General features: G+C 39.9%; 221 protein-coding genes, 3 tRNA genes, 14 pseudogenes, 1 riboswitch and 1 other annotated feature (1 of these 240 only partly in view). Of the genes and pseudogenes, 126 read left to right on the top strand and 112 right to left on the bottom strand.

The window, feature by feature from the left end:
- On the top strand, positions 1-241 hold the 3' end of the coding sequence (locus M1E93_RS12225) for a DUF4431 domain-containing protein (RefSeq protein ID WP_014658149.1). Its footprint begins 410 nt before the window's first position; only the last 241 of its 651 coding nucleotides appear in the window; the start codon falls outside the window, past its left edge; the stop codon is at positions 239-241.
- A gap of 553 nt (positions 242-794) precedes the next feature.
- Here the strand turns inward: M1E93_RS12225 and M1E93_RS12220 are convergent.
- Positions 795-1,289, bottom strand: coding sequence for a hypothetical protein (locus M1E93_RS12220; protein WP_004918885.1), 495 nt, complete (start codon positions 1,287-1,289; stop codon positions 795-797).
- 394 nt (positions 1,290-1,683) lie between these two features.
- On the opposite strand from M1E93_RS12220, the gene M1E93_RS12215 reads away from it, so the two are divergent.
- Positions 1,684-2,463, top strand: coding sequence for an elongation factor Tu (locus M1E93_RS12215; protein WP_053110723.1), 780 nt, complete (start codon positions 1,684-1,686; stop codon positions 2,461-2,463).
- Positions 2,464-3,038: 575 nt separating this feature from the next.
- On the opposite strand, the gene M1E93_RS12210 is transcribed toward M1E93_RS12215, so the two are convergent.
- Together M1E93_RS12210 and M1E93_RS12205 are read right to left on the bottom strand one after the other, a co-directional pair.
- On the bottom strand, positions 3,039-3,266 hold the full coding sequence (locus M1E93_RS12210; protein ID WP_004918896.1) for a HEAT repeat domain-containing protein: 228 nt from the start codon (positions 3,264-3,266) through the stop codon (positions 3,039-3,041).
- Positions 3,267-3,654: 388 nt separating this feature from the next.
- A pseudogene (locus M1E93_RS12205) lies at positions 3,655-3,963 on the bottom strand (lytic polysaccharide monooxygenase); the annotation flags it as partial.
- Between the two features lie 66 nt (positions 3,964-4,029).
- Here M1E93_RS12205 and M1E93_RS12200 point away from each other — a divergent pair.
- Positions 4,030-4,146 (top strand): annotated as a pseudogene (locus tag M1E93_RS12200) (transposase); the annotation flags it as partial.
- 219 nt (positions 4,147-4,365) lie between these two features.
- On the opposite strand, the gene M1E93_RS12195 reads toward M1E93_RS12200, so the two are convergent.
- A complete protein-coding gene (locus M1E93_RS12195) occupies positions 4,366-5,385 on the bottom strand; it encodes an IS110 family transposase (protein ID WP_040132571.1) in 1,020 nt (339 codons plus the stop codon).
- 66 nt (positions 5,386-5,451) lie between these two features.
- Here M1E93_RS12195 and M1E93_RS12190 point away from each other — a divergent pair.
- A pseudogene (locus M1E93_RS12190) lies at positions 5,452-6,444 on the top strand (IS3 family transposase); the annotation flags it as partial.
- Here M1E93_RS12190 and M1E93_RS12185 read toward each other — a convergent pair.
- From M1E93_RS12185 to M1E93_RS12170, 4 genes and pseudogenes are all read right to left on the bottom strand, one after another.
- Positions 6,412-6,654 carry a lytic polysaccharide monooxygenase gene (locus M1E93_RS12185; protein ID WP_426207288.1) on the bottom strand — a complete coding sequence of 81 codons (243 nt, stop codon included), beginning with the start codon at positions 6,652-6,654 and terminating at the stop codon, positions 6,412-6,414. The pseudogene M1E93_RS12190 and the gene M1E93_RS12185 overlap by 33 nt on opposite strands.
- Positions 6,651-7,411, bottom strand: a pseudogene (locus M1E93_RS12180) (IS5 family transposase). Before M1E93_RS12180 ends, M1E93_RS12185 begins: the two are co-directional and overlap by 4 nt.
- A 550-nt stretch (positions 7,412-7,961) precedes the next feature.
- The gene (locus tag M1E93_RS12175; protein ID WP_004918906.1) at positions 7,962-8,126 is read right to left on the bottom strand and encodes a hypothetical protein; all 165 of its coding nucleotides are present in this window, start codon (positions 8,124-8,126) and stop codon (positions 7,962-7,964) included.
- Positions 8,127-8,462: 336 nt separating this feature from the next.
- A pseudogene (locus M1E93_RS12170) lies at positions 8,463-9,041 on the bottom strand (sulfatase-like hydrolase/transferase); the annotation flags it as partial.
- A 151-nt stretch (positions 9,042-9,192) separates the two neighbouring features.
- Between M1E93_RS12170 and M1E93_RS12165 the strand changes: the two are divergent.
- Positions 9,193-9,489: a putative quinol monooxygenase gene (locus tag M1E93_RS12165; protein ID WP_004918910.1), complete on the top strand. Its 297-nt coding sequence runs from the start codon at positions 9,193-9,195 to the stop codon at positions 9,487-9,489.
- 898 nt (positions 9,490-10,387) lie between these two features.
- Complete coding sequence (locus M1E93_RS12160; RefSeq protein WP_169342156.1) at positions 10,388-10,861, top strand: anti-virulence regulator CigR family protein; 474 nt, start codon at positions 10,388-10,390, stop codon at positions 10,859-10,861.
- Between the two features lie 125 nt (positions 10,862-10,986).
- Here the strand turns inward: M1E93_RS12160 and copM are convergent, their stop codons facing one another.
- Positions 10,987-11,352 (bottom strand): CopM family metallochaperone, encoded by a 366-nt coding sequence (gene copM / locus M1E93_RS12155; RefSeq protein ID WP_036943814.1) that lies wholly within the window; start codon positions 11,350-11,352, stop codon positions 10,987-10,989.
- Positions 11,353-12,278: 926 nt separating this feature from the next.
- Between copM and M1E93_RS12150 the strand changes: the two genes are divergently transcribed.
- Positions 12,279-13,226 (top strand): IS30 family transposase, encoded by a 948-nt coding sequence (locus M1E93_RS12150; protein WP_140035165.1) that lies wholly within the window; start codon positions 12,279-12,281, stop codon positions 13,224-13,226.
- A 217-nt stretch (positions 13,227-13,443) separates the two neighbouring features.
- Here M1E93_RS12150 and M1E93_RS12145 read toward each other — a convergent pair whose 3' ends face one another.
- From M1E93_RS12145 to M1E93_RS12075, 15 genes are all read right to left on the bottom strand, one after another.
- Entirely contained in the window at positions 13,444-15,087 is a 1,644-nt protein-coding gene (locus M1E93_RS12145) for a thiamine pyrophosphate-binding protein (RefSeq protein WP_104873406.1), read from the bottom strand.
- A gap of 68 nt (positions 15,088-15,155) precedes the next feature.
- Complete coding sequence (locus tag M1E93_RS12140; protein WP_104873407.1) at positions 15,156-16,625, bottom strand: aldehyde dehydrogenase; 1,470 nt, start codon at positions 16,623-16,625, stop codon at positions 15,156-15,158.
- Positions 16,626-16,638: 13 nt separating this feature from the next.
- A complete protein-coding gene (locus tag M1E93_RS12135; protein ID WP_104873408.1) occupies positions 16,639-17,433 on the bottom strand; it encodes an aspartate dehydrogenase in 795 nt (264 codons plus the stop codon).
- A gap of 10 nt (positions 17,434-17,443) precedes the next feature.
- Positions 17,444-18,238: an SDR family oxidoreductase gene (locus tag M1E93_RS12130; protein WP_014658164.1), complete on the bottom strand. Its 795-nt coding sequence runs from the start codon at positions 18,236-18,238 to the stop codon at positions 17,444-17,446.
- A gap of 14 nt (positions 18,239-18,252) precedes the next feature.
- Positions 18,253-19,092, bottom strand: coding sequence for an alpha/beta fold hydrolase (locus M1E93_RS12125; RefSeq protein ID WP_104873409.1), 840 nt, complete (start codon positions 19,090-19,092; stop codon positions 18,253-18,255).
- Between the two features lie 15 nt (positions 19,093-19,107).
- Positions 19,108-19,626: a cupin domain-containing protein gene (locus M1E93_RS12120; protein ID WP_004918950.1), complete on the bottom strand. Its 519-nt coding sequence runs from the start codon at positions 19,624-19,626 to the stop codon at positions 19,108-19,110.
- 30 nt (positions 19,627-19,656) lie between these two features.
- Positions 19,657-20,880, bottom strand: coding sequence for an MFS transporter (locus M1E93_RS12115; RefSeq protein WP_376739126.1), 1,224 nt, complete (start codon positions 20,878-20,880; stop codon positions 19,657-19,659).
- 70 nt (positions 20,881-20,950) lie between these two features.
- Entirely contained in the window at positions 20,951-22,165 is a 1,215-nt protein-coding gene (locus tag M1E93_RS12110; RefSeq protein ID WP_426206959.1) for an NAD(P)/FAD-dependent oxidoreductase, read from the bottom strand.
- A gap of 4 nt (positions 22,166-22,169) precedes the next feature.
- Positions 22,170-23,096, bottom strand: coding sequence for a VOC family protein (locus M1E93_RS12105; RefSeq protein ID WP_104873410.1), 927 nt, complete (start codon positions 23,094-23,096; stop codon positions 22,170-22,172).
- Positions 23,097-23,206: 110 nt separating this feature from the next.
- Entirely contained in the window at positions 23,207-23,983 is a 777-nt protein-coding gene (locus tag M1E93_RS12100; RefSeq protein ID WP_036943834.1) for an IclR family transcriptional regulator, read from the bottom strand.
- Positions 23,984-24,014: 31 nt separating this feature from the next.
- Positions 24,015-24,770 carry an SDR family oxidoreductase gene (locus M1E93_RS12095; RefSeq protein WP_004918960.1) on the bottom strand — a complete coding sequence of 252 codons (756 nt, stop codon included), beginning with the start codon at positions 24,768-24,770 and terminating at the stop codon, positions 24,015-24,017.
- Positions 24,763-25,800, bottom strand: a complete 1,038-nt coding sequence (locus M1E93_RS12090) for an aromatic ring-hydroxylating oxygenase subunit alpha (RefSeq protein WP_004918962.1) — start codon at positions 25,798-25,800, stop codon at positions 24,763-24,765. Before M1E93_RS12090 ends, M1E93_RS12095 begins: the two co-directional genes overlap by 8 nt.
- A gap of 64 nt (positions 25,801-25,864) precedes the next feature.
- The gene (locus tag M1E93_RS12085) at positions 25,865-26,173 is read right to left on the bottom strand and encodes a recombinase-like helix-turn-helix domain-containing protein (protein WP_004918964.1); all 309 of its coding nucleotides are present in this window, start codon (positions 26,171-26,173) and stop codon (positions 25,865-25,867) included.
- 2 nt (positions 26,174-26,175) lie between these two features.
- Positions 26,176-26,490 (bottom strand): nitrite reductase small subunit NirD, encoded by a 315-nt coding sequence (gene nirD, locus M1E93_RS12080; RefSeq protein ID WP_004918973.1) that lies wholly within the window; start codon positions 26,488-26,490, stop codon positions 26,176-26,178.
- A 462-nt stretch (positions 26,491-26,952) separates the two neighbouring features.
- Positions 26,953-27,378, bottom strand: coding sequence for a universal stress protein (locus M1E93_RS12075; RefSeq protein ID WP_104873411.1), 426 nt, complete (start codon positions 27,376-27,378; stop codon positions 26,953-26,955).
- A gap of 321 nt (positions 27,379-27,699) precedes the next feature.
- Between M1E93_RS12075 and M1E93_RS12070 the strand changes: the two genes are divergently transcribed.
- Positions 27,700-27,906 (top strand): ParD-like family protein, encoded by a 207-nt coding sequence (locus M1E93_RS12070; RefSeq protein WP_036943836.1) that lies wholly within the window; start codon positions 27,700-27,702, stop codon positions 27,904-27,906.
- Positions 27,899-28,693, top strand: coding sequence for a type I methionyl aminopeptidase (map, locus tag M1E93_RS12065; protein ID WP_004918978.1), 795 nt, complete (start codon positions 27,899-27,901; stop codon positions 28,691-28,693). The genes M1E93_RS12070 and map overlap by 8 nt, the downstream gene beginning before the upstream one ends.
- Before the next feature lie 46 nt (positions 28,694-28,739).
- On the opposite strand, the gene M1E93_RS12060 is transcribed toward map, so the two are convergent.
- The gene (locus M1E93_RS12060) at positions 28,740-29,006 is read right to left on the bottom strand and encodes a LysR substrate-binding domain-containing protein (RefSeq protein ID WP_004918980.1); all 267 of its coding nucleotides are present in this window, start codon (positions 29,004-29,006) and stop codon (positions 28,740-28,742) included.
- Positions 29,007-29,548: 542 nt separating this feature from the next.
- Between M1E93_RS12060 and M1E93_RS12055 the strand changes: the two genes are divergently transcribed.
- From M1E93_RS12055 to M1E93_RS12045, 3 genes are all read left to right on the top strand, one after another.
- A complete protein-coding gene (locus tag M1E93_RS12055) occupies positions 29,549-29,899 on the top strand; it encodes a phage holin family protein (protein ID WP_004918982.1) in 351 nt (116 codons plus the stop codon).
- 454 nt (positions 29,900-30,353) lie between these two features.
- Positions 30,354-30,935, top strand: a complete 582-nt coding sequence (locus M1E93_RS12050) for a TetR/AcrR family transcriptional regulator (protein WP_036943838.1) — start codon at positions 30,354-30,356, stop codon at positions 30,933-30,935.
- 280 nt (positions 30,936-31,215) lie between these two features.
- The gene (locus M1E93_RS12045) at positions 31,216-32,028 is read left to right on the top strand and encodes a hypothetical protein (protein ID WP_104873412.1); all 813 of its coding nucleotides are present in this window, start codon (positions 31,216-31,218) and stop codon (positions 32,026-32,028) included.
- 41 nt (positions 32,029-32,069) lie between these two features.
- Here the strand turns inward: M1E93_RS12045 and M1E93_RS12040 are convergent, their stop codons facing one another.
- Genes M1E93_RS12040 through M1E93_RS12030 form a run of 3 tightly spaced genes read right to left on the bottom strand, consistent with a single transcriptional unit; the run spans position 32,070 to position 34,087 of the window.
- Complete coding sequence (locus tag M1E93_RS12040; protein ID WP_014658176.1) at positions 32,070-33,326, bottom strand: PTS ascorbate transporter subunit IIC; 1,257 nt, start codon at positions 33,324-33,326, stop codon at positions 32,070-32,072.
- Positions 33,327-33,337: 11 nt separating this feature from the next.
- Positions 33,338-33,625, bottom strand: a complete 288-nt coding sequence (locus tag M1E93_RS12035) for a PTS sugar transporter subunit IIB (RefSeq protein ID WP_004918996.1) — start codon at positions 33,623-33,625, stop codon at positions 33,338-33,340.
- An 18-nt stretch (positions 33,626-33,643) separates the two neighbouring features.
- Positions 33,644-34,087: a PTS sugar transporter subunit IIA gene (locus M1E93_RS12030; protein ID WP_014658177.1), complete on the bottom strand. Its 444-nt coding sequence runs from the start codon at positions 34,085-34,087 to the stop codon at positions 33,644-33,646.
- Between the two features lie 232 nt (positions 34,088-34,319).
- On the opposite strand from M1E93_RS12030, the gene M1E93_RS12025 reads away from it, so the two are divergent.
- The gene (locus M1E93_RS12025) at positions 34,320-35,354 is read left to right on the top strand and encodes a LacI family DNA-binding transcriptional regulator (RefSeq protein WP_004919002.1); all 1,035 of its coding nucleotides are present in this window, start codon (positions 34,320-34,322) and stop codon (positions 35,352-35,354) included.
- Positions 35,354-36,094, top strand: coding sequence for a YnfC family lipoprotein (locus M1E93_RS12020; RefSeq protein ID WP_004919004.1), 741 nt, complete (start codon positions 35,354-35,356; stop codon positions 36,092-36,094). The genes M1E93_RS12025 and M1E93_RS12020 overlap by 1 nt, the downstream gene beginning before the upstream one ends.
- A gap of 173 nt (positions 36,095-36,267) precedes the next feature.
- Here M1E93_RS12020 and M1E93_RS12015 read toward each other — a convergent pair whose 3' ends face one another.
- Complete coding sequence (locus M1E93_RS12015; protein WP_004919006.1) at positions 36,268-36,558, bottom strand: hypothetical protein; 291 nt, start codon at positions 36,556-36,558, stop codon at positions 36,268-36,270.
- Positions 36,559-37,680: 1,122 nt separating this feature from the next.
- On the opposite strand from M1E93_RS12015, the gene M1E93_RS12010 reads away from it, so the two are divergent.
- Positions 37,681-38,070: a hypothetical protein gene (locus M1E93_RS12010; protein ID WP_004919010.1), complete on the top strand. Its 390-nt coding sequence runs from the start codon at positions 37,681-37,683 to the stop codon at positions 38,068-38,070.
- Positions 38,071-38,238: 168 nt separating this feature from the next.
- Here M1E93_RS12010 and fetB read toward each other — a convergent pair whose 3' ends face one another.
- Both fetB and fetA read right to left on the bottom strand, forming a co-directional pair.
- Positions 38,239-39,015 carry an iron efflux ABC transporter permease subunit FetB gene (gene fetB, locus M1E93_RS12005; RefSeq protein ID WP_004919013.1) on the bottom strand — a complete coding sequence of 259 codons (777 nt, stop codon included), beginning with the start codon at positions 39,013-39,015 and terminating at the stop codon, positions 38,239-38,241.
- Positions 39,016-39,024: 9 nt separating this feature from the next.
- Positions 39,025-39,678 (bottom strand): iron efflux ABC transporter ATP-binding subunit FetA, encoded by a 654-nt coding sequence (fetA, locus tag M1E93_RS12000; RefSeq protein WP_053110710.1) that lies wholly within the window; start codon positions 39,676-39,678, stop codon positions 39,025-39,027.
- A gap of 365 nt (positions 39,679-40,043) precedes the next feature.
- Positions 40,044-40,116: riboswitch (Fluoride riboswitch) on the top strand.
- A gap of 104 nt (positions 40,117-40,220) precedes the next feature.
- On the opposite strand from fetA, the gene crcB reads away from it, so the two are divergent.
- The 4 genes from crcB to M1E93_RS11980 all read left to right on the top strand — a co-directional run bounded on the left by crcB (position 40,221) and on the right by M1E93_RS11980 (position 45,191).
- Entirely contained in the window at positions 40,221-40,601 is a 381-nt protein-coding gene (gene crcB, locus M1E93_RS11995; RefSeq protein WP_014658179.1) for a fluoride efflux transporter CrcB, read from the top strand.
- Positions 40,602-41,472: 871 nt separating this feature from the next.
- Positions 41,473-42,696 carry a hypothetical protein gene (locus tag M1E93_RS11990; RefSeq protein WP_004919020.1) on the top strand — a complete coding sequence of 408 codons (1,224 nt, stop codon included), beginning with the start codon at positions 41,473-41,475 and terminating at the stop codon, positions 42,694-42,696.
- A gap of 3 nt (positions 42,697-42,699) precedes the next feature.
- A complete protein-coding gene (locus M1E93_RS11985; RefSeq protein WP_223854756.1) occupies positions 42,700-43,938 on the top strand; it encodes a Zn-dependent hydrolase in 1,239 nt (412 codons plus the stop codon).
- Between the two features lie 68 nt (positions 43,939-44,006).
- Positions 44,007-45,191 (top strand): M20 family metallopeptidase, encoded by a 1,185-nt coding sequence (locus M1E93_RS11980; RefSeq protein ID WP_004919023.1) that lies wholly within the window; start codon positions 44,007-44,009, stop codon positions 45,189-45,191.
- Positions 45,192-45,655: 464 nt separating this feature from the next.
- Here the strand turns inward: M1E93_RS11980 and M1E93_RS11975 are convergent, their stop codons facing one another.
- Positions 45,656-45,832, bottom strand: coding sequence for a DUF2526 family protein (locus M1E93_RS11975; protein ID WP_004919027.1), 177 nt, complete (start codon positions 45,830-45,832; stop codon positions 45,656-45,658).
- Between the two features lie 113 nt (positions 45,833-45,945).
- On the opposite strand from M1E93_RS11975, the gene M1E93_RS11970 reads away from it, so the two are divergent.
- A complete protein-coding gene (locus M1E93_RS11970; RefSeq protein ID WP_014658181.1) occupies positions 45,946-46,296 on the top strand; it encodes a hypothetical protein in 351 nt (116 codons plus the stop codon).
- 94 nt (positions 46,297-46,390) lie between these two features.
- On the opposite strand, the gene M1E93_RS11965 is transcribed toward M1E93_RS11970, so the two are convergent.
- Entirely contained in the window at positions 46,391-46,951 is a 561-nt protein-coding gene (locus M1E93_RS11965) for a helix-turn-helix domain-containing protein (protein WP_004919030.1), read from the bottom strand.
- A gap of 81 nt (positions 46,952-47,032) precedes the next feature.
- Here M1E93_RS11965 and M1E93_RS11960 point away from each other — a divergent pair, with 81 nt between their 5' ends.
- Entirely contained in the window at positions 47,033-47,689 is a 657-nt protein-coding gene (locus M1E93_RS11960) for an AzlC family ABC transporter permease (protein WP_014658184.1), read from the top strand.
- Between the two features lie 2 nt (positions 47,690-47,691).
- On the top strand, positions 47,692-48,012 hold the full coding sequence (locus M1E93_RS11955) for an AzlD domain-containing protein (protein WP_004919032.1): 321 nt from the start codon (positions 47,692-47,694) through the stop codon (positions 48,010-48,012).
- Positions 48,013-48,089: 77 nt separating this feature from the next.
- On the opposite strand, the gene M1E93_RS11950 is transcribed toward M1E93_RS11955, so the two are convergent.
- Positions 48,090-48,278, bottom strand: a complete 189-nt coding sequence (locus M1E93_RS11950; RefSeq protein WP_004919033.1) for a YegP family protein — start codon at positions 48,276-48,278, stop codon at positions 48,090-48,092.
- A gap of 264 nt (positions 48,279-48,542) precedes the next feature.
- A complete protein-coding gene (locus M1E93_RS11945) occupies positions 48,543-48,863 on the bottom strand; it encodes a hypothetical protein (protein ID WP_004919034.1) in 321 nt (106 codons plus the stop codon).
- A 256-nt stretch (positions 48,864-49,119) separates the two neighbouring features.
- Here M1E93_RS11945 and M1E93_RS11940 point away from each other — a divergent pair, with 256 nt between their 5' ends.
- Entirely contained in the window at positions 49,120-50,130 is a 1,011-nt protein-coding gene (locus tag M1E93_RS11940) for a luciferase-like monooxygenase (protein ID WP_104873414.1), read from the top strand.
- 319 nt (positions 50,131-50,449) lie between these two features.
- Here the strand turns inward: M1E93_RS11940 and M1E93_RS11935 are convergent, their stop codons facing one another.
- The 4 genes from M1E93_RS11935 to hxpB form a co-directional block, all read right to left on the bottom strand.
- Entirely contained in the window at positions 50,450-50,839 is a 390-nt protein-coding gene (locus M1E93_RS11935; protein ID WP_004919036.1) for a YkgJ family cysteine cluster protein, read from the bottom strand.
- Between the two features lie 281 nt (positions 50,840-51,120).
- Positions 51,121-52,512: an L-cystine transporter gene (locus M1E93_RS11930; RefSeq protein WP_004919037.1), complete on the bottom strand. Its 1,392-nt coding sequence runs from the start codon at positions 52,510-52,512 to the stop codon at positions 51,121-51,123.
- A gap of 180 nt (positions 52,513-52,692) precedes the next feature.
- A complete protein-coding gene (locus M1E93_RS11925) occupies positions 52,693-53,268 on the bottom strand; it encodes a metal-dependent hydrolase (RefSeq protein WP_004919040.1) in 576 nt (191 codons plus the stop codon).
- 189 nt (positions 53,269-53,457) lie between these two features.
- Entirely contained in the window at positions 53,458-54,123 is a 666-nt protein-coding gene (hxpB, locus tag M1E93_RS11920; RefSeq protein WP_104873415.1) for a hexitol phosphatase HxpB, read from the bottom strand.
- A 525-nt stretch (positions 54,124-54,648) separates the two neighbouring features.
- Between hxpB and M1E93_RS11915 the strand changes: the two genes are divergently transcribed.
- The gene (locus M1E93_RS11915) at positions 54,649-55,188 is read left to right on the top strand and encodes a YniB family protein (RefSeq protein WP_014658188.1); all 540 of its coding nucleotides are present in this window, start codon (positions 54,649-54,651) and stop codon (positions 55,186-55,188) included.
- Between the two features lie 40 nt (positions 55,189-55,228).
- On the opposite strand, the gene M1E93_RS11910 is transcribed toward M1E93_RS11915, so the two are convergent.
- A complete protein-coding gene (locus M1E93_RS11910; RefSeq protein WP_004919048.1) occupies positions 55,229-56,098 on the bottom strand; it encodes a fructosamine kinase family protein in 870 nt (289 codons plus the stop codon).
- Positions 56,099-56,479: 381 nt separating this feature from the next.
- Between M1E93_RS11910 and M1E93_RS11905 the strand changes: the two genes are divergently transcribed.
- Positions 56,480-58,768: an FdhF/YdeP family oxidoreductase gene (locus M1E93_RS11905; RefSeq protein ID WP_014658189.1), complete on the top strand. Its 2,289-nt coding sequence runs from the start codon at positions 56,480-56,482 to the stop codon at positions 58,766-58,768.
- Positions 58,769-58,854: 86 nt separating this feature from the next.
- Here M1E93_RS11905 and M1E93_RS11900 read toward each other — a convergent pair whose 3' ends face one another.
- Genes M1E93_RS11900 through M1E93_RS11885 form a run of 4 tightly spaced genes read right to left on the bottom strand, consistent with a single transcriptional unit; the run spans position 58,855 to position 62,404 of the window.
- Positions 58,855-59,721 carry a metal ABC transporter permease gene (locus M1E93_RS11900; protein ID WP_004919051.1) on the bottom strand — a complete coding sequence of 289 codons (867 nt, stop codon included), beginning with the start codon at positions 59,719-59,721 and terminating at the stop codon, positions 58,855-58,857.
- The gene (locus M1E93_RS11895) at positions 59,714-60,604 is read right to left on the bottom strand and encodes a metal ABC transporter permease (protein ID WP_004919054.1); all 891 of its coding nucleotides are present in this window, start codon (positions 60,602-60,604) and stop codon (positions 59,714-59,716) included. The genes M1E93_RS11900 and M1E93_RS11895 overlap by 8 nt, the downstream gene beginning before the upstream one ends.
- Entirely contained in the window at positions 60,601-61,491 is an 891-nt protein-coding gene (locus tag M1E93_RS11890; RefSeq protein ID WP_014658190.1) for a manganese/iron ABC transporter ATP-binding protein, read from the bottom strand. The genes M1E93_RS11895 and M1E93_RS11890 overlap by 4 nt, the downstream gene beginning before the upstream one ends.
- 1 nt (position 61,492) lies before the next feature.
- Complete coding sequence (locus M1E93_RS11885) at positions 61,493-62,404, bottom strand: metal ABC transporter substrate-binding protein (protein WP_004919060.1); 912 nt, start codon at positions 62,402-62,404, stop codon at positions 61,493-61,495.
- A 266-nt stretch (positions 62,405-62,670) separates the two neighbouring features.
- On the opposite strand from M1E93_RS11885, the gene M1E93_RS11880 reads away from it, so the two are divergent.
- The gene (locus tag M1E93_RS11880; protein WP_004919061.1) at positions 62,671-63,327 is read left to right on the top strand and encodes a transglycosylase SLT domain-containing protein; all 657 of its coding nucleotides are present in this window, start codon (positions 62,671-62,673) and stop codon (positions 63,325-63,327) included.
- Here M1E93_RS11880 and M1E93_RS11875 read toward each other — a convergent pair.
- Positions 63,324-64,028 carry a MarC family NAAT transporter gene (locus M1E93_RS11875; RefSeq protein ID WP_004919062.1) on the bottom strand — a complete coding sequence of 235 codons (705 nt, stop codon included), beginning with the start codon at positions 64,026-64,028 and terminating at the stop codon, positions 63,324-63,326. The two genes, M1E93_RS11880 and M1E93_RS11875, sit on opposite strands and share 4 nt — an antisense overlap.
- A 462-nt stretch (positions 64,029-64,490) precedes the next feature.
- Between M1E93_RS11875 and fos the strand changes: the two genes are divergently transcribed.
- From fos to ihfA, 14 genes are all read left to right on the top strand, one after another.
- A complete protein-coding gene (gene fos / locus M1E93_RS11870; RefSeq protein WP_036943857.1) occupies positions 64,491-64,910 on the top strand; it encodes a fosfomycin resistance glutathione transferase in 420 nt (139 codons plus the stop codon).
- Positions 64,911-64,965: 55 nt separating this feature from the next.
- Entirely contained in the window at positions 64,966-65,490 is a 525-nt protein-coding gene (locus M1E93_RS11865; protein WP_053110851.1) for a GNAT family N-acetyltransferase, read from the top strand.
- A gap of 142 nt (positions 65,491-65,632) precedes the next feature.
- Positions 65,633-66,016 (top strand): hypothetical protein, encoded by a 384-nt coding sequence (locus M1E93_RS11860; protein WP_426206951.1) that lies wholly within the window; start codon positions 65,633-65,635, stop codon positions 66,014-66,016.
- 122 nt (positions 66,017-66,138) lie between these two features.
- The gene (locus tag M1E93_RS11855; protein ID WP_036943860.1) at positions 66,139-66,588 is read left to right on the top strand and encodes a methyltransferase family protein; all 450 of its coding nucleotides are present in this window, start codon (positions 66,139-66,141) and stop codon (positions 66,586-66,588) included.
- A gap of 307 nt (positions 66,589-66,895) precedes the next feature.
- Positions 66,896-67,495 (top strand): LysE family translocator, encoded by a 600-nt coding sequence (locus M1E93_RS11850; protein WP_014658194.1) that lies wholly within the window; start codon positions 66,896-66,898, stop codon positions 67,493-67,495.
- A gap of 808 nt (positions 67,496-68,303) precedes the next feature.
- A complete protein-coding gene (gene thrS / locus M1E93_RS11845) occupies positions 68,304-70,232 on the top strand; it encodes a threonine--tRNA ligase (protein ID WP_014658195.1) in 1,929 nt (642 codons plus the stop codon).
- A 3-nt stretch (positions 70,233-70,235) separates the two neighbouring features.
- The gene (infC, locus tag M1E93_RS11840; protein WP_071599650.1) at positions 70,236-70,775 is read left to right on the top strand and encodes a translation initiation factor IF-3; all 540 of its coding nucleotides are present in this window, start codon (positions 70,236-70,238) and stop codon (positions 70,773-70,775) included.
- Positions 70,776-71,122: 347 nt separating this feature from the next.
- Complete coding sequence (infC, locus tag M1E93_RS11835) at positions 71,123-71,662, top strand: translation initiation factor IF-3 (RefSeq protein WP_036943861.1); 540 nt, start codon at positions 71,123-71,125, stop codon at positions 71,660-71,662.
- 94 nt (positions 71,663-71,756) lie between these two features.
- Complete coding sequence (gene rpmI / locus M1E93_RS11830; protein WP_004263702.1) at positions 71,757-71,954, top strand: 50S ribosomal protein L35; 198 nt, start codon at positions 71,757-71,759, stop codon at positions 71,952-71,954.
- A gap of 42 nt (positions 71,955-71,996) precedes the next feature.
- Positions 71,997-72,353, top strand: a complete 357-nt coding sequence (gene rplT, locus M1E93_RS11825) for a 50S ribosomal protein L20 (protein WP_004263714.1) — start codon at positions 71,997-71,999, stop codon at positions 72,351-72,353.
- Between the two features lie 89 nt (positions 72,354-72,442).
- Positions 72,443-72,567 (top strand) — a sequence feature (Phe leader region).
- Complete coding sequence (pheM, locus tag M1E93_RS11820) at positions 72,449-72,493, top strand: pheST operon leader peptide PheM (RefSeq protein ID WP_120752679.1); 45 nt, start codon at positions 72,449-72,451, stop codon at positions 72,491-72,493. It overlaps the preceding feature by 45 nt.
- Before the next feature lie 123 nt (positions 72,568-72,690).
- On the top strand, positions 72,691-73,674 hold the full coding sequence (pheS, locus tag M1E93_RS11815; RefSeq protein WP_004919085.1) for a phenylalanine--tRNA ligase subunit alpha: 984 nt from the start codon (positions 72,691-72,693) through the stop codon (positions 73,672-73,674).
- A gap of 14 nt (positions 73,675-73,688) precedes the next feature.
- The gene (gene pheT, locus M1E93_RS11810; protein WP_004919087.1) at positions 73,689-76,076 is read left to right on the top strand and encodes a phenylalanine--tRNA ligase subunit beta; all 2,388 of its coding nucleotides are present in this window, start codon (positions 73,689-73,691) and stop codon (positions 76,074-76,076) included.
- A gap of 4 nt (positions 76,077-76,080) precedes the next feature.
- Positions 76,081-76,377, top strand: a complete 297-nt coding sequence (gene ihfA, locus M1E93_RS11805; RefSeq protein WP_004919089.1) for an integration host factor subunit alpha — start codon at positions 76,081-76,083, stop codon at positions 76,375-76,377.
- Between the two features lie 248 nt (positions 76,378-76,625).
- Here ihfA and M1E93_RS11800 read toward each other — a convergent pair whose 3' ends face one another.
- Positions 76,626-77,642 (bottom strand): RhoGAP domain-containing protein, encoded by a 1,017-nt coding sequence (locus M1E93_RS11800; protein WP_004919091.1) that lies wholly within the window; start codon positions 77,640-77,642, stop codon positions 76,626-76,628.
- Positions 77,643-77,763: 121 nt separating this feature from the next.
- Here M1E93_RS11800 and btuC point away from each other — a divergent pair, with 121 nt between their 5' ends.
- The 13 genes and pseudogenes from btuC to M1E93_RS11735 all read left to right on the top strand — a co-directional run bounded on the left by btuC (position 77,764) and on the right by M1E93_RS11735 (position 90,824).
- Positions 77,764-78,765 (top strand): vitamin B12 ABC transporter permease BtuC, encoded by a 1,002-nt coding sequence (gene btuC / locus M1E93_RS11795; RefSeq protein ID WP_036943866.1) that lies wholly within the window; start codon positions 77,764-77,766, stop codon positions 78,763-78,765.
- A 6-nt stretch (positions 78,766-78,771) separates the two neighbouring features.
- Positions 78,772-79,542: an ATP-binding cassette domain-containing protein gene (locus tag M1E93_RS11790; protein ID WP_040133060.1), complete on the top strand. Its 771-nt coding sequence runs from the start codon at positions 78,772-78,774 to the stop codon at positions 79,540-79,542.
- A gap of 132 nt (positions 79,543-79,674) precedes the next feature.
- A complete protein-coding gene (gene arnB, locus M1E93_RS11785) occupies positions 79,675-80,820 on the top strand; it encodes a UDP-4-amino-4-deoxy-L-arabinose aminotransferase (RefSeq protein WP_104873418.1) in 1,146 nt (381 codons plus the stop codon).
- Positions 80,820-81,812 (top strand): undecaprenyl-phosphate 4-deoxy-4-formamido-L-arabinose transferase, encoded by a 993-nt coding sequence (gene arnC / locus M1E93_RS11780; protein WP_004919099.1) that lies wholly within the window; start codon positions 80,820-80,822, stop codon positions 81,810-81,812. The genes arnB and arnC overlap by 1 nt, the downstream gene beginning before the upstream one ends.
- Positions 81,812-83,794, top strand: coding sequence for a bifunctional UDP-4-amino-4-deoxy-L-arabinose formyltransferase/UDP-glucuronic acid oxidase ArnA (gene arnA / locus M1E93_RS11775; RefSeq protein ID WP_004919101.1), 1,983 nt, complete (start codon positions 81,812-81,814; stop codon positions 83,792-83,794). The genes arnC and arnA overlap by 1 nt, the downstream gene beginning before the upstream one ends.
- A complete protein-coding gene (gene arnD, locus M1E93_RS11770) occupies positions 83,794-84,687 on the top strand; it encodes a 4-deoxy-4-formamido-L-arabinose-phosphoundecaprenol deformylase (protein WP_004919102.1) in 894 nt (297 codons plus the stop codon). The genes arnA and arnD overlap by 1 nt, the downstream gene beginning before the upstream one ends.
- A gap of 7 nt (positions 84,688-84,694) precedes the next feature.
- Positions 84,695-86,353 (top strand): lipid IV(A) 4-amino-4-deoxy-L-arabinosyltransferase, encoded by a 1,659-nt coding sequence (arnT, locus tag M1E93_RS11765; protein WP_072502212.1) that lies wholly within the window; start codon positions 84,695-84,697, stop codon positions 86,351-86,353.
- Positions 86,350-86,697 (top strand): 4-amino-4-deoxy-L-arabinose-phosphoundecaprenol flippase subunit ArnE, encoded by a 348-nt coding sequence (gene arnE / locus M1E93_RS11760; RefSeq protein WP_004919105.1) that lies wholly within the window; start codon positions 86,350-86,352, stop codon positions 86,695-86,697. The genes arnT and arnE overlap by 4 nt, the downstream gene beginning before the upstream one ends.
- Positions 86,694-87,095 (top strand): 4-amino-4-deoxy-L-arabinose-phosphoundecaprenol flippase subunit ArnF, encoded by a 402-nt coding sequence (gene arnF, locus M1E93_RS11755; protein ID WP_004919107.1) that lies wholly within the window; start codon positions 86,694-86,696, stop codon positions 87,093-87,095. Before arnE ends, arnF begins: the two co-directional genes overlap by 4 nt.
- Before the next feature lie 90 nt (positions 87,096-87,185).
- Complete coding sequence (locus M1E93_RS11750) at positions 87,186-87,674, top strand: C40 family peptidase (RefSeq protein WP_014658203.1); 489 nt, start codon at positions 87,186-87,188, stop codon at positions 87,672-87,674.
- A gap of 75 nt (positions 87,675-87,749) precedes the next feature.
- A pseudogene (locus M1E93_RS11745) lies at positions 87,750-87,902 on the top strand (lipoate--protein ligase); the annotation flags it as partial.
- A gap of 385 nt (positions 87,903-88,287) precedes the next feature.
- A complete protein-coding gene (locus tag M1E93_RS11740; protein WP_369473524.1) occupies positions 88,288-88,788 on the top strand; it encodes a rolling circle replication-associated protein in 501 nt (166 codons plus the stop codon).
- A 305-nt stretch (positions 88,789-89,093) separates the two neighbouring features.
- Positions 89,094-90,824, top strand: coding sequence for a recombinase family protein (locus tag M1E93_RS11735; protein ID WP_369473525.1), 1,731 nt, complete (start codon positions 89,094-89,096; stop codon positions 90,822-90,824).
- 398 nt (positions 90,825-91,222) lie between these two features.
- Here the strand turns inward: M1E93_RS11735 and M1E93_RS11730 are convergent, their stop codons facing one another.
- The gene (locus M1E93_RS11730; RefSeq protein ID WP_369510207.1) at positions 91,223-91,528 is read right to left on the bottom strand and encodes a helix-turn-helix domain-containing protein; all 306 of its coding nucleotides are present in this window, start codon (positions 91,526-91,528) and stop codon (positions 91,223-91,225) included.
- Positions 91,529-91,632: 104 nt separating this feature from the next.
- Here M1E93_RS11730 and M1E93_RS11725 point away from each other — a divergent pair, with 104 nt between their 5' ends.
- On the top strand, positions 91,633-91,893 hold the full coding sequence (locus M1E93_RS11725) for a helix-turn-helix domain-containing protein (protein ID WP_369473526.1): 261 nt from the start codon (positions 91,633-91,635) through the stop codon (positions 91,891-91,893).
- A gap of 13 nt (positions 91,894-91,906) precedes the next feature.
- Positions 91,907-92,467 carry a hypothetical protein gene (locus M1E93_RS11720; RefSeq protein WP_369473527.1) on the top strand — a complete coding sequence of 187 codons (561 nt, stop codon included), beginning with the start codon at positions 91,907-91,909 and terminating at the stop codon, positions 92,465-92,467.
- Between the two features lie 120 nt (positions 92,468-92,587).
- Here M1E93_RS11720 and M1E93_RS11715 read toward each other — a convergent pair whose 3' ends face one another.
- Positions 92,588-93,154 (bottom strand): recombinase family protein, encoded by a 567-nt coding sequence (locus M1E93_RS11715; protein WP_369473528.1) that lies wholly within the window; start codon positions 93,152-93,154, stop codon positions 92,588-92,590.
- Between the two features lie 405 nt (positions 93,155-93,559).
- Here M1E93_RS11715 and M1E93_RS11710 point away from each other — a divergent pair.
- A protein-coding gene (locus M1E93_RS11710) for an IS1 family transposase (protein ID WP_369473529.1) occupies positions 93,560-94,257 on the top strand; the annotation gives its coding sequence in 2 pieces (ribosomal slippage) (positions 93,560-93,809 and positions 93,809-94,257; 699 coding nt in all).
- A gap of 7 nt (positions 94,258-94,264) precedes the next feature.
- On the opposite strand, the gene M1E93_RS11705 is transcribed toward M1E93_RS11710, so the two are convergent.
- Positions 94,265-94,900, bottom strand: coding sequence for a hypothetical protein (locus tag M1E93_RS11705; RefSeq protein WP_369473530.1), 636 nt, complete (start codon positions 94,898-94,900; stop codon positions 94,265-94,267).
- Positions 94,901-95,460: 560 nt separating this feature from the next.
- On the opposite strand from M1E93_RS11705, the pseudogene M1E93_RS11700 reads away from it, so the two are divergent.
- Positions 95,461-96,351: pseudogene (locus M1E93_RS11700) on the top strand (lipoate--protein ligase); the annotation flags it as partial.
- 77 nt (positions 96,352-96,428) lie between these two features.
- Here the strand turns inward: M1E93_RS11700 and M1E93_RS11695 are convergent.
- Complete coding sequence (locus M1E93_RS11695) at positions 96,429-97,214, bottom strand: sulfatase-like hydrolase/transferase (protein WP_426206945.1); 786 nt, start codon at positions 97,212-97,214, stop codon at positions 96,429-96,431.
- Between the two features lie 80 nt (positions 97,215-97,294).
- Between M1E93_RS11695 and M1E93_RS11690 the strand changes: the two genes are divergently transcribed.
- Positions 97,295-98,242, top strand: a complete 948-nt coding sequence (locus M1E93_RS11690) for an IS30 family transposase (RefSeq protein WP_140035165.1) — start codon at positions 97,295-97,297, stop codon at positions 98,240-98,242.
- On the opposite strand, the gene M1E93_RS11685 is transcribed toward M1E93_RS11690, so the two are convergent.
- From M1E93_RS11685 to ppsR, 11 genes are all read right to left on the bottom strand, one after another.
- Positions 98,239-99,048, bottom strand: coding sequence for a sulfatase-like hydrolase/transferase (locus M1E93_RS11685; RefSeq protein ID WP_426206943.1), 810 nt, complete (start codon positions 99,046-99,048; stop codon positions 98,239-98,241). The genes M1E93_RS11690 and M1E93_RS11685 overlap by 4 nt on opposite strands.
- A 397-nt stretch (positions 99,049-99,445) precedes the next feature.
- Complete coding sequence (locus M1E93_RS11680; protein ID WP_014658208.1) at positions 99,446-99,817, bottom strand: helix-turn-helix domain-containing protein; 372 nt, start codon at positions 99,815-99,817, stop codon at positions 99,446-99,448.
- A 651-nt stretch (positions 99,818-100,468) separates the two neighbouring features.
- The gene (locus M1E93_RS11675) at positions 100,469-101,254 is read right to left on the bottom strand and encodes a heme ABC transporter ATP-binding protein (protein WP_004919124.1); all 786 of its coding nucleotides are present in this window, start codon (positions 101,252-101,254) and stop codon (positions 100,469-100,471) included.
- Positions 101,255-101,259: 5 nt separating this feature from the next.
- A complete protein-coding gene (locus M1E93_RS11670; protein ID WP_040133063.1) occupies positions 101,260-102,261 on the bottom strand; it encodes a FecCD family ABC transporter permease in 1,002 nt (333 codons plus the stop codon).
- Entirely contained in the window at positions 102,258-103,079 is an 822-nt protein-coding gene (locus M1E93_RS11665) for a heme/hemin ABC transporter substrate-binding protein (RefSeq protein ID WP_004919127.1), read from the bottom strand. The genes M1E93_RS11670 and M1E93_RS11665 overlap by 4 nt, the downstream gene beginning before the upstream one ends.
- Before the next feature lie 17 nt (positions 103,080-103,096).
- Positions 103,097-104,146, bottom strand: coding sequence for a hemin-degrading factor (locus M1E93_RS11660; protein ID WP_004919129.1), 1,050 nt, complete (start codon positions 104,144-104,146; stop codon positions 103,097-103,099).
- A 26-nt stretch (positions 104,147-104,172) separates the two neighbouring features.
- Positions 104,173-106,173 carry a TonB-dependent hemoglobin/transferrin/lactoferrin family receptor gene (locus M1E93_RS11655; RefSeq protein WP_104873420.1) on the bottom strand — a complete coding sequence of 667 codons (2,001 nt, stop codon included), beginning with the start codon at positions 106,171-106,173 and terminating at the stop codon, positions 104,173-104,175.
- Between the two features lie 114 nt (positions 106,174-106,287).
- Positions 106,288-108,426: a TonB-dependent receptor domain-containing protein gene (locus tag M1E93_RS11650; protein ID WP_426206940.1), complete on the bottom strand. Its 2,139-nt coding sequence runs from the start codon at positions 108,424-108,426 to the stop codon at positions 106,288-106,290.
- A 103-nt stretch (positions 108,427-108,529) separates the two neighbouring features.
- On the bottom strand, positions 108,530-108,715 hold the full coding sequence (gene hemP / locus M1E93_RS11645) for a hemin uptake protein HemP (RefSeq protein WP_004919137.1): 186 nt from the start codon (positions 108,713-108,715) through the stop codon (positions 108,530-108,532).
- Positions 108,716-108,932: 217 nt separating this feature from the next.
- Complete coding sequence (locus tag M1E93_RS11640; RefSeq protein ID WP_014658212.1) at positions 108,933-109,982, bottom strand: 3-deoxy-7-phosphoheptulonate synthase; 1,050 nt, start codon at positions 109,980-109,982, stop codon at positions 108,933-108,935.
- 127 nt (positions 109,983-110,109) lie between these two features.
- Positions 110,110-110,970, bottom strand: coding sequence for a posphoenolpyruvate synthetase regulatory kinase/phosphorylase PpsR (gene ppsR / locus M1E93_RS11635; RefSeq protein WP_004919142.1), 861 nt, complete (start codon positions 110,968-110,970; stop codon positions 110,110-110,112).
- Between the two features lie 271 nt (positions 110,971-111,241).
- On the opposite strand from ppsR, the gene ppsA reads away from it, so the two are divergent.
- Positions 111,242-113,617, top strand: coding sequence for a phosphoenolpyruvate synthase (gene ppsA / locus M1E93_RS11630; protein ID WP_014658213.1), 2,376 nt, complete (start codon positions 111,242-111,244; stop codon positions 113,615-113,617).
- Positions 113,618-114,363: 746 nt separating this feature from the next.
- Here ppsA and ydiK read toward each other — a convergent pair.
- On the bottom strand, positions 114,364-115,479 hold the full coding sequence (gene ydiK, locus M1E93_RS11625) for an AI-2E family transporter YdiK (protein ID WP_014658214.1): 1,116 nt from the start codon (positions 115,477-115,479) through the stop codon (positions 114,364-114,366).
- Positions 115,480-115,748: 269 nt separating this feature from the next.
- Between ydiK and ydiJ the strand changes: the two genes are divergently transcribed.
- The 9 genes from ydiJ (at position 115,749) to M1E93_RS11580 (ending at position 126,788) form a co-directional block, all read left to right on the top strand.
- Positions 115,749-118,805: a D-2-hydroxyglutarate dehydrogenase YdiJ gene (ydiJ, locus tag M1E93_RS11620; protein WP_169342159.1), complete on the top strand. Its 3,057-nt coding sequence runs from the start codon at positions 115,749-115,751 to the stop codon at positions 118,803-118,805.
- Positions 118,802-119,218, top strand: a complete 417-nt coding sequence (gene menI / locus M1E93_RS11615) for a 1,4-dihydroxy-2-naphthoyl-CoA hydrolase (protein WP_004919152.1) — start codon at positions 118,802-118,804, stop codon at positions 119,216-119,218. Before ydiJ ends, menI begins: the two co-directional genes overlap by 4 nt.
- A 369-nt stretch (positions 119,219-119,587) precedes the next feature.
- Positions 119,588-119,968: a Fe-S cluster assembly scaffold SufA gene (sufA, locus tag M1E93_RS11610; protein ID WP_004919156.1), complete on the top strand. Its 381-nt coding sequence runs from the start codon at positions 119,588-119,590 to the stop codon at positions 119,966-119,968.
- Positions 119,969-119,984: 16 nt separating this feature from the next.
- Positions 119,985-121,484, top strand: coding sequence for a Fe-S cluster assembly protein SufB (gene sufB, locus M1E93_RS11605; protein ID WP_004919158.1), 1,500 nt, complete (start codon positions 119,985-119,987; stop codon positions 121,482-121,484).
- Between the two features lie 45 nt (positions 121,485-121,529).
- Positions 121,530-122,276, top strand: a complete 747-nt coding sequence (sufC, locus tag M1E93_RS11600; protein ID WP_004919160.1) for a Fe-S cluster assembly ATPase SufC — start codon at positions 121,530-121,532, stop codon at positions 122,274-122,276.
- Positions 122,251-123,555 carry a Fe-S cluster assembly protein SufD gene (gene sufD / locus M1E93_RS11595; protein ID WP_004919163.1) on the top strand — a complete coding sequence of 435 codons (1,305 nt, stop codon included), beginning with the start codon at positions 122,251-122,253 and terminating at the stop codon, positions 123,553-123,555. The genes sufC and sufD overlap by 26 nt, the downstream gene beginning before the upstream one ends.
- Positions 123,556-123,562: 7 nt before the next feature.
- On the top strand, positions 123,563-124,801 hold the full coding sequence (sufS, locus tag M1E93_RS11590; RefSeq protein WP_004919165.1) for a cysteine desulfurase SufS: 1,239 nt from the start codon (positions 123,563-123,565) through the stop codon (positions 124,799-124,801).
- Between the two features lie 170 nt (positions 124,802-124,971).
- Positions 124,972-125,388, top strand: coding sequence for a cysteine desulfuration protein SufE (sufE, locus tag M1E93_RS11585; protein WP_004919167.1), 417 nt, complete (start codon positions 124,972-124,974; stop codon positions 125,386-125,388).
- 326 nt (positions 125,389-125,714) lie between these two features.
- A complete protein-coding gene (locus tag M1E93_RS11580) occupies positions 125,715-126,788 on the top strand; it encodes a L,D-transpeptidase family protein (RefSeq protein WP_014658217.1) in 1,074 nt (357 codons plus the stop codon).
- Positions 126,789-126,881: 93 nt separating this feature from the next.
- Here the strand turns inward: M1E93_RS11580 and M1E93_RS11575 are convergent, their stop codons facing one another.
- The 6 genes from M1E93_RS11575 to M1E93_RS11550 all read right to left on the bottom strand — a co-directional run bounded on the left by M1E93_RS11575 (position 126,882) and on the right by M1E93_RS11550 (position 131,299).
- Entirely contained in the window at positions 126,882-127,118 is a 237-nt protein-coding gene (locus tag M1E93_RS11575) for a major outer membrane lipoprotein (RefSeq protein ID WP_004919171.1), read from the bottom strand.
- A 549-nt stretch (positions 127,119-127,667) separates the two neighbouring features.
- Entirely contained in the window at positions 127,668-129,080 is a 1,413-nt protein-coding gene (pykF, locus tag M1E93_RS11570) for a pyruvate kinase PykF (protein WP_104873422.1), read from the bottom strand.
- A 403-nt stretch (positions 129,081-129,483) separates the two neighbouring features.
- Positions 129,484-129,560 (bottom strand) — tRNA-Val (locus tag M1E93_RS11565).
- 26 nt (positions 129,561-129,586) lie between these two features.
- A tRNA-Val gene (locus tag M1E93_RS11560) sits at positions 129,587-129,663 on the bottom strand.
- A gap of 27 nt (positions 129,664-129,690) precedes the next feature.
- Positions 129,691-129,767 (bottom strand) — tRNA-Val (locus M1E93_RS11555).
- A 158-nt stretch (positions 129,768-129,925) separates the two neighbouring features.
- A complete protein-coding gene (locus M1E93_RS11550; RefSeq protein ID WP_426206938.1) occupies positions 129,926-131,299 on the bottom strand; it encodes an MATE family efflux transporter in 1,374 nt (457 codons plus the stop codon).
- 284 nt (positions 131,300-131,583) lie between these two features.
- Between M1E93_RS11550 and M1E93_RS11545 the strand changes: the two genes are divergently transcribed.
- Positions 131,584-132,240: a riboflavin synthase gene (locus M1E93_RS11545; RefSeq protein WP_004919182.1), complete on the top strand. Its 657-nt coding sequence runs from the start codon at positions 131,584-131,586 to the stop codon at positions 132,238-132,240.
- A 160-nt stretch (positions 132,241-132,400) separates the two neighbouring features.
- Here M1E93_RS11545 and M1E93_RS11540 read toward each other — a convergent pair whose 3' ends face one another.
- The 4 genes from M1E93_RS11540 to punC form a co-directional block, all read right to left on the bottom strand.
- Entirely contained in the window at positions 132,401-132,676 is a 276-nt protein-coding gene (locus M1E93_RS11540; protein ID WP_004919184.1) for a putative quinol monooxygenase, read from the bottom strand.
- Positions 132,677-132,702: 26 nt separating this feature from the next.
- Positions 132,703-133,458, bottom strand: coding sequence for a helix-turn-helix transcriptional regulator (locus M1E93_RS11535; protein ID WP_004919186.1), 756 nt, complete (start codon positions 133,456-133,458; stop codon positions 132,703-132,705).
- A gap of 152 nt (positions 133,459-133,610) precedes the next feature.
- A complete protein-coding gene (gene cfa, locus M1E93_RS11530; protein WP_014658221.1) occupies positions 133,611-134,759 on the bottom strand; it encodes a cyclopropane fatty acyl phospholipid synthase in 1,149 nt (382 codons plus the stop codon).
- A gap of 359 nt (positions 134,760-135,118) precedes the next feature.
- Entirely contained in the window at positions 135,119-136,342 is a 1,224-nt protein-coding gene (punC, locus tag M1E93_RS11525; RefSeq protein WP_169342161.1) for a purine nucleoside transporter PunC, read from the bottom strand.
- 123 nt (positions 136,343-136,465) lie between these two features.
- Here punC and punR point away from each other — a divergent pair, with 123 nt between their 5' ends.
- A complete protein-coding gene (punR, locus tag M1E93_RS11520; protein WP_040133068.1) occupies positions 136,466-137,371 on the top strand; it encodes a DNA-binding transcriptional activator PunR in 906 nt (301 codons plus the stop codon).
- Here punR and purR read toward each other — a convergent pair whose 3' ends face one another.
- On the bottom strand, positions 137,372-138,397 hold the full coding sequence (purR, locus tag M1E93_RS11515) for an HTH-type transcriptional repressor PurR (protein ID WP_014658224.1): 1,026 nt from the start codon (positions 138,395-138,397) through the stop codon (positions 137,372-137,374).
- A gap of 269 nt (positions 138,398-138,666) precedes the next feature.
- Here purR and M1E93_RS11510 point away from each other — a divergent pair, with 269 nt between their 5' ends.
- On the top strand, positions 138,667-138,750 hold the full coding sequence (locus M1E93_RS11510) for a YnhF family membrane protein (protein ID WP_101495216.1): 84 nt from the start codon (positions 138,667-138,669) through the stop codon (positions 138,748-138,750).
- Positions 138,751-138,825: 75 nt separating this feature from the next.
- Here M1E93_RS11510 and sodB read toward each other — a convergent pair whose 3' ends face one another.
- Positions 138,826-139,404, bottom strand: coding sequence for a superoxide dismutase [Fe] (gene sodB, locus M1E93_RS11505; protein WP_426206935.1), 579 nt, complete (start codon positions 139,402-139,404; stop codon positions 138,826-138,828).
- Between the two features lie 701 nt (positions 139,405-140,105).
- On the opposite strand from sodB, the gene M1E93_RS11500 reads away from it, so the two are divergent.
- A complete protein-coding gene (locus M1E93_RS11500) occupies positions 140,106-140,453 on the top strand; it encodes a Grx4 family monothiol glutaredoxin (protein ID WP_014658226.1) in 348 nt (115 codons plus the stop codon).
- Between the two features lie 80 nt (positions 140,454-140,533).
- On the opposite strand, the gene rnt is transcribed toward M1E93_RS11500, so the two are convergent.
- Positions 140,534-141,175 (bottom strand): ribonuclease T, encoded by a 642-nt coding sequence (gene rnt, locus M1E93_RS11495; protein ID WP_004919199.1) that lies wholly within the window; start codon positions 141,173-141,175, stop codon positions 140,534-140,536.
- Between the two features lie 118 nt (positions 141,176-141,293).
- Complete coding sequence (gloA, locus tag M1E93_RS11490) at positions 141,294-141,701, bottom strand: lactoylglutathione lyase (protein WP_014658227.1); 408 nt, start codon at positions 141,699-141,701, stop codon at positions 141,294-141,296.
- Positions 141,702-141,872: 171 nt separating this feature from the next.
- Between gloA and M1E93_RS11485 the strand changes: the two genes are divergently transcribed.
- Together M1E93_RS11485 and slyA are read left to right on the top strand one after the other, a co-directional pair.
- The gene (locus M1E93_RS11485; RefSeq protein WP_004919204.1) at positions 141,873-142,112 is read left to right on the top strand and encodes a DUF1289 domain-containing protein; all 240 of its coding nucleotides are present in this window, start codon (positions 141,873-141,875) and stop codon (positions 142,110-142,112) included.
- Between the two features lie 555 nt (positions 142,113-142,667).
- Positions 142,668-143,102 carry a transcriptional regulator SlyA gene (gene slyA / locus M1E93_RS11480; protein ID WP_036940025.1) on the top strand — a complete coding sequence of 145 codons (435 nt, stop codon included), beginning with the start codon at positions 142,668-142,670 and terminating at the stop codon, positions 143,100-143,102.
- Between the two features lie 495 nt (positions 143,103-143,597).
- Here the strand turns inward: slyA and M1E93_RS11475 are convergent, their stop codons facing one another.
- Complete coding sequence (locus tag M1E93_RS11475) at positions 143,598-144,065, bottom strand: glycine zipper 2TM domain-containing protein (protein ID WP_014658229.1); 468 nt, start codon at positions 144,063-144,065, stop codon at positions 143,598-143,600.
- 542 nt (positions 144,066-144,607) lie between these two features.
- Here M1E93_RS11475 and anmK point away from each other — a divergent pair.
- The 4 genes from anmK (at position 144,608) to pdxY (ending at position 148,940) form a co-directional block, all read left to right on the top strand.
- On the top strand, positions 144,608-145,726 hold the full coding sequence (gene anmK / locus M1E93_RS11470) for an anhydro-N-acetylmuramic acid kinase (RefSeq protein ID WP_041705626.1): 1,119 nt from the start codon (positions 144,608-144,610) through the stop codon (positions 145,724-145,726).
- A gap of 24 nt (positions 145,727-145,750) precedes the next feature.
- Entirely contained in the window at positions 145,751-146,404 is a 654-nt protein-coding gene (gene pdxH / locus M1E93_RS11465) for a pyridoxamine 5'-phosphate oxidase (RefSeq protein WP_004919212.1), read from the top strand.
- Between the two features lie 159 nt (positions 146,405-146,563).
- Entirely contained in the window at positions 146,564-147,838 is a 1,275-nt protein-coding gene (tyrS, locus tag M1E93_RS11460; RefSeq protein WP_004919214.1) for a tyrosine--tRNA ligase, read from the top strand.
- Between the two features lie 238 nt (positions 147,839-148,076).
- Complete coding sequence (pdxY, locus tag M1E93_RS11455) at positions 148,077-148,940, top strand: pyridoxal kinase PdxY (RefSeq protein WP_036940029.1); 864 nt, start codon at positions 148,077-148,079, stop codon at positions 148,938-148,940.
- A gap of 54 nt (positions 148,941-148,994) precedes the next feature.
- On the opposite strand, the pseudogene gstA reads toward pdxY, so the two are convergent.
- Positions 148,995-149,600, bottom strand: a pseudogene (gene gstA / locus M1E93_RS11450) (glutathione transferase GstA).
- Between the two features lie 249 nt (positions 149,601-149,849).
- On the opposite strand from gstA, the gene M1E93_RS11445 reads away from it, so the two are divergent.
- Entirely contained in the window at positions 149,850-150,716 is an 867-nt protein-coding gene (locus M1E93_RS11445) for a DUF817 domain-containing protein (protein WP_040133071.1), read from the top strand.
- A gap of 64 nt (positions 150,717-150,780) precedes the next feature.
- Here M1E93_RS11445 and fabI read toward each other — a convergent pair whose 3' ends face one another.
- The 8 genes from fabI to pspF form a co-directional block, all read right to left on the bottom strand.
- Positions 150,781-151,569 (bottom strand): enoyl-ACP reductase FabI, encoded by a 789-nt coding sequence (fabI, locus tag M1E93_RS11440; protein WP_004919224.1) that lies wholly within the window; start codon positions 151,567-151,569, stop codon positions 150,781-150,783.
- A 150-nt stretch (positions 151,570-151,719) separates the two neighbouring features.
- Positions 151,720-152,523, bottom strand: a complete 804-nt coding sequence (gene sapF, locus M1E93_RS11435) for a putrescine export ABC transporter ATP-binding protein SapF (protein WP_014658233.1) — start codon at positions 152,521-152,523, stop codon at positions 151,720-151,722.
- Entirely contained in the window at positions 152,523-153,518 is a 996-nt protein-coding gene (sapD, locus tag M1E93_RS11430; RefSeq protein ID WP_004919228.1) for a putrescine export ABC transporter ATP-binding protein SapD, read from the bottom strand. The genes sapF and sapD overlap by 1 nt, the downstream gene beginning before the upstream one ends.
- Positions 153,518-154,408 carry a putrescine export ABC transporter permease SapC gene (gene sapC / locus M1E93_RS11425; protein WP_004919231.1) on the bottom strand — a complete coding sequence of 297 codons (891 nt, stop codon included), beginning with the start codon at positions 154,406-154,408 and terminating at the stop codon, positions 153,518-153,520. Before sapC ends, sapD begins: the two co-directional genes overlap by 1 nt.
- The gene (gene sapB, locus M1E93_RS11420; protein WP_004919233.1) at positions 154,395-155,360 is read right to left on the bottom strand and encodes a putrescine export ABC transporter permease SapB; all 966 of its coding nucleotides are present in this window, start codon (positions 155,358-155,360) and stop codon (positions 154,395-154,397) included. The genes sapC and sapB overlap by 14 nt, the downstream gene beginning before the upstream one ends.
- Before the next feature lie 2 nt (positions 155,361-155,362).
- Positions 155,363-157,036 (bottom strand): ABC transporter substrate-binding protein SapA, encoded by a 1,674-nt coding sequence (gene sapA, locus M1E93_RS11415; protein ID WP_053110861.1) that lies wholly within the window; start codon positions 157,034-157,036, stop codon positions 155,363-155,365.
- 366 nt (positions 157,037-157,402) lie between these two features.
- The gene (locus M1E93_RS11410) at positions 157,403-158,011 is read right to left on the bottom strand and encodes a hypothetical protein (RefSeq protein WP_004919238.1); all 609 of its coding nucleotides are present in this window, start codon (positions 158,009-158,011) and stop codon (positions 157,403-157,405) included.
- Positions 158,012-158,561: 550 nt separating this feature from the next.
- Positions 158,562-159,575, bottom strand: coding sequence for a phage shock protein operon transcriptional activator (gene pspF / locus M1E93_RS11405; protein WP_004919240.1), 1,014 nt, complete (start codon positions 159,573-159,575; stop codon positions 158,562-158,564).
- Between the two features lie 284 nt (positions 159,576-159,859).
- On the opposite strand from pspF, the gene pspA reads away from it, so the two are divergent.
- The 8 genes from pspA (at position 159,860) to M1E93_RS11365 (ending at position 166,385) form a co-directional block, all read left to right on the top strand.
- Complete coding sequence (gene pspA, locus M1E93_RS11400; protein WP_004919242.1) at positions 159,860-160,531, top strand: phage shock protein PspA; 672 nt, start codon at positions 159,860-159,862, stop codon at positions 160,529-160,531.
- A gap of 80 nt (positions 160,532-160,611) precedes the next feature.
- Positions 160,612-160,842, top strand: coding sequence for an envelope stress response membrane protein PspB (gene pspB, locus M1E93_RS11395; protein WP_004919244.1), 231 nt, complete (start codon positions 160,612-160,614; stop codon positions 160,840-160,842).
- A complete protein-coding gene (pspC, locus tag M1E93_RS11390) occupies positions 160,842-161,195 on the top strand; it encodes an envelope stress response membrane protein PspC (protein ID WP_014658236.1) in 354 nt (117 codons plus the stop codon). The genes pspB and pspC overlap by 1 nt, the downstream gene beginning before the upstream one ends.
- A gap of 89 nt (positions 161,196-161,284) precedes the next feature.
- The gene (locus M1E93_RS11385; protein WP_004919249.1) at positions 161,285-161,467 is read left to right on the top strand and encodes a hypothetical protein; all 183 of its coding nucleotides are present in this window, start codon (positions 161,285-161,287) and stop codon (positions 161,465-161,467) included.
- A gap of 120 nt (positions 161,468-161,587) precedes the next feature.
- A complete protein-coding gene (locus M1E93_RS11380) occupies positions 161,588-162,985 on the top strand; it encodes a YcjX family protein (RefSeq protein ID WP_426206931.1) in 1,398 nt (465 codons plus the stop codon).
- Complete coding sequence (locus tag M1E93_RS11375) at positions 162,982-164,037, top strand: YcjF family protein (RefSeq protein ID WP_004919253.1); 1,056 nt, start codon at positions 162,982-162,984, stop codon at positions 164,035-164,037. Before M1E93_RS11380 ends, M1E93_RS11375 begins: the two co-directional genes overlap by 4 nt.
- A gap of 236 nt (positions 164,038-164,273) precedes the next feature.
- The gene (gene tyrR, locus M1E93_RS11370; RefSeq protein WP_426206929.1) at positions 164,274-165,833 is read left to right on the top strand and encodes a transcriptional regulator TyrR; all 1,560 of its coding nucleotides are present in this window, start codon (positions 164,274-164,276) and stop codon (positions 165,831-165,833) included.
- Between the two features lie 177 nt (positions 165,834-166,010).
- Positions 166,011-166,385: a hypothetical protein gene (locus M1E93_RS11365; RefSeq protein WP_014658238.1), complete on the top strand. Its 375-nt coding sequence runs from the start codon at positions 166,011-166,013 to the stop codon at positions 166,383-166,385.
- A gap of 46 nt (positions 166,386-166,431) precedes the next feature.
- Here M1E93_RS11365 and tpx read toward each other — a convergent pair whose 3' ends face one another.
- The gene (gene tpx, locus M1E93_RS11360; RefSeq protein ID WP_014658239.1) at positions 166,432-166,935 is read right to left on the bottom strand and encodes a thiol peroxidase; all 504 of its coding nucleotides are present in this window, start codon (positions 166,933-166,935) and stop codon (positions 166,432-166,434) included.
- Positions 166,936-167,380: 445 nt separating this feature from the next.
- On the opposite strand from tpx, the gene M1E93_RS11355 reads away from it, so the two are divergent.
- Both M1E93_RS11355 and zntB read left to right on the top strand, forming a co-directional pair.
- Positions 167,381-169,003: a peptide ABC transporter substrate-binding protein gene (locus M1E93_RS11355; RefSeq protein WP_004919261.1), complete on the top strand. Its 1,623-nt coding sequence runs from the start codon at positions 167,381-167,383 to the stop codon at positions 169,001-169,003.
- Between the two features lie 710 nt (positions 169,004-169,713).
- Positions 169,714-170,697: a zinc transporter ZntB gene (gene zntB / locus M1E93_RS11350; protein ID WP_004919264.1), complete on the top strand. Its 984-nt coding sequence runs from the start codon at positions 169,714-169,716 to the stop codon at positions 170,695-170,697.
- A gap of 344 nt (positions 170,698-171,041) precedes the next feature.
- On the opposite strand, the gene ttcA is transcribed toward zntB, so the two are convergent.
- The 3 genes and pseudogenes from ttcA to M1E93_RS11335 form a co-directional block, all read right to left on the bottom strand.
- A complete protein-coding gene (ttcA, locus tag M1E93_RS11345) occupies positions 171,042-171,956 on the bottom strand; it encodes a tRNA 2-thiocytidine(32) synthetase TtcA (protein WP_060561302.1) in 915 nt (304 codons plus the stop codon).
- Positions 171,957-173,394: 1,438 nt separating this feature from the next.
- The gene (locus tag M1E93_RS11340; RefSeq protein WP_004919272.1) at positions 173,395-173,643 is read right to left on the bottom strand and encodes a helix-turn-helix domain-containing protein; all 249 of its coding nucleotides are present in this window, start codon (positions 173,641-173,643) and stop codon (positions 173,395-173,397) included.
- A 443-nt stretch (positions 173,644-174,086) separates the two neighbouring features.
- Positions 174,087-174,542, bottom strand: a pseudogene (locus M1E93_RS11335) (aspartate/glutamate racemase family protein); the annotation flags it as partial.
- A gap of 104 nt (positions 174,543-174,646) precedes the next feature.
- Between M1E93_RS11335 and M1E93_RS11330 the strand changes: the two are divergent.
- The 3 genes from M1E93_RS11330 to M1E93_RS11320 all read left to right on the top strand — a co-directional run bounded on the left by M1E93_RS11330 (position 174,647) and on the right by M1E93_RS11320 (position 178,120).
- A complete protein-coding gene (locus tag M1E93_RS11330; protein WP_140035165.1) occupies positions 174,647-175,594 on the top strand; it encodes an IS30 family transposase in 948 nt (315 codons plus the stop codon).
- A gap of 19 nt (positions 175,595-175,613) precedes the next feature.
- Positions 175,614-177,338 carry a M66 family metalloprotease gene (locus M1E93_RS11325; protein ID WP_426207287.1) on the top strand — a complete coding sequence of 575 codons (1,725 nt, stop codon included), beginning with the start codon at positions 175,614-175,616 and terminating at the stop codon, positions 177,336-177,338.
- Positions 177,339-177,493: 155 nt separating this feature from the next.
- Positions 177,494-178,120 (top strand): glutathione S-transferase family protein, encoded by a 627-nt coding sequence (locus M1E93_RS11320; protein WP_104873424.1) that lies wholly within the window; start codon positions 177,494-177,496, stop codon positions 178,118-178,120.
- Positions 178,121-178,180: 60 nt separating this feature from the next.
- Here the strand turns inward: M1E93_RS11320 and M1E93_RS11315 are convergent, their stop codons facing one another.
- Positions 178,181-178,513: an MliC family protein gene (locus M1E93_RS11315; RefSeq protein ID WP_004919278.1), complete on the bottom strand. Its 333-nt coding sequence runs from the start codon at positions 178,511-178,513 to the stop codon at positions 178,181-178,183.
- A gap of 238 nt (positions 178,514-178,751) precedes the next feature.
- Between M1E93_RS11315 and M1E93_RS11310 the strand changes: the two are divergent.
- Positions 178,752-178,994, top strand: a pseudogene (locus M1E93_RS11310) (aspartate/glutamate racemase family protein); the annotation flags it as partial.
- 26 nt (positions 178,995-179,020) lie between these two features.
- On the opposite strand, the gene M1E93_RS11305 reads toward M1E93_RS11310, so the two are convergent.
- Positions 179,021-179,968: an IS30 family transposase gene (locus M1E93_RS11305; RefSeq protein ID WP_140035165.1), complete on the bottom strand. Its 948-nt coding sequence runs from the start codon at positions 179,966-179,968 to the stop codon at positions 179,021-179,023.
- Positions 179,969-180,016: 48 nt separating this feature from the next.
- A complete protein-coding gene (locus M1E93_RS11300) occupies positions 180,017-181,660 on the bottom strand; it encodes a hypothetical protein (protein ID WP_426206926.1) in 1,644 nt (547 codons plus the stop codon).
- Positions 181,661-182,174: 514 nt separating this feature from the next.
- Between M1E93_RS11300 and M1E93_RS11295 the strand changes: the two genes are divergently transcribed.
- From M1E93_RS11295 to M1E93_RS11250, 10 genes are all read left to right on the top strand, one after another.
- Positions 182,175-183,098, top strand: a complete 924-nt coding sequence (locus tag M1E93_RS11295) for a substrate-binding domain-containing protein (RefSeq protein ID WP_426207286.1) — start codon at positions 182,175-182,177, stop codon at positions 183,096-183,098.
- Between the two features lie 57 nt (positions 183,099-183,155).
- Positions 183,156-184,712, top strand: a complete 1,557-nt coding sequence (locus M1E93_RS11290) for a sugar ABC transporter ATP-binding protein (RefSeq protein ID WP_004919284.1) — start codon at positions 183,156-183,158, stop codon at positions 184,710-184,712.
- A 9-nt stretch (positions 184,713-184,721) separates the two neighbouring features.
- Positions 184,722-185,741: an ABC transporter permease gene (locus M1E93_RS11285; RefSeq protein WP_004919287.1), complete on the top strand. Its 1,020-nt coding sequence runs from the start codon at positions 184,722-184,724 to the stop codon at positions 185,739-185,741.
- Positions 185,742-186,080: 339 nt separating this feature from the next.
- A complete protein-coding gene (sra, locus tag M1E93_RS11280) occupies positions 186,081-186,305 on the top strand; it encodes a stationary-phase-induced ribosome-associated protein (RefSeq protein ID WP_004919289.1) in 225 nt (74 codons plus the stop codon).
- A gap of 258 nt (positions 186,306-186,563) precedes the next feature.
- Positions 186,564-187,346 carry a YaeF family permuted papain-like enzyme gene (locus tag M1E93_RS11275; RefSeq protein WP_014658248.1) on the top strand — a complete coding sequence of 261 codons (783 nt, stop codon included), beginning with the start codon at positions 186,564-186,566 and terminating at the stop codon, positions 187,344-187,346.
- 375 nt (positions 187,347-187,721) lie between these two features.
- A complete protein-coding gene (locus M1E93_RS11270; RefSeq protein WP_169342163.1) occupies positions 187,722-188,636 on the top strand; it encodes a Gfo/Idh/MocA family protein in 915 nt (304 codons plus the stop codon).
- 60 nt (positions 188,637-188,696) lie between these two features.
- Positions 188,697-189,134: a glyoxalase/bleomycin resistance/dioxygenase family protein gene (locus M1E93_RS11265; protein ID WP_060561299.1), complete on the top strand. Its 438-nt coding sequence runs from the start codon at positions 188,697-188,699 to the stop codon at positions 189,132-189,134.
- A gap of 115 nt (positions 189,135-189,249) precedes the next feature.
- Positions 189,250-189,678, top strand: a complete 429-nt coding sequence (locus M1E93_RS11260) for a universal stress protein (protein WP_004919294.1) — start codon at positions 189,250-189,252, stop codon at positions 189,676-189,678.
- Between the two features lie 187 nt (positions 189,679-189,865).
- A complete protein-coding gene (locus M1E93_RS11255; protein WP_004919295.1) occupies positions 189,866-190,204 on the top strand; it encodes a hypothetical protein in 339 nt (112 codons plus the stop codon).
- 187 nt (positions 190,205-190,391) lie between these two features.
- Positions 190,392-190,829, top strand: coding sequence for a universal stress protein (locus M1E93_RS11250; protein ID WP_004919296.1), 438 nt, complete (start codon positions 190,392-190,394; stop codon positions 190,827-190,829).
- Positions 190,830-190,990: 161 nt separating this feature from the next.
- Here the strand turns inward: M1E93_RS11250 and M1E93_RS11245 are convergent, their stop codons facing one another.
- The gene (locus M1E93_RS11245; protein ID WP_426206924.1) at positions 190,991-191,284 is read right to left on the bottom strand and encodes a DUF5339 family protein; all 294 of its coding nucleotides are present in this window, start codon (positions 191,282-191,284) and stop codon (positions 190,991-190,993) included.
- 240 nt (positions 191,285-191,524) lie between these two features.
- Here M1E93_RS11245 and M1E93_RS11240 point away from each other — a divergent pair, with 240 nt between their 5' ends.
- The gene (locus tag M1E93_RS11240) at positions 191,525-191,929 is read left to right on the top strand and encodes a hypothetical protein (protein ID WP_014658252.1); all 405 of its coding nucleotides are present in this window, start codon (positions 191,525-191,527) and stop codon (positions 191,927-191,929) included.
- 12 nt (positions 191,930-191,941) lie between these two features.
- On the opposite strand, the gene M1E93_RS11235 is transcribed toward M1E93_RS11240, so the two are convergent.
- Positions 191,942-192,574 carry a TetR/AcrR family transcriptional regulator gene (locus M1E93_RS11235; RefSeq protein WP_036940046.1) on the bottom strand — a complete coding sequence of 211 codons (633 nt, stop codon included), beginning with the start codon at positions 192,572-192,574 and terminating at the stop codon, positions 191,942-191,944.
- A gap of 187 nt (positions 192,575-192,761) precedes the next feature.
- On the opposite strand from M1E93_RS11235, the gene M1E93_RS11230 reads away from it, so the two are divergent.
- The 3 genes from M1E93_RS11230 to M1E93_RS11220 all read left to right on the top strand — a co-directional run bounded on the left by M1E93_RS11230 (position 192,762) and on the right by M1E93_RS11220 (position 195,389).
- Positions 192,762-193,571 (top strand): threonine/serine ThrE exporter family protein, encoded by an 810-nt coding sequence (locus M1E93_RS11230; RefSeq protein WP_052038362.1) that lies wholly within the window; start codon positions 192,762-192,764, stop codon positions 193,569-193,571.
- Positions 193,568-194,032, top strand: a complete 465-nt coding sequence (locus tag M1E93_RS11225; RefSeq protein WP_004919301.1) for a threonine/serine exporter — start codon at positions 193,568-193,570, stop codon at positions 194,030-194,032. The genes M1E93_RS11230 and M1E93_RS11225 overlap by 4 nt, the downstream gene beginning before the upstream one ends.
- A 298-nt stretch (positions 194,033-194,330) precedes the next feature.
- A complete protein-coding gene (locus M1E93_RS11220) occupies positions 194,331-195,389 on the top strand; it encodes an endonuclease (RefSeq protein WP_104873427.1) in 1,059 nt (352 codons plus the stop codon).
- Between the two features lie 88 nt (positions 195,390-195,477).
- Here M1E93_RS11220 and M1E93_RS11215 read toward each other — a convergent pair whose 3' ends face one another.
- Positions 195,478-196,023, bottom strand: a complete 546-nt coding sequence (locus tag M1E93_RS11215) for a toxin-antitoxin system YwqK family antitoxin (RefSeq protein WP_004919304.1) — start codon at positions 196,021-196,023, stop codon at positions 195,478-195,480.
- A 508-nt stretch (positions 196,024-196,531) separates the two neighbouring features.
- Between M1E93_RS11215 and phoH the strand changes: the two genes are divergently transcribed.
- Entirely contained in the window at positions 196,532-197,317 is a 786-nt protein-coding gene (phoH, locus tag M1E93_RS11210) for a phosphate starvation-inducible protein PhoH (protein WP_036940049.1), read from the top strand.
- Positions 197,318-197,379: 62 nt separating this feature from the next.
- On the opposite strand, the gene zinT is transcribed toward phoH, so the two are convergent.
- The 6 genes from zinT to M1E93_RS11180 form a co-directional block, all read right to left on the bottom strand.
- A complete protein-coding gene (gene zinT, locus M1E93_RS11205) occupies positions 197,380-198,024 on the bottom strand; it encodes a metal-binding protein ZinT (protein ID WP_004919308.1) in 645 nt (214 codons plus the stop codon).
- A gap of 173 nt (positions 198,025-198,197) precedes the next feature.
- Positions 198,198-198,377, bottom strand: coding sequence for a hypothetical protein (locus M1E93_RS11200; protein WP_004919309.1), 180 nt, complete (start codon positions 198,375-198,377; stop codon positions 198,198-198,200).
- Positions 198,378-198,583: 206 nt separating this feature from the next.
- Positions 198,584-199,423, bottom strand: coding sequence for a siderophore-interacting protein (locus M1E93_RS11195; protein ID WP_004919311.1), 840 nt, complete (start codon positions 199,421-199,423; stop codon positions 198,584-198,586).
- Between the two features lie 166 nt (positions 199,424-199,589).
- Positions 199,590-199,769 carry a DUF2474 domain-containing protein gene (locus tag M1E93_RS11190; RefSeq protein ID WP_072197222.1) on the bottom strand — a complete coding sequence of 60 codons (180 nt, stop codon included), beginning with the start codon at positions 199,767-199,769 and terminating at the stop codon, positions 199,590-199,592.
- Positions 199,726-200,736, bottom strand: coding sequence for a cytochrome d ubiquinol oxidase subunit II (cydB, locus tag M1E93_RS11185; RefSeq protein WP_004919319.1), 1,011 nt, complete (start codon positions 200,734-200,736; stop codon positions 199,726-199,728). Before cydB ends, M1E93_RS11190 begins: the two co-directional genes overlap by 44 nt.
- Entirely contained in the window at positions 200,726-202,063 is a 1,338-nt protein-coding gene (locus M1E93_RS11180) for a cytochrome ubiquinol oxidase subunit I (protein ID WP_004919322.1), read from the bottom strand. Before M1E93_RS11180 ends, cydB begins: the two co-directional genes overlap by 11 nt.
- 252 nt (positions 202,064-202,315) lie before the next feature.
- Here M1E93_RS11180 and M1E93_RS11175 point away from each other — a divergent pair, with 252 nt between their 5' ends.
- Both M1E93_RS11175 and M1E93_RS11170 read left to right on the top strand, forming a co-directional pair.
- On the top strand, positions 202,316-203,740 hold the full coding sequence (locus M1E93_RS11175; protein ID WP_004919324.1) for a PLP-dependent aminotransferase family protein: 1,425 nt from the start codon (positions 202,316-202,318) through the stop codon (positions 203,738-203,740).
- A gap of 90 nt (positions 203,741-203,830) precedes the next feature.
- Positions 203,831-204,397 (top strand): HutD/Ves family protein, encoded by a 567-nt coding sequence (locus M1E93_RS11170; protein WP_004919326.1) that lies wholly within the window; start codon positions 203,831-203,833, stop codon positions 204,395-204,397.
- On the opposite strand, the gene M1E93_RS11165 is transcribed toward M1E93_RS11170, so the two are convergent.
- Together M1E93_RS11165 and M1E93_RS11160 are read right to left on the bottom strand one after the other, a co-directional pair.
- Complete coding sequence (locus tag M1E93_RS11165; protein WP_053110870.1) at positions 204,394-205,005, bottom strand: LysE family translocator; 612 nt, start codon at positions 205,003-205,005, stop codon at positions 204,394-204,396. The genes M1E93_RS11170 and M1E93_RS11165 overlap by 4 nt on opposite strands.
- A gap of 384 nt (positions 205,006-205,389) precedes the next feature.
- Positions 205,390-205,953, bottom strand: coding sequence for a lytic polysaccharide monooxygenase (locus M1E93_RS11160; RefSeq protein WP_050979655.1), 564 nt, complete (start codon positions 205,951-205,953; stop codon positions 205,390-205,392).
- A gap of 637 nt (positions 205,954-206,590) precedes the next feature.
- Here M1E93_RS11160 and M1E93_RS11155 point away from each other — a divergent pair.
- Positions 206,591-207,396: pseudogene (locus M1E93_RS11155) on the top strand (IS5 family transposase).
- Here M1E93_RS11155 and M1E93_RS11150 read toward each other — a convergent pair.
- On the bottom strand, positions 207,385-207,753 hold the full coding sequence (locus tag M1E93_RS11150; RefSeq protein WP_426206919.1) for a structural protein: 369 nt from the start codon (positions 207,751-207,753) through the stop codon (positions 207,385-207,387). The pseudogene M1E93_RS11155 and the gene M1E93_RS11150 sit on opposite strands and share 12 nt — an antisense overlap.
- 269 nt (positions 207,754-208,022) lie before the next feature.
- A complete protein-coding gene (locus tag M1E93_RS11145; RefSeq protein WP_004919334.1) occupies positions 208,023-208,580 on the bottom strand; it encodes a hypothetical protein in 558 nt (185 codons plus the stop codon).
- 1,247 nt (positions 208,581-209,827) lie between these two features.
- Here M1E93_RS11145 and dbpA point away from each other — a divergent pair.
- Positions 209,828-211,201 carry an ATP-dependent RNA helicase DbpA gene (gene dbpA / locus M1E93_RS11140; RefSeq protein WP_014658258.1) on the top strand — a complete coding sequence of 458 codons (1,374 nt, stop codon included), beginning with the start codon at positions 209,828-209,830 and terminating at the stop codon, positions 211,199-211,201.
- A gap of 68 nt (positions 211,202-211,269) precedes the next feature.
- Here dbpA and M1E93_RS11135 read toward each other — a convergent pair whose 3' ends face one another.
- Entirely contained in the window at positions 211,270-212,919 is a 1,650-nt protein-coding gene (locus M1E93_RS11135; protein WP_061064098.1) for an alpha-keto acid decarboxylase family protein, read from the bottom strand.
- Between the two features lie 125 nt (positions 212,920-213,044).
- Between M1E93_RS11135 and M1E93_RS11130 the strand changes: the two genes are divergently transcribed.
- The gene (locus tag M1E93_RS11130) at positions 213,045-213,932 is read left to right on the top strand and encodes a LysR family transcriptional regulator (protein WP_004919341.1); all 888 of its coding nucleotides are present in this window, start codon (positions 213,045-213,047) and stop codon (positions 213,930-213,932) included.
- Positions 213,933-214,460: 528 nt separating this feature from the next.
- Here M1E93_RS11130 and M1E93_RS11125 read toward each other — a convergent pair.
- Together M1E93_RS11125 and M1E93_RS11120 are read right to left on the bottom strand one after the other, a co-directional pair.
- The gene (locus tag M1E93_RS11125; protein ID WP_404935919.1) at positions 214,461-214,646 is read right to left on the bottom strand and encodes a hypothetical protein; all 186 of its coding nucleotides are present in this window, start codon (positions 214,644-214,646) and stop codon (positions 214,461-214,463) included.
- A 999-nt stretch (positions 214,647-215,645) separates the two neighbouring features.
- Complete coding sequence (locus M1E93_RS11120; protein WP_140035165.1) at positions 215,646-216,593, bottom strand: IS30 family transposase; 948 nt, start codon at positions 216,591-216,593, stop codon at positions 215,646-215,648.
- A gap of 186 nt (positions 216,594-216,779) precedes the next feature.
- Here M1E93_RS11120 and M1E93_RS11115 point away from each other — a divergent pair, with 186 nt between their 5' ends.
- From M1E93_RS11115 to M1E93_RS11085, 7 genes and pseudogenes are all read left to right on the top strand, one after another.
- Positions 216,780-217,436: a hypothetical protein gene (locus M1E93_RS11115; protein WP_426206916.1), complete on the top strand. Its 657-nt coding sequence runs from the start codon at positions 216,780-216,782 to the stop codon at positions 217,434-217,436.
- A gap of 42 nt (positions 217,437-217,478) precedes the next feature.
- Complete coding sequence (locus M1E93_RS11110) at positions 217,479-218,207, top strand: iron-containing redox enzyme family protein (protein WP_196992985.1); 729 nt, start codon at positions 217,479-217,481, stop codon at positions 218,205-218,207.
- 99 nt (positions 218,208-218,306) lie between these two features.
- Positions 218,307-219,425, top strand: a complete 1,119-nt coding sequence (locus M1E93_RS11105) for a pyridoxal phosphate-dependent aminotransferase (RefSeq protein ID WP_104873429.1) — start codon at positions 218,307-218,309, stop codon at positions 219,423-219,425.
- A 10-nt stretch (positions 219,426-219,435) separates the two neighbouring features.
- Positions 219,436-220,518, top strand: coding sequence for a hypothetical protein (locus tag M1E93_RS11100; protein WP_163762048.1), 1,083 nt, complete (start codon positions 219,436-219,438; stop codon positions 220,516-220,518).
- Positions 220,487-221,446 carry a TauD/TfdA dioxygenase family protein gene (locus tag M1E93_RS11095; protein WP_040133085.1) on the top strand — a complete coding sequence of 320 codons (960 nt, stop codon included), beginning with the start codon at positions 220,487-220,489 and terminating at the stop codon, positions 221,444-221,446. Before M1E93_RS11100 ends, M1E93_RS11095 begins: the two co-directional genes overlap by 32 nt.
- The gene (locus M1E93_RS11090; protein ID WP_196992984.1) at positions 221,379-222,641 is read left to right on the top strand and encodes an ATP-grasp domain-containing protein; all 1,263 of its coding nucleotides are present in this window, start codon (positions 221,379-221,381) and stop codon (positions 222,639-222,641) included. The genes M1E93_RS11095 and M1E93_RS11090 overlap by 68 nt, the downstream gene beginning before the upstream one ends.
- Before the next feature lie 271 nt (positions 222,642-222,912).
- Positions 222,913-223,074: pseudogene (locus M1E93_RS11085) on the top strand (integrase core domain-containing protein); the annotation flags it as partial.
- Positions 223,075-223,840: 766 nt separating this feature from the next.
- On the opposite strand, the gene M1E93_RS11080 reads toward M1E93_RS11085, so the two are convergent.
- Positions 223,841-224,134 carry a hypothetical protein gene (locus M1E93_RS11080; protein WP_061064094.1) on the bottom strand — a complete coding sequence of 98 codons (294 nt, stop codon included), beginning with the start codon at positions 224,132-224,134 and terminating at the stop codon, positions 223,841-223,843.
- A complete protein-coding gene (locus M1E93_RS11075; protein WP_061064093.1) occupies positions 224,125-224,322 on the bottom strand; it encodes a hypothetical protein in 198 nt (65 codons plus the stop codon). The genes M1E93_RS11080 and M1E93_RS11075 overlap by 10 nt, the downstream gene beginning before the upstream one ends.
- Positions 224,323-224,680: 358 nt before the next feature.
- Between M1E93_RS11075 and M1E93_RS11070 the strand changes: the two genes are divergently transcribed.
- On the top strand, positions 224,681-225,196 hold the full coding sequence (locus M1E93_RS11070; protein WP_231405849.1) for a hypothetical protein: 516 nt from the start codon (positions 224,681-224,683) through the stop codon (positions 225,194-225,196).
- 105 nt (positions 225,197-225,301) lie between these two features.
- A complete protein-coding gene (locus M1E93_RS11065) occupies positions 225,302-225,916 on the top strand; it encodes a hypothetical protein (RefSeq protein WP_426206912.1) in 615 nt (204 codons plus the stop codon).
- Here the strand turns inward: M1E93_RS11065 and M1E93_RS11060 are convergent.
- Positions 225,853-226,613 (bottom strand): annotated as a pseudogene (locus tag M1E93_RS11060) (IS5 family transposase). The gene M1E93_RS11065 and the pseudogene M1E93_RS11060 sit on opposite strands and share 64 nt — an antisense overlap.
- Before the next feature lie 226 nt (positions 226,614-226,839).
- On the opposite strand from M1E93_RS11060, the gene M1E93_RS11055 reads away from it, so the two are divergent.
- The 4 genes and pseudogenes from M1E93_RS11055 (at position 226,840) to M1E93_RS11040 (ending at position 229,429) form a co-directional block, all read left to right on the top strand.
- Complete coding sequence (locus M1E93_RS11055; RefSeq protein ID WP_426206911.1) at positions 226,840-227,175, top strand: hypothetical protein; 336 nt, start codon at positions 226,840-226,842, stop codon at positions 227,173-227,175.
- A gap of 86 nt (positions 227,176-227,261) precedes the next feature.
- Positions 227,262-228,181 (top strand): annotated as a pseudogene (locus tag M1E93_RS11050) (IS256 family transposase); the annotation flags it as partial.
- A 257-nt stretch (positions 228,182-228,438) separates the two neighbouring features.
- Complete coding sequence (locus M1E93_RS11045; RefSeq protein WP_061064090.1) at positions 228,439-228,672, top strand: hypothetical protein; 234 nt, start codon at positions 228,439-228,441, stop codon at positions 228,670-228,672.
- Complete coding sequence (locus M1E93_RS11040) at positions 228,653-229,429, top strand: hypothetical protein (RefSeq protein WP_104873433.1); 777 nt, start codon at positions 228,653-228,655, stop codon at positions 229,427-229,429. Before M1E93_RS11045 ends, M1E93_RS11040 begins: the two co-directional genes overlap by 20 nt.
- Positions 229,430-230,686: the final 1,257 nt, after the last annotated feature.

Below are 230,686 nucleotides of genomic sequence, written 5' to 3'. Positions count from 1 at the left end.
ATTAAGAACAGATAATATAATTTCTGTCTCATCAAAAGAACCGGAAGATAGTGAGGGAGAGCCCACTGAATGGGGGATAGGTGCTTTGCATTTAGCACCAAGAAATTCAGATCAATTTAATCAGCTAAAAGAGATCCAAGGTAAAAAGGTAGATATCACTTGTGACCTATACCATGCAACCAATATTCATCACAAAACTCCGGTTCTTTGCAGTGTTGAACATTATGTTTTGGTTAAGTAATTGGCAGTATGGCATAAAACTGAAAACATAAAGTATCGTAGAAAAATGAAATAGGGCAACCTGCTATTCGTTTGTGATGAGTGACTGAAGGTACGATATTTTTATCTTTTTTTACCCTTTATTTTTTGCTCAAAAAATTTTCCTTTAAAAATAATAAGTTATATTATGTCGTAGAAATGAAGGTATTTTGCATAAAATCGTTGTAATTTATTGTTGCGCTAAGATTTTTTCCTGATAATTTATAGTGTACTGCCGCATAGGCAGCTTAGAAAGGCGCATTTTTTGCAGGGGCAATCGTTGTTTTGTGTACTGCCGCATAGGCAGCTTAGAAACTGAAACTATCAGCTATTTAAAGCGACAGGGATGTGTACTGCCGCATAGGCAGCTTAGAAATTGGCGATATCGCACTCATGGATGATTTTTTGGTGTACTCCGGATGCAACTCCCGCTATCGCTGGCAACACCAGAGGAAATTGTAAAACCAAAACAAATAGTGAAAGTAAAACAAATTATGCGGGAACCATATATTTGACATAACCTAAAACAGCAAAGTTTATCGATTATATTCGTGAAGCATTACACCATCAACATGCAAAAAGGCATCTCTTAGTATTCCCAATGATTGAAACTCATTTAACTTATGATAATACGTCGACTCTACCTGTTCACGGGTAAGGCCTGTGAGGTAATCACTTTGTTGATTTGTTTCCCAATAAATCTCACCTTTTCCTTTTATGAAGTATCCTCTTAAAAATCCAGGCCATTTATCACGCATGTTAGATATCAACAGAGAGTGGCTATCAGGCTGTGTTGCTTGAAATTCATGAAAAAAATCACCTCTAAAGATAAAAATATTATTGCATTTAGTACATTGATAGATATCTCTTACATACTTGTATGCTACAGAAGCAAAATTATCTCTAGACTCCCCTTCTAGTTCATCAAGAAAATCATAGAAGTCTTGATCAGAGATGTAATAAGCCTTATAACTAAGATAATCTGTATTATCCCTAATTATATGACCGCAGCTACATTGAAACTTAGACATTTAATATTGACCTCATAATTCTGGATTTAGAATAAGATTATCGCCAATATTAATAATACATAATGTTAGATAAAAACATCATAAATATCTTAAAATTACCTAGAGTGATAAATATAACAGTATGCTAAATAAAAACACACTGAATTGACGTAAACACGGGCTTATAGGCTTACAAATCAAACTTGCTCATGGATATCTTATCAATTAATCTCTTTAGTAAATGGTCATTATTTTTTCCACACTGGGGATGGCTAATTTTTGAGGCGCTTAACCCATGATATTGGGTACGACTCATTGTATTTATTGCTTAGTCAAGTGAGATAATCTTTGATTAAAATACACTAGTATGAAAAGATTACCATTAATGTATTAGAGTAAGAGGAAATGCGTGTCAATGAAGGCAATATATTTATTACTGGGGTTGCTGTTTTCATCTTTTGCATTCTCAGCTGAAAACTCAGTGATGATCCTTGGCGATGATTATAGGCATACCTTAGTTAAGGAGCTAGAAGGGGCAACATTTGTAACTCATGGAAAGAATGACTCACTCATTCAGCAGGTTAAACAAGCATTTAATCAAGACAGTATTATTTTGGTTATTAACATGGCGGATGGACCAACTCAAAATCTTAGAGAATCCATCTTAATAGCAAGGCAATCAGGTCATAATTCTGTCCAAGTTTATTATCATGGTAAGCATTTACCAAAAGAGATGCTTAATGATGATGACTTTAAAAAGCTAATGACACTTGTTGTTAAGGAAGTTAACGAATTATTGGATCTGTATGAAATCCAAATAACAGGGGCTTATTATGATTGGGAAAGAGATTTTCCAGAAAAATTTCAGTTACAAAAAAATATTATGGCTAAATTTAGTCCAGAGCCTAACACGTTAATGACTGAAATACATAGTTATGCCTATGTGTTTACAAAGGAAGAAGCAAGTGATAATACTATCATCACTGATGGAACGGTATTGGCATTTGCTTGTCAGGATGTCATTGGTAATGCGACTGTTCGAAGCCAAGATCCCATAAAGAGAGGTGGGAATTATTCTCACATAGTATTGGAGTTAGAAAAGCCAACATTGATCCCTTTACATGCACGATGCTTAGGTACATTAAATAACACGTTAGCTATGGCTTTTATTACTGTATTAGAGAATGAGAAATAATGAAATATCATGATAGTTTTAAGGTATCCACTATCTCATTTTGTTTTAAATACCTGTTTATAGACAGATGTTTGAATGATGAATGGAGCTATTAACGAATACGCACTAAACTCCTGAATATATAATTGTATTCAATTTGTCAGGCTGTATGTTATGAAATATTTAGAGCGTTATCTGTATCATATCATCTATTGAATTTTATGATAAATATAACGGTATCATTATCAATTTAACTATTTAAATTTATCAATATATTAATGCTAAATAGAGTATATTGATTGAAATAAACGCCACTTATACAATTTAACGGAAAAATTCTTTTAGCGAAGAAGCTTTAAACCCTATTTAAATCCTTTACAGAACAGTATGTTTATTCTGTTTTATATAGAGTGCATATCAATCTCAGGTGCCTCAGCTAGAAACTATCCGAAGGTATTAGCAATGGGGCATCATTTCATTTGGTTTGCGGCAATTGAAAAAGTTATTGATGCTTTAGATAAATGATCGCTGATAAAAATTAGCAAACATGATATTTTCAGAATCACATTAAAATCAGATAGTTACAAAAAATATAACTATTGAAAATGAATTGACAATTTTCCGAGTGATTTAAGCGCGGTAATTGCGACCTCTTTATTAGGATCAAAGCAAAGCTCTATTAATCGGTTTAAGGTTTCTTCATTTTGAATTGCGTATTTGTAATCACCAAGGATGGATATCGCAGTGAGTTTAACTTCATTATTAGTTCCTTGTGTGAGCTGGATTAGTGTATTTAATATGATTTTTTGTCGTGAATGATTCATTTATTCATACCTAGCTAGGATATGTTAAGAAAAATCTGATTATAATCAGCCAAAATAGACATCATATTGTTATTTCTCCTTATTGCATTGTTCCTAGATGACAACTTTAATAAAAAGTATATGAGAAATTTGCATTTTATAAACAATAGCAACTAAATTTACTACGGATAGGCATCGGTATAATCACCATCTAATGTTAAAATCAGGGCGAAGTAGGTTTTTTATACATCCTATTAGTAAAATACATGATAGGAAAACTTAATAGATAGTTAAATTAACTGAGCTAAGAGGTATTTTCACTATTTGAGTATAGAGTGCTAATAAGAGCCCAAAATATGGGCTCTCATCTATAAACGTCATTCATGTGTTATTCTCAACAAATTGAATGTTAATTACTTAAATTCACATCGATAACTTGATAAAAAGCATTTTGGGTATTATCAACATCCCATGTTGCAAGAATAACATGGTAACCTTCATGATCAGCGGGCACATCACATATAAAGTTGATATCCACTTCGATCAATGGCATTGCTCCATGATCATCTCTTTGACAAAATGGCGTTAACTCAAAAGCTGAACGAGTTAATGGTGCTGATTGGTCCCAGCCATTTTTTGTAATAAAAAACCGCCAATTATCGGTTGCATGAGCCATAGTTAGATACCAAGTGAAGGTATTGAGACCCGTTTTCATATTGTCCACTCCCCCTAAAATAAGACAGCTATAATTAGAGTTTCTGCCCTAAAAATTGCAGAGGTCATGATGAAAAAAGCCCGTTTTACTGAAACTCAAATCGTTAATATTTTAAAGCTCGCTGATTCAGGGATGAAAGTGGAAGACATTTGTCGCCAAAATGGGATCAGTAACGCCACTTATTATATCTATGGACTACCTCCGTTTTGCAAGTACTGAATCAGGTTTTAGGTTGTTGCTTACATCTATCCGGCATCAGAAATATCTGTGCCCAAATGGGTAATCCGCACACAATCGCCTCAACAACTGGACGGCCACGAAGGCCAATATAATAATCAGGTTCCGATCGTGCAGGTTTAACCTGTGACCATTTTTCAATACTTTGCAACTTTTAAAGGTATGCTATTACACTGCCAGTCTGTACTCGGTTTCATTGTGAAGAATTGACCAAATAATTCTGGCATTTTTATTGGCGACTGCAACGGTCGTTTTGTTAAATCCTCGTCGCTCTTTTAGCTGATTAACCCATTGATTTAAATAACCCTCATTATTATTTGCAGCCACTCTAACGACTGCCCTGGCTCCATGAATAAATAAGGTTCGCAAATGCTTGTCGCCTTTTTTCGTCATATTCATCAGTACCTGCCTGTCACCACTCGAGTGCTGTCGTGGAACCAGACCAAGCCATGCGGCAAAGTGACGACCATTTTTAAATTCAGTTCCTTTGCCTATCGCGGCAACAACAGCTGTTGCTGTTTTAGGGCCAATGCCTTTAACTTTGGCAATGCGCTGGCAGGCTTCTGATTGCCTGAACACAGCATCAATTTCTTTATCAAAAAAGCCTATGCGACGACCAAGATCGTTAAAGAGATCATAAAGTTCTGCAATCGTCCTGCGCATTCTAACGCTAAGACCATTTTCAGCATCTTCAAGAATAAGCGGAACAGCACGACGAACTCTTGAGACTGCCGAGCCGATTGTTATTCCCCGATCAAGCAGCAGTCCCCGGATTTGACAAACTGTCGCAGTGCGGTGATTAACAATACGCTGTCTTGCACGGTGCAGAGCCTGAATATCCTGCTGTTCAGGGCTTTTGGGTGGTACGAACTGCATTGTTGGCTGCATCAGAGCAATTGCGATAGCCTGTGCATCATTACCGTCATTTTTTTGCCCGCGGACAAAGGGTTTTACATACTGGGGACTGATCACTTTTACCTTATGTCCCAGTTTTTCGAACTCACGCTGCCAGTAAAATGCTCCCGTGGAGGCTTCCACACCAATCAGGCAGGCCGGAATATTCGCGATAGTCTGTAGTAACGTTTTACGATCAGTGCGTTTTTTATAAACCGGTTTACCCGCCTGATTTAATCCACAAAGCTGAAAAACATTTTTAGCCAGATCAATACCGAGATAGATAACATTCATGATAATGCTCCTGCTGAGTATATTTTATTCAGTTAACCTCAGAGGGAGGAGGTAGTCCATCCCATTAATTGGAAATCAAAATATGGTGGCATGGAAGCTAATGATGTTAAACGATTAAAAGAGCTTGAGGAGGAAAATGCGAAACTGAAAAAGCTCTTTGCGGAAGTCAGCCTTGAAAATCATGCGATGAAGGAGCTTTTTGCAAAAAAGGGTTGGTAGTGACTGAAAAGAAGTCCTGTGCACAATCATTAAAAGAGGGCAGGTTTATCAGTCATTAAGGCTTGCAAACTAACTTCATTGCCCCGAGCTACTTTTTACCGTCAACCGTTAGATTGGCGTAAAAAAGACCAAGTGGTGATCGATGCCATACAATCTGTGTTAGCGAAATCACCACAATCAGGATTTTGGAAATGCTATTTTCGGCTGCGATTTCAAGGCTATTCTTTTAATCATAAACGAGTTTATCGCGTTTATTGTCGATTAGGATTGAACTTGAAACGACGGGTTAAAAAGGTGCTTCCGAAGCGTGAAAAAAGACCATTAGTGATAGAAAAAGTCCCGAATATTCAATGGGCTTTGGATTTTGTACACGACAGTTTGTACTGTGGTAAACGCTTCAGAACCTTGAATATTATTGATGAGGGGACACGTGAGTGCCTGGCAATTGAAGTTGATACGTCATTGCCTGCTGAACGAGTCATTAGAGTACTAGAACGTTTGAAAATCGATAGAGGATTGCCGAAACAAATTCGAGTGGATAATGGGCCTGAACTTATTTCAGCTAATCTATTGAATTATTGTAAAAATAATCGAATTGATTTATGCCATATTCAACCCGGTAAACCTCAACAAAACGGTTTTATCGAACGATTTAATGGTTCATTTCGCCGTGAATTTTTAAATGCCTATTTATTTGAATCATTAAGCCAAGTACGAGAGATGGTGTGGTTTTGGCAGCAAGATTACAATCTAAATCGAACCCACGAAAGTTTAAATAACCTCCCACCGGAGACATACCGTAAACAGTTAGAAATCTCTAATTTGAAGTGTCTTAATTAATGGGGAGTGGACAATATCAATTTTATGCCAACGGGTAGGTGTTTGCACATCAAGAGGACTGAAACGTTCTATACCACCTCCGCTAGCTATTAATCCATCAGGAGGCCCAGATTCTGGAAAGCCTTTTTGAGTTTCAATGCTCTGAGGTTCATATTCAGGCCCTAATCCACAATCATTGTTTAATGGTGTTTTTGGCTCCTTAGAACCTATCCCAATAGGATTTTATTCCAGACAATGATGGCACAGGCAAGATGCAGCATTGCCTCATAATTCTCGACCTTCTTCTCCCAACGAGTCAGGACACGACGGTAGCGATTCATCCAACTGTGTGTTCTCTCTACAACCCAGCGGTGGGCCTTAAAATCCGTGTTTTTGATGGCTTCTGATTCATCCTTCCGTGACTGGATATGAGGTTCATAGCGACGACTTTTCAGATACGCTCCCAACCATTCCGCTTCATACCCTTTGTCCATGCACAACCGGAGCCTCTTGCCCGGTCTGCCCGTCTGGAGGGCATCGAGCGTATCCGCAACCAGCTTTATGTCGTGCGTATTTGCTCCAGCGACAACCAGTGCAAGCGGAAGCCCGTTCCCGTCAGTCATCAGACTGCGCTTTACGCCCCGTTTCCCTCGGTCTGTTGGGTTCTTGCCTGTTTTTTTGAGCCTGCCAGCGGTGATTTGGTCATACAACCATCCATCGACAGCCACGACCAGTCAATAGCGTCCAACTGTTCGCAAGCAAGCAACCCGTTTTGCCAGAAGCGTTCAAATACGCCAGCATCCCGCCACTCCTGAAATCGGCGATGAGCAGAGCTTGACGAGCATATACCGGTGGCATTTAGCGCATTCCACTGGCAACCCGTCCTGAGTACGAAGAAAATGGCGTTCATTGCAGCGCGATTATCAACCCGCTTGCGGTGCGTACCCAGCGGGTGTTGAGTTCTATGCTCCGGGATGAGAGGAGCCATTTTCTCCCAGAGTTCATCACTGATTTGCCACTTATTACCTACCATACGTTGCCCTCATAAATTATCATTATGTATTATCTGACAATTCCTTTTGGGATAGGTTCTTAAGATAGTCGTTAAAGCTACATAGATAAGCGCGACTTTCTGGCATCCTTATATAGCCATGGGCGCTCGCGTAGAATGAAAATAACGTTAATACAGTGCCTAATATACTTGGATATATTAATGGTATGATTAGATTTTTCATAATCACCTCGGACATAAAGATAAAGAATATTTACTGAACGATTATTGAATGATGTGTCAGAGAACTCATTCATCGTTTCAGTAATAATATTTTTATCATACTGACTTGCAGCAAAATTGAATAATTTAGTTCTTTATTTATTAAATTTTGCGTCATCTTTGCTGATTAATCATCTAATTAGTTAAATCTAAGTATTATTTAATGAGATTTAAGGGTATGAGAAGTTGAAATAGGGTAGAGTGGTATTATCCTAACCCTCCAAAGGAAAAGAGGGTTAGAACCAATAGCATTATTCAATCAGCATTAGGGGCCTTCGCCGCCTGAATCAATCCCTCCCATTCCTGGTGTATAAGTTATGCAATCTGGTTTGCCTGTAACAGGATTTGGTTCAGGTGAGCACCAAGTAACAGTGTTAGTCGCGTAAGCCGATGAACAAAGAATTGAAATAATAAACAATAGTTTTTTCATGATTATTTCCTTCTATTTGATAATCATGACTACTTTATTTTAATTATGTAGGAGAAGTTCATATTCCATTACTTAATGTGATAGGTGTCTCTTAAATCATCTTTTATTTAAGTGATTGATTTAATGTTCCTAAAAATAAGAGGTGATATTTTACTATATGGGTAATTTATAGGTTAAGGTTGTTATGGCGTAATCATTAAAATATTTTATTGATTATGGTGTAACTGATATTGTGTATAACGTGATGTGTTAGTATGGAGAGATAAAGGTATTTAAATGATTCAAATAATTAACAATAAATTAGGCGAACCTACTAAAAGGTTCGCCATTCAATCATTATTTAATACTGTCATCTAATAATTCATTGAAATAAATGATTTTTTGGTCAAAATCAATAGCTATATTTTGATCTTTACACTCATTATTAGATATCATTTTACAGGAAGATTGTATGTTTTTTTCATGGATGCCTAACCATTCAGCTAATAAATGAAATAAATTCAGTTCACTCCTTTGCGCTGATATTATCTCTCTCGTATTTGAATCTGAAGAAGTAATAAAAAGAGGCGTTTCAAAATTTTGACGATGTTTATCACCATGGATTAGATCTTGTTGATTATCAATAAAAGAAAGCCCATGATCTGAAAAATATAACATAGACCATGAGTTTTTAGACTTTGATAATATGCCATGTAATAGAGATAACTGTAAATCAGTATTTTTTATACTTTGAACATAGCAAGATAAGTCTTTGCTTTTATAAAATTTATCATACTTATTTGAGATCCTTTTACAAAATGGAGAGTGGCTACCAATTAAATGAACAACAATCAGTTTTTTCTTTGCAGGATTGTCGATGGACTCAATAAGCTTGGGAATAATAGGGCCATCTTCTGTTAGTGGGTATACAAAGCTGTTTCTATATTTACTTTTAGTGTGAGCAGTCGCACATTTGCAAAATTAACCATGATGTTGCTAATAAGGGAAGTAGATACACCAGTATAGATTTATTATGTACTGAGTTATGATTATGGTGTCATTTTTGACGTAACTTAGGGGTAATAATATGTTAAAAGTAATTGCAGAAGATTTTATCCAGCTTGAGGCTATAAATATCGTACTCCCACTTTACCGTGAATTAGTTGAAGCGACTAAGCGTGAGCCTCTCTGTATTGCTTATGATTTATATGTTGACCAAAAAGATAGGGGGCATTTTATTTTTATCGAAGAGTGGCCTGATCAAGCAGCCTTAGATGCACATTGTAAGAGCGAACATTTTCAACGCCTTGTTCCCATGATTAATCAATATCAGCGAAAAGAGCCTTCTTTTATATTTATGGATGACGCTCTAGCTAAAATATAAACACTATAGAATTTCTTTTCGATAAAAATCATTAGGGTAACTCTATTTTAATGCCATTAGTGTATAGCTGATGGTTATTTTATTTTTAATGGTGATGCAGAAAGGACTAGGGGATAATTGGTCAATAGGTATGTTTAACTTTACTTATTTGGTTAACCGGGATTTTATTTTCTCTAAAAGGTAAAAAGCGACTTTCAGCTTAACTAATGATTTTATAGGGCCATCAAACTATCTGTTAGGTGTGTGTGAAATATTTATTTTAATAGTATTTAATGTATAAAAGGTTGGGTTAATTTTTTCGTCTAATCAGCAAGTGATTTTCCTTGTTTTTACCCTTTAAATTTTTAAAGTTTTTATATCCTTTTAAAACAATAGGTTATGTTACCTGATAAAAAAGAAGGTATTTAAGGGGAAATTGTTATAATTTACTGTTGCATAAAGTTTTTTTACTGATAATTTATAGTTCACTGCCGTATAGGCAGCTTAGAAACAATCATTTGAGCTGATTGCGCACCGCAATTAGTTCACTGCCGTATAGGCAGCTTAGAAAGCCATTACCCTCTCTGACTTCGATAGCAAGTTGTTCACTGCCGTATAGGCAGCTTAGAAATGTGTGAGGTTGATTTACTGGTGCTTGATGACGTTCACTGCCGTATAGGCAGCTTAAAAATACGTTTTAATATAACTTAAAATTTCTACCTTATCCTTTCTAGCACACCCTCAATAAGATTTAGTGATTTTCACTTATCATGCAGAATAAAAGACTGTTAGCCTTGATGCGAAGTCAGAATAAGGCTTATGATATTTTGTACATGGAGGTTATTATAGGAATATTACCTATGGTGAGGAGGGGTGTTGATGTGTATTTTGAAAATACCAGCTCGGTGGAGGTATTTATATGAATAATCTTTTTCGAATGTGCAACCTATTGCTATTAACTGCAAGCTTCTCAATGGTCTCTTTATCTTCCTATGCAGATCCCAATGGCGGTCATGGTCATGGGCAAGGAAAAGAGCATCAAAAAAATAAGCCTAACAAAGGTCATAATGGTAACGGAAAAGAAAAAGCAGATCATTTATCCTTAAATAAGAGTAATTCAATATCAGTATCATTAACTTACAATGAAGCAAGAGCACTCGCTTTAGACAGTGGTATTACAGGCTATCACGCGTTACCACCCGGTATTGCCAAAAACTTAGCTAGGGGGAAACCATTGCCGCCAGGGATAGCTAAAAAGGTTGTTCCACCTTCTATGCTTGTACAATTACCTCATTATCCAGGCTATGAATGGAGTATTGTTGGTAATGACTTAGTACTTATTGCATTAAGTACAGCGGTAGTCACTTCGATTATTAATAATGTATTTGACTGATCTTAGTAATGTGTATTGAAGCCATTAAGTAATATATACCTGTTAAATTGAAAAAGACCGTTCATTTGATAAACGTTATCCCATTAGCCCTCAATTTTTTGAGGGCTATGCAATCAAAGGGATTATTATTTCGTTTTATTCTTTTCTAACCATTTTTGCATTTGCTCTATTTCTGGACCTTGGGCGTTAATAATCTCTTCTGCAAGCTTTCTCATTTCAGGGTCGGTGCCATATTTTAATTCAATTTTTGCCATATCAATTGCCCCTAGGTGATGAGCGATCATACCTTGCGCAAATGCAATATCTGCATTCTCTTCATTCATACTTTTGGCCATATCTGCATGCATTTTATCCATAGATTGGTTTAACTCTTTTTGCATTTCGTTGCTGGCAGGAGCTTGAGCATGCATAGAATGATTTGAATTAGCAAAAGAACTAAAGGAGGCGATGCTAATGGTTAAAATTGCAGCGATAGGAAGCATTTTTTTCATGATAAATACCTTATTAAAAGGGGATTAAGTTAGGTTGACGATAAAGCTTCCCCTAAGGTTAAGGTCAATGGGGTAATAACAGATTTAACTTATTTTACATATAAATTGATTTTTATACTTAACTCATTTAATTGAGAGAGACGCAGTGAGTCTAAAAATAGTGGTATGATAAAATGAAATAACGATTCTTTATAATAGTGATCTATATCAAAAATTTCGAATAAGCGCTTATCTGTTTTTTACTGGTTTATATAAATCGAATGGATAATTAGATGCGTGGTGTTATTGGTTTTATGTATTTTTCGCCATGTAAATATACTCTTTAATTATTTTTAAATATGGGGCTTATGTGATAATTAATTGATTTTAAGGTTGAAGTTTTTTTAGGCTTTATTGTTAAAGTATATCTTTTTATTTAAATTTCATAAAATAAATTATCAATGTTAATGATAATGATTTCTATTTGAGAGTCTATTCTAGGTTGTTATATACTCTGATTTAAACAGGTGTGGTGATGATTCAGGGGTTATTAATGGCTATGCAGAAATAGTCTCTTAATACGGGGGAGATTAAGAATAATTAGGTTGGGTTAATTCTATAAATATTAAAAATCCTTTTTATAGCTAATGGAGTGAAGCTGTTATATTTATTACGTTTTTAAAATTATTTATATTATTAAATAATGGTCTTCACAATAAATAGCAGGCAGGAAAATTTTTATAAAAATGAAAATTAACATAGATATTTTATTCTGTAAATTTGAATCCTTATTTGAGTGATAATCAACTCATTATTTTTACTGTTATTTACTGATGTTCAAAGCGCGAATTCAGATAATAAGTGCAACGCTCGGTCATGTTAGATGGAAGGACGGTTAGCTACTGATAAGCTATCCTGCTCTTCCGACCAAAGATGAGCGAGTAAGTATGAAGTATCAGCAACTAACCGAAGGACAACGATACCAGATATCGATACTGCGTGAGGATAATTTATCCTGCCATGAGATAGGTATCCGTATCGGTGTAAGCAAGTCCACGGTCTCCCGTGAACTGAGGCGTAACACTTCAGATACTGGTTATAACCCACAACAGGCACACCAGAAGTGCTGTGATAGGCGGCTGTCATCTGCCAAAAGGACAATTCCTCAGCAGACCATAGATTTCGTGATATTTGCTCTGGAGTGGAAGTGGAGTCCTGAGCAAATAAGTGCAATTGGCAGCATTATTGGTCTTAGCGTCAGCCATGAATGGATTTACCAGTATATCTATGCGGATAAGCGTAGCGGTGGCGAGTTGTACAGGCATCTTAGGCAGGGCAAACGGCGATATCGTAAGGGCTACGGGCAGAAACGAGGGCGCATCCCTGATGCGGTATCCATTGAGCTACGGCCGTCAGTCGTCGATGACCGTAGCCGTCTGGGGGACTGGGAGGCCGATTTGGTGCAGGGTAAACAGGGCACTGGTGCTATCGTGACACTGGCAGAACGCAAAAGCCGTATTTACCTGACAAAAAAGGTGTTTTCAAAGGATGCGGTGGAAGTCAGTAAGGCCATTATCTCACTGCTGAGTGAGTATCAGGATGTATGTCACACAATAACGTTCGATAACGGTCTAGAGTTTAGTGAGCACAAGGCGATAGCAGAAGCACTGAACGCAGATACGTACTTTGCCCATCCGTATGCCTCGCATGAGCGTGGGCTGAACGAGAATACGAATGGGTTGTTAAGACAGTTTATCCCGAAAGGAACAGACCTGCGGACAGTGACAGAAGAAGACTTACAACGCTATCAGGGAGCGTTGAACAGCAGGCCACGCAAGTGTCTGGGGTTCAGACAACCTTCGGTGGTGTTTGCGGAGCTAAGAAAGGCGGCTTAGCGTTGCACTTCGGACTTGAATCCGCCGTCTATCGAAAACGTTTTTAAATATGGATGCCCATGAAAAAGCCGCGACGGCATTAAGTTTCACAGAAAATAGCCGATCGTATGCTGTACAACGTGTGATTAATCAACATATGGCAAGAAACCAAACTAAATAAGCTTAATGAAATAGCGCATAGACACTCTATGCGCTATTAAGCATTTAGCAATGTGAATTAAAATAGTTTTTTCTGGGGAGGCCCTGAGAAATTCATTTTACCAATATTTTCCATAAGGACTTCTACAACGACAGGCTGTTTTAATTCGACGGCACGTTGTAACGTAGATTTGAAATCTTCTGCCTTATCAACGGTTAGTGCTTTAATTCCCATTGATTCTGCTAATCGCGTAAATGAAGGAGTGAGTAACTCATTATAATATTGCCGATCAGCGAAATATTTCTCTTGGATCCCGCGCATAACACCATATCCATGGTCATTCATAATAAGAAGCACAATCGGTAGTTGCTCTTGTGCCATGGTAGCAAGCTCCCCAATACCTAGCATTAAACCACCATCGCCAACTAAGCCAATAACGGGAGTCTGAGGATTCGCTTTAGCGCTACCGATAGCCATTGCTAAGCCTAATCCAATCGCACCAGCCAAAGAGTGAATATTGTGTAATGGCTGAGTCGCTTTTAGTAAGCGGCTTCCCCATAAGCTACCTGAAACGGTGATATCTCGCACAAATATACCGTGATCTGGCAGTGCCTGCTCAACCGCATCGCTTAATTGGCTGTATGGTCCACATTGCGCTCTGAGTTGTGCCTCGGCTTGCTGAGTGGCTTCTTGGACTTGTTGTTGCCATTGTGGTGAAATTGTTCGCTTAGATTGCTCGAGTTTGCTGGCCAATGCGTTCAGAATACTATGGCAATCGGCAGTAACCACCAAATCTGCACGATAGTTTCGATTAGCCGCTAGCGGATCGATATCAATTTGAATTAAAGGTTGTGGCAAGGGTAATGACCACGTTTTGGTTTCATTACTGCGTAAACGAGAGCCAGCGACGAGTGTGATATCGCAAGAACGCATCAATTTATCAATAGCATCTGCGTTATGGAAAGCGCGTAAACTAAATGGATGTTCGTCAGATAAAATACCTCGCCCATGCGTACTACTGATCACCGCTACCCCCTGATCTGCCAATTTTTTAATCGCATCAGAGGCGTGTAGCGCACCACCACCAATCCATAATAAAGGGCGTTGTGCATGCTGTAATTTTTGCCAAATCGCATCGACTTGATCCGCCGTTGCTTCTGGTAAAGGTTGAACTGTCAGTGGTGCGCTGAGTAGCGATAAGGGAACTTGTGCGCTTTGTATATCAATCGGTATTTCGATAGAGACGGGGCCACAAGGAACGGTTTGTGCAACTTGAATGGCTTTATGTAAGACGGCAACCGCTTGTTCGGCGCTATGGACGCGAAATGCTTGCTTAGAGCTGGCTTTTAAAAAGCCAAGTTGATCGCGCGTTTCGTGAATAAAACCGGCATCCATATCCAGATACGCTTTTTCTACTTGCCCTGTAATATGGATAATTGGCGAGCAAGCATTCATGGCTTCAATCATTGAGCCCACGGCATTACCCGCGCCGGCTCCTGTGCTGGTTAAGGCGACGCCAAGTCCGGTGAAGCGACCATGTGCATCAGCCATGGTAACGGCACCCGCTTCCCCACGACTAGGGGTGAAGTCAATCACGCCACGGCGACCAATTGCATCTGCAATCGGCAGGTTGTGGATTGAGATAACGCCATAGACGGTACTGACTTGGTATTGTTCTAATGTTCTGGCGATCGCCTCGCCAACCGTGATTGTCTCATACATAGTGTTCTCCTTTAGAATTCGATAACCAATAATTTGCAACGTGAAGATATTTACGGATGCATGGTCATTTATTCACACCAACGGTTTGGTTGTGGGTTTAGTGCCAGAAAAATACTTTTTTGCTGCATATAAGCTTTGAGGCTTTCAAGGCCTTTTTCTCTACCGAGTCCACTCTCTTTAAACCCACCAAAAGGTGTTGAAATGGAGAAAACTTTGTAGGTATTGATCCAAACAGTACCAACGTCTAAAGCATCTGCTAATTTAAAGGCGCGAGTGTAATCTTGCGTCCAGATCCCCGCAGCAAGGCCATAAATAGAATCATTGGCTTCTTCTATGAGTTGCGTTTCATTATCAAAAGGGATAACGACCAGTACAGGCCCGAAGATCTCTTCTTGGCAGACAGAAGCTTGGTTATTCAGCCCTTCAATAATGGTTGGTAAATAATAATTCCCTGCTTGTAAGTTAGGGTCTTGGGGGATAGCTCCGCCAAGGCGAATTGTGCCACCTTCAGCGATTGCTTGGTTGACGTAGCGAATAACACTTTCTCGGTGTTCGGGGGATATCAAAGGGCCGACATGAACCCGTTCTTGGCGAGGGTCTCCGATAATGAGTTGTTGAGTCAGTGCAGTGAGCTTTTCCATAAAAGGTTCATAAACAGCACGTGAGACGAACAGCCTAGAGCCTGCAATACAAGCTTGCCCCATTGAACTGAAAATACCATAACAAACGCCATGTGCAGCAAGGTTGAGATCCGCATCTTCTAAGACAATAGTAGGAGACTTACCACCAAGCTCTAGTGACGTTGTGATCAGTTTTTCTGCCGCAATATGTGCGAGTTGTCGGCCTGTATTGGTGCCGCCAGTAAAGGATATTTTTTTCACTAAAGGATGGCGGACAAGTGCATCACCAACGATAGAGCCTTTACCGGGGAGTACGCTGAGTAAGCCACTCGGTAGACCCGCTTGCTCAAATAATTCCGCGAGTTTCAATGAGATAAGCGGGGTCGCCTCGGCGGGTTTTAATATCACAGCATTGCCCGCGGCTAGTGCAGGTGCAATTTTTTGCATATCGCTAGCAATCGGTGAATTCCATGGTGTAATAGCGGCAATAACACCTAGGGGTTGATATGTACTTAATGTCATCATATCGGGCTGGCGGCGAGGAGGCAGCTCTCCGCCACTGACTTCGCATACGGCGGCAAAATAACGGGCTGTTGCCGCGGCACTCATGACTAGCCCACGAGCTTCTGCCCAAGGTTTACCATTGTCGAGAGTTTGTAAGCGGGTTAGCTCGTCTGCTTGCTCTTCGATTAGCATACTGACGTTGTGTAAAATAGTCGCGCGTTGATGTGGGGGCATATTGCGCCAACTTGGCGCTCGCCATGCACGCTCTGCCGCCTGAACCGCTTCTTCAACATCACTTACACTGGCGCTGTTGAGCGTGGCGATAATGTGTTGGTCACCCGGAAAGCGAGAGCACATTTCATTACCGCGCCCTTGTTGCCATCGTCCACCGACAAATATATCGAGTTTTTTCATGGGAATTCTCCAGTCAGATAATGGCATCTTGATCTGCAATGCGACGGCAAATTTCGACGGCACTTAATGCAGATAGCAGGGATGTTTTAGGATTTGAAGGTAATGGGTTACCATTTAATTCGATACAAAAATGGCCAAAATCACCAGTAACCTCAATGCGATGACTATTTTGCTTGGTCGTCGGGTCGACCATAAGTTCGACTTTTGTTTTATCCATACCGATACCGTAGAGGGCAACCGTCGCCGCCACATTGGCATTTGCGGGGAATTTCAGTGCCGCCTCGCGTGCTGTTCCGTGGAAAAAAACCGTTGGCTCTGTAACCGTATCTAGGTCGATGTAATTTTCAGCCGGACCATTGCGCCAGCTGGCAGGACTTTTACGTGATTGGTAGGTTACTTGGCGGATTGCGGCTTCTTTTGCACAACGTAGTCCATCGAGACCAGCAACAGCACCTGATAATGGGATAAAGATAGCGTGGTGTTGTTGAGCTTTTTGGCTTAGCGTTTGTGCTAATTGCGCATCCGCCAATGCGCCAGTTGAAATCACGGCTAGCGTCCAGCCTTTTTCTAAAACCATGGGGGCATACTGTTTGACAGCATGTTGACTAGCACACTCCAAGATTAAGTCTGGTTTTTGTGAGGCGTGCGTCGGGCAGCTTAGTGGTATCACACGGTTTTGAAAGCGTTGTTTGATATCATTGTGGTGATGTTCGCGGGCCACTATCCAGCCTAGCTCAATCCCAGCAGGAAGCCGTTGGATCACTTCATTCGCCATAGCACCATATCCGATAAGCATCAGTGTTTTCATCATCGTTCCCTTAAATGTGGTGGCAAAAACCGCCGGAGACATCTAACGCCGCACCAGAGGTAAATGAAGCCATTGGTGAAGCTAAAAACACCAATGCTCTAGCAGGCTCTTCTGGTTTCCCTAAGCGTTGCATTGGAATGCCGCGTTTTTTGGCGATCTCACCAATCCAACTGTGCCAATCAAGACTTTTGTCGCTACGCGCCTCAAAGCGGCGACGCCATTGCTCTGACTCCACCATGCCGAGCAAGATAGAATTGACACGAATGCCTTTCGGCAGAAGGGTTTTCGATAGATTAAGCGTGAGATTGAGTAAAGCCGCGCGAGCGGCAGAGGTCGCTACCATATGAGGCTCTGGTTGTCTTGCTAATAGCGAGTTGACACAGGTAATTGACGCGATATCTGACTGTTCTAACAAGGGCATAAATGCATTAACGGGATTGATAACGCCAAACAATTTAAGTTGCGCTTCTTGTAACCAAGCTTCTTCAGGCGTATCAGCGTAGTGAGCCACATATCCTTGACCTGCATTATTAATCAGTAAATCGACTTGCCCAAAATGTGTTTGTACTTGCTGTGCAAATGCCTCAGTTTGCGTTTTATCCAGCACATCGCAACAGACAGCGAGCAACTTAGCGTGTGGATAGGCCGCCTGTAATGCGTGATGTGCCTCGGTCAGTTTATCTTGGTTTCGACCACAAAAGGCGACATGACATCCTTCGGCTAACAGGAGTCGGACTGTGGCTAGGCCAATTCCTGAACTTCCTCCAGTGACGACGGCGACACGATTTTCTAATTGTAAATTCATAGCGCTTTCCTTAATCAAACTTCTACTACGGCATAGGTCGCCAAAAATTGCTTCAGGTAATGGTTAAATGGCTGAGATGCATCGAGATAACTTGCATGTCCTGCTCGTTCAATATAGGTAAGGGGGCAACTGTGTTGCTGAGCGAGCATGTGCACTTTTTCAGGCGGCGTAATGGTGTCATCAAGGCCAACAATCATTTGGACGGGGCCTGAATAAAGATTGAGGTAACGGCTAATATCATCGTGAGCCAACATCCATGCTGCGGCTAAGAAACCGCGAGGGTTAAGTTTACGCATGGTTTGCCTTACCCAATCAATCTGTGGTTCACTGGCAGATGGGCTTAGTAGGGCGGCGGCACGATGCTGTGCATAATATTCAATACCTGAATTGAAGACGATTTCTCGTCGTTGTTCATAAACCTGTCTCTGTTCAGTTTTATGTTTAGTTGCGTAGCCTTGCGCCGGATTGGCTAAAAATAAACCTTTTATTTTTTGTGGATATTTTGCAGCGAACGCACAGGCCATGATGGCACCAAGTGAATGACCAACCAATACAACTTGAGGAAGATCTAAGCCATCGATAAAGGCCGCTAATGCTTCCGCATAGTCATTGGCGGTTGGGGTGTCGGTAGTCAGTGCTCGGCTATTGAGGTAGCCTGGTGCATCCCATGCCAGCAAGCGGTATTGCTGGGTCAGTGATGAATCTGTCAGTTGATAAATCCACGATGCAGAGCCTGAGCTAATACCATGAAGTAAGATCACCGTTTCACCGTTCCCGGCTTCACGCCAATTCAAATGATATGAGCCGAATTCAGCGGTTTGGATAGTGGGTAAATGTTCAATAGGCAGTTTCATCACTGAATTCTCCTGTTAACTACGTTTGACTTTTGATAATGGATGATCGTCTGGGTAAGTCGGAATGGCAGGCTTAGGCGTACCGATCATCACGCACATCAACGCTTCTTCTTCACCATGATTAAATAAACCACGGTAAATCCCAGCTGGAACCGAAATTAGGTCACGCTCCTTGAGCACGGTTTCATACTCTTCATCCCCATCTTTAATAAATAAGGTGATGGTTCCTTTGAGCATGAAAAAGACTTCTTCAACATCAGGGTGCAGGTGCAGCGGTCCTTCACACTTTGAGGGCAGTACCATGGTTGAGAAGGTAAAGTTTTCCGCGGGAACGGTATTGGCATCGTTGGCAACCCCTGTCGCCCCCGTACCGATGTAACGCATCTGCGCCCGACGGTATTTAGGGTCAAAATCCGCCTGAAATTTCAATGCATTCCAGTCATATTTGCGGCCTTCAAAACGGGCGATGCGTGATTCAACCCAATCCGCCATCGAGATGCCTTGTGGTTTTATTTGATTCAGTTGTTGTGACATAGTGATATCTCCTGATATTGAGTAGTTAAATCAGTATCTTTTTATAAGGGGGATAAGTAATACGCTGCCGATCAAACCGATAATGACAATAAATAACAGGCCACTATCCATATTGTGGGTGAGGGTGATTAATACCCCCATTAACAACGGTGCGGCGGCACCCGCAAGGTTGCCTAATCCATTGAAAATACCGCCAGCGAGTGCACTGACTTGCTTTTGTGTCGCTTTGGCCAGAAGAGCAAATATATTTGGAGCACCAGCCCCCCACATAAACATGCTAAAGGCCATCATTAAAATAATGCTGTAGGTACTGGTGAGAAATAGCACACCTGAAAGGCCGATTACGGCGCCAAGTAATGAGATAAAACAGATTAAGGCACGACGATCATAACGGTCAGAAATCCATGCTCCTATCGCTTCACCAAATAACATGGCGATAAAGGGGAGTGAGGATAAGATCCCCGCGTGCTCTAAATTGATTGATTTGCCTTTGATTAAATAGCTTGGTAACCAGCCGTTCATGCCCCAGAGGTAAACTAAGAAGGCAATATTAAATAAGCAGATAATCCAAAAATGGCTATTGCGTAACAGGGTATTACGTTGAATTTTAGCTTCTGCCATGTCTTTGGTAGAGACTTTGCCATCCACGTTTTGTGTTTGCTTATTGACTAAATTGGGGTGGCGAATGCCGATAACGACTAGCCACCATACGGGTACAGTGAAAGCCGCCATAACGAAAAAGGTGCTTTGCCAGCCAAAATTATTCAGTAAGTACAAGGAAATTGGAAAACCAAGAGCCGCACCAATAGGCGTGCCTAATAACCAAAGCATTGTCGCTCTTGCTTGCATTTTTTGTGGAAAAGTACGGCGCACGATGGCATAGGAAATGGCAAGTAATGGCCCTTCAGCAATACCTAGTAATACTCGAAGAAAAACCATTGTGGCGTAATGGTGAGTAAAACCCATAAAAATCATTAAAATACACCAGCTACTGATCATAAATAGCAGCATTTTGGTGGGGTGAAATTTATCGCCAATCCCACTGAGCAGCATGGATGACACGCCATAGGCAAACAGGAATGCACTCATCAATAGCCCAAGACGTGTGGGATCAAAATCAATTCCTAGAGCTTTTTGGAACTGTTCATCAGAAAATAGGGCGGCAATACTAATTTTGTCGAAAAAGGCTAACAGTACGCAGGAAAATAGTGCGATTGGGATCAACCAGTTCACGCTTTCTTGCGGTGATGCCATTTCATTTTCTTGTGTCACTGAGGGCACGGGTATCGGTTGGTTTGCCATATTATTTCTCCTACCTGCACATTTACTTCAGTGACATCAGTGAAAAATTAGGATCTGCAAGTTCCGATGGGGATAACTTGCGGCTGTTTTGCATCCACCTTTTGCCTAGCTTGATGGAACGAGGGTCATTAAATGCGACCATCTGAACTAATTCGTTGTCATCATTCAGTGAAAAATGCACTTCAGCATTTGGTGTGATGCGTTGAATATGTTGGGTTGCTAGTGGGGTTGGGATCCCTAAAATCTGGATATTGTCTTGATATTGATCTGACCATAGCCATGCAGGGTCATTAAAATCCTCACTGTGGGCATTAAGCATGGCTTTGGCGGTGGTAATGGCTTGGTTTTGTGCATAAGCCCAAGATTGTAAACACAGGGATAATGTGGGATGACAAGCAACATCGCCAGCAGCATAAATATCAGGGTGAGATGTTTGCCCTTGTCCATTGATCACAATACCGTGTGTGACTTCAAGGCCTGCTGTTGCCGCTAGCTCAAGATTTAATTCAACACCGATCCCCATAACAGCAAGATCAAAGGATTGGCTAGGTTGCTTAGCACAACTGATCCGTAAATCATCGTGACTTTCATCGAGCAAAATTTCGCCACAATCGGTTATGATTTCTACCCCCGCTTGCTGGTGGCGTTGCGCGAGTGCGTTTGAAACAGATGCAGGTACACTACGCTGACATAAGCGCTCTTGGCGTTCAAAAACGGTAACGTCAATGCCCATTTGGCGTGCAGAGGCCGCAACTTCTAAGCTAATCCATCCACCGCCAATAATGGCCATTTTTTTAGCGGACAACAGCGCTTCACGTAAACGTTGCCCATCATCCCAAGTACGCAGGGCAAATACGCGAGGATGCGATTGCCAAGCAGAAGAGAGAAAACGAGGCCGGCCTCCCGTTGCAATTAATAATTTATCAAAAGCTAAATGGCGACCATCACTGAGCTGCACCTGCTTTTTGTTGGCATCAATATGGGTCGCACGAACAGGGCGATACCAAGTCAAATTCAGAGAGTCCGTTTCATCTTCACTAAATAGGCGTGATAGAGGGGTGCCCTCCTGTTTCAAAGCTGCCTTTGATAAAGGCGGTCGTTCATAGAAATCATGTGGTTCATCACTAATAACAGATAAAATGCCTTGGTAGCCTTCATCTCGTAATGTTTTTGCGGCCCAGCCACCGGCTTGCCCGCCGCCGATAATGACAATACCGCCATCAATAAGTTGTGTCATGGCATCACTCCTTGTCTTTTTTCACTTGTCGGCGTGTTTCGTGGTCGATACCACCTTCAACCGCCCATTCGGTAAAGGAAACGAGAGAGTGCTCTAGTTCACGGGGTTGCCATTTTTCGGTTAGATAGTCGTCGTTGGTGTAGTACTCAAACGCACCGCCCGTTGGGCTATTGACATACCAGAAGTAGGCAGACGAAATAGGGTGACGACCCGGGCCAATAAAAGTACTCCATTTTTGGCGGTTCATGGCGAGGCCACCGCCAATCACCTCATGAATATCGCGAACCGTAAATGCCACATGATTCAGACCCCGCCCGCGATGAGGCAGCTTGAGTAGGAATAAATTATGGTGGCAACCATTAATTTGTGTACGTAAAAAAACCGCACGGTCGATATAACGGTCAGACACTTGGAAGCCCAGTTTTTGGCAATAGAATGCTTCTGTGGCCTGTAGGTCATCAACAAAAAAGACCACATGACCAATATTAATGGGGGTTGCTTTGTCATAAACAGGGCTTGGCGCATCAATACGACGAATATCTCCCCACTGGTTGATAGGGGAAATATCGACGGTAACATCTTGTTGTTGGCTAATCGTAAAAGCCACCGTCATACCGTTCGGGTCAAGGCACTGTGCCCCATCAGAGGTGAGTTGAAAGCCTGCGCAATCTTCAATCTGTTTGATGACCTGTTCGAGTGTAACGTGGTCTTTTACGCCCCAAGTGATCCGTCGTAAGGTGGAGCCTGGTTCAAAAGGTGTAGGCAAGCGGGGATCATCAATCGATGAAAGGGTAACGCTTGCACCGGACAGTGTTGTAAAATAAGAAGGGTTATTGGGTGATGTTTGCAGTCCAAAATCCTGCAAGAATTGCTGACAAGCGGCAAGGTTATCAACACCAAACTCTAATTTTTCAATACCAATGACTGACATAATTTGACCCTCTATATAATCGTTTTTTATTGCCGACCTTGTTTTTGGGCAAGCAGAGGCCTGAGGCTTATGGCAATAAACCTAATATTTAGTTTTATTTATGGGTAACGCTATACCGCTTTAGCGGAGGTTATTCCGCCAATAAACTCAGTAAGTTTTTGGGCTGCATCGCTCACTTCATTTTGTAATCGTTGGCGTTCTTGCGCGGGAATGCTATCCATTGGCACCATAATACTGATCGCCGCCTCGACACCGTGGTCTCGGTTGTAAACAGGGTAAACAATGGAAGAGATACCCCGACGGTAAAAAGACTCTCCGATAACATAACCCCGTAGCCGGTCTGCTTGGATCATTGTCCAAAATGCCTGTTTACTTCCCGCATCATCAGGTAACTCATCATCAGGATAGAGGGTATCGAACTCCTCTCGACTTAAGCCACTAAGTAACATCCGACCAATTGAGGTGCGGTGAGCTAATAACCGAGTACCAACACTCACGTGGTTAATTTTTGATTCGGCAGCACTAACCCGAGCAATATAAATAATGTCTCGCCCATCGCGTATGACGAGGTGACTATTGCACTGACTACGGTCGCGTAATTGTTCAATGATCGGTTGGCCTAACTGTGTTAGATCGAGTGAGGCAATGTACCCTAAACCTAAGCTAAGCACTTTGCGACCGAGTGAAAAAGCTCCTGTCCTTGGGTGTTGTTCGATAAAGTCTAAATGCACCAAAGTTTGTATTGCACGATAGGCCGTCGCTTTCGGCATATCGATTAGACGTAAAATTTCAGCAAAGGTTAGCTCTCGGTGCTGCTGTGCTAGGAGTAACAAAAGCTGCAATCCTTTTTCCAAACCGGGGATCAAATATTTGCATGTTGAACTCAAAGCGTTAACCTCCCCGCATTAAGCGGCGTCTTTAGTTAAATACAAACCCACCATTGACGGGGATCAGTTGGCCCGTCACAAAATCGGCCATTGGCGAAAGCAAATATAAGACAGTACCGGTCACATCTTCGGGCTTTTGCTCCCCTTGAATAGCACGCCCATTTTCATAAAGCTGGTGGCGCTCAACTGGTACATATTCGGTGGCTTCAACTTTAGTTAGGCCAGGCGCGATAGCATTGACACAGATCCGGTGTGTGCCAAGCTCCCTTGCCATTGAGCGTGTCATGCTAATAATTGCCCCTTTGCTCGCGACGTAAGCCATCAGCTTAGGGGCGCCCCATAGAGCTGTATCAGAAGCAATATTCACTATCTTGGCATTTCTACTTTGGCGCAAAAATGGGAGTGCCGCCTTTGTCACTAACCATGTGCCTCTTACATTAACGGTCATGACGCGATCCCATAGATTTAAGTCATACTCATCCAATGTTTTGCCGCCAACGCCAGTGGCAAGGGCGGCATTATTAACGAGGCCATCAATATTGCCTTGTTGACCAATCTGCTGAAAAACATGCGCTATGGCCTCGGGGTCGGCAATATCTAAGTTAAAACCATCGGCAGTCAAACCGGCTTGGCGTAGCTGGGTAATGCTTTGCTGTAGGCGATCACTTAATATGTCGCACAGGATGACGTGAGCACCTTGTTGTGCGATCGCTTTCGCAAATTCAAAGCCTAAGCCTCTTGCTGCACCCGTAATGACGATGCGTTTGCCTGCCAGTAAATTATGCATTTGACGTTTCCTTATTATAAATTTGGTCAAATTGCTTTTTGGCTTCACGTTGCATAATACGGCGTAGGCGAGATAGCCCAACATCATGCTGATAAAGGAACTCATGTTGGCGAGCATTAGGCGCCATATTTTCAAGGATAATACGGTCTTGCTCTAAAACATCCCAATGTAATCCCTCTAAGCGATTACGGTACATAAAGCGCCAGAGATCACGTTGCCAATCTTTTACTTTACGGATACGCCAAAAGAAGACGCGGGTATTGAAGCGATCTTCTGGCACAACCATTCCGATGATCCAGAAGTGGCCACCCGGTCCGAAACGTTTTTGATAAGGGATGGATAGGCGTAGCCAGTTCGCGCCTGTACTGGCAAATTCAACCCAATCAAAATTCACCCCCATTTGGTCATTTTTGCGGAAGATAAACCCATTTTGAGTCGGTTCTAAAATCATCTCTGATTGCTTATCACCGTCCGCCATTGAATGCGAAGAAGAGTGGAGATAAGTGCCATGCATGGGATCCATGACATTTTCGAGTGCATATTGATAATTACAATGCCAAGTGGCTGTACATAAAAAGTGGCTATGATTTTCACTATCCGCCAGCTCTTCAGGGAACGCTAGCGTCGGTGGCTCTTCATCAGTAATGGCAAAATAAAGAAAGATTGCGCCATGATATTCTTGAACTGGGTAGGTTTTTAGGCACTTTTGACCTTCTAATGGACATTGGCTAACAGCAGGAACATCTTTGACAATACCATCGCCTCCAACTTCAACGCCGTGATACCAGCAGGCAATACGTTCACCTAGGTTCCACCCCATTGATAAGCGTGCACCACGGTGAGGGCAGCGGTCTTCAAGTGCATGAATTTGACCTTGCTGATCACGCCATAACACAATTTGTTCTTCTAAGCGGGTGATACCGATTGGGTTGCTAGTGACTTCCCAACTGGATAAAACGGGATACCACTGGCCTCTAAGTCCAACGTCTAAATAATCTTGATAGTTCTGAAGTTGTGCATGAGTTGTCATAATCTGCTTCCTGTTGTCGTGGGGTATCGTTGGTTATTATTATTTCTGCGTCACTGGCAGGAGATTAATACCCGTTTACTTGGAGAAATTCGCGAAAACTGGCTTCATTCCATGGTTGTCCTTGTCTATCAAAGAGTTGTCTTTGATTGAGTGCACTAATAATTTGCTCGAGAGTTTCAATACCTGAATCAAATAAGATTTCCAATGTGGCAATGAGAGCGGTTTCGTAGTCATCAGGGAGACGTGAGCGAGTTTGCCAAACGATATTTGGCGCCGTTCCCGGTGCTTGGATTTGCCCTTTACCGCCTTCACGAGCCGGTATAATTTGGTGATTAGCAGGTAAGTAAGGGTTGAAATTCTGTATCGGTTCCATTTCTACTCCTCAATAAAGCTAATTTCGATTTGGTTGTTATTAATGCGAGTCTGGTAGGTTTTGAGATCGCGACCACCTGGCTCACGTAGGCATTTTCCTGTTTTGATATCAAATACAGCCTCATGAAGTGGGCACTCCACTTTGCCATCCTCAACAAACCCTTGACTGAGTAGGGCATAGGCATGAGGGCAAACATCTTCCATGGCGTAATATTGATCATCCACTAAGAAAACACCGATCTCGGTATCATTGACTCGGGCTGAATAAGGAAATTCTTCTTGTACTTGCGAGACATCACAAATCGCGACCCAACTCATATTGTTTCCTCCACAGCAAAATAGTGTTGTTTCATATATAAAACATTGTTTATTATTTAAAACTAGCCTAATAGGCTGAGCGATAAACAGTCAATCGAATGTTACTCATATGTAAAATATTTGTTTTGAAATGCGCAGTGTGTCGAGATTATGGTCATTTTTAGTTTCATATGAGAAACAAAATGGGCTGAAAATAGTGTGACTATCGTTTGATGGATAAAATCATAAAATAAGGGATTATCATTATTTCACGGTAAATTACCCATTATAGTGGTAAAAAATAAATAACAGCAAAGAGTGAGAATTATTTCTGATATGAGAAAGCCTTTATCCATTAAGGCGTTTTTTTATTTTCTTCAGAGAGAAGGAATAGGAAAATTGAAAGGAATGAGATTTAAAAGTTTATATTTTTTAGTTTGTTACTAAGAATTAAATTAAAACCCACCGAAGTGGGTTAGTGAATTATCGTACTGTTAAGACAGAAATCTTAGAGTTTTGGATGATCATCGAAGCTGTTGATCCTAAGAAATATGTTGACATTCCAGGGCGTCTAGAACCAATAACAATCAAATCTGCTTGAATATCATCGGCAATACGCAAAATTTCATCCCTAGGCGTTCCCATGACGACCTGAGCGGTAAACTTTTCTTTAGGAAGATTAAAATCTTTAATAATATCAACTAATTGATTTGTTACTTTATCTTGTTCGCTATCTGCATTTTCGGCAAAACCAAAGCCCATAGAGGTATAAAAAGGGATAGTAGGAATAACTGCTAAAAAATGAATATGAGCGCCTTCTTCCTCCGAAAGGTATTGAATATGAGGAAGTACAAGGTTTGCTAAATTTTTCTCTGTAATATCAATAGGAACTAAAATTTTTTTATACATATTGTTCTCCGAACAATTATCCAAGCCTATTTAAAATCTATCCGCTAAAAACAATCAGTAAAAATAAAGATAAGTTTAATATTTAATCAATTTAACATCTTATAGCCAATACAAAAATGGAGTTAGCTAACAATAACAATAACAATACAACGTTGTAACGAACAATACTTTGACGGCGGCTTGAAGTTAGAAAATTAAAACGGTTTGATGAAAAAACAGTTCATTTGTGCGGTTCCCCATTGAATGACTATCTTTCTCATCTTAGTTATTATATGGTTTATATATAAATCGTAATATTTTATATGTTAATGAGGTGCTGTCTTGGGAATCGTGAAAATTTCAGATGATCTGCATGACTATTTGCGCCGTGCTAGCCAAGTGATGTCACGCTCGATCAATTCTCAGGCTGAATTTTGGATAAAAATAGGTATCCAAGCCGAATTAAATCCCGATAAAACCTTCACAACGCTTATCAGCGAAATGCTAGAAAAAGAAACTGTTAACCATAAAGGGAAGTACCATGAGTAATATCACAATCAAAACAGCTGAAGAAATTGAATTGATGCGTGAATCCGGCCGTTTATTAGCCAAAGTATTTGCGATGTTAGATACTTTTATTGTGCCGGGTATTACGACCATGGAAATTAATGACAAGGTTGAAGATTATATTGTTAATGAATTGCAGGCGAGACCAGCCAGCAAAGGCCAGTATGGTTATCAATATGTATTAAATACCTCCCTTAATGAAGTGGTGTGCCATGGCGTACCGAAAGCTGATGAACATTTGAAAGCCAGAGATATTATCAATGTTGATATCACATTAGAGAAAAATGGCTTTATTGCAGACTCAAGTAAGATGTATGTGATGCCCGAAGCCTCACCATTAGCACGTAAACTTGTTAAGGATACTTATGAGGCTATGTGGGAAGGGATCAAACAAGTCAAACCAGGGGCAACACTAGGGGATATTGGTTCTGCAATCCAACACCATGCAGAAAAAAATGGTTATAGCGTGGTTCGTGAATATTGTGGTCATGGTATAGGCCGTGAAATGCACGAAGCTCCACAAGTGCTACATTATGGTGTACGTGGGCAAGGGGTTACCTTAAAAGAAGGGATGACATTCACAATAGAGCCGATGATCAACCAAGGTGGTATGAAAATTAAGACCAAAAAAGATGGTTGGACAGTTGTGACGCGAGATAAAAAATTATCGGCCCAATCAGAACATACTGTTTTAGTGACCGCAACCGGTTATGAAGTCTTAACTTTACGCGATGAAGAAAAAGCATTTGTCGCAAAACATCATCTTTAAAATTTGACGATGGCTCTGCAAAGCCGCGAGTGCGGCTTTCAGACTGTTATCGCGAAGCATAATAATTAATTTCATAACGCTGGCCATATTCGCTCTTGGGATTCAGTCTTTCAAACAGAAAATCGATAGCCATTCTTGTTTTATGGGGTAAATAGTGTCTATTAGGATAAACCGCATAAATAGAGTGTTCTGGCAATGAGTAATCCGTCAGTAAAGGGGTTAGCATACCTTTTTCAATATAAGGGGCGGCGATAAAGCAGGGTAGCAGCGAAATTCCCACTCCTTGAACAGTCGCTTCGCTATTATTGGTCAAGTCGTATCAAGCTTTATCTTAGATATCATCAACGGGCAGGCTGGAAATCATTTACTCTTACAATCGATAGGGTTGCTATTGATTATTTTAGGCGTGTTTTATCAATACATAAAAAAAGATAATTAAAGTGATAATCATAAAGGTAATATTTTGTTGTCAGTAGGGTTATATTTTTTGTGTTGTCATTTGAAGAGTAATAATTATTAATGACTAAAGAAATAGCATATTTAGGTCGAGAAGAGTTTGTGTAAGGATCCATTCTGCTAGTTTATATTAGATAATATAAATTAAGATATGTAAACAATTAATGATTGTGATTTTATTTTAATCTTATTTGGCTTGGTTTTCACAATGTTTGTAATACTATTCTTTTGTTATTACGATACATAAGTAGAATGTGAAATTAATTTTAATGACTATTGAAATAATTAATATTTAATATCATATGATTGTGATGCCCATTATTTCGATAGTTTTATATAAACAATAAGGGGGCTTCATTTATTGACAATAAACTAGCACTCCATTTAGGAGGTACCATTATGCATGAAAAAAATATCGATTTTTGGGCGCAAGTTTTCCGCTGGGTTCAACTCAATTTACCTTTATTAAGTGGTGTTATGTTAGCAACGTTGATTGCATTTGTTAGAGAGTGGCGAGAGAGTAAAAGTACATGGCAATCATTAGCAGAAGCTGTAATATGTGGTGCTATTACAGTCAGTGCTATTCGAGCGCTTCAATGGTTACTTGTCTATTTAAATTATTCTGATGCTTGGTCATCACTTGCCGAGTTTTGTGGTGCGATGATAGGTTTCCTGGGTACAAAGAAGCTCAGTTGGGTTATTGATTCGATGTTGATTGCAATTCAAAAACGCTATAGAAATAAAGAATAATATTTTGAAGTATAGAAAAATCATTCTTATCAAAAATAAGTTGTACGATAAGCCCAAAATGAGGCTTATCGAGATACCTACCTTAAGAAGGTACTGTTATTTAAAACGATTATAATTCTACTGCTATCTTAATTACCATTTAATGATTACCTAACTATCATCTCTGATCCCTTCAATAAGAGAATTATTTATTTTTTACTGCATCGGTATCAATATAAGAAGAAGTATATTGATATCATTAATCAAATGCTAATGAACTCCATAATGGATAATTTTATGCTCTAAAAGAGAACAATCTTGTGGTGTTCCGCAATGATGGGTAAGATCTCGTGTTTTGTTTGTTTATTAAACATGTTATTTCTCTGGCTAGCTTAAAGCGGTAGGAAGTTTGTGTGAAACCATAAAATCTATTACTCTTTGCATTATCTCTAATTAACTTAAAAGGTTTAAGCTGATGACGGAGCCAATGAAAAAGCCGAGAACAAAACCCGCAAAAGAGAGATTGGATGATTTAATGAATGCTGCTGAGCATTTATTTCTCACGAAAGGTTTTTTAGAGACAACAGTGAGTGAAATAGTTAGCCAAGCCGATGTGGCGAAAGGTACTTTTTACCACTACTTTAAATCGAAGGATGAGATTTTAGAGGCTTTGCGTGAGCGTTATATGACATGGTATTTGGGAAAAATTGATGATGCACTGAAAGAGAAGGTGGGCAGTCAAGCGATGCTAAGCCAGTGGTGTGAAAGCAGCGTACAATACTATGTTGAAAAAAGACGTATTCATGACATGCTATTTCATGAAAGTTTTCATACGTGTAGCAACGTACATGAACAGCGGGCAATTTCACAAGTGAAAAAAATCTTGTTACATGGAAAGGCGCAAGGTGTTTGGTCAGCAGAGCCAATTGGGCTGGTTAGCTCTATGCTGTATCACAGTATGCACGCTGCCGTCGATGAGCTTGCATCGAGCCTTGAATATGATGAGAACACATTAGGCGCAATACTTTATCAAAAGTTACTCGGTTTAGTCCAATAACACCGTATCTAATCACTCTTCTATCCTTCTAGAAATAGAAGGATGCTGTCATTTAAATCTGTCTTGTACTGAAGTTAAATTACATATCTAAAAGTGACTAAAAAACAGTAGGTTAAGCGACTGTTTTTTATGATTGCATCGTTAATACTATCATGTTTTTATCGTTTGATGATGACATTTTAGCGTTAAAATCTAAACTGATTTTTGCCAGTGAAAAAGCTAGAAAAATTTATTCTGGATGTGTTATATCATCGGAAAATTACTTGTCTGGACATGTTTTATGTTTAATTTTTCCGAGTTTATTAATGATACACCAATTGACTCTATCTTATTGTTTATAATTACATTTTCCTTGCTCATTATTTCAGCTTATATCGGTAAATTTATCTTTAAGCGTAAGAAGCTGAATGATGATATTGCTGATGACGAAGCGAAAATTATATTAGGGGCTATCTTATCGTTATTAGGCTTATTGATTGGTTTTGTTCTCTCAATCTCGATCAGTGGCTACAACAATCGTCAGCAAACAGAAGAGAATGAAGCGATTGCGATAGGGAATGCTTACCAACGAGCGCAATTATTAAACAGCAGTGACAGACGTGAAGCAATCCATTTATTGCAGCAGTACCTAGACGCGAGAATTGAATTTTTTAAATCAGGTGTCAGCGATGAAAATAATCAATGGCGGAGAGTCTCATTAGAAAAACAAGCTACCTTGTGGGAAATTGCGGTTAAAGAGGCAAATCAATCACCAAATCCAGTGATCGCCTCGGTATTAACTGCATTTAGTGATCTTTATCTTTCACAACAAAAAACGATGGCGAGTTGGCGGCATCAAATACCGAATGCAGCATGGTTCTTATTAATTTTCTTTGCGATTTGTTCTAACGTTTTAATTGGTTATAACATTCGAGGAACTAAAGGTAAAAACTGGCTGATCCTCATATTGCCATCATTAACAACACTGGCACTATTTATGATCGCAGAAATTGATATTCCCGGTGAGGGGGTCATTCATGTGACGCCGGATGATTTAATATCATTACAGGAATTCTTATTTAAAGAAGGGGCGTTAGTCGGGAAACTTGATTAAATAAATATGCCCCGTAACGGAAGTATTACGGGGCACTATGGTTAGCGGACAATAATGCCTAAAAGAATACCAATAGCACCAAAGTCTGCATCACTAAATGTGGTATTAGCGATACCAATGTCACCAAGGACAGGTAATAAAAAGACAGGTAAGAAGGTAATGAGTAAACCTTGTGCAAAGGCACCTAAAATAGCGCCTCGGCGACCTCCTGTTGCGTTACCAAAGACTCCCGCCGCTGCACCAACAAAGAAGTGTGGCACGACACCTGGGATAATGACGGTCATATTCAACGCATACAGTATGAACATACCGATAATACCCGCAGCAAAACTGCTTAAAAAGCCGACTAACACGGCATTTGGTGCATAAGGGAAAACAACAGGGCAGTCTAGCGCTGGTTTAGCATTTGGAACCAATTTATCCGAAATCCCTTTAAATGCGGGTACGATCTCCGCAATTACCATACGTACACCTTGCAGAATAATGTAAACACCCGCAGCAAATGTAATGGATTGCATTAATGAGAACATAAACCAGTTTTTGCCACCGCTGACTTCACGAACATAATCTCCTCCCGCAAATAAGCAGGTAATAATGAAAATAATGAACATAGTGAATGAGATGGCAACTGGTGTGTCTCGTAGGAAAAGCAAACTTTTTGGCACATTCATATCTTCAGTAGAATGTTCTTTGTTGCCAAATTTGCTACCAATAAAACCTGCAAGGACATACGATATCGTTGAAAAGTGACCAATTGCAACGTCATCAGAGCCAGTGATTTTTTTCATGTATGGATGCGCAATGGCTGGGAAGAACACCATACAAAAGCCAACGATTAATGAACCAACAACCACTAATAGAGTGCCTTCCATACCCGCTGTTGCTAAAATTACGGCAACCATCATCGACATGAAGAGTGTGTGATGCCCTGTGAGAAAGATAAATTTCCAAGGGGTGAGGCGTGCAATTAAGATATTAATTAACATGGCAAAGAACATGATCATTGCCATTTCACGGCCAAAACTCTTCTGGGCGATAGAAACAATCGCTTCGTTATTTGGAACGACGCCATTAATACCAAATGCGTGTTGGAAAATAGCGGAGAAATCGCCTAATGAACTAACAACTAAGCCAGCACCCGCTCCTAAGATCACAAAACCCATAATGGTTTTGATGGTGCCTTTAATACATTCGGTGGCGGGTTTCTTTTGAGCGATAAGGCCGATAAGCGCTATCAAACCCACTAAAATAGCGGGTTCAGATAACACATCTTGCATCAGAAAACGAAAAAATGACATACAGCCTCCGCTTATAGTGCGCCGAGATTACGTAAAGCCACACTTAAGTGCTCTTTCATTGCCACTTTGTCTATCATATTTTCCAAAGCAACAATTTCTCCAGCAACTTGTTGAGCAACCAATTGTTCGGCAATATCTTTGGTGCCAACAAAAATATCACTGGCGGTACCTTTAGCTGAGCCAAGATCAACGTGGTCAACCTCGGCACTGACTTGAAGATCTTTTAAAATATTTTTGATGCTCATTTCCATCATTAGGCTAGTGCCTAAACCATTTCCGCATACGACTGTAATTTTCATATTGTTTCCTTTTAATAATTAATAACGCGCGATGATGTTGAGGATGTCATCGACGTTTTCTGATTGCATGATGTTGTCAATATCTTCTTGGTTATCAAAAAGTTCAGCGAGTTTAGCGATAGCGCCGATATGGCTGTTGCTATCGGTTGCGGCAAGAACAATTAATAACTTAACGGGATCGTTGCCATCGGCACCAAACTCAACACCGCGCTTAATAACGGTAAGACCAAGAGATAGCTGATTGACGCCGTCTTCAGGGCGAGCATGTGGCATTGCAATGCCTGGGCCTAGTACATAGTAAGGACCAATCTTTTCATGTGAATGAATGATGGCATCAACATAAGATTGTTGAATACGGTGGTTTTTGAGGAGTGGTTCGCAAGCGATTTGAATCGCATCGCGCCAATCGGTGGCACTTTCAACAACCTGAATGACGTTGGGGGTCAATAATGTGGTTAACATTAAGTTTGCTCCTGGTGGTGTAAAACTATTTTTAGCTTTTTTTCTAACTAAGGGCATAGTAGTGATCAATGGTAGCGCTATCTAGTCGAATTATTCATTTTCGTGATAGCGCTATCATTTCGCATAAATAAAGCCAATAAAAACTCAAGAACACGAAAGTCCACTCATGAACAAAACTAACCTGTGGTAAGTTATAGTGAGATAAGAGTGAATAGAGCAAAAAATATTTTTTATGGAAAAAATACGCAAGAGAAAGAATACAGGACGAGTTACGCTACAGGATGTGGCTAAATATGCAGGCGTTGGTTCAATGACTGTATCTAGAGCGTTGCGTACACCTGATTTGGTCTCAGATAAACTGCGAGAAAAAATCAATGAAGCAATCACTGAGCTAGGATATATACCAAATTCAGCCGCAGGTATATTGGCATCAGGTCAAAGTCGTACAGTTGCTGTATTGGTGCCTTCATTAAGGGATTACGCAAGCTCTGCATTTCTGCAACCATTACAAGAGGTCCTCAATAAAAATAGCTATCAGGTTGTTATTGGTAGTCATAACTATCAGCAGAAAAAAGAGTCTGAAGTCCTCTTTACGTTACTGCAAAGTAACCCTGCTGCTGTGGTTATTTTTGGTGGGATTAATTCAGAGAGCGTATTTAGTTATCTCAAAAACCTTGATATTCCTGTTATTGGTGTGGCGGGGGAGTCGAGTCATCTATTCTCATTAAATATAAGAAGTAATATTGGTGAAGCCGTATTTTTTCTAACCAACTACATGTTGCAAAAGGGATATCGGAAAATAGGCTATATTGGTGCTCAGATGGATAGCAAAATACAGAGCCAACAATTGAGTGGTTGGACTAAAGCGATGCTAAATCATTATCATAGCGCAGAGCAAAGTATTACGACACCGTATGTGGCGACAATGGATTTTGGTCGTCAAGCGATTAGTGAAATGTTAACTCGGCAGCCGGAATTAGATGCAGTAATATGCAGTCATGAAATGATTGCGCTAGGTGTTTTGTTTGAATGCCAAAGAAGGTTAATTAAAGTGCCTTCTATGTTGGCAGTGGCTTGTGTTGAAGGGTCGTCTAATTGTGATTATATTCACCCGTCGTTAACATCGGTGCGTATTGATTACAATAAAATGGCGAAAGAAACGGCGAAAAAATTACAAAAATGGTTAGCTGATCCTGATAGTGGTTCTCCGCATCAACAAGAAGAAATTATTTTTCCCTATAAATTCGAAGCAAGGCAAAGCGCATAATGATGAAGTTTGTTGTTTTTTTGTTAACATTATTGGGTTTATCAACATCAACGGTATCAGCGGCATCGATAGCGAAAGGATATTTACCAGCAGTACAGAATATATATGTATTGTTTAGTGGGGTATTAGTAAAAGGCCCAGTGAAAGAGATAAAAGCGACTTTTTATACCGAAGATAAGACGGTGACACAGGATATCCAATTAAAATTGGATCAAAAGAGTTGCATTGAAAGCTTTGAATCAATTTCTCATGGCATACAACAGCATATTCAACTCAAAAGAGATAATAACCAACTGAAGGGCAGCAGCAATGAAGGGGAAATTATCATCGATTTAGACGAACAGTGCCGTTTTATATCCCAAAAAGACTCTTATGGTACGACGTATTTTGAATATGATGAACGTAACTACATTAAGAGTATCCATTCTAAAGAGGATAACGGCACCGTTGATAAGGTAGTATATAGTAATTTAGGTGAGTTACAGGAAATGAATTACTATGATAAAAATCAGTTATATATGCAAACTCTCTTCAAGCCATTAGCTGATATAAACCGTTATGCGGATATTCAAATAGAGCAGAAAATGTTAGGTGATTTGGGCTATATTTCTGAGAGAAAATGCCAATATAATCATTTTGGTGCACCAACAAATTGTCAAATTTTGACCAAATATGATGTTGATGGAGAGATGCAAACTCAACGGCAATCTGTCGTGATTGACACACAGTTTGAGGAGTGACAATAAGCACAAGATTAACTTATTGATTAAATAACAGTTAGCTTGTGTGCCATGCAAAAGCGGAGGGGATCGTTAAAAGAAGTCACGGCACTTGAATTTGTGTCTATTTAATGAAACTCACATTTTTTCGATGAGCGCCTCTTAAGTGAAAACTAAGGAGGCGCTTTTTAATATTATTCTTTATTAATTTGCATTTTTCTTTGAATAAAACGCGTTTCTGCTTGCTGCAAGTAGCTTTGAATTAATTGGTAGATTTCGTCGCGTCGATCGTATAAATCGCTATTATTTTTCAATATAGGTTCAACTTGTTCGATAAATCCCTTCATAAAATCATTAAGCTTTAACTGCTTGTGAGCAATCTGCGCGTAATAAAATTGATATACATACGATGCATGTGTATGGGAGAGAGGAGCACTTGCGTTAAAATTGTTGGTTGCAAGTAATAGCAATTGAATGTTTGTCATGGTACACCCTATCAGAGAGACACGTAGATGCTACCGGACTAAAATAAAATCTATTGTCAAAATTAGCCGTAAAATTTTAGTTTTTCAATCAAAGGGCTATTTATAGGAATATTCTGTATTTGCTGTTGTTTTCTGGTATGGCCTTTATTTAATCGCCCCTTTCTTACTAGTCGCTAACCTCCCTCAAAATCATTAATTTTCATAATGAATATGGCATTAAGAAATACGAATACTCGCAATAAGAGTAGTGGTTTTTGAGTTTATATGTAAATTATTTTTATGTTTAGTGTCTGTTGTAACATTTAGCTTATGGATATGGGCATGTAGTACTACAGCATGTTTCCACGCGAGAGAGGAAAGTTGCATCATCGTACCCGTTCAAAATTGATAGAGAACGTTAATGACAGAATGCAGGTGAGTACTTTGTATAAAAAGACATAAAGAAACACACTACAACTAAAGAGGGTAACTGATCATTTAGATGAGGATTTTCTTCATGTCGGTTATCTTGAAAACAAGATACATACAAGCAAATATCAGCAAAAGCATCATGTGATAAACACTAAAAAACAGAATAGGTTGCAGAATATATTGCAATTGAGAGGACAGTTTTTATTTTTTTATGATCAATTTACTCCTATTTAGGGTTGGTTAATACTCTGTAATACATATTATCTAATTGAATAATTTATTTATGTTTATTCATGCTTGAAAATGAAATATGATTAATACTTAAATTAAATAACTATTTTGAGTGTTATACCCAAGAGTTCTTTTTGGAAGGAAGACACAAATTGTAACAGTTTGCTGTATTGCTGACTCTTATTTTTAAACATTATTACTGTTAGGATTACTCTCGGTTTGTGTGAAGGAATGCGTAAAGACTGAAATGGCGAGCATTTAATTGTTACTATCTATTATATTGTAAGGATTTTTTAATCGATGAGAGTTCATTTTAATTTATATAGTAAGGTAACTTTAAGTAATTAATAGGATGTATATCTCTATTAGAAATAGCACCTCAATCCATATTATTTAGAAATACTTGATTAAGATACCTACTGTTCAAGTGATCTGTCTTTATTATCAAATTACTCGTTGTGTTATACAAGAGCGAAAAGTATGAATATGGTTAAATTGCTCATTACTGTATTACTTATTGGTTGTTCATTTTTATTAGGGGTAATGGTTAATTATAAGCCAAACCCAGATCTGATTAAATTGGCCAAATACAATGTGGCAGATTACTTGTCTTATCCTGAATCCGCATCATTTAGGAATATTAAGTATAATTTTATTCGCTCAACGGCTGATAAAGGGGAGGTCGGCTATGTTTGTGGTGAAGTACTGCGTGTTAAAAATGCAAAAATCGAGGGTTATAAGCGATTTGCCGTAAAAACGTATAAAAATCAAGATGGCAGGATTGCACTATCGATTCCGCTCGTAGAAGGTGATTATGATTTGTTACCTTTATCGGTCATGGAATCTTTATGGACAAGATATTGTCAGTAAATAGATATTTTATTTTACTTTTTATTAACATTTAAAACGTAAAGTAATAACTGTTTAATATTATTAGGTATCTACAGGAAAGGCTTGAATATTAGCAAAGCTGTAAATTAACTGTCTATAAAGATTAACGCTTGATAACGTCGCTACTATCAAGCGTTTTCTTTATTGTTATTTATTTAATGTATTGATTAATAACTGATGGCGGCTATTGTAAAACTTAAGATAGGTCATATAACCTGCCAAAATGGTCGATAAGCTGGCTGTTGCTAGTAACATAAAAGTGACCATGATTTGATATTTCACTGCTTCTAATGGATCAACCCCAGCAAAAATTAATCCAGACATCATACCGGGTAAACTGACAATACCGACGGTTTTTGCGGAATCTACAGTCGGGATCAAGGATGCGCGAATACTGTCTCGAATAATGGCGATAGAGGCCACCTTAGGTGTTGCACCTAAACTTAGCATCTCTTGTATTTGTTGTTGTTGGCTACTAAATCGTTGGCCTAGATTATTGAAACACAGACCGACAGCAATCATGGCGTTCCCTGCGATCATGCCTGTGATTGGAATAACTTGCATCGGGGTAAAAGCTATTGCTTTTGTGATGATCAGTATTAATAGGGTTAAGAGTGTTCCAGAGGTAATGGCGATAAAAGCGGTCAAAAAGATTTTATCAATATATTTACTGCGCTTTTTGGCATTCCAAGCCGCATTAAAACAGATAAACATCACCATCGCGATAGTCAGAACTTCATGATCAACATTAAAAATGTATTTTAGAATATAGCCAACAATCAATAGCTGGATGATAGCGCGTAGAGTGCTCCAAATAATATCTTTTTCTAATGCCAGTTTTTCTTTATGGCTGATAAAGATAGCGACCAAAACAAGCATAATAGAAAAGCCCAGAGATTCATTGGTAATAGTGGGTTGGTGCATGACTCATTCCTATTTATCTGCATTATGGACGGGAAGGGTAATAATGTCATCAGCATGTGCAATTTCATCCTGATCATGAGTCACCCAAAGAATAGCGATATTTTGTTGTGTCGCTAACTGGTGGATTAGCTCATTAACTTTTACTTTATTTGCTTCGTCTAATGCGCTGGTTATTTCATCTAACAGTAATATTTTTGGTAGAAACTGAAGGTTGCGAATCAACGAGATACGTTGTTTTTCTCCACCAGATAATTCATTAATGCCTTTTTCTAATATTGAATCGGGTAAAGAAAAGTAACCAAGGTCTTTATAAATTTTATCTTTATTAAACGGTAGCTTACGTATCTGATAAGGGAAAAATAAATTATCGTAAACGGTGGCTCCAAATAAAGAGGGGGTTTGAGTGCAATAAGAAACCTGTTGGCGATATTCTTCAGGGGGGATGGTTGAATAGTTATTGCCATTGAAGATAATTTGCCCTGAGGTAGGGGAAAGTAATGAAGAGATGATCTTAAGTAGCGTGCTTTTACCGCATCCCGAAGGCCCCGTAATGAGTTTAAATTCACCAGCCGATAAATCAAACTGAACTTTATCTAGTATTGTTTTGTTATCAATAACATATCCAATATTTTCTAATTGCAATAAACCGCGGTTTTTATCCATTTTTACGCTTAGCCCATAGAGTTAATGTGACGTCATGCAGGCAATTTTATAATTGATCATTGATTTGCTCGCGACATGAAACGGAACAAGGAATTTACCTTGTATAGTAATCCAAAATATTATGCGCCATTCACGCTAAGATTGACATATTAAGCGGAGCAGGGATCAAATAAAGAAGATGATTAGGATTAAGAAAATACATCTATTGATGGTTTTTAAACCATATTACATGGCTTAATCAAATAACGATATGTAGCAATAGGAATGTCATTAATGGTAGTGCAAAGAAATTAACGTTACATTGTGTTTAACAAGAGAAATTCTTAAAGCTGGGGCTATTTACCTTGTTGTTAATTGCAGATATTCTAACAAAAGGAGATGGCATTCCTCCTGTTTAAAAAACCGTCCAAATAAAGGGCTGATGATGCCTACGTTCACCTTTTTAAATGATAGGGTACAGGTATTATGTGCCCTGAATATTTGGGGTATAAATGAGAGAGATCCCGTTCATTTATCCCCTTAAGCGCGATAAGGGGCTTCGTATGTATGCATCACTTTTTTCTATCGCATTAGGCTCAATTTTAGGTGGCTGGCTAAGATGGTTTGTGGGGCTGAAGCTGAATAACTTATACCCAAATATTCCGATGGGAACTGTTTTTGTCAATCTTGTCGGGGGATTTGTTATCGGTTTTGCCATTTCTTATTTTGCCAATGCCAATATTAGCCCCAATTATAAACTATTTATTGTCACCGGCTTTTGTGGCGCGTTTACTACATTTTCCACTTTCTCTTTGGAAGTATTAACGTTGATCCAAGAAGGGAAGTTAATGGTTGCATTGAGCACAATCGCCATTCATGTCATAGGCGCACTCATTTTTACTTTTTTAGGCATGATGAGTCACCACTGGCTCACTCAGTCGTAATCAACGAGTAGGGTAGATAGATGTAGGTGAAAAATGTGGTTGTTAGGCATTCGATAATCATCTTCTGATATTGCTGTGTTGAGAGCGGCAATCGTAAAATATTTCCCCAATTGATCTGTAAAATCGAGATCAACAGCAATAAATAGTCTGTTATTCCACGATGGTGTATTTTGAGGTGGTTATTTTTCCATTATGGCTAAAAGGATGACTTAAGAAATCTAACGCACTTTAGCTATGATATTATTAAAGACTATCTCGACAATAAATCCCCCATTATTTTTGGCTAAAATATCACCAGATAGTATGTGATCTTAGTGATGGTTAGTCGTCATTTTATGGTTATTGTGAGTAAAAAAACACGTTTCGAGGGTTAAATTTAACAAATTAGTAATAAAGTAGATTGTTTGGAATAACTGCTTTTACTTGCCTACAAAATTATTCTTTTCTAAAAATAATAAGTATATTTTTTGCAAACTCTCCATCTGACAACAGAATATAATCCCGTTGATTAATAAATAAACTAAAGTGTTATTCATTGTTAATGAGCTTTAATTAGAACGATAACGCTACTCTTTAGCTAAAAAACAGACTAATTCTAATGTTATATGACGCTATGGTGTCATTTATCACTACTAAGGGGATGAGTTTTCTATTTTGCTATTCGCCCATTCTTCTAGAACGTTATCTATACATATTGATTTTCGATGATATTATGATTTTTACTGCTGTTTTTTATTAATAGCAGCGAAATAATCTTAATTTTGGCTATATATCACACCATCACTAAAAATATATTTTGTATAAAAATAAATAATAAAATTTATCATCTAAAGAAAATTGAATTAGAAACAGATATTGACGGGGAAAAGTTATGTCACAGATGTTAGCACTGTTTATTATCGTTTTGATTTTATACATTGGGGATGCTATTGCAGTAAGAACCAAAGCGTGGATCCCTTCCGTATTTGTATGTGCTGTTTTATTCCTATTCGGTTATTGGACATTCTTCCCTAAAGATATCGTCAGCATTGCCGGAATACCGCAAGTCGTGGCGGTGATGTTGATGTATCTGTTAATTACTAATATGGGAACGCTGCTATCACTCAAAGAGCTGTTGCGGCAGTGGAAAACCATTTTAATTTCGTTATCAGGGATCTTGGGCATCATTGTTTTTATTTATGCTGTCGGAATGGTGTTATTTGACCTGAATACAGTATTAGTGGCGATCCCTCCATTAGTCGGTGGTATCGTGTCATCCTTGATCATGTCTAAAGGTGCTGCTGATGCGGGTCTTATTGACCTATCGGTTTTTGCCATCCTTATTTACGTTATGCAGGGGTTTGCGGGTTATCCATTGACAGCGGTAATGTTAAAACGTGAAGGGCGTCGAGTGCTTGAGCAATATCGTCATGGTCAGTGGAAGGCGTCATTATCGGTTGAAGGGGCCGATAATGTTGAAGTGAAAACAGTCGTTTCAGAAGATGAGATGCCGAGATTATTTAAAAAAATTCCTTCTCACTACAATACCAGTTACTTCAAGTTTTTGCGCTTAGCAGCGGTGGGGTACCTTGCTTATTTAGTTTCTACATGGGCAGCACCTATCGTGAGTATTAGCCCGTTTGTATTATGTTTACTATTTGGCGTTATTGCATCGTCACTGGGCTTTTTGGAAAGACAACCGCTACAAAAAGCGAATGGTTTTGGTTTTGCCATTATGGCGTTAATGCTATTTATTTTTGACACCCTGAATCATGCAACCCCAGACATGTTATTAAGGCTTGTCTACCCTATGTTGGTGCTGATCATTGCAGCCGTCATTGGGATGTATTTAGCTTCGTGGATTGTGGGAAAAATACTGGGTGTCTCTAAAGAGATGGCCTTTGCCGTGTCGTTAACCGCACTGTATGGCTTCCCTGCCGACTATATCATTACGAATGAAGCCATCAATGCGCTGACCAAAGATGAGAAAGAGCGTCAAATTTTGACCGGACATATGTTAGGGCCGATGTTAGTTGGTGGATTTATCTCAGTAACCATGGTTTCTGTGGTATTGGCTGGGATTATGGTTGGTTTTATTACACCGCTTGCAGGGTAAATGATGATGGAAACAAGTACATTAAGAATACAACGCCATTTAGAACAATTGGCTGAATTTACAGCAACGCCGGGTCAAGGAACGACACGAATGAGCTATAGCGAGCAAGATAAGCAAGCACGTGATTATATAAAACAGCAAATGCGAGCACTTGGCTTGCAAGTTCGAGAAGATGCCATCGGTAATATTTATGGTCGTTTAGAAGGCTCAGAGGAGGGATTGCCTGCTGTGATTATTGGTTCACACTTTGACTCTGTTCCCCATGGCGGCGCTTTTGATGGCCCGGCAGGAATTGTGACAGGGTTAGATGTGGTTGCGCGCATTCGTGAACAACAATTGCAACCCCGTTACCCTCTTGAAGTGATCGCATTAGTCGAAGAGGAAGGAACGAGTTTTGGTCGTGGCTTGATGGCATCAAGTGTCATTACTGGGCTTATCGGAACTCAAACGCTATATCAACTGAAAGATAGGCAGGGTGTTTCGGCAGCGCAACGCATGGCAGATGCGGGCTTTAATGCAGATAAGGCGGCAGAGGCGGTGCTGGCACCTTCATCAGTCAAAGCTTTTTTAGAATTGCATATTGAACAAGGTCCAGTGCTAGAGCAGGCCAATGAAGATATTGGAATTGTAGATATTATTGTTGGTATTGCACAACTGGAAGTGAAGCTAAGCGGTAAGGCGGGACATGCAGGAACGACACCAATGGATATGCGCGCTGACGCATTAGTCAACGCTAGCCGTATCATTAGCCAAATTCCTGATATTGCTACTGCCGCTGGGGATAATACGGTTGCAACAGTAGGGCGATTAAACGTCTTACCAAATGGCGCAAATGTGATCCCAAGTGAAGTGACTTTTAGCGTCGACATTCGCTCAAGAAATGAATCCGCTTTGCGTAACACCATCGAGCAGATCATTGCATTGGTGAAACAAGAGAGTGCTAAAGGCAATATTCAAAGTGATATCGTTCAGCCTCTTTATGTGTCTCCTACCGAATTAGCCCCTGAAATCCATCAATTGATGGTACAACATGCACAAAAGCAAGGTTTGCGTTATCGCACTATGGTCAGTGGTGCGGGACATGACACGATGATTTTTGCCGGTATTACGCGCACGGGGCTAATTTTTGTGCCTAGCCGTAATGGGTTAAGTCATCACCCTGATGAATGGACGGATTATGCACAAATTGCGCTAGGAGCCGATGTAATGTTCGCGACGGTTCGTTCGCTAACAGAGTGTTAAAGTGAAGAGAAGTATTATGTGATTAAGCAGATGAAGGCGTCTGTGCATAAGAAGGTAAAGGTAGAAAAATGGTAAACACAACAATTACAGCAGCGATCAAAAAACATACCGCAGATATGATTGCATTTCGTCGAGACCTGCATTCACACCCTGAATTGCCATGGGAAGAAGTACGAACCACTAAACGGATTGCGGAAGAGTTAAGTAAAATCGGTATCGAATATCGTTTAACAGAGCCAACAGGCATTATCGCGGAAATTAAGGGCGGTAAACCGGGAAAAACCGTTGCATTACGAGCTGATATCGATGCGCTACCCGTACTTGAGCTGAATGATGCATTAGACTATAAGTCTCAAAATCAAGGAAAAATGCACGCTTGTGGTCATGATGCGCATACCTCTATGTTACTGACGGCGGCAAAAGCGTTGTATGAAATTCGTGAAGATTTGAAAGGCAATGTAAGGTTGATTTTCCAACCGGCGGAAGAGATTGCTCAAGGTGCACGTGAAATGGTCAAGCAAGGTGCAATTGACAATGTTGATAACGTTTTTGGGATGCATATTTGGTCTACAACCCCCTCTGGGAAAGTCTCTTGTAATGTGGGGGGAACCTTTGCGTCGGCGGATTTACTTGTCGTGAAGTTTAAAGGACGTGGCGGCCATGGTTCGATGCCTGAAGCAACGGTCGATGCGGCTGTTGTGGCTTCTTCTTTTGTGATGAACTTACAAGCTGTCATTTCACGGGAAACATCGGCACTTGAGTCTGCAGTGGTCAGTATCGGTAAAATGGACGTGGGAACGCGTTTTAATGTTATTGCGGAGAATGCAGTATTAGACGGAACGGTACGTTGTTTTAATATCGAAACTCGGGATCGTATTGAAGCGGCTATCAGACGTTATGCAGAACATACCGCAGCGATGTATGGGGCTACAGCAGAAGTTATTTATACGTATGGAACACTGCCTGTGATCAATGAAGAGCGTAGTGCGCTATTGGCGCAATCTGTCATTACACAAGCATTTGGTGAAGATGCGTTGATGTTTGAAAAACCAACGACAGGTGGCGAAGACTTTAGTTTTTATATCGAAAATATTCCAGGTTGTTTTGCTTTATTAGGTTCAGGAAACCCTGATAAAGATACACAGTGGGCGCACCATCATGGGCGTTTTAATATTGATGAAGACGCAATGGCAACGGGAGCTGAACTGTATGCACAATATGCATGGTCCTATTTACAACAGGATAATTTCTAGTTGATGGTTCACCTTGTCGCGATAATCGCGGCAAGGTTTTATTTGTATTATTACCTGCCGATAGAATCGTTTTATCTCATCGTTAAATCACAAGATACCTTGATGGATATTGTGAACATCAAAAATAAATCTAGCCATAAATATCATCTCCCCTAAAAGAGACGCAATTTAAAATTTTTAGAATACGTGAAGTATTAAGATTAAAATTTAGCTATAAATATAAAGAGAGAGAACGTTTTTATTTTTATTCTATTAAAAATGGTGATTTTGCGACGAATAAATAAATTATTAATATAGTGTTTAAAATATTTTACCAAAATACGCATAGTCAAATATAAACAAATGATTGTATATTTCACTTAAGTGGCCTATTTTATTGACATGCTTGTTTTCATTAATATAATTCGGTGAAGTTTTACTTATATTGTGATGAGTAACAATAATTGAAACTCATCACAATTAAGCTAAGACTCATGATGTTTAAATATCGCTTTTCTTAAACGTTGTTGCTGCTCGAAACGTTGCTCTTGTGTTAATTGAGCGTCGTGAGAAAGCTGTGCCAGCAATATATTCATATTTGAGATTGAGTTTTCTGCTAATAGTGCGTCAACGTGTTTAACAATATTGTCGTAGTGTTGCATAACTATCTCCAATAGACATGATTAAAAATTATAACACATGGAATGTGGGTAGTATTATTTATTGTGGCTGTCGATGATTTATTTTTTATTACATCTAGCATAGGAATAAGATATTGAAATTAACCGTTATACTGCTGTGTTTTCTACTGTGTGCTTGTACATCAAAATGGGAACCAATAGGCCCTGTGGAATGGACTTACCAAGAGGCAGATTCACAATGTGAATTTGATTCTTTTAAGCGATTTCCAGTTCGTAACGAAGTCGCCCAAAGAACGGTGTATGAAACAATTACGAAAAAATGCAAGAAAAACGATGAATGCGGTAAAGAGAAAACTTATGAGGAAAAAGTTCCCAAGACGGAAAGTTATGTTTTGGATGTGAATAAAGATAGCCGCCATCGCGAATATATGAGTTGTATGAAAAGAAAAGGGTGGCAAGAGAAAAATATCTACTTTTGGGAATAGGCGCTTGCTAGCGTTTAATTAGATAAAAACTCAGATAGAGCCTTATGTGATAACTGAGGCTCTATCTATTGAGCATGCGTCAAATGGTAGACATCTAATTTTGTTTATCAATGATCATGACAGCCATGGTATTTGGCTCAAGTGCTCGCATAATATGCGGCTCATCACCGGGGTAGTGGATATAGTCACCGGGAAACAACTCTGTTGGGTTATCTAAAGGGCCAACCATGGCACGACCGCTCATCAAAATAATATGTTCACTCACACCACGCATATGAGGTTCTGAAATACGATCTCGCCCAGGCTCAGCAACCACAGTATAGATATCACGTTGTGAGTTTGCGGGTGCTGCTGAAAGTAAAAAAGCGAGATAATTAGCATGTTCAGCACTGACTTGAATACCATCACCATGGCGAATGACGGTGACTGGCTCATGTCTATCTTCAATTAATCGAGAAAACGGCACATCTAAAGCGACACAGATAGCCCATAGAGTTTCAATACTTGGATTGCCATTTCCGGCCTCTAGTTGCGAGAGTGTCGATTTAGCAATGCCCGCCTGACGAGAGAGTTCGGAGAGTGACAGACCACTTTTTTGCCGTTCTCTGACTAATGCTTTGGCGATTAACTCAATAGGTGGAGTGAAGGAGCTCAAGTTTTAGTTTCCTATTTTGATTGCACTTTTAGATAACTACCGACATAATGAACGAACGTATTATATATCGAACGACTCATTATGCTAACCTCAACGCTTAATCATAGCACGGTAAAAAACATTGCACTGGTTTGTCTTGCGGATTTAATTGTCGGCATCTCATATGGGGCACTAGCGCATTCTCAAGGATTTGATTTTTGGGTTCCTTTGACTCTTTCTATTTTAGTGTTAGCAGGGGCGTCAGAATTTCTTTTTATTGGGGTCATTTTTTCAGGCGGAAGCCCTATTTCTGCTGCCTTGGCGGGGTTACTCGTGAATTCACGGCATATTCCATTTAGCTTTGCCGTCAGTGAATTAGCGGGGAAAGGCCCAAAAGCGCTATTGGGTTATCATATTATGAATGATGAAAGTGTGGTATTTGGGTTATCTCAGGAAACTGAAAAAGAAAAAAGAGCGGCATTTTGGTTATGCGGATTAGGGATATTAATTTGTTGGCCAATAGGCGTATTGATTGGTGAAGGTGTAGGAAGCTTTATTCAAGATACTCATACACTTGGTATGGATGCGATGTTCCCCGCAATTATATTGGCGCTTTCATTACCCGCATTGAAAGATAAGCGATTGCGGTTAGCGGCAATCGTTGGTGCTGTGATTGCCGTGATCGCTACTCCCTTTTTACCAGCAGGGATCCCCGTATTACTGGCCTTATTAAGCTTAGTTATATATGTGAGAGGTTAATAATGATGGATAACCCATGGCTGATTTTGAGTGGAATTTTATTGCTGGCAGTGGGCACTTATCTAATGCGCTCATCGGGTGCCTTGCTCAAAGGAAAAATTATTTTATCAGATAATAGCAAGGCTCTGTTTTCAGCAGCAGCTATTGTGATCTTGTTTTCAGTTGCGATGACTTCGACAGTATTTGAAGGTGACCATTTTTCGGATATACCTAAAATAATTGGTGTATGTGTAGCCGGATTGCTTACTTGGTATCAAAAACCTTTTATTGTCATTGTGTTATCTGCTTCTGTGGTGACCGCATTACTGCGCTTAATTTTTTGATATTAGCTTAAAACGCCCCGTTCAAACGGACAAGGGCGTTTAATTCACAATAATTTGATAAAACGAGTGGATGGAAATTAAACGGTAAGATCTTTGATTTCGTCCGTTGCTGCATTTTTTTGGACAGAAGCAATCCCTTTTAATGCCGCTTGTTTAGTTGAATACATCTCGCTACTGGCGATAATCTCATGATTGGCCGCTTTAAGAACAAAATAATAAGGCTGAGCGGTGTCTTTTGTTGATTTTTTCAGTTCAAAATAACCCATGATTGACTCCAAAAATGGTATAAAGTGGACACTCAGAATGTCGCAATACTCGCTATTGCCTCTTAAGATTAGAAATAAATAGGCAAATTTACTAGTTTCAGAGCCTATTTAATTTGAAAAAAAAGCCTCTATAACATAGAGGCAATCGTAGGATTAATAGAACTAATTATTGTTAGTTTAAGATAACGAATATGAAGAATAGATGCTATTTGATTCTGCATATTAATCTAAAAGGTCGCATCTATAGATATTTTATTTTAGCGTTTATTGTGCAGCAGGCTCTGGTGCTGGTGCACTCTTTGTTGGTTGTGATGTGGGTTTCTGTTTTGCTGGCACATATTCAGGCACTTCAACAATACTCATTTTAACAAGGTAACGTTTACCATCAGCCGCTTTTGGTGCGTCATTCGCTAATTTTTTCAATGTCTCATTCGGTGTCGTTGTTTGTTGAGCAACACTAAACAACACATTGTGGTGGTTCCCCATATGTGGGCGTGAAGAGCGGTTATCAGGGCCGTTGGCTGCTGCGGCAAATCCAACAGACATTAACATGAGAGCAAGTAAACCAGAATTTAGTTTGTTCATTGATATATCCTCTTATTTGTATTGATTCAGATAATCAATTAATTCATTTTTTGCCGCAATCGCTTTTACCTCCTTTGACCGAAGCTTCACAATTACTGCACTTTTTCCATATTTTCTACTTAATTAGCCCCGCTCGTATCGACAAGGACTATAAAAAAGCATCACTTGTGCGGTGTCTACTTGAGTGGCTGGAAGGCGGCATGATAATCGATTAGCATGGTAGTTAAATAACAAAATAGCAACAAAGTGAGCCGTTATGTCTGAGATACAAATTCCATTTTCAATATTAGATCTCGCACCTATTCCACAAGGCGCTTCTGCGAAGGAGGCTTTCTCTCACTCTTTAGATTTAGCCCAATTGGCCGAGAAACTTGGCTTCCACCGTTATTGGCTTGCAGAGCATCATAATATGACGGGAATTGCCAGTGCCGCCACCTCGGTGTTGATTGGTTACCTTGCCGCCAATACCACAACACTGCATCTTGGCTCTGGGGGCGTGATGTTACCCAATCATTCACCGCTAGTAATCGCTGAGCAGTTTGGCACATTGAATACGTTATATCCTAATCGAATTGATTTAGGGATCGGTCGAGCGCCTGGGAGTGACCAACAAACCATGAGAGCGTTACGTCGCCATATGAGTCATGATATTGATAATTTCCCTCGCGATGTGGCTGAGTTGGTGAATTGGTTTGATGCAACAGATCCTAATCCTCCTGTCAGGCCAGTTCCCGGTTATGGTGAAAAGATACCTGTGTGGCTGCTAGGATCAAGTTTATACAGTGCGCAACTTGCAGCTCAAATGGGGTTACCTTTCGCCTTTGCCTCTCATTTTGCCCCTGATTTGTTATTACAGGCATTACAGACGTATCGGGAAAACTTTACGCCCTCATCTAGGCTCGCTAAGCCATATGCAATAGTTTGTATTAATATTATTGCTGCTGATACTGTTCGTGATGCGGAGTTTTTATTTACATCTATGCAGCAAGCTTTTGTGATGTTACGTAGAGGTCAGCCTGCACAATTACCACCTCCAGTGGAAGATATGGGGAAAATTTGGTCGCCTGCTGAACAATTTGGCGTGCAACAAGCACTCGGGATGTCATTAGTGGGGGATAAAGCCAAAATTCGCCATGGGCTAGAATCCGTATTACGTCAAACTCAAGCGGATGAAATCATGGTTAATGGGCAAATTTTTGATCATCAATCCCGCTTATATTCATTTGAATTAGCGATGCAAGCAATGCAGGCGCTGAGAGAGCAGTAACGCTTATGAATAGCGGTAGCGACACTATTTATCCCATTAATATAAAATCCGTTTAGCATCACGAGTTAACCGCATTTTTATGGGCTACAGGCGATAACGAGAGGTATTGACCTGTGGCCCAAGCTTCTTCTGTTCGGCTAGATTGCATTCAAGACGCTGGCTTTTAAACGATGCTCTGTCAATTGAGCACAATGAATCGACTTATTTTCCCAATGCTAGAGGGCGACTCAAAATGGCAGAGTACGTTCAACGTGGTAGCATTTAGCTATTATTTTAGAGGATAAGTGAGATAACCCAGAATAATCTGGGTCATAGACGGCTAACAAGCGATTTGTGGCAGATGGGGTTCAAGAGGGGGCAGACCATGAGCCGCTCTAGCTCGGTCACAAGCTTCATTATGAACGCCATCAACCCAAGATTGCTCGAATTCGCGGCAAGGGGTAGGCCTTTGACTATAGATAGCACAAGAGACACATTCACCAACCGTACCGGTTAATGCTGTGCAGCGTGTATTGTGTTTTTGATTGGTGCCCTTCATTGCACTCATAAATGGTGTTATTTGCTCAGTGAGATCTTGAGGAACCGTGCCACCACCACTTTCGCTTTCTGCCCAATAAAATGAGACGCGAAAATAAGCGCAACAAGCACCACAACTTACACAGGGATTATTTTCAGGATCAGTTTTTATTATATGAGTAATATTGGTCATATATAAAATCACTAAAAAATTTTGGAAATAATGACCCGCAGAAAACGGGCTGACGCAACATAGGCAGGAGGCCTAGAATCGTTGCTCAAACGCTATTATCTTACGTATTATTTCCGATTGGCAAGATTTTTCAGTGTTTCATTCTGATATTTCTCATTATCTATACGATAAATAAATTCGATTAGAATTTTAAAAAACAAAAACTGCACCTTAATCAGTCGTGTTGCAACTTTTGGGGTGCAGTCAGTGGATAATTTTATCTTAAATTATGCTAATGTAAATTAGACGTGTTTTAGCTCACCATCATCCTCTTGGTTGTAGATGGTTTTGTCAGTTTCACCCATTAATTGGCTAGTGACCGTGCCCGCTGTCATAGAGCCGCTGACGTTGAGGGCGGTACGACCCATATCAATCAGAGGTTCGACGGAGATCAGTAAGGCAACCAGTGTGACAGGTAACCCCATAGCAGGGAGTACAATCAGCGCGGCAAATGTTGCACCACCACCAACACCAGCAACCCCTGCTGAGCTAACAGTAACAATCCCAACTAATGTCGCAATCCACAGTGGATCAAATGGGTTAATGCCCATGGTGGGGGCAACCATAACAGCTAACATAGCGGGATAGATACCAGCACAACCGTTTTGACCGATTGTCGCGCCAAATGAAGCCGAGAAGCTGGCGATAGATTCAGGAACACCAAAGCGACGAGTTTGAGTTTCAATATTCAGAGGAATACTGGCGGCACTCGAACGGCTTGTGAACGCGAATGTTAATACAGGGCCTGCTTTTTTGAAAAACTTAATAGGACTGAGGCCTGTTACCGCAATGAAAATACCGTGAACGATAAACATCAGTGCTAGTGCGACGTACGACGCTATCACGAATGTGCCTAGATTAATGATGTCTGATAGGTTAGAGCTTGCAACAACCTTGATCATCAACGCCATGACACCATAAGGTGTTAAGCGCATAACTAGACGGACGAGTTTCATTGCCCAAGCTTGCAGCACATCGATAGCCGCGAGCGCTTTTTCACCACGTTGTTGGTCATCTTTGAGTAATTGCAGAGCAGCAACCCCCAAGAAGGCAGCAAAGATAACCACGCTGATAATAGATGTTGGGCTAGCGCCCGTCAGATCAGCAAATGGGTTTTTAGGAATAAATGATAAAATAAGTTGTGGAACAGTTAGATCAGACACTTTGCCCGCATAATTATTTTGAATTGCATCAAGGCGAGCAGTTTCTTGTTGACCTTGAACCAAACCTTCGGCAGTTAAGCCAAAAAGATTTGCAATCAAAATACCAATAAGTGCGGCTATTGCAGTGGTTAATAACAGTGTTCCGATAGTTAAGAAACTGATTTTACCTAACGATGATGCCTTGTGCAGACGTGCGACCGCGCTCAGTATCGATGCGAAAACTAATGGCATAATCACCATTTGCAATAGCTGTACATAGCCATTACCCACGATATTAAACCAGAGAATAGAGTCTTTCAGTGTTTGGTGATTAGTACCGTACACCAAATGGAGAGCGACGCCATATGCCACACCAAAAACCAGACCTAATAGAACTTTTTTCGACAGGCTCCAGCCTTTTGCCCCTAGTTTTGCCAGTAGTATGAGCAGTGCTACAAAGACAAGCACATTAATAATTAAAGGAATATTCATTCCGAACTCCAATCGCAGTTTTTTGAATTATGTTATTAGCGCTGTAAACCTTAAAGGTTATAAGGAATTAGCTCATCCTAACAACTGGTTATATGTTATCAGCAGATAAAAGACAATTCTTATACTGAAAAGTAATAACTTATGATGAATGATGCTTACAGTATATTACAAAATAGATGACTATGTAGACATGCGTATATCTATTTGATTATGAATATATTTTATTATGCTTTCAAATTGGCTATGAAAATCAAAGCTATAACTAACGGGTATAAAGCAAGCACAAACAGCCAAAACGATCGCGATAAAACGTTCTGCACGTTTATTTGACTTGCTACGCAGTAACGGAAAACAAAAACGAAAAGGCAGAGGCCATAAGAAGGGAACTCCGGAAGGGGTGAGTATATCAGCCACTAAATGGCTCATATAACCCAGTAAAAATGCTTGGATCAAATCATTAGGAATAGGCCAGTTGGCCGGTAGCCATTGGTAACAGGCGAGCACTAATAGTAGCCATGCGATTAAACTGTGTGTAAAACCTCGATGGCCACATAATTTGGAAATCGGCAGGGAAAGGATCCTTAACATCCGGCCGGGTATCGATGAAGGGTGGTCGATATCGGGGAGTAATGCCCCCAATAGCGCACCTGGCACCATATGCAGCCAATCACCTTGAGCAAGCTCAGGTGTGATCTCTAGCTTATGTGCCATTATTAATGAGGCGACAGAAAATAGCAGGTGCCCTTCAGCGGTCATGGTGGATAAATTACCATCTGTTTATCTATACAGTTAGGAGGGCAGTATAAAGCGTTTAAAAAGAATATGATAGGGCTAGAAATGCAAAAAACTCTTAGTTATTAGCAAATAACATCAGAGTTTTATACTTTTATGTAATATCCCTATCAAAACGTGATAGGGACGGGCGAAAAAAGCGGCAATAAATAATTAACGCAAATATTTTTCGGTGAGTTCATTAAGTGATGCGAGTTTAACATCCGCTAATCCCCAACGCGGATCATGAAAATGCTGTTGGTCAGGAACAACGATTGAGTGCATTCTTGCCGCTTTTGCAGCAATCATACCGTTAAAGGAGTCTTCTAGTGATACGCAGTGGATGGGTTTTGTCTCCAGTAAAGCAGCTGCATTGAGATAAACTTCAGGGTGCGGTTTACTGTGAGGTAAATCAGCCGCCGAAACAACCGCCGAAAAATAATCACGGATCTCAAATAAGTTCAGTACTTTCTCTAACATGTATTGCGGCGAGGCAGAGGCGAGGGCGATATTCAATCCCATTGAACGGCATAGTTCTAATGCGTGATGCACACCGGGAAGGAGGGGACGCTGCTCTTCAACTAAGCCAATAACACGATCAATAATCATCTGTTCGACTTCTTTTAGGCTATGTCCTTGCCACGGAGAAGCGTGATACCAAAGCTCTACGACATGGTCGATTCGTAAGCCTAGTGTATCGGGTAGTTTATCAGCGATGGATAGGTCGATGCCTAATTGAGTAAAAATTTCACGCTCCCCTTGCGCCCAAAAAGGCTCAGAGTCAATCAGCAAGCCATCCATATCAAAGATAACAGACTGGATGGATAAGTTGTGGTACATGTCAAAACTCCATTCATGTATGTGTGACCTTGCCATGTTTCAAGGTGTTGTATGCAGTAACAGGATTGACCCAATTAATTTGTCACCGTATCAATTCAAGGTATTGCATATCATCTGAAACTGATAGCCCTTTATTGCGATGAGTATTGTAGCAAGTCACTGACTGATTATATATATCGAAACGGTCATCTTTATCTTGAGTGTGAACGTTCCCCAAAAGTTGGATCTTTATGAAACTATTCAGTTATGGATTGAAAATGCTCGATAACATGGCTGAGATATCAACACAGCAATCCATATCCGACACAAGGGAATATGGGAATGACAAGCTCCCCTAAATCCGTCATATCGCGGTTGCGGTCTAAGAAGTGGGCAGCTTTGCCACTGACGACAATGGGCAGTCACGAAAGCGCAAGTTAAATAATCTGAAATTGCGAGTATCCGTATTATTCCTTGTGGTAAATTTGGTGGCTTTATAAAAATTCAGTTATGATTAGTTATAAAAAAATTTTTAGAGGGTCAATAATGAATTACCAGACTGCAAGTTATGTCGCAATCGGCAAGCGTATTATCGGTTGGATTGTTTTTCTTGTAGCATTGATTTCCACTTTAGCGTCATTAGTCAAATTGGCGGGTATGAAAGGGTTAGAAGGAGAGGGTATTAATGCAGTAGCCAATGATTTTATTAAATTAATGGCTGAAATGACGCGCCAAAGTACACCGTTTCTTAATGTCTTCTGGAACAACTCCCCAGTACCTCAAGTTGCCAATGGTTTTTCAGGCGCGAATATCGGCTTTATCATTATCTTTCTTTTTATCTTTGTTGGCTTAGCACTAAGCGCTTCTGGCTTACGCATGTATCGACAAATTAAATTTATTCGTGAAAGCCTCGAAGATCACGTGATATTGGAAAAAGCCAAAGGAAATGAAGTCTCGAAAGAAGAGCTTGAGGCTAAAGTGACGATCCCTCGACACACCATATTTACCCAATTCTTTATTCTTTATTTTTCGCCAATCGCATTCGGTATAGTTATCTATTTGGCATTAAAGTTGCTGAATTGGTAATTATCTGGCCCAGTCAGGCATCGCTGGGCCAACACCGTCATTATTTCTCGCCAATTAACTCATCGATAATGGTACGTGCGTGCAAATAGCTTTTTTCAAGGCCAAAAATATTGGATTGGCAAAGTAGATAATAAAGTTGATAAATAGGTTGCCTTTCGAGGAAGCCCGAAGGTAAAGGCCACACACTTTGGTATCCGTCAATAATTTGGATGGGTAACTCTGGGTATAAAGGCAACATTGCCATATCACATTCTCTATCCCCCCAATAGCAGGCGGGATCATATAAAATACCATTCTGCTCTTGTGTCATAGCGCAGTTGGCAGGCCACAAATCCCCATGAAGTAAGGAAGGTTGCGGTTGATGTCCTGTCAGGCGCTCTTTGACAATATCAACGATCTGCTGAATATCGCCAAAGACCATTCCTTTCTCAGCGGCAATTTGTAATTGCAAACCAATACGTTTTTCGGCGAAGAAAGAGTTCCACCGTTTTTCCCAACCATTTGGCTGAGTGATGGTGCCTAACATTGTATCAAAGTCAAAACCATAGCTCGGTTGCTCTTCCCATTGATGTAGGTGGGCTAATTGCTGGCCGAAACGCCATGCGTTAGTTGCATCAAAACTTTTTAAAGGAAAATATTCTAATAGCAGAAAGCTGTGGTGTTTATTACTCCCTACACCATACACTTTAGGCACGGTGATGGTTTTGCTTTTGGCAAGCATTTCAAGCTGTTCGGCTTCTTGTTTAAATAAAGGCAGAAATTCACGCAGATTCTGTTTGACGAAAATGGTATGGTCACCGTAATCGATTTTCATCGTGTGATGAATATCACCCCCAGAAAGTATTTCTTTGTTATGAAGTTCTGCTTCACCTAAGTGTTCGCTTAATAAACGGTACATTGCTTGCCACATGATACACCTCGCTTTGCTTTGGTCTTCACTAACACGATTCTATAGCGACAGTTTAGGAATTAACAGCAATAATTATTTAAAAAGAAGAGCCTATCACGAAATGGCTCAACTATAACATTATGTTGAATGGATTATTTTAGATATTCATTATTATCGATATATTGTTTTTAAATTAATAACTAGTCATAAATAAATATTGAAATAAGACTATGAATATATTTCAAATGTTATTTTTCTTTTTTAAAAAATAAAGCCTTATTGTAATGACTATTATTTGCTATATTTTCTAATGAATATAATAAAATTAATTTTATACATAATTAGATTGTAATTATTCGATGTTTATTTTTTGCAATATTTAAATTAAAAAGAGTAATGAAAATGAAAGAGAAAATTGAAAATTACACTGGTCCTGCCGCTGGCTGGGGCGCGGTAAAAGCCGTGGCTGAAGCTATTCGAGGCCAAATGGAAATTGGTCATGATGTGATTGCTATGTTTGAAATGAATAAGCCTCAGGGGTTTGATTGCCCTGGTTGTGCATGGCCTGATCCTAAACATTATGCCTCCTTCGATATATGTGAAAATGGCGCAAAAGCCATGTCATGGGAAGCAACATCGAAAAGAACCACACCTGAATTTTTTGCAAAACATTCAGTAACTGAATTATTAAAGTGGGATGATTACGATTTAGAAAATGAAGGTCGTTTAACGCATCCAATGAAATATAATCCGCAAACTGACCATTATGAAGTGATTGAATGGGAAGAAGCCTTTGCACAAATAGGTAAACATTTATCTGGCTATGCCGACCCTAATGTGGTCGAGTTTTATACCTCTGGGCGCACCTCAAACGAAGCTGCGTTTTTATATCAACTGTTTGCAAGAGAGTACGGAACGAATAATTTCCCTGATTGTTCCAATATGTGCCATGAACCAACGAGTGTTGGACTTGCTGCATCTATTGGGGTGGGTAAGGGCACTGTGTTATTGGAAGACTTTGATAAAGCCGATTTAGTGATCTGTATTGGTCATAACCCCGGCACTAACCACCCAAGAATGCTGAGCTCATTGCGTGAAGTGTCAAAACGTGGTGCAAAAATTATCGCGATCAATCCGTTAAAAGAACGTGGGTTGGAACGGTTTGAGTACCCACAAGATCCTGTTGAGATGCTGACTTTAGAGTCAACTCAATTAGCCCAACACTATTATAAAGTACGCATCGGTGGCGATACCGCATTAATAAAAGGCGTGATGCGTGTTGTTATTGAGCAGCATGAGGCTGCGGTCGCACAAGGTAAATCGCCTATATTAGATAATGAGTTTATTCAGTCTCACACTGCCGGTTTTGAGGCACTCAAACATGATGTGATGTCGACGCGTTGGGAAGATATATTACGTGTTAGCGGTCTAACTCGTGATGAAATCGAACAAATAGCCCAATTATATATTGAGGCGGATAGCACGATTATTTGTTATGGAATGGGGATCACTCAGCACCAGCACGGTACACAAAATATTCAGCAATTAGTGAATCTGCTGCTGCTCAAAGGGAACATTGGACGTGAAGGGGCCGGCATCTGTCCTTTACGTGGGCACTCCAATGTACAAGGAGACCGTACTGTTGGGATCACCGAAAAACCAAGCCAAGCTTTTCTCGATAAAATCGAACAACGGTTTGGTTTTAAACCCCCAGCTAAATTTGGCCATGCCGCTGTCGCGAGTATGCAAGCTATTTCTCAAGGAAGTGCGCGTGCATTGATCTGTATGGGAGGTAATTTAGCGGTTGCGATGCCGGATCAGGATGCCTGCTATAGCGGTATGAAAAAATTAGACTTAGCAGTGCATGCAGCGACTAAACTTAATCGCTCCCATTTGTTGACAGCCAAAAACACATTCCTATTCCCCGTATTAGGGCGTACTGAACGGGATGAACAAAAAACCGGACCACAAAGTATTACCGTTGAGGATTCTATGTCGATGGTACATGCCTCGCACGGTAAGCTAAAACCGGCTAGCCCTCACTTGAAATCAGAGTGTGCCATCGTAGCCGGTATGGCTAAGGCTACATTGCCAAATACTAAAGTAGAATGGGATGAGTTTATCGATGACTACGATAAAATTCGTGACGCGATGGAGGCGGTGTTACCGGGTTTTGAAGATTATAACGCGCGGATCCGTGTGCCCGGTGGTTTTCACTTAACCAATGCGGCTGCAGAGCGACGCTGGTTGACGTCATCAGGAAAAGCAAACTTCATTACGACGCAAGGCGTTATTGAAGACCCTAAATCAGCGGTGAATAGCGAATTAGTCTTGGCGACAGTACGTAGCCATGACCAATATAACACCACTATCTATGGACTCAATGACCGCTATCGCGGTGTTTTTGGCCAACGTGATGTGATGTTTATTAGCGAAGCACAGGCTAAGAAACAGAACTTAGCCGCAGGCGATAGAGTCAATATTATTGCACTGGATAGTGAACAAAAGCGCACTCATCGCCGCTTAGATAACTTAAAAGTGGTTATCCATGATATGGCTGATCGCTGCGTGGCGACCTATTTCCCAGAAGCGAATAACTTAATTGCGTTGGATAATTTTGACCCGCAAAGTGGTATTCCGGCTTACAAAAACATTCCAGTGGTACTAGAAAAAGTGGATGTAGCGTCTTAACACCATCTCTTGATGACATAGAGACAAAAGCCACCCTTAAGATGATTGGGTGGCTTTTTATTTTGCTTATTATCGCTAACAGCGCATTAGGCCGACTGTAACTTTTCTTGCGGTAATTTCGCTTTTTTGCGCGCTAAGACCATTTTGCTATAGAGCAGGGCAATGATGAAATAGATGGCTTGAGTAATAACAATACAAGGGCCTGTAGCACCGTCAATGTGGAAACTGACAATGGTTCCAATCACACTAGAGGTGACGGAGGCAATCACGGCCACAAAGAGCATCCACCCAAAGCTTCGACATAGGACAAAAGCGATGATGCCCGGGGAGATAAGCATCGCAATGACTAAGATGATCCCAACCGCTTGAAGCGAGGCGACAATGGTAAGGGCGAGCAATGAGAGCAGACCATAATGGATCAACTTCACAGGCAGGCCAATCACACGCGCTTGATTAGGATCAAAGCAATACAGCATAAAATCTTTACGTTTTAGTAAGATAATAGCGATGGTAATGCCTGCAAACCATAGGTTTTGCTTAAATTCGGCATCGGTAATACCAAGAATATCCCCAAATAGGATATGAGTAAGATGCTGCTCGGTATCGATTTTGGCAAACATCACTAAGCCGACGGCGAACATGCCTGAAAAGACAATTCCCATCACAGTATCTTCTTTGATACGACTATTCTCTTTGAGGTATCCGGTGGCAAATGCACAAAACAGGCCCGAAACAAATGCCCCAATAGCGAGTGGTATACCCGCAACAGAAGCAATAACAATCCCCGGTAATACAGCATGGGAGATGGCATCCCCCATTAATGACCAGCCTTTAAGCACTAAAAAGCAAGATAAAATCGCACAGACTGCACCTGTCACGATAGCCGTAATAATCGCTTTCTGCATAAACGGGAAAATAAACGGTGCCGTTAGTAAGTCAATAAAATCACTCATTAGAGGCTCCTTGTTGTTTTATTTTATGCAGGTTCTCGACTTCCTGTTTTGCCTTACGACGAGAAGCAAAAATGCCGTGTTTTGGCGCAAAGAAGAATGCCAACAAGAAAATAACCGTTTGAAGCGTCACAATTAAGCCGCCAGTTGCCCCATTGAGGAAATAGCTGGCATAAGCACCAATCGCGCTGGTGGCAGTACCAATAGCGACTGCAATGATTAATAAACGCTTAAATTGGTCAGTGAGTAGATAAGCTGTTGCCCCGGGAGTTACCACCATAGCAATAACTAAGATTGCGCCAACCGTTTGTAATGCAGCTACCGTACAAGCACTTAGTAGAGTAAAAAAGATAATTTTTAAGCGCAATGGATTCAAGCCAATTGAACGAGCGTGGCTTTCATCAAAGAACACGGCAAGTAAATCCTTCCATAAAGCCAGTAGCACGATAAAGGAGATGGCGATAATAATTTCAACCTGCAATACATCGGCGTCGGCGATACCTAAAATATTACCGAAAATGATGGTTTGCACATTCACTGAGGTTGGGTTTAAAGAGACGATTAATAGCCCCGCGGCAAAGAAAGTTGAAAAGATAAAGCCGATAACGGCATCTTCACGTAACCGAGTAATATGCTTAATAAAGGTCATGGCTAGGGCCGCGAGGATCCCCGTAAAAAAGGCGCCGGCGGCATAGGGTAAGCCTAACGCATAAGCTCCGGCAACACCCGGTACAACGGAATGAGAGAGGGCATCGCCCATTAATGACCAACCTTTGAGCATTAGGTAAGCTGAAAGAAATGCACAAACGGCACCCACAATAGCGCTTACCCAAATGGCTTTAACCATATAGTTGTACTCGAAAGGTTGCAGTAACAACTCGATCATACTGGATCCTTAGGCTGGTTTGTTCTAACGGGGGCATTGTGGTCATGACCATAGAAAACGGCGGCGCGTTCATCATCGGTAATCACCGTGACAGAGCGTGGATCGTCGTCGTCATGCAGCTCTTGACCTGAAAGATTGATATGGCGTAGCACACCACCAAAAGCCACTTGCAAATTCTTTTGGGTAAATGTGGTTTCAGTCGGACCACTTGCGAGTACGGTGCGATTAATCAAAATGACTTGGTCACAAAACTCAGGCACACTCCCTAAGTTGTGAGTAGACACCAAAATCAGGTGGCCTTCATCACGTAGGCTACGTAACAGGTCAATAATGGCGTTTTCTGTTTTAACATCGACCCCTGTAAAGGGTTCATCAAGTAGGAGCACTTTACCTTGTTGGGCTAGCGCACGAGCTAAAAAGACGCGTTTTTTCTGCCCGCCAGAAAGCTCGCCAATCTGGCGATGCTCTAACCCTGCCAAATCTACACGTTCAAGTGCTTTTTTTACCGCTTCTTTGTCTTCACTTTTAGGAATACGAAAAAAGCCCATTTTGCCGTAACGCCCCATCATCACCACATCGGAGACAAGCACAGGAAAGTTCCAATCCACTTCCTCTGTTTGAGGAACGTAGGCAATAATGTTTTCTTTGAGAGCCTCTTTGATTGGCTCACCATTGAGCGTGACACTGCCAGATGATGGGGTGACTAGCCCCATGATCGTTTTAAATAAGGTGGATTTACCACTGCCGTTGACGCCAACCAATGCACATATTGATCCGCCTGTAATATCAAAACTTGCATCATAAATTGCAGTGTGACCGTTGTTGTAAGTGACAGTGGCATCATCCACAACCAAATTAGGGTGTTCAAAGCGTTTCGAGTTACTCATATTACTGATCAAATCCTTTCGCTATAGTGTCAACGGTTGTATTTAACAGTTCGATATAGGTTGGTACTGGGCCATCTGCGGTTGATAGTGAATCTACATAAAGGACTCCACCGTATTTTGCCCCAGTTTCTTTACTAACTTGGCGTGCTGGTTTGTCTGAAATTGTACTTTCGCTAAATACCACAGGGATATTATATTTACGTACAGTATCAATCACATTTTTAACTTGTTGTGGCGTTCCTTGTTCTTCCGCATTAATTGGCCAGAGATAAGCTTCTTTAAAGCCATAATCTTTTGTTAAGTAGCTGAAAGCGCCTTCACTTGAGACTAACCAACGTTTCTCTTCAGGGATACGGTTGAGTCGCTCACGCAGTGGAGCATCAAGTTGTGCGATCTGTTCAGCATATTTTTTCGCATTTTGGTTGTAGATTTCTGCGTTTTCTGGATCATACTTAACCAATGCTTTGCGAATATTTTCGATATAAATTTGGGCGTTTGCAGGTGACATCCATGCGTGTGGGTTCGGATTCCCCTTATATTCGCCTTCACGAATTGGCATAGGGTCAATCCCCTCAGTGACGACAACAGCAGGAACATTTTGGAAATTTTCAAAGAAGCGTTGGAACCAGACTTCAAGGTTTAAGCCATTCCATAAGATCAGGTCGGCATCATAGGCCTTCATGATATCTTTTGGTGTTGGTTGGTAACCGTGGATTTCAGCGCCAGGCTTGGTAATCGATTCCACAACGGCGGCATCCCCTGCGACGTTTTGTGCGATATCTTGAATAATGGTAAAAGTTGTGACGACCTTAAACTTTTTAGCTAATGCAGGTTGACTGATTAGTAAAATAGTAGATAAAGCAAAGACAGCAGAAAGTAGTGGTTTAGACAGTAGAGATAGTGTTTTCTTCATTATTCAGACCCTGACATCATTGGCTTAGTGGATTTTTTAATTACCCTGTTACGCATAAAAAGAATAGCAGGAGTAAAAGTCAATTGATAATGATTATCAATATCAACTGGATAAAGTCAAGACAAAAAGTGTGTGATTTTTCTATTATTGTGATTACTTTTTTCAATGACTAAAACATGTCTTGAAGTAAAAGTTAAGTAAAAATTATTTTATTTTTCTTACTATTAGTTATTCTTCCGTCAGTTTTATTAGCAGAGGATATCTCGGTGAAAAAAAATATCAGTGGCGCATTGGTATTTCTGTTGCTAGCGGGTTGCTCTAGTGAACCAGAAAAACAAGTATCAACACAACGGATGTTAAATAAAAGTAGCAATTTATCAACAGTGCAGCAAAATATTTCCTTTCCTCGTACGCCATTTGATGAGTTCATTCGAGAGTCTGCGAGTCGTTATAATGTTGATGAAACCTTAATTCGGGCCATCATTGAGGTTGAATCAAATTTCCGGCCGGATGTCGTCAGTAAGTCGAATGCGATTGGTTTAATGCAAATCAAAGCTTCAACTGCGGGGCGTGATGCATATCGTTACCAAGGGAAATCAGGGGAGCCTTCAACGCGAGATTTAAAAGATCCGAGAAAAAATATTGATATTGGCACAGCTTATATTCGGATATTAAAAGAGCAACACCTTGCTGGGATTAACAATCCCCAAACGATGTACTATGCGACTGTCGTGGCTTACGTCAATGGTGCTGGCGCCTTGTTAAGGACATTTGATAATGATAAAGGCAGAGCTATCGCGATGATTAATCGATTGACACCTGAAGAGTTTTATCAACACGTTCAAACGAAACACCCAGCGCCTCAAGCTCCGCGTTATTTATGGAAAGTCAAAAATGCCTATAATTCATTAGCCATGAATTAATGATGTGCCGCCACTAAATGTGGGAGTTGCGCGACAATCTCAACGATACCGTTGATAACAAACTGCACTCCCATACAAATTAATAAGAACCCCATTACCCTTGATATCGCATCAATTCCACCATTACCTAACCATTTCATGATAGAAGTGGCACCTCGTAATGCTAACCAAACAATTAAGCTAACAATGAAAAAGGTGATTACCGGAGCGACTTTTAATACCCAAGGGGCAAAGCCAACATCACCTTGTAAAGAGGCCGCTGAGCTAATGATAATAGCGATGGTACCTGGCCCGGCAGTACTCGGCATGGCAAGGGGAACAAACGCAATATTAGGTGATTTCTGACGTTTTTTAGAGACGGTTGTGTCATCAGGTGTTAAGGCACTGGTATCATCGTTATTCTCACCGCTAGGGAATAGCATACCAAAACCAATAAATGCCACAATTAACCCACCAGCAATGCGTAATCCGGGAATCGAAATACCAAATGTATTCATCACTAATTGCCCTGCGTAGAAGGCAATAGTCATGATCGCGAAAATATAAATAGAAGCCAAAAGTGATTGATGGTTTCGCTGCTCTTTGGTCATGTTGCCAGACAAACTCAGCATCACTGCAATTGTTGTCAATGGGTTGGCAAGAGGAAGTATTAAAACCAATCCAATACCGATGGCCTGAAATAGCTGAAGAAAATCATTCATAATAGGCAAATTAAGCTCTTAATGGAGGTTAAAATTCAGTGCGAATTGGCACTATAGCAAAAATTATGCACAGATGCCCTGTAAAACCGCTTATCTCGCTACACAATCTCTGATATATCACGCGATAAAGTTACCAATCTTATTGTGATGATTTTTTTAAGATTTAAAAAGAAGTAGTTGTACACATTAACTGTGGATAACATTCGCATTCTATTGTGAATAAGTTGATTTACTCTTTTTATAACAGTGAGATATAACAGTGAGCTAAAAAATGTTCAATTTTTAAGATAAAAAAAACCCTTTTTATGGGGGACATAAAAAGGGAAAGGGCATCTATTAGTAGGTTGTCAAAATTTCGATATGGTTAAGTTATACCGTTAATTTTGTTATTTACTTACTGGTTATGTAAATTCATTAAAAGAATACGTGTACAATTATTTATTAGTGAGCGAGGGAGAAAAAATGCTAATTGGAATCAATCATTTAACTCTAGCCGTTAGTGACATACAAAAAAGTATTTCTTTTTATCAGACGGTATTAGGAATGCAGTTACATGCAAGTTGGGAGCGAGGGGCTTATTTAACCTGTGGTGCACTATGGGTATGCCTTTCTTATGACCCGATGAGACAAGAGGTTGCTGCTGCAAAGCGTCGTGATTACACCCATTATGCTTTTACGGTGTCAGCTGAGGATTTTTCGGATATCGTTGAAAAATTGCATCAAGCCGGCGTGACTGTCTGGAAAGATAACCGCAGTGAAGGTGACTCCTTCTATTTTTTAGATCCAGATGGTCATCAATTAGAAATTCATGTTGGTTCATTAATAGATAGATTAAAGAGTTGCCGCAAAAAGCCGTACGACGGAATGGTATTTTATTCATAGTCAATACACCGCGGCGAATAGGTGATAACACAGGTGAAAGTTATAGGGAAACATTATGTCTATTCAAAGTGTAGCGACTGTTGGTGGGTTGGAACAACAATTAGATTGGTTATTAATCGACTGTGTAAACAGCGGGGCTTCGATTGGATTTATTGCTCCAATAACACAGGTTGAAGCGCGCAATTATTGGCAAACAGTTGATCAAGGCTTGCAAACCGGTGAACGTTTATTACTCGTAAAATTAGTCGACAAACAGTTAGCTGGGGCAATTCAACTTTCATTTTGCGCAAAGGCAAATGGTCGCCATCGGGCAGAAGTTGAAAAACTCATGGTACACACAGCTTTTCGTCAGCAAGGCATAGCTAAACAGTTGCTTCTCGCTGTGGAGCAGGTAGCGCTAAGCCATCAACGAACATTACTTGTATTAGATACTCGTACAGGTGATGTTGCTGCACATCTGTATCGCCAACTAGATTATATTGAGGTGGGCGAAATTCCTCATTTTGTATCGAATGCTCAACAGGAGTTTGAAAGTACAACTATCTTCTATAAGCACTTAAGTGTAAACGTATCATCTTAATTTGCTTACTTTTATTAGCCTATTAATATTGCTAGAGTTTTCTTTACAAACTATTTTTTATTATAAATATTGCTTTACGCCCTATGCACTATGCTAACTAAAGTCAAACAGGTAAGTTTTGGGGTTGTAAATGAAAAATGTAATGACGGCTCTGACGGCATTCGTCATGCTAATGGGAGTCGCAATAGCTGCACTGCTTATTGTTTTTCCGCAGCAATGGAAGCAGGACATCTATCCTAGTGTAGCAAGTATTTTGCCTGAATCTATTAATGCGCTAATGCCAAGCTGGGGTGCGGATTATAATGCATGTGACAGTTTAGAAAGTAATTTGCAAACCTTTGCCGAATATTTAAAGACAAATGAAGATGTTGTCAACGTTAAAGGTATGAATGGACTGGACGACCAATTGAATGCCATACGCTCACGGGTTGAGAGTATGCCAGTACAAGTACGGAAATTAGTTTGCCAACAAGAATATGCACGCTTAGAAGGGTTAAAAAGTGTGTTCTTTTTGGGAAATAATTAGCGTTAACTTAATCAAAATAGTGCAGAAAATATCGCAGGGATAGAAAGCAAAATTTGTTATTTAAAACATCTTACATGATCTGTGTTAGTCTAAGTATGCCGTGTTGATTTAGGGAGCGTATCATGCGCATATTTAGACTTCCTTTCTTAAATTGGCTAATTTTCAACGCCATCGCCTTCTATTATCTTGATACGAAAAATAGCCTGTCTTGGAGTTTCTCTGGTTGGATGGGAATATTGGCGATACTGGTTGCGTTGGAAAGCTTTGGGTGGATAGCCGCCAGTTTATATTATTTTTATCGTTACAAGACATCCCCTAATCCCATCGTTCAGGCAACAGCGTTGATCACGGAGGGGCCATTTAAATTCTCTCGTAATCCACTCTATTTGGCGTTTACATCCTTGTGTGTCAGTTTGGCACTGTTTACCCAATCACCGTATTTTCTTGTATCAGGCCTTGTATTTTGGCTGGTGACCGATCTGTATACTATCCCTCAAGAAGAAAAGTTCCTATCAGCACGTTTTCAAGAGGAGTGGCAACGTTATAGCCAACAAACACGACGCTGGCTGTAACTTAAGAATACGGTGTGTATTTTAAAATAACCGTTAAATATGCATTTTGTTCTTAACAACTAGCGCAAAATATCGTTGTTTATCATATTGTCTTGTTTATTTATCAGCGGAGCGTATCACGACTAGAGGTATCTATTTACTGGTTGATGACGTAAAACGAGGCATGCGCACGCAGAGATAAAAAAAGTGAATTCAGATCACTTTACACTGCTCTTCACTCAGTATTCAGCGGCTTGAAGGCCAATGCATTGAGTAAACAATCCATTGCTATTTTTTATTAACCATTTGCTCAATAGATGCACACACTATGAATATTGAAACTTTCATTTCGTTATCGATGTTTTCTTTTGTCACGTCCATTACCCCAGGCCCCAATAACATCATGTTACTTGCATCGGGGATGAATTTTGGACTAAAGCGAACTATGCCACACGCATTAGGGGTCTCAATAGGCTTTTTGGTGATGCTAATTGCAGTGGGAATGGGAGTGGGGGCTTTAATTAAGTCGTCAGAGATCGTTTATAATATTTTGAAGTATCTAGGGATAGCCTATTTATTATGGCTAGCTTGGAAGACGACAATCAGCCGTTCAGTTGGATCAGCAAAAAACAGTAATGAAAAACCGCTAACGTTGTTAGAAGCAGCGCTGTTTCAATGGGTAAACCCAAAAGCATGGATGATGGCGATATCGGGTATGGCCCTCTACACAGACTCAACGAACCCTTATAGCTCAATGTTGCTTGTGGCGGTTATTTTTAGCCTAATTAATTTTCCATCTGTCACGATTTGGGCTATGTTTGGTAGTGAGTTGCGCGAACGATTGAAGAACCCTAATGTTTTGAAAAAGTTTAATTTAATTATGGGGCTATTGCTTGCGGCAAGTGCGATATCAGTGATATTCCAATAATATCTTATCGCCTCAACAGTAAGGCAAAAAGGGAAATATTGGGTTATCGGATAAGTGATAGTGGATATACAGCATTATGGTGTATATGGGGAGTGTAGGCAGGCTGGTGGAAAGAAGCATACCAGCTATACATTCCGCTATATACCTCCACGCGCACAATTGAGTTAATTAAACCAATCGAAACGGGAATGAATATTGAGCAAACCTACGATTAAATAAATCGGATAGAAAGTCAGCATTAGTGAAAAAGGGGCTGACTGAATTGTGATTATCATTGCGCTGATATATAGGCTCAGTTTTTCACTCGTCATTTTGAAAAATAGGCGGCCTTTAATGGGAAGCAGCTATTAGCACCTGTGGTGACAATCCAAATATTTTTCCAGTTGAGCAAAGCCAAGGGTTGATTATTTTAGTATTTATACCTATTTATATTGTTGTGGCAATGCGGCATATCTTGTTTTAATTGTAGAAAATAGACTCAGTATTTTTATTGCGCTCATTTTCGTATTGATTGGTACTTCATATAAACTCACCATTTTCTATGTTGCACTATTCAAGTTGTGTCCATCGCTCTATTTGAGCAGGTTTGAACTATTCGGCGATAATAACCACTCATCTATCGCGAATAAATCAGTCTGTGTTATCATTGTCAATGAGTTACTTTTAATGTGCATAGTCAGTTAGTCATTTGTGTACATATCTCGCATAGTGAAGTGAGGAATTAATCGTAACGTATTGTTTTATAAACTTGGAATAATCAAGCAAGTGATCTTTCGTGTGGGTCACCACTGCTGATAAGGATTTATTAATGCCTGTTATTACTCTTCCTGATGGAAGTCAGCGTCAGTTCGACCATGCCGTTTCTGTGATGGATGTTGCGCGTGATATTGGAGCAGGTCTCGCAAAAGCGTGTATTGCGGGCCGTGTAAATGGTGAATTGGTTGATGCCTGTGAACTGATCGAGCATGATGCCAATTTGGCTATCATTACCAGCAAAGATGATGAAGGGTTAGAAATCATTCGTCACTCTTGTGCTCACTTGCTAGGTCATGCAATCAAACAATTGTGGCCAAACACCAAAATGGCAATTGGTCCAGTTATCGATAATGGTTTTTATTATGATATTGACCTAGATTATGCGCTGACGCAGGAAGACTTGGAAAAGCTTGAAAAGCGTATGCTTGAGCTTGCCAAAACAGATTATGATGTAATTAAAAAACGTGTTTCTTGGGCCGAAGCTCGCGAAACCTTTGTTGCCCGTGGCGAAGATTATAAAGTTGAAATTCTTGATCAAAATATTAGTCAAGACGACCGCCCAGGCTTATATCATCATCAAGAATATATTGATATGTGTCGCGGTCCACACGTACCTAATATGCGTTTCTGTCACCACTTTAAATTACAGAAAGTGGCGGGTGCATACTGGCGTGGTAACAGCGATAATAAAATGCTGCAACGTATTTACGGTACCGCTTGGGCAGATAAAAAGCAGCTGAATGCCTATCTATTACGCCTTGAAGAGGCGGCTAAGCGTGACCACCGTAAAATTGGTAAGCAATTAGATTTATACCATATGCAGGAAGAAGCGCCGGGTATGGCGTTCTGGCACAATGATGGCTGGACAATCTTCCGTGAATTAGAAACCTTTGTACGTACTAAACTAAAAGCCTATAACTATCAAGAAGTAAAAGGTCCATTTATGATGGATCGGGTACTTTGGGAAAGAACTGGGCACTGGGAAAACTACAAAGACGCGATGTTCACAACGTCTTCTGAGAACCGTGAGTATTGCGTGAAACCAATGAACTGCCCAGGTCACGTACAAATTTTCAACCAAGGTTTGAAATCATACCGTGATCTGCCATTAAGAATGGCTGAGTTTGGTAGCTGCCATCGTAATGAACCATCCGGCGCGTTACATGGTTTAATGCGTGTACGTGGCTTTACACAAGATGATGCTCATATCTTCTGTACTGAAGATCAAATCTTAAGTGAAGTCACCGACTGTATTAAAATGATTTATGACGTTTATGCAACATTTGGCTTTGAAAAAATTGTTGTTAAATTGTCTACACGTCCTGAAAAACGTATCGGTACTGACGATATGTGGGATACCGCAGAAGCGGATCTGGCTCAGGCGTTAAAAGATCAAGGTATTGAGTTTGAATACCAGCCAGGCGAAGGGGCATTCTATGGTCCTAAAATTGAATTTACACTGTATGACTGCCTAGACCGCGCATGGCAGTGTGGTACTGTACAGTTAGACTTCTTCTTGCCAGGCCGCCTCAATGCATCTTATGTTGGTGAAAACAACGAACGTATTGTGCCTGTGATGATCCACCGTGCGGTATTAGGTTCACTTGAGCGCTTTATCGGTATTTTGACAGAAGAATATGCAGGCTTCTTCCCAACATGGTTGGCGCCACAACAAGTGGTTGTGATGAACATCACTGATACTCAGGCGGATTATGTTCAAGAATTAGTCAGCAAGCTACAAAGTGTTGGCATTCGTGCGAAAGCGGACTTACGTAACGAGAAAATCGGCTTTAAGATCCGCGAACACACCTTGCGTCGTGTTCCTTACATGTTAGTTTGCGGCGATAAAGAAGTTGAATCAGGTAAAGTCTCTGTACGTACCCGTCGCGGTAAAGATTTAGGCAGCCTAGATGTCAATGAATTTACAAACAAACTGCTAGAAGAAATTCGCAGTCGTCAGCTTAATCAGATGGAGGAATAAGGTATTAAAGGCGGAAAAAAACTCCCAACAGCACGTCCAAATCGTATTAACGAAGAAATCCGTGCAACTGAAATTCGAGTTACCGGTTTTGACGGTGAGCAACTCGGTGTCATGAGTGTGCGTGAAGCACTTGCGAAAGCGGAAGAGGCTGGTGTTGACCTAGTTGAAATTAGCCCTAATGCTGAGCCACCTGTTTGCCGGATCATGGATTACGGCAAATATCTTTATGAGAAGAGTAAGTCTCAGAAAGAGCAAAAGAAAAAACAAAAAGTTGTTCAAGTGAAGGAAATTAAATTCCGTCCAGGAACAGATGAAGGCGACTATCAAGTTAAACTACGTAGTCTGATTCGCTTTTTGGAAGATGGTGATAAAGCCAAAGTTACCTTGCGTTTTCGCGGTCGTGAAATGGCTCACCAACAGATCGGTATGGAAGTGCTTAACCGCATTAAAGCCGATCTGGATGAACTGGCGTCTGTGGAGTCATTCCCTTCAAGAATTGAAGGTCGCCAGATGATCATGGTCTTAGCACCAAAGAAAAAGTAAGTTTATCATCATGAACAGCACCCGCATAAAAGCGGGTGCTATATCTTGTTGAACCAATCATGGAAAATATCTAACAACCTATATTGGATGCTCTGAATATAGGCTTGATAATATGAAAAGACATGGGTTTGTGCGAAAAAATTGATTATCTACTTGAGTAATCGGGCAATAAGCATTAAAATCCGCGGTCGAATCGCCTTATCATTCGGTAATTACCCGAGGTGACGTAGGCAAAGAATATGGCACTTTAGTTATCAACATATTGAATCTATTAGATTAAACGGTAACTAGGGTGTATGCTTTAGAGAATATAAGCAAATCTCTTTATCCAGTTGGAGGAATAAAGTATTAAAGGCGGAAAAAGAATCCCAACAGCACGTCCAAATCGTATTAACGATGAAATTCGTGTGAATGAAGTCCGTTTAACCGGTTTAGACGGCGAACAGCTCGGCATTATGAGCCTGCGTGATGCACTAGAAAAAGCCGAAGAAGCAGGGGTAGACCTTGTTGAAATCAGCCCAAATGCCGAACCGCCAGTTTGTCGTATCATGGATTACGGCAAATTCCTTTATGAGAAGAGCAAGTCTCAAAAAGAACAGAAGAAGAAGCAAAAAGTTGTTCAGGTGAAGGAAATTAAATTCCGCCCTGGTACAGATGAAGGTGATTATCAGGTCAAACTACGCAACCTGATTCGCTTTCTCGAAGATGGTGACAAAGCCAAAGTTACACTGCGTTTTCGTGGTCGTGAAATGGCTCACCAACAAATCGGTATGGATGTACTTAACCGTATTAAGTCCGATTTGGATGAGCTGGCGTCTGTGGAGTCATTCCCTTCAAAAATTGAAGGGCGTCAGATGATCATGGTGCTGGCACCTAAGAAGAAATAATTAGGCCATCAAGTAATTGTGTTTACAGCAATGTAGATGCTATTCGCCTAATTAATTCGTAGTTTATCACAATGCGAAGTTGGAAATTAAAGAAATGCCAAAGATTAAAACTGTACGTGGCGCAGCAAAGCGCTTTAAAAAAACTGCAGGCGGTGGCTTTAAGCGCAAGCATGCAAACCTTCGTCACATTCTGACTAAAAAGTCTACTAAGCGTAAACGCCATTTACGTCCGAAAGGAATGGTATCTAAGGGCGATCTGGGTCTGGTAGTTGCCTGCCTGCCTTACGCATAAGTAAACATTGGTTAATAAGATTAAAGACGATAGGAGATAGCTATGGCTCGCGCAAAACGTGGTGTAATCGCCCGTGCACGTCACAAAAAAATTCTGAAGCAGGCGAAAGGTTACTATGGTGCACGTTCTCGTGTTTACCGCGTAGCGTTTCAGGCGGTAATCAAAGCTGGTCAATACGCTTACCGTGACCGCCGTCAACGTAAACGTCAGTTCCGTCAACTGTGGATCGCGCGTATCAACGCAGCGGCTCGCCAAAACGGTCTGTCTTACAGCCGTTTCATCAATGGCTTGAAAAAAGCTTCAATTGAAATCGACCGTAAGATCCTGGCAGACATCGCCGTATTCGACAAAGCAGCATTCACTGCTTTAGTTGAAAAAGCGAAAGGCGCTTTAGCTTAATGTTTGCTTGAAAAGAGGAAGGAGACTTCCTCTTTTCATTTATGTGGTTTTATGTTAATACTTAAGTAATACAGTCCGTTTAGTGAATTAATTATATGCAAATCGTCGCTTTTCGTTTCTTCTTTTACTTTAGCACCTGAGTTTCGGGGGCTTGCGCGCGTAAGAAAAGAAACGAAAAGTTACGCTAAAGCCTCCGTCAGGAGGCTTTTTTGTTTTTGATTGAAGAAAAATACAGTAAAATCAGTTAAGTGCTTATCCATTCAATAAATGGCAAGTGAGAACTTAATAAATCGGTGAATAACTAGCAAAACGACCGTAAGGTCATAAAGGGGAAATAATGCCACATCTCGCTGAGTTGGTTGCACAGGCAAAAGCAGCCATTGAACAGGCCCAAGATGTTGCTACGTTAGAGTCAGTTCGTGTTGAATATTTAGGCAAAAGTGGCCACTTCACACTACAGATGAAAACGTTGCGTGATCTGCCTGCTGATGAACGTCCAGCAGCAGGGGCTGTGATTAATGAAGCCAAAGTACAGGTTCAAGATGCACTGAATATGCGTAAAGCAGCCATGCAGGCTGAAATACTGAATGCACGTTTAGCATCGGAGAGAATTGATGTCTCATTACCTGGGCGTCGTATGGAAAATGGGGGATTACACCCAGTTACCCGTACCATTCAGCGAATTGAAGAGTTTTTTGGTGAGTTAGGCTTTAGTGTTGAGACGGGGCCTGAAATCGAAGATGACTACCATAACTTTGATGCATTAAATATTCCTGCCCACCACCCAGCTCGTGCCGATCATGATACTTTCTGGTTTGATGCGAAGCGTTTGCTGCGTACCCAAACTTCCGGTGTGCAAATTCGTACCATGAATGGGCAACAACCGCCAATCCGTATTATCGCACCTGGTCGTGTTTACCGTAACGATTACGACCAAACACACACGCCAATGTTCCATCAAACAGAAGGGTTGATTGTTGATAAAGATATCAGCTTTACTAACCTAAAAGGCACATTGCATGATTTCCTAAATAATTTCTTTGAAGAAGAAGTCCAAGTCCGCTTCCGTCCATCTTATTTCCCATTCACAGAGCCTTCTGCTGAAGTGGATGTTATGGGGAAAAATGGTAAGTGGTTAGAAGTGTTAGGCTGCGGCATGGTTCATCCAAATGTACTACGCAATGTGGGTATTGATCCAGAAATCTACTCAGGCTTTGCATTTGGCATGGGAATGGAGCGCCTTACAATGTTGCGCTACGGTGTTTCTGATTTGCGCGCATTCTTCGAAAATGATCTTCGTTTCCTCAAACAGTTTAAATAAGGCGGGACTTTCTCATGAAATTCAGTGAACTTTGGTTACGTGAATGGGTGAACCCAGCCATTAGCAGTGAAGCATTATCCGAACAAATCACGATGGCCGGTTTGGAAGTTGATGGTGTTGAACCGGTGGCGGGGCAATTTACAGGTGTTGTTGTTGGTGAAGTGGTCGAATGTGGTCAGCATCCAAATGCAGATAAACTACGAGTCACAAAAGTCAATGTTGGCGGCGATCGCCTGCTTGATATCGTGTGTGGGGCACCTAACTGCCGTCAAGGTTTGAAAGTAGCTGTCGCAACGGTTGGTGCAGTTCTACCCGGCGATTTTAAAATCAAAGCAGCAAAACTCCGTGGCGAGCCGTCAGAAGGGATGCTTTGTTCATTCTCTGAGTTAGGTATTTCTGATGATCATAGCGGTATTATTGAGCTGCCATTAGACGCGCCAATTGGTACTGATTTACGTGATTATTTGAAATTTGATGACAGCATCATCGAAATTAGCATTACGCCAAACCGTGCGGACTGTTTAAGCATTCTTGGTGTAGCACGTGATGTGGCTGTAATCAATAAACAAGCACTGACAGCGCCTAAGATTGAGGCGGTGAAAGCCACTACAACCGATACCTTCCCAATCCGCGTTGAAGCACCTGAAGCATGTCCGCGTTTTCTTGGTCGAGTTATCAAAAATATTGATGTCTCTGCACCAACCCCAATGTGGATGAAAGAGAAATTGCGCCGTGGTGGCGTGCGTTCAATCGATGCTGTTGTTGATATCACAAACTATGTATTGCTTGAACTGGGTCAACCTCAGCATGCCTATGACCTCGATCGCCTAAATGGCGCTATCGTGGTGCGTATGGCAAAACAAGATGAAAAGCTGGTTCTGTTAGATGGTAGCGAAGCGACGCTGAACGCTGATACGCTAGTGATTGCTGATGAGAAAAATCCACTCGGTATTGCGGGTATTTTTGGTGGTGAGCATTCAGGTGTTAACAGCGAAACCAAAAACATCCTTCTAGAATGTGCGTTTTTTAATCCACTAGCGATTACAGGTCGTGCACGTAATTATGGTTTGCACACTGATGCTTCTCACCGTTTTGAGCGTGGTGTTGATCCTGAATTACAGTTCAAAGCCATTGAACGTGCGACACAATTGATTCTGGATATTTGTGGTGGTGAAGTTGGTGACATTATTGATGTCACAAGCTCAGCTCATTTACCGAAAGTCGCTCATATTACTCTGACTCGCAATAAACTCGATCGATTGATTGGTTATGCGATTGCGGATGATGTTGTGACAGATATTTTGACCCGTTTAGGTTGCCAAGTGAAAGCTTCTGAAGGGCGTTGGGATGTGGTTGCACCAAGCTGGCGTTTCGATATGCAGATCGAAGAAGATCTGGTTGAAGAAGTTGCACGGGTTTATGGTTATAACAACATTCCAGATGTACCGCTGCGTGCAGATTTAGTCATGACTAAGCACAAAGAAGCTAATCTGCCGCTTAAGCGTATTAAGGCGATGTTAGTTGATAAAGGCTACCAAGAAGCAATTACTTACAGCTTTGTCGACCCGAAAGTGCAAGCTTTGCTTCACCCAGAGCAGGAAGCATTAGTGTTACCAAACCCAATTTCTGCTGATATGTCGGCGATGCGTTTGTCACTTTTAACAGGTCTTTTGACTACGGTAGTCTATAATCAAAATCGTCAACAAAATAGAATTCGATTATTTGAGACAGGTTTGCGCTTTATCCCTGATAATCAAGCAGAATATCAAATCCGTCAGGAAACCATGCTGGCTGGCGTGATTGCGGGTAACCGATTCGATGAACATTGGTCATTAGATAAACAAGTTGTGGACTTCTTTGATTTAAAAGGTGATCTTGAAGCTGTTTTGGAATTGACTGGCAAACTGAATCAAATTACATTTAAACCTGAAGTACATCCGGCATTGCACCCTGGTCAAAGTGCTGGGATTTATCTGGAAAATGAACATATTGGTATTATTGGTGTTGTTCATCCAGAACTAGAACGTAAACTCGATTTAAATGGTCGAACTGTGGTATTTGAGGTTCGTTGTGATGCGATAGCACACCGTGCAATCCCTGATGCGAAGGCGATTTCACGCTATCCATCGAACCGTCGCGACATTGCGATTGTTGTGCCAGAAAACGTTGCCGCCGCAGATGTTTTGGCAGAATGTAAAAAAGTTGGCATAAATCATATAGTTGGCATAAACTTGTTTGATGTGTATTGTGGTGAAGGGATAGCAGACGGTTATAAGAGTCTCGCTATCAGTCTCGTCTTCCAAGATACAACGCGTACCATGGAAGAAGAAGAGATAACCGCGACCGTTGATCTGTGTATTGCTGCATTAAAACAGCGATTCCAAGCCTCCTTGAGGGACTAAAACTATGGCGCTTACTAAAGCTGAAATGTCAGAAAATTTGTTTGAAAAACTGGGTGTTAGCAAACGTGATGCTAAAGACCTTGTGGAATCTTTCTTTGAGGAGGTTCGCCTCTCCTTAGAAAATGGTGAGCAAGTGAAATTATCTGGATTCGGTAACTTTGATTTACGTGATAAAAATCAACGTCCCGGTCGTAACCCAAAAACTGGGGAAGATATTCCAATTACTGCACGCCGTGTTGTCACTTTCCGTCCTGGCCAAAAATTGAAGAGCCGCGTCGAAAAAGCGACACCAAAAGAGTGATAGTAGACTTGCATTGCGAGTAAAAGACCGCCGTTTAGGCGGTCTTTTGTTTTTCATGGCACAGCATTATTTCAATATATTTTATGCTATCTATCTGGATGCAGAATAGGGTTTCCACACTATCAGCTAGAAAATATTTAGAGGATATTGAGGATTGATCACACTGATGTATTTATCGATATTTTAAATAGCTACCTATGGTATCGGTAGCTATAACTTTTAAGGTGGAAAAATTTATATTCGGTCGCCTATCTTTGCAACAATGCGGTAAAATAATTAATAGGTAATTGTGCAAGTCCTATTTGTTTAAGTTGATCAAGAGGATTTCCCGCCGTTTTAGAATAATCGGTTCTATCGAGAGTCGGGGCAAAGGCGATCGATAAATTTTCTGGGGTCATCTGGTGTTTTTCTGCATGACGGCTGATTTCGGTAAGTAGGGGCACCGCTATTTGCAATATCAATGGCAGTTTTTTTAGCGGTGGCAGTGAGTCTAAAATTTTTGTATCAGAAACGGCTAAAATATTATTTTCGCTCGTTGCCAATGTTGGGTTTGTTTCAATAGCACGTTTCACTGTAGCTTTGTTTCCGATTGCATCATGATATTTAGTGAAGAGAGTCGATAATGTTTTTTGTTCACTCGATGAACTATCTAAAACGTTGCCAACTAATTTTTTATATGCTGATGTTAGATCAGATACGTCAATGTTATTTTTTTGAATAAAAAAGATATCAATAGATTTATTGCTAGCGAGATGCTCTAATATTATTTCAACTCTCTGTTTGTTGCCTGATATTCGAAATGGTCCTGTTTCATGTAAGTAATTTGGATGAGATAAGATAGCAGTACCAATCTCATTAATTTGCTGGTATTTAAGGCGATCTTCATAAGCGATACCAATATACTCATTGATAGCATCTATATTCTGTTTTTCAATGAGTTTTGCTGTTTGTTGTTGCGCTATCCGCATTTGCATTGCGTTTAATTCAGCCGGGGTTTTGTATTGAGAAGGGGGGAGCGCATTTTCTTGATCGCTATCGCTTAATTTTTTGTAATTTAATACATCAATATTTTTGTTTTTTATTTCAATAGATTCATGTTGGTGTTGCGAAGGTAACCCTAAAAATTTTTTTAAAACATTAGTCACTCGTTGGATTGATGCAGCAAAGAGGCTTGTTTTGGGTTGATTGATAGGCTTAAGGGGTGTATCGGCTATTTTAGTTGTGGAAGTGAAGTCGGGCGTTGATGTTGATAAAGTCGATTTCATATTGTCCCTTCAAATGCTCAAATAAAAATGGATGTGCAGTATAAATTTGCTGCATTGGTATCGCTTGCACAAAAAGCTATAATTGGGCAATACTGTTAATATTTAAGACATTTTCTACTTAATGAATAATCAATTGCTTACCCTTCAAAAACGTCAGAGGCACGCCGATATACGGTTACTGCGTGTATTGGTCTGTTTTTTAATCGTTGTCAGTGTCTTGGCTTTGAGTGTCGGCGAAGTAGGGTTATGGCCTAACCAATGGGCGAGCGAATCGGCACAATTATTTATTTGGCAAATTCGTTTTCCTCGATTATTGGCAGTCATTACCATTGGTGCAGCCCTTGCGGTAACAGGGGCTATCATGCAAGCCTTATTCGAAAATCCACTGGCTGAACCTGGGTTATTGGGGATCAGCAATGGTGCTGGTGTCGCCGTCGTTCTGATTGTTTTGCTCTCTCATGGGGTAACTCAGTATTGGCTAATAAGTTCAGGTGCAATTGTTGGTGCATTATTGTTAACCGCGATACTGCTGTTTTTTGCCAAACGAAAGCATTTTAATAACACGAGCTTACTGCTAGTTGGCGTGGCGCTTGGTGTGATTTGTGGTGCGATAATGACTTGGATGGTCTATATGAGTAGCAGCCTAGACCTACGTCAACTCCTCTATTGGATGATGGGAAGCTTTAGCGGTATTGATTGGCGTCAATTTGCTCTAGTCATTGCTTGTATTCCTTTTTTATTGTGGGCAATTTGCCAAGGTAATACACTCAATTACTTATCACTTGGATCATTGCAAGCTTATCAACTCGGTTTTTCTCACCATCGCTGGCGTCTTGCTCTGATTATCGTGACGGGGGTGCTAATTGGTTTGAGCGTTGCTATTGCGGGTGCTATTAGTTTCGTTGGGTTAGTCATTCCCCATATTTTACGGTTGGCAGGATTGACCGACCACCGAACATTATTGCCGGGGTGTGCTATCACAGGAGCGGGAGGGTTATTATTAGCCGATATGCTTTCACGCACACTGATTGCCAATGCTGAGGTACCTATTGGTGTGATAACCGCGACGTTAGGGGCACCTATCTTTATTTGGCTATTAGCGCGTAACAATCAATGGCGATAAAATAGAATGATGAATAGACAACCTATCATTGAGCTAATTCAGTTTTCCATTGATAGCCGGCTTATCAATATTAATGAAACTGTGTTTGCGGGAGAGCAAATTCATTTACTTGGTGCAAATGGGGCGGGGAAAAGTACTTTGTTCAGTGGAATGAGTGGTTTTTTAGCTTTTCAAGGACAATTAAATATTAATGGTCGGGCGCTCAACGAGTATCGGGTGCAAGCTTTGCGTCAGCAAAGAGCCTATTTTCCTCAGCAAGTATCAACGCAACCTATTTTAAAAGTCTTTCAATATCTGGCGCTGTTTTATTCATCAAATGAGTATCAAATAGCGTTATTTAACCAATTAACTGAAGATTTCCAATTAGCGTGCTTGTTAATGAAACCTATTACACAACTTTCGGGTGGTGAATGGCAGCGAGTCCGTATTATTGCAACTTTTTTGCAAGTTTGGGATCGTCAAGATTTAAGTGGAAAATTTATTCTATTTGATGAACCAACAAACAATTTAGATATTATTCAACAATCCAAGCTTGATAAATGGGTGAAATATTTTTGTGATTGCCAAGGAACGGTTATAATGAGTGGGCATAACTTGAGTCATTCATATCGACATGCAAGTCGTATATGGATGTTAAAAAAAGGTGAAATTATTTTTTCAGGTAAACCTGAGCAAGTGATGACTGACTTTAATTTATCTGAGATATTTGCAAGTAAAATTATTTCAAGTACAGATAGCGAAACGAAAACTTGGCAAGTAATTAGTTTTGACGAGTAGCAGAAAAATTGTTTTAATCGTCGGTTTCATTATGCTTTACGATATAAGAAATGTTTTCAGGTGTTGATGTTCGGTTAAAGTAACTTTAACTAGAATACTCTCTTCTTAATAAAAAATTAGGCTACAGATTATATGAGCAATTTCCTTCCGTTTTCAAAACCGGCAATCGGTGACGAAGAGGTTAAGGCAGTAGAGAAAGTTCTACGTTCAGGCTGGATTACGACAGGGCCTCAGAACCATCAGTTGGAACAAGATTTTTGTGAACGTTATGGTTGTAAGCATGCAATAGCGCTAAGTTCAGCCACTGCGGGTATGCATGTTGTTTTAATGGCATTGGGTATCGGCCCAGGCGATGAGGTGATCACCCCGTCGCAGACATGGGTATCCACCATTAATATGATTGAGTTATTAGGCGCGACACCCGTTATGATTGATGTCGACCGTGATACATTAATGGTACAACCCGATGCGGTAGAAAAAGCGCTTACTGCGAAAACGAAAGCGATAATTCCTGTACATTACGCAGGTGCTCCTTGTGATCTTGACGCTTTGCGTGCTATCGCGCAAAAAGCGGGAGTGGCGTTGATTGAAGATGCGGCTCATGCGGTGGGAACGCGCTATAAAGAAGAATGGATTGGTCAGCAGGGAACCGCTATTTTCTCTTTTCATGCAATTAAAAATGTGACGTGTGCGGAAGGTGGATTAGTCGTCACTGATAATGATGAATTAGCACAGCGCGTTCGTACCTTAAAATTCCATGGTCTCGGGGTTGACGCCTTTGATAGACAAATGCAAGGTCGAAAACCACAAGCAGAAGTGGTTGAACCTGGTTTAAAATATAATTTATCTGATATTCATGCAGCGATTGCTGTTGTTCAGTTGTCTCGTGTTGAAGAAATGAATCAACGTCGTGCACAATTGGTAGCGCGTTATCGTGCCGCACTGAAAGACTCCCCATTACAAATGCTTTCAGTTCCTGAATATTCACATTTGCATGCTAACCACTTATTTATGGTGCGTGTCGATAAAAGTGTATGCGGTATTGATCGTGATAGCTTTATGGAAAAACTAAAAGCGTATGATATCGGTACAGGTTTACATTTCCGTGCCGCACATACACAGAAATATTACCGTGAGAAATACCCAGAGCTCTCACTCGTAGAGTCAGAATGGAACACCGCGACCCTTTGTTCCCTGCCTCTCTTCCCTGATATGTCTGATGCAGATGTTGATCGGGTTGTTAAAGCGATAAATGAAATCCTTTTGGAGTCAAAATAGTGTCATTTGTAGATGAATTTGAAGAGATAAAAAAAGTCTCTGTTGTAATCCCTGTTTATAATGAAGAGCAAAGCCTACCTCAGTTACTTGAGCGTACAATTAAAGCGTGTAAACAACTTACGCAAGAGTATGAGTTGATTTTAGTGGATGATGGGAGTAGTGACCGTTCCGCTAAAATGTTGACTGAGGCAGCAGAAAATCCTGATAACCATGTTATCGCGATTATTTTGAATCGTAATTATGGGCAGCATTCTGCAATTATGGCTGGTTTCAATCAAGCGGATGGTGATTTGGTGATTACACTGGATGCTGATTTACAAAACCCTCCAGAAGAGATCCCTCGCTTAGTGCAAACGGCGGCACAAGGCTATGATGTTGTTGGCACGCGTCGTGCTAACCGTCAAGATTCTTGGTTCCGTAAAACGGCATCTAAAATGATTAATGCGATGATCACAAAAGCGACCGGTCGCTCTATGGGCGATTATGGTTGTATGTTGCGTGCTTATCGCCGTCATATTATTGATGCGATGTTACAATGCCATGAAAGAAGTACATTTATTCCAATTTTAGCCAACACGTTTGCACGTAGAACCATTGAAATTGATGTAGCGCATGCTGAACGTGAGTTTGGCGATTCTAAATACAGCTTTATGAAGCTGATTAATTTAATGTATGACCTGTTGACGTGTTTAACAACAGCACCTTTGCGTTTGTTAAGTGTTGTTGGGAGTATTATTGCAGCAGGCGGTTTCTTGCTCGCAGTGTTGTTAATCGTATTACGTTTGCTCTTTGGTGCAACATGGGCCGCTGACGGCGTATTCACACTGTTTGCAATACTCTTTATGTTTATCGGTGCACAATTTGTTGCTATGGGCTTGCTTGGTGAATATATCGGCAGGATTTATAATGATGTGCGCGCGAGACCCCGTTATTTTATTCAAAAAGTCGTCGGTGCTAAGGCTAAGACTGACAAAAACCAGGAAGAAAACTAATGAAAGCTATTGTTTTTGCCTATCATGATATTGGCTGTGTAGGGCTGAAAGCGCTAAAAAAAGCAGGTTTCGATATTCAAGCAGTATTTACTCATACTGATGATCCTAACGAAAACCACTTTTTCTCTTCAGTAGCGCGTGTCAGCGCGGACATGGAACTTCCTGTTTACGCGCCAGAAAACGTAAACCATCCGCTATGGATTGAACGTATTCGCGAATTAAAACCTGATGTAATTTTCTCATTCTATTACCGCGATATGCTCAGTGAAGAATTGCTGGCATTGGCCCCTAAAGGTGCATTTAACCTGCATGGCTCTTTACTGCCTAAATACCGCGGTCGTGCGCCAATTAACTGGGCATTGCTGAACGGCGAGAAAGAAACAGGCGTGACGTTGCACAAAATGGTCACTAAAGCCGACGCTGGTGACATTGTTGCACAAGAAAAAGTCACAATCACCGATACTGATACTGCATTAACGTTACACGCAAAAGTTCGTGAAGCGGCTGAAGTACTGTTAGATAAAACACTGCCATTGATTGAAGCGGGTAGCTATAAAACAGTGGCGCAAGATGAGAGCCAAGCAAGCTATTTCGGTCGTCGTACCGCTCAAGATGGCTTGATCGACTGGAACCGTTCTGCAAAAGAAATTGATTGCTTAATTCGTGCTGTTACTGAGCCATACCCAGGCGCATTTACCTATTTAGGTGAGCGTAAAATGGTAATTTGGCGTGCACGTGTGCTCGATGATAATCAAGGTAAACGCGCGGGTACAGTATTATCAAGTGACCCTCTGCGTATTGCTTGTGGCGAAGGGGCTATTGAAGTTGTTAGTGGTCAGGGTGACTCCGGTTTATATATGCAAGGCAACCGTCTAGCAAATGAAATGGGTATCGTGACTGATGTTCGTGTAGGGCCAAAACCGACTGCACAAATTAAACGTCGTAAGCGTGTTCTGATCTTAGGTGTTAACGGTTTTATCGGTAACCATTTAACAGAGCGTTTATTGCAAGATGATAATTATGATATCTATGGTATGGATATCAGCTCATCGGCGATTGACCGCTTTATTGGTAACCCACGTTTCCACTTTATCGAAGGTGACGTCAGTATTCATACCGAATGGATCGAATACCACATTAAGAAATGTGACGTTATTCTGCCATTGGTGGCGATTGCAACACCAATCGAATATACCCGTAACCCACTGCGTGTCTTTGAATTAGACTTTGAAGAAAACCTGAAAATCGTGCGTTACTGCGTGAAATATAACAAACGTATTATCTTCCCATCGACTTCTGAAGTTTATGGTATGTGTGATGATAAAGAGTTTGATGAAGATGAGTCACGTTTGATTGTTGGTCCTATCAATAAACAGCGCTGGATCTACTCTGTGTCTAAACAGCTGTTAGACCGAGTAATTTGGGCATATGGCGCGAAAGAAGGCTTGAAATTTACGTTATTCCGTCCGTTTAACTGGATGGGGCCACGTTTGGATAGCTTGAACTCAGCACGTATTGGTAGCTCTCGTGCGATCACTCAGTTAATCTTGAATTTAGTTGAAGGTTCGCCAATTAAATTGGTTGATGGTGGTGAGCAAAAACGCTGTTTCACTGATATTAAAGATGGTATCGAAGCACTGTTCCGTATTATTGAAAACAAAGACGGCAAATGCGACGGTCAGATCATCAATATCGGTAACCCAACAAACGAAGCAAGCATTCGCCAATTAGCTGAAATGTTACTTGAAAGTTTCGAAAAACACCCTCTACGCGGCCATTTCCCTCCGTTTGCAGGTTTCCGTGAAATCGAAAGTAGCAGCTACTATGGTAAAGGTTATCAAGATGTTGAACACCGTAAACCAAGCGTGGAAAATGCACGTCGTCTGCTTGATTGGGTTCCAACAATCGATATGAAAGATACTATTGAAGAGACACTGGATTTCTTCTTGCAAGGTGCGGTAGAAGAATTAGGTAAGAACTAATGAAAAAAGTTGGCTTGAGAATTGATGTGGATACCTATCGAGGCACATTAGAAGGTGTACCACAACTACTCAACGTGCTGAAACAGCATGACATTCAGGCCAGCTTTTTCTTCAGTGTAGGACCCGATAACATGGGGCGCCATTTATGGCGCCTTTTGCGTCCTAAATTCCTGTGGAAAATGCTGAGGTCAAATGCCGCCTCCCTATATGGGCTAGATATTTTATTGGCGGGTACAGCGTGGCCAGGTAAAAAAATAGCCAAAGATTTAGGCTATTTGATGAAACAAACGCTAGATGCAGGTCATGAAGTAGGGTTGCATGCTTGGGATCACCAAGGTTGGCAAGCCAAAGTGGCTAAATGGAGCGAAGCCCAATTAACGGAGCAGGTTAAATTGGGGGTTGATGCTTTGCAGCAAGCCATCGGTCAGCCTGTTACGTGTTCGGCGGTTGCTGGCTGGCGAGGCGATGAACGTGTGCTTGAGGTTAAACAAAAGTTTGGTTTTAATTACAACAGCGATTGTCGCGGTAAGTATCCATTTAGACCCATTTTACGTGATGGTTCAATAGGCACGGTACAAATTCCTGTCACATTACCGACTTATGATGAAGTCGTTGGCACCGTTGTCAGTGATGAAAATTTTAATGATTTTATCCTTCAAGCGATAAAAGAGGATCAAGGTGTCCCCGTTTACACCATTCATACTGAAGTTGAAGGTATGTCTAAATCAGAACAATTTTCACAATTATTGGAACGAATTGCCCAAGAAGAAATCCAATTCTGTACATTGAGTGATTTGCTGCCAGAAGACATTAGCACTTTACCTAAAGGGAAAGTCGTGAGAGCGCCATTCCCAGGGCGTGAGGGTTGGCTTGGCTGCCAAGAAGAGGGATAGTATAAGCATGTTGAATAATCGAGCGAGCAAAGTAGGAGCCTCTCTGCTGGCTCTTTTTTTTATCTTAACTTATCTGCTACCGTTAAATAGCCGTTTACTCTGGCAACCTGACGAAACACGATATGCAGAAATCAGCCGTGAAATGTTACAACGCGGTGATTGGATCGTGCCATATATGCTGGATATACGCTATTTTGAAAAGCCAGTAGCAGGCTATTGGATCAACAATATTAGCCAAATGATTTTTGGCGATACTAACTTTGCAGTTCGTTTTGGTTCGGTATTTTGTATTTTGCTCAGTGCATTACTTGTTTACCGAATGGCAAAAATGATGTGGCGTAACAACCATGTCGCTTATGTCGCAAGTTTTATTTATGTGTCGATGTTCTTGGTATTTGCTGTCGGCACCTATAGTGTACTTGACCCTATGCTATCACTCTGGATAGCAGCCAGTATGTATTGTTGCCTATGGGCGATGAAGGCGCGTGGCATAAAAGAAAAACTTGCTGCATGGATATGTCTTGGTTTAGCGTGTGGGATGGCCTTTATGACTAAAGGGTTCCTTGCGCTTGCCATTCCTGTGATTGTAATGTTGCCTATCACAATCTACCAAAAGCGCTTTCTTGAGATGGTGAAGTATGGGCCATTGGCGATTATATCAGCGGTTATCATTAGTTTACCTTGGGCGCTAGCCATCGCTAAACAGGAGCCTGACTATTGGAATTATTTCTTCTGGATAGAGCACATTAAACGTTTTACCGCCGATGATGCGCAACACATTGCTCCTTTTTGGTATTACATTCCGATTATTTTATTAGGCAGTATACCTTGGGTTGGGTTATTACCTGGCTCTTTGCTGAAAGGTTGGAGAGAGCGCAAATCAAGTCCAGATATGTTTTTCTTGCTCTGTTGGTTTATTGTGCCTGTGATCTTCTTCAGCATTTCACGCGGCAAATTGCCAACATATATGCTGCCATTTATGGCTCCACTAGCACTGCTCATGGCTAAATATGGGGTGGATTGTGTACGCAGTGGGAAGATGAAAGCATTAAAGGCCAATGGCATGATCAACGTTGCGATTGGGGTGCTCGCCGTAATCGCTGTCATTGTTGTCAGTACGGTGATTAAGCGCCCGTTATACGAAGCCGACGAATGGTCAAAAATGGTGCTTGGTATCGTTGCTTTTTCGATTTGGGGTATCATCGGTTACCTATGTACCGTGTTAAATGCCAAATATTGGCTATGGGCCGCCTCTTGCTCGTTGGCGGTGAGCCTGTGTATCGGTAGTGCATTGCCAAATAACACGATAAATTCCAAATTGCCACAGAGCTTTATCCACCAAAACCATGACTTGTTGATGGATAGCAAATATCTTATGGCGAGTAATGTGGGCATTGCAGCCGGGTTAGCGTGGGAAACGAAAAACGCTAATATCTACCTGTATAATAGCAGCGGTGAGCTGACTTATGGTTTGGAATACCCGGATAGCCAACACCGTTTAGTGAAGCCTGATCAATTTGCGGCTTGGTTGGCAAAAGCTCGCCAAGAAGGCCAAGTGACAGTGGTTTTCTTACTTGGACGTAAAGAAGGATTACCGGATATTCCTAAGCCAGATGAGGTGATCAGTAATTCGCGAATTGCGATAGTGGTGTATCACAAACAATGATTGCTCAATTATTATTACTGCTTTTAGTTAGTGTACTCACTTGCCTTGGGCAAATAGCGCAAAAGCAAGCGGTGGTATGCTGGCAGGGTGATAAACATAATAAAACGGCATCAGCCATTCGTTGGCTGGTGCTGGCATTGCTAATGCTTGGGTTAGGCATGCTGTTTTGGCTTAAATTGCTCGAAAGCATGCCGCTTAGCATTGCGTATCCAATGCTTAGTATTAATTTTGTGTTGGTTACTTTGATTGGTCAGTTTGTCTACCATGAGCAGACAGGGCTTAATCATTGGCTAGGTGTGGCGGCAATTATGTTTGGTATTTTCTTGATGAGTATAAGCGGATGAACAAAGGCTATTTTTGGGTAATAGGAAGTGCGCTATTAGTCACCATTGCACAATTAAGCTTAAAAGCAGGTGTAGTGGGGTTGCCTTCGTTTACATTAGGATGGCATTGGTTACAATCTGAATGGCTACTCGCAAATCTGGCAAATCTTAGCATAGTGTTTGTGGGGTTAGTCTGCTATGCCTTATCAATGTTATGTTGGTTGTTTGCACTAAAATCCATCCCGCTTAATAAAGCCTATCCGCTGATTAGTTTAAGCTATGTATTTGTTTATCTATTAGCGGTTATTTTACCTTGGTATCATGAACCCGCGACTTGGCTAAAAGCAGGGGGCGTTGCATTTATTATCCTTGGTGTTTGGTTAATTAGCCGTCCAACAAAAGGACAATCTCAAAAGTAGAATAATTTGGTTGCGTGATAATTTATTTTTCATATTTGAGCAACTATGATAATAAATTAAGCGTGTCGATTGTTTATTTAAGGGTGCAACATGATAATAAAATGGCAACACCTACCATTATTGCTTTCATTAGTGTTGATTGGCTGCTCTTCCACGTCGGTAAAAAGAACGCCACCACCGCCACTAAAAACGCAATTATCTGACCCTATAATGACCATTGCACAACTTAAAGAACAGTTAGAGCAATGGTATGGTACGCCATATAATTATGGTGGGATGAGTCAAAGCGGTATTGATTGCTCTGGGTTTGTTTACCGTACATTTAGCGACCGTTTTGCTATCCAATTGCCGCGTACAACGATAGATCAAACACGATTGGGAACGCGTATTGATAAATCCGATCTGATGCCGGGTGATCTCGTCTTCTTTAAAACGGGGTCCGGTGAAAATGGTTTACATGTCGGAATTTATGATACAGATAATACCTTTATTCATGCATCGACCAGTAAGGGTGTGATCCGTTCGTCAATGGATAATGTGTATTGGCGAAAAGTGTTTTGGCAAGCGCGGCGTATCTGATTTCCCGTGTGATCCCCTCATTTTTGTCTTCAATTATGCTATCTTAGTTGCAACTTTTGTTTCTAGGATAGCTTAATGTCTCGCTTACGTTTACTGATTTCAGAATCTTTCGACCCTTGGTTTAACCTTGCGGTTGAAGAGACGATTTTTCGTCAAATGCCCGCCGATCAACGTGTTATGTTTTTATGGCGTAACGCTGACACGGTGGTAATATTGCACCAATCAAACAAAATGATTTGTAGGTGATCTTTTTAACTTATTGATTTAAATAATTAATTTTTTATGGGGTAGATAAATTACGCATTACATTTGAGATAAATATTCATATAAAATCATTGACAAAGGGAATTTGATCATTTTTGTGTTATACTTCCTATGAAAGGAAGATGCACTCAATTTGCATAAATACTATGACAAATGAAACTAATGTGTCGTCTCCCACACTCCCTAGTGTGCAGTACTCAAAATATTTCTCCGAAAAACCACCTTTCAGTATACAGGGTTGTTATTTTTATAAACTGAATAGGCTTATTCAGAAACATATTGGGTATTTAACTTGCATGAAGCGAGTCATTTAATAAGGGAATATATGAAATAATTAAAAGGATTTTTGATGATGGATAATTTTAACACTAGTCATTTTAATAAAAATGAACTAGATAAGGGGTATGCCGAATTATTAAAAGGCAAAGATTTCAAATGGTTTATTACACTTACATATAAAAATGCAGCAAATCAAAAGCTTACAACTGATAAAGTACAAAAAGATATAGATAATCTTCATAGATTTATGCATCGAAAATGTTTTGGAAAACATTATAAAAATAAAGATAATGCGGACAAGATGATAATTAATATGTTCTCTTCTATAGAGAAAGGAATGGATGAGAATATTCATATTCATATTTTACTTTCAGATATCCTATCAGGAATAGAAACTAAGACAAGTACACCTCTAAACGAATTGTTGCTAAATATTTGGAGGGAAAAAATACTTGGTGAGTATGCAAATACTGATTGTCAGGTTATAACATATATAAATGGTGTGGTTCATTATATTTTAAAAGAATCAGGCACTGGATATGAAAATATTGATCTTAGTAAATTATCCTAATTATATTGTAGCACCTTGGGGGGCTGATATAGGTTTATGACCATATCTTTTAACTCCAAGAAAAGTGCAAGGGATTGGGTTCCTTGGTTTAAGTGTGCCTGAAGGAAAACTATAGTACTTTAATACTTTAATACTTTAATACTTTAATACTTTAATACTTTAATACTTTAATACTTTAATACTTTAATAGTACATTAGTACAATTTTGTAGAATAAGGCTGTATCTATTGTCTAGTACTTTAGTTTGTTTTTTTAGATGGAAGATTATATGATATGAATATAATCTTCTTTTTTATGAGTGATTTATGAGTAAATTAAAAGCTCACGTTTATACTAGGATTTCGAAAGCTAGCCAGCAAGAAGGTAGTGGTTTGCATGAGCAGCGTGAGAGAATAGATGAATATATTAAAAAACATACTAACATTTTTGACGGTAAAGTGACTTACTGGGAAGATATAGGAAAAAGTGCTTATAAAGGAAAAAATATTCAAGATGGGGAGATTGCTGAATTTATCAAACAGGTTAAGTCAGGTTTAATAGGAGAAGGTCACGCTTTAATTCTGTATTCTTTAGACCGCTTCTCTCGTCGTTCATCATGGGATGAGGATATTTTACAGTGGTTAGTAAAAAATGATATAGAGATTCATGATGTAACAACACCTGTTGTTCTTAAGAAAGATGATCCTTGGTCAAAAACAATCATGGATTTGATTCTTCTTCGAGGACATAATGAAAGTGAAATCAAAGCTGAAAGGTCTAAAGCTGGTTGGAAGAAGCGGTTAGATGATACTCGCAAAGAAGGAAAGGTATTTACAAATAAATTACCCAGTTGGTTAAGTTCTGATGAGAATGGTTACATCATCATTGAAGAGAAAGTAGAAATTATAAAGCGATTGTTTAGAGACTATTTAAGTGGATTGAGTAGCACTATGATAGCCAGACGGCTTAATGAAGAAGGTATTGAGTCTATGGCTGGCTCACTATGGCGTCCTAATGGTGTGACTAAACTTATAAAGGATGAAAGACTTAGGGGAACTCTTCGCCGTAGTAATAATCAAGAGTCAGTACCTAACATTTTCCCTGTAATTATAGATGAGGATCTATTTAATAGTGCTAATAGAATGCTTAATATTAATGCAGCTGGAATTAAAGGGCGTCCTAGAGAAAATAATAAAACTAGAGAAGTGAATAATATTCTTACTGGTATTGTTCGTTGTGGTAAATGTGGAGCAAAAGTTACAACGGCTAAAAATGGTCGAGGTGTTAAATATGTTGTATGTTTAAATCGGCGTAATCATGAAATTTGCAGACAAAGAAGTATTAGACTTAGAGAGCTAGAAACTATAATTATAAGACATACAAAGCAAATGGATATGTCTAAAGTTTTTTCGTTTCATAAAGAAGATAAAACACATGAAAATAAATTAAAAATGGAATTGATGTATTTAAATGAGGAAGAGAAAAAATTTAAAGAAAAAATTAGTGAGAGGAAAAAATTAGGAAAAACTGTTAATTATATTTTAGCTGATTCATTAACAGAGATACTAGATAGAATTGATGAAATTAGACAAGAACTATCTCAGATTAATATCATAGAGCCTATACCCATATTAGAAAAAATAGAAATTAAGGAACTAATAGACGTATCTAACATAGGTTTAAGGATGAGCTTAAGAAAGTATCTGACACAGACAGTTGATGAAATTAGATTTAGAAGTATTGAAGAAAAATTTTTAATTGAAATTATATATTATAACAATGTATATAGACATATACTAATAACAGATAAAAAGGTTAATGTTATTGAGCATGAAATTAGTATTGAAAAAGAAGAAGATAAAATGATTTATTCAACTAATGACTTCAAACTGTGTATAAATGAAACTACTCAAGAATGTAATTTTATAGGGTTAGAGCTTGTTAAAATTCAAGATTACTTTTTATTAATCAATTACATCAGTGGATTAGGTGATAAGCAATGGGTGATAAATGAAATGTACAAAAATGAAAATATTGTATTCTCTAACGGTTTATAAAAGAGGGTATTAGCCAAGTTTTTGATTTAGCCTTGTGTAGCAAGGCTAAACTAGATAGTCTGATAGTCATAAGTAATTAGCTATGGTGTAGTAAGGATCAAAACTACCTCACCAACTATTTGTAGATCACTTAAAGAGTCATTATCAATAATAATATCTGTGTAGTTTGGATTTGTGCTATTTAATAAGTAACCGTGTGGTGTTACTTGTACTAATTTGTATAAATAGTGTTCATTTTTTTTGCAGTACCATAATCTTACTTTCTTTAAGCAATTTTTTGTTAGTATCAACAAGAACTACACTATTGGTACTAAAAATAGGTGCCATAGAATCAGTTTCAACATGTAGTGCGGCAAGGCTTTCCGTACTACCATCGATTTTTTTAAAGTCATTAAGTCCTAAAAAAAGAACTCTTTTTTATTTAAAAAAGGTATTTTGTGTATTAACGACGGAACACTATCTGTTGTTCTCTGATTTTGTAAGGTTAAACTATTGCCTGTGGCTAACCATTCAATTGAAACATTACATGCTTTAGATAGAAGAACTAGATTTTCAAGTGTTGGGCTTGACTGAGCATTCATGTAGTTATGAAAAGTACTGTAACTAATACTTGCCTTATGAGCGAAATCCCTTCCGCTACCTTTAGGTACTATTGATTTTAAACGTTCACTGAATTCTACGATCGTTTTTTTTTTACTATTCATAATCTATTGCTCATTACATTAAAAGGAATTTATTCCTTTTATGGTTTGACAAATCACTTAATAATGATCAATCATATTCTTGAAATAATTAATAAGTAGTCATTATGAGTAATCACAACAGTTTAGCATCTCAGAAAAAGGAACAAAATGCTAGTTTAAAGAACTGGCATAGAGCAGAAATTATTGCTGAAGTAAAAAAGAAAGGGGGTTCTCTAGCTTCTCTTTCTAGGATAAATGGATTGCACGAAAGAACCTTATACAATGTGTTAGATAGAAGTTGGCCCAAGGGTGAAAAAATAATTGCTGATTTTTTAAGCTTGAAAGTCTCTGATATTTGGCCTGAGCGTTACAGAAAAAATATTTAATGTGGAGTTTACCATGAATCCTTTAGTAGTATTTTTAGTTAGTATGTTAATAGGAATATATTGTTATATAAAGTTGAATAAATGGTGCATTAAAAGTAATATAAAAGGGTTTATTAAATATATTTTTTTGATTGGCATTAGCTTTATTGGATTTATACTAACATTTTTAATTTTAGTATTGGTATTCAATACTAACAAGAATGCAGAGAATAATACATCAAAAAATAGCGTAAATAATTCCAGTAAAGTCCCAGTATCTAGGGAAGTTGAGCGTTCGATTATAAAAGGAAGCTCAGAATATGAAAAAGAAATATTTTTTATTGCTTACTGTTACGGCTACTCAACTGCGGTTCCGAATAATCGAAAAATGGCTAAATTTTATAGTGAAAAATTTGATATATACTTTTATCAAATTTTAGAACAAGCAGACAGGAATCCATATCAATTTATCTCATGGCGAGATGGAATGGTGAAATATAAAAATATAGGTATAAGATCATATTCTAGTAATAAAAATAAAACAGTAGATCAAAAAATGTGTGATATGTATTACGATCTTGCAGGTAATGTATAATAGTATTCCAATAAATTGGAGTGAGTTACATAAACTCACTCTTTAATTAAAATAAAACCTTTTAATACTATGATATCAATAGGATTGTTCTATAAAGATATAATAAGTAAAAAAAATGAGCTATGTTTGTTGGTTAACTGATCGTAATTTCTTCACTCTAAAAACCGTAGCTCGACCACAATCACAAAGCTTAGCTATTTCATCAGCAGTATATTTTCCAGTTTCTAGCATTTCACTTATTTTACTATGTAGTACTGCATTTTTTTGTTTTCCTTTGTATTTTCCAGCCTTTTTAGCAATAGCAATACCTTCGTCTCTTCTAGATGCAATAATACCTCGTTCAAACTCTGCCACTGCTCCCATCATGGTCAAAATTAGCCTTGAAGCGGGAGAATTATCAAAACTCATGTTATTGTCTAAGAACCTAACAGTGATTCCTTTTTCTACTAACTCATCCACTAGCGATAAGAGTTCTTTAGTATTACGGGCTAATCTATCGATAGACTTTGTAATGAGAGTATCACCTTCCCTTAAATGCGATAATAGTAATAGTAGTTCTGGCCTATCGTTAATATTTTTCCCTGATACTTTTTCTTGAATCACTTTGTTGCAGATAGGTTCAAGCACTGAAAGCTGCCTTTCTAGATTTTGATCTTTTGAAGAAACTCTAACATATCCGAATATCATATTAAGCCCTTTGGTATCATTTATAATATCCAAATGATACGAAATCATATAGATGGGTTCAAGTACTAAATGATACTATTTTAGTTGAATTAGGCAGGTATCATTAGGGAGTAGTCTAATGATTGGAATGAGTATCATATTAACGCTAGCGAATCGCAAATATTAGCTTTTATATCCTTTTAGACCATATCAATGAAAATTTGATTGATATCCCAATTTATAAAGTAAATTTATAGATTTTAGGTTCAACATACATTTATTATTATGACCATGTTATCATAAGAAATGTATGTTGATTTTAGTCATGTATGACTAACTAATATTGATAATTGGGGTTCATTTTGTCGGTCAAGTATTCAATGAGTTGATAATGGGGTAAACTGAGCTTTTCTGTTGAGGCTTAGTATGGCTACCATTTCAGTAAAATGCCGATTCTGTGGATTAACCGACCCTGTTAAAAAACATGGCACCGGCAATGGAGGTCATCCCCGTTATCGCTGTCAGGCCTGTTGCCGCACTTTTCAACTCGATTATACCTACAACGCTTGTCAGCCCGGCATCAAAGAGCAAGTGGTTGAGCTTGCCATGAATAATGCGGGTATTCGTGACACCGCTAGGGCATTACATATCAGTATCAATGCCGGCGTCCGCACTTTAAAAAACTCTCGCCACGGAATGTAACAACACTGCCCCTAGATAACCTACAAATTCAGCTCATTTGTGAGGTCGATGAGATGTGGTCCTTTATCGGTAACAAAAAACGTCAGCGTTGGTTGTGGTATGCATGGGAGCCTCGCTTAAAGCGGATTATCGCTCATGTATTTGGTTCCCGAAGCAAGAAAACACTGGGCAAATTGTTAAAACTGCTGTCTGGGTTCCGTATCGCTTTTTGGTGTACGGATGGTTACAGGGCGTACAAAGAGACACTCTCTAGCGAAAAACATATTTTAGGAAAGCTATACACACAGCGAATTGAGCGTGAAAATCTGACGTTGCGTAACCGATTGAAACGACTTAATCGCAAGACGTTAGGGTATTCAAAATCATCCGGCATGCATGACAAGATCATTGGGACTTTCATTGAGCGAGAGTATTACGTTTGAAATACCATCAACCCTTTGGATACGTGACCGTCTCTGCCATATATTTAGATTTCAAAGCGTTAGGGTTTCTTGGGATGCGATTGGTTAATTTTTGAGATTCAGTATAGAAACACTCCTCCATTTTCGGTATAACTATTTTCTGTTTTTTGGTTAGTAGTTCCAATGCTTTTTGTATTTCAACATTTCGCACATGCACGGGAAATTGCTGCCAGTACTTCACTTGCTCACCATACCATGAATTTAATTTATTAAAATCTTTTTGGCAATCTGGACGAATTTTTTCATCAAAATCTTTCAAACTTATTCCATAGCTTAAATATATATTAACTGCTCTCGCAAATTCAAAACTACCAATAGGATAAGATTTTATACTCTTATAAAGTGACATTTCTAATGGATCTTTATCATTAAATTCTAAGTATACAATTTCATTATCTATATTCTTATACTTAAGAACTACAGTAGGAGATGTCAGAGTATGAAGTACTGAGTACATTACAATATATAACAATACAGAAGGAATAATAGCCACAAAAAATATGGAACCTTTGCCTAATCCTTTCCCCTTAAAGTATCTAGACATTTTTTTATAGACTAATACAGCTAAAAATGTAGTGATAACAATAACAATTAATTGAGACACCTAATTCTCCTTGATTAGATTTTTACATCTTATTGAATCAATGATACTACACCCTTCAACATCGATCGATAAAAACGATCGAATTTTATAAAACGATCGTTAAAACTATCGATAGTCAATCTATTAATAGGAGATAGCGATCAATCAGCTTATTTGAAAAACTGATTGATCTTAATCATCTATAGTGCTTAATGCATTGAATTTTAATTGTTAAATGTTAATCCAGATAATGAAAAGTGCTGAATTTTATATACAGTGATACGTTCCTTAGATTTAGTAACCTTGGTTGAGTTCTCTATAGATATGTACTTTTTGATTATTCGGCTTGCCATTTTGTTTTTTACTAATTAACGATTTCCAATCAGTACTGAAGCCTGATTTAATCATGTTATATTCATGTAAAACAAAACTCATTAGCATGTGAGTATGAATTATAATTCATTGTAATAGCTAATTATTTTTGGATTAGGAGCCAGTACTGCCAGTTCTACTATTTTCGTTCATGGCACATCAAAGTTCACTATCTAGAACTGGAAATTTTGTTTGATATAGTATATATAACTGTCGTTATTGGGCGAGCACAGAACCCATGGAAAGAGTGTAATACGCGTCGTATGGAAGAGGATAATGTACGCTTAGCTCGCCGTAGTAGCGGGGGCGGTGCCGTTTTTCAAGATCTCGGCAATACGTGTTTTACCTTCATGGCGGGCAAACCAGAATATGATAAAAGTATTTCGACAAAAATTATTGTGGATGGCTTAGCAAGGGTGGGGATCAATGCTGAGGTTTCTGGTCGCAATGATTTGGTATTACACACCGATGATGGGCCAAGGAAAATATCAGGATCTGCTTACCGAGAAACCCGTGACAGAGGATTCCATCATGGTACTTTACTTATCAATTCTGATTTAAATCGGCTTGCAGATTATCTAAACCCTGACCCTAAAAAATTACAGGCTAAAGGGATCACTTCAGTTCGCTCAAGAGTCACGAATTTATGTGAACTGGTATCAGATATCAGTCATGAAAAAGTGTGCGAGGGTATCGTAAAAAGCTTTTTCGATTATTATGGTGAAACCGTTGAGGCTGAATTTATCTCACCTGAGAAATTACCGGACTTACCGCATTTTCGTGAAACTTTTGCGAAGCAAAGTAGTTGGGAATGGAATTTCGGTCAAGCACCTGCTTTTACCCATTACAGTGATACACGTTTCCCATGGGGAGGTATCGAATTTCATTTTGATATCGAAAAAGGGGTTATTAAACGTTGCCAATTTTTTACGGACAGTCTTGACCCATCCCCATTAGAATGGTTAAGCCAGAAACTTACCGATCAAGTTTACCAAACAGAAACCATTCGTAAATTAATATTAGAAATGCATCAAATATGGCCTGAATTAACCGAACAGTTATCTGATCTTGAAAGCTGGCTAGTGCATGAGTTAAGCTAAATACGCTTTGTTTCTATGCTGCTTAAATGTTACCTAACCCGAAATAAAAATAGGTAAGGGGTAGGTAACATTAAGCGTTATTTACCATGAATATTAATAGCGTCATCCGGTTTGTCCTCTATTTTTTCACTCAAACCAAAATCTTCTATATAATTTTCTGAATTAAATAAATGATAATTTTCATTTAGAAGCGGATTAGAAACGCCTAACCAATTAGCAATACCATCAATAAACATCATCCCAGATTTGTTAGCAACAATATATTGAGTTGATTGGTGATCGGAAGAGAGCTGGATTAATGGAACACGATACGCATATTTTGTTTTTCCGTGTAGGAGCTTTATTTGGTCTCCCTCTTCTTGATGGGAAAGACCATGATCAGCAAAGTAAATCATTGAGAATTTACGTTCTTTTTGTTGGTATTGCGTCTCTAACAATGAATAAATTGACTCAAGGATCTCATCTGTTTTATTAATGCTTGCAACATAGCAGGAGATATTATGATATTGCCTATCTTGGGTAATAAAATGATTTTCATAATCCTGAATTCTACCGCATGGGTTCGGGTGTGAACCATAAAGATGTATAATAAATAATCTTTTCTGTTTCTTTTGGATAGGGGCATTTAATTCTTTTTGAAAGATAGGAATAAGGGAAAAATCACTTTCATCATTAGAATTGAAGGCGCCGAGTTTATTGAATTTTTTCACATCAGCATGCTTTGCTATAAAGGTAATTGGAGTGTCGTGTTTACCGATATAACCTTGATTCGATATCCAGTATGTTTTGAAACCGGCTGATTTGGCGAGTCCAACTAGATTTAAGCCATAATTAGGTTCCGCGAATTCAGATAATAAGTGCAACGCTCGGTCATGTTAGATGGAAGGACGGTTAGCTACTGATAAGCTATCCTGCTCTTCCGACCAAAGATGAGCGAGTAAGTATGAAGTATCAGCAACTAACCGAAGGACAACGATACCAGATATCGATACTGCGTGAGGATAATTTATCCTGCCATGAGATAGGTATCCGTATCGGTGTAAGCAAGTCCACGGTCTCCCGTGAACTGAGGCGTAACACTTCAGATACTGGTTATAACCCACAACAGGCACACCAGAAGTGCTGTGATAGGCGACTGTCATCTGCCAAAAGGACAATTCCTCAGCAGACCATAGATTTCGTGATATTTGCTCTGGAGTGGAAGTGGAGTCCTGAGCAAATAAGTGCAATTGGCAGCATTATTGGTCTTAGCGTCAGCCATGAATGGATTTACCAGTATATCTATGCGGATAAGCGTAGCGGTGGCGAGTTGTACAGGCATCTTAGGCAGGGCAAACGGCGATATCGTAAGGGCTACGGGCAGAAACGAGGGCGCATCCCTGATGCGGTATCCATTGAGCTACGGCCGTCAGTCGTCGATGACCGTAGCCGTCTGGGGGACTGGGAGGCCGATTTGGTGCAGGGTAAACAGGGCACTGGTGCTATCGTGACACTGGCAGAACGCAAAAGCCGTATTTACCTGACAAAAAAGGTGTTTTCAAAGGATGCGGTGGAAGTCAGTAAGGCCATTATCTCACTGCTGAGTGAGTATCAGGATGTATGTCACACAATAACGTTCGATAACGGTCTAGAGTTTAGTGAGCACAAGGCGATAGCAGAAGCACTGAACGCAGATACGTACTTTGCCCATCCGTATGCCTCGCATGAGCGTGGGCTGAACGAGAATACGAATGGGTTGTTAAGACAGTTTATCCCGAAAGGAACAGACCTGCGGACAGTGACAGAAGAAGACTTACAACGCTATCAGGGAGCGTTGAACAGCAGGCCACGCAAGTGTCTGGGGTTCAGACAACCTTCGGTGGTGTTTGCGGAGCTAAGAAAGGCGGCTTAGCGTTGCACTTCGGACTTGAATCCGCCTTCTAATTTTTCTTTATCTGACTGTGTTAACATTAATCTTAATGAGCCAATAGTGTTATTTCCAGCACTGTTTAACCCATCAATAATGGTACTGTTCACGCGGCTTAAGAAGGGGGTGTTATTTATAGGGTATCCATAGACACCCATATAATCACGGCGAACACTCTCTCCGATCACTAATACATAGTCATCATAACGGCTGTTGTTATTTAACGTTGATTTTCCCCATTCGCTGGATTTGGTAAAATCATGTAGTGCGCTAACCTCACCCTTAACCTTAGATATGGATTCATAAATATTGTAGAAATAATCAAATGGCGATTGATTAATCAAGGCAATTATCACCAGAATGATCATCAGTGTTTTGTTTCGATAATAATTAATATTTAATTTTGTACATAATTTTTGGAAGGCGAATATTCCAACAATAATGAGGACGGCATAAAGATAATGAGTAAATGGAATTTGTGTGAAAAACTCAATGCCCTCAATAGCATCAGTTGCAATAACCGAAGCAAAATATTGGTAGGTTGGTTTATCAAAGGTCAGTCCAATAGGCGTATAAATAGCATACAATATTGCTATTGGTACACCTATCCAATAATAAGCTTTTTTTGAAGCGTAAAGGATAATATAAAGAGCACAGACGAGCGTAATGTCTCTCGGAGTTGGATGAGCATACCCAGAACCTTTCAACATTAATTTTGATGAAACGATAAGAATGATGAGTGGTATAATGTATACAAAATAGTGTTTTATTTTTAAGATTTTATTTTGCATTCTATTTTTATACCATGCAAATAATCTGGAATGTCCCACAAAAACAGCCTTTATAACAATAAGAAAATAATATTAATAATAATTTAACTATAACACTCATAAATGAGTTGCCGCAGATTATGTTTTTTTTCAATAAATGTCAAAAAAATACACATTGGACGTGTGTGCTTTAAAGGCATGACATCACTCTATTATCCGTTCTGAAATGATCTTTTAAGAGAAGATAGCTTTCTTTTGTTGCTATATAAGGCGGTATTGAGGATAAACTTGTTAGCGATATGGGCAAATTTCAAAAAAAGAGCCGGTATTTACCGGCTCGGACATAGACTTCAATGTTTAGGGAATGAAAAAATAATTAAGGGGACTATTAATACTCAACTATACAACTGAAATTTATTTAGTTGTTGCAGTTGCAAGACATAAATGTTTTACATTCAGGCAACTGACCACTTTGACGAAATTTTGCTGGGGTAATGTCAAAGTGTTTTTTAAAGATACGTGTAAAAGTAGCTTGTGAGCTAAAACCATATTGCAGAGCGATATCTAAAATTGGCAGGTTACCATTGCGTAATGATTTAGCAGCTTCTAATAAACGGCGTTTACGAACGTATTCGCCAAGCGTGCAACCTTTCATTTCTTTGAAAACACGCTGTAAATGCCACTTTGAATAACCACTTTTATCGGCAATTGTGTCGATTTTGATGCCTTCATTGCGCTGTAACTGACTTTCCAGCCATTTAACAATATCGTTGACTACACTCTCAGACATATTTACCTCCCACTTCTATGGGTTATTGTTCATTAATAACTAATAATAACTAAAGAAATTACTGTCTATTCTTCCCATTTTTCCGATATATCGATAGGCATAACGTGCTTTTTTTTAATGAGAATAGTTATTGATACGATAGATTTTATTAATAATTCAAATTTATACATACAAGAGTGTATGTTATTTGTCTATTAAAATCAAATAGCTGAGTGTAAATGGTAGGGGTTGATATATCAAAAAAGCAGTCGGATATATCAAGTTCAATTTTTTTGTTGGATGTATTCGAAATTATTAACCAAGTAAAATATTGAAAAATTAATTTAACTTAAGTTGTGACAGGTGTGCTGATTTTTACCATCAATACTTAGGAAATACCGAGGTAATAGTGACGGGGGTTAATGCTCAATAATCTGTGATTTTTGATGCTAATGGTTGACTGTTTAACTTTAGTTGAACTATCAAATAAGTCAATTTACTTAACGTATCTTTAACAATTTAAAAAAATCACTTGACTCAACATGGTATAAGCAAGAAATACATGGCGTGGCATTCATGTCCTGTTTTGGCAAAGAGGTTAGCTGGAGATGAAATTATGCAAAGGGAAGACTATTAGGTTTCTTGAGAAGACCCAAGAAACCTAATAGGTGACTAACGACGCAAGTAGATGTGTGGGGTGGCTGTTTCAGGATGTGAGATCACATCTAAATCTGCTTTATACCAACGAGTTAGATTTTCTGTCGTCAGAACTTCTTCAGGCGTACCTGCCGCCGCAAGTTGGCCTTGGTGAATTAAGTACACGCGATCAGCATACAGGGAGGTAAGGTTAAGATCGTGTAAGACGCAACACACGCCAAAAGGCCGCTCACGTGTTAATTGGTGTAATAACCGTAGGCTATGTTGTTGGTGGTAAAGATCAAGAGCTGAAGTTGGTTCATCAAGAAAAAGACAAGCAGGGCTATGGTTGGGTTGCCAGACTTGAGCAAGTACTCGTGCTAACTGAACGCGTTGTTGTTCACCACCAGAAAGCTGACGGAAATCGCGTTGGCGTAATTCCAAACAATCTGTTTGTGCTAACGCCTCTTCAATGGCTTGTTGCTTATGCTCAGCGCCATACGGGCTACGCCCCATCGCCACGACATCTTCAACAGTAAAGGCAAATGATAAGCTACTTTGTTGCTTCATCACCGCACGTTTTTTTGCCAATGCATTATGTTGCCATTTGCGTAAATCTAAACCTTCTAACAGACACTCCCCGTGAGTGGGAGAGTGAAAACCAGTCAGTAGTTTTAATAAACTGGATTTTCCTGCACCGTTTGGACCAATAATGACGACCATTTCATGTTGCTGTATGGATAAACTGATATCTTTTATTAATACCTTATCGGCAACGTGAAAACTGAGGTTACGTGCTTCAAGTAGAGTTTGTGTATTCATGATGTTTAAACTCTCCCTGCTGGTTGACGTAAAATTAGCCATAAAAAGTAAGGCCCGCCAATGAGTCCTGTTAGTAATCCAACAGGAATTTCAGCAGGAGAAACCGCAGTTCGAGCAATGGTATCGGCAATTAAAAGTAAGGTCGCTCCAACAATCGCAGAGCCAGGTATTAGCCAGCGGTGATCAGGGCCTAGCGTCATACGGATTAAATGGGGCACCACGAGGCCGACGAAACCAATCACGCCACTCATTGCAACAGCACAACCTACCAGTAAGGCGCTAAGGAATAGTAAAATAAATTTTGTTCGCTCCACATTTAATCCGAGATAGTGAGCGTCTTCATCACCTAGTTGCAGTAGATTAAGCTTATTACCTTGCCAAAGGCAGACAAAGCAGGTCGGTAAGATAACACTGGCGGCAATCGTTAAGGAAGTCCAGTCGACATTCGCAAGTGTTCCCATCATCCATAAGCTAAAAGTACGCAGCTGTTGGTCATCGCTGATATAGCTTAGTACGCCGATGAATGACATACACAAGGCATTGATCGCAATCCCAGCGAGAAGTAAGCGTGCTAAATTCCCATTTGAGTAGCGATTTAAGCTAAAAATAATAATTGAAACAATAAGGCTGCCGACGAAAGCGGCGCCAATATGCCCATAGTTAAGTAGGGCGGTAGGTAATGAAAAAGAGAATACAATAAATGCAGCGACACATAAGGCAGCGCCACTGCTGATCCCTAATAAGCTGGGATCAGCAAGCGGGTTACGAAATAACCCCTGCATGATGGCACCTGAAACAGCAAGAGCAAGACCGACTAAAATCGCTAGCAAAATACGTGGTAGCCGGATATTGAGCCAGATCTGCCAAAGAGGGTCTGTGGCAGGCGTCTGCCACAGAGTTTTAAACGATACATTCATTGCGCCAGCGTTGGAGGCAAGTAAGGCAATCGCCATCAAAACGAACAATAACGCAATGATAGCGAACAGAGGGTATTTAATTCGACTCATTGAAACTTCTCTAATGCCTCGCGTATCTGTTGCATGACTTTAGGGGTACCAAGGCTAAATCCAAGCATTCCCATATCATCAACAACGATTAGTGCCTTATTTTTTGCGGCAGGTGTCATTGCCAGGCCTGGCAATTTCCAGACTTTATCTTCACCACCTAATGATTTGATGCCTTCATGGGTGACGATAATCAAATCAGGTTGACTTGCAATCACACCTTCTTGTGATAATGGGCGGTAACTATTAAACCCGTTCATGGCGTTTTTAGCTCCCGCCGCTTTGATAAGACTATCCGCAGCGGTTTGCTGCCCCGCAGCAAGCGGCATTACGCCACCATGACTCATGATAAACAGAATTTTTTTATCTATGGGTGAGGTATTTACTTTGGCAATCTGTTGATTAAATTGCTCAACTAACCGTTTACCTTGTTCTGTTTTACCGACAGCATTAGCCACCGTTGTAATTTTTTCTGGAATGGCTTCTAATGCAGGCTTACCAGTCACCTTGATGACTTTTACACCACTTTTTTCTATCTGGGAAAGTGCCATTGAGGGTTTTGCTAGTTCACTGGCAAGCACAAGCGTTGGGCGCATAGAAAGCACACCTTCAGCGTTGAGCATTCGCATATAACCGACATCGGGTAGCTTAACAGCTTGAGCAGGATGAAGGCTGGTGCTATCTCGAGCAACCACTTGAGCGCCTGCATCAAGTTCAAAAACAATCTCCGTAACATCACCACCTAACGTGATGATCCGTTCGGCTGATTGAGCGGAAAAGCTCATGATTAATGTCACTGCAATTAGAAGCCATTGTTTCATTTTTATTTACCTAACGATTAAATGTGCGGTAGCGCCATAACCTGATTACGCCATTGTTCTTGCTCTGGAGTACCTTCAGTACGTTGCCCGTACATTTGTACGATTTGATTACCGTCTTTATCGAAGACTTCAAGGCTTGTTACGAAACCATCTTGAGTAGGTTTACGTGTTACCCAACACTCTGAAACGCCGTTTTCAATCATATGCAACGTAAAGTCTGGATTAAAAATGTTGAGCCATTTAATGTCCGAACCTTCTGCTTGGTATGGCATAAGGCGTTTTAATTGACCAGTAAAAATCTGCACGCAGCCACGATTACCAACAAAAATCATGATTTCATTTTGGTCATTAAACGCGGTATTGACTAATTGATTGAATGAATCAACAGGAACTTGCCATGCTAAATCATCACTAACGGCACGGAAGACTTGTTGGCGACTAAGATTATTTTTTTTCAATAAAATAAAGAACTGGTGGACATCGGTCATGTTGCGCCACTCTTGTTCTAGCTGCTGTTTCAATTCATCACTGATTGGCTGCTCAGAGAATGGCACAGCAGCTTCAATAGCAAGAGGTGGATTGTCTGACGTTGCATATTGTGCAATGAGAGAGTTCCATGCCGCCATATCAGTCTCATCTGTAGTATAGACTTTATGCAGCGCATCGCCTTGTTTATCGAAAAATTGAATACTATGGCGTTCACCATTTTTTGAATCTTCAGTCAGCGTGAAAATGGCATCCCAATGAGAGAAGAACATGCGTAAGTCTAAGGCGCGTGGATTTAAAATTAACCCTGCATGGTCGCTAAATTTTGCATTGTCATAGCGACCAACTTGCTCATGAACAACATACTCATTGCGGGTGATGGCCTTAACTTTACCGACAGATGCTAGCGCTTTCAGCAGTGTTGGGGCATCAACATTCAGTCTTTGTGCTTTGTCATGACCTACACGACAATGCAATAGTTCACCTTCTGAAACATTAAGGTAGGCAGCCAGATCACGAGCGTATTTTGCTTTGTTTTCTGCTTTTGCTTGTTGGTAACGCTCGAAAAGTGTTGAACTCACAGTGTATCTCCTTAATTAACTATAAATTACCATTGGAAGCTGACGAGCAGCTTGGCATTACGCCCATCCTGAGGGACGCCTTGTGACGAGTAGTATTCTTTATCGAAGGCATTGCCTAAAACGACACTGGTTCCTAGGCCTTTTAATTGGCCTTCACCTTGGTAGCTAACGTAAAAATCATGAACAGCGTAGCCTGCTTGGCGCGGTGCTTTGGATGCATCGTTGAAATCGGTATGACGAGTAAATTCACCTAACCAACCCACAGAAAAACCACTGTCTGAAATTGGTACGTTAAGGTTGCTGGTTAGCGAGTCAGGTTTAATGGAGGTAATTGATTTACCATTTGATTCATCTTTACCTTCGGTGTGGTTATAAGCTAAATTCCAACCCAAATAGTCGTTTTTATAGTCCATTGAAGCATCCCAACCCCAAATTTTAGCTCGTTTTGTATTGATGGAGGTTGTGTAGTTATTCTGAGGATTTCTAAAGTCAACGTTCACATAGGTATTGATATAGTCTTTTGCTTTAGTGTCAAAATAACTTGCTTTAAATTGTAGATTGTCACGTTCAGTGAATAGATCATCAAACCGTAGCCCAACCCCATATTCAGCAGTACGTGTAGACTCTGGTTTGAGATTCGGATTTGGTCGCCATTTATTTACTATTGGGCCCATTTGGAAATGAATTTCATCGTTATACATTTCCATCATAGAAGGTGCTCGGAAAGCTTCTGAATAAGAGGCAAATAGCATTGACCAGTCTGTTGGTGTAATGCTAACGGCGCCTTTAGAAGACCATTTGCCTTCTTTCACGTCCTCATTATCTTTAGCGGTTGCTTTATAATGGTCATAGCGAGTGCCAACAATAAACGATACAGGTAAATCTTTTAAGGCGATTTCATCTTGCAAGAAACCTGAAGCAAAGGTGATATCAGCATCAGGGAATTGCGTTGTTGAAGCGTAAGGTGTTTGATTTTGTTTGTATGTTTCGCCGCCATAAGTAAAGTTATGGGCTGCGATAGGTAAATCATACAAGTGTGTTTTATTATCAACTTTCAGACCATAAGTTTTTTGGGTACGGCCTTCATAGTGAGTATTTTTACCTTTAGCGGTAATATTAACGTCAGAATAGTAAGTGGTTGCTTTAAGATTTAACCAATCGTTTGATTCTGGGTTTAACTGGTAAGTCGCTTGGGCATCACGTTGACGTGTAGTGCGGTTAACCTTTAGATTATCCTTAGTAATATCGATTTGTTGTGGATCTTTGGGTTCATATGCATTGTTATTGTAATAGCGCAGTTGCCCTGATAGCTTTTGCTTATCATCAAACTGCCATGTCCCTTTGGCGAGTAGGTTTGAGATGGTTTCTTTGTTTTCCATATCATCGCTATTGCTTAAGCGAACATCTCCGACTTGTTTGGTAACAAAACTAAACAAACCATCAAATTGCTCAGTACGCCCAAAAGATGTACCGCCAAAACCAAAGCTATGATCCCCTGTAGCAGCTTGGCTAAAGACACGAAAGCCACTGTTTTGACCCTCACGTAATAGATCTTTAGCATCTACGGTTTCCCAAGCGATCACACCTCCCATCGCGCCGCTACCATACAGTAGAGCTGAAGGGCCACGAACAATTTCGACTTGTTTTATCAGTGCAGGATCAATAAATGTGCCGTTAACGTGACCAGTATCAGTACCTTGGCGTACATTATCGACGAGGGTTAAAATACCGCGACGGTCAAAACCACGCATGTAGATATCTTGACCATTAGTGCGACTAGTACCAGTAACACCGATCCCCGGAATTTTACGCAAGATATCGTTGACCGTACTTGCCGTTTTTGTTTCAGGTGAGTCATTTTTGATCACAGTGACCATCATTGGGGCATCGAAGCTATCTCTTTCAGTACCTGTTGCATAGACGGTCATCACATCATTGCGATTTGATGGTGTTGTTTCTGCATGAGCGCTTGCCATAACGGAAAGTATTGCGCTTGTCAGAACGGATAAACGTAAAACATGAGACATATTGTTATACTCCATAAAGTGTTACCGGTTTGCTCCCTAAGTTTCGATTTTGCCTAAATCTGTATGCAGGGAAACAAACCGGCGAGTATTATTTATTTTATAATTATTAAATGGTTACCATTGATAACTCACATTGAAATAGAAATTACGGCCTTCTTGGGGAACTCCCATCGAAGAGACATATTGACGATCAAAGGCGTTTTTCATCGTTAATGTCGTATTCAACCCTTTTATAAATTGGTCAGCTTGATAGTTCACATAAAAGTCATGAAGGCTATAGCCTGCATACTGGATGACTTCTTTATGGTAACGATCGAGTCCATGCTGAGATTTGTGTTGTTTTAATTGGTACTTAGCATTGCCTTGGAACTGTGTTTTAGCCGCAAATTCACCTACCCAGCCAAGACTAAGGCCAGTTGTTGCAATAGGGGCATTGAAGCGAATGAGTAGCGTTTCAGGGCGAATGGAAGAGAGAGAATAGCCTGTGCCGTCCTCTTTACCTGTTGTTTTGTTATGACTGATATTTAAATCAAACCAGAGGGTTTTGTAGCGAATAAAGCTATCAATACCTCGAATGGTGGCGGAAGGAACATTGCTAAAATAAATTTCATTAGGGAACCATTGATATTGCCCTTTCATGAAATGGTATTTTTTAGTGTAACGACCTTCAACGGCAATATGGTTTTTTGCTTTAGTATCAAAATACGTTGACCCAAATTGCAGTTCATCGCCATTTGATAACAGATCATCAAAACTTGCTTTTAAACCAACTTCTACTGTTTTATTTGTCTCAGGTTGTAAGTCAGGCGTAGGTCTAAAATCGGAAGTTAGCCAGCCGCCCATCACCGAAAAGTGATTAGAATTGTTATACAGCTCTGCCATACGAGGCGTCCGATAACCTTCGGAGTAAGAGGAGTATAGGTTTAACCAATGTGCCGGCGTGATACTGACCGCAAAACGTGACGACCAATTCGTGTCTCTATTTTTTGCAAACCCTTGACGTGAAGCTTCATAGCTTGTGAAACGGGTTCCTGCTGAGAGTGTAATAGGCAGGTGGTGTAACGTCATATCATTGTTAACCCAGCCCGAAATATTAGCTAGTCGAGCAGGGGGGTAGCTGATCGCGTGTTTATTGGGTTTTTGCTGTTGTTGATAATACTCGATACCACTTTCTATTTGGTTATTCACCCAGCCCTCAATAGGAACAATAAAGTGATTAGTCAATTTGGTACCATAGGTATATTGCGTACGCTTTTCGCGTTGATATTGATTATCAGCCTTAGCTTTTTCTCTATCTAACTGACTCAAAGAGAGGTCGGTATAGTACAGATCCCAATTTGCTTGCCAGTTAGGGAAACGGTTTGAGGTAATATATTGACTAATTGAAACATCCCGCTGGTGGCTATCGCGCTCGTGGGGCGTGTTTTTAAAACGCGTATCAGCGGAGTTGTTTACTGTATGTTGTTTGAGACCTAACCCATCATTACGATAATCACGTAGCTGTAAGGCTAAATGATAATTAGGGTGTGCATACCAAGTGGTTTTTAATAACCAATTATGCACTTTCTCATGATTATCTTGAGTTGGAAAATCCGCAGATGCGAGTGAATATTTTTTACGTTGGCTATAACTTAATAGTATATCCAGAGGGCCAGTATGTCCATATACCGATGCCCCGGCAAGGTAGCTGTGGTCATTGCGGTTGACCCCACTGAAAACGCGGCCTCCTAATGCCTGCCCTTGCTTTAATAAATCCTTTGCATTCACGGTTTTCATCGCTACGACACCCGCTAGCGCGCCACTTCCATGAGCAACGGATGAAGCACCTTTATGGACAAAGACTTTTTTTACCAGTGACGGGTCAATAAATGTCGCATTGTATAACCCAGAATTAAAATCTTGAGTGACGTTATCCACCGTGATTTTTACACCACGAGAATCATAGCCACGTAGATGAACCTCTTGACCGTAGGTTCCACCAGTACTAGAAACAAAAATACCGGGTTGGCCTTTTAATAAATCTAAGGCAGAGCTTGCTGATTGATATTCAGGGGCTTGAGCATCAATGACATCGACTTGCTCGGCCACCGCAATATTTTCGTGATGAAAAGGGTGGGTCGTAACATGAACAGTATCACCTATCGTCTTTTTTGCTGTTGCAACCGCGCTAAATCCTGAAATAGCGAGTGTTGTCGCAAGTGCGGAAACGGTTATTTTTGATCCATTTAACGATATGGTGGGTGTAACAGACATCAGTTTAAACTCCATAGGAAATCCTTTCCTTATGTGGTGAATATCGCTGGCTGCCTTGATACAAGATCTGGGTGGCTTGCTGTGAATAAATTTTGAATAAAAACTATTTGGTTAAAATCAGTTTACCAGCACGAGTCTGCCTTAACTGGTATATCTCGCCGCGATGTTGGATCGCTAATTTACCTTCAGAGCCTAATAATTGATGACTATCTATAACGTCAACTTTTACGGGCGGAAGGGTTGAGTTGGCGATATTTTCAATAGGTGGTTTAGTGATGTTATCAGTCATATTTGGCCCAATTGATAATAAAACTAAGAGTGAGAATCATTATCTTTAATTTGCTAAGTAACATCAAGGGGTTTTTACATTTAGATGACAAAATCACTACAATGCATGAGTTGCTTATCGATTTAGGTCAATATTTGGTGAATATTTATGCGGAAAGGAACTCGACTCTTTCCTATCAGAGAGAGTGAAAGAGTCGGTGGGGGAATAAAATGTCAGCTTATTTAAAGCGGCTTTCTACTGCTTGGACCAAGATATCAATGAGTTGCTCGGTATCATCCCAGCCTAAACAGGGGTCTGTGATGGATTGCCCGTAAGTTAGAGGTTGACCTGCAATAATTTTTTGAGTGCCTTCAAGTAAGAAGCTTTCAGCCATTACACCACTAATTGCGGTCGAACCGCCTTTGATTTGCTCGGCAATATCGCGGGCGACTTCAAGTTGGCGACGGTGGATTTTTTGGCAGTTACCATGGCTAAAATCAACGACTAAATGTTCAGCTAATTCAAATTCACGTAGCTTATCACAAGCCGCTGCAATATCTCCGGCAGAGTAGTTAGGCTGCTTTCCACCACGCATAATAATATGACCATGTGGGTTACCACTGGTTTGGTAGATGGTCATTTGGCCACTTTTATCGGGCGATAAAAACATATGTTGAGCGCTGGCTGCGCGGATGGCATCGATAGCAATGCGGATATTGCCATCAGTACCATTTTTAAAACCAACAGGGCAAGAGAGTGCCGATGCCATTTCTCGATGGATTTGGCTTTCTGTTGTTCTTGCGCCAATCGCTCCCCAACTGATCAAATCAGCAATATATTGCCCTGTGACCATATCGAGAAATTCTGTTGCGGTAGGTAGCCCAAGCTGATTGACATCAATAAGTAATTTGCGGGCGAGCCGTATCCCCGTATTGACTTGGCAAGAGTTATCTAAATTAGGATCGGAGATCAGGCCTTTCCAACCTACAACGGTACGGGGTTTTTCAAAGTAGGTACGCATAACGATTTCAAGACGGTCTTGATAGCGTTCACGTAAGACATTCAGCCGATTAGCATATTCCAGAGCCGCATCAATATCATGAATAGAGCATGGGCCAACAATAACCAATAAACGGGGATCTTCCCCCGATAAAATTTTCTCTATCCGCTTACGTGACGCTGTCACGTTTTCAGCCACTTTCTCAGAAATAGGAAATTCGTCAGCGAGTGTCTGTGGGGTAATTAAGCTATCCACACGCTGAGTACGTAGTTCATCAGTTTTTTGCATTCTTTCTTCTCAAAAGCTTTAATAGGCAGAGCCGTATCAGTGATTAGGATCACAATAAACGAAAATGGCTCGAATTCAACCTACAACGTGAGATTGAATGAAAGATTTTTTAAAAAATACATTTCGACTAAAAGATACGCCGTTTTAGCCCCATCGTGTCAATGACTTTGGCAGAAATTTCCTCTACTGAGTAATTGGTTGTATTGAGATAGTTGATCTTGTTTTGTCTAAATAGTGCCTCGACCTCAGCAATTTCAATGCGGCATTGACGTAATGATGCATAGCGGCTGTTTTCACGTCGCTCTTCACGAATAGCGGCTAGTCTTTCCGGGCTTATCGTCAAACCAAATAATTTATGCGTATAAGGGCGTAGTGCAGCGGGTAACTGCAAGTTATCCATATCGTCTGCCGTAAATGGATAGTTAGCGGCTTGAATACCAAATTGCATGGCTAAATAGAGGCTGGTAGGGGTTTTACCACAACGGGAGACGCCTAACAAAATCACTTGTGCTTGGTCTAGGTTGCGCAAGGAAATACCGTCATCATGGGCTAATGTGTATTCGATAGCAGCAATGCGAGCATCATATTGATTGATATTCTGTAGCGATAAGCCATGGGTACGGTTGAGTTTAGGCTCAGGCTCTAACCCCACTTCTTGCTGAATAGGGGCAACCAAGGTTTGCACAATATCCTGACAAAAACCGGCGCTGTCGGTAATAATTTTTTTTACGGAGGGGGAAATGATGGAATAGAACACCAGTGGACGGTTTTGAGTCTCTTGATAAATCGTATCAATTTTCTGTTTTATTTCCTGCGCACGTGCTTCTGTGGTGACAAAAGGTAGCGTATAGGAATTGAAAACTAAGGGAAATTGCGACAAAACAGCATGTCCTAGCGTTTCTGCGGTTATTGCGGTTCCATCTGAAATAAAAAAAACAGTTCGTTCTGTGAGGTTTGTTTTATGATTAGTTGCGGTTATTTCGCTCATATATAGTGTCTTTTGTTGTATTTTTCGTTGGTTTTAGAGAGATATTATATTTGATTAAAGTTTAAAAAATAGTTTATAGGGGAAAGTATAGCCAATATTTGAACAATTTTTAGAACAAAAATTTTTTCTTGCTAGTTGGAACGATTCACCAGTCTATATTCAGATATTGTCTGTGCTAGTCTATTTCGTGAGGCGAATTATCGCCAATGAGATTTTTTACGATTTGTACCTTGTCACTAAATTGCTAGATAAAGATAAAGGATCGCTTTCAATGTCCACAAATGGCCTCACTCCGTGTAATGTACTTTGGTATAACCAATTAGGGATGAATGATGTTGACCGTGTTGGCGGCAAAAATGCCTCGCTCGGTGAAATGATTACCAACCTGTCCGATCTTGGTGTATCCGTACCTAACGGATTTGCGACAACCGCACAGGCGTTTAATGATTTTCTTGAGCAGAGCGGCGTGAATCAGCGCATTTATCAGCTGCTAGATGAAACGGATATTGATGATGTTAATCAACTCGCTGCGGCGGGGGAAAAGATCCGTCAATGGGTTATCGACACCCCTTTTACACCACAGTTAGAAAGTGATATTCGTGCGGCATACCAAACACTGTCTGAAGGTGAAAAAGATGCCTCGTTTGCTGTACGTTCATCTGCAACAGCAGAGGACATGCCTGATGCTTCATTCGCAGGGCAGCAAGAGACTTTCTTGAACGTTCAAGGCATCGATGCTGTATTGGTTGCTATTAAACACGTATTCGCTTCCTTATTTAATGACCGCGCGATTTCATATCGTGTCCACCAAGGCTATGACCACCGTGGAGTGGCACTCTCCGCGGGTGTTCAAAGAATGGTGCGCTCAGATTTAGCATCTTCTGGCGTGATGTTCACCATTGATACTGAATCAGGGTTCGACCAAGTCGTCTTCATCACCTCAGCTTATGGCTTAGGCGAGATGGTTGTGCAAGGGGCAGTAAACCCAGATGAGTTTTATGTGCATAAACCCACCTTGCTGAATAATCGTCCAGCTATTGTGCGTCGTACTCTTGGCTCGAAAAAATTACAAATGGTTTATGCGAACAGTCAAGAGCACGGTAAGCAAGTACAGATTGAAGATGTGCCAGAAGCACTACGCAATCGTTTCTCTTTGACTGATCACGAAGTTGAAGAGCTGGCGCGCCAAGCATTACAGATTGAAAAACATTATGGTCGCCCAATGGATATCGAATGGGCTAAAGATGGTCATAATGGGCGTCTGTACATTGTTCAGGCTCGCCCAGAAACCGTTCGCTCGAATCAACAAGTGATGGAACGTTACCAATTAAAACAACAAGGGAATGTGTTGGTTGAAGGGCGTGCTATCGGGCATCGTATCGGTTCAGGCCATGTTAAAGTGATCCATAACTTAAATGAAATGGATAGGATCCAAGCTGGCGACGTACTCGTTACTGATATGACAGACCCAGATTGGGAGCCTATCATGAAAAAAGCGGCTGCGATTGTGACCAATCGTGGCGGTCGTACCTGTCATGCGGCGATTATTGCCCGCGAATTGGGTATCCCCGCTGTGGTCGGTTGCGGTGATGCGACAGAGCGCCTGCTGGAAAATAGTCAGGTGACTGTTTCCTGTGCTGAAGGGGATACAGGGTTTGTCTATGAAGGTGAGCTAGGATTTGAAATTCATAGCTCCGCCGTTGACGAAATGCCAGCGCTTGATGTCAAGATCATGATGAACGTGGGTAACCCAGATCGTGCATTTGATTTTGCCTGTTTACCAAACGAAGGGGTTGGCTTAGCGAGGTTAGAATTCATTATTAACCGAATGATTGGTGTTCACCCAAGAGCTTTACTGGAGTTCGATTCACAAACTCCTGAGCTACAAAATGAAATTCGCACCATGATGGCAGGTTATGATGATCCCATTGAATTCTATGTTGGTAAGTTGACTGAAGGGATTTCGACGTTAGCGGCAGCATTCTGGCCAAAACGGGTTATCGTGCGTCTTTCTGACTTTAAATCTAATGAGTATGCCAACCTTGTCGGTGGGGATATTTATGAGCCGGAAGAAGAGAACCCAATGTTAGGTTTCCGTGGAGCAGGGCGCTATGTCTCAGATAGCTTCCGAGATTGTTTCGCTCTTGAGTGTGAAGCCGTTAAGCGGGTACGTAATGAGATGGGGCTAACAAACGTTGAAGTGATGATCCCATTTGTGCGGACTGTCGCTCAGGCGGAAGCCGTAGTGGCTGAATTAGCGAAGCATGACCTCAAACGTGGTGAAAACGGCTTGAAAGTCATTATGATGTGTGAAATCCCATCAAACGCATTACTGGCAGACCAATTCCTTGAACATTTTGATGGCTTCTCTATTGGCTCTAACGATATGACCCAATTGACCTTAGGTTTAGATAGGGATTCTGGAGTCGTTTCTGAGCTATTTGATGAACGCAATGATGCCGTAAAAGCCATGTTATCGATGGCGATTCAAGCGGCTAAACGTCAAAACAAATATGTCGGTATTTGTGGTCAAGGCCCATCGGATCATCAAGATTTTGCGCAATGGTTAGTTGAAGAGGGAATAGATAGTCTTTCTCTTAACCCAGATACCGTTGTACAAACTTGGTTAAAATTAGCTGATTCATAATGAATTAATCTATTATTTAAGACGAGAGTCTCAAGCCGACAATTATAATTGTCGGCTTTTTTTATAAATCAAATTGAATATACCGATTGTCAACTTCAATAGAAGCTATCAGTTATTAATTAATATCTAATATAAGTAAATTTAAATACTGGATGAGAATTAATAGGTGTTTACACGGATTAAGTAATATTAGAAAGTTAATAAACCGATCCATTAGTGTTAATCATTTTGAGTTAAATCAATAAGTGATGCTATATAAATAACTATATAAAGAATTATAAGGTGATATTACTTACTAAAAATGGGAGTAATAAAAGATGAAGTCATTGCCTTAGTTGCAGGCCAGCCGGCGAGGCCTAGGATGATGAATAAAATTCATGTTGGGAAAAAAATAAAAAAAAAGCCTATCATGGGCTGACAGGCAAAGACTACACACAGCAATTCTATTGGGATAATCACGCATTAAATTAAATAAGCATGATATTGAGATTCGTATTAATCAAAACGTAATTCGATGTGAAGATAATAAATTAATTAAAAATTATAATCACTAAGAACACTCTTAATATATTTATTAGTCGCTGTATCATAAAGAGAATTCGTTTCAACGAAAAAGATAATATCACAAATGAGCTTGAATACTAACATTAGTCTGTTAAATATTGTTTCTAAATATTAATGAACATAATCGATAATCCAACAGTATGCTTAATAGAGAGCATACTGTTGGTTAGTTTAAAGTAAATTTATTTTTTACTCATAAACTCTTCTTCGAGAAACTTTTCTGTTTCTTCAAGGTTTTCATTTGGTATGGCGACCTCATTCATCCAGGCTTTTAATAGACTGTATGACACCGCAAGTACGACCGGACCTATAAACAAACCAATCATACCAAAGGAGAGGATACCACCGATAACCCCAACAAGTATGAGCACCATCGGCAAGTCAGCCCCCATTTTGATCAGCCATGGACGTAAAACGCCATCCATAGTTGCGACAACAGCAGCCCAAACAGCGAGGATGATTGCCCATGTTGTATCCCCTGTCCAGAATAGCCAAATGACGGATGGTACCATAATCAGTAGCGGGCCAAGCTGAGCAACGCAGCAGATAAAGAGGAGAACGGTTAAGATAGCCGCATAGCTGATACCCGATAAAGCAAGCCCTACACCGCCAACAATAGCTTGAATAAGGGCGGTGACGACGACACCTAATGCAACGGCGCGGATTGACTGTGCGGCTAAGACTACCGCTGCATCGCCACGTATCCCTGCTAATCGAACGGCAAAATGGCGGATACCTAACATCACGGATTCGCCTTTGAGGTAGAGTAAACCGCTAAATAGCAACATTAAGGCGAGATGGAACATAAAACGGCCGGCATTGATGGCTTGTGCGAGGAACCAACCAGCAGCTTGTCCTAAATAGGGTTGGACTTTGGCTAACAGTGCATTACCGCCACTAGCAACCAAACTATGCCAAGCGTAATAAATTTTTTCACCAACGAAAGGGACGCTGTTAAGCCATTCTAGATCAGGCAAGCGCAAACTGTTAGGTGACTTAGCGAGTTCAATTAGCGGAGTGCTATTTTGAATAATACTGCCAATAAGAATACCCAGCGGTATAACGAATAGTAAAAGTATTAAGGAGACCATGACTAAAGCCGCCAACCAACGCTTGTTCCACAACCTTGCTTCAATGCGTAGGAGTAGTGGCCATGTTGCTATCACCATCATACCAGCCCATACAAAACCAAGAATAAACGGGTTCAGTACCCAAAAACAGGCCGCTATCATTAAAATGATAAATGCGAAGCCAAAAATAAGTTTGGGTAAGTCGAGACGTTTTTGCGATTTTTCCATTAATGCCTAATCCTTAACAAATAAAAACACTGCAAGTGAGCCATTTTTTCAGGTGAAAATAACGTAATTTCTTTTTCACGATCAAAAAAAACAATATTGTGATATGGTTCCATCACTGACAATGTCATCAGCGGTTGTACCTTCTTTAAGGAAAACGGGTTTTGCAGGGGGAAGCTCCGTAAACCAATCAGGCACTATTGTGCTACTTAAAATAAAGATAGTACATAACGAGTAATGCGAACACTAAACAACAAGAGTCATCGTTAATAATGATCCCGCGTATAACTGAAGCACCTCATTTAAGTAAACTAGTTATTGAATTTCTGCACCAACTACAGGCACATGGCTTTACAGGCGATAATGGCACTAGCTATGCGGAACGCTTATCAATGGCGACCGATAATAGCATTTATCAATTATTACCTCAGGCGGTGGTATTTCCTCGTTCGAGTGCGGATGTCCAAATTATAACCCGTGTTGCCGGGTTAGAAAAATTCAGAGAATTAACCTTCACCCCACGAGGTGGTGGCACAGGAACGAATGGTCAATCATTGACCGAAGGGATTGTGGTTGATATGTCACGTTATATGAACCGCATTCTAGAAATTAACCCTGAACAGGGCTGGGTTAAAGTAGAAGCGGGTGTGGTGAAAGATCAACTAAACCAATTTCTCAAACCCTATGGCTATTTTTTCTCACCTGAGTTGTCCACCAGTAACCGAGCCACATTAGGGGGGATGATCAATACCGATGCATCGGGGCAAGGCTCTTTGGTGTACGGTAAAACCTCAGATCACGTGCTGGGTGTTAAAGCGGTTTTGCTGGGAGGGGAATGCCTTGAAACACGCGCTATGCCTATCGCACTCGCCCAAACGATTGCGTCAGAGGATTCTGTCACAGGGCGTATCTACAAAACCGTACTTGAACGCTGTTTAGAGCAGCGCCCTTTGATTGAAGAAAAGTTTCCAAAATTGAACCGTTTTTTAACGGGCTATGATTTACGTCATGTGTTTAATGATGACCTTAGTGAATTCGACCTGACGCGTATTTTAACGGGGTCGGAAGGTTCACTGGCTTTTATTACCGAAGCCACGTTGGATATTACCCCTTTACCAAAAGTACGCCGTTTGGTGAACGTTAAATATGACTCTTTTGAATCTGCACTACGTAATGCGCCGTTTATGGTGCAGGCAAAAGCTCTGTCTGTCGAAACCGTCGATTCAAAAGTACTGAATTTAGCACGGGAAGATATCGTTTGGCATTCCGTGAAAGCATTAATCACCGATGTACCAAACAAAGAGATGCTGGGCCTTAATATTGTTGAATTTAGTGGGGATGATGAGGACGAAATCAATCACTTAACCACGAGCCTGTGCCAGCGTTTAGATGAGTTAATGGCCAATCACCAAGCGGGTGTGATTGGCTATCAAGTCTGTCATGATTTGGATGACATCAACCGTATTTACAATATGCGTAAAAAAGCGGTTGGTTTATTAGGAAATAGTAAAGGGGCTGCTAAACCGATCCCATTTGTTGAAGATACCTGCGTACCACCTGAACACCTAGCGGATTACATAGTAGAGTTTAGAGCACTGCTGGATAGCCACAATCTGAATTACGGGATGTTTGGGCATGTGGATGCGGGGGTTTTACACGTACGTCCTGCTTTAGATATGTGTGACCCGCAACAAGAAGTGTTGATGAAGCAAATTTCAGATGACATTGTCGCGCTGACTGCCAAATATGGCGGGTTATTATGGGGGGAGCACGGTAAAGGGTTCCGCGCTCAATATAGCCCGGCGTTTTTCGGTGAAGTGCTGTATAACGAGTTACGGAATATCAAAGCCGCTTTTGACCCAGATAACCGTCTGAATCCAGGTAAAATCTGTCCGCCAGCCGGTATTGATGCGCCAATGAAACAGGTGGATGCAGTTAAGCGAGGCACCTATGATCGCCAAATACCTGTACAGGTACGCCAAACGTTCCGTGGGGCGATGGAGTGTAACGGTAATGGGCTATGTTTTAACTTTGATGTGAAAAGCCCTATGTGTCCATCAATGAAAATAAGTGGACAGCGGATCCATTCGCCAAAAGGGCGTGTGACCCTCGTTCGTGAATGGTTACGGCTTCTTTCTAACCAAGGCGTCACGCCAGAAAGCTTAGAAAAAGGAATACAAGAAAACCGTCCATCACTACGCGGCTTGATTGAGAAAACACGCAATACATGGCAGGCGAAAAAAGGGGATTATGATTTTTCTCATGAAGTTAAAGCCGCGATGTCTGGGTGCTTAGCTTGTAAAGCTTGCTCAACACAATGCCCGATCAAAATCGATGTGCCTTCATTTAGAGCCAAATTTTTAGCGCTATATCACAGCCGATATTTAAGGCCTGTGCGGGATCATATTGTGGCGGGAGTGGAAAATAGCGCCCCCTTGATGTCGAAAGCGCCGGGTGTATTTAACTTTTTCTTACGTCAGCCATGGGTACAGAAATTAAGTGAGCAGACGATCGGAATGGTCGATCTCCCGCTGTTTTCTCAACCTACCTTAAAGCAAGAGCTATCAGGGCATGCGGCGATGACAGTGACGCTGGAGCAGTTAGAGTCGATGTCTCCTGCACAACGTGAAAACCATGTGTTGGTAGTACAGGACCCATTCACCAGTTATTACGATGCAAAAGTCGTGGCGGACTTTGTCAAATTAATCGAAAAATTGGGCTTTAAACCTGTTTTATTACCATTTTCACCGAATGGTAAGGCGCAACATGTCAAAGGGTTCCTTGCTCGCTTTGCCAAAACAGCGCAGAAAACCGCTGATTTTCTAAATCGGGTCGCCAAATTAGAGTTACCTATGGTTGGCGTCGATCCTGCATTAGTGTTGTGTTATCGCGATGAATACCGTGAGATTTTAGGGGCGCAGCAGTGCCGTTTTACCGTACAACTTGCTCATGAGTGGCTAGTGACATTGCCTGAGCCTACCGAGCATCGTCAGGTGTCGTCTGCCCCATGGTATTTCTTTGGTCATTGCACGGAAACAACCGCATTGCCAAATAGTGCGACTCAGTGGGCAAATTTGTTTAAACGTTATGGTCAAGAGCTTAAAAACATCAGTGTAGGGTGTTGTGGTATGGCTGGGACTTATGGTCATGAAGTGGCGAATATCAAAAACTCGAAAGGTATCTATAATTTATCGTGGAAACCCGCGATAGAGAAATTACCCAAAGAGCGTTGTTTAAGCACAGGGTATTCATGTCGCAGCCAAGTAAAACGTATGGAAAATACACAAATAAAACACCCTATACAGGCGTTATTGGAGATAGTTGAATGATTTGGAGACGTAAATTTACGCTTGACCACATGGCAGAAATGGCCAAAGGCTGTATGTTAGGCCATCTAGGTATTGAGATCACGGGGTATGGTGATGATTACCTTGAAGGCACTATGCCAGTCGACCAACGAACAAAACAGCCATTTGGTTTATTACATGGGGGCGCTTCTGTTGTGCTGGCGGAATCATTAGGCTCAATAGCAGGTTACCTATGCAGTGAAGGGGAACAACGTGTTGTTGGCCTTGAAATTAATGCTAATCACATTCGTTCGGCAACCCAAGGTGTAGTGAAAGGCGTTTGTAAGCCTGTTCACCTAGGGCGCCGCCAGCAGGTATGGAATATTGATATTTTCAATGAGAAAGGGCAACTGTGTTGTACTTCTCGTTTAACGACCGCGGTACTCTCCGATTGATACCCATTAACCTCAACTCGAATAGGGTTGAGGTTCCTTCAACAATTTCATCAGAATTTCAATTTTTGTCTTGCCGATTAAGTTGTATAATAAATGTATCTTTATTAATTTGTGCCATTTAAGTGTATTGATGAGTACATAATATTAAAAAAAATGTAACTTTTTTTAATCGTTATATTTTAATGAGTTAGTGTACATTTTTACACACGATGGCGTATAAATAAGCGCAAAATGCGTAAAAAATGAGCTAGAATAGGTATAACCTTTCAAAACAAATGGTTGAAGTGACAAAGGTTATCGTTACCATAGGATAAACGGAGTTAATCTCCTGATAACTGGCTGAAAAGCCATGAGAATTGTGGGGTCAATATGACTGCAAATGTGAATGACAGCGTAGAAACTTTTTCTATAGACGAAACGAATTGGCAAGGTGTCAGCCTAACTGATAGCGCGGCGAAACAAATCAAAAAATTGATGGAGCAAAATCCTGAAACTAAAGGGCTTTCGCTGGGTGTTAAACAGTCTGGATGCGCTGGCTTTGGCTATGTTTTCGAGATGATCGAGAACCCAACAGAGGATCATTTACTCTTTGAACATGATGGTGCACGTCTGTATGTACCTAAAGAAGCCATGCCATTTATCGATGGTACAGTTGTCGATTATGTCCAAGAAGGGCTTAATCGGATATTTAAATTCAATAATCCGAAAGCGCAACATGCCTGTGGGTGTGGTGAAAGCTTCGGTGTTTAATATGTGAAGTCAGATTATGTCTCAGAGCAATGTAGAAATTGGCGATGAAGTTCAAAGCTGGCTAAATGACCAGCGTTATAAAGAAGGCTTTTTTACGAATGTCGCCACAGATGAAATGGCTAAAGGGATCAACGAAGATGTTGTCCGAGCGATTTCTGCAAAACGTAATGAGCCAGAGTGGATGCTAAAATTCCGCCTTGATGCCTATCATCACTGGAAAGGAATGGAAGAGCCACACTGGTTAAAAGCCCATTATCCAAATTTAGATTATCAAGACTACAGCTATTACTCAGCGCCATCTTGTGGTTCTTGTGATGACAGTTGCGGGTCACAATCCGGTGCGAAGCAAGGAACTGGTGTTACAGAAACCAATAATTATCTAACGGCTGAAGTTGAAGAGGCCTTCAACCAACTCGGTGTTCCTGTTCGTGAAGGGAAGGCCGTGGCGGTCGATGCTATTTTTGACTCAGTATCTGTTTCTACAACATATCGTGATGATCTTGCTAAACACGGCATTATTTTCTGTTCATTCAGTGAAGCTATCCAAGAGTACCCTGAGTTGGTGCAAAAATACCTTGGTACTGTCGTTTCTAGTCACGATAACTTCTTTGCTGCGCTCAATGCGGCGGTGGCATCGGATGGCACTTTTGTGTATATCCCGAAAGGGGTACGTTGTCCGATGGAGCTTTCCACTTACTTCCGTATTAATGCTGCAAAAACAGGGCAATTTGAACGGACGATTTTGATCGCCGACGAAGGAAGCTATGTCAGCTACATTGAGGGCTGTTCAGCACCTGTCCGTGATAGCTATCAGTTACACGCTGCGGTCGTCGAAGTCATCATCCATAAAGATGCAGAAGTGAAATACTCAACGGTTCAAAACTGGTTCTCCGGTGGCGACAGTGAAGCAGGTGGTATTCTTAACTTTGTGACTAAGCGTGCGCTGTGCGAAGGTGAGAATTCGAAAATGTCATGGACTCAATCTGAAACGGGTTCTGCGATCACCTGGAAATATCCAAGTGTTATCTTAAAAGGGGATAACTCGGTTGGTGAGTTTTTCTCTGTGGCACTGACAAACGGTAACCAGCAAGCCGATACCGGCACTAAAATGATCCATATTGGTAAAAATACGCGTTCGACGATCATCTCTAAAGGTATCTCAGCGGGTAAAAGCCAAAATAGCTATCGCGGCTTAGTGAAAATCTTACCAAGTGCACATAATGCACGCAATTTCACTCAATGTGACTCGATGCTTATTGGTACTCAGTGTGGAGCACACACATTCCCTTACGTTGAAGTCAAAAATAACACCGCTCAGCTAGAACATGAGGCGACCACTTCTCGCATTGGCGAAGATCAGCTTTTTTACTGCTTACAGCGTGGAATTAGTGAAGATGATGCGATTTCAATGATCGTAAATGGTTTCTGTAAAGACGTTTTCTCGGAACTTCCGTTAGAGTTTGCGGTAGAAGCACAGAAATTGCTGGCAATCAGCCTAGAGCACAGTGTGGGCTGATCACAATCAGGTTTATATGCGCAAAAGCGCTAAAGGCATGTTGATATGTTAAGTGTTAAAAATTTACATGTAAGTGTAGAAGGCAATGAAATATTAAAGGGCTTATCATTGGAAGTGAAACCGGGTGAGGTTCACGCCATTATGGGTCCGAATGGTTCAGGTAAAAGTACGTTATCTGCAACACTCGCTGGTCGTGAAGAGTATGACATCGACAGTGGCGAAGTCATTTTCAAAGGTAAAGATTTGCTAGAGTTGGACCCAGAAGAGCGAGCTGGTGAGGGTATCTTCTTAGCCTTCCAATACCCAGTAGAAATTCCAGGGGTGAGTAACCAATTCTTCCTCCAAACGGCCGTCAATGCGGTTCGTGAATATCGTCAGCAAGAACCTTTAGATCGTTTTGATTTCCAAGATTTTATTGAAGATAAAATTAACTTACTGGAGATGCCTCAAGATTTATTGACACGCTCTGTTAACGTGGGCTTCTCCGGCGGTGAAAAAAAACGTAATGATATTCTGCAAATGGCTGCTCTTGAGCCAGAACTCTGCATCTTAGATGAAACTGACTCAGGGTTAGATATTGATGCATTGAAAACCGTTGCCAATGGTGTCAATTCACTGCGCTCTCCAGACCGTTCATTTATCATTGTGACGCATTACCAGCGCATTCTGGATTACGTCAAACCTGATTTTGTGCATGTGCTGTATCAGGGGAAAATCATCAAATCAGGTGATTTCAGCTTGGCGAAAAAACTGGAGGAGCAAGGTTATGGCTGGCTTATTGACCAACAGTGAAAGAGCAGGAAAACGTGCTCAGGTAGCTGCATTAAATGAGCAAGCGATGGCGCGTTTTGCAACACTTTTTGAGCAACGCTCTGGGGCGAAATCGCATCATGCGGCGGCACATTGGGAAAAAGCTAAACAAGTCGGTTTACCGGTTTTTCGTCATGAAGATTGGCACTATACGCCGTTGCATTCGGTATTGAATACACATTATCGTTTTGCAGAACAAGATCTTGACGAAAAAGCGTGTGAAGCTTTAGCGCTTCCGATTGATGCCTATCGAATCGTACTTGTTGATGGCCGCTATAGCTCAACACTTAGCTCTATCGATATGGGGCCATTTCAAGTTGCGCTATTAGATAGCCAAGATATGCTGCCCGATGCGGTTAATAGTGAGATCTTTTTGCATTTAACGGAAAGTCTTGCTCAACAGCCAATTGTTATTCACCTAGGTGCAAATCAAATTGCACAAAAGCCCCTTTATCTACTGAATATATCCAGCGGTAGTGATGGCGATACGGTGAATACTAGCCAATATCGCTATCACATCACGTTAGATGCAAACAGCAAAGCGCAAGTGATCGAGCATTTTGTCAGTTTTAACGATAAAGCCCATTTTACTGGGGGCCGTTTAACAGTTGAAGTGGGGGATAATGCGCAATATCAGCACTTCAAACTGAATAACGAAAACAATGTGGCTCAGCATTTTGCTCATAATGACATCGTGGTTGGTCGCGATAGCCAAGTATTAAGCAGCAGCTTTTTGCTGGGTGGAGCACTAACGCGCCATCATACGAGCGCACAACTGATGGGTGAAAATGGGCATTTTTCACTCAATAGCTTGTTATTGCCAAAAGACAGTGAAATTGTCGATACTCGGACTTACCTTGAACACAATGTAGGTCAGTGTGAAAGCCGACAATTACATAAAGTCATTGCCATGGACGGAAGTAAAGCCGTGTTCAATGGCATGATCAAAGTGGCGCCAAATGCCTTAAAAACAGACGGTCAAATGAGCAATCACACGTTATTATTGGGTGATAAAGCAGAAGTTGACACTAAGCCTCAGCTAGAAATTTATGCTGACGATGTGAAGTGTGGGCATGGTGCAACGGTAGGCCGTATTGATGATGAGCAGTTATTTTACCTGCGCTCCAGAGGGATTGACGGTAAAGCCGCAAAACATATGATTATCATTGCTTTTGCAGCGGAGTTGACTGAGTCGATTGAAAATGAAGAACTCAAACAAGCCGTCATGGCGAATATTCGCCAACGCTTAGCAGAGGTCTAATACGCGTATGACATACAACGTAACAGCAGTTAGGCAGGATTTTCCTGCCTTATCCCAAAGTGTGAATAATCATCCTTTGGTCTATCTTGATAGTGCAGCAAGTGCACAGAAGCCTCTGCAAGTGATTGAAAAAGAGAGCGAGTTTACGTTGCATCAATATGCTGCGGTACATCGTGGGATACATACCCTCAGCGCGCAAGCGACAAGCATGATGGAAGAGGTACGCCAAAAAGCGGCTGATTTTATTCATGCCTCTTCAGCAGAAGAAATGGTTTTTGTTAAAGGCACAACCGAAGCAATCAACCTTGTTGCCAATACCTTCGGGCGAACATTTATCGGTAAAGGCGATAATATTGTCATTACTGAGATGGAACACCACGCCAACATCGTACCTTGGTACATATTAGCCGAATCTATAGGCTTTGAAATTCGGGTCATTCCTGTTAGTGATGATGGGCGGTTACTGTTAACGCAACTTGGTGAACTCATTGATGCCAAAACACGGTTATTGAGCTTTACTCACATCTCTAATGTGCTAGGCACCGTTAACCCCGTTAAAGAGATTATTCAGCAAGCGAGGGCTTTAGCGGCTAATTGTGGGGCTGAGTTGTATGTGCTAGTCGATGGCGCTCAAGGTGCGATGCACAGTGTTGTTGATGTGCAAGAGTTAGACTGTGATTTTTATACTTTCTCAGGGCATAAACTGTATGGGCCGACAGGGATTGGCATTCTGTATGGCAAAAAATCACTTTTAGATAAGATGCCTCCGTGGGAAGGGGGCGGAGCAATGATCCGCCATGTCAGTCTTAAAAACGGGATCACTTATGCGGATGCGCCATGGCGTTTTGAAGCAGGAACCCCCAATGTTAGCGCCATTATTGGCTTAGGGGCGGCCTTTGATTATCTCAATGCGTTAGGGAGAGCAGAAGCCTTTGCTTATGAAAAGGAAGTGATGTCCTATGCTTCTAAAAAATTAAAAGAAATTCCCTCATTAACCCTATACGGTAACGATCAACGTGAAGGGGTGATTGCATTTAACCTCGGCACACATCATGCTTACGATGTTGGCTCTTTTTTAGATCAATATGGTATTGCTATCCGTACTGGGCACCATTGTGCATTACCATTGATGGACCGCTATAATGTTCCTGCAATGTGTCGCGCTTCGGTAGGTATCTATACGACCAAAGAAGAGATAGATTCCTTATTCAATGCATTACAGCGCATTAAAAAATTGTTAGGCTAGGCGTTAAAGCCTGATTGTTTTTGTTATCATTGACTGAAAAAGCCAATATGTTATTGGCTTTTTCATTTATTAACCCTGCTCCTATTAACTGAACGATTTGCTAATCAGCAGAGAAAACGAATCAGGTTGACTAACCTTAGAGACATTTGTGATTAATTAAGGAAAGAAGTATGCCAGCTTTACCCGATGAACATAAATTGCTACGGAATTTTGCACGTTGCCAAGACTGGGAAGAGCGTTATCTATACATGATAGAGCTTGGTGGGCGCTTAACGCCATTAACAGAGCAACAACGTAGCGATAGTAACTTGATTGCAGGTTGTCAAAGCCAAGTCTGGATAGATATGCAAAAACAGCCAGATGGTAGCATTTGTTTTGCTGGTGATAGTGACGCGGCGATCGTGAAAGGGTTAGTTGCAATAGTCATTATTCTTTTTCAGGGGAAAACGGCTGAGCAGATCTTGTCAGTAGATGTCAAATCATTTTTCGCTCAACTTGCTTTGGAGCAGCATTTGACGCCGTCGCGTACTCAGGGCCTTAATGCGATGATCCGGACAATCCTTTCCCGAGCAACACAGCTACAATAATTATCTCGCGGGGAATACTATTTCCCTGCTTGTTTTTTTGAACTGTTCTGAGCAGCCATCCCTTGTATTCATGATTAACTCTTCGATTTAGCTTAACTCATTGTTTCATCAATGATATAACGATTACTACTTACAAAATATTCAACGGGTATTAAAGATGAGCAATATAGTTGCTATTATGTACATCTTGAATGAGAAGCGATGTCTATCCGCTTCGAATCGTCGAGTTGTGGCTAAGCTCCATTTGAATTTCTCGTGGCTGCTTTTTTGCTGCCTAGCTACCCCTCAAGTTATTAGAGCATAGTTTGGTATTCCCTGGAGTCGGTATGAAGAAAGCGTTAACTGTGGCAAGTTTGTTTGTGGCAAGTGTATTGCTATCGCCAGTACAAGCGAAGGATTATCCATTACCAGATAGCAATACGCGCCTTATCGGGGAAAATACACACTATGTTGTTCCCAATGATGGTCGTTCATTAGAAATGATTGCCAGCGAATATCAAATTGGTTTACTGGCGATGCTAGAAGCGAACCCCGGTACGGATCCTTATTTACCCGAAGCTGGCAAAGAGTTGATTATTCCGACGCAAATGTTATTGCCAGCAACACCTCGGACGGGGATTATTATTAACCTCGCCGAATTAAGACTGTATTACTATCCTGAAGGTAGTAAAGAAGTGGTGGTCTATCCTATCGGAATTGGTCAATTAGGGCGTGATACACCGGAAATGGTGACATCTGTGAGCCAATCCATTAAAGATCCCACATGGACGCCAACGGCGAATATTCGTAAAAATTATGCCAAAGAAGGGATCACTTTGCCTGCGGTGGTACCCGCAGGGCCAGACAACCCAATGGGGCTTTACGCGTTACGTTTAGCATATGGCAGAGGTGAATATTTAATTCACGGCACGAATGCTGATTTTGGTATTGGTATGCGTGTTAGCTCAGGCTGTATTCGTCTACGCCCAGATGATATTGAAGCTCTGTTTAAAACGGTTCCTAAAGGAACGCGAGTGCAAGTGATCAATCAACCGGTTAAATATTCAAAAGAAGCCGATGGTAGCTATTACATCGAAGTACACCAACCTCTTTCCAAGAAAGCCTCAGATGATCCACAAACAATGCCGATACCGCTCTCTGATGATTTTAAACGTTTCCTTGAAAATGAAGAGATTGATAAAGCATTAGTGGAAAAAGAGCTGGCAAGGCGTTCAGGGTTGCCTGTGAGGGTTAACAAGGAGCAGGGGGTTGAAAGGCAATATGAACCGGAGTACAGCGTGAGTGGCAGTCAAACGGATGAAGTCATCAATGAACAGGGTAAATATCCAGCGTTGAATCCGATTGATGAATTTACTATTTCACAGCCTCAACCTGTCTATCAGGGATCTGAAAACGAATAACAGGTAAAAAATAAGGGCCTAATATCTAGGCCCTCTACATATAAGATTATGTGGTATAAAACAGTAGACTGTTATACCGTTGCTAATTCAAACTTACTTTTTGTAAGAACGAACTTGGTTATCAAGACGTTGGTTAGCACGAGCTGCTTCTTGTTGTGCAGCTTGAACTTCAGCGCGAATAGTCTGGACATCGTTGCTCAGTTGATCAACTTTACCATTCAGAGTTTGCACGTCTGAAGAGAGTTTTTGCACTTCAGTGCTGTTAGAACAACCCGCCAGTAATGCTGAAGCTAGAACGATAGAGCCCAGAACAATTTTAGTACGAATCATTATTTTACCCTCTAGATAGATTTATCTTGAAAATACCAAAGTAAGCGCCCAGTAAAATAGATATCAGATTGTTTCTACATCTACTTATTCCATATGAACAACGCAATGTGTTCAGGAATGGTACTTACTTTTTCTTATGCTAGTACTTAATTTCCAGTTTTGCTAGAAATACTTTTAGCCAGACAGTAGGAAAAATAAGAAAAAATGTATTCTCAACTCTCAAGGCTATTATTCAATCAAATCAAACTCTCTTTGAGATATTAGTCTAATATAGCAAATGAATAATAGATTGCAATAACGCCATAAATCAAAATATTCTCTACCGGAAGCATTTTATGTTAAAACAAAACATCCTACCTTATTCGACTAATAGTATAAGTGTTGGATGAGCGAAAATGGCAACCATTTATTGTGCTCAGGCAGAATGACAAACATTCATTTATTGAAACATGACTTAAAAAAACAAAAACGGGAAAAACAAAGTTCTCCCCGTTTTAATTACGCCCTAAACGATGTCTTAAGACGTTATGGATTTTAAGCTATTGCTAATTACAGCACGTGTACGGAAGATGTATTGGTTGTTCCGCTTGGAACTAATGCACCAGATACCATCACAATAGCATCACCTTCTTTCGCCAAGCCGCTATTTAAAGCTGCACGTTTACCTTCGCGGTAAAAATCATCTGTTGATGTGAAACCACCAACCCTCATTGGTACTACACCTTTTACCAATAACAACTGACGAGCGGTTTCTTCGTTAGTGGTTAGCGCTAAAATAGGCGCGGTAGGGAAGTATTTACGGACTGATTTGGCTGATTTACCGCCGAAAGTAGCAACGACAATCAGTGGAACGTCTAACTTCTCAGACATCTCAACGGCGCCACGGCAAACCGCTTCGGTGACACGTAGGCGTTGGCCTGGTTTTTGGTTATCAATACGGGTTGGCATGATGCGATCTGTGCGCTCACAAATCGTTGCCATGATAGTAACGGCTTCAACAGGGTATTTGCCTTTAGCACTTTCACCTGAAAGCATCACAGCATCCGTACCATCAAGGATGGCGTTTGCCACGTCGCCTGCTTCAGCGCGAGTAGGGCGTGGGTTTTTGATCATTGAATCTAACATTTGCGTTGCGGTGATCACGACTTTACGTGCAGCAACACATTTCTCAATCATCATTTTTTGGGCGAAAATAACTTCTTCTACAGGGATCTCAACACCCAAGTCACCACGGGCAACCATGATACCATCAGACGCTTCTAGGATATCATCAAAGTTATTCAAACCTTCTTGGTTTTCAATTTTGGAGATGATCTGAATATTTTCGCCACCGTGTTTTTTCAGGTGAGCACGGATTTCTTCCACATCAGAACGTTTACGGATAAACGACGCGGCGACAAAATCGACGCCTTGCTCACAACCAAAAATCAGGTCTTCTTTATCTTTTTCAGCGAGAGCAGGTAAACCAATAGAGACGCCGGGTAGGTTAACGCCTTTTTTCTCACCTAAATCACCATTATTCAAGACTTCACAGATCACTTCTGTCGCGGTGACATCTTTCACTTTCATGCCAATTAAACCGTCGTCGACTAAAACGGTATCACCCGCGTTAAGATCTGCGGTCAAACCGGCATAAGTTACAGCAACTCTGTCTTTATTACCGATAACTGAAGTATCTGTAGTGAATGTAAAAGTTTGACCAGCAACGAGAGAAACATCGTTACCGCCCTCAAGTTTCATAGTGCGGATTTCAGGCCCTTTAGTATCAAGCAGGATAGCGGCTTGTTTGCCAGTTCTCGCACAGACTGCACGTAGATTTTTGATACGTTGACCATGCTCTTCATAGTCGCCGTGAGAGAAGTTGAGACGCATGACATTCATGCCTGCATCAAGAAGTTGGTTCAATTTTTCTTCTGATTCGGTTTTTGGACCGATGGTACAAACAATTTTCGTTTTTTTCATGGCAGTCTATCTAAAGGTTATAAAGGAAATCGGTATTGTCGTCGATTCATGAATACGTTTTGTTGCGCAACGCATTGTATTAAGAATAGGCGACAGTCTGGTGTTCAATGCAATTATGTTGTGGATTAGATCACATTTTTTATGCTAATTATTATGATTGTAACCTAATGCACTAAAGCTAACTTACTGATTTATTTTTGATGAAACCTTTCAGCTTGTGCGATTATTATAGACAACAAAAAACTGTGAGACAAATCAAATTTTGCAAAATTGAGTGAAGAGATATTTCAGATCAAAATAATTGAAGATTTTATCGGTGCTGTTGCGCAACACGAGAAGGTGGTCACAAAAACGGTGGAGCAGATAAGAAAACAAGGGAGAAACAGTGAATAACATCGTTGAATGGTGCGTCCGAGTAGACTCGAACTACCGACCCCCACCATGTCAAGGTGGTGCTCTAACCAACTGAGCTACGGACGCATTGTAATATCATTGACGTTGTGAAATGGTGCGTCCGAGTAGACTCGAACTACCGACCCCCACCATGTCAAGGTGGTGCTCTAACCAACTGAGCTACGGACGCATTGCAATTTCATTGACGTTTTTGAAATGGTGCGTCCGAGTAGACTCGAACTACCGACCCCCACCATGTCAAGGTGGTGCTCTAACCAACTGAGCTACGGACGCGTTTCAAAACTGTCAGGGTGACAACGGGAACGAATATTAACGTCCTACCGCCGTTCTGGCAAGGGGAAAATGTATTTTCGTGATAGTTTGCTCGTATTTACAGCGACTAAAGCAAAAATACATTCCCCAATCGAATAATTTGCTTGTTATTCCATCAATTAGCGCGTTGAACGAAGTAAAACAACGCTATCAGGTTGCCTATGGATCCACCAAATACGGGTGGCCATACCCACGGCAGCCGCACTTAGACCCACAATAAATCCGATCCAAAAGCCTTTAGGCCCCATCGCAGGGAAGATAAAGTCAGTTAATGCGAGTACATAACCCACAGGTAACCCTAAAATCCAGTAAGCGGTAAAGGTAATAAAGAAGATAGAACGCGTATCTTTATAGCCGCGTAAAATACCTGCACCGATGACCTGCACCGAATCTGAAAGCTGGTAAATCGCTGCAAATAGCATGAGGCTTGAAGCGAGAACAACTACTTCAGGGCTTTTGTTATACATTAACGCAATAGGTTCACGTAAGGTTGCCGTCAGGATCGCGGTACAGCATGCGACTAATAAGCCAACTGCCAAACTGGTATAAGAAGAGACTTTCGCTGCTTCAGTCGATTGTTGTCCAAGGTTATAACCCACACGGATAGTGGCAGCGATACCCAATGACAATGGGAACATAAACATGACCGAGCTGAAGTTTAATGCAACTTGGTGTCCTGCAACTGCCACGACATCCAGCGGCGCAACCAGCAATGCGACGATGGCAAATAGTGTCACTTCAAAAAATAACGCTAACCCAATAGGTGCACCTAAAACAAAAATACGTTTCATAATAAGTGGGTTAGGGGAAGCAAAGGGTTGTGTCGCCTTAATATCGCGTTGTGAGCCCGCTCTTTTTACGTACCAACGCATCATAATGCACATTACCCAGTAGACTGATGCAGTTGCGACACCACAACCCACACCACCTAATGCAGGCGCACCAAAATGCCCATAAATAAAGATATAGTTAATGGGAATGTTGACCATCAAGCCGAGAAAACCAATCACCATGCCTGGTTTGGTTTTGGATAGACCTTCACATTGGCTACGAAAGACCTGATAAAATAGATAGCCGGGCGCACCCCACATAATCGCATGTAAGAAACGGACAGACTTATCTGCTAGCTCTTCATTAATATGCGGCATGTTACCAATAATTAACTTACTATTATAAAGTAAAAAGATCACACCCAGTGAAAGGAAGAACGCTAGCCATAGCCCTTGCTGAATTTGATTACCAATTAACTGACGGCGACCAGAACCATTCATCTGTGCGACGATAGGTGTCAGTGCCATTAATAACCCCTGACCAAAAAGAATAGCTGGCAGCCAGATAGAAAATCCAACTGCAACTGCTGACATCTCGGTTTCACTGACACTACCTGCCATCACGGTATCCACAAAACCCATCGCCGTTTGTGAAAATTGAGCAAGAATGATCGGAATGCCGAGAGCGAGCAAGCTACGCGCTTCTGTAAAATATTTCTGCACGCATACACCTTTAGAGTAATAAATACTGATTAATAGAATATAGAGAAAGAAATGCTAATGATTTTTGATAAATCAAATAGTTAATAGCAACTTTATATTTTAACTCTTTTGATAACTTAAGCCAATGATCTGTTGTTCTTAATATGAAAGAAAGTTGTGTATGGAGCGGCATGATAATGTTACACAAATTCACACATAGGTTGAGCCAAACCACTCAAATTAGATAGATCTCTAAGAATGTTTAGGTAAACTGAGACTATCAATTCATAGCACTGAGAATCATTATGTTTACAGGTATCGTTCAGGGGACTGCCCCAATTGTTGAGGTTACAGAGAGAGCTAACTTTCGTACCCATGTGATGAAATTTACACCAGAACTGCTTGTCGGCTTAGAGACCGGCGCTTCCGTAGCGCATAATGGTTGTTGCCTAACAGTAACAAAAATAGATGGCGAATATGTTAGCTTTGATTTAATCAAGGAAACACTCAGGCTAACCAACCTAGGTGAATTGAAGGTTGGTGATGTTGTTAACATTGAAAGAGCTGCAAAGTATGGTGATGAGATAGGCGGCCATGTGGTATCAGGCCACATTGTGACGACCGCAGAGATCAGTAAAATCTTCACATCAGAAGATAATCATCAAATTTGGTTGTCTATCTATGACAAAGCATTGATGAAATATATTTTACACAAGGGGTTTGTTGCGATTGATGGGATCAGTCTCACTGTCGGTGACGTAATCAATAACCGTTTTTGTGTACATCTGATCCCTGAAACCTTAGCAAGAACCACATTAGGTTTGAAACGGCTGGGGGATAAAGTGAACATTGAAATAGACCCACAAACTCAAGCGATAGTTGATACAGTCGAACGAGTTTTATTGCAGAAAGAGCAGGAAAAAAAAGCTCAAGAAGCGATTACACAGGCAAGCGATAACTAAATGTAACCCTTTGTATGAGGGAAACTGAAAATGCTATAGCACCGAGGAGTTAGCTGGTGTTATAGCATTAAAAGTCTGATAAGTTTTACTATCTTAAGGGGAAATCCCTTGTATTTGCACTTTTGTTGGGTTTTTTAGTACCAAGTATTAATTTGCGCCACTATGCTTTTTCGCTAAAATTAATAGAAATGCTAGCATTATCACGTTCAATTGCTTCAACGAGCCGTTTAAAATGCGCTGACTTTTTATGCATTTCAAGCGCATCGGTACTTTCCCATTCTTCAAAAACGATGTAACCATCCTCTTTAGTGATAAGGTCATATTTAATGCATCCTTGCTCACGACGACTTAGCTTAGCTAAATTTTTGATTATGTCTTTGGTTAAAAATCCATTCTTATTTTCTGTTGTGATTTGTGCATATACAACAATACTCATTCCGTTCTCCTTATGTGTATCGAGAACTATCTTAAAGGGAACTTGGCTTTTGTATTGTAAAAAAACGAATAATGAGACTTCAAAAAAGCAGACGGCGTCATCGTGAAATAACGCTTAAAATCACGATAGAAATGGGACTGATCATAATAGCCTGTTTCTAACCAGCGATAGGTATCTTGCTCGGCAAGCATTGCCTTAAGTAGTTGTTCTAGACGGCAATTTATCTGATATCTTTTAGGGGTAATGCCATATTCTTTTAAAAATTCTTTTTGTATAAAACGTGCGCTGTATCCCATTTCATCAGCAATATCATTAATCTTTTTGGTTGGATTTCGGTAGAGGATCGCCAATATATCATCCACTAATTGATGCTGTTTTGAGACTTTCGTCGCATTAAAACAATCAAGTAGTCCTTTAAAGGATGATTTCGATAACTCTTTATACCAAGGATCCTGCCATATATCGGCTAACGCGGTCGGTATATCGGTATAAGTTAAGATGCGTTTAGGTAATAAAAAACGCACGGCATCATGGCGTACACGCAATACCATGAGCTTCCCATGATTAGGCTCTGCGGTAAAAGTGTCGATACGCGGAATAACAAGCTGATATTTGTTGACTTGTTGATGGTGATCAGTAGACAGACGTAACGCTTTGGTAGAAACCCAAATTTCTGCGCCAGTACCAGGAAAAATTTTAATCGGTGTTGTAAATTTCTTGATAATTAGAATCGAACTGATAAAACCATTCAATTCCGTTGGCGGATAATACTGTTTGAGCATAATTCCTACATAGCGAGTTGTTCGAATCACTTATAATAACGTTTTTTAGTCGAAAGACTAATTAAAATAATATTTATGCATTATTAAAGGCTCTATAAAGAGATTCATCTCAATAATAGAGCCTTTATAAGAAGGAATATTCCGTAATTGTGTTACCGAGGAACTCTAATGCCTCCGCTAACGCCGTTCGGACTCCAGAGGATTTGCCACAACTGAATATCTCTTGCTCGGAAAGCGCCAGCACAAGAGTTTAAGTAATAGGTAAACATACGTTTAAAGCGAGGAGTATAATTATTACTTAGTTCTGACCAACTATTTAAGAAGCGTTCATACCAAGCCATTAACGTTTTATCGTAATCAGCCCCAAAATTGTGCCAATCTTCCATGATAAATTTACCTTCACTTGAGTTCCCAATATTTTGAATAGAGGGTAATACGCCATTTGGGAAAATATATTTACCAATCCACGAGTCCACATTGACTTTATTTTTGTTAGAGCCAATTGTGTGTAACAAAAATAAGCCATCGTCTTTAATATTCCTACGTGCCACATCGAAATAGGTTGCGTAGTTTTTAGGGCCAACGTGTTCAAACATGCCGACAGAGACGATGCGATCAAATTTATCATTTAACTCACGGTAATCTTGCAAAATGATATTAACGTCTAAGCCTTTACAGCGCTCTTGTGCGAGTTTTTGTTGCTCTTTAGAGATAGTGACCCCTGTAACAGAGGCGCCATAATGGCGAGCGGCATAGGCGCTTAAGCCTCCCCAGCCACAACCAATATCTAAAAGGCGCATACCCGGCTCTATTTGCAGTTTGCGACAAATTAGATCCAATTTATTAATTTGTGCCTGTTCAAGTGATGTCGCATCATGCCAATAACCGCAAGAATATTGCATATAAGGGTCAAGCATTAGGGTAAAAAGATCATTACCCAAATCATAGTGCTCTTCTCCTACAATCCAAGACCGTTTTTGGGTTTGCAGGTTTCTTAGGCGCGCCATAGCGACTTTCATGATATCGGTAAGGTTATTCGGCAGCTTAGTGTCGAGTTTCGCTTGCAATACTTTATAGAAAAATATATCTAAGCGCTCACAGTCCCACCAGCCGTCCATATAACTCTCGCCAAGACCGAGAGACCCTTTTTGTAAAACCCTTTTATAAAAATCGGTATTATGTATTTGAATATCGAAAGGGCGAGAGCCGTTTATTTCTATGCCTGCTTGGTTTAATAAAGACTCTGCGATCCTTTGCCAATTCGAAACTTTCGCTTTAGTTTCATCTACACAAGTGCTCATATGCTCTCCAACTTGAGATGAAGGTTTTTGAGATAGAATTTCAGTTTGCTGAAAGTGTAGGGTTGCGAAGAATAGCTTCACAAAGACAGGAGCGCATTTATACCGTCGCGCCCTGAGTTTAAACCATCAATATTTATTAACTCAAAAATCACTTCGGACTAAGTATTATCCGAGTATAGAAGCGATAGTTTTATTTAACAATGGCGAAAAATGTCACTTTAGCCAGAAAAGTAGAATTTGAAAGTAAATATACAGAATTGGAATGTCAAATAAAGAGTGGATGATTTTAAAAAGACGACTTAATTAGGTTTTTTATTCCAAATCAGCCACTACAGAGTAGTGGCTGATAGCAAAATTAGTTATTGAGGCTGATATTCTGCATTTTTCCGTGATGATTCAGTGCAATCTTTTGTATTTTGAACAAAATAACCAATAATCATTGGTAATATTGTTATTGCCATGACACCTGTTGTGGATAGTAGCGGATCAAAAGGTAATGCGGAAACTAATATACTGGCGACAAAACACAATCCCAGTTGTAAGGTATTTTGCAATGCGGCAGCTTTACCACTTGCCTGAGGGTAGGCATTCAGCGCTTTTGAAACTGCAATTGGGTAAGAAGCACCGTTCATTGCTGCCATAAAACAAAAGGGGATTAAGATCATGGTTAGGCTTGGTGTGGTATAAATTGCCATTACAAACAGAATTGACATACTCACAGCATAGCCGATCAATAATAATGGAAATAAGATTTCAGCACGGACTTTGATTAATAAAAAACGACATCCATAACCACCAATAATAAAGGCAAGAGTTTGAGGAATATAACTCAGACCAATATCTGCTGGGTCAAAACCCATATTTCTTAAAATAAAAGGTGACCCCGTTAACCAAGCAAAGAAACCGGCACTACAGGATGCGTAAACCAAAACGTTACCACTGTATATACGTGAGCTGAGTAATTTTAAAAATGAAATGGACTCTTTTCCTGATGTACTACTAATGATCTCTTTTGGGGCAACATTTTTTAATAAAAATGTCGGAAGTAATAATAAAACCCCAACGGCCATTAAAACAACAAAGATAATTTCCCAATCATAATGCTCAAGCACCCATGCACCCAATAAAGGCGCCAAAGCAGGAGAAAGAGCAACTAGGGGCATAATGGTCGCAAACACTTTTTGCGTACTAGAGGAGTCATAACGGTCGATAACTAGTGCTTGCCAAAGAACGGCTGCACTACAGACGCCAATTGCCTGTAAAAAACGTAAGATAAGCAGTTGTGTTGCACTGGTGACCCATAACATCCCTAAACAACTTAAAATAAAGAGTGACAAACCGGCAATGAGGATCGGTTTACGACCTAGCTTATCCGATAAAGGCCCCCATAGCAGTTGAGCAAGGGCAAATCCCCCTAAGAAGATACTTAGAGAAGCACTAATTGCGCCTTCAGAAGTATTTAATGCAGTTTGCATTGACCCAAATGCGGGAAGATACATATCAATAGCTAAGAACCCTAGCATACTCAACCCAGCAAGGTAGAACATAAAGCCTGGGGAGTTTTTTGTCGCTGTATTTGTCATGGCAGATTACTTATCTAAAATTTACAAAATTGTTAATAGATACCCTATTGTATAGGTTGTATTTTTACATTGTGAAACGGTAATATTTGGAATGTGCTATCAAAATTTTTGAAAGGTATCGTTATGTGGTCAGCTCATTCCTTAGAAGTGATTGATGCAGTTGCAAGAACTGGGAGTTTTAGTGGTGCAGCAGAGGAGCTTCACCGAGTGCCTTCTGCGATTAGCTATACGGTCAAGCAAGTCGAGGAATGGCTTGCAGTACCGATATTTGAGCGCCGTCACCGCGATGTTGTTTTAACAGAGGCTGGGGAAATATTTATCAAGCAAAGTCGATCTGTTATCAAAAAAATGACACAGACACGCCACCAGTGTCAGCAAGCCGCAAATGGCTGGCGAGGGCAGTTTAGTATTGCGGTTGACTGCATAGTGAAACCTCAACGAACGGAGCAATTGATCCTCGATTTCTATCGCCACTTCCCAGACATTGAGTTGTATATCCATCCTGAAGTTTTTAACGGTGTTTGGGATGCGCTTGCGGATGGGCGTGTCGATGTGGCTATTGGTGCAACACGCGCCTCACCGATCGGCGAACGCTATAGTTTTCGTGATATGGGGTTTATGTCATGGTTATGTGTTGCCAGTCCTAACCACCCATTAGCGCAGTTAAAGGGAGGATTAACGGATGACCAAATGCGTGAATACCCAAGTCTGTGCCTTGAAGATACATCAAGGAACCTACCCAAACGCGATACATGGGCACTAGATAACCAGCGGCGTTTAGTCGTGCCATTTTGGGAAAATGGAATGGCGTGTTTAGTGAATGGGTTATGTGTTGGGATGGTACCTGAACACCGCGGAGCGCCATTTTGTGACGCTGGAAAGCTTGTGCCATTACAATTAACACAGCCGTTTCCGCCAAGCCCATGCTGTTTAACTTGGGTTGAAAAAAATACCTCACCGGCGTTGAGTTGGTTACTTGAATACTTAGGAGACAGTGAAACACTCAACGCCGAATGGCTAGCTCCTTAATTAGCGGCGGTAATCGATGAACGGACCATCAGCCACTGAGCGCCGTTCAACTAAACGTGGATGCACTTCGATTGTTTGTGCATCTTCACGTTTATTCACTATGCGATCTAGTAACATAGCGAATGCCATTTGGCCTAAGCGTTCTTTAGGTTGATGTATTGTGGTTAATGCAGGGGTGAAATAACGTGCATTGCGCACATTATCATAACCTATAATGGAAATATCTTGAGGAACCCGTAGCCCCATTTCGTCAGCGGCACAAATGGCGCCCATCGCCATGATGTCACCACCACAGAATACGGCAGTGGGTTTTTGCTTATTACTCAAAATTTGCATCATGGCTTTATAGCCTGACTCAGGTTCAAAGTCGCCTTGAACAATCCATTCGTCACGTAAAGTGACCTTCGCCTCTTCCATGGCCTTTTTAAAGCCAGTGAGCCGCCCAATCCCTGTATTTCTTTCCAAAGAGCCGGGGATCACCGCAATATCGCGATGGCCTCGGTCAATTAAGTAACGACCCGCGAGATAGCCGCCATGGAATGAATTATCAATGATACTGTCAGTAAAGTCACCGCGTGATGTTCCCCAATCCATAACGACCATTGGGATGTTACGGTAATCTTCTAACATATTGATTAGTTTATCAGGATATTCAGAACACATGACGAGTAGGCCATCGACACGTTTTTGTGCCAGCATCTGTAAATAAGCTTGTTGTTTACCTAAGTTATTATGCGAATTACATAAAATTAGAGTATAGCCTTTCTCATAACAACTGTTTTCAACAGACTCAATGACCTCAGCAAAATAAGGTGCCTCACTCGATGTCGCGAGCAAGCCGATGGATTTTGTATGATTAACTTTCAAACTACGAGCAACGGCACTCGGCGAATAATTGAGTTCTTTTATTGCAGCCCAAACAGCAGCCTTAGTATCATCGGCTACAAAGCGTGTTTTGTTAATTACATGGGATACGGTTGTGGTGGAGACGCCAGCGCGCTTCGCCACATCTTTAATCGTTGCCATGGGGAAAAAAAACTCCTGACCAATAAGCGGTCTTGTCATGAATTCTTATTAAAAATTACCAGCATATTGAGGCATAGTACCTTAACTGGCAATAATTTAGCGATTTGTTATCGATTTTGTCTGATCTAGCGCAAAAACAAAAGAAATAATTGATGTTATAACCTGTGATATAGACACTGGTTTTTATAAATCGTCATGTCATACTTATTTAACCATGTTAAAGTTATGGTTATGTTGCTGGTTAACTGTTCGTTTGATGAGAGGAACTCATGGATACAGATTTTAAATTTGGATTATTAGCAGCGTTAGGTTCTTTGGCTGTGATCATTGCTTTTGCAGTACATATTTTCTAATTTTGCCTTTTAAATAAAGGTAGAATGAATAAGGGCGAGTGAATACTCGCCCTTATTGTTAGTGATAAAAATCAATTAAGCTAGATTTTCTTCAACAAATTTCCAATTAACCAGCGCCCAGAAGTTCTCTAAATACTTAGGACGTGCATTGCGGTAGTCAATATAGTAGGCGTGCTCCCAAATATCGACAGTAAGAAGAGGTTTGTCATCACCAGAGATAGGGGTGCCAGCGTTAGAGGTATTTACAATCGCTAAGCTGCCATCAGTTTTTTTAATTAACCAAGTCCAACCAGCACCAAAGTTTTTGGTTGCTGCATCAGTGAACTGCTGTTTAAATTCAGCGAAAGAACCAAATGCTTTGTTAATCGCTTCTGCGACTTTACCTGTTGGTTCCCCGCCAGCGTTTGGCGCTAAGCAGTTCCAGTAGAAAGTGTGATTCCAAACTTGTGCCGCATTGTTAAAAATACCAGCATCTGAGGTTTTAATGATCTCTTCCAGTGATTTACCTTCGAAAGCAGTACCTTTGACTAAGTTATTCAGGTTAACAACATAGGTATTATGGTGTTTACCATAATGGTACTCGAGTGTTTCTTCCGAGATATAAGGTTCTAGAGCATTCTTAGCATAAGGTAGAGCGGGTAGTTCAAAAGACATTGCGTACTCCTTGTTTAGGTGTAAAACAACACATATGGGTGTAGTGCTCATAAAGTTGAGCGAATATTTTTATAGCCATGATCATGCTGTTAATGTGCATAAACTGAACATTTATGCGGCATGAACTATTATTTAATATATTAATAATAGCACGATATGGCTGCCTGATTGTAGGCTTAGTCATTATAGGGTTATCTTAACAAATCTTACTGATAAATACACCGTAAAATCATAGGGATATTATTTTATCAGCAGAGTTTCACCGTAACTGTAAACGGGGAGATGAACGTATGGCTTTTCAATAGCGGGTGGATGACTAACGTGTAGTTAGCTCATAACTACCGTCGCTCTCCTGATTGTTCCCTAATACCAAATAAATTTGTGAGATAAGCTGATAGTTCAGTGAGACTGTTATTCGTTGGTTTTTTATCATTGCGGGAGAGTATGGTAGGAAAAGAGTGATGCAGAGCAGGGAGCGTGCTAGGTAGTAGATTTATTTGACTTGAATCATAAATAAGTCACAATACAAGCAAACCAAAGGAGGGGCTTAACACCCCTCTTTTTCATTCGTAATCGCAGCTTAACTCATTGATGTATTAAGAGTGAAATGTAGTATTATGTAGTATGTTTTTTGTTCTGTATTTTTTATCTGATTGAAAAACAAGAAATATACTAATTATATTAATGTTAAGGAAGTAAAAATGACGACAATTGAAAGAATCGAACGCCAGATTAAAGAAAACCCAATCCTGCTGTATATGAAAGGCTCTCCTAAGCTTCCTAGCTGCGGTTTTTCTGCTCAGGCAGTTCAAGCGTTATCTGCTTGTGGTGAACGTTTCGCTTATGTCGATATCCTGCAAAATCCAGATATCCGTGCAGAGCTACCAAAATACGCAAATTGGCCAACATTTCCCCAATTATGGGTTGACGGTGAATTAGTAGGTGGTTGTGATATCATCATGGAAATGTATCAGCGTGGTGAATTACAGTCACTGATTAAAGAAACAGCAGACAAGTACCGTCCTGCTGATGAGACGAAAGCTGAGTAATCTCGTCATTAATGTATCTAAAAAGACCGTATTAAGCGTTTAGACTAATACGGTCTTTCTATTTCGGATACGGCTATTTTTTACTCTTGCTCCGCTGGTGGCCATCCACCGAGCTTTTTCCACTTATTAACTAACTCACAAAAAAGAAGAGCAGTGCGGTTTGTATCATACAAAGCGCCGTGAGCCTGTTTACCGTCGAAAGGGATCCCTGCTGCGACACAGGCCTTAGCTAAAATCGTTTGCCCAAAAACAAGGCCACTTAATGCAGCGGTATCAAAAGTCGCAAAAGGGTGGAAAGGGTTACGTTTTAAACCCGCACGTTCAGCGGCATTCATGACAAAGCTGTGGTCGAATGTGGCGTTGTGAGCCACAATGATAGCTCGATTACAATCGGTCGCTTTCATCCCTTTTCGTACCATTTTAAAAATGGCATGCAGTGCTTCATACTCACTAACAGCACCACGTAAAGGGTTAGTTGGGTCAATCCCCGTAAAAGCTAACGCAGCGGGTTCTAAATTAGCCCCTTCAAAGGGTTCAACATGAAAATGAAGTGTTTCATCAGGCGATAACCAGCCATCTTTATCCATTTTGAGCGTGATGGCGGCAATTTCAAGTAGACCATCCGTTTTGGCATTAAACCCACCAGTTTCTACATCAATGACAACAGGGTAATAGCCCCTGAAGCGGCTAACCAGTGCGTTAGGATTATTTTTATCAGACATTAGGCTTTCATTTTAGGTTTCCGGTTGTTGGTTATTATGCCAAAAACCGAAAAGTTTTGCAGATAAACTCACACTAGGCAGCATATGAACTGCCTAGTGACTTAAGAATCGAAATGAATTAATTACCGAGGCCTTTGCTAGCACTTTTGTTCTCAATTAGCTCGATTTTGTACCCATCAGGGTCTTCTACAAAAGCAATAATTGTACTACCACCTTTGACTGGGCCTGCTTCACGTGTCACATTTCCACCTGCACGGCGGATATCTTCACAGGTCTGAGCGACGTTATCGACACCGAGGGCAATATGGCCATAAGCTGTGCCTAATTCGTAACTATCAACCCCCCAGTTATAGGTGAGCTCAATTACGGCACCTTCACTTTCGTCACTGTAACCCACGAATGCCAATGAATATTTATACTCAGGGTTTTCACTGGTACGCAGTAGACGCATACCGAGAACCTTCGTGTAAAAATCAATTGAACGCTGCATATCCGTCACACGTAACATGGTATGTAGTAAGCGCATAAGAGAACTCCCTTGAATTAACTAAATGAAACTGAATCGTTTTAACGACTAATATAACGTACCTATTATCTTTAACACAATGAAATAGGTTTATTTATTGAACAAATAATAGATATAATCGTATTAGTGGAGTATATCATTAATTGGTGTTTTTAGTTAGGTGATATCAGTATGGCAGAGCAACTCGAGTTTTTTGAAATTCAAAGCCCTTGTCGTGGGATTTGCCAAGCCAATGAGCAAGGTTATTGCCGTGGTTGCTTTCGCTCTAGGGAAGAACGTTTCGGATGGTTAAAATTTACCGATAGCCAAAAGCGTAATATCTTACGTTTATGTCGTCAGCGCTATATTCGTTCAATAGCCGTCAAAACTCAGCAAGATGACTCACCTTCACCTCAACAAGAGCTTTTTTAATTGTTATCAACGCACTCATTCCCCATCAATCTTTTTAATTAAAGTTTTTTAACGACTATTCGTTGAAGCGTAATTAAATTGAAATGAAATTAATAAAACATAGTTAATTACTTCATATATCCTTCAATTAAATTTTAGTTATTCAAAATAATAATAAAATAAGGACAAAGCTACCGAAAATGGCATGATTTTAAGATTAACTATATTTAATTGTTTTTAAAGGAGTAATCGGCAATTGTCTTTTTTATTGTTAATTGTAATTACTATAAGGGTTAAAATAGATAGATTCGAAAGAGGAGTAAGGCTATTCTTATTAACAAGATCATTGATAGTCTATGTGAGTAAATAAAACGATGTTTAATATATAAAATGAGTGGATTTAATGGGTGATTAAAATCACAAATCAAATGATTGACTATGACTATAAATAGGTATTTATCATGGTTTTTTCTAATAATTAGTTGTCATAGCAAGAAGGAGTGAATATATAATTTAAAGAATAATTTATGGGTTGTATATTTGTTGGGCAGAATAGTGTTATATAAGGAGGGAACATTGGAGTCACAAATAGGAGCTGATTTATCACGTGTTGTACGCATGTGGAGATCACTGATTGATCATCGTTTGAAACCACTTAAGCTAACGCAAACGCATTGGATTACGTTACATAATATTAGCCAGCTACCGCCGGAGCAGTCGCAAATTCAACTTGCAAAAGCGATTGGTATTGAGCAACCTTCATTAGTGAGAACGTTAGATCAGTTAGAGGAAAAAAAACTGATTTCTCGTCACACTTGTGCGAATGACCGTCGTGCAAAAAGAATAAAACTGACACCTGAGTCTGAGCCATTTATCAAAACAGTTGATGAGGTAATTGATAATACACGCAAAGAGATTTTAGGAAATATTACACAGGATGAACTGGGTCAGTTATCATTATTGTTACTGAAATTAGAGAAAAATATTTTACGATTACAAGGAGATTTATAATTAGTGAAATTATTAATGAGCTAAGTACATTATTAAACTTTAAATCATTATGACAAGATTAATTATCTATTTTATTGATAGAACTTTTCTTCTGATTTTTTCGCCTAATAAATTAGTATGAAACTAAATTATTGGCTTTATTTATTGTTTGATGATAAATCATTTTTATTTTAACTGATTTATAAGATAGAAGGGTGTTTAAAGTTTACTGCTGTTAACTTGAGTAGCAAGTGATACTTTTTAGATTAATTGTGTTTTGAGGAACAAATCAAACAGCGTAAAAATAATCATTGGAATTTAAGCAAACATTAATATTTGTCAGTTATTTACAGATGTTCAACGGTCTGTTGGTACTGCATAAGATGTCAAATCCAAAGTCCAATAAGGAAGTGAAACTGTAGATGTATGATGACTACACAACAATGGTTTAGGTAACCTTAAAATTAAGAAGATATGTTCACCGGTCAGAATTTTGCCGGTGAACATATACTAAGATTAACGTGGAGAAACAGTGACCGTGCCGCCACTATTTGCAATCATGACACGTTGGCCAGAACGGAAAACACTTGGATCTTGTTTTTGAACGACGACAATGTTTTTGCCGCTATCAAGACGGATCTCTAACTGTACACCTTGGCTTCTATTCAGCGCACCTTGGGCTTCTTGGCCTGCTAAACCACCCGCAATAGCCCCCGCAGCGGTTGCAAGCGTTTTACCAGAGCCGCCACCAATGGTGTTACCCAATAGGCCGCCTAGTACCGCACCACCAATTGCACCGATAACGTTTCCATCATCACCTGCTTGGATAGTAACAGGGCGAGCATTAAGCACAGTGCCGTAAGTCACAGTCTGTACTTGTTTCGCGTCTTTAGCTGAAATAGTATCACCAGAAAGTGTACTGGTATTGACACAGCCAGATAATACAGTGACTGCTACAACACCGACGAAAACTTTCTTAAGCATAATTACTCCTATGAGACTTGCTGTCTGTGGCACTAACATAGCATTGGATTGTTGTTTTAACCATAATCACAATATGAAGATGACCATTATGATGTAGGGCTAAAACGGGTATCAGACTACTGATTTTGTTTTAAACAAAGTGTAAACACTAGGTAAAATATCTCAAAGTAGGAAATATTTCATAAAGTAAGGCACACTTTGTTAAATGTTTCCATTAAATAAATTGACGATACAAATATCATTGTGTGTTAATTGCACAAAAATTGTTCTAATTACCCAATGACGACCCTTGTTTGCATTGATAAATACCTTAGCTTGTTAATTATACTATAACTTATAATTGGCTAGGTAGATATTCGAGCGCCCAAATAACCTTATTGTCGATATTTTAAACGTAAAATCGTCAGGATCCGTGTACTGACTTTTTTTCTGCGAGTCAGCCCGAGAAATTACAATGTGTGGTTGACAAACTCCCCCATCAAAGCACAATCTTTTGAAGCTTAAATTCACAAAGCGTTATGCAACCTAAAGGAACAATAATGATAAAGTCAGGTCGTTATATAGGGATTATGTCAGGAACCAGCTTAGATGGGGTTGATGTTGTTCTTGCAGCGATTAGCGATAAATTTGTTGCTGAGCAATTAAGCATTAGTGTTGCGTTTCCTGTGGAGCTAAAAAAAAGAATTCTTAATATTTGCCAAGGCCAAGAAACCACATTATCTGAAATAGGAAAAATTGACCGTGAATTAGGGTCACTTTATGCCGATGCTGTGAATCAATTATTGGCGAAAGCCGGCATTCCCGCAAAAGATATCATTGCAATTGGTTGCCATGGGCAAACCGTCTGGCATGAACCCGATGGCCCGCAACCTTTTACCACACAACTGGGCGATAACAATAGAGTTGCTGCATTAACAGGCATTACGACGGTGGGGGATTTTAGGCGTCGCGATATGGCCTATGGTGGACAGGGGGCTCCATTAGTACCTGCATTCCACTTGGCAGTATTAGGCCATGCAATAGAAAAAAGAATTATATTAAATATTGGTGGCATATCGAACATTACCGCTTTACTGCCGGGGGCTTATGTCAAAGGTTACGATACCGGGCCTGGTAATATGTTGATGGATACCTGGATATGGCGTCATAAACAGTGTGCATACGATGAAAATGGTCATTGGGCGAGTACAGGTACGGTACATCAACCTTTGCTCAAGGCGATGTTACGTGATCCGTACTTCCGGCGGTCGGCACCAAAAAGCACTGGGCGTGAATATTTTAATATGCAATGGTTAGATAAGCACTTATCTGACTTCCCTGATATTTTGCCTCAAGATGTGCAAGCGACTTTATGTGAATTAACCGCCGCGTCAATTGCCGAGCAGATTTTACTGTGTGGCGGCTGTGAACGTTTAATTGTTTGTGGGGGTGGTGCAAAAAATAGCTTTTTGATGCAGCGCCTAGCGGCTTTGCTTCCGGGGACAGAGGTGGGGCCAAGTGATAAATATGGTTTAAGCGGTGATGATATGGAAGCATTAGCTTTCGCATGGCTGGCTGCTCGAACTATGGCTAATTTGCCGGGGAATCTTGCATCCGTGACAGGCGCTGAACGTGAAACGGTGTTAGGTGCGATTTATCCCGCGAATATCGATGAAAAATAATTGCGTTAAGGAAATAAGTAAACGATGAATGACGCACAAAATTTAGAGTTAGCAGCATTACGCCGTGAATACACGAAAGGTGGTTTAAGGCGATCTGACTTAACGGCAGACCCACTAGATCTGTTTGAGAAGTGGTTAAAACAGGCCTGTGAAGCGAATTTAAGTGATCCTACTGCAATGTGTGTTGCGACTGTTGATGAAACAGGTCAGCCGTATCAACGTATTGTTTTGTTAAAGCACTTCGATGAAAAAGGGTTGGTCTTTTATACCAACATGGGGAGCCGAAAAGCGCAGCATTTAGGAAAAAACAATAAAGTCAGCTTACATTTCCCATGGTACCCACTTGAGCGCCAAGTGAGTTTTTTAGGGGTGGCAGAGCGTTTAAACCCTATTGAGGTCGTCAAGTATTTCCATAGTCGTCCAAAAGATAGCCAGATTGCGGCTTGGGCATCTCAGCAATCATCCAGAATTTCAGCGCGTAGCATTTTGGAAGGTAAATTTTTAGAACTAAAACAAAAGTTCCAAAATGGCGAAGTGCCACTACCGAGTTTTTGGGGTGGTTTCCGTGTGGTATTCAATAGTGTTGAGTTCTGGCAAGGGGGAGCCAACCGGTTACATGACCGTTTTATTTATCAGCGAGACGGGGATGGCTGGAAAATTGATAGATTAGCGCCGTAATTAAATGTTTTTTAGCTGGCACTTCACAGCTAGGCGCTTTATGCTATAGGTTCGTTTACGAAAACTGACAAGCGACACCTACGAGATTGGGTAATCACTCCCAGCTCGAGGTCATTTTACTAAAAATAGATAGACAAAATTCAACTGATGGAGTCATTGATGTCTAGCAATAACCTGATTAAACAATTGCAAGAGCGGGGCCTCGTTGCCCAGGTAACGGATGAGGATGCGTTAGCAGAGAGACTGGCGCAAGGCCCTATCTCTCTCTATTGCGGCTTCGACCCTACCGCCGACAGCTTGCACTTGGGACATCTGGTTCCCTTGCTGTGTTTAAAACGATTCCAACTAGCCGGGCACAAGCCTGTGGCGTTGGTCGGTGGCGCGACGGGTCTGATTGGCGATCCGAGTTTTAAAGCCTCTGAGCGTAAATTAAATACCGCAGAGACCGTCCAAGAATGGGTAGAAAAAATCCGTAATCAAGTATCGCCTTTCCTAAGTTTTGATTGTGGCGATAATAGCGCTAAATTAGCCAACAACTACGATTGGTTTGGTAAAATGGATGTGCTGACTTTCTTACGTGATATTGGTAAACACTTTTCTGTTAACCAAATGATCAACAAAGAAGCGGTAAAACAACGCCTAAATCGTGATGATGTGGGGATCTCTTTCACTGAGTTTGCTTATAACCTGCTGCAAGGTTATGACTTCGCAAACCTCAATAAAGAGCATGGTGTTGAGTTACAAATTGGTGGTTCTGACCAGTGGGGTAACATTACTTCGGGTATTGATTTGACTCGCCGTTTAAATCAAAACCAAGTATTCGGTATGACTGTACCGTTAATCACCAAATCAGATGGTACTAAATTCGGTAAAACTGAAGGTGGTGCAGTCTGGCTTGATCCTAAGAAAACCAGTCCATACAAATTCTACCAATTCTGGATCAATACGGCTGATGCTGACGTCTATCGCTTCTTAAAATTCTTTACCTTCATGGAGTTAAGCGAAATTGATGCACTTGAAGAAGAAGATAAAAACAGCGGTAAAGCGCCACGTGCACAATATGTTTTAGCTGAAAATGTAACTCGACTGGTACATGGTGAAGAAGGTTTAGCCGCGGCGCGTCGTATTACTGAAAGCCTTTTCTCTGGTGCAGTGTCTGATTTGACCGAAGCAGATTTTGAACAACTGGCTCAAGATGGTATGCCATGCATTACACTTGAAAATGGTGCTGACTTACAGCAAGCGCTTGTTGATTCAGAGTTAACGCCTTCACGAGGACAGGCAAGAACAGCAATTAGTTCAAATGCGGTGGCAGTTAACGGTCAAAAACAGACCGATCCAATGTATGTGTTCAGTGATTCTGATCGCCTGTTTGGGCGTTTCACACTGATCCGTCGTGGTAAGAAAAACGACTGCTTAATCAACTGGAAATAACGCTGACGAACCTTTGTCCTACTAGCCCGAGAAGTTCTCGGGCTATTTGTATTCATCATATTTTTCAGATGGCATGATTGACTAAATATATTGAGTTACTGTGAACATACCTGTTTTTATGAACGTTAGTATTGCCTCATTGGTTGGTCACATCTATTTGGAATTATTTTGAATCTATATACGCAATGGTGAATCACTGATTTCGCTTCATTCGATTTAACAATTCCTTGGGTCTTCCATGAAAAGTGTTCTCTCAATTCAATCCCATGTTGTTTTCGGTCATGCAGGAAACAGTGCGGCTGTCTTTCCTATGTGCCGTATGGGCGTCGATGTATGGCCACTCAACACCGTACAATTTTCCAATCATACGCAGTACCCGCAATGGACGGGCACAGTTTTTCCCGCTCAACATTTAACAGAGATTGTTAGCGGCTTAGCTAAAATTCATAAATTAGACATTTGTGATGCCGTCTTAAGCGGTTATATCGGCTCTGCTGAGCAAGGCAATGATATTCTTGCGATTGTCAAACAAGTCAAAGCAGCAAATCCACAGGCGCTCTATTTTTGTGACCCGGTAATGGGGCATCCAGAGAAAGGATGTATCGTTGCTCCAGGAGTCGCTGAGTTTTTATGTCAACAAGCCTTACAAGCTAGTGACATCATCGCACCTAACCTACTTGAGTTAGAAACACTGTCAGGAAAAACCATTGCAACGGTAGAGCAAGCTGTGGAAGCAGCACGTCAATTATGTCGCAAAGGGCCTAAAATTGTTCTAGTCAAACATCTAAGTCGAGCGGGCTACAGAGCCGATCGTTTTGAAATGATTTTAGTCACCGCAGAGCATAGCTGGCATGTGAGCCGACCTTTGGTTGATTTTGGTGAAAAGCAGCCGGTAGGAGTGGGGGATTTGACGAGTGGTTTGATGCTGGTGAATTTATTAAAAGGTGAAAGTTTGCCTAAAGCTTTAGAGCATGTAGCTGCCGCTGTTTATGAGGTGATGTTACAAACCAAAGTAATGGGTGAGTATGAGCTTCAATTAGTTGCGGCGCAGGATAAGATGGTTACACCAGAACATAAATTCTGTGCAACCGCACTTGATTAAAGTGTGCAAACAAATAGAACAGGTAGCGCTCCATTATGGAGCGCTACAGTAAAATCAGATCAAACCTTCAGCAGCTAATGCTTCTTGGACTTTAGGGCGCTTAGCGACTTTATCTCGGTACTCTGTTAAATGTTTCAGATGAGTAATATCAACACCGACGATTTTTGCCCAGTTACTCACAGTAAATCAATAAGCATCAGCAACAGTAAAGCTGTCATCGGCAAAGAAGGCTTTTTTAGCCAGTACATCATCAACATATTGGAATTTTTTGATGAGTGTCGCTTTAGCCATCTCTTTATACTCATCAGGAGTGCCTGGCGTGAATAAAGGTGCAAAATTCTTATGTAGCTCAGTAGAAATAAAATTCAGAGCCTCCAATTGATGGTAGCGTTTCATCGTACCTGCTGGCGCGATTAGATTTCTATCTTGTTTTTGATCAGCGAGATACTGGACGATCACGGCTCCTTCAGTTAGCTGTTCGCCATCATCTAAGATTAAAGTAGGAACTTGCCCTTTCGGGTTGATAGCTAAGAAATCTTCGCCATTTTCGGTTTTCTTCTCTTTTAAATTGACACGCACAATGCTGAAATCCAGCCCTGTTTCGCGCAAGATAATGTGAGGGGAAAGGGAACAAGCACCGGGAGCATAATACAATTTCATCATAAAACTCCTAAATAGTTATATTGGCAATCAGCAGACTAATATCATCCATAGTATATCATGACGCATGAGAAAGCATTTGCTTTAAGATGTCAGTATTTATTCGTTTTAGAATAGGCAGATGATTAGATGTAACTTTAGTAAATAATTAAGACTAATGCCTTATCTTTTATTGTGTGGAACTTGTTAGGATCCGCGTTCAAAATCAGCTATCACAGAGTCGCCACTTTATAACGTTAGGCTTGTAACATGGAAAGTATGTGTAACAAATTAAAAATATTAAATAAACTTGATAACGTATTAATGGCGCATACGCCTAATCAGAGTACTGGATTTAAGCGTTTTATTTTAGAATTTTGGTTTTTTGGCTTAATCAATGCACGCTCATGCTTATTTGCGGGCTTCTTTTTTTTAGCATTGTTTCTTGTTCCTGTTAAAGGGCTATTTGGTTTACCTCGCTATGATATTTTACTGGTGTTTGCAGTACTATTTCAGGCTTTTCTTGTTTGGTCAAAGTTAGAGACTTGGGATGAGCTAAAAGCGATTTGTGTTTTCCATTTAGTGGGGTTTATCATGGAGTTGTTTAAAACTTCAGCGACAATAGCCTCGTGGCAATACCCCGATGAAGCCTATAGTAAACTGTGGGGAGTTCCTCTATTTACAGGATTTATGTATGCGGCTGTTGGTAGCTATATTATTCAGTCGTGGCGTTTTTTTAAAGTGCGTATTGAGCATTACCCACCTTATTGGATGGCAACATTGGTGGCTTTAGCGATATACATTAATTTTTTTAGCCATCATTATATTGATGATTACCGTTGGTATTTAACGGCTTTTATTTTTGGCCTATATGCACGTAGTACCGTTTTTTATACTCCCTTAGATAAAGAGCGGCGAATGCCATTATTACTTGCGTTTATGCTGATCGGCTTTTTTATTTGGTTAGCGGAAAATTTCGGAACCTTTTTTGGGGTTTGGCAATACCCGAACCAAATTGGTGCGTGGTCGGTTGTGCATGCAGGGAAGTGGGGAGCTTGGTCTTTATTAGTCATTGTGACTTTTACGATTGTCGTTCATCTTAAACATATTAAGGCGAATGTCACAATCGCTCGTTAAATGCGGTTGTTTTTAAAAGCAAAACGCCATCCGGAGATGGCGTTTGTCATCAATCAACTAAAACTTATTTAAGTTCCAGTTCATTCATTGCGGCAATGCTGAAACCACCATCAACATGTACGACTTCACCAGTAATACCTGCTGCAAGATTTGAGCTTAGGAATGCCGCTGTATTACCCACGTCTTCGATAGTGACTGTACGACGAATTGGCGTTACAGCTTCGCAGTGTGCCAGCATTTTACGGAAGTCTTTGATACCTGATGCCGCGAGTGTACGGATTGGGCCTGCTGAAACCGCGTTGACACGGATACCTTGAGGACCCATTGCATTTGCCATATAACGAACGTTAGCTTCTAAAGAGGCTTTAGCAAGACCCATTACGTTATAGTTAGGAATAGCGCGCTCAGCACCTAAATAGGTAAGCGTCAGTAAAGAAGCATCTGGGTTTAGCATGTTACGGCATGCTTTTGCCATCGCAACAAAACTGTATGCACTGATATCGTGAGCGATACGGAAACCATCACGTGTTACCGCGTCAACATAATCGCCGTCAAGCTGATCTGCTGGTGCAAAGCCGATTGAGTGGACAAAGCCATCAAATTTAGGCCAGGATTTTCCTAATTCAGCAAACATAGCGTCAATACTTGCATCAACAGCAACATCACACTCAAGAACGATGTTAGAGTTTAAAGATGCAGCAAACTCTTCGACACGAGGTTTTAATTTTTCGTTTTGATAAGTGAACGCCAGTTCAGCGCCTTGTTCATGCATTGCTTTAGCAATACCGTATGCAATTGATAATTTACTGGCAACGCCAGTGATTAGAATGCGTTTGCCGGTTAAAAAACCCATAGCATTATCCTTGTTTATTTTCTATTGAAAACGCGAATATAACAGAAGACACCGTGTCTTGGGTAGTTTTCGCATTTTTTATTGACGAATCGTCGATATCTTACCATGTATTGCATAAAGAAGGGTATTTTGCTGTTCTCCTCGGAGCAGTCAAATATCCTGTCGCCATGCGTCAATGGATAAAGGTTCGCCGAAATGGCTCTCAATCAATCGACGGGTGACATCATGAAGTGGTGACGCTAGCACTTCAGCAGTATTTCCGCGCTCGACGACAACCCCTTTATCCATGACTAACATTTTATCGCTAATATGCTTCATCATTCCTAAATGCTGCGTGACATAAATGTAAGCAATATCCTGCTTTGCCTGCAACTCCAACATCAGATTGATAATTTGTGAACGCATTGACATATCTAAGGAGGCCAATGCTTCATCCGCAATAATAATTTCAGGCTGTAAAATTAGCGCTCTTGCCAATGCGACACGCTGCTTTTGGCCTGACGCAAGCATATGAGGGTAATATTCTGCATGATCGGCCAATAGACCCACTTGGCGAAGCGTTTGAATAATACGGCGCTCTCGCTCAATACCGGTCAGTTCCGTGTTCAGCTTTAGTGGTAACTCAAGGGTTTGACCAATACGTTGGCGAGGGTTTAGCGAGGTGCTGGGATCTTGGAATATCATACGGATACGCTGGCTACGGTAACTGTAGTCACCATAACTGAGGCGGTGACCGCGGATCATAATCTCGCCTGCGGTCGGCTCCGTGACGCCGGATAACATACGAGCAAGGGTTGATTTCCCCGAACCGTTGGCACCAATAATGGCTAATGTCTGGCCTGCCTGTAAGTTAAAGCTCAATGGTTTCACCGCTTCTAATTCATAACGGCGGAATAGCCCCTCGCGAAAACGAAAAGTTTTGGTGAGATTGCGAACCTCAAGTAACGTTTCCATCAGGATGGTTCCTCCGTATTTAGCGGATAATGACAGGCAAACAGATGGTTTTTGATATTACGTAGAGGTGGAGCCACGATACATGTCCGTTGTGCATAAGGGCAGCGGGGGCCAAGGCGACAGCCAATTGGAAGATGTTCCAGCGATGGGATGGCGCCCGGAAGGGTATTTAATCGGCCTTTATGGGGAATCGGGCTTTCAAAATCAGGTATTGAACGAATCAGTGCTTGTGTATAGGGGTGGCGAGGGCGTTGCAAAATATCCTCTGGTGTTGCGCTTTCAACAGTTTGACCACAATAAAGCACGTTAATTCTATCCACGAGTTTTGACATCATTTCCATATCATGGCTGATCAACAAGATAGTCATATTATTGTTTTGATTAAGCTTATCGAGCAGTCGGAAAATTTGTGCTTGGGTAGTGGACTCCATCGCATTGGTTGGCTCATCGGCTATCAATAAACGTGGCTGATTCGCAATTGCAATGGCTATCATGACTTTTTGGCATTCACCATCAGTAAGTTCATAAGGGTAGCTACGCATAATGTCTTTATGATCTTTGATCCCCACGCGGTGTAATAATTCGATGGCTCGGCGCTTACGCCAATTAAAACGTTGCCACCAACGACCTTTATAAGTCCAGCCTGGGATAGCCTGTATCAATTGCTTGCCAATATTTTCGGCGGGGTCGAGACAAGATTGCGGCTCTTGGAAAATCATCGAAATATTATGACCGATCAACCGACGACGCTTACGAGGGCTAAGTTTAAGTAAGTCAATATCTTGGAAGCGAAAGCGGTCGGCGGTAACACGGATATTATCTTTGGTGACGCCACAAATGGCTTTGGCAATGAGGCTTTTACCTGAGCCAGACTCACCAACTAAGCCACGGACTTCCCCCTCAGTAAGGGTCATCGAAATACGGTCAACGGCTTTGACTGGGCCGTTGGCTGTCATAAATTCAATGGTCAAATTGCGGATGTCTAACAATGGCATTATTCAACCCCCGCATTGATTGCTCGGTGTAAGCCATCACCGAGTAAATTGACGAATAAGACACTTATCATAATTGCTGCACCGGGCAAAATGACTGACCAAGGGGCGACATAGATAAGCTCTAAACTATCCCCTAACATGGCTCCCCACTCAGAAGAGGGCAACTGTGCACCCAGATCAAGAAAGCCCAGCGCGGCAATATCCAAAATAGCGATAGAAAGTGCTCTCGTCAGCTCTGTTACTAAGATTGGGGTAATGTTAGGTAATACGGTATACCACAAAATAAAAATATTTGATGCGCCGTCAAGCCTAGCAGCAACAATATACTCTTTATCTAGCTCATCGTGAACAGCAACATAAATTGTTCTCACCATGCGAGGGATCAGGGCTAAGCAGATTGCGAGCATAGCATTTTGTAAACTCGCGCCCATGAATGCAACCACGATAATGGCAAGTAACAAAGACGGGATGGATAACAATGTATCAAGTATATGGTTGAAAACCGCTGATTTTAAGCCCCGTGTCATCCCTGCTAGACAGCCTAATATCAGGCCTATTAGGGTGGCAATAAAAGTGATTAATAATGCCGCGCCGAACGTCGATTTTGTGCCCAAAATGAGGCGGCTTAGGATATCCCTGCCGAGGTCGTCAGTACCTAGGAAAAAGGCAACATTACCATAGTGAGACCAAGAAGGCGGTAATAATTGGTAACCTAAGAATTGCTGATCGATGGTATAGGGCGCGATATAAGGGCCAATAAAAGAGAGCGCCAATAAAAATAGCACGCCATAGAAACCGATCATCGAGAGAATATCAGATGAAAAAATATTCCAGACAACCCGCGTAGGGGAAGGCATCTTCTGTTCACGATAAAAATTATCTGAGGACATACCAATCCTTATGTTTTAACGGATCCATCATTGCCCCTAAAATATCAGACAGTACGTTAACGGTAATCACTAAGGCCCCAATCAACATGACGCCAGCAGAAATAGCAGAGTAGTCTTGTTGGCGGATGGCGGTGACTAACCAACGCCCCAGTCCTGGCCAGTTAAATACCAATTCGGTCACCATGGTCAGTGTTAACATGGTAGAGAATTGTAGGCCTAATTTAGGGATAATTGGCGGGATCGCATTGTGGAAAATATGACGACGGATAATGGTAAGTCGTGATAACCCACGCGTTGCAGCCGCTTTAATGTAATTTTCACTGGCTATCTCTTCAGTACTATTTCGAACTAAACGAATGACCTCGGTAGTCGGAGCCAGAGCCAGTGTTAATACAGGTAAAATCATATGTTCGAGTACGTTTATGATCATTTGTTGGCGATAAGGTGAGTCGGAAAGCCAAGCATCAATTAATGCAAAACCTGTAACAGATTTTAGATTATAGAGAAGATCAATACGCCCAGACACTGGCAGCCAGCCTAATCGTAGTGAGAAAAACAGTGTCAAGACTAACGCTAACACAAAGACGGGTACAGAAAAGCCAAGTAATGCAAAGGTGCTGATTGCAATATCCGCGGGTTTATTTCGCCAAAAGGCGGCAATCATCCCTAAAGGAATACCGACGATCAGGGCAAACATAAAGGCTAAAATACACAATTCCATTGTTGCAGGGAACGTGTCTTTTAATTGCTCTGTAATGGGTTCACCATTAATACTGGAAACGCCAAAATCAAAGTGGAGTAGACCATCGAAATAAAATAGATAAGCATCAATAAGCGATGCGCCGCTTAAAGGCGCATTAGGCGTGAAATAGCTGAGGCTAAAGCTCACCAAAGAGAGAAAAAAAACGGTGACTAACAGCAAAAGTAAACGACGCAGCGAATAGATGATCATGGTTACTGTTCCTGTTTATGACCTGTTTTTTGGCTATTTTCATTCATATCTCTGTACACGCCTGCAAATGAAGTATTACCAAATGCACTGATCACGAGGCCCTTCATATCAAAGCGATAGGCTTGCAAACGTAAAGAGTAAGCGAGAGGTAAAACAGGCAAATTATCGCTCAGTAGCTGTTGGGCTTGATGATAGTAATCAATACGGGCGGCAAGTTGCTCCGTTAACAGTGCTTTATGCAGTATTTCGTCAAAAGCAGGGCTGCACCAATGACTTAGGTTGGTTTGAGAAGCTATCGCGGCACAACTCAGCAAAGGACGGAAGAAACTGTCTGGGTCGTTACTGTCGGTCGCCCAACCCGCTAAAGTCATATCATGGGAGCGATCCATTAATTGGTTCTCTTGAAAACGGCCTTCGACAGAGCGAATATTCATGATAATGCCTACTTGCGCCAAATCAGCTTGGATAAGTTCAGCCATTTTTAATGGGCTAGGGTTATACGATTGTGATGAAACAGGCACCCAAAGGTCAAGTTGCAAGTTTTCAAGTCCTAGCTCTTGTAACATTTTTTTGGCTAACTCGGGGTTATAATCAGTCACTTTGGCTTGATTATCATAGGCCCAAGAAGCTCGAGGCAAAATCGAAGCGGCAGTTTCTGCTGTGCCGTAGTAGATAGATTGCATCAAGCGATCATTATTAATGGCATAAGCGATGGCTTGGCGCACTTTGAGTTGGTCCAAAGGGGGCTTGCTGGTATTGAAAGCCAAATATGCGATATTCATGCCTGAACGCATTGATAGGCGTAGACGTGGGTCATCACGTAACACTGACAATTGGCTGGCGGCAGGGTAAGCCAACACATCGCATTCGCCAGTAAGCAATTTTGAGATTCTCCCCGTACCGCCAGCGCCCATATCAATAACCACCTCTTTCATGCGAGGTTCACCCTTCCAGTAGTTATCATTACGAAACAGACGGACAAATTGGCCTGCTTGATAGTCATCAAGGCGAAATGGTCCGGTGCCGACAGGGCGCCAATCAATCATCTCTTGGCGATTAATTTGAGCGAGGTGATCGGCATATTCAGCCGATAAAATAGGCGCATAGTGGGTCGCTAAGTGCCATAGAAAAGAAGCATCAGGGGCATTCAGACGGAATTCAACCGTATAATCATTTAATTTACGAATACTTTGTACGCTATTGGCAAATTGCAAACTATCAAAATAGGGGTAGTGACCGCCATTAATGTAGTGATAAGGATGATTAACTTCAAACATGCGAGCGAAGCTAAAAACAACATCATCGGCATTCATATTACGTGTTGGAGTAAACCACGGTGTTTGTTGAAATTTGACATCTTTACGCAGTGTTAATCGATAAGTTGCGCCATTATCCAGTACCTCCCAGCGTGACGCCACTTCCGGAATTAACCGATAGGTAAAAGGGTCAACATCTAGCAGGCGATCATAAATTTGCGCTGCCAAGGGGTCGACAATTAGGCCACTACTGACTAACTGGGGATTGAAAGTGGTAACAATGCCATTAACACAATAGATAAAACCGTTTTGACGGATGTTTTTGGGAACATCATTCGCCGCAGTATCCTGATATGACACATCGTTAGCCTGAGCGACCAGTGAAAAAGTAAATAGAAGCCAAAGAATTATTAAGCGCATAGCACTGATATCGTTAACCTTAAATATCCTATTGTAGCGTAAAAAGGGGCTGACAGGATATAAGCAAAAATAGTGTTTATTTTTAGGACAAGCAGGGCCGTCATGAATAGAAAACAGTCTGAAAAAGGAAAATAATATTATTAAAATTCATCTAATTATAATTAAATGAGAAAAAATCTCATTAAACCGCTTTACAAATGGTACTGATAACTATTATCATTCGCTTTGCCTCCTAAGCAAAAAGCTTGTGGTCAGGCATGACATTGCTCACATTGCTTCCAGTGTTTTTTTATAGCCAGCATGGGTGCTGGCTTTTTTTTATCTCAAAATAGATAGATTATACATATCAAAACGGATAAGGGTCGGCTAGTGTATTAACCCAACGGCTTGTAAATCCTTTTCTTCAACATTGCCTTGTAAAGTACACATAATTTTAACCGTGTTATTTTCCTTGTTGGCTTCGATAAAAAACAGTTTTTCAGCGGAATCACCAACAGGGATCAGGCCGCTAACTGGCGTGAGGTTTTTTTGCCAAGGTTCAGAAATCGCATTTCGCATTTTTGAATTGGCGACAAAATAGCCAGCCCCTTCAATCAGGGGGATGTGCTGAGATAAATGTTGAATGACATCTTGTTCTGGCATGGATGTTTCAAACCCCCAGTAATAAAACCTTCCCCCAATCCGGTTATTAGAAATTTCTTTATAACGCTCAAGATCAATAGCAATGGCAATAAAGTGGGTAAGTTCTAAACCATCTTTAGTGGTGTATTGCAAAGGAATATTGATGCCTGATTGACTAAATAATTCAGCGATAGTGATATTTTGGGGGATCATTGCGAATTCTTGGTTATGTTTTATCTCTTCAAAAAAACGACTATCGCATGCAGAAAGTGCTTTTATAATACCGATTGCATGTGCAGAGTAAGTGCAACTTATCAATAAAGAGAATAAAATCATTTTTTTTATGATAGCCATTTTATACCCTCAAAAATATAGCCATAAACAGTGACAAAACGGTCAATGACAAGTAACGTATAAAATAAAAATTAAGTGATTAGCTTTCGTAATGTTAATTAAATTAAACTCAGTTAACTTGATAGCTCTACTTGCAGTTTATTTCACACTTATTAGATGTACGTATATTTACTAATCGAGATATTAGCCATTTATCCTTTAATGTAATAGTAGAGTGATATATGAAGATTAACAATATTTAAAAAATCACATCGGCTATTTTAGTTCGGTCATTATTTATCTACTCAATTATGTTGTACACAACAAATAAAAATATACGTTCTTACTCCCCCTACGAATAATACTATTAATAGGGAGAAAAGATAGTTTATGGATTAATCACTCATTAATTGCAAATGTAGCTACTATTGCCGAGAAATAGCATTTAAGTACTGTTAAAGACAATCATGCCATGTTCAGTCAGCTTCGTTTTGACGTTGACTGAAATGGATATTTAACACCATAAGAGATAAATAACAGAGCTTTCAATTTATTTTAGTATCATATCGATTTAATTATTAGTTGATAAATTATCAAGATTAATTTGATGTTTTTTAATTAACCCACGTAGCTGATCATAACTTAGAGATAACCGCTGAGCGGCTTTACGCTGATTAAATTGGCTCTGTTGTAAAGCTTGCTCAAGTAATTGTTTTTCACTTTGCTGCTGCCAAAGGCGTAAATCACATGGCAAAGAGGGTAATGATATTTTTTGCTCTGGTATCTTTTCAGGGTTTGAGAGGGCGGCGAGTTTCTCACCAAAAGGGTCAAAAATAATTGTTTCAACAGGCGCATCATTATCTTTATGCCGATAAACGGAACGCTCAACCACATTTTTTAATTCACGAATATTACCCGGCCACGGATATTGCTCTAACGCTTGCTGTGCTTTTGGACTAAAGCCGCTGAAATATGGGCGTTTGAGTTCACCACACATTGCGATGGCAAAATGTTCGGCTAAGAGCATGATATCGGACACTCGCTCACGTAAAGGTGGAATACGGATCACTTCAAAGGCTAACCTATCGAGTAGATCTGCCCGAAAGCGGCCCTCTTTTGCCAATTCAGGTAAATTTGCATTTGTCGCACACACTAAACGCACGTTGACTTTCAGAGATTGACTGCCACCAACACGTTCAAGTTCGCCATATTCAATAACACGAAGAAGCTTTTCTTGTACGGACATAGGCGCAGTAGCAAGTTCATCGAGGAACAGCGTGCCTTTATCTGCCCGTTCGAAACGACCTTGATGGCGTTTTTGAGCGCCCGTAAATGAGCCTGCTTCGTGGCCAAATAATTCAGAATCTAGCAAATTCTCATTGAGTCCACTGCAATTTAGGGAGATAAAGGGTTCTTGCCAACGAGGAGAAAGGTAGTGTAGGCGATCGGCAATTAGCTCTTTACCTGTACCGCGCTCACCAATGACTAATATGGGTTTATTTAGTTGAGCCAGTTCAGACGTCCGTTCAAGTACATCTAAAAAGTTAGATGAGTTACCAATAATTGTATCATTAGTGTTTTTCATGGTTATTTTTACCAATAGTTGGTTTTGTTGGCCTATTTAAAATATAGTCTAGATTGACGCTAATGAATACAAAAATAATTTATTGGTTATAATTCAAATTGTTATGTATTTTTATGAAAGTTGGCACGCTGATTGCACTAAATTAATCGTAATAGAAGGAATGTCCTTGTCACAACGTTATGTGGCGGATGAAAACAGTTAAACGGAGCATCACGTATTGGTTGGAAGCCAAAATCGGGTTGAGGCTCTACTGAATGATAAAATCCATCAAGAGGAAATAAATAATGGGTATTTTTTCACGTTTTGCCGATATCATTAATGCAAATATCGCATCTTTGCTGGACAAAGCAGAGGATCCGCAAAAAATGATCCGCCTGATGATTCAGGAAATGGAAGACATGCTAGTTGAAATCCGTTCGACATCGGCTCGTACTTTAGCGGAGAAAAAAGGTTTAGAGCGTCGTATCGAAATGGGCGAAAAGCAAGTCGCTGATTGGCAAGAAAAAGCGGAATTGGCTCTTGTGAAAGATAAAGAAGATCTTGCGCGTGCCGCATTGATTGAAAAGCAAAAAGTCAACTCAATGGTTGATACCTTAAAACATGAGCTTATTATTGTTGAAGAGACGCTAACGCGCTTGAAAGGTGAAATCACTGAGCTTGAAAATAAATTGCAAGAAACGCGCGCTAAACAGCAATCCATGATGGTGCGTTTAGAAGCGGCACAATCTAGCCGTAATGTTCGTCGTCAACTCGATAGTGGTAAGTTAGACGAAGCAATGGCACGTTTTGAGCAGTTCGAACGCCGTATTGACCATATGGAAGGTGAAGCTCAGAGCTACGGTATTGGTAAACAAAAATCATTGGAACAACAATTTGCTGAATTGAAAGCAGATGATGAAATTAGTGAACAATTAGCGGCATTAAAGGCTAAAATCAACACTAATAAAGAACAGTAATTTTGTAATCCCTAAACCTTAGCGTAGCGAATGGCTGCGCTAGGGAAGGCGGATACCACCATTTGATATAAGGAAATGTGATGGGCTATGTTTTTCTGTCTCTCGTACTGATTGTTTTTCTCATTTTTATTCTGCCGTTTTGGTTGTGGTTACACTACAACAAACAGAATAACAGGCAGGGGAGCCAGCTAACAGAAAATGAAATCCAACGTTTAACTCAGCTTGCAGAGCAGACACAACGTATGCAACAGCGCATTAAAACGTTGGAAGATATTCTGGATGCGGAACATCCTAATTGGAGGCAAAAATAATGACCGATTTTCGCAATCGCCAATTATATCGATTAACTGACCGTCGTGTTTTTGGCGGAGTGTGTGCCGGTATCGCACAATTTTTTGATTTACCGGTTGCCTTAGTCAGGGTGATTGCCATATTGGCACTCTTTATGAGCTTCGGGTTAACACTGGTCTTATATATCGTCATGTGTTTTGTGTTACCTAAAGCTCCAAGTGGTTATCAAGGTCAAGATGTTAGTGTTGAAGTTTCAAAACTATTTAATGAAATTGATGCACAGTTAAAATCAGGTGAACTACGCTTACGCCAAATAGAGCGCTATGTCACCTCAGATACCTATACCGTTAATAGTAAGTTTCGTCATTTATAATTAATGTGCGCCCTCACATTTCGGGGAATAAGACTTTTGTTTTATTCCCTAAAATGTCTATCCAACGCTTAAATTCATGCGGTGGCACTATGCAAACGAATATTAAACGTAAACTCAAACAACAAGCCAAAAAACAAGCACTCAGTAAAGGGTTGAAGATAGTTGCAACACTTGCCATAACTTATGGGCCAGGAGGTATTCTTGGCAAAATACTCAAAATAGTAGGCAGTAAGTGGGTCATCGGTTATTTAACAAAACGGATAGTAAAATAATCGTATAAAATACAGTGGTTATTGATTGAACCGTATAAAAACAAATTGCACTCAACAAATTAGTGATGCTGAATTTATGCTAAATTAGGCATCAATAATATTTGAGCGAGTGGGAGAAATATGAAACGGCTGCAAAATGAATTGACGGATTTGGTGAATCGTAGTGTCGATCGCCATGTTAGGCTCGCCGTAACTGGGCTGAGTCGTAGTGGAAAGACAGCATTTATTACTTCTCTTGTAAATCAGCTATTAAATGTAAATAGTGGTGCGCGTTTACCGCTATTTTCAGCCGCACGAGATAACCGTTTACTGGGTGTAAAACGGATACCGCAACGTGATTTTTCGATCCGGCGCTTTACGTATGATGAAGGGATCGCACAATTATATGGTCATCCCCCTCAATGGCCAACGCCGACACGCGGTGTCAGTGAAATACGCTTGAAATTACATTATCGCTCAGAAGACTCATTTTTTCGTCATTTTGTTGATAACTCTTCTTTATATCTGGAAATTATCGATTATCCAGGGGAATGGTTACTCGACCTTCCTATGCTTGATCAAAGCTACTTAGAATGGTCTTCTCAAATGAAGACCTTACAAAAAGGGGAGCGAGGTAAGCTTGCGCAAGCATGGTTAACATTATGTGAGTCATGTGACCCACTCGCACCCGCCGATGAAAATTTACTCGCGGCAATTTCCACGGCCTACACCACGTATTTAGAAGAGTGTAAAGCGCAAGGCCAACATTTTATTCAACCCGGACGTTTTGTACTTCCAGGGGAGCTTGCTGGAGCGCCAGCATTACAGTTTTTTCCATGGCCGAATATCGAAAAATATGGTGAGAAAAAACTGGCGCAAGCCGATAAGCATACCAACATTGGTATGCTACAGCGTCGCTATCAATATTACTGTGAGAATGTTGTAAAAGGCTTTTATAAAGACCATTTTCAACGGTTTGATCGGCAAATTGTTCTGGTGGACTGTTTACAACCTTTAAACAGTGGTCCGGACGCATTTAACGATATGCGCATGGCTCTGACACAGCTAATGCGTAGCTTCCATTATGGTAAACGAACGCTACTAAGACGTATGTTTTCCCCCTGCATAGATAAGCTGCTATTTGCTGCAAGTAAGTCTGACCATGTCACGCCAGATCAACATGCTAACCTAGTGTCGTTATTACAGCAGTTGGTCCAAGAGGCTTGGCAAAACGCAGCATTCGAAGGAATTAGCATGGATTGTATTGGTCTTGCGTCTATCCAAGCCACAGAGAGTGGTATTGTTGATTATCAAGGTGAAAAGCTGCCAGCATTAAAAGGGGAACGTTTGAGCGATGGTCAATCGATGACATTCTATCCAGGGGAGGTTCCAAAAAGGCTTCCGAGTGAAGTCTTTTGGCAAAAGCAGCGGTTTGAGTTTGAAAACTTCCGTCCTCGGCAAACACCGTTAGATCAGCCGTTACCTCATATTCGGATGGACAGTGCACTAGAGTTCTTGTTGGGAGATAAATTGAAATGAATGAACCAATCAAACAACGAGTTGATTTTTCCGAAGAAGATATAGCAGCAGAGGCTGAAAAACTCAGAAAAGCACGCCACTTTGATCCGCAAGAGCAACATAAATTTACGCCCGTAGAAATTGAGGCCGAGCAAGATGAGCAAGAAGGTGAGGTTGAAAGTTTAATTAACGAAGCGCTTAAGCCTAAAAGGAGTTTCTGGCGTAGGCTAGTCGGAACGGCAGTTGGGATTTTTGCTGTGAGTGTGATGGCTCAGTTAGGTATCTGGATCCACACGTCATGGGTCACGCAAGATTGGACTGCATTGGGTACAGCAGCCGCAGGAGGACTAATTGTCGTTGCAGGTGTCGGATCAATTGCCACAGAATGGCGGCGTCTATATCGCTTAAAAGAGCGGGCTCAAGAGCGTGATATTGCAAGGGAATTGCTACACAGCCATGGCATGGGGCAAGGGAAAGTTTTTTGTGAAAAACTGGCAAAACAGTCGGCACTTTCGGAGCAGCATCCCGCAGTGCAACGTTGGCAGGCTACGATACAGGAAACACACAATGACCGTGAAGTGGTTGAGTTGTATAGCAAATTAGTTCAGCCGATTCTTGATGAACAAGCACGTAAAGAGATCAGCCGCTCGTCGGCCGAGTCTGCTCTGATGATTGCGGTCAGCCCACTTGCCATTGTTGATATGGCATTTATTGCATGGAGAAATATTCGCTTAATTAATAGAATTGCTGCAATTTACGGCATTGAATTAGGGTATTACAGCCGCATTCGACTCTTTCGAATGGTATTAATTAACATTGCTTTTGCCGGAGCGTCAGAGCTGATCCGTGAAGTGGGTATGGACTGGTTATCGCAAGATATTACGGCTCGTTTATCTACTCGTGCCGCACAAGGCATTGGTGCAGGGCTATTAACCGCCAGATTAGGGATTAAAGCGATGGAGTTGTGTCGCCCATTACCGTGGATTGATGATAAACCGCGTTTAGCTGATTTCCGAGGGCAACTGCTGAGCCAAATAAAAAATGCGGTTCCGAGCAAAAAAGACGCTAAATAAAAGTCTCATCGCTGGCAGGTGTGATTGACAGTAAAGTACACTTGCCAGCCTAAAAACAGAAAGTGGTTATCTCTACAACCATCCCTGATTATTACTTATTGTCGTAATAGCAATTTTGCCATTTTCCCACGTTGTAAATTATTAGTGTCAACAATATGTGACACATGTGCTGTATTCTTACCGTAAATCAAGCTAAAATATTAGATCTATATTGTTTCTGCTAAAGGTTTTTATCCATGCGCCTCGAAGTGACTTGCCAAGACCGTATCGGTCTAACTCGTGAATTGCTTGATTTATTGGTCCTACAGAATATTGATCTTAAAGGCATTGAAATATCGGCGCAGAGACGGATATACCTCAATTTTACGCCTGTTGATTTTCAGGTGTTTAGCACGTTAATGGCAGAAATTCGTCGTATTAATGGCGTAATTGATGTACGTCGTATCTTTTTCATGCCGTCTGAGCGGGAGCATAAGGCGGTGTGGGCGCTATTAAACTCATTCCCTGAACCAGTTTTATCCATCGATAATAAACTAAACATTGAATTGGTTAACCCAATGTCATTACAAATTTTTGGCGTGGATGAAACCAAGATAAAACAAAAGACTTTCTCGCAACTGGTTAGTAACCATGGTTTACAACGTTGGTTTGAGCGAGAAGAGCCTGAGCCTTATACGGAAAGAGTAACCGTAAAAGGAAATGACTATTTAATGCAAGTCACGCCAATCATCTTAGCGGATGAAAATGGCAAGTCACACTGTACTGGTGCTGTTTTATTACTAAAATCAATAGCGATATTAGAAAAACAGCGCAAGCAAATTGTGGGTGCAGATGTGGATGGTTTTGACCTTATCGTTGCCAGTAGCCCCGCCATGTCACATGTTGTCGAACGTGCTAAACGTATCGCAATGTTAGATGAGCCTTTATTGTTAGTTGGGGAAACGGGAACAGGTAAAGATATGCTAGCCAAAGCGTGTCATTTGCATAGTGCACGCGGTAGTGCGCCATTTTTAGGGCTGAATTGTGCTTCAATGCCTGATGATGTGGTCGAAAGTGAATTGTTTGGTTATGCAGCAGGGGCATATCCGAATGCCTTAGATGGGAAAAAAGGGTTCTTTGAACAGGCAAACGGTGGCACGGTATTATTGGATGAAATTGCGGAAATGTCACCGCAAATGCAGATAAAACTATTGCGTTTTCTGAATGATGGAACATTTAGGCGCGTCGGTGAAGAGCGAGAAGTGAAAGTGGATGTGCGGGTCATTTGTGCCACACAAAAGAACCTGCCAGAGCTCGTTGCACAGAAAAAATTTAGGGAAGATTTATATTATCGCTTAAATGTTTTGAGCTTAACTATTCCTCCTTTACGTGAAAGACAAGAAGATATCTTGCCGCTAACCGAAGTTTTTGTCGCGAATTTTTCTAAAGAGTTAAATATCCCTAAACCTCGATTAGCACCTTCCTTAGTTGATTATCTAAGCCGCTATTATTGGCCTGGTAATGTAAGGCAGTTACGAAATGCCATTTATCAAGGCTTAACTCAATTAGAAGGGGATGTCCTCAATTCACATGATATTGATTTGCCAGAAATAGATAATTTACCAACGGTGGCTGTTGACCCTTTAAATGGTTCGTTAGATGAAATAACAAAACGTTATGAGGCATCGGTACTCGCACGTTTATATCGTGATTATCCAAGTACACGGAAGTTGGCAAAACGCCTTGACGTTTCCCATACCGCGATTGCGAATAAGTTACGCGAATATGGATTGAGCCAGAAAAAAGAGCAAGAATAACTTTTTTTGATGAAAATGTGATCGTTGGCGATGATTTCATCACTGCGGGTATTTTTTAGCACAAAAAGCAAACTATACTGAGAATAACTGGATATTCATTTGAAAAACGTTAAAGCTGTATTTTGATTGATGATAACCGATATCGCAAGGCCGCCCGTGTGCCTGCAAGGAGTTGCTATGGATCAATTCGCTCTTAACTTTATTGTGAATACAAAACTACGTGAGTATCTCAATCAACGTCATTATAAAAATGATATGTTTGAGTCAGCGGCCTCGGCTGCTGAGTTATATTTGATGAATAGAGCGGCAGCCCGCTATTTAGAAAAACGCCATCGTTTCACATGGGAAGCCCTTGTTAAAAATGGCAATAAACCCCGTGATCTTATTATTGATATCCTCACATCCTCATGCCCCGCAAATAAAGAGCAGGCAATGAAAATCCTCAGTTGTTGTTCTCACTCGTTAGTCAATATGATGAGCGAAAATAAACTGTTTGCGAGTTTAGTGAATGCTAAACAGGGCAAGCCACTGAATTGGCTCTATGTGGAATAGTTGATGGGAATAAGCAGCCAGTTTTTAGGCTGGCTGCTATTGAGGATTACTTCAATGCAGCAAGTGCTTTGTCGTAATCAGGTTCTTCAGTGATCTCTGGAACTAACTGGCTATAAATCACTTTATCATTCTCGTCTAATACGACAACAGAACGTGCTGTTAACCCTTTTAGTGGGCCACTCGTCATCGCAACGCCATAGTTTTTGGCAAACTCAGGGTGACGGAAAGTAGAAAGAGTGACAACGTTGTCTAAACCTTCTGCGCCACAAAAACGTGCTTGTGCAAAAGGCAAGTCAGCAGAAATACACAGGACAACAGTATTGTTGAGGTCATTGGCGAGTTGGTTAAATTTGCGTACAGATGCAGCGCAAACACCAGTATCAACACTTGGGAAAATGTTCAGAACTTTACGTTTACCTTTGTAACTTTCCAATGTTGCTTCAGAAAGGTCTTTAGTCACTAAGGTAAATGCTTTTGCTTGATGGCCAGGTTGTAAAAATACACCATCAACGGTGACTTCATTACCTTTTAACTTGACGGACTGTGACATATTATTTTCTCCCATATATGAGCAAGTTTGTGAAACTACGAATATTATTATTGATGAGCTTGCTAGCGACCAAGCTAGCACTAGATGAATTCAATAGCAACATAACACAACCAATTTGCTTTGATTGCTAATTAAGTGCTTATCTCATTATTTTAAATCAAGTGATTTTCCATGGGGAAAGCACAATACCTAGAAAGGGTTAAAGTGGTGAGAAAAGAGTCTGTCATCGGAAACAGATTAGAGTAGAGTATATAGATTTTTAAACAATGAAAGAATATGATGCCTAAAGGGTTCTTGGTCGTTTTGTGAAGCCATCAACCTCTAGCTAAGATATTTTATTAGTCATAATATGTAGAATATCTTTTATATTTGCTTAGCTGATTTTTCGGTCTCGTAGCACGAAATTGTCAGTTAACCTTATTTGCTAATACGACAGAATCCCAAAATGCATAAACGCTCACTTTCATCTTTAGCTATTATTTTTACAGCGATGTTTACCGCTGCTCCTGCTGTTTCGGCTGTTATTCCTGCTGGTACAGTACTGGCAGAAAAGCAAGAGGTGACCCGTCATCTAAAAGATGAACCGGCATCCTTAGATCCGATAAAGTCTGTTGGGCTGACTGAAGCTCAGGTTATGCGTGATTTATTCGAAGGGTTGGTTAATCAAGATAGTCATGGGAAACCTATCCCCGGCGTTGCGCAAAGTTGGAGCACGACGGATAATAAAACGTGGATGTTTAAGCTACGTCCTGATGCGCGTTGGTCAAATGGTGACCCTGTGACAGCCGACGATTTTGTATATAGCTGGCGTCGGTTAGTTATGCCTGAAAATACCTCACCGTTTGCGTGGTTTGGTGCCCTTGCTGGTATTAATAATGCACAACAAATTATTGATGGGAAATTACCTGCCGACCAACTGGGGGTAGAAGCCATTGACAAACGAACCCTTAAAATTACGCTTGATAAGCCAATTCCTTATTTCCCATCCTTAACGGCTAACTTTAGCTTATTCCCTGTTCATGCTAAGACGGTCGAAAAATATGGGGCGGATTGGATTAAAGTTGGTAATTTAGTGGGTAATGGTGCATTTATATTATCGGATAGAATGGTTAATGAAAAAATTGTGTTAACACCAAATCCATTCTACTGGGATCATGCAAATACTGTGATCACAAAAGTGACTTTTGTTCCTATCAACCAAGAGTCAAATGCAACAAATCGCTATTTAGCGGGGGATTTGGATATTACAGAATCTTTCCCTAAACAACGTTATCAAAAATTACTGGCAGATATTCCTAATGAGGTTTTCACACCTGACCAATTAGGCACTTATTACTATGCATTTAATACACAAAGAGCGCCAACTAACGATGCTCGTGTGCGTAAAGCCTTATCAATGACGATTGATCGTAATTTGATTGCTAAAAAAGTATTAGGTACAGGGGAAAAGCCAGCAAATCGTTTTACGCCAGACGTGACAGCCGGATTCAAACCGCAAAAAGGGATGTATGATAATGCTTCCCAAAAAGAGTTAGATGAAAAGGCAAAAGCGCTATTGCATTCAGCAGGCTATGGGCCTAATAACCCGTTAAGATTGGTTCTTCTGTATAATAGTTCGGAAAATCACCAAAAAATTGCCATTGCTGTGGCTTCAATGTGGAAGAAAAAATTGGGGGCTGAAGTTAAGCTAGTCAACCAAGAATGGAAAACCTATATTGATAGCCGCAATACGGGGAACTTTGACGTCATTAGGGCATCTTGGATAGGTGATTTTAATGAACCCTCTACCTTCTTATCGTTATTAACCGCTCAACACAGTGGCAATATCCCCAAATTTAATAGCAAAAGATATGATGAGGTGATGGCTTCGGCGAGTATTGAGACAAACGAAGAGTTGCGTAACCGTTATTATAATCAAGCGGAAGAAATAATCGCTCAAGAAGCACCGATTGCCCCAATATATCAGTATACGAATGGGCGTTTGATTAAGCCATGGTTAAAAGGGTATCCAATAGAAAACCCTGAAGATGTGGCATACAGCCATAGTTTTTATATTATTGAACACTAACGCCATACGCAGCCTATATATTTTTATATGGGCTGTTTTTTTGGGTGTAAAAAAGAAAAAGCTCCTTCCGCTGGAGAGACAGAAGGAGGACCAAAAAAGGAATAAACACTACAAAGTGAATACTAATGTAGTCCGATGTTAATTTATTGTTCTTTTGTGGCAAAGTAATGTTGGTATTTAGCAAAAATGGCGGTTGCAAAACAAATCGTTCTTTTCTACTGACTATACTTTCATTTTAACGCATTATTCTTACGTATTATCTGATAGCTGTCTGTTAATTAAACAAAATTTTATATGTTACGTCGAATAAGCGAAGAGAATATACTCGCTTTGATGTGTCATATTAATATAGGCGTTAGGCTGGATAGTGGGGACTTGCGAATTTTGTTATGACTACCATGATGAATAGATAATAAGCAGGTATGGTGAAAATATGGAGAATAATAAATATTCTAAATGTGATTTAACAGTACCATACTGATATTTCAAGCTTTGGTAGGGCTTATTTGAGATAAGCTAATAAGCAAAAATAGGCGTTATTCAACCTATATTTTATGTTACCTATATATTCAATCTAATCTAAGATATTTCTTATATTATCGATACGATAAAACCGTGAATTGGGTCAACGCTATTTTTCACCTTGATATTTCCGGCACATTCCCTCTATGCTATAACGATAACTGGCTTAAAAGGAAGGAGATAACGGCATGGCGTTGATTTATGGCTCATTATTTCAGAGTTCAAACCCTGTACATGCATTCCAATTAAATGGAGAGGGTGGATTTATTCCCCTTGATGTTAACGCGAGTGCCACTCAACAATCTCCTTTTTGGCTACATTATGATTATAAAAATCGTGAAAGTGAGCAATGGATCCAAAACTCAGAGCTGTTTAGCGAACAAGTTAAAGCCGCGCTTTGTGGCCATGCAGGTCGTTGGCGAATTTTGAGAGTTGGCGATGGCATTTTATTAACATTGCAAACGTTGAACACTAATGCAGGCCAGCGCCCTGAACAGCTAGTCGCTTTCCGTGTTTTTATTAACAGTCGATTGATTATTTCAAGTCGCCATAGAAAAGTAAATTCGCTCGATTCAGTTATTATTGACTTACAAGAAGGGGTTGGTGCGCAAAGTACCGGAGATTGGCTGGTGGAAGTTGCGGATGCGATTACTGATGAAATCAGCGACTTTACCGATACTTTACATGAACGTTTAATTGGGATGGAAGATACCATTTTGAATGGTGAAATCCCTGAGCGCGGTGAACTCGCGTTATTACGCAAACAAATTATTGTGATACGTCGCTATATGGCACCACAGCGGGATATGTTGGCGCGTTTGGCGACAGAAAAGCTATTATGGATTGATGATACCGATAGGCGGCGGTTGCAGGAAATTTCCGATCGTTTAGGGCGTTGTATTGAGGATTTGGATGGTTTTGTTTCGCGTACAGCAATTATGTCTGATGAAATCACCAATATGATGACCGAAATGATGAACCGTCGTATTTATACGATGTCACTACTTGCGATGATTTTTTTACCAACAACTTTTTTAACAGGGTTATTTGGGGTCAATTTAGCAGGTATTCCTGGCAGTGAATTTAGGTTTGCATTCAGCGTATTTTGTCTCTTATTGGCGGTATTAATTGGTACTGTTTTTTGGTGGTTGAGAAAAAGCCGTTGGCTTTAAAAAGAAAGTTATCTGTGTTAACCCACCCTTGTTTGAGATAAATCAATAAAAGGTACGTTGATTTGGGGCACTATTAATTCCGCAGGTGAATGCAACGTTGAGCGATGAACGTTGTGCTCCATAATTGTAGTTTTTCTCATATTGAGTTCTTGTACAGAATAATTGACCACTGTAATGCCGATGTATATTGCATCGGCTTTTTTTTTATTCTAAATTTACCTTCAATCCATTCACATTGTAGAGAATGCAAAACGGATATTTGTTGGGGTAGCGACATTCAGGTGCGCAACATGATACAAATAAGTATCTTGCCACCTTCATACAAAGTGATGGTGGCAATGGCGTTATTTCACCTCAATAACATTCAGGCGTTCCGCAGTAAATTCAGGTCTATCGTCATCATCAACTTGGTGTTGTGTGGGGATTTCTTCTCGATCAAATGCTAAATCGCCACCATTGATGACGGTATCGCCATGAGCGACATTTTTAAAATCAAACAACTCAGTATCACATAAGTGAGAGGGAACGACATTTTGAGTGGCTCTGAACATCGTTTCAATACGACCTGGGTAGCGTTTATCCCAATCACGTAGCAGATCTTTAATTACTTGACGCTGTAAATTAGGTTGTGAGCCACAAAGATTACACGGAATAATTGGAAATTCTTTTGCTTGGGCGTAACGCTCAATATCTTTTTCTCGGCAATAAGCTAAAGGGCGGATCACAATATGTTTACCGTCATCGCTCATTAATTTAGGTGGCATACCTTTTAGTTTTCCACCGTAAAACATATTTAGAAAAAGAGTTTGTAAGATATCGTCGCGATGGTGGCCTAGTGCGATTTTAGTTGCGCCTAATTCTGTTGCGGTACGATATAAAATGCCTCTACGTAAACGGGAGCATAGTGAGCATGTTGTTTTCCCTTCTGGGATTTTCTCTTTTACAATCCCATAGGTATTCTCTTCAACAATCTTGTACTCGATTCCGAGGTTTTCAAGGTATTCGGGGAGAATATGCTCGGGGAAACCGGGTTGTTTTTGATCTAAGTTAACAGCAACCAACGAGAAAGAGATCGGTGCACTTTTTTGCAGGCTTTGCAAAATAGAAAGTAGGGTATAACTGTCTTTACCACCAGATAGGCAGACCATAATCCGATCGCCATCTTCAATCATGTTGAAGTCGGCAATGGCTTGCCCTACATCACGGCGCAATTTTTTTTGTAGCTTGTTAAAGTTATATTGTTCTTTCTGTGCGTTCATTTTCTACTGTTCTGTATCGTTGCTGATTATTGTTTAATTCAATGATTTTTAAGTTTTTTGTTTTTAATTGTCCTCATGGCCTATCATCTTGCTGTATCTTTTGTATAAGAAATAAGGCGCTTTATGGATGCGGGCAATAAACTCACTAACAAAAAACTTAAGGCAATCCTCGGTAAGGAAATTGCTAAGCCAGCCATAATAGCAGATGGACGAGGTCTTTCGATACAGGTAAGTCAAAATTGATCCATTTTAATAAATGAGGAGCTTTAGTAATGGAAGATAACTCAATTATTGTGGTGTTCATAACACAATGAAAAATAGGAAGTTATAGTCAAAAGCTCAAACTCAAATCTGTTAAATCCTAGAATCTTTAGGTATCGTAGCAACGCGCATTACAACCTCTAAAAAGCGTGGGTTCCATAGTGATAGAGGTACTTATATATCAATAAATTATATCGGTTGGCATGCGATAATGGCGGCATTAGTGCCGGAGATTAGTTAGCCAAGGTATGTATGAATCTAGCCATAAAACAAATTGCATTAACACAACAGATAAAGCGATAACCCGCCATATCGATGGTTTTATCCATGTCATGCAAGATAGAAATAGAATCACAATAATGGATAAAAAAATCCTGACAAATAAAACGACTAACATAAGTGAATAGGCATGATTTACATCTAGCACTCGATATTTAAACACAAGTATCGAGGCAAGCGTCATACTAGGAAGGATCAACATCCAAATCAGGAAAAATACAATGGCTAATGAATACCGACTTGTGCAGTATTTATGTAATTTACTCACCCAATACCCCAGATAAAAAATCAACTTAAGTTATATATTAAATAAATAAAGATTAAATGTCATCAAAAGTGTATTCAATGGTGATTAGTGAATAAAAAGTAGATTTTTCATTGGCTGGTGCTGTTATGGCGTTTATCAGTCAAGCATAGGGTTTTTGACATCGTGTGTCGGTAAGAAATCAAAAATATTGGCTGCCACCATAAAGTGGTTTAGCTTTGATGTTGCGATTGGATTAGAATAAATTTTAGGGCAGTGAAAATTATTAACGCATTAAAAAACAGCTAGAAATTCACAGTATATCTCGTTGATATTTTGATAATGCATTGCTTTATCAATTAGATATTAAAAAATACGGTGGCATAGTTGCTAATAAAAGTAGCAATAACACATTAATATTGAGCGATTATTACTGTTTTTTTTGTAAAGCGCATGCTTGTTAACTTATTTAACTCATATTGTTAAATTTTATTATTCATTTAAAACTATTAATTATTAAATTTACTAGCTAGTCTTTATCATAAAATGATCATTAGAATAATACTAAGAATAACAAAAAATTAAATAACATTGGAAACAGTAGGGCGTTTAGCCCTGCTGTATATTCAGGGGGGAAGGAAGGACAGTCAATATCTATATCCAAGTTGGTTTTCCTGGTTTTTCAAAAACTTCAAGCAAATGTTTAATATCCACATCCAGTATACTAGAAACAATCATTAGGTGTTCCACATAAATAGAGACGCTTCCTTCTTCATATTGAATATAGTTTCGTTCTGATATTTTTAATGCAGCAGCCATGGCTTCTGTAGAGATACCTCGGGATGTACGTAGTTTTCTAATATAGTTGCCTAAAGCGATTCCTCTAAAGTTTGGTTGCTTCATGAGTCAATTATCCATAGCGTAAAATGTAAGGCTATTATCAGAAATAATATGATTAATTCAATAGTATTATTCTGCTAAAAAAGTGTATTTCATAAAGTCAAAATAATCATATGGAAATTTTATATTTATCTAATAGTGAATTTGGCGATAAATGAATCTAAAAAATGTCAGATTTGTACAGTTATAGATATTAAAACTAATATCACTGGATAAATAATTTTTCTTAACATAAGAAAAGTTAAGTAAATCCACTTAGTTCATGGTAAGAAATGACGAAAAATGAGGTAAATACAATTAAAAGTAAAAACGATAAATCTATCCCACTTTATCTGTTTCAAAAATAGAAGGTCTATTATCAATAAAGTATTTAACCTCATAAGATCACCTTACTCTATTTTGAGCTAATAATAGTAAGGTGCTATTTTCAAGGAAATAAATATTTATTATTCGCTTAAAGCAAAATCAACAGCTTTTTGAGCATGTAAAGCCGTTGTATCAAAAATAGGTACCAATGTATCATTTTGATCTACCAATAGCGTGATCTCTGTGCAACCCAAAATGATCCCTTCCGCGCCATTTTCAACCAGTGATGCCATAATTCGTTGATATTGCTTTTTAGATCCGTTAGTGATTTTTCCTAGGCACAGCTCTTGATAAATGATGTCATGAACAATTTTTCTATCTTGGTCGTTAGGTGTGAGCACAGATAAATTGTATTTTTCATGAAGACGATCTTTATAAAAAGGTTGCTCCATCGTAAAAGCCGTACCTAATAAACCGATTTTTCTAATGCCTGAATTGATAATGCGTTCGCCAGTCGCATCAGCAATATGCAGTAAAGGAATATTAATGTTATTCTCAATTTGCTCGGCAACTTTGTGCATTGTATTAGTACAAAGCGCGAATTCAGATAATAAGTGCAACGCTCGGTCATGTTAGATGGAAGGACGGTTAGCTACTGATAAGCTATCCTGCTCTTCCGACCAAAGATGAGCGAGTAAGTATGAAGTATCAGCAACTAACCGAAGGACAACGATACCAGATATCGATACTGCGTGAGGATAATTTATCCTGCCATGAGATAGGTATCCGTATCGGTGTAAGCAAGTCCACGGTCTCCCGTGAACTGAGGCGTAACACTTCAGATACTGGTTATAACCCACAACAGGCACACCAGAAGTGCTGTGATAGGCGGCTGTCATCTGCCAAAAGGACAATTCCTCAGCAGACCATAGATTTCGTGATATTTGCTCTGGAGTGGAAGTGGAGTCCTGAGCAAATAAGTGCAATTGGCAGCATTATTGGTCTTAGCGTCAGCCATGAATGGATTTACCAGTATATCTATGCGGATAAGCGTAGCGGTGGCGAGTTGTACAGGCATCTTAGGCAGGGCAAACGGCGATATCGTAAGGGCTACGGGCAGAAACGAGGGCGCATCCCTGATGCGGTATCCATTGAGCTACGGCCGTCAGTCGTCGATGACCGTAGCCGTCTGGGGGACTGGGAGGCCGATTTGGTGCAGGGTAAACAGGGCACTGGTGCTATCGTGACACTGGCAGAACGCAAAAGCCGTATTTACCTGACAAAAAAGGTGTTTTCAAAGGATGCGGTGGAAGTCAGTAAGGCCATTATCTCACTGCTGAGTGAGTATCAGGATGTATGTCACACAATAACGTTCGATAACGGTCTAGAGTTTAGTGAGCACAAGGCGATAGCAGAAGCACTGAACGCAGATACGTACTTTGCCCATCCGTATGCCTCGCATGAGCGTGGGCTGAACGAGAATACGAATGGGTTGTTAAGACAGTTTATCCCGAAAGGAACAGACCTGCGGACAGTGACAGAAGAAGACTTACAACGCTATCAGGGAGCGTTGAACAGCAGGCCACGCAAGTGTCTGGGGTTCAGACAACCTTCGGTGGTGTTTGCGGAGCTAAGAAAGGCGGCTTAGCGTTGCACTTCGGACTTGAATCCGCCGTTTTTGGCGTACATATGAAGGTGAGCCTTTAATTAATGATGACAGTGATGAAATCAGGTATATCGAAAATGGCTGGTCTGTTGCTATTCCTGCTGAATACATTAAGCCCAAAATAAGGTTGGAATTCGATTATCATGGAAAACAAGGTACGCTATCTGATATTTATGTCGGAGCCCCAACAGAACTTCTGCTCCATACTATCGATATCGGCATGTTGACTCCCTATAGAGGAGAATTAGCATTTCAAAAAAATGCTGAATTACAACGCCAATATTTCCAACAAATCCCTATTAATCGTTTAATCGTCTCTCACTACGCTCCGATCCACTTAAAAGAGATTGTTCTTCCTTCAGGAAAACATTTAACTCATCGTTCAGATGATGATGGAGATGGGCATAATGGGGATATGCGAGAGCAAATTTCTAAAGATCTTATTTCAGATGGCATTAATTTAGCCAATTACGGCGTTCATTCATCGGCGACAAAAGAAAATAACTACTTACCTACCGCACAAATTACGATACATAATTCCCGTGGTATATATAAAAATGGTTTACAAGAGCACGGTTGGTCAGGAGGAGCGGGAAAAGCCACATTATACAATACCGTAGATAATGAATTTAGTCATGAACTGGGTCATAATTATAAGATTGGTCATTACTTTAAGGGATTTAAAGGCGGTGTTCATGCAACCCCCGATAAACCTAATTCAACATGGGGATGGGATGCCGACAACAACTTTTTTATTCCTAACTTTGAAAAAAAGAAAACAAATAAGTACACGGTTTTAGATGCGCGTGATCCTAATGCAGAAAAAGCAGAACCCTATATGCAACATGCAATGCTAAAAGATGCTATGTCTGGTGGTGAGCTATACGATAAAGCGTACAATGCGTACACATTACATACCCCAACAACGGCTCAAGCTATTCAACATTTTTTCGAGAACTCTGCAATATTTAGCAAAACATCGTCAACAGGTTATCAAAAGTGGGATCCCAATACACAAACAATGCAAGAGTACCTGCCTCCTCATACAAAAAATATTTCTTTTGTAGATGTACCAATAGTAGATAATCAAGATGTTACGGAGACAACTTTATCAGCGCTACTTAATAAAAATGACCATATAAAGATAGAGAGTTATAATTCTCACTACCCACCCAATATTTATCTACCTCAAGCGGATCACAGCAATAAAAATAAAGTGATTGAGATAGATTGCACTTCTCAATGGAGTATTAAACTACATGTTAATGGTAATAAGCAGATAATCAGCCACAATACAAAAGTGTATTATGTTTCAAATGGAGATTCATGGGAGCCGTCCTCTGAATTAACCTTCATTCAAAAACCCGTAAAGCAAGGCGTTCCGGTTGTCACTTTAGTCGGTTTTTATGACCCACAAAATCAATTAAAAAGCTATATCTACCCTGCGTTAGAAGGCTCTTATGGGATGGTATACAACAACGATACTATCGATACGACTAAACCATATCTTGCAGTGACGCTACGTAATGGTGAGGTAAAACAATATCAACTTGATCAACACCGATTTATTAGCCAGTTAATGAATAAGTTCCACATTAATATTGAACGTCGCTTAGAGCCAGTAAAAGCAGAGTTATATGTTAAAGGGCAACGAGTCTCATCACAGCATATTGAACTAACTGATCAACCTCTTCCTACCACCATCAATGGTATTATTCAAAGTTAACTCTTGTGTACGCCTACTACAATACGTATAGGCGTCGTTTCATCGTCGCCATTAGCAATAATGGCGCTTTTAGCTGATATCACCACATTTAAATTGCGCTTCCTATAGAGCTATGTTATTCCCATTATTTCTTATTGATGCTTTTCGAGGCCGTTATGCTAAAGATCCTAGGTCGTACCACATCAATCAATGTTCGCAAAGTCCTGTGGGCTGCACAAGAAGCTCAACTTCCCTTCATTCATGAGCCACAATGGGGAGATGAGTTAAGCCTAAAATCTGCTGATTATCTTAAGCTTAATCCTAATGGGCTCGTCCCCGTATTAACCCACGAAAATGGTATTTTGTGGGAAAGTAATACAATTTGCCGCTATATTGCCACCAAGGCACAACGCTTTGATCTGCTGCCTGAAAGCCCAGAAGAAAAAGCAGACGTTGAAAAATGGATGGATTGGCAAGCAACTGAACTAAACAGCGCATGGCGTGCTGCTTTTATGGCACTTGTTCGGAAAAGTGATAGTTTTATCCAGTACCCTGAATTGATAGCTAAAAGTACTGATGAGTGGAACAGTAAAATGCTGCTGCTTGAAGCAGAGCTTGAAAAAAATGGTAATTTTATTAATGGAAAACAATTTACGGTAGCCGATATTACTCTAGCACTCTCTATACATCGCTGGTTGCTTACACCGATTATTAGGCCAAACACCCCTGCTATTTCACAATATTATCAGCAAGTATTAACGCGTCCTGCCGCTAAATTATATTTAGACCCCAATATCCCTTAATTTCAATAACCGATAATTAGTAAAGTAGAGTGTGCTAAATAAATTAGCACACTCCATTAATTATTTGACTAATTTACAAGTACGGCCTTTATCATCAGTAATGCGATTGTTAACAACATCATCTTCAGAAATTGTGGCTAAATTAAACTCATTCTTCCCATGAGACCACAACTGCATGTTTTCGCCAACATAACGAGCACCATTTGCTGCTGGAGCGCTTTTTAACACGATAAGTTCATCGCTATAAAGCATCACAGCGGTATTTTCATCAGGGAATGAAACCCTAATTTTCTGATCTTCACACTTATAAGTGTCCGTTTTTGCCGCAAAAGCAGATGACGCTGTTAATGCAGAAACAAGTGCTATAGCCGAAACTGAAATAACTTTACGCATTTTTTCTCCTTAAATCGCTTTGAGAGGTTCTTACCTCTCGGCGATATCATGACAAATCTCATTTTTTGATACATAAGATTCATCCGTAATTATTCTTTTTTCGTCATTTCATTTTATTTTTTTAATTTATCTAAGAGTTTCTACTTGTTATTTTAATAGCTTAAATAATCTATTGCCCTAAAAAAATAGTTGTTATAGAAGTATTCTTAGTTATAAAAAATATAATGGAGAAACGGATATGAAAACAATTGGTTTAATCGGGGGAATGAGTTGGGAATCAACTTTGCTTTACTACCAGCAGATTAATGAAGGCATCAAGCAACAGCTTGGCGGTCTTCATTCAGCAAAAATCGCTTTATATAGTGTCGATTTCGCTGAAATAGAACATATGCAATCGGCAGGGCAATGGGAGCTTGCGGGTCAATACCTTGCGCAGGCAGGAAAAAACGTAGAGCAAGCAGGTGCTGACTTTGTTGTACTTGGCGGATTCAAGTCCGAAGTGCAACGCTAAGCCGCCTTTCTTAGCTCCGCAAACACCACCGAAGGTTGTCTGAACCCCAGACACTTGCGTGGCCTGCTGTTCAACGCTCCCTGATAGCGTTGTAAGTCTTCTTCTGTCACTGTCCGCAGGTCTGTTCCTTTCGGGATAAACTGTCTTAACAACCCATTCGTATTCTCGTTCAGCCCACGCTCATGCGAGGCATACGGATGGGCAAAGTACGTATCTGCGTTCAGTGCTTCTGCTATCGCCTTGTGCTCACTAAACTCTAGACCGTTATCGAACGTTATTGTGTGACATACATCCTGATACTCACTCAGCAGTGAGATAATGGCCTTACTGACTTCCACCGCATCCTTTGAAAACACCTTTTTTGTCAGGTAAATACGGCTTTTGCGTTCTGCCAGTGTCACGATAGCACCAGTGCCCTGTTTACCCTGCACCAAATCGGCCTCCCAGTCCCCCAGACGGCTACGGTCATCGACGACTGACGGCCGTAGCTCAATGGATACCGCATCAGGGATGCGCCCTCGTTTCTGCCCGTAGCCCTTACGATATCGCCGTTTGCCCTGCCTAAGATGCCTGTACAACTCGCCACCGCTACGCTTATCCGCATAGATATACTGGTAAATCCATTCATGGCTGACGCTAAGACCAATAATGCTGCCAATTGCACTTATTTGCTCAGGACTCCACTTCCACTCCAGAGCAAATATCACGAAATCTATGGTCTGCTGAGGAATTGTCCTTTTGGCAGATGACAGCCGCCTATCACAGCACTTCTGGTGTGCCTGTTGTGGGTTATAACCAGTATCTGAAGTGTTACGCCTCAGTTCACGGGAGACCGTGGACTTGCTTACACCGATACGGATACCTATCTCATGGCAGGATAAATTATCCTCACGCAGTATCGATATCTGGTATCGTTGTCCTTCGGTTAGTTGCTGATACTTCATACTTACTCGCTCATCTTTGGTCGGAAGAGCAGGATAGCTTATCAGTAGCTAACCGTCCTTCCATCTAACATGACCGAGCGTTGCACTTATTATCTGAATTCGCGAACCAAATTCATCACAAACAAATAATTGGCTATCACCTTTTTTTATCGTTATTTTTTGGTCACCATAGAAAACATGACTGTCATAGTCAGCCTCTGATGAAAAATAAATTTTTTTATTTTTAAAATTGGGATGAGTTTCTAATGTAAAATGACGGGCCCAATTAGCATTACGCGTTGCGATATGGATGTTATCATTGTTATTGATAACTTCGTTAAAATAGCAAATATCTTTTGATATTTTTTGCAATTCCTTGTTTTTATTTATCTTGATATCAAATGATTGAGGCAAGGCATAGTTAACCGTACTTTGGGTATCCGAAGAGTAAATTGACCATACACCTTCATCATCACTAATAAAAAGCTTAGTTTCACCCGTAGTAATTCTAACTTCATTATCGCCATAGGTAATATCACTATTAAAATAAGCTTGAGAAGTGAAAAGTATTTTTTTATTGGCATATTGTTTACTATTGGGGATAATAAAATCTTTCGCCCAATGGTAATCTCTGGTTGCTATTTTAATAGTGTCATTTTTTTTAATAATATCTTGGAATAATTTGGGGTTCTTAGAGATATGATTAATATCATCATTTGTCGTAAATTCCACATCAAAGGTTTCGGGGGTTTTGTATTTATCAATATTTAACGCTTGTTGATAGTGAAAAGACAATCTAGATTCGTCACGAGTAAACCAACGACCTGTTTCATCGCTTATCATAACAAAAGATTGCTGTGCAGAGAGAGGTATTGAATTATTTCTATATTTAATATTTGCATCGATATTATCCGCTAAATTCAATATGAGTTTTTTATTCGGGCGTTTTTTTAAACTATCTAAGTTAATAGATAAATTTTCAGCATCAATATCGACTCTAATAATGTCATTTTCGGTCATAAGTTGATTGAGGTAGTTTGTGCTCTCAGTCAATTCTTTAATCTTTTTTGATGCATTGATAGTAAAATCAAACGATTTAGGAATAGTAAAATCGTCAGGTGTTAAGCGGGTAAACCGTTGCTCAGTGCCTGCAATTTTAGGCAGTTTTGATGGTGGAAGTAGGTAGGTTGAATATATCTTTTCATTATCCTCATTATAGACCTTAATATTTAATTGCTCATTTTCTTTGATTTTTTCATGAGGCTTAAATATCACCAATGTTTTACGGCCTGAAACGAGATGAGGTTGTATATCATCATCAATTCGATTAATGGCTGGGATAATGCTATGTTGAGCATAAAATACATTCCCCTTAAGATCCCCTTGGATATCACTTGGATAATTATTTGTATTATAGTAAAAAACTTTCCCTAGTTTTTCTTTGTATTCAGACAATAACTTATTATACACCCCTTGTTCATCGGTCATTTTTTTAATCAGCGCATGATTATTAATCTGTGTATCAAATAACCGTGAGATAACAAGGTTATCTATCAACGATTGCCAAAAATCAAACAGTGTATTTGGGTTATTATTAAGGTCATTAAGACCTAATAAATGAGATGAATGAGTATCATTTTCTTTATTTAATTGTGTTGTCGGTATCATCACTTCATGACGATTTTGGCAAATGCAAATTGTCAAAGCTAGCATATAAATCCTTTTAATTGATTAGTTTATTGCTAATATCTTCATTTTATTAGCAGTATTAGATAATAAAGAAAAAAATAAAAATGATAAGCAAATTATTTTATAGTTAATCTTAATTTAGCCAAATAATCAGTCAATTTTTCATTCTGAACACTTGAATTTCTTGATTTATTCATTAATAGCAATTCGCTTAGAGATAATCCCATCGGTTAATAAAATAGAATGAATATTTCATTTCTTTACGAAAGAAATCACCAAGATCTCAAGGGGTAAAAAAGGCGCCGAAGTCCCCTTAATCAGGGGATAGAATGAGAGAAATCTGTGATCTTTGTAACATAATTTTCTGACTTTCCACTTAATTTCGTTATCAACACAACAAAAACAAAATTTTCATATAATAAAAATTGGAATATATGTTTCATTAATGTATATCTATGTTATCGCCATGTTAAATATTGGTGACATCAAAACACAACATGTATTCATAATCAGTGGGAAGGGCAAAATGAAAAATATCATGAAATTAACCGCGCTGGTTGCTGTATTGGGTTTAACACCGAGTGTGATGGCTGAAAATGAGCAAATTGTCTTTAGTCCGCCAACATTGGCTAGCCCGTTTGAAGTGCATATGCAGAAATCGGCGGTGAAAACCGCTAAAGAGTTAGGAGTCAATATTCAAGTCTTAGATGGGCAAGGTAGCTCACCTAAGCAGGTTGCTGATATTGAAAATGCGATCACACGAGGTGCACAGGGCTTTATTGTGTCACCTAATGATGTCAATGCCATTGCCGATGCGGTGGTTGAAATTCAAAGCGCTGGCTTACCGGTGGTGACTCTTGATAGAACCATTAATGCACAACAACCGGTGCCGCATTTTGGGGCTAATAATTACAAAGGCGGTTACGCCATTGCGGAATATGTCAAAAAGCAGTTTCCAAATGGCGCCGATCTGATCTTAATTACAGGACAACCTGGCTCCTCATCAAATATTGAACGTACGAAAGGGATCCGCGATAGCTTAAAAGAAGGGGGGAGTAAATACCGCTTAGTCGCTGACCAAAATGGTAACTGGATGCGAGCGGAAGGGATGCGCATCACCGAAAGTTTATTGCCTTCACTCGCGAAAAAACCGGATGTGATCTTATCTGCTAACGATGATATGGCCCTTGGTGCGATTGAGGCGCTGAGCGCACAAGGTTATAAACCGGGCGACATTTTAGTGACAGGTTTTGATGCAAGTCCTGAAGCACTTAGTCGTATTAAGGAAGGTTGGATGGCTGTAACGGCTGATCAGCGCTCAGGCTACGCAGTAAAAATGGCGATGGGGCAATTGGTCGATAATATTCGTGACAAAAAAGCGATCACAGGCGCGGATTACCCTCCCACAATTATTAGCAAAGATAACCTTGATCAAGCGGAACGTATTGGTGAATTGAAATAGTCATTTACAGTGCTATTCAGGGCTCGGTGAGCCCTGTTTTCCTGAAAAGGAGTTTTTATGTCAGAGCCACTACTTAAAATTACAAATCTTGCCAAAAGCTTTTCAGGGATCTGGGCGCTAAGTCAAGCCCAAATGACAGTGATGCCAGGAGAAGTGCATGCGTTATTGGGGGAAAATGGTGCGGGTAAATCCACGTTCTTAAAGGCACTTGCAGGCGCTCAACCGCAAACCAGTGGTGATATTTGGTTTAACGGTGAATTGCTTTCCATAACAGATACCCCGATTGTTCGCCAACAAAAAGGGATTATTACTATCTATCAAGAATTTAATTTGCTACCGAATATGACGGTAGCGGAAAACATGTTTTTAGGGCGTGAAGCGCTAAAAATGCGTTGGATGGTTAATGAAAAAGTCCTTAATCAGGAAGCCAAAGCGATCCTTGATTATCTTCAATTGGCAATTTTGCCAACGACCCAAGTGGCACGGTTAAGTGTTGCCCAGCAGCAAATGATTGAAATTGCACGTGCACTGACGCTCAATGCTAAATTAATTGTGATGGATGAGCCTTCAGCGGCTCTAAGCGATACTGAAGTAGAAAGTCTGCATCGTGTTGTTAGGGAATTGAAAAACCGTGGGGTGAGCGTCATTTACGTGACACATCGCTTACATGAAGTTTTTCAGATATGTGACAAATTCACGGTATTTCAAGACGGCAGATACACCGGATCGGGGAATGTGGCTGAGACCTCAGTACAAGAGATCATACGTATGATGGTTGGGCGGAATGTGATTTTTGAACGTAGGCCGGCCAGCGAAACATATCATCGAGACAAACCGATTCGCCTATCGGTGAAACATTTATCGAAAGCTAAGCCACCTTTAGATCCTCATGGTATCGCGCTTCACGATATTAGTTTTGATGTTCATGAAGGCGAAATACTGGGTATTGCGGGCCTTATGGGGGCGGGAAGGACTGAGGTGGCACGCTGTTTATTCGGCGCAGATAAATATACCACGGGTGAGTTTATCCTTGATGGTGAGCCTTATCAGCCAACGACCCCAATGAATGCACTGGATAAGGGGATTGCACTCGTTCCAGAAGATCGTAAAAAAGAAGGCGCCGCGTTGGGATTATCCATTCGCTACAACCTATCACTTTCAGCGTTATCACATCTACTTAAAATGGGGTGGATGGTGGATAGCAATAAAGAAAACGCCTTGATAGAAAGCTACAAACAAGCACTACAAATCAAAATGGCCAGCAGTGAGCAAGAAGTGCGTAAATTGTCTGGTGGTAACCAACAAAAAGTCATTCTTGCACGGTGTATGGCCATGTCGCCAAAAGTATTAATTGTTGATGAGCCAACTCGGGGTATTGATGTTGGAACCAAATCGGAAGTTCATCAGGTTATTTTTGAGATGGCGAAAAAAGGCGTTGCGGTTATTGTTATTTCTTCTGATTTACCTGAAGTCATGGCGATTTCAGACCGGATCATCACGTTGAGCGAGGGCCGCTTAACGGGGGAGATTAAAGGTGATGATGCAACAGAAGAGAAGTTAATGATGATGATGGCTATTTGCCATCAAAACTCACCAGCAGAAATGGTCGTATGAGAGGTTTACATGTTACAACAACAATCTTCTACGGCGGTCGGCCGTAAAAAAATAGATTTCATCGCTTTTTTTGAGCGCTTTGGTGTCTTGATTTTTATGGTGCTGTTGGTGCTATTTTTTCAAACCCAAAACAGTAATTTTCTGACTGAACGCAATATCACTAATATTTTAACCGAAGTGTCTATCTATGGAATTATGGCCGTGGGGATGACGTTGGTGATTTTAACCGCTGGTATTGATTTGTCTGTTGGCTCAATACTGGCGGTTTGCGCGATGACAGCGGCGTTTGTGATTAAAGGTGATAATTTAGTCGGCTTAGATCCTAATGCTTGGGGAGGGATGAGCTGGTTAGTTGGATTAGCTATCTGCTTAGCGGTAGGCACAGGGATTGGGTTTTTACATGGTCTTGGGATCACGCGGCTGAATATTCCACCATTTATCGTCACATTAGGTGGCATGACAATTTGGCGTGGGCTGACATTAGTGATTAATGATGGTGCACCAATCTCAGGTTTTGATGCTGGCTATCGTTGGTGGGGGCGTGGGGAGCTACTGGGGATCTCGGTGCCTATTTGGATCTTTGCGATTGTGGCATTGATAGGCTATTTAGCGCTGCATAAAAGCCGCTGGGGGCGTTTTGTTTACGCAGTTGGCAGTAATCAAGAAGCAGCTCGGTTAGCAGGGGTGAACGTTAAACGTGTTCTTGTCAGTGTGTATGTGGTGATTGGCTGTTTAGCTGGGCTGGCTGGGTTTGTGCTGAGTGCACGTTTAGGGAGTGCTGAAGCGGTAGCGGGGATGACATTTGAACTGCGCGTGATCGCCTCTGTTGTGATTGGTGGTACATCATTAATGGGGGGATATGGTCGTATCGGAGGAACCATTATTGGCTCAATCATTATGGGAATATTAATTAATGGTTTAGTTTTAATGAATGTTTCAGCGTATTATCAGCAAATTATTACTGGACTGATCATTATTTTAGCTGTTGCTTTTGATACTTACGCCAAAAATAGACGTGGTGCCAGTTAAATATTTTCACTATTTATAAAAGATAAACGCCTTTTTATTTTAATAAGAAGGCGTTTATCATAAGAAAATAAGGATTTAACGCTAAGAAAATACAGGTTGATACTTTTTAAATTTTAGTGCTAATAATATTGATATCTTATAAAAATTCCACCTCAGATAGTTCCCTTGTGAAACTAATTAGTTTAATTTCATTCACTTATATTTTATCGATGCTATACTATTAGGGTTATTTTTGAATTTTGAGTAAAATTTAAAATAACCCATGCAGTCAACACTGGCTATGTTTTTGATATTCAGCTTATTGCTGAATTTAAATGTTGTAGTTAAGGAGTCGATATAATGGTAAGTAATAATGCAGCACGTCGCTTATTAGGAATGCCTTATAAGTTAAGTCGTTCTAAGAAAAATATTCGAGTTTCTGTCGTAGCAAAAGAAAATGTGACGGAACAGCTGCCCGCTGAATTACAAAATCAACCTGTAGTTGCGGCATTAAATAATAAAGCGACAGAGAAAAAAACCTACCACTCAACAACGGTATTCTATCCTGAATATGTTATTAGCTAATTAATTGAGTGAATGTTGACCCTCTGGCATTGCTAGAGGGTTAAAAACACCAAATGATATTCCTACCTCATTTCTTACTCTTTTTCTTGCAACCAGTACGACCGCTACCTCATCTTCATATTAGAATGGTCAATATGTGATTATTGTCACTATCTAAAATTACAAATAAACAAAATATTGAGACGTTTCCGATGAAAAAGTCATGGAACTTGGTTACATTGAATTGGCGTATAAATAGAAATAGGGTAGGTATTCCCGTTGGCTTATTTTAAATATTTAATTTTTTGTTTTTGTGTTATTTCAGTGGCAGGATGTTCGACAGGCTTTAGAACGGATGAAGAAAGTAACCGATTAAAATTTAGCATTCAACAAGCCAATACGATACCGATTAAAGAATCTGTAGAGGCGCTCTCCGCTGCTGATATGTTACCTGGCGATATTTTATTGTCTTCCGCAACGGGAATTAATTCATGGGGTATCCGTCTTTTTAGTATTAGCGGGGTGAGCCATGCCTCAATATATTTGGGGGCTGGTGAAGTAGCGGAATCTGTCGGCAGTGGCGTGAGGATCATTACGCTCGATCAAGCTATCTCGGACTCAAATAATATGGTGGTGTTGCGGCAAGAGGGGTTAACCTCTATTCACGCCCATAAATTACGTGAATTTTCTATGCAAAATGAAGGGGGCAAATATAACTTTAAAGGGATAGTGATGATAGCGCCTTGGATGGTGACAAAGCGCGTTTGTGAATTACCTTTTATTGGTCAAACGATCCGTAATTTTTGTTTGAGAACGTTAGCGACGGTACAGTTAGGTAGCGATGTAGACCAAGCTAACGGCTTCTTTTGTTCGCAGTTTGTCCTTGATGCCTATAAATATGCAGGACTTCCGTTATTTGAAGGGAATTCAGCGTGGATAACGCCAGCGGATATCCTTCATATGCGAACAGGGGATGTGCCGACCTTTGTTCCGACCCATCGTTTAAGCTATGTAGGGCACTTGAAATCTTGGAGTTTATCGAGTGCGCTTCACCTGAGATAAATATCGTCAATAAAGTGGGTTTGTGGCGACGTGTTAATGAAAAAAAAGGCCAACTCAGAGAAGTTGGCCTGCTAAAACTGGAAGCAATGTGAGCAATGTCGTTTACGAAAGCTTGAGTAATTTACTCAAGTATTCGTTAGGTAAAAGATAACCATTCTCATTTGATAAATCAACCCTTTTTTATGTCTTATTATGCGAATTTTACCCCCTATAAATTCGTTTTTATAAAAAATAATTAAAATTCAATGCGTTATTTTTGGCTCTTTTAAGGATAATTTGAATAAATTTTTATAAAACAAGTTAGTACTCGAAATAAGTTGTTCGTTATACTTGTCAGTATCCTTCCTACACCGTCAGCACAAAGGTCAATCTTTGATGAGAACATTACGCATTGGTATCGTAGGGTTAGGCTCTATTGCGCAAAAAGCCTATTTACCGATACTGAGTAAAACAGATAATTGGCAACTGATAGGGGCATTTTCACCAAATCAAAGGAAAGCAAAAATCGTCTGTGATAACTATCGTATTCCACTGTATTCAGATATAAAACAGCTGGCCCAGCAGTGTGATGCGGTTTTTGTACACAGTAGTACCGCCAGCCATTTTTCAGTTATTTACAGTTTGTTATCATACGGCGTACATGTGTATGTTGATAAACCGCTTGCTGAGACACTTTCCCAATCAGAGCAATTAGTGGACTTTGCACATAAACAGAAACGTTCGCTTATGGTTGGGTTTAATCGGCGCTTTTCACCTTTTTATCAAAAACTCAAACAACACCTCAGTCAAGTTGCTTCATTACGTATGGAAAAACATCGTAGTGACAGTCTAGGCCCTCAAAATGTCCGTTTTACTATGCTAGATGATTATTTACACGTTGTAGATACCGCTATCTGGCTCGTGGGAAGTGAAGCAAAATTATTGGGAGGCAATATTATTGCAACTGAGGAGCAAGCGTTATGCTATGCAGAGCATCATCTGAAAGTGAATGAATGTTTAGTGACGACATCAATGCATCGCCGAGCGGGTAGTCAACGCGAGCAAGTTGCAGCAATTTGTGATGGTGGGGTCTACCAAGTGACAAACATGAATCATTGGATGAGTGAAAGTCACGAGGGGATAAAACAAAAACAACCTTCTAGTTGGGAGTCGATATTGGTTCAACGTGGATTCGATGGGGCTATTCGCCATTTTATTGATGCGGTGAGCCATGGTAGCGAGCCTGACGTCAGTGGTGAGCAGGCGATTTATGCTCAACAAATGGTAGAGAAAATGTTAAGCATTGCGTAAATACTGTTCATTGTTTCTCAGCTCATAAACCATTCCATACCAGTCTTATATAGGATTAATATGTTAAGTTCGCATCAAGCTTCAGAAATTTTATTTGTTGCAGGTTTTGGTCCGATAACACGTGAGCCTAATGTAAGTTATGCTTTCTATGTTAAAACTTTAGGTTTACCTTTAAAGGCAATGGAAGGTAATCAGGATTATTTCACCAGCGAAGAAGAACAGCTTAGTGGCGTTAAACATTTTGCGTTATGGCCATTATCTCAAGCTGCACAATCTTGTTTTGGTGTCGATCATTGGCCGGAAACGCACCTTGTTCCTCAAAGCTGGATAGAATTTGAAGTCGCTAATTTATCAAAAGCCACTCAATGTTTTATTAATGAAGGTTATTCCATTTTAGTTAATGAGCGAATGGAACCTTGGGGACAAATGGTTACACGCTTACTTAGCCCCGAAGGAATGTTGGTTGGTTTAACCGTTACACCATGGTTAAGAGAATAATAGTTAATAATTTGTAGCGAGAGATCTCATTTATCTTGTTGTTTAAGAGACATTCTTGCGTATTTGATTATAATTTTGTTGTTAACTTAAATTCTTTTTTCTATCAGGAGGGGTTATGTATAAAACGATTCTGGTTCCTATAGATTTAACTGAGGATGAACTGACAAGTAAAGCTGTTCGCCATGCAGTTAATTTAGCTAAACAGTCTGGTGCGAAAATTCATTTGATCCATGTGCTACCAATCTCTTCTGCTATTATTAATGCGTATGCACTTGGTTATATGGAAATAAAAGACCGTGCAACCGTTAAAGCAGAAGAAGACATGAAAATGTTGATGGATACGATTGATTTACCACTATCTGATGTCAATTATACCATAACGTTTGGCTCACCTCGTGATGAAGTGATTAATACTGCAAAAGACATTAACGCCGATATTATTGTTATCGGTTCACGCCGTCCGAATATTTCTACACACCTCCTAGGCTCTACCGCAGCGGGCATTGTTCGTTACGCAGAAACCTCTGTATTGGTAGTTCGTTAATTTTTTAAATAAACCTATGCTGATATTTAGCATAGGTTTTATTGAACCCATTATTTTTTATTTTACATGATCGTCATAAAGCGATGAGTGATTAAACCTTTTTCTTTTATCTTGTTGGGTATCAGGTATTGAGTGTAACAGTTCAGCCGAATAGGCCCTATTTTTATTGGGAATGGTGAGCTTATTTATGGAAAAGTTTTCGCAAGAAGTTATCCGCATTGAACATTTCTTATTCAGGGTATTACGTTTTTATTTTTTGTCGCTATTGGTTTTTTTCCTTGGGCTGTTACCCGGTATTATTGGCTTTTATTTTATTGAAGGTCATTCTTTGATGGAGTCAATGCTTAATGCATTATCCATGCTAAGTGGGCAAGCAATAGAGCCTGCACCAATCACGCAAGGTGGGCGTTTTTTTATCGCAATATATGGGCTGTTTTTACAGAGCGTATTCATTATTAGTATTGGCTTAATTGTCACACCTTTTTTGCACCGCATCTTACATAAATGGCACTTAGAAGATAGTTAGCATATTGATAAAATTGTGAACTTGCTTTAACAAATCGTCTGGTAGCTCACGGCAGTTTGTTTTTATTAAGACTATACTTTTGGTGAACAAAAAAGATAAACATTCACAAAGTGTATCCTAGTTATCACATCGCACTAAGGGATCACAGGTGGATAATAGAATGATGACTAATTAATAGGGGTATCGCATGTACAATAAAATTTTGGTTCCCGTAGACATTTCTGAAGATATTCTGACGGATAAAGCATTAAAACACGCAATTTATTTAGCAAAAATGTCGGGGGCAAAAATACATCTTTTCCACTCAGTTCCTGATGTTTCAAGGTTCTCAATGAGCTATAGCTATCATTATGATCTTTTATCTTCATTTGCTAAAAAAGCCGTTGAACGTTCAGAAGAGCAGTTAAAAGAGATTATTGCTAAGATCGATTACCCACAAGAAGATATTTCTTACAAAGTCGCTTTTGGTTCACCGAGAGATAAAGTGTTAGCTGAGGCAGAAGAAATAGGTGCGGATCTGATTGTGATTGGTTCACGTAACCCGAGTATCACAACGCACTTACTAGGGTCAAACGCATCAGGCATTGTTTCTTATGCGAAAATATCTGTACTGGTAGTCAGATAACCCGCCAATACAATAAGGCCAGTATTATACTGGCCTTATTAACGCTCTAATCTTTAACGCAAATCTATTACCATCTTAGCCCAAAGCAAGGCTAAAATTCGCATCGAAAAAGCAGATGGTGCTTATTCATCCCTATTAAATCAATATAATAGAGATAAAAATTATTTACCTTCCACTGCCTCTTTAGCTGCTTTAATAGCTTGAATGCCTTGTTCACATGCTTGTTCTTGAGCATCTTCTGGATAATCAGCGAGTGCTTTTTTCGCTTCATCCAATTGATGTTTCATCTCAGTGATCCTTTCTTTAACATTAGGGTCATTTTTGTACTGCTCTTCAGCTTGTTTAACCAGCACATTCATTTCTTGGAAATGAGTATCGCAATTTTTTCCTGCATTCGCACCAAATGCAGCTAATAGTGCAGCAACCCCGAAAGCAACTGAAAATCTTTTTTTCATAATTTATTCGCTTTTTTGATGTAACAATAAAACGAGAATAGCATTCCATATTCAAAAAGACATCACCTCTCTTAATCAATATTTTCTACTGTAGGTAATTTTGCTGCATATTAGGAATTATCTGTAATAACAGCACCGCGTGAATAGCATAATTTGCAAAAAGATAAATGAGAATCATTCTTGACTCTGTTGCAATTTAAAGTGTACAGTTAAGTACACTTTTTTGTGGGGGAGCTAGGTATGCAAAATAAGACGATTATTGATACGGCTGAGTGGCCAGTTTGTGTCATCCATTCATTTCCAAAAACCTTAGATGAAACGCGTTTATGGTTAGAAGAAATGGATATGTTATTGGCAAGAAGGGCGCAATTTGTATTAGTTTATCCGCCGGTCAAACAGAGCAAAGAAAAACCGTCTGAGGAACATATGAATGCCATGAAATATGTTCGCCGTTGGTTAAAACATGCTAAAGAGCCGATGGTTGAACACTGCCGTGCAATGGTGGTGACGTTACAACCAGATGGGAGTGATAAAGAAGATATGGAACAAATGGCGCCGTTACTTTCTGCATTTTATGGGCCTGAAGTGTTTATTGAACATAACATCGCCGCAGCGAAAAAATATGCTACGGCATTGATTTCTTAATGACGATGACCGCTATTGGCTAATTTTACGAATATAACTGGCGATGATGTCCACTGAGAGCGCAATTTGTTGCGTGATAAATTCATCGCTAGGTTTAAAATCAGTGACACAGAAGGTTTTAATAAAAACATCTGCTTTTAACATTTCTAAAAATCGAGATGAAATACTTAATAGCGTTTGTTCGTTAACTTTCACTTCAGGTAATTCAAGGAGTTTCTCAGTTAATAGCCGATAACTACGTACTGGCCCTTGTTCAAAGAAAGCATGGCTAATTTCAGGAAAGCGGTTATATTCACCAAGGATCAAACGATATAAACCAATAGACTGTGGTTTAATCACATTCAGTAAAAACCGTGCGCCGTAAAAAGACAATACAGATTCAATGCTATGGAGAGAAGGGGGATTATGACTTTCATCATCGGCGAAAATATCGTCAATCATTGATGCAACGACCGCAGCGAATAATCCTTCTTTATCACCGAAGTTTTTATACAGCGTGGAACGAGAGCCTCCTGCACGCTCAATGATCATATCAAGTGTTGTTCCTTCAAATCCATATTGAATAAAAATTTCAGAAGCCGCACTAATTAATGCTTTATTACGACGCTGCCCCTTAGGGGTTTTAGCGAAAAATGGGCTACTCATGCAATACTCATCCTAGCATTATGATTTATCTAACTATTCTTATCATGAAAAGGCAAAGTTCGTGATGACTAATCATGCTTTAACCTGAAAGAGATCATAATTCAGGCTATTATTTCACTTTATGATGTTGCTAAAGGTTATCACGTTTAAATCGTTATCTAAATCATCGCAGTGGATTGGAGGAAAAATGAAAGGGGAGGCTATCGATGAGTTGCAAGGTATTCATGCGATTACCGAAGCACAAAGGGAGATCACTCGATTATGTATACAGTGTGGCCTCTTATTATTACAACATGGTGCGGAGAGTATGCTGGTGGAGCAGCTTACCTGCCGCTTAGGGATTGCACTCGGGGCAGATCAAGTTGATAGTGCTATTTCCTCGAATTCATTAGTACTGACAACCATAATTGAAGGTCACTGCTTAACGTCGACGCGTCGTATTATTGACCGTGGTATTAATATGCATGTGGTGACAGAGGTACAGCATGCTGTCATTTTAGTTGAGCATCACCTTTTGGATCGCAAACAACTTGAGAAGAAATTGTCCTCAATAAAACCATTACGTTATCCACGTTGGATAATGGTGCTGATGGTTGCTCTATCTTGTGCCTGTTTTAGTAAATTAAATGGGGGAGGATGGGATGGCTCCTTAGTGACATTGATTGCGAGTGGTTGTGCAATGTATATTCGTCAGGTGCTGACTTCTCGGCAAATGAATCCTTTGATTAACTTTTGTATTACTGCTTTTGTGGCAACGTCTGTTTCCGGATTATTATTAAAATTGCCATTTTTTGCTCCGACAGCAAGTATTTCGATGGCAGCAAGTGTATTGCTACTCGTGCCGGGTTTTCCATTAATTAATGCGGTGGCCGATATGTTTAAAGGCCATGTTAATACAGGGTTAGCGCGGTGGATGATGGCGAGCTTACTGACGCTGGCGACATGTATTGGTGTTGTGATTGCAATGGCAATTTGGGGACTAAGGGAGTGGGCATGAGTTTTTTACTGGCACTTTTAGAGGATATGTTACTAGCGGCTATTCCTGCTGTTGGCTTTGCGATGGTATTTAATGTGCCGATCAAAGCATTGAAATATTGTGCGTTGTTAGGGGCTATTGGTCATGGCTCACGTATGACTATGATGACACTTGGCTTAAATATTGAATGGGCAAGTTTTATTGCCGCTATTCTTATTGGCGCGATTGGTATTCAATGGTCTCGAACATGGTTAGCACATCCTAAAGTTTTTACGGTTGCAGCAGTAATACCGATGTTTCCGGGGATCAGTGCTTATACCGCAATGATCTCCGTCGTCAAAATTTCTCATTTAGGTTATACCCCTGAGTTATTTGAAACCCTTGTGACCAACTTTTTACGAGCGTCATTTATTGTTGGGGCCTTATCAATTGGTCTATCCCTTCCTGGTTTGTGGTTATATCGTAAACGCCCAAGTGTATAAAAAAACAAGAAGCTCCTTCGGTAAATGTGATATTCAAGAAGGCGTTTGATTGACTTTATTTACTATGGCAACCTAGCCTTTATTCAAAATTAATCTGATATCTCTTTCAATAGCTTTTACTATAAGTTGTTAGATTGATTAATAAACAATTCCTGTTATTAATTAGAATTATTAACATAACTGAATTGCTCTAATATGGAGTAGTTGTGCAATTTTATCGTGGTAAGTCGGTTGTTTCTAATATTCATTAGCTGCAAAAAAGCTTATATTCGGTTGTGTGGTACTGGCATAAGAAAATATGCAGTATATTACAGGATGCACTAACGCATTTAAGTTAATTGTTTATTATCAAAACATCAGTGGTGTTATTTTGAATAAAATATTCGCTTCATTGTACCCAAAATGGGTACTGTCATTCTTTTTATTAATATTTACTTTCCCGCTTATCGCTGCGCCAGGACAGTTTGATGAAGCGAAATTATTAAGTAAAACTAAAGTATATCTGGATCAAAACAATCAAGGTGAGGGAACACTTTACTGTGGTTGTAAATGGGAGTGGGCCGGTAAAAGTGGTGGGGTAGTCGATTTAAACTCGTGTGGTTACCAAGTCCGTAAACAGCAAAATAGGGCAACGCGTATTGAGTGGGAACATATTGTTCCGGCATGGGTATTTGGTCATCAGAGACAATGTTGGCAGAACGGTGGACGTAAAAACTGTGTTTCAACAGATCCTATCTTTCGTAAGATGGAAGCCGATATGCATAACCTTGCACCATCAATTGGTGAAGTAAATGGTGACCGTAGTAATTTTAGCTATGCTCAACTTCCCTCTAATGCGCAATATCCTTATGGTCAATGTCGTAGCCGAGTTGATTTTAAGCAACGCGTTTTTGAACCTAGAGATGAAGTGAAGGGGCAAGTGGCTCGTGTCTATTTTTACATGCATGACCGTTATAACTTGTCGATGTCACGTCAACAGCAACAACTATTGATGGCATGGGATAGACAATATCCGCCGAGTCAGTGGGAAAAACAACGTGACGAACGCATTGCTGCAATCATGGGGCACCATAACCCCTTTGTCACGGGGGAAATGAAATGGGAGCTTGGGCATAAAAATAGTGCTCAAGGGATTAAGCAAGTTGATAAGTTATCGCCTGCACCTACAAAAGAGACACCAAAACCTCAAGCATCTGAAACCAGTACTCAAGTAAAAGGTAATCGTAACTCACATAAATACCATTTAGCACATTACTCTGGTTTTAAAACAACATCCGATAAAAATGCAGTGATGTTCAGCGATGAGTTAGCCGCACAAGCCGCAGGCTATGAATTGGCAGGTAACTGTAAGCCTTAAAAGGTGTTTTTAAGGTAAAGTAAAAAAACACCCCAAAGTTGTACTACAACGTTTGGGGTGCTGTTCATCACTTTTGGGTTTTTTTATATTATTTTTCGCTGACAATTTTGCCATTAATAACGGCGGATTTTTGAACGAACTGCCCATTTTCATCAAATTCAGAGATAAAACCTTGTGGTTCACCATCTTTGAAAACACCGGAAGCATAAACGTTGTTGCTTGGGGTGTCGTGATAAACTTTAAATGGACCTGTAAGTTTTCCGTCAGTAGCGGTCATTTCGATATCCTTACGACCATTTTCATGGTAAATCCGTACTAATCCATTCACTTTACAGTTTTTAACTGGCGTATACATTTTAACGTTACCATTCTCATAGAATGACTCAATGTAACGATCTAAACACCCCTTTTTAACCCAACTTCTGGTTTCCAATTGGCCATTATCGTAATGAAATTCATAAGCGCCTTCAGGTGTGCCTTCTGGCGTTTTAGTTGAAGGAAATTCAATACCTTTTAGTTCACGAAGTGCATCTAGATCAGATTTTGAAGATGTTGGTGTGAGTAGTTGACAACCAGAGATAAGTAGAGCAAAGGAGAAAAGTAAAGTTGGTTTTAATAAGTGTTTTTTTATCATGATGTCCCTATTGAGGTAAATATGAAAATTTCAGTTAGGCACTGGAAAATAATATTTTTCCTATACCTATCAATAAAATATAGTCATATTTAGTTAAATATCAGTCAGAATCTTCTTAAGCTATGATAAATACGGAATAATTGCAGAGAATAAATGTTAATTTATTGTTGCAAACAAAATATAGACGGGGGTATAGTCTGTTTATAAGGAATAAATGCAACATGATAAAAAGTCGGGTGTGTAATATTTTTACGGTTCGTCATAATAGTGTCATATAAATTCATTAGTTTACGGGTGTGATCCAGCAGGGAGGAACTAATGGGAACTAAGTCTTTGTTAATGCTTTTACAAGGCCGGTTACTACTCCATCATGAAATTGTCATGGTGAGATTAGTAACCGGTTTTTTTATTGCATGTTCAACCAACATGAGCTTGAAGGGAGCTCCTCTCTGTTCTGAATAGTCCGTCATTTGAATTGACTTTAACGATACCTGGAAGGGTTAATACTATGAGTAGACAGAAAGCTGCAACAAAGACGCGTCGTGAAATGAAACGGTCATTACGTAAAGAGCGCTCAGGTCGTTACGAAATGGCAAGTGTGGCCTCTTTTGCTGATTTTACGGGGATTGAACCTATTGGTATGGCGAAAGAGCGGCGTGATACATCGCCGATTACTCCACGCAATGATGCGCAAAAGCTCTATATTAATTCGATTAAACACAAGCAATTAATTTTTGCGAACGGTGAGGCGGGTTGTGGCAAAACCTATATTAGTACTGCACTGGCAGCAGATGCGTTAATCAATAAAGATATCAACAAAATCATCGTGACAAGGCCTGTTTTGCAGGCAGAAGAAGATCTCGGTTTTCTTCCGGGTGATATGGCTGAAAAATTTGCGCCATATTTCCGACCCGTTTATGACGTGTTAGTGAAAAGGCTTGGTAACTCCTTTTTGCAATACTGTTTACGGCCTGAAATTGCCAAAGTTGAAATTTCACCTTTTGCTTACATGCGTGGTCGCACATTTGAAAATGCGATTGTCATTCTGGATGAAGCTCAAAACGTTACTGTTAGTCAGATGAAAATGTTTTTAACGCGGTTAGGGGAAAATGTCACTGTTATAGTGAATGGTGATGTGACGCAATGTGATTTACCTGATGGCGTTATATCTGGTTTGGCAGATGCCTTACAACGTTTTAGCAGTGATGAAATGGTCTCAATGGTTAATTTCACGGTAGATGATTGTGTGCGTTCAACGCTTTGTCATCGAGCATTATTAGCTTATAGCCATTAAGTGATGTGATAGCCCCAGTTGTTAGCCAATAAAACTGGGGCTATTTGCAAATCTAATGATGATTAATGATGCAGCATTTCATGGACAATTTGTTCATCATTAAGCGAATAGGGGTAATAAGTTGGCCAATTATCCATTTGTTGTAATAGTTTTTCGTGGGATTCATTCCCCATATAGAGGTGAAAATGCCCTGAGGCCTGCGGTTCAATAATATGGTCACTAAATTGGATATATTTCGGTGCTTTTGAGTGTTTGTCTTGGCATTCGAATAAATAACGAACCCCTTTTTTACCAGAAGTATAATGGAGGATTTTAAAACCGGAATAGTGGTATTCACAACGGCTGATTTGACCATTCTGGGTAAATTCAATAATGTTATTCTCAATACTGATATTCTCAACGTCCGTTTGATAACCTTTTTTATAATAAGCGCGATACTCATCGACGGTTTTGTCTTTATTGTTTTTTGCTTTATGCTCCAATACGGGATCGAGTTTGCCAGTTATTAATAATGGGTAAATTGACTCCCAGATGCCATCCCAATCACTGAGCTTTCTATCTTTTACATCAACATCATTAAAAATACCTTTACTTGCTTGTATCGCTTTTTCGGATTGCGGGTGAGCATGACTATGAGCTTGTGTATTAAAGCTAACAAAAAGTGCACTGAGACTTAATGCAGCGGCAATAAGGGGTTGCTTATTCATTGAAGGTTCCTATAGTCCATAATAAATTAAGGTTATGTTATAACATAACATTTAATGAATGCAAAAATATTTTTGGGGAGAATAGGGGGATGTGGGTAAGATTGAGCTATTGGAAACTAAAAACAGGCCACGTTAATGGCTGTTTTTAGGGAAAAGTACTCGAAGAGAGGGCTTTAATAGTTGGGTTTTCTAATCTGCTGCTCTTTATAAATCTCTTGGTTTTTCTTGATTGTATTTAATACGCTGTCTTCATATGGATCATTTTTCGGTTGACTATCCTTGTGAGCAGAATTGGGGGAAGTGGCGCATCCAGACACGAGGACAGCAATAATAACTAATAACCCTAAACGCATACAAACCTCCTAAAATGAAAAGGACTAACATAATTCAAAATATCAATTTTTAAAAACCAGCTGGCTAATTAATATATTTAATTTATGGATAAATAGCCAGATAGCATACTTTGAAGTTTTTATTCAATGGATTGTTTATGTGGAATATTTACACAATAATAAAGTGATGGTGAGTGCCATCACTTTTCATCAGTAGAGATTAAATATTAATCATCAGGATTATCCATCACATGATGTCTTTCTTGATGATAACCTTCTTCATCGTAACCATAACGCCAATAAGGTATCGCATAAATACTTTCACGACTAACCCCTTTTTCGCGGCGAATAAAACGGCGTAAATCGCGAATAATTTGGTCTTCTCCGGCAATCCAAAATGACGTATCTTCGGTCGGGATATCCCAAGATTTGAACGTATTAATTAGCTCATTATTTTTACTAATATCACCACAAATCCATATTACCTCGATACCAGCAGGTTTAGTTAATTCGCGAATATCGCCTTGGTGATCTAAACGTAAAACGACTTTACCTGTCGCATTTGCAGGCATTTTTTCGAGTAATGCTGCAATCGCTGGTAATGAGCTTGAGTCTCCTGCCATGAAATAGTGTTGCGTATGAGGTAATAATGGATCAGGCCCTCCTGGATTGGTGATCCCCATCCAGTGACCTTGTTCCGCATCGCGAGCGAATAAATATGCTGGTCCTGAAGCGCCATCATGCATGGCAAATTCAACGTCTATTTCTTTAACCTCTGGGCGGATTGCTCGAACGGTATATGTACGCACAAAGGGGCGTGGCTTATCTTCTGGCCAGCGGCGCCCTTGTTCACTGAGTATTGGTAATGCAGGCTCGCTTTTTAAATCAGGGGCGAGAAAAATTTTGATATGACCACCTTCACATTGTGTTGGATAGTCACCCAGTCTTTCTCCCGTAAAGGTAATGCTGCGAATAGAAGGGCTGATATCTGTAATGGATTTGACCTGAACAAGTTGCGGTGGCGCCGGGCGGTAAATATTCTTTTCGACGGGTTTGTCACTAGCCACAGGCGGTCTCCTTTTAGTTATGATAATGATAAAATTATTATTTGGTAATTGTTATCATTATCATATCATGGTTTTATTGAATATAAATAACCGGAAACCAAACATTTTTATATCCAAAAAAATGCCACATTCGTCAGAAACGAGTGTGGCATTTGTGTGAGGGGGATTACTTGACTTTCATCCCCGCGGCAGTCATTAACAACTTAAATACGGAAGAGAATGCAAATAGCGCCAGTACACTTCCTAACCAAATAATCGCCATCCAACCTATCTTTTTCCACCAAGGTGATGAAATAGCCTGATCAGTGGTAACCTTGGTCTGGGGTAATTTTTCCTCTGAAGACATAGTAACTCCAATAGGTATAAACCAAAATAATAGGGATAATAAATAGAGCGCCAACAAGCATAAAACCTAAACTTTCCATTGGCCCAGCCGCATCACGGAAACTGATGGCGGGTGGAATGAGATTTGGCCAAATACTGATCCCTAACCCCGTAAAACCAAGGAAAATTAATAGCAACGCAGCTAAGAAAGGAATGCTATCCCATTTTTGTCGTTTGGCGCTTTTTAGCATGACCCAAACACACCACACGACTAATAATGGAACTGGCAGGAAGAAAAAGAGATTTGGTAAGCTAAACCAACGGCTATAAATCGCCTCATTGAGAACAGGTGTCCATGCACTGATGATAACAATCACAGCCAACATCACGAGTGTTAATGGTCGCAATAAACGGTACATGGTTTGGCGCAAATGACCTTCAGTTTTCATGATCAGCCAACCGCAGGCCAGTAGTGCATAAGCAACCACTAAACCAAAACCACAAAATAGTGGGAACGGTGAGAACCAATCGAAATAGCCGCCCATATACACACGGTTTTCAACATGGAAGCCTTGAATAAAGGCACCCACAACGACGCCTTGAACAAAAGTGGCGAAAATCGAACCCCAAATAAAGGCGTGATCCCAATGTTTACGATGCGACTCATCCGCTCTAAAGCGGAACTCAAATGCCACGCCTCGGAAAATCAAGGCTAATAACATAAAAGTTAGAGGAATCGATAAGGCATCAAGCACAATGGCATAAGCGAGCGGGAAAGCGCCAAATAGCCCCGCACCGCCTAATACTAGCCAAGTTTCGTTGCCATCCCAAACCGGGGCGACACTGTTCATCATCAAGTCGCGATCTTGGCTATCTTTAAGGGCTGGGTACAAGATACCGATTCCTAAATCGAAGCCATCCATCACGATATACATCAAAATACTAAAGACAATGATGACAAACCAAATGAGTGGTAAATCAATGCCCATGAGCTGTATCCTCCTGAATCCCTTTACGAATTAATTTCATCATGTACATATAGCCGATACCGAACACACTGCCGTAAACAGCAAAGAAAGCCAGTAGACTAATACTCATATGCATTTCACCATGCGCACTGACAGCGTCCGCAGTTCTTTGTAGCCCATAGACGACCCAAGGCTGACGACCTATTTCAGTGGTAAACCAACCAGCTAAGATAGCGATTAGCCCTGATGGCGCCATGACGAACATAAAACGCAAGAAAACTTTCGATTCATAAAGGTTTTTGCGATAACGCAGCCATAACCCCCAAACACCAGCCGCAATCATTAACAAACCTAGCCCTACCATGACACGGAATGACCAGAACACCATGAAGACATTTGGTCTATCTTCGGGTGGATAATCTTTCAACGCAGGAACTTGCTTATCAAGACTATGGGTCAAAATGATGCTCGCAAGATAGGGAATTTCGAGTGCGTATTCGGTTTTCTCTTTTTCCATATTAGGAATACCGAAAAGGATCAATGGGGTGGCTTCACCTGGTTTATTCTCCCAATGACCTTCCATAGCCGCGACTTTGACGGGTTGATGTTTTAGGGTATTTAACCCATGAGCATCGCCAATAAGGGCTTGCAGAGGCGCTAAAATTAAAATCAGCCATAATGACATGGAAAACATTTTCTTCATGGCAGAAGATTTATTGCCTTTAAGCAAGTGCCAAGCTGCTGAAGCACCAATGAAAAATGCGGCTGCAAGGAATGCCGCTGTGGTCATATGCAATAACCGATAAGGGAATGAAGGATTGAAAATAACGGCTAACCAATCAACGGGAACGATGCGGTTATCGATAATTTCAAACCCTTGCGGTGTTTGCATAAAGCTGTTTGATGCAAGGATCCAAAACGTTGAGATGATAGTACCGAGAGCAACCATGCAGGTTGCAAAGAAGTGCAATTTTTCACCAACACGGTTCATACCGAATAGCATGACACCAAGGAAGCCCGCCTCTAGGAAAAAAGCAGTGAGGACTTCATAAGTTAGCAATGGCCCTGTGATACCACCGGCAAAGTCGGAAAAAAAGCTCCAGTTAGTTCCGAACTGGTAAGCCATCACCAAGCCAGAAACAACCCCCATACCGAAATTGACCGCAAAGACTTTCGACCAAAAATGGAACAATTTTATATAATCACTATCCCGAGTTTTCAGCCACAAGCCTTCGAGTACCGCGAGGAAACTCGCCAGCCCGATGGTGATCGCTGGGAAAATAATATGGAACGAGACTGTAAACGCAAATTGTATACGAGCCAGTTCCAGCGCAGTTAGTCCAAACATATTGACCCCTGATTGGAATTGATAATGCGCACATCACAGTTTCGTTTTTTCCGTTAGCAATGTTGGTGCTGTTCCGTAGCAAAAATAATCATTGAAACGACAGGCTTGTGAAAAAAACCACAAACCTAACGAAAAAGTTTTGTGCTTATAGTTAAAAAAAAGTCAGGTGAATGTATGGATAAGTAGAACATGAGACGATAAACTATAATAGTAACAATTTTTGAGTTATTAACTATAACAGTTGAGGCGGATATGACGCGATACGAACAACTGGCTGCACAAATACGCCAACAGATTGAAGATAATATCTGGCAAGTTGGCGATAGATTACCGTCACTTAGGGAAAGTGTAAAACAATCAGGTTTGAGTTTAATGACAGTTGTACAGGCTTACCAATTGCTCGAAAGCCAAGGTTGGATCGCTGCAAGGCCACAATCAGGGTACTATGTTGCTCGTCGAAATACGAATTTTGCGGCAGCAAAGGGAGGAAAAGGCCTGCATCTTAATGAAAATGTTGAGATCAACGCCTCTATTTTTGGTGTTTTGCAAGCTTGTAAAGATCCTGACATTATTCCATTTGGCTCAGCATTCCCTGAACCGGCACTGCTTGATGAACCGAAATTAGGGAAAACTCTCGCGTCAGTGGCTCGGCGTTTAGCGAGGTTTAATACGACAGCGAATTTACCGCCGGGTAACGAGCAATTACGCCGTAATATCGCTCAGCGCTATGCCAGCCAAGGGATCCATGTTGCCCCCGATGAAATTGTGATCACGGCTGGTGCGATGGAATCACTAGTATTAAGCCTACAATCGGTAACCCAACCGGGAGATTGGGTGGTTATCGAATCACCTGCCTTTTATGGTTCATTACAGGCTATTGAACGCCTAAAATTAAAAGCGATCGCCATTAAAACAGATCCGTTATTTGGGATTGATTTGGACGCATTGGAAGATATTGCCGCAAAATACCCCATAAAAGCCTGTTGGTTAATGACGCATTACCAGAACCCACTTGGGGGGACGATGCCGCCAGCAAATAAAAAACGGCTGGTGGAGATCTTGAATAAAAATCAAATTGTTTTGATTGAAGATGATGTGTATGGCGAATTGTACTTTGGTAATCAACAGCCGATCCCTGCCAAAGCTTTAGATACTAAGGGTAACTTTTTCCATTGTTCGTCATTTTCGAAATGTTTAGCACCGGGGTATCGGGTCGGTTGGGTGGCGGCAGGGCAACACGCGACAAAAATTCAGCATTTACAGATGATGAGTACTGTTTCTGCCAGCGTTCCAACACAGCTGGCGATCGCGGAGTACCTTACTCAGGGGGGATATGACAATCACTTGCGGAAACTACGTCAGACAATGGAGCAGCGGCAACACCAAATGTTAGGCGCAATCGCACAATATATGCCGCCTTCCGTTAAAGTGAATACGCCAAAAGGGGGCTATTTTTTATGGTTAGAATTCGAACCACCTTTTAATGCGGTACGTCTCTACCAATTAGCCCTTAAGGAAGGGATAAGCATTGCGCCTGGCAGTATGTTTTCAACCAGCGATCAGTTTAACCATGCGTTTAGACTTAATACTTCATTTACTTGGAATGAACAGTTAGAACAGGCGATGAAAACATTAGGGCGTTTATGTTATTCATTGATTACCGAGAAACGTGGTTAGTCACATTTTAAGTGTCGAAACATTGCCCTAAGTCACTAAGTTTGCCACTCTTAATTATCATAACGGATAATTGATTGCTCGGGGGAATGTATGAAAATTAAATGTTTTGATGCGGCAGAGTTACCCATTGAAGAATGGCAAGATAAGTGTGGGAACAGCGCTGAAGTTTTTTGTTGGCCTGTCGCATCTGACTTTTCGCTTCGAGTAAGCATTACACAAATCAATCAATCGAGTGTTTTAAAACAGCACGCTGAAAGTGAACAATTTTGTATTTCTTTGGATAATGGTCAGCTGTCTATTCGAGATCAACAAAAGACTAAGCATTCTATGGCAAAAATTGGTGACGCTTTTCATTCTGAGGGGGAACAATTGATTGAACTTGAATTAAGAGGCTCCCCAGTCCGTTTACTTAACGTATCGGTTAACCCTGAGCGTTGGCGAGTTAAAAGCCATGTGATTGCACAAGAACAACGTTTGCCAATAGGGCAGGCAGGGATAGTGTATGTCTTAGCTGGGGAATGGGATGTCTCTGGGGCGAATTGTAAAATTATGGCCGTTAATCAAGGGGGCTGGTGGCTACCTGACATTGGGGAAGGGCATATTACGCCTCGTGTGGCAGGTAGCAAATTAATTTGGGTTGATATTACGGCCTGTTAGCTATTGGCTAAGCCAATCGCCGCGAGTGACAACATGCCTCCAGCAACGCCTTCCGTTAGACGGCGACGCTTATCGCTGTAATTTCCTTTTTTATGTACGGTGGCAAATACCATACCAATCATGCCATAAATCACGATACATGAGGCAATAAAGGACGTTGATAAAATAATAGACTGAATAGCAACACTGTCCGAAGAGTGAATAAAATTAGGTAAAATGGCAAAGTAGACTAAGAGTCCTTTGGGGTTAAGAAAGCTAGTTAGAAAACCTTTCAGAATGACACCTTTAGATGGCGCTGATTTTAGCGTTATCTGGCTTGGTTTCATGGCAGATAAGATCATTTTTATGGCTAAATATGCGACATAAGCGACACCGACCCATTTAATAGTATTAAATAAGCGTGGTGACGCAGCCACTATCGCAGCGAGACCTAAAGCGGCTAGGATAGCATGCATAATATAGCCCGAGATAATGCCAATATTAGCTTTCCATACGGCAGATACGCCTCCCGATAGCCCTTGCGAAGAGATAAAAAGAATATCAGGACCCGGTGTACAAATAAGAGGGATCACCGTCGCACTAAACAGAATAATTGATTGTAGCTCCATCTGTATGCCTCATAGATATCATTTGATTATTGTTGTTGAGTTTAGCAAGTTAGCTTGAGGGAAATTATAATGATTTCATTGTAATATTTGGTCATTTTATGGGTAATAATGGATTTTAAATTTAGCATTGAATATCAAAAATCGTTAAACCATAGGAAAATAATGCCAATCAAATAGATACGGGTAAGTTGGCTTGCTCAAACTTTATTAAGGAAGATGCAAGAGGGTTAAATTACTGGCTAAATCACAAGGCAAAAAAATACATTTAATATTCAATGAACTAAGTCATTAACTATTAAATGTATGATAGGTTAAAATATAAAAAGTACTTATTTTTTATTAATAGGTTATTTCATCAATTAGGGTAAGCTATTTTTAGCCAAACTATTTCATATTAGCATCGATTACTTGATAAAAAGCGTTGGCTGTATCCGCAATCGTCCAGACACCAAGAATAATTTGGTATCCTGTACGTTTTGGAATATTACACTCTATTCTTACGTTATTTTTGGGTACATTTCCTCTATCTTGTTGTTCACAAAACGGTTTTAAATCAAAATCATTACGTGTTAATGGTTTATTTGGATCCCAATTTTGTTTAGTGATAAAAAATTGCCATGATGTCGTTCTGTGTGATGCAGTTAATGTCCAAGAAAATACATTTTTACCACTAGATACATTCACTTTATGCCAACGACTGTTCGACTGTTCATTTAACTGAGAAAAATTGGCATTACCTCCACTTGCGATTTGACCATCCTTTGGCCCCCTTTCTGGGAAACCTTTAGGGCCTTCAACCGATTGAGGCTCATATTGAACGGCACCACACATTTTATTTAAATTGCCACCCATGGATGAACAAAGAAAAGCGCGGCTTGGTGGATTATCGATATAACCATGGCGAAGTACGTTATTATCAGCTAATGCTGACATTGAAAGGAAAAGCATTGATATAGCAATAAATGTTGTTCTCATAGAAGTATCCTCATGTAAAAATTAACAACCATATTTAAATGATGTATAACCTATAAAGAATGAACTCTCTGTTGTTATTTTATTAAACTAATTCGGTTATCTAGATGCGTATACTTTTTATTATGTGTTTATCAAAAGCTAATGAAAAATATTGAAAATAGCCCAACTAAAAACATAAATTATCACTAGTAGATACTAAAATGTTGGCTATTGTTTTTTCTCTATTACCATCCCCTCTTTTTAGGAAAAGAGTAGTTAATATTTATCAAAGATAAATAAAAGTATTAAAATGCATTATGAGGGCAAATAACTCTCACATACAGTTTGCTCAGTCAATATATGTATTGTTTTTGTCTATGGCCTCCTAAATTATACAGAATGGTGAAATTTTCATAAAACATACTGATGAGAAAGTGGCTTTAAATATGCCATATAGTCTTATTTCGTCAGCTTATTGATAAGTTAACCAACAGTGCCGATACCATCATAGCAAGTTCCACGCTCTTTCAAATGTTTCATCATCATAAGGTTGTGTTCCATTTTCATGCTTAGAACCTATCCCAAAAGGAATTGTCAGATAATACATAATGATAATTTATGAGGGCAACGTATGGTAGGTAATAAGTGGCAAATCAGTGATGAACTCTGGGAGAAAATGGCTCCTCTCATCCCGGAGCATAGAACTCAACACCCGCTGGGTACGCACCGCAAGCGGGTTGATAATCGCGCTGCAATGAACGCCATTTTCTTCGTACTCAGGACGGGTTGCCAGTGGAATGCGCTAAATGCCACCGGTATATGCTCGTCAAGCTCTGCTCATCGCCGATTTCAGGAGTGGCGGGATGCTGGCGTATTTGAACGCTTCTGGCAAAACGGGTTGCTTGCTTGCGAACAGTTGGACGCTATTGACTGGTCGTGGCTGTCGATGGATGGTTGTATGACCAAATCACCGCTGGCAGGCTCAAAAAAACAGGCAAGAACCCAACAGACCGAGGGAAACGGGGCGTAAAGCGCAGTCTGATGACTGACGGGAACGGGCTTCCGCTTGCACTGGTTGTCGCTGGAGCAAATACGCACGACATAAAGCTGGTTGCGGATACGCTCGATGCCCTCCAGACGGGCAGACCGGGCAAGAGGCTCCGGTTGTGCATGGACAAAGGGTATGAAGCGGAATGGTTGGGAGCGTATCTGAAAAGTCGTCGCTATGAACCTCATATCCAGTCACGGAAGGATGAATCAGAAGCCATCAAAAACACGGATTTTAAGGCCCACCGCTGGGTTGTAGAGAGAACACACAGTTGGATGAATCGCTACCGTCGTGTCCTGACTCGTTGGGAGAAGAAGGTCGAGAATTATGAGGCAATGCTGCATCTTGCCTGTGCCATCATTGTCTGGAATAAAATCCTATTGGGATAGGTTCTTAATAATCGATTTAGCGAGTTTTATTAAAATTGATTTGTTTTCAAGATTAATAAATGTATTGGGGGATACATTTAGCGCTTTAGCAATATCATTAATATAATCGCTTGTTTGATTTTCATTGCTAGGTGCCCATCGACTAATTAATTGAGATACGGTTTGCAATGAGTATCTACGTTGATAGGTACGCAGTAACGCGAATAGTGCTCTGATACCATATTCTGAAGATTCAAATCGACAAAATCGTTTTTCAATAGATTTATCGTGTGGTAGTTGCCCCTTCCAATGATTGGCTTCATTGTATTCAATGTTACCGGGGTTATTGTTTCTGATGCCTCGAGAGATTTTAATCATGGATAAATTCTCCAATTCTAATGTTTAAATAAAAATGATACGAACATTTTTAATTAATCTATCAGTCCTAAGTAATAGGATTTATATTTATGTAATGATTTTAATTATATTAAAAAAGTGTTGGCGCAGATTATTAAAATTAAGTCATAAGACTCAATGAGCAGAAGAATACTGCTCATTGAGTAATACAAAGAGAAAATGAGATAAATTAAATTATAGATAAAATCATATTTACGATTAAATCAAATAAGTAAAATTGATTTTTATTACTATAAATAAATTACCGAATTATTATCTGATGTTGGCAGTGAATTACCATCATGATCAGCTGCACCTGTGTCAATATTAGGGGTTGCTGCGCTAGCAAGGCTAAATTCATTTCCTTCACTATTGGTTACCTTAAGAATATTAACATAGGCCATTGCAGTAACTTCCACATTAGGATATATGCCAGTTACATTCATATCAATATGAACCTTTCCGTTAATTTGTTGAGTAGTTGATAGCTCATCTAAGGTTGCGTGTATTTCTTGTCTATGAGTTTCGACACTAAAGTTAGCTGAAACCCACGCAAAGAAAGCAGTAAGACCTGCGCCAAATTTATATTCATTAAGCAGCTGTTGATACTTAGCCGACGATTCAAGGCTAATAATACTAAAATCCATGTCACCTTGTAATCGAACAACAGCGCCTTGGCCTGAGACAGTCGCAGAAATACCTCTCATCATTCCTTTCTTTTTTGAAACCTGCCAAGAACTCACATTACTATTGTTTGTCTTTACTGCTCCAATTGCAATATCGTTTATTTCGGAGAATGTTGTAGTCATTTTAATACCCTTAGTTTTAAATAAAGTGATGTTGTGGTGCTATTAAATAGATTAGTGGTTTATGCTATAAAACCACACACTATCTAATGGCAATAATACTATTTGATATATTGTATTGATAATGTGATCGATAACGGATTTTTGTGTTGTTATATTGTTTCTAGTTGAGATAAATATTCAAATTATTGTTTTTTTTGAGTATTTAGATCAAAATACTTATAGCTAAGTATTTTTACTTGAAGGATTTATTTTCACTGTCAGCGATATTTGCGGATAGTCTTGTAATTTTTTGAAAAATAACTAATTTAGTTGAGTGTTCTACTTGTTGTTTTATCTGATAAAATATGGCTGTATCGTTTCTTAGCTTGATGTTTATAGAGCGAGGTAGCGTGCGATTTCGAGATATTATGCTTTTAAATATGGGAATGATGGCAGATGGTGTCAAAACCATGGCGAATGACTTTGCTAACGTCACTATATAGTTTTTTTAAAAAATTATAATTATTTGGTATTAATTTTGGTGATCCTTCTTTTAATTGAAGATTAATGGGAAGGTGTGTTTTATCATTATTTTATAAATAGAGGGTAATAATTTTTATCACTATTAATGCTAGCAAATGAGAGACTTGTTTCTCCTGAACAAGATTCAGATACCGTATTGAGTATTTGGGGAGCCTCAAACCTTAGGGGAATTGCTGTATTTATCATGCTTAGTCATTATTGTGGGTTTTTCAATTGAAAGCTTGCTTACCAATAGGTGCTTTTTGATTACGTCAAAGAGAACAAATCAAATCAATTGTATGATATAAAAATATCGCCATGTACCATTAATAATCTCAAACATAAAGCACCATTATTTTAATATCGAAATGACTACTTCGATTTATAGCGATAAAGGTAGATAGCCACAATATTACTCATAATATGCTTCAATGAATATTTCCTGAAATTTATACTAGGTCATTTTAGTGTTAACAATGACTAAAATCATAGCGTATCATTTAACAGCAAACATAAAAATGATAGTCGACGATTCGGCTTACTCTCCGTAAAACTTAAGATAGGCGCTTAGTCGCAAAATAGAACTACGAATGAAACCAGTGCGACCTTCTTCTTGATGGATAGATTATGTCCATGTTGCGAACTTGGCTGGCAGTGATTGATGTAAATTCCTCACGACACGTCAGAGAAGGGATAGTATCATGACCAGCCATTAGCTTTTTTACATTTTATTCGGAATTTTCATTGTGACCTCATTTGCTGAACTTAACACGCTACCTGAAGAACAACTTGCTAACCTTACTGAGCTAGGTTACGTAACAATGACGCCAATTCAGGAGGCTGCGTTACCAGCGATCCTTGCAGGCAAAGACGTCCGTGCTCAGGCAAAAACGGGAAGTGGTAAAACCGCTGCTTTTGGACTGGGTCTGTTACAACACATCGATGCGAAACAGTTCAGTACACAATCACTGGTATTGTGCCCGACTCGAGAATTAGCAGATCAAGTCGCGAGCGAACTGCGCCGCTTAGCACGTTATATGGCAAATATTAAGATCTTAACACTTTGTGGTGGTGTGCCATTTAGTGTGCAACGAGATTCCTTAATCCACGCGGCTCATATCATTGTTGCCACGCCGGGGCGACTTCTTGACCACTTGAACAAAGAAACCGTAAAACTGGATACATTACAAACATTGGTATTAGATGAAGCAGATCGCATGCTGGATATGGGATTTGCTGATGATATTGATGAAGTGATCAGCTATGCGCCCATTAGCCGTCAAACACTATTATTTTCAGCTACGTGGCCAGAAACAATTACAGCAATGAGCCAGCGTATCCAACGTAATGCAATAACGATTGAAATCAATTCAGTTGATGAATTACCTGCTATTGAACAACGGTTTTATGAAGTCGCTCGTCATGAAAAAATAGATTTATTACAAAAACTGTTAAGCCAACAGCAACCCGCATCTTGTGTGGTATTTTGTAACACAAAAAAAGATTGCCAAGCGGTGTATGATGCACTAAATGAGTGCCATCAAAGTGTTTTAGTATTGCATGGTGATATGGAACAACGTGAGCGAGATCAAACGCTTGTTCGTTTTGCTAATGGCAGTAGTCGTGTATTAGTTGCAACCGATGTGGCGGCTCGTGGGTTGGATATCAAATCATTGGAAATGGTAATTAACTATGAATTGTCATGGGATCCAGAGGTGCATGTTCATCGCATTGGTCGTACAGCGCGTGCAGGTGAAAGTGGGTTAGCGATTAGCCTTTGTGCTCCTGAAGAAGCTCAACGCGCTAATGTGTTAGAAGAAATGTTAAATATAAAGCTTAACTGGAAGTCAGTACCAACCGGCTTAACTATCACACCACTTGAAGCTTCAATGGTAACACTGTGTATTGATGGTGGTAAAAAAGCGAAGATGCGACCTGGCGATATTCTTGGGGCGTTAACAGGAGATATTGGCTTGGCAGGGGATGATATTGGTAAAATTACTATTCATCCAATGCATGCATATGTCGCAATCAAACAGTCTGCTGCACGCCATGCTTGGAAACAATTGCAGCAAGGAAAAATTAAAGGTAAATCCGTTAAAGTAAGATTGTTAAAATAAAACTAGCAATATAGGCAACCATTAGCCGTGTGGTTTGTATGACATGGCTAATGGTAGGTAATCATTACTTAAAATGAATACAGAGATTCAATGGATTGACCGAGTTTTTCTGCCAGCTCAGAAGATGCATATCTATCCATCACAACCTCAATATATGCCGCACGATTTTGCGATTCAGCCATATTAATTGCGGCATCTAACTCATCGCAACGGGTGACCTTTTGGCAATACCAATCTTGGCAACCAAGTGCAGCAGGTAATTGGGCATAGTGCCATTGCGGTAAGTCATTATAGTAGGCTTCAGGATCTTTACAGAGTAAGCGTTCAATAAGATAACCATCATTATTAAGGACAAAAATAATGGGTTTTAAGCCAAAGCGAGCGAATTGGCTAATCTCTTGGGCGGTTAACTGATGAGAACCTTCACCAGTAATTAAGATAATACGGCGATTAGGTTCAGCTATTGCAGCACCAAAAGCCGCAGGTGTTGCCCAACCAATAGAGCCCCAGAGTGTTTGGTTATGGAATTGTGCATTTTGTGGAAGCAGAGCAAAACCTAATCCCATCGATGCTGTACCTGTTTCCGCGATAATAATATCGTCTTTTTTGAACATCTGCTCAAGTCGCGGATAAAGATAGTTTGCAGTAATTTGCCCATTTTCCCCCTGAACTGGCGTACCGAGACCTTGAGCTTTTATCCCTTGGTGATGCAATGAAGGAGCAAGCTCTTTGAGCTTAACCAGTACATCTTGCATATAGACTTGAGGATAGATAGCAGAGCCCACTTTCACATGGTCGGCAAGGATATTAATTCGATGCTCAGGGAGAATAGTAGCGGTAAAGCTACCAGAGTTAAAATCGGTAAGGACAGCTCCAATTCCCAGCACGCAATCACAACTTTCGACAAATTCACCTACTTGTGTATTCATTAATTTGCCGTTATAGATCCCCATATAAGTTGGATTGGATTCACTGACAATGCTTTTATCCATAAACATGGTGGCGTAAGGTAACCCAGTCTTATCAATAATTGCTTGCACTTCATTAGCATAGCCTAATCGAGCACTTAAAATACCAGGAATTATGCAGGCTTTTTGGCTTGAATTTAGCTTTTCTAAAATAGCCGTAACGGCGGCTGATAATGACTCATTATTACTTTTATGAATAACAGGGGTATCAGTATTTTTATCTGTAACGACTGGCATGACCGCATAATCTGCGGGTAAACCAATATAAACAGGACGGCGTTCACGTAGGGCCGTTATAATTAAGCGTTCGGTTTCGGCAATACAGTTTTCAGGGGTTAAAATTGCGTGAGCGCAGCTTAGGTGTTGACTCATTTGATAAAAAACATCGAAATCACCATTGCCGAGCGTATGGTGAACGAGTTTATGGTTTTTTTGTACACCACTGGCAGGCATACCAACTAAATGAAAGATAGGAAGATGTTCTGCATAGGAGCCTGCAATGCCGTTGAGTGCGCTTAATTCTCCTACACCAAATGTGGTTGAAAGTGCAGCGGCACCTTTAATACGAGCATATCCATCAGCTGCATATGAGGCATTGAGTTCATTACAATTACCAATCCAACGCATATTGTTACTTTCACAGACCGCATCTTCTATGGGGAATGCGTAATCACCTGCGACGCCAAAAATATCATTGATGCCGATCTCATTTAAGCGTGCTAAAACATGTTCGATGACGGTTTTATTCATTATATTATCTCCTAATGATCACGTTAGCCGATAATTCTGCTTTTTATTAGTTCTAACGTAGATCTTTCTTTAGTGGAAATTATTTATAATTATTCCATCTATAACAAAAACTCATAGGAGCAGACATGGATATACGTTCATTGCGTTATTTTGTTGAAGTGGTACAGCTAAATGGGTTTAGCCGAGCAGCAGAACGTTTATTTGTGACCCAACCTGCGATTAGCCGTAGCATTCAAAAGTTAGAGCAAGAGCTTGGTTATACATTATTAGTGAGAGAAAACGATGGAGTGAGACTGACGGATGAAGGCGAAATTTTATTGAGTCATGCAAAACAAATACTCAAACAATTTAATAGCATGAATAAGGCGTTAAAAGAGAAAGAAGGGCCTCTGTCCGGTATTTTGAATGTAGGATTACCACCTGTCATCGCGTCAACTTATTTTGCGGATATCATCATGGCATTTAGTCGACGTTACCCACAGGTGGAATTAAAAATTTTGGAGCTAGGCACGCATAAGATGATGGAGGCGATGTTAAACGGCGAGGTGGAGACCGCGGCAGTGATGCTGCCTTTCGACAATGAATTGTTTGACTTACACGTTTTTTCGTCAGATCGATTGATGCTGTTAGTGAGTGAACAGCATCCGCTAGCTATGCGTAACTCGGTGAAGTTTGCAGAGCTTATTGATGAGCCGTTTATTTTCTTCTCTGAGGACTTTCGCATAAATGAGTTAGTCATGAGCGCTTGTGGGATCTATGGAAAAAAACCGGTTATTGCTGGGCGCAGTAGCCATTTAGATCTTGTAACAGCGATGGTAAGGGCAGGGGTTGGTGTAACATTATTACCAGATAGTATGTGGAATAAAACACGTGCAGATGGTTTGTCAATTATTCCTGTAATAGAGCCTGTACTCTCTTATGAAGTCGCTTTAGCAACATTGAAAAATAGTCATCAAAGCCGCAGGGCAAAAGCTTGGAATGCGCTGGCAAAAGAAATGTTAAACATCCAATAATGAGGCATTGATGGCAAAAATGTTTTTTATAGAAAGAAAAATGATTGTATAGCCACTTTCTCTTAAGGATAAGGAACAAGAAGACTTATTTTTTAGATGTTGGATAGAGTTTATCCACCAATTTTTTATCTGATTTAAAAAGCAACATACTATTACATATAATTATGCAAGATTTTATTGGTATATGAGTTTAGTCTTAGGGGGCGTGAGTTTATTGTGGGGTAAGACTCTGTGATTTGCCTAGTTTGTTGTTGGGATTAACATATCAAAAGCAGGTAAATACATAATTTAAATTATAGCTTCATCAAGGCTTGATCTCGTTCTGGGGTTCGCAGGAGAGTGAGTGCATCGTGGTTAATTCTATAATTCAGGTCCGCCAGCGGCTTAGCGATGCACCCGCAGTTTTTAACAAGAAAAATACTGGCGGTATAGCCATATATTTATATCTGGAATGCTAAAATGAAAAGACCAACTAGTAAAAATATAAGCCACTATTTTGAGTGTATGAAGAAATAAAATTTGAACTAATTAGTCGATTAAAATATTTATTTTTTCACAGACAAATAAGCTGTTGGAGCCACCATTCTCAGAGTTGAATTTGCCTTGATTAAGGTACTCGCTGATATGCTGATAAATGGTAGTCTGGTGAAATCTTAATACCTGAGCGATCAGGTCAGTACTCCATCCTTCGGAAGCAAGAAGAACGGCTTTTATTTTATCTCGACCTTGTCCGTCACAAATTGCGTCGTGAAAGCGTTTTAGCTTTGTTTTTTTTCTAACACAATTAATATCCTAATAATAAAAATAATGTTCTTGATTTCGCATAAAAAAGCACATTCAATAATTAAAAATATATATTATTAATTAATATACAGCTTTAATAATTAGAGTCTAATACAACCTTTAAGGAAATTGCACTATTATAGTTCATAACCAAAATATCATTTGGACTGTCTTTTTATGATAATTAAATACATGTAATTCTATTTTAAGTGTGCTATTTATAACATCATAAGGTTTTAATCTGATTAAAAACGTTATGGTAAATATTTACTAGTGTAAATTAAAGGATAATGTAGATGAGTGTTATAACAAAAATAAACTTAGGTATGCATCAATGCAGGTTTTAGCTCAGATCTAGCTGGGAGATTACAGAATGCCGCAAAGATGAACAATCACTACAAAAAAACTTAATCTCAAGTTAGTGATATGTTATTACCAACATAGTATTGATAAAATTAGATATAACTAGTTCAATAAGTTATTTAGGGTAAATTTGTGAATTTAAATCTGAATGTGAAAAAACTTTTAATATAAAAAGATAGCTTGAGATAAATGAATTTTAGCCATACTAAATAGACGAATCGCATAGTGTATCTATGCACTCTGTCTGTTATAGCTAGACTCTTTCACTCATTCTAGTTATTTATTAAATAATATGATTATTAACTAAAATCACAATGTTGGAATACTGAATGAATAAAACTCTACATATTAACTTGATATCTTTTATTGTAAAAAGTTCAGGTTGGCTGTGTATTATAATTTACTGTTTATTTACTTTTATTTCTGCTGTGTGGGTATCAATGAGTTTTACACAAATTAGTGGAGTGTCGCTAACCTTTTTCACATTATTGGTAGCACAAATTATATTCCTTTTACTTGCCATTATAACAAAACAACAAACGGCGGATTCAAGTCCGAAGTGCAACGCTAAGCCGCCTTTCTTAGCTCCGCAAACACCACCGAAGGTTGTCTGAACCCCAGACACTTGCGTGGCCTGCTGTTCAACGCTCCCTGATAGCGTTGTAAGTCTTCTTCTGTCACTGTCCGCAGGTCTGTTCCTTTCGGGATAAACTGTCTTAACAACCCATTCGTATTCTCGTTCAGCCCACGCTCATGCGAGGCATACGGATGGGCAAAGTACGTATCTGCGTTCAGTGCTTCTGCTATCGCCTTGTGCTCACTAAACTCTAGACCGTTATCGAACGTTATTGTGTGACATACATCCTGATACTCACTCAGCAGTGAGATAATGGCCTTACTGACTTCCACCGCATCCTTTGAAAACACCTTTTTTGTCAGGTAAATACGGCTTTTGCGTTCTGCCAGTGTCACGATAGCACCAGTGCCCTGTTTACCCTGCACCAAATCGGCCTCCCAGTCCCCCAGACGGCTACGGTCATCGACGACTGACGGCCGTAGCTCAATGGATACCGCATCAGGGATGCGCCCTCGTTTCTGCCCGTAGCCCTTACGATATCGCCGTTTGCCCTGCCTAAGATGCCTGTACAACTCGCCACCGCTACGCTTATCCGCATAGATATACTGGTAAATCCATTCATGGCTGACGCTAAGACCAATAATGCTGCCAATTGCACTTATTTGCTCAGGACTCCACTTCCACTCCAGAGCAAATATCACGAAATCTATGGTCTGCTGAGGAATTGTCCTTTTGGCAGATGACAGCCGCCTATCACAGCACTTCTGGTGTGCCTGTTGTGGGTTATAACCAGTATCTGAAGTGTTACGCCTCAGTTCACGGGAGACCGTGGACTTGCTTACACCGATACGGATACCTATCTCATGGCAGGATAAATTATCCTCACGCAGTATCGATATCTGGTATCGTTGTCCTTCGGTTAGTTGCTGATACTTCATACTTACTCGCTCATCTTTGGTCGGAAGAGCAGGATAGCTTATCAGTAGCTAACCGTCCTTCCATCTAACATGACCGAGCGTTGCACTTATTATCTGAATTCGCGAACATTTAATTTCATTATAAAAAATAAACTTATTGTATTTTGGTTTAATATTCTGACTTTGACAAGTTGGTTATTGATGTTTATGGCATTACAGCGTATCGAAGCATCTGTTGAATCTGCTATTTATCAAGGATGGATTCCCATTATCGTTATGCTATTGAGCTTATGTAAGGGGGGCAATAATTGGTTCAAGATATTAGGGCCATTACTAATTGCCATTTCTATTTTCATGTTGATTTTTGCCAGATTATATTTTAACAGTAATAACCATTATATTAACTCCTCGATTTTATTAGAGGGAATTATTCTAGCCTCTATAGCAGGAAGTACTGGTGGCATTTATGTTTTCCTTTCAGCTAAATTTAGAAAAATTGCTGGTGCAACCACCTTAAATATACTAACAACACGCTTTATTATTTTACTAATAGTAACAAGTTCTTTAGCACATGAGCAACTATTCATTATAGTCACAACTGATTTATACTCCTTATTAAAACTAGTATTTCTTTCAATCATATTTGTTGTCATTCCTATATTTTGCTTACAACATGCGATTCTTAAGTTGGGAGCTGAACGCGTATCTATTTTAACACCGTTAGTACCAGTGGTTGCACTTACTGCTGAATATTTTGTGTCTCCTTGGAATAATTTTTGGGTACCTATTTTAATAGGGTTAGTAAGCTTATCATTAATTATTAGTAACATATTAATGAATGAAAAATCACAAGTAATTAAGTAATGCCTAGATCCTGAAAACACTAATCTAAAATGAGGAATTAACATGACCACATTACAAGAAAACATAAATGACAAAAATTTAATAGAAGAAATCCGAGAGATGATAAATAACTCAGGGATAAATGAAAATGAATTCTATAAAACATTTCAAAAAGAGGCGCTACCTCTTGATACAGCTAAAACTATATTTCAGCAATACTATTATTATATTCGTACTTTTCCACAAATTCTTTCAGGATTAGCTCCTCGAGTAAGCGATGAACTCATTCGATTGAAAATTTGTCGTACAGTAGTTTCTGAACTAGGTGATGGTAAGGGAGATGCTCATTATATCATGTTTGAAAATGTATTAGCTGGAATTGGTATCACTCTAGATGAATATAAAACTGCAAATTACAATCAAGAAACTAAAGAGTTAATTGAAAATTTAAATCGTCTTTTTTTGGTTGAATCACCGAATTATGCATTAGGTGCGCACTATGTTATTGAAGAGTTTGGTTTTCCTATGATAGTTAATCTTTATGAGGGATTTCGCTTATATAAAGGTTGGAAACATGAAGATTATAATTATTTCTATTTGCATATTTTAATTGAATGTAATCACGTTGATTGGATTCAAGAAGCCACGCTGGCCGCTGCAAAAGATGATGCTTCTAAATTTGAAATAATTGAAGGTGCACGACAAATATTAGAATTGCTTAATAATTTTTGGAAAGGTCTCAATAGATTGGCGGTTAGTCATGTTAATTTAATCTCACAAAAAACAGCCTAACCTAATAGAAATTATAACCTTTTTATAATAATAAACATGTGGGATGCTGAACTTTAAATTCATCCGTATGTTATTCATTAATAATGAATAGGTGAGCTAATGATTAAGAACAATGATTCATTGGTAGGTATTTTTGAGCACATGTCTTTAATCGCTAAGAAAAATAATGCTTTAAACCTTTCACAAGGAATTCCTGATAATATTTATGATGATTTATGGAATAAAACTATAAGTGACTTATCTATGAATACGTGGCAATATCAACCTTCAGCAGGATATTCTCCACTCATTCAAAAATTACTTAGCTCCTTTTTTTCAAATGCATTTGACGATGCAATTATTACCTCCGGTTGTACTGAAGCATTATTATGTGCATTATATGCATGGAGTGAAAACGGTTACCGTGACCTCGTGGTGATGGAGCCGTTTTATTCTTATTACCCAGGATTAGCTAAACTAGCTCATCTCAACTTTGTTCCTATCTTAATGCAAAAATATGCGGAACAACTAATTATAGATTGGAGTACATTGAAGCGGGTTATTAATGCAAAAAGTATTGTTTTAATTAATACACCACATAATCCTTCAGGAACAGTTTTTACTGCTGATGATTGGCAGCAATTATGGTTAATTCAAGAAGTAACTGGTTGCGCGATATTAATTGATGATGTTTACCGCCATTTCAATTTTACCAATGAATTAACCCCTTACGCAAGCATGTCTCAACGTAATATATTAATTGCAGGTTCTGTATCAAAAAGTTTTGCAGCTACAGGAGCTAGAGTGGGATGGCTTGTTGGAGAAAAAAGACTATTAAAACGAGCTCTTATAGCTCATCAACATATGTCTAATTGCCAACCCGAATTATTGCAAAAGGCGTCTTTAGCTTTGATTCAAATGGTTCCCTTTTCTAAACTAGATAGCGTATCTCAAACATATCACAAACGAGCAACAAGATTGGGCGAAGCGCTATCTCAAGCAGGATTTAATTTGATTACCGCTAATGGTGGACATTTTATTATGGCATCACATCCTAAACTTGCTTATCAGCCACTTATCGAACAAGCTATTTTTTTTACCTTAAATTTTGGGATTACACCATTACCACTTAATGATTTTTTTCATAATAAAGACACTCATTGGTTGAGATTCTCATTTGCCTTAAGTGACTCAACTATCGATTCGGCATGTCAGCGTTTAATGTTTTCTCATTTGTAAGGATTCGCATATGAGCTCATTTATTGTTATTGGTGGCGGTCCTTCCGCTGCAATAGAAGCATCACGCCTTTGTTCTTTAGGTAAAAATGTCACAATCATCACTGAACAAATTGGTGGTTGTATGGAAATGATGGGAGATAAAAGGCTTCAGTCTTATTGCAATGAATTAACTTTACATGAAACTACATTGTCTCTAGCAGACAGTATGGCTCTCAACGATCTGCCGCCAACTGCAAATGAATATATTCAGTATATTAAGCGCATTTTTGATGGCCTTCCAATTAAAATTATTATAGGAAAAGTGAATTGGTTTACTAAAATAAAAACTAAATTTAGTTGTCATGTGGATTCTCAGTTTGGTAAAAAAATTTATTATTCAGATGGATTGGTTCTAGCAACGGGTCTTAAATCGAAAGCAACTCCAGATATTTTTTCCTTATTACCACATATAAACTGTTTTTCAGCCTATAAATTATTTAACCAAAATGGTTCATTTATTAATAATTATAAACGTGCTGTGATTTTAGGTAGTGGGAATACGGCTTTTCAACTTGCAAATATTGCGGTTTCTCATGGGTTAAATACGACAATTTTGGCACGAGAATATCTAGGTATATTTCCTCAAGAAACCAAAAATAGATTTGCTCTTCGTGCGCCAAGCCAAATTACGATTGAAAAAATTTGGAAAAGTCATGACTTTGAAAATACAGATTACCTGTCATTCTTTATTTACTCTTCATTATATTCTGATGGGAAATATTTAAATGTGAAAATTGAAAAATCGAAAAATCAAATACATATTGCTAATATTTCATACTCCGCTCTTTCTTCTGATATAAATGGCGAAAATACAAAAATTCTTTCCATTCCTTCGGAAGATACTTTGTGTATTTCAGCAATTGGAGTTACATGTACTTTACCTTCTCATAATTTTAGTCAACTACAATTGAATGATCAAGGCTATATCTCAAATGAGTTAGGGCGCACAGCTGTTGCTGGGTTATATGTTGCAGGTACTTTAGCCGGAGCAAAATCGGTTAATACCATGAATAAGGTCGAGTATGAATATGAAAGTCAAAATGCTATTGGATAATTTCATCTATGAAGTCAATGGGTTTGACAAAACAATTGATGATATAAAAAAGTATAATTTAAATTCTCTACTTCATTCTGGAAAGGTGATTATATTACGCAATAAAAAGTTATCTCTAGAAGATTATTATCAGCTAATGTTGTCGATAGGAACTCCTGAACAACATATTTTACAGAATTTCTCCGTCAGTGGATATAAAGATATCATTCGTATATCAAATTATATTACGCCGACAGGTGAAAATGAAGGAATTTTAGATGGCGGAGCATACTGGCATACGGATATGTCGTATAAACCCCAAATTGGTATTGCAACAGCACTGATGTCCTTAAGAGAGCCTGATTATGGTGGTTATACTCAATTTATAGATATGGTTGATGCACTTAGTATTCTTCGTAAGAACTCAGCTCTCCTTACAAAGCTTGAGAATATCTGTGGAACATCTTTAGAGGCGATTCAGGTACATCATACTTTTGGTAATCGAAGAGCTATGTTTGACCCATCACAGCCAACTCAACGATTAACTAATGCTCAACAGATTACTCTTTCTCCAGTAGTACACAATTTAGTTCAAGTTCATCCATATACTGGACAGCAATCTCTTTTTGCTGTTTCTGGTACTGCCATTTGTTTTGACGGAGTATCCCAAGAAGTATCGCTACCACTATTGAATGAGCTGGAAGATTTCATTATTGAAAATTCTCAATTCTATCAACACCGTTATTTTTCTAACGATATCATTATTTGGGATAATTTACTGACGCTTCATCGTGGATATGCCATTAAGCCTAGCCATAATATTAAAAATAGTCGTCTGTTATACCGTATTAACGTCAATTACTCTAATAGAGGGCCTTGTTATGAAAAAAACAGTCATACTCCTTTCTCAATCTTACCTACAATTTGCTTCAGAGGCTGTACTACTTAATTTATCTCAGCAAACCCGTTTGGTTTTAGTTATTACACACAATGAAGAAGTTTATCCTTTTTTGTCCACAAAATTGGCAAAGGTTTATCATGTCAATGGAAATACGACAGAAAGCTTACGGCCTGAATTAAATTTTGACCAAGTCTCTGAAATCGTAAAACAAGAGATTGCTCTAGTTGACTCATCTAAAGATATCGCTATTTATTGTCAGCAAGAAGATAATGTATTAACAGCAGCAAAACTCCGCTTAGCATTTGATATCGATGGTGAACAAACAGATATCGTATTAAAATTTCGTGATAAGTTAATTATGAAACAATGTATTAGTGCAGTTTTACCCAACGCAATACCTAAACATAAAAAGCTGGATATAGAATTATTAAATAACAATCTTCGCGATTATTATCATGAGCTAAAAGAATTTCTTGGTGAAAAAATGATCGTCAAACCAACCACTGGAGCTGGTAGCTTTAATATAAAAATAATCAATTCGGAAGTTGATTTACAGGACGTTAAAGAAATGATAAGCACTGATGAGCATACATTCTCTTATGAGATTGATGAGTTTATTAGTGGAAAAATGTACCAATGTGATTCCTTTATACGAAATGGCAAAGTTGTATTTTGTGGAATATTAGAATTAGGATGCAGCAATTTTGATTTTGTCATGGGAAAACCACTGTCGGTTTATCCTGTTACAAGCATAGAACAATACCAACGACTATTTGAATTTAATCAAACATTGATCACCGAATTAGACCTTAAAAACGGTTCTACTCACCATGAGTTATTTATCAAAGATAACTCTCAAGATATAGTTTTTCTCGAAATTGCTGCTCGAGTCCCTGGTGGAATAGGGGTCCCATTCCATACCAAAAATAGTAATATTAACCTTATTGACGCTACGCTTTTACAAGCAGCTGAGTCTGATGAATTAAATAAAATTAGCCCTAATATGAAAAATAATGTTGTTTCAGCATTATTGCCCGTAGGGCATGGTACTGTTATCGCGCTAAATGAGCCTCAGTTAATGAGTCATTGGCATATAGACTGGCATGTTAAAGTTGGTGATGTTGTTAATTCGCGTTCGCTTATTGATACCGCAGGTATCCTGATGTTCACGAATGATAATAGAGAACAACTACGTAGCGATTTTGAAAAGCTTCAAGATTGGGTTCCTGTGACTTGTATATAAAAAATGAAATAATTGCTAACTATTCCAATGTATAATTTAGAATACATTATATGGTAGGGCACTTCACTTCAAGTTTTTGTAAGTGCGCTACTTGTCGTGCTTTTTATCAATGATAATGACCCCTCGGTATTCGCTATTACTGAACATACAAAATATCTTCCTTAAACCGCTTTGTTCTGACTATGTATAATAATCTATCCAGTTGTCCGGTAATCTCCCCTAAAAGTAGTTGATTTCCAGTAGCACAGTTTTCACCAACGTAGCGGACTCTTTGAACGCTTATTTATTTGAATCGTTGAGCTAAGTTAGACAATTAGTGTGGTATTGGCAGTAATATTATAACTTGAGCCGAACCCATGAAAGTTTAAATAACCTTCCACCGGAGGCTTATCGTAAACAGTTAGAAAACTCTAGTTTAGGGTGTCTTAATTAATGGGGAGTGGACACCTCACCTCACGCTCAGGGTCGGGGTAGAAACTCAATGGGCTATTGCTAACAAAACCAAAGCGTTCTATTTGCCTGGCCAAATAGGATTGCCTTGCGCATTGGTCACATAGAGTGGGGCTCTGTTAATGTCGCTGTGATATTAACATTCACATTTTATATATTAGATTGGTGAAGCAGAATTGCCTCTGCTTATATATATGATTATTATTTTTTAAGTAAAGGCAAAGGTAAATTAACTCTTGAAATTTTACTTAAGATAAAAAGAATTAGATTATAACTATTACCAATAAAGTTGCTTATTTCTGAGGCGTCACTAACATTTTCAATTTTTTGATAAATAATGTCTTTTGAATTAGATATATCTAAATTATAGTTAGAGTGATCTCTAGATCTCACTTCTAATACTATTTCATCATATTTATCATCTAATATGTATTTTGGTAGAATTAATAAACTAAGCTAAAAAATAGAATCAGAACCAATTATTTTAGCCTCAACTGATACTGAATGTATTCCTTCAAATTCGTATTTATTTTTTACAGAACAAAGTGTACTGAAAATAAAATCATTTAGATTTTTTATCATTTTTTGCTATTTCCACTATAAGTTGTTGTCGGGTTCCTTAGTGAACAGTGATTTTTTGGTCGAAAGATCTGAGCACGGAATCCGCTTTTAGTTCATTACTTTTTTCTTATCCCGAGCTCAGGTTAGCTAAAGTATGATAACTGTAAGTCAGGTAACGTAAGCATATATTATTTTAAAAAAACAGTGGCTACTTTTTTGGGGCCTTCATATATATCAAAGGTGCTATGTTTTTCCATGCGTTCTTTCGGGGCGTTGTCCATTAAGAAATCAACGCCACCTTCACTTATAAATTCATCATTTTCTAATTTTGTGGAATGTATATCAAAAATTACACTCCAAGCATTGTTTTGCCAATTAATATCTTCGGGGAATCTTGATACAGCATAATATCGACCTACGCTTGGTGGCATTGACCGACCCCCATCTTTTTTTTGTACCCATTTTATTTTTACTAAATGCATCTTTGGTTTCCTTTCACTGTGACATTTTTACTCCAAGTTATTTTTACATTAGAATTATTAAGACCATCTAATGTGGCAAATCTAGCTGGATCAATGCTATCTAAATGAGGGGCAAAATGCCATTTTTTAGCAATCTCATCTGGTACATTTATTTGTACAACTTTAAATGTATCACCACCATGCTCCATTTTGCTACCTCAAATAACAGCATTGTCATATGTCGTGGCAAACCATTTTCCTTCTAATGCATTCGGTGATGAAGTCCAAGCGACAGTGTTCATCAAGCTTTCATATTCACTAACATTCATACTTGTCCACTCCCCATTAATTAAGACACTTCAATTTAGAGTTTTCTAACTATTTACGATAGGTCTCCGAAGGGAGGTGATTTAAGCTTTCGTACGTGCGATTTTGGTTATAATCTTGTTGCCATACAAGAAAATAAATAATTATAATCAGCCGGATTGTAATTAATTTAGGGAAATAATTAAGATTTATATGGAATACCAATTCAAATCATACAGTAAGGGCAATAAGAACAAAACAATGTCTGTTTACTGGATTGTTGTTCCTTGTGTCATATGGATAGCGCTCATGTATTGGTCGCTAATATTAGGCTCGAGAATGGTGTTATTTGAATGGTTTCCAAAATGGATTATTTCTATTACATTTACTGTTATTGTAAGTGTAATTAGTGGAGTTTGGAGCATTCTACGTCGCCCACTAAAGCATGCATTTAAAAACTTTCTTCAGTCTGGATTTATGGCCCTTGTATTAATCGTTCCTGTGTTTGATGTGTTGGCCTATTTATTAACAAACAAAACAATTCGCTACCAAACTGAATATGAAATCACATCGCCAGGCCCTAGCATTAGCCGATTTAGCCAATGTAAATATGGTATATGGATCAAAGAAACTTATACAGAGCAGTGGAAATTACTTTGTATTGGTAACCCTAAATCGAAAACTCAGACAAATACAGGAATGGTATGGGTTACAATAGAAACTGGGCCTATTGGCGCATACATTGTTGATTATCAGTTCTCTTCTTTTAACCTTTAATTTTGACTTACATTTATGCTAAATGCAGTTTTGACTAGTAGTGACTAGATGCTTTTAGCGTGTATTTACCTAGCATGGAAGTGAATATTATCAAAGAGAGGGTTTATGTTACAGCAAGATAGCCTTCAACAAGATGTTATTGCATCTGTAAAAAAATCATTAAATGTTGAGCATTTTTACCACAGAATTAGACCTGATATTTCGCCATTCATTAGTGCAACCTCGAAGTTATCACTAAAAAAACTTGATGAGTGGGAACGTCTAATTCGCTGGGAGATCGACTCATCGCTCCAACAAAATAATGCCCAAATTACTAAAGTTAATAGCCAATTAATGGGTTCTCTTAGATGGCTAGATTTATGTAATGCTGATGGCTTCAAGCGTGAGCGAGCACTAAAGGTGCTTACTGGTGGTGCGCCAAACAGTTTTCTACTTGCGTTGGTATTTCGAAAACTGAATGACTGGGTGCCTGAAGTCAGAATTGCTGCACGTGATGTATTACCATTAATCGCAGAACAATCAGACCCAGAGATTATCGTTGATGTCTTATTTATAATGCTTCCCTATTGGAATTCATGGGAAAGAATAGGGGATGAAGAAAAACAAATTCTATTGAATATTATTGCAATGAATAGAGTCGCAGAGTCCCTTAGAACCTATCCCAATAGGATTTTATTCCAGACAATGATGGCACAGGCAAGATGCAGCATTGCCTCATAATTCTCGACCTTCTTCTCCCAACGAGTCAGGACACGACGGTAGCGATTCATCCAACTGTGTGTTCTCTCTACAACCCAGCGGTGGGCCTTAAAATCCGTGTTTTTGATGGCTTCTGATTCATCCTTCCGTGACTGGATATGAGGTTCATAGCGACGACTTTTCAGATACGCTCCCAACCATTCCGCTTCATACCCTTTGTCCATGCACAACCGGAGCCTCTTGCCCGGTCTGCCCGTCTGGAGGGCATCGAGCGTATCCGCAACCAGCTTTATGTCGTGCGTATTTGCTCCAGCGACAACCAGTGCAAGCGGAAGCCCGTTCCCGTCAGTCATCAGACTGCGCTTTACGCCCCGTTTCCCTCGGTCTGTTGGGTTCTTGCCTGTTTTTTTGAGCCTGCCAGCGGTGATTTGGTCATACAACCATCCATCGACAGCCACGACCAGTCAATAGCGTCCAACTGTTCGCAAGCAAGCAACCCGTTTTGCCAGAAGCGTTCAAATACGCCAGCATCCCGCCACTCCTGAAATCGGCGATGAGCAGAGCTTGACGAGCATATACCGGTGGCATTTAGCGCATTCCACTGGCAACCCGTCCTGAGTACGAAGAAAATGGCGTTCATTGCAGCGCGATTATCAACCCGCTTGCGGTGCGTACCCAGCGGGTGTTGAGTTCTATGCTCCGGGATGAGAGGAGCCATTTTCTCCCAGAGTTCATCACTGATTTGCCACTTATTACCTACCATACGTTGCCCTCATAAATTATCATTATGTATTATCTGACAATTCCTTTTGGGATAGGTTCTTAAAAAGCGACTTATCCTATCTGCTTCTGGACCTGTTGCGACTATATTTGCACAGGCTGGTCGTGTTGATGTATTAGACAACTTTCTGACTGAAATTGCTGAGCTATCAATACAGCCTGCCTTGCGAGCTAAAGCATATCGTTGCTTATTAGAAAGCAAATTTGTTTGGGCTGAAGGAAGTAAACTTAAATGGATAGACAAAAGGTATGGTATACGGAAACGTATTCCTGTTTTAAATGAAAGGATAGTAAACACAACAATCTCATTTATTGAGTATTTAAAAATGGCGGCAATTGATCGTTCTCCCATGGTTCGTCGTATTGCTGGAGAAATGCTAATTAAGCAGTTAGAAAATATTGGGGATGATGCGCTTAAGTTAGCAGAATTGCTGGCATCCGATACAACAGTAGCAGTAGCAGAACGAGGTCAGTTTGCATTAAAATATTTAGCTAAGTAGATATAAATATATAACCATGTTTGCTTCACGCTTAAAATGGGTGCCCAAATTTTATTATTGATTGTATGGACGAGAAAAAACTAAAAGGCAGTTTTGAGCCTCAGTTGATTACGAAAAATCAAACTCGCATCACTCAGATGGACAGCCAAGTTTTATCCCTCTATGCAAAAGGAATGACCCCCGTGAAATCGTCGCTACATTCAAGGAAATGTACGATGCTGATGTCTCACCGACTCTGATTTCAAAAGTCACCGATGCTGTTAAAGAGCAAGTGCAAGAGTCGCAAAGTTGGCCACTCGAATCGCTGTATCCCATTGTCTATCTTGATTATATTGTTGTCAAAGAGCGTCACGATAGCGGTGCTATCAATAAGTCTGTTTTTATTGCATGAGCCATCAATACTGAAGGACATAAAGAACTTTTGGGAATGTGGAAGGCTGGAAATGAAGGCGCTAAATTTTGGTTGTCGGTGCTCACTGAGCTTAAAAATCACGGTGTTCAAAACATTTTGATTGCCAGCGTTGACGGTTTAAAAGGCTTTCCTAATGCGATAAATAGCGTTTATTCTCAAACGCAAATCCAGCTGTGCATCATTCATATGGTGCGCTACGTTTCTTGGAAAAACTACAAGGCTGTGACTGCGGGGCTGAAAACCATCTATCGTGCCGCAACAGAGGCTTCAACATTGATAGCATTGGAAAAATTCGCTTTAATATGGGACGAAAAATACCTGCAAATTAGAAAAAGTGGGTATGTGCGTTGGGAAAACGTAAATACATTTTTTGTTTACCCTGATGATATCCGCAAAGCCATTTACACCACGAATGCCATCGAGTCACTAAATAACGTTATTCGTCATGCGATTAAGAAACGTAAGGTATTCCTCAGCGATGATTCAGTGCGTAAAGTCATTTACTTAGCGATTAAATCAGCTTCTAAAAAATGGAGCATGCCAATTCAAAACTGGAAACAGGCAATGAGCCGTTTTATTATTACGTTTGGCTAACGCCTAGACGGTCACCTTTAATGAAAGGCAAATACACAGAATTATTTACAGGATCTTCTACCGTCGACGGATATGAGTGAATTCATTTTTTTATCAACAGTGCTTTGATTTATCGAAAGCACCTGTGATTAATGAGGCATTCGTATATCCCGCGATTGTCACGGATGTACCGTTTAGGGGGATCGACCTACTATTTTCTTAGGTGTGATTCAAGTTTAGCATTATGAAAAAGGTGACTATGATACGAAAATTTTTTTGTGGAAAATAATTTTCACATCATTGTGGTCTGGCGGGGTACAGCAAGTTTGCGGAATGTGCTCACCGATTTTAGCCAGTTAATACACCATAAAAATGTTTATTTACTGAATGCAAAACGTAATACCACTTTTATGGCATTTGAAGATAAATTACAAAAATTTGCTCAAGATGATTTATTAAAGCAGTCACTTGAACGTTTTAAGGAAGATACTTATGAAATTTCTGTGTCATAAAGCCGCTTTCACTGCGTTATTAAGTGTATTCTTTTTGCATGGGTGTGCGCAAAATCAGTCATTTTCGCCCCCAATCAATGGGGAAAGCCTTCATTTTATAGCAACGCTCCCTCAAGAATTAGAGTCATCCCCGATATATGCGGTATATCGTTCTGAGGTTTGCCGTAAAGAGCGCCGAAACTCCAATAGGGAGACGTATACTATCCCCGGGTTTCATCGAGAAAAATATCCATTAGCGACGAATGCCTCGAATCAAGTAGAGGCGAATATTCCGAAATCTGGGGGAGGAAAATGTGATTGGAAACTCAGTAATATTAAATTTGAAGTCAAACTCAAGGACCCATCAAAAATTGATCCGTTAATATCAAAAAACTTTGGTATGGAAGCCACTTTTGTGCTTGATAATAATACGCCAGCCACATTTGATGGTGGCTATGAAAAAAAGTCAGGGGATTTTTATGAGATATTAACCTTATTTCCGTTGATTACAGAAGATTTTATTGGTGGTCATGAGAAGTCATTTTGGTTAATTGCAAAATATGAAACGATGACCTATAAAGTGAAGAGCGCTAAGAATATCAATATTAATTTTGATTACAAATCAGCCATAAAAACTTACAGTATTGGACCAAAAAAGAAAAATAAAGATTCAATGGCTACCTTTATTTATCCTAATGGGGAACAAGAAAAAACCAATTGGCTTTTTCCTGAATACAAAAAACTGATCGAGATATCCGAATCTATGTCCTCTAAATAAAAATAGGATGCTTCTGTTTTATCTTATTCTAAATTTTAAAGTGTTTTATTAAACGCTACGGATGCGTTGTTTAAAATGTGTTTTGCTAGAAAATTATGTATAACCGGTTGCTTTAACGCGGAATTGGCGAATAAAAAAGGAATTAACACTGACTTTTTGGATTAACAGCATAAAACCCAGTTAATGTCATGAATTTTATGCTGTTTTATTATGATTTGATACTTTGTGAAATAATATAAGGCTAAAGCGCAGGCTTACACATTAAACCGTTAAACTTAGTTTATCAATTTGAATTGTAATGATTTTATTTTTAAAGTCATGTTTTGTACTCAGCGGTGTACTCATTTAAATATAAATGCTAAGTTTAATTCTATCGTACTAGGTGGCACTTTAATTTTATTTGGTTTTTAGCAAGTTTCTTTTTACCACTTCATAAGGTGTTTTACCAGTATACGCTGAATAAAAGGGGATATAATTGTAAAGGCTTCCCATCTCTCCTATTTTTTTATGCCATTTCATTCTTTACTTAGAATATCTCATTATAGTTACTCACTGGCATTGTTGGATTATATCACTCTGTATTCAACAACAAAAAAAGTATATGTGACTAATTTTTATTTAACTTGGGAATACGTTTATTCGATTACCGTGTGTAGGTGTAATAAGGTTATTGGTGAGATAGGGTTACCGCCATTGTTAAAATACCGAGATTTAACGGTTGGCAGTAGGGTATTTAAAACTAACAAGCTCAGAATGAGTTGATGAATAACAGCGGGGTACAACTGAATACCAGAAAAAGAAAAAAGAGCTCTGTAAGCCGAGGCAAATACTTAGAATGTTAGTTACTTGTCCTATTTCTATGAATTCCCAAATGTCAATGGGTGAAACGAATAGTATCAACAATAATTCAATAATCTAGACATAAATTGTTACTAAATGCGAAATGAAAAGTTGAATAGTGAAGTATAAAGCCAAAAATTAGGTTTAGAGGTTAATTGGGTAATCGTAGCTATTATGGTTATTGGCGTTTTTTCTGAATTGGAAAGGAAAAAAGGGCAGAAAGAGAATGCGGTAATCCTGAAAAACGGTTATATAAATACGTATTTGAATGTTTGTCTTAATTTTTTTGGGGGGCTGGAATTAATGACTGAAAATGGTTTGGTTTATAGGTTGTTAAACTGTTTGTTTTGGGTGGGGGAATTTCAATAGAAGTGAATGATTATCTAATGATGTGATTTTATGATTTAAAATCAATAA

The organism is Providencia sp. PROV272, assembly GCF_049901975.1.
Classification (GTDB): domain Bacteria; phylum Pseudomonadota; class Gammaproteobacteria; order Enterobacterales; family Enterobacteriaceae; genus Providencia; species Providencia stuartii.
The sequence above is the reverse complement of the archived record's forward strand: the minus strand, read 5'-3'. Positions and strand labels throughout refer to the sequence as shown.

Bases quoted from the DNA above. Each gene is read 5' to 3' on its own strand.
- M1E93_RS12220 (WP_004918885.1), bottom strand. From the start codon at position 1,289: ATGTCTAAGTTTCAATGTAGCTGCGGTCATATAATTAGGGATAATACA.
- M1E93_RS12215 (WP_053110723.1), top strand. From the start codon at position 1,684: ATGAAGGCAATATATTTATTACTGGGGTTGCTGTTTTCATCTTTTGCA.
- M1E93_RS12210 (WP_004918896.1), bottom strand. From the start codon at position 3,266: ATGAATCATTCACGACAAAAAATCATATTAAATACACTAATCCAGCTC.
- M1E93_RS12195 (WP_040132571.1), bottom strand. From the start codon at position 5,385: ATGAATGTTATCTATCTCGGTATTGATCTGGCTAAAAATGTTTTTCAG.
- M1E93_RS12175 (WP_004918906.1), bottom strand. From the start codon at position 8,126: ATGAAAAAACTATTGTTTATTATTTCAATTCTTTGTTCATCGGCTTAC.
- M1E93_RS12165 (WP_004918910.1), top strand. From the start codon at position 9,193: ATGTTAAAAGTAATTGCAGAAGATTTTATCCAGCTTGAGGCTATAAAT.
- M1E93_RS12160 (WP_169342156.1), top strand. From the start codon at position 10,388: ATGAATAATCTTTTTCGAATGTGCAACCTATTGCTATTAACTGCAAGC.
- copM (WP_036943814.1), bottom strand. From the start codon at position 11,352: ATGAAAAAAATGCTTCCTATCGCTGCAATTTTAACCATTAGCATCGCC.
- M1E93_RS12150 (WP_140035165.1), top strand. From the start codon at position 12,279: ATGAAGTATCAGCAACTAACCGAAGGACAACGATACCAGATATCGATA.
- M1E93_RS12145 (WP_104873406.1), bottom strand. From the start codon at position 15,087: ATGTATGAGACAATCACGGTTGGCGAGGCGATCGCCAGAACATTAGAA.
- M1E93_RS12140 (WP_104873407.1), bottom strand. From the start codon at position 16,625: ATGAAAAAACTCGATATATTTGTCGGTGGACGATGGCAACAAGGGCGC.
- M1E93_RS12135 (WP_104873408.1), bottom strand. From the start codon at position 17,433: ATGAAAACACTGATGCTTATCGGATATGGTGCTATGGCGAATGAAGTG.
- M1E93_RS12130 (WP_014658164.1), bottom strand. From the start codon at position 18,238: ATGAATTTACAATTAGAAAATCGTGTCGCCGTCGTCACTGGAGGAAGT.
- M1E93_RS12125 (WP_104873409.1), bottom strand. From the start codon at position 19,092: ATGAAACTGCCTATTGAACATTTACCCACTATCCAAACCGCTGAATTC.
- M1E93_RS12120 (WP_004918950.1), bottom strand. From the start codon at position 19,626: ATGTCACAACAACTGAATCAAATAAAACCACAAGGCATCTCGATGGCG.
- M1E93_RS12115 (WP_376739126.1), bottom strand. From the start codon at position 20,880: ATGGCATCACCGCAAGAAAGCGTGAACTGGTTGATCCCAATCGCACTA.
- M1E93_RS12110 (WP_426206959.1), bottom strand. From the start codon at position 22,165: ATGACACAACTTATTGATGGCGGTATTGTCATTATCGGCGGCGGGCAA.
- M1E93_RS12105 (WP_104873410.1), bottom strand. From the start codon at position 23,096: ATGTCAGTCATTGGTATTGAAAAATTAGAGTTTGGTGTTGATAACCTT.
- M1E93_RS12095 (WP_004918960.1), bottom strand. From the start codon at position 24,770: ATGCATAATTTACTGGCAGGCAAACGCATCGTCATTACGGGTGCAGCA.
- M1E93_RS12090 (WP_004918962.1), bottom strand. From the start codon at position 25,800: ATGACAACTCATGCACAACTTCAGAACTATCAAGATTATTTAGACGTT.
- M1E93_RS12085 (WP_004918964.1), bottom strand. From the start codon at position 26,173: ATGGAACCGATACAGAATTTCAACCCTTACTTACCTGCTAATCACCAA.
- nirD (WP_004918973.1), bottom strand. From the start codon at position 26,490: ATGAGTTGGGTCGCGATTTGTGATGTCTCGCAAGTACAAGAAGAATTT.
- M1E93_RS12075 (WP_104873411.1), bottom strand. From the start codon at position 27,378: ATGTATAAAAAAATTTTAGTTCCTATTGATATTACAGAGAAAAATTTA.
- map (WP_004918978.1), top strand. From the start codon at position 27,899: ATGAGTAATATCACAATCAAAACAGCTGAAGAAATTGAATTGATGCGT.
- M1E93_RS12055 (WP_004918982.1), top strand. From the start codon at position 29,549: ATGCATGAAAAAAATATCGATTTTTGGGCGCAAGTTTTCCGCTGGGTT.
- M1E93_RS12050 (WP_036943838.1), top strand. From the start codon at position 30,354: ATGACGGAGCCAATGAAAAAGCCGAGAACAAAACCCGCAAAAGAGAGA.
- M1E93_RS12045 (WP_104873412.1), top strand. From the start codon at position 31,216: ATGTTTAATTTTTCCGAGTTTATTAATGATACACCAATTGACTCTATC.
- M1E93_RS12040 (WP_014658176.1), bottom strand. From the start codon at position 33,326: ATGTCATTTTTTCGTTTTCTGATGCAAGATGTGTTATCTGAACCCGCT.
- M1E93_RS12035 (WP_004918996.1), bottom strand. From the start codon at position 33,625: ATGAAAATTACAGTCGTATGCGGAAATGGTTTAGGCACTAGCCTAATG.
- M1E93_RS12030 (WP_014658177.1), bottom strand. From the start codon at position 34,087: ATGTTAACCACATTATTGACCCCCAACGTCATTCAGGTTGTTGAAAGT.
- M1E93_RS12025 (WP_004919002.1), top strand. From the start codon at position 34,320: ATGGAAAAAATACGCAAGAGAAAGAATACAGGACGAGTTACGCTACAG.
- M1E93_RS12020 (WP_004919004.1), top strand. From the start codon at position 35,354: ATGATGAAGTTTGTTGTTTTTTTGTTAACATTATTGGGTTTATCAACA.
- M1E93_RS12015 (WP_004919006.1), bottom strand. From the start codon at position 36,558: ATGACAAACATTCAATTGCTATTACTTGCAACCAACAATTTTAACGCA.
- M1E93_RS12010 (WP_004919010.1), top strand. From the start codon at position 37,681: ATGAATATGGTTAAATTGCTCATTACTGTATTACTTATTGGTTGTTCA.
- fetB (WP_004919013.1), bottom strand. From the start codon at position 39,015: ATGCACCAACCCACTATTACCAATGAATCTCTGGGCTTTTCTATTATG.
- fetA (WP_053110710.1), bottom strand. From the start codon at position 39,678: ATGGATAAAAACCGCGGTTTATTGCAATTAGAAAATATTGGATATGTT.
- crcB (WP_014658179.1), top strand. From the start codon at position 40,221: ATGTATGCATCACTTTTTTCTATCGCATTAGGCTCAATTTTAGGTGGC.
- M1E93_RS11990 (WP_004919020.1), top strand. From the start codon at position 41,473: ATGTCACAGATGTTAGCACTGTTTATTATCGTTTTGATTTTATACATT.
- M1E93_RS11985 (WP_223854756.1), top strand. From the start codon at position 42,700: ATGATGGAAACAAGTACATTAAGAATACAACGCCATTTAGAACAATTG.
- M1E93_RS11980 (WP_004919023.1), top strand. From the start codon at position 44,007: ATGGTAAACACAACAATTACAGCAGCGATCAAAAAACATACCGCAGAT.
- M1E93_RS11975 (WP_004919027.1), bottom strand. From the start codon at position 45,832: ATGCAACACTACGACAATATTGTTAAACACGTTGACGCACTATTAGCA.
- M1E93_RS11960 (WP_014658184.1), top strand. From the start codon at position 47,033: ATGCTAACCTCAACGCTTAATCATAGCACGGTAAAAAACATTGCACTG.
- M1E93_RS11955 (WP_004919032.1), top strand. From the start codon at position 47,692: ATGATGGATAACCCATGGCTGATTTTGAGTGGAATTTTATTGCTGGCA.
- M1E93_RS11950 (WP_004919033.1), bottom strand. From the start codon at position 48,278: ATGGGTTATTTTGAACTGAAAAAATCAACAAAAGACACCGCTCAGCCT.
- M1E93_RS11945 (WP_004919034.1), bottom strand. From the start codon at position 48,863: ATGAACAAACTAAATTCTGGTTTACTTGCTCTCATGTTAATGTCTGTT.
- M1E93_RS11940 (WP_104873414.1), top strand. From the start codon at position 49,120: ATGTCTGAGATACAAATTCCATTTTCAATATTAGATCTCGCACCTATT.
- M1E93_RS11935 (WP_004919036.1), bottom strand. From the start codon at position 50,839: ATGACCAATATTACTCATATAATAAAAACTGATCCTGAAAATAATCCC.
- M1E93_RS11930 (WP_004919037.1), bottom strand. From the start codon at position 52,512: ATGAATATTCCTTTAATTATTAATGTGCTTGTCTTTGTAGCACTGCTC.
- M1E93_RS11925 (WP_004919040.1), bottom strand. From the start codon at position 53,268: ATGACCGCTGAAGGGCACCTGCTATTTTCTGTCGCCTCATTAATAATG.
- hxpB (WP_104873415.1), bottom strand. From the start codon at position 54,123: ATGTACCACAACTTATCCATCCAGTCTGTTATCTTTGATATGGATGGC.
- M1E93_RS11915 (WP_014658188.1), top strand. From the start codon at position 54,649: ATGAATTACCAGACTGCAAGTTATGTCGCAATCGGCAAGCGTATTATC.
- M1E93_RS11910 (WP_004919048.1), bottom strand. From the start codon at position 56,098: ATGTGGCAAGCAATGTACCGTTTATTAAGCGAACACTTAGGTGAAGCA.
- M1E93_RS11905 (WP_014658189.1), top strand. From the start codon at position 56,480: ATGAAAGAGAAAATTGAAAATTACACTGGTCCTGCCGCTGGCTGGGGC.
- M1E93_RS11900 (WP_004919051.1), bottom strand. From the start codon at position 59,721: ATGAGTGATTTTATTGACTTACTAACGGCACCGTTTATTTTCCCGTTT.
- M1E93_RS11895 (WP_004919054.1), bottom strand. From the start codon at position 60,604: ATGATCGAGTTGTTACTGCAACCTTTCGAGTACAACTATATGGTTAAA.
- M1E93_RS11890 (WP_014658190.1), bottom strand. From the start codon at position 61,491: ATGAGTAACTCGAAACGCTTTGAACACCCTAATTTGGTTGTGGATGAT.
- M1E93_RS11885 (WP_004919060.1), bottom strand. From the start codon at position 62,404: ATGAAGAAAACACTATCTCTACTGTCTAAACCACTACTTTCTGCTGTC.
- M1E93_RS11875 (WP_004919062.1), bottom strand. From the start codon at position 64,028: ATGAATGATTTTCTTCAGCTATTTCAGGCCATCGGTATTGGATTGGTT.
- fos (WP_036943857.1), top strand. From the start codon at position 64,491: ATGCTAATTGGAATCAATCATTTAACTCTAGCCGTTAGTGACATACAA.
- M1E93_RS11865 (WP_053110851.1), top strand. From the start codon at position 64,966: ATGTCTATTCAAAGTGTAGCGACTGTTGGTGGGTTGGAACAACAATTA.
- M1E93_RS11860 (WP_426206951.1), top strand. From the start codon at position 65,633: ATGACGGCTCTGACGGCATTCGTCATGCTAATGGGAGTCGCAATAGCT.
- M1E93_RS11855 (WP_036943860.1), top strand. From the start codon at position 66,139: ATGCGCATATTTAGACTTCCTTTCTTAAATTGGCTAATTTTCAACGCC.
- M1E93_RS11850 (WP_014658194.1), top strand. From the start codon at position 66,896: ATGAATATTGAAACTTTCATTTCGTTATCGATGTTTTCTTTTGTCACG.
- thrS (WP_014658195.1), top strand. From the start codon at position 68,304: ATGCCTGTTATTACTCTTCCTGATGGAAGTCAGCGTCAGTTCGACCAT.
- rpmI (WP_004263702.1), top strand. From the start codon at position 71,757: ATGCCAAAGATTAAAACTGTACGTGGCGCAGCAAAGCGCTTTAAAAAA.
- rplT (WP_004263714.1), top strand. From the start codon at position 71,997: ATGGCTCGCGCAAAACGTGGTGTAATCGCCCGTGCACGTCACAAAAAA.
- pheS (WP_004919085.1), top strand. From the start codon at position 72,691: ATGCCACATCTCGCTGAGTTGGTTGCACAGGCAAAAGCAGCCATTGAA.
- pheT (WP_004919087.1), top strand. From the start codon at position 73,689: ATGAAATTCAGTGAACTTTGGTTACGTGAATGGGTGAACCCAGCCATT.
- ihfA (WP_004919089.1), top strand. From the start codon at position 76,081: ATGGCGCTTACTAAAGCTGAAATGTCAGAAAATTTGTTTGAAAAACTG.
- M1E93_RS11800 (WP_004919091.1), bottom strand. From the start codon at position 77,642: ATGAAATCGACTTTATCAACATCAACGCCCGACTTCACTTCCACAACT.
- btuC (WP_036943866.1), top strand. From the start codon at position 77,764: ATGAATAATCAATTGCTTACCCTTCAAAAACGTCAGAGGCACGCCGAT.
- M1E93_RS11790 (WP_040133060.1), top strand. From the start codon at position 78,772: ATGATGAATAGACAACCTATCATTGAGCTAATTCAGTTTTCCATTGAT.
- arnB (WP_104873418.1), top strand. From the start codon at position 79,675: ATGAGCAATTTCCTTCCGTTTTCAAAACCGGCAATCGGTGACGAAGAG.
- arnA (WP_004919101.1), top strand. From the start codon at position 81,812: ATGAAAGCTATTGTTTTTGCCTATCATGATATTGGCTGTGTAGGGCTG.
- arnD (WP_004919102.1), top strand. From the start codon at position 83,794: ATGAAAAAAGTTGGCTTGAGAATTGATGTGGATACCTATCGAGGCACA.
- arnT (WP_072502212.1), top strand. From the start codon at position 84,695: ATGTTGAATAATCGAGCGAGCAAAGTAGGAGCCTCTCTGCTGGCTCTT.
- arnE (WP_004919105.1), top strand. From the start codon at position 86,350: ATGATTGCTCAATTATTATTACTGCTTTTAGTTAGTGTACTCACTTGC.
- arnF (WP_004919107.1), top strand. From the start codon at position 86,694: ATGAACAAAGGCTATTTTTGGGTAATAGGAAGTGCGCTATTAGTCACC.
- M1E93_RS11750 (WP_014658203.1), top strand. From the start codon at position 87,186: ATGATAATAAAATGGCAACACCTACCATTATTGCTTTCATTAGTGTTG.
- M1E93_RS11740 (WP_369473524.1), top strand. From the start codon at position 88,288: ATGATGGATAATTTTAACACTAGTCATTTTAATAAAAATGAACTAGAT.
- M1E93_RS11735 (WP_369473525.1), top strand. From the start codon at position 89,094: ATGAGTAAATTAAAAGCTCACGTTTATACTAGGATTTCGAAAGCTAGC.
- M1E93_RS11730 (WP_369510207.1), bottom strand. From the start codon at position 91,528: ATGAATAGTAAAAAAAAAACGATCGTAGAATTCAGTGAACGTTTAAAA.
- M1E93_RS11725 (WP_369473526.1), top strand. From the start codon at position 91,633: ATGAGTAATCACAACAGTTTAGCATCTCAGAAAAAGGAACAAAATGCT.
- M1E93_RS11720 (WP_369473527.1), top strand. From the start codon at position 91,907: ATGAATCCTTTAGTAGTATTTTTAGTTAGTATGTTAATAGGAATATAT.
- M1E93_RS11715 (WP_369473528.1), bottom strand. From the start codon at position 93,154: ATGATATTCGGATATGTTAGAGTTTCTTCAAAAGATCAAAATCTAGAA.
- M1E93_RS11690 (WP_140035165.1), top strand. From the start codon at position 97,295: ATGAAGTATCAGCAACTAACCGAAGGACAACGATACCAGATATCGATA.
- M1E93_RS11685 (WP_426206943.1), bottom strand. From the start codon at position 99,048: ATGCAAAATAAAATCTTAAAAATAAAACACTATTTTGTATACATTATA.
- M1E93_RS11680 (WP_014658208.1), bottom strand. From the start codon at position 99,817: ATGTCTGAGAGTGTAGTCAACGATATTGTTAAATGGCTGGAAAGTCAG.
- M1E93_RS11675 (WP_004919124.1), bottom strand. From the start codon at position 101,254: ATGAATACACAAACTCTACTTGAAGCACGTAACCTCAGTTTTCACGTT.
- M1E93_RS11670 (WP_040133063.1), bottom strand. From the start codon at position 102,261: ATGAGTCGAATTAAATACCCTCTGTTCGCTATCATTGCGTTATTGTTC.
- M1E93_RS11665 (WP_004919127.1), bottom strand. From the start codon at position 103,079: ATGAAACAATGGCTTCTAATTGCAGTGACATTAATCATGAGCTTTTCC.
- M1E93_RS11655 (WP_104873420.1), bottom strand. From the start codon at position 106,173: ATGTCTCATGTTTTACGTTTATCCGTTCTGACAAGCGCAATACTTTCC.
- M1E93_RS11650 (WP_426206940.1), bottom strand. From the start codon at position 108,426: ATGTCTGTTACACCCACCATATCGTTAAATGGATCAAAAATAACCGTT.
- hemP (WP_004919137.1), bottom strand. From the start codon at position 108,715: ATGACTGATAACATCACTAAACCACCTATTGAAAATATCGCCAACTCA.
- M1E93_RS11640 (WP_014658212.1), bottom strand. From the start codon at position 109,982: ATGCAAAAAACTGATGAACTACGTACTCAGCGTGTGGATAGCTTAATT.
- ppsR (WP_004919142.1), bottom strand. From the start codon at position 110,970: ATGAGCGAAATAACCGCAACTAATCATAAAACAAACCTCACAGAACGA.
- ppsA (WP_014658213.1), top strand. From the start codon at position 111,242: ATGTCCACAAATGGCCTCACTCCGTGTAATGTACTTTGGTATAACCAA.
- ydiK (WP_014658214.1), bottom strand. From the start codon at position 115,479: ATGGAAAAATCGCAAAAACGTCTCGACTTACCCAAACTTATTTTTGGC.
- ydiJ (WP_169342159.1), top strand. From the start codon at position 115,749: ATGATCCCGCGTATAACTGAAGCACCTCATTTAAGTAAACTAGTTATT.
- menI (WP_004919152.1), top strand. From the start codon at position 118,802: ATGATTTGGAGACGTAAATTTACGCTTGACCACATGGCAGAAATGGCC.
- sufA (WP_004919156.1), top strand. From the start codon at position 119,588: ATGACTGCAAATGTGAATGACAGCGTAGAAACTTTTTCTATAGACGAA.
- sufB (WP_004919158.1), top strand. From the start codon at position 119,985: ATGTCTCAGAGCAATGTAGAAATTGGCGATGAAGTTCAAAGCTGGCTA.
- sufC (WP_004919160.1), top strand. From the start codon at position 121,530: ATGTTAAGTGTTAAAAATTTACATGTAAGTGTAGAAGGCAATGAAATA.
- sufD (WP_004919163.1), top strand. From the start codon at position 122,251: ATGGCTGGCTTATTGACCAACAGTGAAAGAGCAGGAAAACGTGCTCAG.
- sufS (WP_004919165.1), top strand. From the start codon at position 123,563: ATGACATACAACGTAACAGCAGTTAGGCAGGATTTTCCTGCCTTATCC.
- sufE (WP_004919167.1), top strand. From the start codon at position 124,972: ATGCCAGCTTTACCCGATGAACATAAATTGCTACGGAATTTTGCACGT.
- M1E93_RS11580 (WP_014658217.1), top strand. From the start codon at position 125,715: ATGAAGAAAGCGTTAACTGTGGCAAGTTTGTTTGTGGCAAGTGTATTG.
- M1E93_RS11575 (WP_004919171.1), bottom strand. From the start codon at position 127,118: ATGATTCGTACTAAAATTGTTCTGGGCTCTATCGTTCTAGCTTCAGCA.
- pykF (WP_104873422.1), bottom strand. From the start codon at position 129,080: ATGAAAAAAACGAAAATTGTTTGTACCATCGGTCCAAAAACCGAATCA.
- M1E93_RS11545 (WP_004919182.1), top strand. From the start codon at position 131,584: ATGTTTACAGGTATCGTTCAGGGGACTGCCCCAATTGTTGAGGTTACA.
- M1E93_RS11540 (WP_004919184.1), bottom strand. From the start codon at position 132,676: ATGAGTATTGTTGTATATGCACAAATCACAACAGAAAATAAGAATGGA.
- M1E93_RS11535 (WP_004919186.1), bottom strand. From the start codon at position 133,458: ATGCTCAAACAGTATTATCCGCCAACGGAATTGAATGGTTTTATCAGT.
- cfa (WP_014658221.1), bottom strand. From the start codon at position 134,759: ATGAGCACTTGTGTAGATGAAACTAAAGCGAAAGTTTCGAATTGGCAA.
- punC (WP_169342161.1), bottom strand. From the start codon at position 136,342: ATGACAAATACAGCGACAAAAAACTCCCCAGGCTTTATGTTCTACCTT.
- punR (WP_040133068.1), top strand. From the start codon at position 136,466: ATGTGGTCAGCTCATTCCTTAGAAGTGATTGATGCAGTTGCAAGAACT.
- purR (WP_014658224.1), bottom strand. From the start codon at position 138,397: ATGGCAACGATTAAAGATGTGGCGAAGCGCGCTGGCGTCTCCACCACA.
- M1E93_RS11510 (WP_101495216.1), top strand. From the start codon at position 138,667: ATGGATACAGATTTTAAATTTGGATTATTAGCAGCGTTAGGTTCTTTG.
- sodB (WP_426206935.1), bottom strand. From the start codon at position 139,404: ATGTCTTTTGAACTACCCGCTCTACCTTATGCTAAGAATGCTCTAGAA.
- M1E93_RS11500 (WP_014658226.1), top strand. From the start codon at position 140,106: ATGACGACAATTGAAAGAATCGAACGCCAGATTAAAGAAAACCCAATC.
- rnt (WP_004919199.1), bottom strand. From the start codon at position 141,175: ATGTCTGATAAAAATAATCCTAACGCACTGGTTAGCCGCTTCAGGGGC.
- gloA (WP_014658227.1), bottom strand. From the start codon at position 141,701: ATGCGCTTACTACATACCATGTTACGTGTGACGGATATGCAGCGTTCA.
- M1E93_RS11485 (WP_004919204.1), top strand. From the start codon at position 141,873: ATGGCAGAGCAACTCGAGTTTTTTGAAATTCAAAGCCCTTGTCGTGGG.
- M1E93_RS11475 (WP_014658229.1), bottom strand. From the start codon at position 144,065: ATGCTTAAGAAAGTTTTCGTCGGTGTTGTAGCAGTCACTGTATTATCT.
- pdxH (WP_004919212.1), top strand. From the start codon at position 145,751: ATGAATGACGCACAAAATTTAGAGTTAGCAGCATTACGCCGTGAATAC.
- tyrS (WP_004919214.1), top strand. From the start codon at position 146,564: ATGTCTAGCAATAACCTGATTAAACAATTGCAAGAGCGGGGCCTCGTT.
- pdxY (WP_036940029.1), top strand. From the start codon at position 148,077: ATGAAAAGTGTTCTCTCAATTCAATCCCATGTTGTTTTCGGTCATGCA.
- M1E93_RS11445 (WP_040133071.1), top strand. From the start codon at position 149,850: ATGGAAAGTATGTGTAACAAATTAAAAATATTAAATAAACTTGATAAC.
- fabI (WP_004919224.1), bottom strand. From the start codon at position 151,569: ATGGGTTTTTTAACCGGCAAACGCATTCTAATCACTGGCGTTGCCAGT.
- sapF (WP_014658233.1), bottom strand. From the start codon at position 152,523: ATGGAAACGTTACTTGAGGTTCGCAATCTCACCAAAACTTTTCGTTTT.
- sapD (WP_004919228.1), bottom strand. From the start codon at position 153,518: ATGCCATTGTTAGACATCCGCAATTTGACCATTGAATTTATGACAGCC.
- sapC (WP_004919231.1), bottom strand. From the start codon at position 154,408: ATGTCCTCAGATAATTTTTATCGTGAACAGAAGATGCCTTCCCCTACG.
- sapB (WP_004919233.1), bottom strand. From the start codon at position 155,360: ATGATCATCTATTCGCTGCGTCGTTTACTTTTGCTGTTAGTCACCGTT.
- sapA (WP_053110861.1), bottom strand. From the start codon at position 157,036: ATGCGCTTAATAATTCTTTGGCTTCTATTTACTTTTTCACTGGTCGCT.
- M1E93_RS11410 (WP_004919238.1), bottom strand. From the start codon at position 158,011: ATGGCTATCATAAAAAAAATGATTTTATTCTCTTTATTGATAAGTTGC.
- pspF (WP_004919240.1), bottom strand. From the start codon at position 159,575: ATGAAAAACACTAATGATACAATTATTGGTAACTCATCTAACTTTTTA.
- pspA (WP_004919242.1), top strand. From the start codon at position 159,860: ATGGGTATTTTTTCACGTTTTGCCGATATCATTAATGCAAATATCGCA.
- pspB (WP_004919244.1), top strand. From the start codon at position 160,612: ATGGGCTATGTTTTTCTGTCTCTCGTACTGATTGTTTTTCTCATTTTT.
- pspC (WP_014658236.1), top strand. From the start codon at position 160,842: ATGACCGATTTTCGCAATCGCCAATTATATCGATTAACTGACCGTCGT.
- M1E93_RS11385 (WP_004919249.1), top strand. From the start codon at position 161,285: ATGCAAACGAATATTAAACGTAAACTCAAACAACAAGCCAAAAAACAA.
- M1E93_RS11380 (WP_426206931.1), top strand. From the start codon at position 161,588: ATGAAACGGCTGCAAAATGAATTGACGGATTTGGTGAATCGTAGTGTC.
- M1E93_RS11375 (WP_004919253.1), top strand. From the start codon at position 162,982: ATGAATGAACCAATCAAACAACGAGTTGATTTTTCCGAAGAAGATATA.
- tyrR (WP_426206929.1), top strand. From the start codon at position 164,274: ATGCGCCTCGAAGTGACTTGCCAAGACCGTATCGGTCTAACTCGTGAA.
- M1E93_RS11365 (WP_014658238.1), top strand. From the start codon at position 166,011: ATGGATCAATTCGCTCTTAACTTTATTGTGAATACAAAACTACGTGAG.
- tpx (WP_014658239.1), bottom strand. From the start codon at position 166,935: ATGTCACAGTCCGTCAAGTTAAAAGGTAATGAAGTCACCGTTGATGGT.
- M1E93_RS11355 (WP_004919261.1), top strand. From the start codon at position 167,381: ATGCATAAACGCTCACTTTCATCTTTAGCTATTATTTTTACAGCGATG.
- zntB (WP_004919264.1), top strand. From the start codon at position 169,714: ATGGCGTTGATTTATGGCTCATTATTTCAGAGTTCAAACCCTGTACAT.
- ttcA (WP_060561302.1), bottom strand. From the start codon at position 171,956: ATGAACGCACAGAAAGAACAATATAACTTTAACAAGCTACAAAAAAAA.
- M1E93_RS11340 (WP_004919272.1), bottom strand. From the start codon at position 173,643: ATGAAGCAACCAAACTTTAGAGGAATCGCTTTAGGCAACTATATTAGA.
- M1E93_RS11330 (WP_140035165.1), top strand. From the start codon at position 174,647: ATGAAGTATCAGCAACTAACCGAAGGACAACGATACCAGATATCGATA.
- M1E93_RS11320 (WP_104873424.1), top strand. From the start codon at position 177,494: ATGCTAAAGATCCTAGGTCGTACCACATCAATCAATGTTCGCAAAGTC.
- M1E93_RS11315 (WP_004919278.1), bottom strand. From the start codon at position 178,513: ATGCGTAAAGTTATTTCAGTTTCGGCTATAGCACTTGTTTCTGCATTA.
- M1E93_RS11305 (WP_140035165.1), bottom strand. From the start codon at position 179,968: ATGAAGTATCAGCAACTAACCGAAGGACAACGATACCAGATATCGATA.
- M1E93_RS11300 (WP_426206926.1), bottom strand. From the start codon at position 181,660: ATGCTAGCTTTGACAATTTGCATTTGCCAAAATCGTCATGAAGTGATG.
- M1E93_RS11295 (WP_426207286.1), top strand. From the start codon at position 182,175: ATGAAATTAACCGCGCTGGTTGCTGTATTGGGTTTAACACCGAGTGTG.
- M1E93_RS11290 (WP_004919284.1), top strand. From the start codon at position 183,156: ATGTCAGAGCCACTACTTAAAATTACAAATCTTGCCAAAAGCTTTTCA.
- M1E93_RS11285 (WP_004919287.1), top strand. From the start codon at position 184,722: ATGTTACAACAACAATCTTCTACGGCGGTCGGCCGTAAAAAAATAGAT.
- sra (WP_004919289.1), top strand. From the start codon at position 186,081: ATGGTAAGTAATAATGCAGCACGTCGCTTATTAGGAATGCCTTATAAG.
- M1E93_RS11270 (WP_169342163.1), top strand. From the start codon at position 187,722: ATGAGAACATTACGCATTGGTATCGTAGGGTTAGGCTCTATTGCGCAA.
- M1E93_RS11265 (WP_060561299.1), top strand. From the start codon at position 188,697: ATGTTAAGTTCGCATCAAGCTTCAGAAATTTTATTTGTTGCAGGTTTT.
- M1E93_RS11260 (WP_004919294.1), top strand. From the start codon at position 189,250: ATGTATAAAACGATTCTGGTTCCTATAGATTTAACTGAGGATGAACTG.
- M1E93_RS11255 (WP_004919295.1), top strand. From the start codon at position 189,866: ATGGAAAAGTTTTCGCAAGAAGTTATCCGCATTGAACATTTCTTATTC.
- M1E93_RS11250 (WP_004919296.1), top strand. From the start codon at position 190,392: ATGTACAATAAAATTTTGGTTCCCGTAGACATTTCTGAAGATATTCTG.
- M1E93_RS11245 (WP_426206924.1), bottom strand. From the start codon at position 191,284: ATGAAAAAAAGATTTTCAGTTGCTTTCGGGGTTGCTGCACTATTAGCT.
- M1E93_RS11240 (WP_014658252.1), top strand. From the start codon at position 191,525: ATGCAAAATAAGACGATTATTGATACGGCTGAGTGGCCAGTTTGTGTC.
- M1E93_RS11235 (WP_036940046.1), bottom strand. From the start codon at position 192,574: ATGAGTAGCCCATTTTTCGCTAAAACCCCTAAGGGGCAGCGTCGTAAT.
- M1E93_RS11230 (WP_052038362.1), top strand. From the start codon at position 192,762: ATGAAAGGGGAGGCTATCGATGAGTTGCAAGGTATTCATGCGATTACC.
- M1E93_RS11225 (WP_004919301.1), top strand. From the start codon at position 193,568: ATGAGTTTTTTACTGGCACTTTTAGAGGATATGTTACTAGCGGCTATT.
- M1E93_RS11220 (WP_104873427.1), top strand. From the start codon at position 194,331: ATGCAGTATATTACAGGATGCACTAACGCATTTAAGTTAATTGTTTAT.
- M1E93_RS11215 (WP_004919304.1), bottom strand. From the start codon at position 196,023: ATGATAAAAAAACACTTATTAAAACCAACTTTACTTTTCTCCTTTGCT.
- phoH (WP_036940049.1), top strand. From the start codon at position 196,532: ATGAGTAGACAGAAAGCTGCAACAAAGACGCGTCGTGAAATGAAACGG.
- zinT (WP_004919308.1), bottom strand. From the start codon at position 198,024: ATGAATAAGCAACCCCTTATTGCCGCTGCATTAAGTCTCAGTGCACTT.
- M1E93_RS11200 (WP_004919309.1), bottom strand. From the start codon at position 198,377: ATGCGTTTAGGGTTATTAGTTATTATTGCTGTCCTCGTGTCTGGATGC.
- M1E93_RS11190 (WP_072197222.1), bottom strand. From the start codon at position 199,769: ATGTCTTCAGAGGAAAAATTACCCCAGACCAAGGTTACCACTGATCAG.
- cydB (WP_004919319.1), bottom strand. From the start codon at position 200,736: ATGGGCATTGATTTACCACTCATTTGGTTTGTCATCATTGTCTTTAGT.
- M1E93_RS11180 (WP_004919322.1), bottom strand. From the start codon at position 202,063: ATGTTTGGACTAACTGCGCTGGAACTGGCTCGTATACAATTTGCGTTT.
- M1E93_RS11175 (WP_004919324.1), top strand. From the start codon at position 202,316: ATGACGCGATACGAACAACTGGCTGCACAAATACGCCAACAGATTGAA.
- M1E93_RS11170 (WP_004919326.1), top strand. From the start codon at position 203,831: ATGAAAATTAAATGTTTTGATGCGGCAGAGTTACCCATTGAAGAATGG.
- M1E93_RS11165 (WP_053110870.1), bottom strand. From the start codon at position 205,005: ATGGAGCTACAATCAATTATTCTGTTTAGTGCGACGGTGATCCCTCTT.
- M1E93_RS11160 (WP_050979655.1), bottom strand. From the start codon at position 205,953: ATGCTTTTCCTTTCAATGTCAGCATTAGCTGATAATAACGTACTTCGC.
- M1E93_RS11150 (WP_426206919.1), bottom strand. From the start codon at position 207,753: ATGATTAAAATCTCTCGAGGCATCAGAAACAATAACCCCGGTAACATT.
- M1E93_RS11145 (WP_004919334.1), bottom strand. From the start codon at position 208,580: ATGACTACAACATTCTCCGAAATAAACGATATTGCAATTGGAGCAGTA.
- M1E93_RS11135 (WP_061064098.1), bottom strand. From the start codon at position 212,919: ATGAATAAAACCGTCATCGAACATGTTTTAGCACGCTTAAATGAGATC.
- M1E93_RS11130 (WP_004919341.1), top strand. From the start codon at position 213,045: ATGGATATACGTTCATTGCGTTATTTTGTTGAAGTGGTACAGCTAAAT.
- M1E93_RS11120 (WP_140035165.1), bottom strand. From the start codon at position 216,593: ATGAAGTATCAGCAACTAACCGAAGGACAACGATACCAGATATCGATA.
- M1E93_RS11115 (WP_426206916.1), top strand. From the start codon at position 216,780: ATGGCATTACAGCGTATCGAAGCATCTGTTGAATCTGCTATTTATCAA.
- M1E93_RS11110 (WP_196992985.1), top strand. From the start codon at position 217,479: ATGACCACATTACAAGAAAACATAAATGACAAAAATTTAATAGAAGAA.
- M1E93_RS11105 (WP_104873429.1), top strand. From the start codon at position 218,307: ATGATTAAGAACAATGATTCATTGGTAGGTATTTTTGAGCACATGTCT.
- M1E93_RS11100 (WP_163762048.1), top strand. From the start codon at position 219,436: ATGAGCTCATTTATTGTTATTGGTGGCGGTCCTTCCGCTGCAATAGAA.
- M1E93_RS11095 (WP_040133085.1), top strand. From the start codon at position 220,487: ATGAATATGAAAGTCAAAATGCTATTGGATAATTTCATCTATGAAGTC.
- M1E93_RS11090 (WP_196992984.1), top strand. From the start codon at position 221,379: ATGAAAAAAACAGTCATACTCCTTTCTCAATCTTACCTACAATTTGCT.
- M1E93_RS11080 (WP_061064094.1), bottom strand. From the start codon at position 224,134: ATGCATTTAGTAAAAATAAAATGGGTACAAAAAAAAGATGGGGGTCGG.
- M1E93_RS11075 (WP_061064093.1), bottom strand. From the start codon at position 224,322: ATGGAGCATGGTGGTGATACATTTAAAGTTGTACAAATAAATGTACCA.
- M1E93_RS11070 (WP_231405849.1), top strand. From the start codon at position 224,681: ATGTCTGTTTACTGGATTGTTGTTCCTTGTGTCATATGGATAGCGCTC.
- M1E93_RS11065 (WP_426206912.1), top strand. From the start codon at position 225,302: ATGTTACAGCAAGATAGCCTTCAACAAGATGTTATTGCATCTGTAAAA.
- M1E93_RS11040 (WP_104873433.1), top strand. From the start codon at position 228,653: ATGAAATTTCTGTGTCATAAAGCCGCTTTCACTGCGTTATTAAGTGTA.